The following is a 230,686-nucleotide window of genomic DNA, read 5'->3' as shown; positions in this document are numbered from 1 at the left end:
ACAACCCTGCGATTCCAGTCATACTGATTACTGGGTGGGGGACGATAGACTTGGCCGTACAGGGAATGAAACTGGGAGCGAAAGATTTTATTACCAAGCCCTGGCAGAACGAATATCTGCTGCAATCTGTAAAAACCATTCTGAATCTCGAACAACCAGATCCGGAACAGGGCAACAGACGAAAGCTTATTAGTAAGTATCAGTTTGAGAACATCATCGGTAAAGATGCGAAACTGCTCGACATCCTTGATACAGTGGGACGGGTAGCTGTCACCGACGCACCTGTGCTGATCACAGGCGAAAGCGGAACAGGAAAGGAACTGATCGCGGAGGCAATTCACACCAATAGCAAAAGGAAAGTACGGCCGTTTGTGAAAGTAAATCTGGGCGGTATATCTTCTTCACTGTTTGAAAGCGAGCTTTTTGGCCATGTGAAGGGAGCTTTTACGGATGCAAAATCGGATAGGGAAGGACGATTTGAAATGGCTCATCGAGGTACCATTTTTCTTGATGAAATCGGAGAGTTGGATCTGGCAAGTCAGGTAAAACTGCTTCGCGTGTTGCAGGAGCGAACTTTTGAACCTTTGGGAAGTAGTAAAAGCCGGGTTGTAGACGTCCGGATCATTTGTGCGACCAATAGGAATCTTGAAGAGATGGTGGTACAAGGAACATTCCGTGAGGATCTTTACTACCGTATTAATCTGATAACCGTTAAATTACCTGCGCTCCGGGAACGCTCCGGTGATATCCCGCTTCTCGCCGAGTTTTTTATCAATAACCTGAAAGTAATATACCAGCGACCGGATCTGCAGCTTTCAAGGTCAGCAGCAAAATGGCTCAAATCGCTGACATTGCAGGGCAACATCAGGCAGTTGAAAAACATTGTGGAACGCACCGTGTTACTATCTTCGAATGATGTACTGGATGTGGATGATTTTCAACTTAGTATGCATACCGGCGTGGTATCTTCCCGAAGTAGTAATCTGCCGGAAGTAGGAGCACTTACACTCGAAGAAATGGAACATCAGATGATCCGGAAAGCCATGGACTTTCATCAGAATAAGGTTTCGAAAGTAGCGCGTTCCTTGGGTATAACGCGGTTTGCGCTGTATCGCCGACTGGAAAAGTATGGAATCTCCTACGAATCGGACGACTTATGAGATGGTCTACACGAACGCAATATGTGGCCTATATCGTATTGCTTCATCTTGTATTGGTCTTGCTTGTATATAAGATATTGTTTCATGATAAGATGTTGTTTATCGCGTCCGAGCTTTTTCTGCTTATATCTATCGGCTTGTCCATCAGGATTTTTCAGAACTTTACTAGACCCAATGCTTTTGTAAGGTCAGGAATAGAAGCAATAAAAGATAAGGATTTTACCATCAAATTTGTAGCTACCGGAAACAGCGAAGTAGATTCCTTGATTGAAGTTTACAACCTGATGATCGATCAGCTCAGGGAGGAAAGGACAAGACTGCATGAAAAACATTTCTTGCTGGAAAAGCTGATTGCTGCTTCCCCGATCGCCATCATCATTCTTGATTTTGACGGGGAAATTGAATCCCTTAATCATCAGGCCAGCAGGTTGTTGAATTTAGATGAATCGGCCTGCTCCGGAAAGAGACCTCAGGAAGTAGACTCCGAAATTTTAACTAAAATAGGAGATCTGACCGATGGTGAATCTGCGGTCATCAAGCCATCAGGCATAGCAACCTATAAAGTCCAGCGTTCGCATTTTATGGATCAGGGATTTCGCAGATCATTTCTGATGATTGAAGAACTCACGATGGAAATGTATGAGTCTGAAAAGAAAGCATATGGAAAAGTAATCAGGATGATGGCACATGAGGTCAACAACACGTTGGGTGCTACGGATTCCATTATCCAGACTGCCAGACAAATGCTATTCTCGGAGGAGTTTGCAGAGCTGAATGAAGCGTTACGTATTTCGTCTGAGAGAAACAGAAAGCTTACTCACTTTATGCGTAATTTTGCGGATGTGGTTCGACTACCCCAACCAACTTTTCACGAAGTTAGAATAGCCGCTCTTGTTCAGGATGTAGCCATTTTTATGAAGTCTTTCGCCTTAGAAAATGCGGTGGATATCGAAGTGGATATCGCAAGAGAAATGACTATTAAAGCCGATTCAGCTCAACTGGAACAGGTGTTGGTGAATGTAATACGTAACGCAATTCAGGCCTGTAGCGCCGGAGGCCGTGTCATGATCAGTGTATCGGAGCATGATTTGGTCATCGCCAATAATGGAAAGCCGATCACGGTTTCAGAATCCGGTCAGCTTTTTAATCCATTTTACAGTAGCAAACCAGACGGGCAGGGTATAGGACTGACGCTAAGCCGGGAAATTCTGTTGAAGCATGGCTTCGGATTTTCGCTAAAGACCAATACAGCAGGCTGGACCGAGTTCGTGATTGTATTTTGATCATTCAGAAACGAGCTCTGTTCAATCAAAGTCGATCCGTTTTTTCAATCTTTCCCGTTTTTTCATAATTTTTCAGCCAGGTCTTACGCTTTCCGCCAATCGTCAGATAAAAGTCATATATGGACTTTATATCAGTTTCATAGTCATTCGTAAGATACATCGGCTCACTGACTACCACTGCTTTTCGGGGATAATCAAAACCAATCAGAATGAGAGGAACATTTGCTTTCGAAGCAATATGGTAGAACCCTGTTTTGAGTCTGTCGACATCTTTTCTGGTACCTTCTGGTGTGATGGCAATATGTAAGTTTTCGCGGGACTGATACATCGCAGCGACGGTATCAACCAAATTTGACGCTTTGTTTCTGTAAACCGGATAGCAACCCATCGCTCTGAAAAGCCATCCGGAATACCATTTGAACAGCTGACTTTTCGCCAGGAAACCGATATTGATATCAAGTTCTGCACGGCCACCAAGGCATACTATAAAATCCCAGTTGGAGTTATGTGGAGTTCCGACCCAAACCGCCTTTTTGACTTCAGTTGGATACCGGCCAATGATCTTCCAGCCGGCAGCACGGTACAAAAATGCAGTTAAGACTCTTAGCATCATGAGGACAATTGTTTGTTGTCTGCTGCTTACAGAATAATGAATGGCCTTGGACTGAACGTCAGGACAAAAACAAACAGTGCGAAAATACCCATGATAATTCGTGGCGTATCCAATGGACGGTTATCCTGTGTGTCAGGATGTTTTATACCCAGAATTCTGCCCAGAATAAAAACAAAAGGAAGGAAACCTGAATAGCCTTCTTGTTCGGGAAGCAGATATGCCACTGCAAATTGTGCCACTACGATGATCAGACTGATCATAATAGCCGTTGAGGCAGCCTCGAATGTTCTTCGGAAACAGATATAAATGAAATAGATGTAGAAGAACAAATACAACAACTGTTCATAAAACAATTCATCGCTACCTATTGCAAAAGACTCGGGGCGGAATAGTCCAAGACCGGCAAAGAATACAAAAACACCAAAAAGCGCCGGTGCTATAATGTCGAATTTTTGTTTTCCGATTAATCCGTACAGAATATGTCCTCCATCCAGTTGCCCGATTGGAATCAGGTTAAGAGATGTAAAGAACAGAGCCAGATAACCCGCAAAGATGAAAGGGTAGTGGATCATCTCGTAATCGTGCGGCAGTAAAGCAGGGTCGGCTACGAAATTTTTGAAAAGCCAGAAGAGAATGTTATCTCCTAAAGCAATGTTGCCAGCCGAGTTTTCATACGCAAACTGTCCATAACTGGATCCAAAGCGCTCGTATTCAGGGTGAATTGCGTAAATATATTCCAGAGGTGGCAGGTGCGTGAAGCCATACCAGAGTACTGCCAGAGCAGCAAAAAATCCAGCCAAGGGACCTGCAATTCCTATATCAAAAAATTTCAGCCTCGATGTCACAACCGACTTAATGCGGATAAACGCACCCATGGTCCCAATGCTCTGCGAGATACCAAACCACAGCGGGATATAAAATGGAAGCGTTACTTTTACCTGATGCGCTTTGGCTGTGAAATAATGGCCAAATTCATGGATAGTTAAGATCGCCAGAAACGGCAGCGAAAATTGAAATCCACGTACGAATTCCGGCCAACCCATGGCTTTTTCGGAAGCTGCTTTAAGTTCGGGACTATCGTTGCCGATGAGTTTGAAGAAATCAAAAACAAAAGAAAAGGTATTGCCAAAAATCCATTCAGCACCAGACATGGTTGTGGTGATGAGGGTAAGAATAAACAATAATGCCTGAATGAGGTAGGTGCGCGTACTAGACTGCATAGTCTTTGAGATATTCCAGAATGGTAGTAGGTTTTTGAACCAGAATCGTATCTATCCCCAGCTGCGCTGCGGATTTGATATTATCTGCATTGTCGTCAAGAAACAACGTTTCCCCGGCTTTAATATTCTGCTCTTTTAATACCTGAAGGTAAATTTCCGGATCCGGTTTCATAATACCCATCTCGTAGGAAAGATATACTTTGTCGAACAGATCGTCCAGCCTTTCAATACCGGTAGATGCTTTGAGTATTTTGTTTACCTGTGTAATGTGTATTGAGCTCGTATTGCTCAGCAGGAACAAACGGTATTTGCTACGCAGCTTCTTGAGTAATTCAACACGTTCAGCGGGGAGATCCAGCAGCAGACTATTCCAGGCTGTATCGATCATTTCATCAGTCCAATCCGGAGAATCAACCAATTTGCGTATCAGATTCCTGAAACTGATTTCATCCAGCGAACCTGTTTCAAACTGGCGGAAGAGGTCATTTTCTTTAAAAAGACTCAATATTTCAGCCTGCTCGCGGCCGCTCAGTTTAGCAAAGGAAAGAGAAGCAACCGGAACATCGATGTTCAGAATCACGTCGCCCAAATCGAAAATAATGTTCTTTATGTTTCCGTTTTTCATAATCCGGTTTGTGCCAAGAGCTGTAAGTTTAACTTTCAGCAGTCAACTTACAGCTCTTTTAAATGCTTTGAAAATAAATGACCGAGGTTACTCAACCACAACACCCATGGCCGAAAATTTATCGATGCGTTGATCAATACGCTTGTCGGCTGAGATTTTAGAAAGTTCTTTTACGTTATCTAGTATCACCCTTTTCAGTTCTTCTGCCATCCAGTCGTGATCCAGATGAGCACCACCCAGAGGTTCCGAAATGATACCGTCAACCAGTTTGTTGTTCACCATATCTTTGGCAGTGATCTTCATTGCATCCGCAGCCTGCTCCTTGAAATCCCAGCTTCTCCATAAGATGGTGGAGCAGTTTTCGGGAGATATAACAGAGTACCATGTGTTTTCAAGCATCAAAACACGATCCCCGATGGCAATACCCAGTGCGCCACCGGAAGCTCCTTCACCGATCACGATACAGATCACCGGAACTTTCAACATAAACATTTCTTTCAGGTTACGCGCAATGGCTTCACCCTGCCCGCGCTCTTCTGCTTCCATTCCCGGGAATGCACCCGGCGTGTCTATCAGTGTAACGATGGGTATATTGAATTTTTCAGCAAGCTTCATGAGACGGAGTGCCTTCCTATATCCTTCCGGATTGGGCATACCGAAGTTGCGGTGCTGACGTTGCTTTGTATTCCTTCCTTTCTGTTGGCCAATCAGCATCACAGACTGCCCGCCAATATTGGCAAGGCCACCAATAATAGCCGGATCATCACGTACCTGACGGTCACCGTGCAGCTCTATGAACTCATCACAAATCCGCTCGATATAATCCAGCGTATACGGACGATCAGGATGGCGTGAAAGCTGTACGCGCTGCCACCTGGTAAGATTTTCAAATATTTCTTTTCGAAGATCTGTTATATTCCCTTCTAACAGGGAAATGGCACCTGAAAAATCAACATTATTTTCTGATGCTAATGCTTTCATTTCTTCGAGCTTGCGTTCGAGCTCGGCCATAGGTTTTTCAAAATCCAGATATGTTCTCATTTCTTAGGTTCTAAATTAATTGGAAAAATGCAGGATTAAAGTTCATAAGAGCGACCTCTGAGCGGTATTTCTACATTGTTGTAACCCAGCTCGTTAATTTTCTCCTGAAAATCAGCCATACTTTGCTGCTCCCCATGTACCAGAAAAACTCCTTTGAGTTTGTCCGGATTTTGCATTTTTACAAATTTTATTAAATCATTCTGATCTCCGTGACCGCTAAATACGTCAATTTTTTCAATATTAGCCAAGACCGGGAGCTGTTTACCACGAATCGATATCGTATCCTGGCCATTTAAAAGTCTCCATCCCAGCGTTCCTTCGGACGCATAACCAATCATCAGAATTGTAGCATATGGGTTACCTATATTGGCTTCCACGTGGTGTTCAATCCTCCCTCCCTGCACCATTCCTGATGAAGAAATAATTATACACGGTTCGTTATAGTTAGAAATGGCCCGGCTCGCTTCAGCATTTTCGAGATAGATCAGATTATCGAAGTCGAAAAGCATGTCATTGTCATCCTGGAAATTCCGTGCTTCCTTGTTCAGAAGACGTACATGCCGCTGATAAACTTTTGTGCTGCTATAGGCTAGCGGGCTGTCCGAAAATACTTTCAGACTGGGAAATTTGTGCCTGGCGTAAATCTTGTTGAGTGTAAAAAGTAATGCCTGTGTTCTCCCCACACTGAAGGAAGGAATGATCAATCTGCCCGGGATATCCACACAGGTTCTTCTGATCACATCGGCAAGTGCTGTTTCAGGGTCTTCTTTGGTTTCATGAAGGCGGTTTCCATATGTCGTTTCACATATCAGATAGTCTACATCCGGTACTTCCTGTGGATCAGTTAGTAACGGATAGTTACTTCTGCCAATGTCACCGGAAAAGCATATTTTCTTCTTTTGCCCATTTTCAAATACTTCTACCACAATGTGTGCAGCACCAAGCAAATGCCCGGCCGGATGGAAAGTGATCCAAACATGGTCGGCAATGCGGTAACGTTGTCCAAAAGATACGGGGACGAAATTATCAAGGGCCTCAATTACATTTTTTTCAACGAAATAATCCCTCGGTAACTCCTTCTTTTTCTTTCCTTTCTTCTTTCCATTTGCTCCACTTCTGGCGTTCAACCGTTTTTGATGCAAGTTGGCCGCATCCTTTAAAAGCAAAGATGAAAGAGAGAGCGTCGGTTCAGTGCATACCACCCGCCCTTCAAATCCTTCTTTAAAGAGATTCGGGATATTGCCCGAGTGGTCAATGTGCGCGTGGGTAAGAAGTACAGTATTAATTAAACTTGCATCAAACGGAAAAACACTTTTTTGTTCATCGTAGCGGTTTTTTTTTCCTATTTCATCTAAATCAAAATCTGAACCGCAGTCAATCAAAATTCGGTAATCATCGGATTCCAACAGGAACATACTACCGGTTACTTGCTGTGCAGCTCCCCAAAATGTCAATTTCATACTTTATGATTGGGGTGAATATTATATAGTATGATCTTACCCTTTGCAGGGAAAATCAAAAAAGCTCTTGTTTGGGTATTGGTTAAAAATTCAATGGTTCAGCATCAACGGCACTTCTAGTACCCTACCTGGAGGACAGTTATGCGTGCATGACGCACGGAATTTGTACAAAAGTATCAAAAAAGAGACTTAGATTACTGATAAGTTACTAGTTTAGGAATGAATCTTTGTTTCCTGCATAATTTAAGGCTATTTGTTAAATCTATGAAGTGCTGTCTGACTGTAATAATTTGTTTCCTGAGTTATGTTTCTACTGCGCAGTCAGCGGATAGCATTGCGATCAGTCATCTTAGTGATGCGGTCTTGGAACTTCAGAATAGTGAGCTCATGAGAAATGGAACTCTTGCGATCAGCCTGAAATCAGTAAAAGACAAAAAAAACAAGTTTGCACTGAATCCGGAGTTGTCTTTGCCATCCGCATCTACACTTAAGTTAGTGACTACTGCTACTGTGATGGACATTTTCGGTGGAGATTATCGCTATAAGACTTATCTGGAATATGACGGGATGATTAGAAAAGATACGCTTTTTGGCAATATCTATGTGCGGGGAAGTGGTGATCCTACATTAGGTAGTGATCGTTTCAAAGGTTATCCGACTTCAGCGGAAATACTATTGAAATGGACAAAAGCGATACAGGGACTTGGTGTCAAAGTAGTGATGGGAGAGGTAATAGGCGAGGGGTCCTTTTTCGATAAGCGCATCGTAGCAGACAGCTGGATCTTTGCCGACTTAGGTAATTACTACGGAGCAGGTGTAAGCGGACTCAATTTTAGTGACAACCTGTATAAAATCAAATTCAAGCCAGGCAACAGCGTGGGTGATCCGGCCGTATATCTGAATACAGAACCTGAACTCCCATATCTGATGTTTCAGAATGAGGTAACAACCGGAGAACGTGGTTCAGGTGATAAGACCATCCTGTACGGTAATCCTTTAAGTAAGCAGGTGATCATGACTGGTACGGTACCAACAGGCTTTGCGACCTATCAGGTAAAAGGATCAATTCCGGATCCATCAGCCTATGTCAGTTTTGTATTACAGAAAGCGCTGACCGCAGTGCAAATCAAAGTTACAAAACCGGCGGTAGTCGAAAAGAAACAAACAAGCCGTAAAGTCGTTGATGAAACTGTTTCGCCACCCTTGCGTGAAATATGTACGCAGACAAATCTGTGGAGCGTCAATCTATATGCTGATGCTTTTTTGAAACTCTCAGGAAGACGACTGGCCGGAGATCCGTCCTTTGATGCTTCGGCCAAAGCGGTAAAAAGCTATTGGGTGTCAAAAAGGGCCGATATGAGAGGTTTCACCATTAAGGATGGTAGCGGATTGTCGCCTTCAGGGTCACTTTCGGTACACAATATTACAGAGATTTTGAGCGTTGCCTCGAACAATCCGGGATTTACTGATTTTTACAAAACCATTGCCGTATGGGGGCAATCAGGAACGGTGCGTAATCTGGGAAAGGGTATCAGAGCTGCGGGCAATGTGAGAGCAAAAAGTGGTTCGATTGAAGGTACCAGAGCCTACGCAGGATATGTTACTTCAAAATCAGGCGACATGCTGAGTTTTGCCATTATTGCTCATAAATATGAACCTGAAAGTGCTCGGATCATATCTGAAGAGCTGGTAAGGCTTATAAAACTGATTGGTGAAATATAGATCAACTGAGTATGGATATTCAGATTAAAAAAGTAGACGTAGCTGATATTCTGGAAATTCGGCATGCGGTACTCTGGCCAGAACAGCCACTCGAATTTGTAAAAGTGCCGGAAGATAATTTGGGTGTGCATTTCGGACTCTTCTTTGAAGGAAAGCTGGTCTCGGTTATTTCATTGTTTGCAGAGCGGGAAAGTCTTCGATTCAGAAAGTTTGCTACCCTACATGCTTATCAGAATAATGGCTTGGGATCTCAGCTACTAAGGTTCGTAATTAATTATGCACATGATAACCGCTATAAAGAGTTGTGGTGTGATGCAAGAGTAACGACTGGTAATTTCTATTTACGACATGGATTTGAGAAGCGGGGAGAGGCTTTTTTTAAGAAGGATATAGCGTATTACAAAATGTCGATGAATTTGAATGGCAATTAAGCAGCCCGGCAAACACAGTATGATTTGTGTTGCCGGGCACTTTGATATTTTACTTTACTTCTTCAATCATAAAATTATGATTGGTATAAATGCAAAGATCTGCCGCTACAGTAAGACTTTCACGAACCATTTCTTCAGCTGACAAATGAGTTGCATGTTTCTTGAGTGCCTGCGCTGCCGACTGAGCGAAATTTCCGCCTGATCCAATTGCTGCAATACCGTTTTCCGGCTCCAGTACATCTCCGGTTCCGGAAATGATCAATATCTCATCTTTGCTGGCCGTGATCATCATCGCTTCTAGTTTTCTTAAATAACGATCGGTGCGCCAATCTTTTGCCAGCTCAATCGCGGCACGCTTCATATTACCGCCGTATGCGTTCAACTTCTCTTCAAAACGTTCAATAAGGGTAAAAGCGTCAGCGGTCGACCCGGCAAAACCTGCCAGAATTTTTCCACCCATCAGCACCCGGATCTTTTTTACGTTGCCTTTTGCTACTGTATTTCCCATCGTTGCCTGTCCGTCAGCACCAAGGGAAACGGTTCCATTGTGAAGGACACCAAGGACGGTGGTTGCATGTATCTTTTCCATGAATAAAAGCTTTGTTAATCTTAATGTTTAAATATGGTCTTTGATAGTCAGTTTACAAAACACATTATCGACTTGCATCAAAGGGAAATCTTCAGGTAAGTCATTTTTACTTATTGTTTCAAAGCCATTTCTTTCATAAAACCGGAGTGCAGCTTGGAGTTGGCTTACTGTACCAAGGTATAGGCTTGTAATCTTCTGTTTGACACAAGAGTCAAGCAAATGGTCGAGCAGTCGCTGGGCAATACCTGTTTCCTTTCCCCGAAAATCTTTTGATACAAACATTTTTCTGATCACACCCGATCGATTGCCGATTCGGATCAGCGCAATGCTGCCAATGACCTTATCGTCAGAAACAGCAAGCCAGAATTCTCCGCCACTTTTGCGGTAAAAATCATCGATGATGAAAAGATCCGGCTGATCGGCTGCGGTGATCGGGACGTTAAACTCCAACTGCTGAATATCCAGAATGAGCTTAACGAGCTGATCTTGATATTTTTCTGTGAATGGTATTATCTGAATCATGTTCTGTAGGTAAGTAATGCCGGTGTGAACCCTAACACGATCTAAAACAAAAGTGCCAGGTCGTAAAACCTGACACTTTGTACATTTTCCTGAAATGACTGCAAGTCAAAGACAAGTTGATCCTTAAACAAGCATGCTCATCGGCTCTTCCAAGAGTTTTTTCACTGTGTTCAGAAACTGAGCAGCAAGTGCTCCGTCTACCACACGGTGATCTGCTGAAAGCGTTACTTTCATGATGTTGGTTGGATATACAGTACCATCTTCTTTAAAGGCAGCAACCTTTTTAATTCCACCAATAGCCAGAATACAGGAATCCGGCGGGTTGATGATCGCTGTAAATTCGTCTACACCAAACATACCCAGATTAGAAATAGAGAAAGTGTTTCCTTCCCAATCCTTAGGTTGTAATTTTTTATCCTTGGCTTTACCCGCAAGATCTTTCACTTCACCTGAAATGGTAGATAAAGTTTTCTTATCTGCGTCACGGATTACAGGTACCAAAAGACCTTCTTCAACCGCAACAGCTACACCAATATTTACATAATTGTATTTTCTGATTTTATCTCCCAACCATGCTGAGTTAACCGCAGGATGTTGTTTTAAGGCAACAGCGCAAGCCTTGATCACCATGTCATTGAAAGAAATTTTCGCAGGACTAACGTCGTTCAGTTGAGGACGAAGTGCCATGGCTTTGTCCATCACGATTTCCATGGTTACATAGAAATGCGGCGCTGTGAACAAGCTATCGCTCAGGCGGCGTGCAATGGTTTTACGCATTTGCGATACGGGTGTATCGGTAAAGTCGCCTGATGTCTGAGCAGCTGCTGGTGTAGCTTCAGCTTTTGCCGGTGCAGCCTCTGCGGCTTTTGCCGGAGCTTCCGCAGCTTTAGCAGCCGGTTTGAAGTCATCTACGTCGCGTTTTACGATACGGCCATTGTCCCCGCTTCCTTCTACTTCACTCAGGTTGATACCTTTGTCTTCTGCAAGACGTTTCGCAAGCGGAGATGCTTTTATTCTGTCACCAGAATCAGCAACAGATACCGTTTTTTCTTCTTTTGCACCTTCTTCTTTCGGTGCTTCCTGAGAAGAAGTACTTTCAGGAGCAGCTTCTCCGTTTTCACGGGCAAGTAGCGCATCTACATTAGCGCCTTCTTCTCCGATTACAGCAATAATGCCATCAACAGGTACCGCTTCACCTTCTTTAATGCCTACAAAAAGGAGTGTTCCATCTTCGTAAGCTTCCAGTTCCATGGTGGCTTTGTCGGTTTCCACTTCCGCCAGAATATCTCCCGACTTCACTTTATCACCTACTTTTTTCTGCCACGAAACCAGTGTTCCTTCTTCCATGGTATCGCTCATTTTAGGCATGCGAACCACAGCAGCATTTATTTTTTCAGTTGATTGGGCGGGTTTTGCCTCCGGTTTGTCCGGTGTTACAGTTTCAACTGCAGGCGCAGCTTCCGTTTCCTGTTTAGCAGGCGCTTCTTCTTTGCTGCTACCATTTTCACTTCCGCCTTCCAATAATGATTTATAGTCTTCTCCTTCATCTCCAACCACAGCCATTACCCCGTCTATAGGGACAGCATCACCTTTTTGTACACCTATGTATAGAAGCGTACCGTCATAATAAGATTCAAGATCCATTGTAGCCTTGTCGGTTTCGACTTCCGCTATAACTTCTCCGGATTTGATTTTATCACCAACTTTTTTGTGCCATTCTGCGATAACACCTTCTTCCATGGTGTCGCTCATCTTGGGCATACGGATTACTTCTGCCATATCGCTTATTAAGGTATTTTAGTTTCTCAGTCTTAAAATAAGATTTCAGTCAAAATTACAACAAAAGGCTCATTTCGCACTTGCTTTTGGTATTAATTCTGAAAACCGGACTTTCCGGGAAAGCTGAAAAATGGTATTAAAATTCAAAAACAATCGAAAATCTGCTTGTAAAGCAGGGTTTTATACCATTTTTCACCATGTTGTGTCTAGTTGATCTTCAACACAGCCATAAAGGCTTCCTGAGGAATTTCAACGTTACCCACCTGTCTCATACGCTTTTTACCCTTTTTCTGCTTTTCAAGTAGTTTACGCTTACGTGAGATATCACCACCATAACATTTGGCCAAAACATCCTTACGCATTGCTTTTACTGTTTCACGGGCAATAATCTTTTGTCCGATAGCTGCCTGAATGGCAATTTCAAACATTTGGCGTGGGATCAGCTCACGTAGTTTTTCGCAAAGCTTTTTACCCCACTCATATGATTTAGATCTGTGTACAATGGCGGATAAAGCATCAACCGGCTCGCCATTAAGCATAACATCCAGTTTTACCATATCCGACTCCTGGTAACCAGCCAGGTCATAATCCAGAGAAGCATATCCCTTCGAAATCGTTTTAAGTTTATCGAAAAAGTCAAACACAACTTCTGCAAGCGGCATTTGAAATTGCAATTCCACACGCTCGGATGTCAGGTAAACCTGGTTTTTCAGAATTCCACGCTTATCCATGCAAAGGTTCAGGATAGGACCGATGTAGTCAGACTTCGTGATGATCTGCGCATTGATAAACGGTTCTTCTATCGACTTAATATGATTAGGCTCCGGCATTTCCGACGGTGCACTGATATTTAAAAGCTGATCTTTTGTATTAGTAATACGGAATTGTACCGACGGAACTGTTGTGATCACTGTCATGTCGAACTCGCGTTCCAGCCTTTCCTGTACAATCTCCATGTGCAACATGCCCAGGAATCCGCAACGGAAACCGAAACCAAGTGCTGCCGACGTTTCAGGTTCCCACACAAGTGCAGCATCATTCAGCTGCAATTTTTCCATAGCCTCACGAAGCTCTTCAAACTCTGTAGTATCTACAGGGTAAATCCCGGCAAATACCATCGGTTTCACTTCGGAAAATCCAACGATTGCTTCGCTGGCAGGGCGGTTGATATGCGTAAACGTGTCGCCGACTTTTACCTCCTTAGCCACTTTAATACCGGAAATGAGGTAACCTACATCTCCGCATTCCACCACTTGTTTCGGGATTTGAGATAAACCCAGTGTACCGATTTCATCGGCTATATATTCCTTTCCGGTAGCCATGAACTTCACACGATCACCTTTCCGGATACTTCCGTTTTTAACACGGAAAATAACTTCTATACCTCTGTATGAATTAAAAACGGAGTCGAAGATCAACGCCTGAAGTGGTGCTTCAGGATCACCCTTCGGAGCAGGAACTCTTTCGATGATTGCGTCCAGGATTTCTTTGATACCAATTCCTTCTTTTCCGCTGGCCGGAATGATGTCTTCGCGCTTACAATCCAGCAGGTCTACCATTTCATCCTTGATTTCTTCCGGTCTTGCGCCAGGCAAATCGACTTTGTTCAGTACCGGAATAATAACCAGATCGTGATTGATGGCAAGATATAGGTTGGAAATGGTTTGAGCTTCTGTTCCCTGAGATGCATCCACAAGCAAAAGAGCTCCTTCGCAAGCTGCGATCGAACGGGATACCTCATAAGAGAAATCGACGTGACCGGGTGTGTCAATCAGGTTCAGGATATATTCTTCTCCTTCATAGAGATAAGTCATTTGGATTGCGTGGCTTTTGATGGTAATCCCGCGTTCGCGTTCGAGATCCATGTTATCCAAAAGCTGGGCCTGCATTTCACGATGGGTTACCGTTTTGGTAAATTCCAATAGACGGTCGGCCAACGTACTCTTCCCATGGTCAATATGGGCGATGATACAAAAATTCCGAATTTTCTTCATGTAGTAAATAAAGCGGACAACCTGCTGTAGGTTATCGTCATATGAGTCACAAAATTACAAGCCTGCCTGTGATTTTTACGGATTGGAGAATTTATTTATTTTCTGACTTATGTCAAAATGCAACTGTTTTGCTATCCGAGGTGCAGAATGTATGTTTTCGACCCATTTCAGCAGAATGAGCCAAGCCAGATAAATTCTTGTCTAAAACAGGTTAAGTGGTTGTTCAGCAATTAGTTATGTATATAAAAGAAAAAACACGCAGGTTTCAAAATGAACCCGCGTGTCAAATTACACTTCATCAACAAACTAAAAACCAAATAAAACTACTACGAAAATATTCGCTTGTCAAGTTTTTTTTGCTGTAGGAGGGGGATTCGAACCACCCACGGTGAGGTTAGCTACGGTACAAATACTGATTTGGTGGTCCACCCCAGTCGACTTGCGTCGGCATTATACCGCGTTTATCCCTTGATCACCACCCCCGAGACAGGAGGGCATGGCTGCCAATTTCATCACCCTACAATGTGATAGGTGTCAGTAAATTTATTCGTGTCTTTTATTTGTTCGATACGACTTACTTGACGATGCAAAACTAAGATGTCTGGATTTAATTATAAAATATTTTCATAAAAATTTCGTAAAATTTATCATTTTGCTATAAATTAGGTTCGAAAATTGCGATTCGTCTAACATTTAAGAAAAAAATGAATAAATATTCAGATATTGATAGTACTGATCTCCGCATTTTGTCTTTGCTGATAGAAAATGCAGCTTTGCCTTACACCGAAATCGGAAAACGTGTATTTGTCTCAGGAGGAACGGTACACGTTCGGATGAAAAAGCTGGAGCAAATGGGGATTGTTAAAGGATCACAGCTCATCATTGATCCTGCGAAACTAGGCTGGGATATCAGCGCTTTTCTGGGTATTTATCTGGAAAAAAGTTCGCTGTATGAGCAGGTAGCCACAGAGCTGGAAGGCATTCCTGAAGTGGTCAATATCCATTATACTACTGGTATATATAGTATCTTCATTAAAATTGTATGTCGCGATACCAATCACCTCCGTGAAATCCTGCATGACAAGATTCAAAAAGTGAATGGAATCCAGCGAACTGAAACGTTCATATCTTTGGAAGAACGCATCAACAGATCCATTCCGCTCGCAGAAAATTGAATTTGTTCTAAAAATCACAAATTAGCATTGTCAGTTTATGACAAAAAAATTAACTTTGTATTGTATATATAAAAAACTTATATATATTTGTATATGACTAACGTGAATTATGGAGAATAGTGCAACAAGTAACGAATACGTAAGAGGTACGTTAAAAACAATCGTACTGAATTTGCTGGCCGAACATGAACGTATGTATGGCTATGAAATCACACAGGAAGTGAAAGACCGCACGGGTGGAGCGATCGCGCTTACTTTTGGGGCGTTGTATCCTGTGCTTCATAAACTGGAGCAGGAAGGCATGCTGGTTACTGAATCGGTTGAGGTAGATGGACGTTTAAGGAAATACTATTCATTGACCCAGCCAGGTAATGAAGCCGCAAGGAACAAGACCAATGATCTTGAACGTTTTTTGGATGCGGTCCGGTTGCTGTTGGCACCAAGAGGGCTCGCAACTGAATAGAGGTTAATCCATGGCACATACTTAAAACAGAAGATCCGATGAAACGCCTCCAAGAAAATAGAATCGGGCAGTTAGCCAAATATTTGCAGCAAAGCAAGCTGGATCCGGAATTGTATGCCGAGATACTGGATCACCTTGCCTGTGAAGCAGAAGAAAGACTTTGGGATGGAAGTTCATTTGAGCAGGCCTATGACAACATTCTGGAAACGGCCGACCTTCAAACACTTCACCATTTAAGTGTTGATCATCAAAATCTGTTAGCCATGGAAAAATCACTAGATGACATTGTTTTCGAAAACCGAAACAAACAGTACGGCGCGTATACTTTACGCAAAAGCTATGGGCAAACCATGCAGAAGTCAGTTTTACTGGGCGTAACGCTATTCTTATTTATGGTGTTATTGCCAAATCTGTATGCAACACTGGTGCCGGAGAAGAAACCGGATGATATCGGTTTTGAGGTGGAAATCATGAAGGTAGATATACGACCGGATAAAGCACCTTTACCTGAACCCGTGAGGGAAGAGCCAAAACCGGTTGAAAAGTTAGTAAAAAGTGTGATTCCTACCGTGGTGCCTGATGAGCAGGTGGATGTAGAATATGCGCCACCGGTAGTGGAGGAGCTTGAAGCTGCTAAGCCGGCGGGTATTACGCAGGATGGTCTGGTGGACATTAATATAATCACAGCGCCAGCACTTACTATCACAGCGCCTAATGGTATTGCTGCAGAAGTAACTCCGGAAAAAGAGAAGGAATATCTTGTGGTGGATCAAAAACCGGAATATATGGGTGGAAATGCTGCTATGGCAGCTTTTCTGCAGAAGCATCTGAGATATCCTTCTGAGGCAGTGAAGGCCGGAGTGGAAGGAAGGGTATTTCTCGAATTTACTATAGGAAGTGAGGGAAGAATAGAACATGTAAAAACAATAAAAGGTATAGGTTTTGGATGTGATGAGGAGGCCGAACGGGTTGTAAAGCTGATGCCGGACTGGAAGCCTGGGAAACAGGCAGGAACTCCGGTTAGGGTTCGGTTTACTTTGCCTATCATGTTTAAAATGAATTGATTAAGGGTGTGATCTTAAGGGTGTATTGAATAGTTATTTTCAGAATTCCTCGCAATAGCGGGGAATTTTTCTTTTTTTTGTAATTTGAAAACTAACAACAAAGCATATTTTTTACCTATGACCATTGATCAGAATTAATGTACGCCATTGTTGATATCGAAACAACAGGAGGAGGAGCAGATGCGCGTATCACTGAGATCGCTGTTTTCCGTCACGACGGGCAGCAGATAGTGGATATTTTTCATTCACTTGTTAATCCTGAAGTGTATATACCTCCATTCATAACCCGTCTTACCGGTATAGATAATGAAATGGTGAAGGATTCTCCCACCTTTTATGACATTCAGGATTCGGTGCGGGCGATAACCAAAGATGCGTGGTTCGTTGCGCACAATGTGAAGTTTGATTACGGGTTTATCAAACGCGAATTTGCTGCACTTGAGGAATATTTTCAACGGGATCTTTTGTGTACCGTGCAACTGAGCAGGAAGATATTTCCCGGATACAAGTCGTATAGTTTGGGGAATATTTGTGCGAGCCTGGCTATATCGCTGGAAAACAGACACCGGGCACACGGAGATGCTGCTGCTACAGTACTACTGTTTGAAATGCTGATGAAAAATGACAGCCAGCAGTTGATTCCTCTCGATACCCCAGTGCTGATGTGATGAACGTATATGGAACGATTGTTTTAAGTGTGGATTTATCATTAACTTAATCGTTCTTATATTATGAAGGCATTCCTCACATATATGTTTATCTTTTTTGTGGCCATAGGGCTCACAAGCTGTGATGTAATTGGTGGTATTTTTAAAGGAGGTGTATGGGTAGGCGTCATTCTTGTCGTTGCAGTCATTGCCATCGTAATCTGGGCGCTCTCGCGGGTATTTGGAGGCGGAAACCGAAGTTAGCAGTATTATATGATATAGATGGTGGGACAGAGCGTACAGCTTTCTGTCCCACTTTTTTATGCTATGTAACTCATGTCAAAGGAAACATAGAAAATTTCTCATAATCGTTAGGTTATCACAATTCTCCGTTTCATCTTTGCATTCCGAAACGAGGGGGATTAGCTCAGTTGGCTAGAGTGCTTGCATGGCATGCAAGAGGTCATGGGTTCGAATCCCATATTCTCCACTTGATTATCAGCCACTTACATTGATTTGTAGGTGGTTTTTTTATGTCAGTTTAAACTACGGTTTAAATTTTAAACCAAACTTGTTTTAAACTGTTTCCATGCGTTTCCAAGGAAACGAGGGAAACATGCCCTTTTTTAACTGCCGGGTTTTCCGTTCGTTTCTTAAAATATAGGTTTCGGCTGATTATCAGGTTTTAGACCGAAAAGTTGAAAAACCTGTTGCTGATTTTTAAGTAATTACCCTTTTTACAGAGTCGAAAAGTCGGATTTTGCTCTTTTAAATAGAGTCCGAAAAGTTCGATTTTTTATTGGTAGCTAAAAAATGAGCCTCCAATAATGTCGGACAACATAGAAAATTTCGATGTCGTTATGAGAATTCCCATAACGCATCTTAATATGGATTTTAAATCCACTTTTAAAAGTACAATTTCCGAAACGACAAAAGTCGTACTGACTGATTCTCAATCCCACAATTTCAGAAAAGTTTGAATTTATCATGTACGGGATTTTCTCGCACGTAGTTATGTACCTATCTGGCCGGGAAATGCTCGCTTGATAAATATGTTGACTGAGGGTATGTGTGAGAAAATCAGAAACTTGGATATTTTATTCTGGTGGAACTTCTGGTATTGCTGAAGGTGGTGGTAATGGTTCGTTTGACCGTGGCTCTTTCAAAGTTGGTTCAGGATCATAGAAGGCAAGTACATTTATGTACCGCTTGAATTCCAATTTTCAATAAGCTGCATTTTAGCAATGCCAGGGTCTCCCGGATAAGTTTTTGTGTAAAGCTCAATAGCATTAAAAGCTTAATTACGTCGATTACTTGCGCAGTCAAATATTCATAATTTTATTTTTTCCTTATTACCTCAAGATTAGACTGAAAATTACGTTGCGTTGCTTGAGCGGCTTCAATTATAGCAAATGTTGCAACTGATATTAAAGAATTCCATTGTAGCAAGCGAATTTTATAAAATCCTATTCTTCCGAAGGTAATTTCAAATACTGCATCATTAGGAATTCTATAGCCGGGATACCCTCGTACTGCCCATCAAGCTTTTCAAGAGGTGCCAATCCTGTTTTTTCCTTATCGTCCGCGTACTTTACATCAAGCTTTATTGATGCTAATTTCTTCTGTATTAATCTACCTTTCGGTCTATTAAAGCATTTAAATTGTCTTCGTGGCGGTTAAGTTCCTGCTGGTTAATCTGTTGGTGTTGCCGAAGAAGTGTGCAGATAAGTAATATAGTATTGAGTATACCAATTACTGGTGCTGTTAGACCTCCGACTGTATCGCCTATTTCACCAGTACATTGTAAGTGCCATCCTGGATGATTAGTGTGAGTCATCCACATAACAAAGCAGTAGCATACACTGATAGTCACTACGGCAGCAAATATCAATACTGGGATATCTTTAAATTTCTTCTTCATAGAGGGTAGGGTATTGTCGCTCAGGGAATTCGCATAACGATAGATTCATGATAGATCGGTGTAGAAATAATATAGATTCAGTAAAGAAACGTTACAATTAATTGACGTCCAGTGGCTTGTTACCTGGCTTTCTTTTGAAGTAATATCTGTACATGGGGGATTCCTTCTGCGCATAATAGGTGTAGGAGTTGACGTATTCCCATCCCTCTTTTTCCATATAATTTATTACCTCAGCAATAGTTTCGAATTCCTTATTCTTCTTCTTTGCTCTGTCAATTATGTAGCGATCAGCTTTCCGCGGCTGGCCGTACTCGAATGTTACGTCGATATCCTTTGACATGAGTTTTTCTCTGATAACTACTTCGCAGACGTAGACTTCTTTGATAAGGTTAACATTTACGTCACCTACTAGCAATTGTCCGAATGATGGCAAAGAGCTAATCAGGAGCGCTGGAAGTAGTATTTGTTTCATTGTTGCATTAATAAGTTATTGGCTATAAACTAGGGTGGAAAAATAATTAAAAAAACCTTTATGTTTAAACTATCGGAAACTCGACAATTTAAACATAAAGAAAAACCCAGGTGGTCAAAGTTTGGACGCCGCGACCAGCCCGGGTGAGTTCAATCAGTTAAAATTAAACATGTACAAATGTATGCTTACGTTGCACGAATTAAAAGAAAACCCAATGAAGCGTTATTTATTGAGTCAACGGTAGGTAAATCAATGTGTTAAGTGGTATTCAGTCGAGCATTTGGAACTGCTCAAAAACTATTTTCCGCTTCTCCGTGGCCTGTGTCGCCACAGGACTTTTGCTGGTTAAATTTAATAATCCAGACTTATCGTATTTCCTTCTAGGATCTGTGTCAAACCTGAAGAGCATTAACATCTTTGCGTACAATGGCGATTAAAAGATATTTCAATTTTTTAAAAAAACCGTAACTCTACCGGTAATGCTCACATACATCAGCAAATGCGCAGCTGGCTTGTAATTGCCAAAATCTGAATAGTCTTTGATTTAGAGAAATGGTGATTTCAAGCAAAGAGTGCATCAAACAATAGACCTACATTAAATTTGAGACTGATATCTAAGTAATTTGTTCTACAGCTATCGTCCTTGTTGGTCTGAGACTAACGATTCTTTCTCCAATCTGTCAGCTTACCAATAATTTCTGTAAGGTTCCGTGCGTAATCAATAAGTTTGTATTGCTCTTTTACACCGGAGTCGGCGTGATAGAGGGCATTCTTCAGATTCCGGTCTGAGAACAATTTTAAATTTTAGCACTACCATCCCAATGCATTTATGAAAAAATCGATTTTGTACTTAACGGATTTATACTTTGAAACGAAGGGCAGAAGATATTATGAGGAAGACCTATATCTGACAAATGTTTTGCGGGAGGATTATGAGATATTAATATGTCATCCGTGCGACTCGGAGAAGTTTGAGACCCAGGTTGACCTGATAATATTCCGGAACGCAGGCCCGGTTATGAATTACAAAAGCTATTTTGACGCTTTTGTGAAACGTGTAAATGCAGGTCTTATCTCTTATAACCCCATGAACGGCAAAGCCGATCAGATGGGCAAGGAGTACTTATTAACGCTCACTGCTGAAGGTTATCCTGTTATCCCGACAATTGAAAATCTGAAAGATTTGTACAAGTTTCCGCAAGTGGAAAAATACATGGTCAAACTGAAAAACGGTGCGGATTCTATCGGGATGCAGGTTGTGGATTCACATGCATTAGAAACGGTGGAATTGAAAGGGTTAATTGTTCAGCCGTTTATCGATTTTGAGTACGAGGCCTCGTTTTATTTTATTGATCAGGATTTGCAGTACGCCTTGTATGCACCGGATAAAAACAAACGATGGAATTTGAAACCCTATAAACCAACGGTGGATGATGTAGCTTTTGCAAAGCAATTTATTACCTGGAATAACCTCTCACATGGAATTCAGCGGGTGGATGCATGCCGGTTGCCAAACGGCGAATTGCTATTGGTTGAGCTGGAAGATTTAAATCCATATTTGTCCATCGGCTTACTACCTACAGATTTACGGGATCAGGTTATAGCTAATTTTAAGAACTCTATTAAAAAGGTGATCGGGCATCATTAAATCTCCTCCGTGTGCCGACAGGACTGTTGCCAGTATACTCGAATCTCGCTATGATCAGTCTCAGATCAAAGAATAGTTATCATATTGGTTTACAGTTATAATAGACATATTTTAAATTTTTAAAATAACCATAATAGAAGTGTATCGGTCATGGTAAGGTATAGGAAGAAATTAACGGCTGCTTTGTAATCGTCGGAATTTCGGTTTGGAAGTTTTTTCGTTTGAGGAACGGTACTTGATGGTAAAAGTTTAGAGTATGTTAGGTCCACTGGAAATAGAAGTTTTATAAGTGGCAATCCTGTAAATATTCTTTTCCAAGACACCCATAAATGTATCCCATTCATATTCACTTGTAACCAATTTTATACAATTAGATAGCTCCAACGAGGATTTTTTCTCTCAAATCATATCTTTGTAATCTACTCCAACCTTAACATACACTTTACAGATTATGGAACCAGAGAGCATCAGGGATATTTTTTACAACCACCAAGGTAATCTTATTCATAAATGGGATCATTACTTCGACATTTATGAAAAGTATTTTTCTGCCTATAGAGGAAAGTCTGTCAACCTGTTGGAAATCGGAATATCTCATGGCGGATCACTTCAACTCTGGAAGAAGTATTTTGGTGAAAGTGTTCATATCTATGCCATCGATATCAATCCAGAATGTGAAAAGCTGGAAGAGGCAAACACGACCATTTTTATAGGTTCGCAGGAGGATAAGGTATTTTTACAGCATGTGGCGGATCAGATTCCGATCGTGGATTTTATTATTGATGATGGCGGTCATACGATGGAGCAGCAGCTTGTTTCTTTCGAAATGTTATTCATGAAAGTGAAGGAGGGGGGAGCCTATATAATTGAAGATACGCATACTTCCTACTGGGATCAGTTTCACGGCGGACTGAGACATCCGGGTAGTTTTATTGAGAAATCAAAAGATCTTGTGGATTCCCTTTACGATCACCATGTGATGGATAAGAGTCAGATCAGAATCGATGACATCACGCAGCATATCAATGGCATTGCCTTTTATGATTCCATTGTAGTTTTTGAAAAGAAACTCAGAAAACAACCTTTTCACAAGCAGATAGGGAAGAAGACCATTACGTCCTATGTATCCACCAGTGAGAAACAGCCCGAAAAGGAAACGTTTCTGTCTTCTCTGAAATCAATCTTTGCGCCTAAGAAGGATACTGTACATCCGTTCGATGCCAACGACGGAGGTGTAGAGGAGATCAAATAAGGATTATCATTTTCTATATTGAGCCTGAAACCAAAAAGGACCACCTCGCGGCGGTCCTTTTTGGCAATATAAAGCGATAAGATTCTCTTAGTAAGAACCAATATAGCTTGATCCGGTAGCCCCTGTAAGAGTTGCTCCCTTAATTACAGCTTTCGTCTTCCAGTTGATTACGTATAGTTTACCTGCTTCTCCCGTTGGAGTCAATGGTACATACACATGGTCTCCGTCAATGGCGATGTTCTGGTACTGACCGAAATCAAGTCCTGCTTCGTAATCACTTGCCAGTTTCGTTGCAGTTTTTGCGTTCAGGTCCACAAGTGCCATATATCCGCCATCACCTCCGATGTTGTACAATACGATGCCAAAGCCGTCTTTGATATATCTCCATGCCTGAATACGGCTGTCTTTCACACCCAAAGCCGCGTCAAGATCGAAGTGGTAGGTATCGTAGTCGTTTGTATTTTTGTCGATACGCAGGATATCTTTTCCACCTGTAGCAGTTGCTTGATACACGTGTCCGTCCGATCCAACATGTTGTGTCATGGTACGGTACGAATGGTTGTTGGTTTTAGACGCTGCCGAATAAATCAATTTTGGGTTAGCCAAAGATGGGTAATCCACGACAAGCGTTGTCGTTCCTAGCGTTCTTCCTGTTGCATCAGTAGCCCAGGTTGGAACTCCGCTTGCATTGTAGCTCAATTTTTTCGGATCAATTTTTGATACATTACATCCGATATAGATTTTGTTTCCGGCTGCATTCAAAACCGGTACGTCCACGCGACCTACGTAGTAACCCTGCGCTTCCAGTTCAGCTGTAAATGGAAAGTCGAATTCTGTAGAGTTAGGAACGGATACTTCGTCCAGTTTGATCACGGCGATTCTTACCTTTCCTCTTCTGTATTTGTAAACGTGGTTTGGCGCTGTACCTTCGGATACGATATCACTCGCCAAAAGGTTTACTCCTATTCCCAGATTTTCTGCTGCTTTTACCCAACGTGGAGATGTTCCGATCATATCAGATACATCCAGTTCTTTTCCGCTATCCTGGTAATCTTTTCCACCTTTTACAAGGTATTTATTGAATACTCCCCCATCTTCTCCTGTATACTGGATGTTGTAAAGCTCAGATCCGTTCTCTGATGCCTGTACACGTGCAGTACGTGCAGAACGTAACGGGTATCCGTTGTCATAAACGTTTACAGAAAAGTTAGGATCGATTGCCTGTGCGTGCGTGATGGCATAGGCCTTTGTTCCTCCGTTACCGGCTGTCCCGGCAGCGTCAGGGATAGAGGCTGTCAAAGAGATAAATTCTCTTCCCTCAGCAGGATTTTCTGTTCCCGGATTAGGGTTGTCAGTATCATCGTTACAACCGGTTAGTGTACCGGCAACAATAGCTGCACAAAGAAACGCTGATTTGAAAAATATTCTTTTCATAGTTAGACGTAGGTTTTATAAAAATTTACTTAAAGTATAATTGAGTTTAAAAGCGATGGCACGGCCGGGTTTCTGCACACCGAAGTTGTCATACATCTCCGCGTTCAGGATATTTTTTACATCGACACTCGCTACCAGTTTACCATTGGGGAAGCGGTAACTGGCGCCCATGTCATGATAAAACTGAGTAGCGGTGGTGAACCATGGTGAGTCCATCCATACGGTACGGAATGGGGCTACATAACCGGTATTGTAATAGATATTCAAAATCGAGTTCTTCTGAAACTTATCATTCATACGGTATTGCACGCTGCCGTTCATAGTAAAGAAAGGCTCATTGGGTAATTGCAGGTTGTAGAGATCATGTGGTCTGCCTTTGTCATCCGTTTCCTGCTTGAAAAGGGAATTGAATTTGGAGAAGTTAAAAAGCGCATTCAGCCTGTTGTTGTAGATATAAGTAACCTCCGCTTCATATCCGCGTGACTGCGTTTTATTCAGATTGACATATTTCGTTACTTCTATATCCGCATCACTCTCTCTTCCCGGAATCAACTGATCTTCGACCGCACGCAAAGTGATTTTGTTAAAACCATTTCTCCAGAAAGTATTAGCATATACTGTAAACTTATGTTTGCCTGTCCCATTTGAGGCATAACGGAAACCCACGTTGTAATTGACGTTTTTCTCAGGGATCAAATCCGGGGCTTCCAGAATGTTGTTTTCAGGATCTCCGAATAATTGGTTTTCCGTTGCGGCTACATAGGAGTTTTCGGTTGAACCAATGATATACAATTTTGGAATAACATTGTATGATGCCGTTGCGCCGTAACCCTTGTTTCGGTTTATCATTGTGTTGCGTACCCTGTTCACTGTGGTAATACCTTCCGCAGTAACCAGTTCAGGTCGCGTTTGCACGGTCCTGTTGTTGGTCAGCTTTCCAAGGATATTGGTTTTCAGCTTGTCATTAAATAGTTGCGCTTCGTAGTTGGCTGCAAAGATATTGTTCGTAATGTCGCTGATCGTTACCATGTTTTGATCCACAGGTACAAGCAAATTTCTGTCATCCCTGGAAGTGGTTTCCAGTTTGTGGTTAACCGAAATTCGGTGGCCAGGAAAAATGGTATAGGCAAGATTAGACCGCATATTGGTGATCTGTCTGTTCACCTCGGTAATACTCTTAGGTCCCTGTTGTCCCATACCCGGCGTAGGCGGAACGGGAATGGCCACGCCATTTCTGATCAGCATTCGGGGTTTACCATCCCAGTTGTATACCTGACCTACCGTGTCTGTCACAAATGTGCTGCGGTAGCTGCGTACAGCATTGACGTTGAGTGCAAGTCCTTTAACGAAAATATTATTCTTGTTGTAATTCAGACTGACAACATGCGCCTTGTACTCTGCCACACGACCCACATACGGTCTCGCCATGGTAGTACCGTGAGGGATTTCCTGATAGGTATCTGAAATATTGTAACCGAGAAAAAACTGGTCTGCCCATTTCACGTTGGTATATCCCAGCTCAAACCGACCACCGACGGTCCGGTAATCATTATTAAATCTTTTAGCTCTGTAGTAGCGCTCTAATGTACGGTCAGGATGCACAAATTTGGAGAATTTACCCCAAGTTTCGTAGCTGTTGTCGGTTTTGGTATAAAAGCCCGAAGCTCTTGCTGTAAGCCCGTTTTCTTTATTTCTGTAGATACCTGATATGTCAGACTGGAATGTGTTGAATGATCCGTAGGAAGCGGCAGCGGTAATATTATTTTGAGAAGCGTCTTTTTTCAATACTACGTTGATCGCACCTCCTACGTAGTCACCCGTCAGGTGAGATGGAAGCACACCTTTGTATACTTCAATCCGTTCGATCATAGCCGGCGGAATGTTATTCAGGTTAAATGAAGATCCGTAGGTCGAGATTTCTATACCATCCAGAAACAGCCCTACAGCACTCCCCGACATGCCGTTCAGGTTATATTCCACACGGGAGCCCACGCCACCATTCTGGCGGACACGTACGCCTACTGATCTGTCGAGCAGTTCGTTGGTAGTCAGGTTTCTGAGTGATGCTTCTTTTGTTTCGATGATACTTACCGCGAAACCTTGCGTTTCAAGCTCTTTTTTCTCGGTTTTCCCCGTTACCTGTACTTCCTGAAGGTCATTGGCATCTTTCAGTTTTACTGAAATAGGATGGGTTTGATCCGCCTTTTGCACATGAATCCGGGATTCGTGCCGATGGATTTCCAGTGAAGACACGATCAATGTGTGATGGCCGAAGGGTACATTTTTGATTTCATAACGACCCGCTTCATCTGTGGTAGCGGCTTGCGAGCCCTTTGCAACATGAATAGTAGCAAAACTGACGGGCTTATTTCCGTCCGAGGTTATGCGACCACGAATGGTGGCATTTTGCGCAAGCGTTACCGAAACTGATAACAGCGTCAACAATAAAGTAAAGAGTAGTCTCATATACTGAAACAGACGAGGAGCTTATATTTAGTTAGATGGTAGTGTTAATGGTCTTAGTCGGTCCGGCATTGAATCGCTTCAATTTTAATTTAGACCTAGACTAAATAGTTAACGAGAGCAAAGATAGAATATAACTTTTAGGAGGAGAAGGTAGCTTTGAAAATTAGTGTAAAATCGTAGATTATTACAAATGCGTGCTTGATTTGGATGAAAATGAGCGGTTTTTAAGCCACTGCATTGTGTATGGGCGTAGCAAATAGAGCCATACTACAGCAGCAGTTCAATAGAGTCAAAAAGATAGAGAACTGATTACGAATGGTATAGTAACTGGAGATCCGGCACAGATCATTAAGTAACCGATTTTTTTACTCAGGGCTCTTATGAATTGTATTTATCATATACCAAAATCGACCTGTTTTCTGGTTTAGGGAAGGTTCAAACGAGACGAAAATGGCGGTTCTGCCTTCTTGCTAAGCGTTCAGCAGTTTGTCAATTTCAAATTTTTGAGAATTTAAAACAACTTCTGTGACCCGTTGGGCTTTATTGGCATTGCGCATGAGCCCAGGAAGAATAGCAGGAACAATCTGCCAGGAAACGCCGTACTGATCTGTCAGCCAACCACAACTAGTGTAGCGACCATTTTCGCCAAGCTTTTTCCAATAGTGGTCGATCTCTTCCTGCGTTTCACATTCGATGATAAAAGAGTTGCCGGGTGTAAAGTCGATCTCGTCGCCTCTGTCATTACTCGTCGCGTTGAGTATAAGATCGTTGAGTTTGAACTGGGCGAACAGCAGGGTACTTTCCGGGAGATTGCTGTTTTTCGGATACGGAGCTTCCAGTAACAGCCTTGGCTTAGGAAAGACGGATGAATAGAAATTGATTGCGTTTTTGATCTGCAACATTTTCTCATTGGCAAATAGCAAAGTAGGTACGATCTTCTGGGAGGAATTGATCGGATCAATATCCAGCTGCCAGGTTACACCAAAGCGATCGCTGATGAACGCATATTTAGATGTCCATTCGTATTTTCCCAGAGGCATCATGATCGTGCCGTCTTCAGACAAAACTTTGTACAACCTTTCAATTTCTTCATCGCTGCCACAGTACACGAAATAAGAAATGGCTGGTCCGGGTTGGTAATGATTTCCACCATTCATAAACATGAATTTGGTTCCCTCAATAGCCAAAGTACTAACAACCGGCGTTTCCTGAAGCAATTCAGTATTTCTAAAAACAGATTGATAAAAAGCGACAGCTTCCTTTGCGTTGTTGTCGAACCAGATACAGGGATAAAGGTGATTGATCATGAGGGTGGTTTGTTTGGCTGTCGGCGGTTAGCTATCAGTATTCGGCTGTAAGCTTGCGGAAGCAATTAAAGGAAAATAATAATACGATGGGCGGTTGGGTGTGAAATAGGGGGTAATGTATTGTGAATGAGAAGTCTATTTGTTACAAAGCAATAATCCTAATTAAATTAAGTGAATTTTAGTAAGTTTGTAACCGCAAATCAATTGTGCAAGAAGTGTAAGATCAGATTTCTTTCCGGTTAAAGACAAGCAGCATGGAGCCCGTAACGGTCCGTCTGCCATTATTCACGTCTAAAACGAAAAGAATTATGTTAATTCTTCAGGATCTTACCTATATACATCCCAATAAAGATTTATTGTTTGAAAACATTGATCTGAGTATATCAGCTCATACCAAAGTGGCATTGATCGGTAATAACGGAACCGGTAAATCTACTTTACTGAAAATTATCGCGGGGCACCTTTCACAGTCCGGTGGTACGGTCAGCATAGAATCCCAGCCTTACTACGTGCCTCAGCATTTCGGTCAGTATGATGGGCTAACCGTAGCTGATGCCCTAAAAGTAAGCACAAAACTGAATGCACTTCGCGCGATTCTGGCAGGAGATGTAAGCCTGGACAATATGAACGCGCTTGACGATGACTGGCTGATTGAAGAGAAATGTGTGCAGGCATTGGCAGGTTGGCAACTGGAGGAAATCAGTTTGGAACATCCCATGTCGACGCTAAGTGGTGGACAGAAAACGAGAGTTTTTCTGGCAGGCGTTGGAATTCATCAACCCGGACTGGTTTTACTGGATGAACCAGGCAACCATCTGGACAGGCAGGGGAGGAAATTGCTTTTGGATTTCGTCGATTCCTGGCAGGGTGCGATGCTGCTCGTAAGCCATGATCGTGAATTGCTGAATCACTTTGACGCGATGGCAGTTCTGAAAAAACAGGGCATTACATTTTATGGAGGTAATTATGAGTTTTATATTGAACAAAAAGAAATAGAAGCCAACGCTTTGCAGGAAGATGTAAGGAGTAAGGAAAAAGCGTTACGAAAAGCCAAAGAAGCTGAGAGAGAAACGGCAGAGCGGCAGCAAAAACTGGATGCCCGCGGACGTAAAAAGCAGGAGAAGGCGGGTATGCCGAAAATCATGATGAATGCTTTCAAAAACAGTGCGGAAAACAGTACTGCCAAATACAAAGATATTCATGCAGAAAAGGTGGGTGGAATTGCCCAGGATCTGAGCGACTTGCGGAGTAAAGTTTCTGCTTTCGATAAAATGAAAATTGACTTTGACCATTCCCGGCTCCATCAGGGAAAAATTATGATTTCTGCTGAAGAGGCCAATTTTGGGTATAGTGACAAAATGCTCTGGATAAAACCGCTTTCCTTTCAGATCGTGAGTGGTGAACGTATTGTATTAAGTGGTGCCAATGGTTCCGGAAAATCATCCCTGATACAACTGATGTTGGGTAGAAGAGAACCCTCTATTGGGAATATGGTTACGAGCTTTAGTCATAGCCTGTATATTGATCAGGATTATTCATTGATCCGGGGTTCGATTTCAATCTATGACAAAGCACAAAGTTTCAACCTGACAGGCTTGCAGGAACATGAAGTCAAAATCAGGCTGAATCGCTTCCTGTTTTCGAAGGAATGTTGGGGCAAATCCTGTGACGCGCTCAGCGGCGGAGAAAAAATGAGGTTGATGTTATGCTGTCTCACGATTCAGCAGCAATCTCCTGACATGATCATCCTCGATGAACCCACCAATAATCTGGATATTCAGAATGTCGAAATCCTGACCAATGCGATCAACGAATACAAGGGGACGTTGCTGGTAGTTTCACACGATGCGTATTTTTTGGAAGAGATAGGCGTAGAACGAACTATAGCATTAGGCTGATGTATGTGGTCAGAACGGGAAAGTCATTCCTGTTCTGACCAAAATCTACAACATGGAATGCAAGCCGATCGAATTGCCTTCGGTATCTGAAGCGATCCCGCAAAATCCAAAATCACCAATATCCATTTTGGGCGTAATTATTTTACCACCTGCTGCTTCGACGCGGGCCAACTCCACAGCGCAGTCTTCACATACGAAATAGATGAGCGTACCCTTTGCGCTGGGTGCTCCCATATCGTCTTTGACTAAACATCCTGATGCACCGGGAGCATTTTCATCGCCGGGGAAGGCCATCATTTTTCCTGTCGTACCGTCAGGATTGGGAAGTTCAATAAGCGATATACCTAATACAGTCTCATAAAATTTTTGGGCTCTGTCCATGTCTGTCACATAGATTTCGAACCAGCCGATCGGATTTTGTGCTGCCATACGTGTTCAGGGAATGTGTAAGTTGGTGGTCAGTAAATTTTCTAAAATTTATCCGATCTTGCAATCAATCAGCGTATTATGTTTTTGGTGAAGGTGAGCGGCAAAACAGAAACTCAACCAGGTTGAAATTGATTTGTAATATGAATTCTACTGATGTACTACGTTGTAATCCTTTTTTTATAGTGGATTATAACGATAGTATCGGCGGTTTTACGGTGAATGAAACAAATAATATCTTGTAAATTAACCCGCTGTGTTGTTTCTTTGCCCGCAGTTAACCGGAAATGACGAATGTCATAAAAATGGCTTTGGCATATTTTGGTTTGCAGTAAAAATTTATTGATTGTCAGACGAATAAAACAGTGAGAATTCTACCTTGTCTTATTTAATGTGCCGTTTCTGAACACAGATGCGGCTTTTTTATGTTCATAGGTTGTAATTCGAATTTGTCAGTATGAGAATGACGCGAATTGCTTTTTTTAGAACCTGGTATTGCACCTAATTTTACTTTACTGAAATAATTTATGGCAGATAACTTATTCGATTTTGGGATGATCGGACTTGGGGTAATGGGTAGAAACCTGTTACTGAATGTCGCTGATCATGGTTTCTCCGTTATCGGTTTTGATAAGGATAATGCGAAGACAGCAGCATTAGAGGATTCAGCTACCGAAGGCACAACCGTAAAAGGTGTACCTGACCTGGAAGAAATGGTTCAGGGGTTGAAAACTCCGAGAAAATTAATGATGCTTGTACCTGCTGGTAAGCCGGTAGATGATGTTATTGCTTCTTTGATTCCGTTGCTGGAAAAAGGTGATGTTGTGATTGACGGAGGAAACTCACATTATACAGATACGCTCAGAAGAGTGGAATACCTGAAAGAAACAGGTATCAACTTTATGGGAATGGGTGTTTCCGGCGGAGAACAAGGTGCCAGAACGGGCCCGAGTATGATGCCGGGAGGAAATGAAGCCGCTTACGAGCATGTGAAGCCCATTCTGGAATCCATTGCTGCCAAAGTAGGTGACGTTCCTTGCGTTGACTATCTGGGTAAAGGTGGCGCTGGTCACTACGTGAAGATGGTGCATAACGGGATTGAGTATGCGATTATGCAGCTGATCAGCGAATCGTATGTAATCCTGAAAAAAGGCGGACTCAGCAATGAGCAATTGCACGAAACATTCAAATCCTGGAATGAAGGCTTATTACAATCGTTCCTGGTTGAAATTACAGCAGATATTTTCGCTCAGAAAGACGATAAAACAGACGCACATCTTGTGGATGTGATATCAGATAAAGCAGGTTCAAAAGGTACAGGAAAATGGACGTCACAGGATTCTATGGAACTACCCGTAGCTGTGCCTGTGATAGATACAGCAGTAGCCATGCGTACCCTGTCGGGTTATAAAGATGAGCGCGTTCGCGCTGCTGCTTTGTATTCGGATGAAACTTCAGCAGAGGTTCCGTCCCAGGAAGAGCTGATAGCCATGGTACACGATGCGCTTTACTTTGCTACCATATTGAGCTATGCGCAAGGATTGGCGATGTTGTTCCAGGCTTCGAAAGAATTGGCCATGGACATTCCGCTTCCGAAGGTAGTAAGCGTATGGAGAGGTGGATGTATTATCCGTTCTTCCTTATTGGAGGTATTCACAAAAGCATATGCAGAAAATCAGGACTTGTCTAATATTCTGTTGAGCGAAGAGGTGGCTGCTATTGTTAAATCTACATTGAAAAACACAAGAGCTGTAGTGGCACTTGCAGCGAGCGAAGGTGTACCTGCCGGCGCGCTGATGTCGTCTCTTGCTTACTTTGATGCTTTCAGAAGTGAGCGTATGTCGACGAACCTGATTCAGGCCCAACGTGACTTCTTCGGAGCGCATACCTATCAGCGTATTGATATCCCCGGTACTTTTCACACAGAATGGGGCCAAAACTAAATTTTGAATTTTATGCAAACAAATAAACGTCCTCCTGCATCGGTAATCTTTATTTTTGGAGGAAGCGGGGACTTGAATTATAGAAAACTTACTCCTGCGTTGTACAATTTATTTCTTGACAACTGGATGCCGGAGCAATTTGCGATTGCAGGTATCGGGAGAAGTCCATATTCCAACGATGCATTTCACACGCATTTGCTCGATGGGGTAAGCAAGTTTTCAAGAAGGAAAGATCAGCAAAACGAGCATTGGGCTGATTTCGCGCAACATGTTTCTTATCTGCAAATGGATGGAGATGATGCCGCTGCGTACCATCTGATCACAGACGTGGTGAAGCAGAAAGAAGAAGAGTGGGGTGTTCATCCTAACGTGATCTTCTACCTGGCCGTAGCACCTCAGCTTGTACCTTCTATAGCTGAAAAGCTTGGAGCGCTGAAGATCTGTTCAGATAAAAGCAGCACCCGTATCGTTGTCGAAAAGCCTTTCGGGCATGACCTGAAAAGTGCACATGAACTGAATGAGCTGCTTGCAGGTATGTTTACCGAAGAACAGATTTTTAGAATTGACCATTACCTGGGTAAGGAAACTGTTCAAAATATATTAGCGCTACGTTTTGCCAATGCGCTATTTGAGCCGTTGTGGAACAGAAACTACATTGAGCACGTACAGATCACGGCTGCTGAAAGTGTAGGTCTTGAAGGTCGTGGAGGTTATTTCGAGCGCTCGGGAGCTTTGAGGGATATGGTTCAAAACCACATTCTTCAGATCCTGTGTATGGTCGCGATGGAACCACCGGTGTCATTCGACGCCAACGAGGTGCGTAATAAAAAAGTAGATGTATTGAACGCAATCCGTCGGATTTCTAAGGATCAGGTACACGACTATGCAGTACGCGGACAATATTCCAAAGGTTGGAAAAAAGGGCAGCAGGTGGTAGGCTACAGAGAAGAAGAAGGAGTGAAACCAGAATCGAATGTTGAGACATTTGCTGCAGCCAAGTTTTATATCGACAACTGGAGATGGCAGGGCGTGCCTTTTTATGTGAGAACAGGTAAGTTTTTAAATGAAAAGACTACACATATTACGTTGCAGTTCAAACCAGCACCACATTATGCTTTCCCGTCGGAGTCTGCCGAAACATGGAGATCCAACAGGTTGACAATCAGTATTCAGCCTAATATGGATATCAGTATTCGTTTCCAGACGAAACGTCCGGGACAAACTATGAATCTGGATCCTGTTGACATGACGTTTGATTATGGCGTACCAGGCGAACATCTGCCTGAGGCTTATGAAACGTTACTGTTGGATGTGATGGAAGGCGATGCGACATTGTTTATGCGTGGCGACCAGGTGGATGCTGCGTGGAAGGTAATTATGCCGATCCTGGAAACATGGGAGAACCGTCGTCCATCCAACTTCCCTAATTATGTTCCGGATTCATGGGGGCCCGATGAAGCGGATGCGCTGATTGCACGCGACGGACATACATGGATTAATTTCCCACCACACGACTGAGTCTATGGAAATTCACGTATCAAAAAATACAGCTGATCTGAGTAAGGATCTGGCGGACAGAATTGTAAAATTGATTGATGCTACGCTAAGTCGGCAAGATCGGTTTACGTTTGTTCTCTCAGGTGGAAGTACGCCCAAGGTGCTTTACGCGTTACTATCTGAATCGCCGTACAGCGAAAATATTCCCTGGGAGAAAGTTCATTTCTTTTGGGGAGATGAGAGAGCTGTTCCCTTTGAAGATGAACGAAACAATGCCAGAATGTGCTATGATCAGCTTTTGAATAAGGTAAACGTTCCTGCTGAGAATATCCATATTATGCGTACGGATGTATCTCCCGAAGAATCTGCAGCGGCTTATGAAAAAGTGTTGAAATCATATTTCAAAGACGGTGAACCCACTTTTGATTTTGTATTGCTGGGCATGGGCGACGATGGACATACATTATCGCTGTTTCCGGGAACGGAAGTGGTGCACGAGATTGAGGCGTGGACATCTGCCTTCTTTCTTCAGGCGCAGGATATGTATCGCATCACGCTAACTGCTCCTATAGTCAATGCTGCTAAATATGTGGCATTTATGGCAACAGGAGCCGGTAAAGCTGAGACTTTGAAAAGTGTATTGGAAGGTGATCTGAATCTGGATAAATTCCCTTCTCAGATTATCAAGCCAGTAAACGGAGAATTACACTGGTTCGTTGATGAAGCGGCAGCAGCTCGGCTGTCTGAGTAATTGCAGATTAGTAAGATATTGAAAGTGCTTCGGGAGTGATCCTGAAGCACTTTTTTGTATTCTGATTAAAACCACCGTTTCCATTTGAAATAGAATATCATTCCGATCGTAACCACTAACATGATACCCCAGGTGTAATAGTAACCGTAATGAAAATGCAGTTCAGGTATGTTGTCAAAGTTCATTCCATAAACGCCCACTATAAATGTCAGGGGCATAAAGATGGCTGAAAAAATGGTCAGTGTCTTCATCACCGCATTCATCCTGTTGCTCATTGTAGACAGATGTACATCAGCTAAACTCGCCAGCAATTCCCGATATGAATCTACCGTGTCTATCATCTGAACCACATGATCATATAAATCGCGGTAATAGGGCACAGACCTCTTACTTACCAGAGGGTTGTCTTCTCGTATCAGCTGATTAATGATATCACGAACAGGCCAGATGAAGCGACGGACAAGGGTTATTTCACGCTTAAGCGCATACAGATCTGCGAGCGTGAAATGTTTGGAGCCTCTGATCACCTGATCTTCGGCAAGGTCAAGCTGATCGCCCAGCTTTTCAAGAATTATGAAATAGTTGTCGATAACTACATCCATCAATGCGAACATCAGGTAATCAGCTCCGTTCTTACGCGTCTTACCAACAGAAGCCTTTAATCTGGCCAGTACAGAGGTAAATATGTCGTCATTCAATTCCTCTTGGAACGAAATCAGATAGTTATGCCCTAATACGAAACTAACATGTTCGGAACTGATTGAAAGCGGTTTTTCACTGTCGATGTGAAGCATTTTGAGCGTTACAAAAAGATGCCCTGTGTCATAAAGTTCAATTTTCGGCTTATGCTCTGTATTCACCACATCTTCCAGCAGAAGCGGATGTAGCTCATATAGTGTTCCCAGCTTTTCAATCAGTGATGTTTCATGAATACCATCTACGTTGAGCCAGGTGATCAATCCTTCTGCTCGTTCTCCCGGGACACACTCGATCAGCGATTTAACATTATTCTCCGAAAAAGCCTTTTCATTATACTGTATCTTCTTGATCCTTGTTTTTAGCTCTGTTTCCGGACCAATATAAACAAGTGTTCCTGGCGAAGTAAGCAGGTTGTGCCGCTTATATCGCTTGGTTTTTGAAGGTTTCTCGCCTTTTTCAGGTGAAAGTAGGGTGGTATCAGATGTACTCAATGTATGCTTTACTTAAGATGGAACACGAGCAAAGGAACGTGTGTATCAATCACCAGTTTCTTGGTGACACTCGGATTGATCAGGAATTCTTCAATAAAAGAGCGTTCACGCGACGACATAATCAACAGGTCAGCCTGTACTTCGTCACAGTATTGCTCGATACCATCGATTACATACCTTGATTTTCTAACGACAATGTCTTCTTCTGCAATGGTAAACTCCCCTTTGATCTCACTAATGTATTGATTGTCTGGTTGTATATCAGGTTGTGTATCAGCACTTACCTTCAGCAATTGCAGTTTTGCACCCAAATGATTCATCAATATAAACACTTCTCGCAGAATGTCTTTTTCCTCGTATTCAAATTGTGTTGCATACACAACACGGCTGAAATTTTTTGGTGTTACCTGCGGAGGAATGATCATGACCGGACATGGCGAATGTAGTGCAATGCTGGTCGCAGAACTACCTATCAGTTTATCCAGAAAGCCACCCGTTCCAGTACGACCCATGATGATCAGATCCGGATTATGTTCTTTCACAGCTTCTTCTACAGCCGATTGTACACCACCTACTGCCCATATCGTTGTGGCCTGATATCCTTCATCCTGCAGAATTTGAGCATAGTCATTAAGGCGATTTTCAAATTCATGTTCAAGCTCAGCGGTAACGGAATAGAAATCGGGAGAACCTACACCTGGTAGTATGTTACCTTGCATCACGTTAGTGTCCGCCATATAAGGTTGATAAGCGTGAAGTATCAATAATGAGGTTGTTGCCTTATCAGCAACTATTTTTGCTGCAGCCAGAGCCCGGTCTGCATTTTCAGAAAAGTCAATGGGGATGAGGATTCGATTCATGTGGAAAGTGTTTAAATTCAGAAGTATTACTTTGATATTATTCTGGTAAATTAAATCTAACTGGCGATGATCAATCCTGTTCTGATTAAAAGTAACAAATATTTAACACCACTATACGAATGGGTTGAAAATATCATGCCATCCGGTGATGGGTAAGGTACAGCTGCCCCTCAGGGATTAATAAGGATGGCCTAAAACGATTCTTTGTTTGGTTGATTATAAGATAAATAATATAAGTTGTTAGAAAGATTGTGATATGCTTTTGTATTATTTCGTAATTAGTACTAAATGCATTCAGGGACGCAGTGCTCGTTAAATTGATTTTTCATATGTTTACTTTTTATATCGCATATCCTACTCCAAATTTTCTGTATGAAGAGCACAATTACCATTGTTAATATAGCCCTCATTAGTGTTGCTGCCATTGCCACCGTTCTGAATGCCTATCATATTATTTCAATACAGGATGATATCCTGCTTGTCCTTCGTTGGCTGGCACTCACAGGTTTGCTGGTTTATGCCTTTATAAAGAGAAATCTGACGACTTCTATTCTGATTTCTATGCTGGTCGGTACGGAAATTGGTTACGATTTTCCGGAGATGGGCACCAACCTCCATTTCCTGAGGCAGATATTTCTTCAAATGATCAAGACGGTGATCGCACCGTTGCTTTTTGCTACGCTCGTAACCGGGATCGCGGGACACTCAGACCTGAAACAAGTCGGTCGCATGGGGTGGAAATCACTTTTGTATTTCGAAGTAGTTACCACATTTGCACTTGTAATTGGTCTTGTTTTCGCAAACTGGTTTAAACCGGGTGAGGGAATTATTCCTCCGGCTTCACTGAATGCAACACTTCCGGAAGTAAAACACCAAACCTGGCAGGACATCATTGTGCATTCCTTTCCGGAAAATATGGCCAAATCTATTTACCACGGCGAGGTCCTGCAGATCGTTGTTTTCAGTGTTTTGTTCGGTATCAGTCTTGCCATGTTGCCTGCTGTAAAGAAAGAGAAATTTGTGGCCGGTGTAGAATTGCTTGCAGAAGTGATGTTTAAGTTTACCAAGATCATTATGCTTTTTGCTCCGATCGGAGTAGGTGCTGCAATTGCGGAAACTGTAGGTCATATGGGTATTGATGTACTGAAAAATCTGGCTTTGCTGCTCGCAACATTGTATTGCGCGCTGATCGTATTTGTGTTGGTTGTATTCGTTCCTGTTGCACTTATTGCGCGCATTCCTGTTATCAAGCTTGCCAAAACGATATTTGAACCCCTATCTATTGCATTTGCAACTACCAGCTCAGAGGCTGCTCTTCCCAAGGCGATGGAAAAAATGGAAAAATTTGGCGTACCCCGTCAGATCGTAGCTTTTGTAATGCCTACCGGTTATAGCTTCAATCTGGATGGTTCTACACTTTACCTTGCATTGGCTACGGTTTTTGTTGCACAAGCGACGGGAACAGACATGTCGGTAGGACAGCAAATTACTATGGTATTTCTTTTAATGTTGACCAGTAAAGGAGTAGCGGGTATTCCAAGAGCAACCCTGGTGATTTTGCTGGGAGCTATTGCTAACTTCGGAATGCCTGAGTGGCCGGTATTACTGATCATGGGTATCGACGAATTGATGGATATGGCCAGAACGACCGTGAACGTGGCAGGAAACTGTCTGGCAACGGCGGTTGTTGCACGTTGGGAAGGTGAGCTTGACGATGAAAAAATGCATAATTCCGATCAGCTTGTGGTTGATGGAGGAGCAGATGTTTAATATTAAAGTTGTTTAGAATATGTTGACCGTATTTGGCATTCCAAATTGTAACACGGTAAAAAAGGCGCGGACTTGGTTGGATGAAAACAAAGTCCCTTATGTTTTTCATGATTACAAGAAGAAAGGTATCACTGAGGATAAACTGAAAAGCTGGTCAGAGGTATTTTCCTGGGAAAAGTTGGTGAATAAGGCTGGTACTACTTGGAAGGCTTTGTCAGAAGAAGAAAAAGCAGCTGTGACTGATCTTGATTCCGCAACGGCATTGATGACTGATAAAACTTCTGTCATTAAAAGACCACTTATTGAAGACGCGTCCGGAAAGGCAGTTTTACTCGGGTTTACGGAAGCCGAATATCAAGAGACTTTACTTTCATAAAGACAAATCCCGGATGTGCAGACATCCGGGATTTTTTTGTCTCAAACTATTTCAAAGAAGGAATCTTCACTTTGGCAGCTTCGAGCGCCTTTTGTTTGTTTTGCAAATCAAGCATTGAAGTTTGTGAATCAGTTTTGCCTTTTTCAAGCTCCGCACGTAATTCAGTTAACTTCTTTTCAGTTTTTTCAATATTCTTATTGGTCTCTTCAATCTGCTTTTGCAATTTCTGATGATTTTTTTCGGAGGTGCTGAACATTTCGTCGGCCAACCTTACCTGCTCACTCGCAGCTGCGTAATCTGAGAAGTCTTTCAGCAATTGTTCTGCAGCTTTATACGACTGCTCGTTGTCACTTGTTACATAATTCCCATCGGCATTCAGTGCGATGAACACTTTCGAGAGTGTTTTGTTCACTGATGCCACCTGACTCGTCAGCTGAACAGCATTTGGAGAAATAAACGTGATACCTGCTTTTTCGATGCTATAAATGCCCTTTTTGCCTTTAACTTTTCCATACTTGCCCAGGTAAGTTTCCCAGTAGTTACTCAGGTATTTGTCCTGGATTCCTTGGCTAAGCGTTAGCCCTGATAGTTCTTTTTTATCAATGGTTTCCTTTCCCGGAAATACGCTTTGCGCTGATACCGATGTTGAAAGCATAGCAAATAAGGCAACAGCTGCAATGTTTGATTTCATAGTTGTTCTCTTACGAGAAGTTAAGACCGTTATGACCGGCGTTGAGAGTTATTACAAGGCAGCTGGTTTTCTGCATGCAATCACAATCTTTTTGTTGTCAGAAAGTGTTGTTGCAAACAGGTAAATGTCGCCACCTTCGTTGAGACGCCATTTCTTTCTCAGGTCTTGAATTTTTGCAGGAAAATTTCTGATCGTCAGATTGGCCTTGTCTTGTCCGGTCAATTTCCGGATTGCTGCACCGTCAGGCTTGCAATATCCTATGATTTCAAAAGTGCGGCCGGGGAAGTGTTCAATTCTTTGTTCTGAGGTATATAAATGGCTGCTTGGTGCCAATTTAAAAGCGTTGAGTTTAAAAGCTGTGGTTTTAAATGCTCCGGATTTGAGAACGGCAGCGTGAGGTTCATAGAGATAAGAAAGCGGATTACTGTAATGGATCACTGCATCCTGCTCTTCCGATTTTGTAAAATCCAGCAAGGCTGTAACCTCGCCTTTTTGATTTAATACACGTGGTTTAAGCTCGAAATCAGTTCCGGAAGCCGAACTGTGAAGGTGAAATAAGAGCTCTTTACATTCCTGATCGTAGCCAATCGCATACACAGCCTTCACATATTTTAATTCTTTCACAGCCAGATCAATATCCAGCAAAGGAGATGTTTTTACCAGTATATCGGGAGCTGCTTTCAGTAAGAGATCAAGATTCGCCGGTATATCCGGAGCACAATCAGAAAGTTTCACGACCTTGTCCTTATTGCTGTCACGCCGTGCGGGATCTGAAAAGATCCAGTCGGCAGTCAGTTTTTCGTTGGCAATGGCACCAAGGGAATCGGTATTTCGAACAGCTATATTGTTACAATTTAATAAAGCGAAGTTATAAGTGGCCGCCTCTGCAACTTCTTTTTGTAACTCAAAATAGGTAGCTGATTCAAACTGCTTACTCATGTAAAATACATCTATACCCATTCCGCCTGTGGTGTCTATCAGCGTTTTTCCCGCAACGAGACTAGCTTTAAACCGGGCGGTAGCTTCAGAAGAACTTTGTTCTACAGACAAGGCAGGGGGAAACCAGATTTTTGGCTCAGCCACCCACTCGGGTAGTTTTTTGGTAGCTTTTTGTCTTGCATGAATCTGGCCTGCAAGTTTTTTAACATCCACATTTTTAAACCTTGCGGCAGAGAGAAGGAGCTGAGTGATATCGTCGTGCTGATGCACTTCAATAAATGCCAGTTCGGTCTCGGTTAAGCCGTTGTTAAGATTGGTAGAAAGTGGGTTAGTTTCGTAGTCCATGGAGCTTTTATGCAAACAGATATTCATTCGAAAGTACAGAAATTTCTAGCAACTGCATTTCCTAATTCATGTTTCGCATTGTAATAGTTATAAATATTCTGGTTTTTCTAAATGAGTATCAGCGGATTCCGGTTTTAGTGTTATTTTTTCTGAGAATGGACAATAATTTCTGTTTCGAATTGAGTAGGACTAACCAAATGAAAATTATAAATTGACGGTTATTATCCTATTTCGCTATGTTAACCTGTATTGATCATGAGAATAAAAACCTTTGAAGAATACCAGACAGCCTATCAGCACAGTGTAGATGATCCCGAGGGTTTTTGGGCTGAAATTGGTCAGCAATTCAAATGGCGCAAACCTTGGAAGAAAGTGTTGAACTGGGATTTCAACGAAGCTAATGTGACCTGGTATGAAGGTGGCGAAATGAATATCACAGAAAATGCGCTAGACCGTCATCTTGAAGACAAAGGTGATCAGGTAGCTTTAATATGGGAACCAAATGATCCGGATGATGAAGCAGTAAGCATTACTTACCGCGTGCTGCATGATCGGGTGTGTAGGTTTGCCAACGTACTTAAAAAACATGGTGTTAAAAAAGGCGATCGTGTTTGTATATATCTTCCTATGGTGCCGGAGCTTACAGTCGCTGTTTTGGCTTGTGCAAGGATTGGTGCTGTTCATTCCGTGGTTTTTGGAGGATTTTCTGCTAAGTCTATAGCGGATCGTATCAATGACTCGGCTTGTACAATGGTAATCACTTCGGACGGCGCTTTTCGTGGAAATAAGGTAATTCCGATGAAGGAGACGGTTGATACTGCGCTTGACCAGTGCTCAACAGTGAAAAATGTCATCGTCATGACCCGTACCAGGACCCCGGTTTTCATGCTCAAAGGTCGTGACCTGTGGTGGGAAGAAGAAGTAAAGCATGTGGATTCGGTGTGTCCGGCCGAACCGATGGATGCGGAAGATACGCTCTTCATCCTGTATACCTCCGGTTCGACAGGAAAACCAAAAGGTGTAGTGCATACCTGTGGTGGTTATATGATTTTTGCAACCTATACCTTTGCCAATGTTTTTCAGTACGAACCAGGTGAGATCCATTTCTGTACGGCGGACATTGGTTGGATTACCGGACATAGCTATATCGTCTACGGACCGCTTTGCTACGGTGCTACTTCTGTCATTTTTGAAGGTGTACCTACCTATCCTGATGCAGGGCGTTTATGGCAGATCGTTGCAAAGCATCAGGTAAATATTCTTTACACCGCTCCAACTGCGATTCGTTCATTGATGAGCTTTGGGCTGCATTTTGTGAAAGATCACGATTTATCTTCGCTCAAAAAGCTGGGATCAGTAGGAGAACCTATTAATGAAGAAGCATGGCAATGGTTTAAACAGAATATCGGTGGCAATCACTGTCCGCTGGTAGATACCTGGTGGCAGACCGAAACAGGTGGTATCATGATCTCTCCGTTGGCTGGAATTACACCTGAAAAACCCACATATGCTACACTACCTTTGCCGGGTATACAGCCTGTACTGGTTGATGAGAGCGGAAAAGAAATAGAAGGGAATGGCGTAAGCGGAAATTTATGTATTAAATTTCCATGGCCGGGAATCGTTCGGACTACCTATGGGGATCATGAACGCTGTAAACAAACTTACTTCTCGACATACCCTGGTATGTACTTCACCGGGGATGGATGCTTAAGGGATGAAGATGGCTACTACCGGATTACAGGTCGTGTGGATGATGTACTGAATGTGTCGGGGCACCGAATAGGTACTGCCGAAGTTGAAAATGCAATTAATATGCACCTGGGTGTAGTAGAGTCGGCTGTAGTGGGTTATCCGCACGACATCAAGGGTCAGGGTATATATGCTTATATTATTACCGACTCCAAGCCTGACGATGCGGAGATGTTCCGCAAGGATATATTAGCTACTGTGTCACGGATCATCGGACCTATTGCCAAACCTGACAAAATTCAGTTTGTTTCAGGATTACCGAAGACGCGTTCCGGAAAAATCATGAGAAGGATTCTGCGCAAAATTTCAGAAGGAGATGTGAATAATCTTGGTGATACATCTACCTTACTTGATCCTGCAGTCGTAGAAGAAATCAAGAAAGGATCGCTGTGAGGAAGTGATTAATGGTTAATTGTTAATGAAGACTCGGCTTCGAGATCTATGTTAACAATTAACCATTTGTATTTGCTGAGATCAATGTTAAGCGGGTTTGACGCTTTACATTAACCATTAATCCTTAACAATTAACACTTAAGATTTACATCCACATCCTTTATCACATCCTCCTCCATTCTTCACACGAAAGGATTTGTAAAACTTCCGGCCCATAAAACCTGCTGCAATACCAAATAACAGCAGGACAATAATTTCCTGAATTCCCATTCTCAGCCAACATCAGTTTACTGCCAATTGTTCCTCGCTGCTAATTGGAAAACATGCTGATAGTGGTGTTCGCTGTGCCATGCGTAATGTGCAATCATCGTATCCATCCTCACCGTTTCCTGGCTGCCCGGATGGAAGTAAGTTTTCGCAAGATCCGATTCATTCATAGAATTGAGGAGCAATACCCAACGTAAATGAACATAGCGTATCAACTGAAGGGATAGTTCCACTTGTGCAGTTTCCGCATCGGGAAGCTCAGCCCATGCAGCCTCATCATAAGGTTTGATAGTTGGATTATCCTCAGTAAGTGCCAGTCGTGTTCTTGTGTATGCATTGATATGACTATCTGCAACGTGATGAACTACTTGTCTTACCGTCCAGCCGTCAGTCCTGTAAGTAGTATTTAATTTATCATCATCCCAACTACCCAGCAGATTGATAAATTTGGATGGCAACGCACTGATGATCTGTATATTGGTTTTGATCTCAGCAGGTGAGTAGCTATCCTGAGCAGTAAACAGGCCGATAGGATAACGTAATTTTTCAAGTTCCATGGTGATGTGGTTTTATGATTTAAAGGGAATAAGATTAAAAATTTGCCCTTATTACCTCTACAAGTTCCTGATGTGCACCGGCTGCGGCAATAATGTCGCCACCGAAAAGGTAATTATCGCCACCGTTAAAATCGGTTACAGTGCCCCCTGCTTCTTTGATCATCAAAACACCGGCTGCCATGTCCCAGGAGTTAAGGTTATATTCATAGAAACCGTCAAACCGCCCGGCAGCTACGTATGCCAGATCGACCGCCGCGGCGCCCATTCTGCGTATACCATGTGTTTTGCGCATAAGCAATTCCAGAATGTGCATGTATCGCTTCTGCTTTTCAAACTTATAATAGGGAAATCCTGTTGCAATCAGACTTTCCTGCAAGGTAGGAGTTCCGGATACACGCAGTTTTTTTTCATTACACCAGGCACCACCATCTTTCCACGCATAGAACATCTCGTCCATGTTGGGTTGATGGATAACTCCAACTAATAAGTCTTTTCCTCTCGCTAATCCCACGCTTACGCAGTAAACGGGAATACCATGGATGAAGTTGGTGGTTCCATCGAGCGGATCAATAATCCAGTTTAACGCGCTTGGATCTGGTTCTTGTCCGGTTGTACCTTCTTCTGTGATAAAGCTTGCCTCTGGCAATAGCTTACTCAAGCCTGCCACAAGCATTTTTTCAGCCTCCTTGTCTACATAAGAAACCAGATTGTTCAGATCTTTGTATTCTATCTTGTCTCTTGAAAAAAGAGCTGCTTCGAGCTGTATAAAAGCAGAAGCTTTTTTAACGATCTCTATGGTTTGTTGAGTCAGTAATTCAAGATTCATTCGCAAGTTTTCCGCCTGACGGAATTTTAGAAAGTGAATTATTCATGTAGTAAACCCGGACGATCAGGGTCAGCAATATAGGAATAACGACCAGATTATGTTTTTGGAGATTTCCCGTTGCACAAAGTAATAGAAATCCATAGAATATCAATAAAAACTGGAACCAGGCTGGCTTTTTCATGGGTGTTATGAAGAATATCAATGGCATCCAAAGTGGGAAAGCCCACAAAATATCATAGTTAAAAGCCGTTACACCGTGATTTGTTCCAAACCATAGTAAAAGAATAAACCAACCTATAATTCCTGCAAATCCGAACAGAAGTTTATCCAGCATAAAATTGACCTTACCTTTTTTGATCTGCCAGTAGGTAAATGCAAGTACAATGGCAGCCATTGCCCAGAAAAAGATCATGGGTGTAATTAATTCAGCATTGTCTGCAGGTTGTGCAACGAAGAGGTCGCGTTTGGAAGCTATCAAAGGTAAAGTTTGCCCTCCGATTTTGATTTTGGAATCGCCGAATGCAGTACTCAGGTTATCAGGCAGAAAAGTGGCCTGTTCCGGTGTTGCGATCTCGTCAGAAGGAGCACCGATTGCCAGGTCCATACCGAAGTCTGCCCATGGATTTTGCTTGTACGCATATTTGTCAATCCATTGTCTGAAACTGCGTTTTTCATGTGTATATCCAGGAAACTCCAGGCTATCCCCACAAGCTGCCTTTAAGGCATCAGCCATACGGGTTGAGCAGTTGTCGAAAAAGAATTTGTATTGATAAAGTCTGTTTTGAGGCAGATGATTGTTTTCCAAAAAGTTATAAAGCTTCTGTTTCTGATCCTGTGAAAGGTTCAACACTTCTTCTTTGATGGATCTGTTTTCTGATTCCCAATAGGCCGTCTGGTAATAAAGTGGTCCGACAGACAGGGAATAGGGGAGTGTACCTCTCAGGAATTTGACATAAAAATTGCCTGTTTCGAAGCTGAAAGTACCATAATTATATGCCCTGTCAATATGTTGGACAGGATCTGATATCCACAATACGCTGTGTCCGAAACCTGAATATAACTCGTTTCCGGGCCCAACGGTAATCAGACTTACTTTGGCTTCCAGGCTAAGCGTTCCAAACTGTGCTGATGCAGAATGAAAAAACAGCAAGAAGGCTAGCGGAAGTAATAAAAATAATTTTTGAAAATAGGTGGATTTGCTATTTGTCTTCATTAGGAATGACTGTCGGATATTAATTAATCATCAGAATCTTCAGTAACTTTTTGTACGCTGTTTTTCCCGCCGACGATAATCACGATTTCACCTTTTATTGTTTTGGCCGAAAAATGTGCCAAAACCTCCGTCACCGTTCCGCGAACATTTTCTTCAAACATTTTTGTCAGCTCACGCGATACTGAAACGGGGCGGTCGGCACCAAAGAACTCCGCAAACTGCTGCAGAGATTTTAATAGTCTGTGTGGAGATTCATAGAAAATCATTGTGCGATCTTCCTGAGAAAGTTGCTGCAATCTGGTTTGTCTTCCTTTCTTGTGCGGCAGAAAACCTTCAAAGGTAAAGCGGTCATTAGGCAATCCGGAGTTTACCAGTGCGGGTACAAATGCAGTAGGGCCTGGTAAGCACTCTACAGGGATATTCTGACGCAAACATTCTCGTACTAACAGAAAGCCGGGATCAGATATAGCTGGTGTTCCTGCGTCGGAGACAAGCGCCATCGTTTCACCTTTCAGAATACGCTCTGTCACGCGGGCAACTGTCTGGTGCTCGTTATGGATATGGTAACTCTGTAAAGGTTTGCTGATTCCCAGGTGCTTCAGAAGGTTGCCGGATGTACGGGTATCTTCTGCTAGAATCACATCTGCACTTTTTAAAACATTAATGGCCCGAAGTGTAATATCTTCAAGATTTCCGATGGGAGTGGGTACTACAAAAAGCTTCATTTTTTTTCAAAAATCTGATCTATTGCCTCAGCTAACTTTCTATCTTTTGCTGTGACTTTATTGCCTGCATCGTGGGTGGTGAGTGTAATTTTCACCGTGTTGTAAGTATTGGTCCAGGTGGGGTGATGGTCCATATCGTCCACCACAACCGCTACCTCATTCATGAAGGCGAAAGCCTCTTTGAAGTTTTCAAATGTAAAAGTCTGCGTCAGTTTATCATGCTCTTCTTTCCACATAGTCGTCAGGCTTTTTTGTATGAATGGAATGTCATTTCAGAACGAATATACAGCAATTAACTTTATAACTCCGGTGATCAAGTATATTTGAACTTTGATTACCTGATAAACATTATAAGTAAAGATAATAAAGCCCGTTTCAAACAGGAAAACAGAACGATATTGAACTATGAAAATTGAAATTGTGAGGGTGGATGACGCATTCCACTTTGAGGGAAGCGGATCTTCTGAAATTAAAGTACATACCGACGGATCGCCGGAAATTGGTGGTAGTAATCAGGGAGTTCGCCCTATGGAATTATTATTGATGGGACTAGCTAGTTGTAGTGCTATTGACGTGGTTTTGATTTTGAAAAAGCAAAAGCAGGACATTACTGATTTTAGAATTATTGCTGACGGAGATCGTGTAGAGGAAGAGGGGACTAAACGCTCGCCTTTTAGAAAGATCCACCTTACATTCAAATTTGCGGGTAATGCTTTGGATGAAAATAAAATCAACCGTGCTATTGGCTTGTCCATGGAGAAATATTGCTCCGCCACTGCACAACTGGAAGCATTAGCTGAAATCACCCATAGTGTGGAGATCGCTACTGTTTAAAATTACCTGAATAGAGATTTAATATTCCCATGCAACAATACCACAACTTACTTCACCACATTCTTCAGCACGGAGTTAAGAAAACCGACAGAACCGGCACAGGAACAATCAGTGTGTTTGGCTATCAGATGCGCTTCAATCTGAAAGATGGCTTTCCCCTTGTTACTACTAAAAAAGTACATACGAAGTCTATCATTCATGAGCTTTTATGGTTCCTGAAAGGAGATACCAACATTGCCTATCTGAAAGAACACGGCGTTTCTATATGGGATGAATGGGCTGATGAAAATGGAGATCTGGGTCCGGTTTATGGTAAGCAATGGAGAAGCTGGGAAGGTATAGACGGCAAGTCAGTGGACCAATTGCAGGAAGTACTGAAATTGCTTAAAAATACACCTGACTCACGTAGAATCATGGTTTCCGCCTGGAACCCGACTGAGCTTTCAAAAATGAAACTGCAGCCCTGTCATGCGCTGTTTCAGTTTTATGTGGCGCCTCCAAATGAAGAAGCTGGTGAAACAAAAGGGAAGTTGTCCTGCCAGTTGTATCAGCGTAGTGCCGACGTATTTCTGGGTGTTCCGTTCAATATTGCCAGCTATGCATTGCTCACCATGATGATTGCGCAGGAGTGTGATCTTGATCTGGGAGATTTTGTCTGGACTGGAGGAGATACACATATTTACCTGAATCACCTGGAGCAGGTAAAATTGCAGCTAAGCCGTGAACCCCGCGCGCTGCCAACGCTGACTATCAATCCTGATGTTAAGAGTATTTTTGATTTCAAATATGAAGATTTTGAACTGAAAGATTACAGCCCGTGGCCGGGAATTAAGGCACCTGTGGCGGTTTAGGAAATTAAAAAATTAAAAATTAAGAATTAAGAATGAGGAGTTAAGAAGTCAGAAGTTAAAGATTTTTAATTCTTCATTTCTCATTTTTAATTATACAAAAAATGAGCATTCAGTATATTCTGGAAATTGTCGGTACGTTTGCATTTGCCATTTCCGGCGCGCTGGCAATGAAGGATCAAAAGCATCAGGACTGGTTTGGAGCAAGCTTTACTGCTTTTATATCATCAATAGGAGGAGGTACTTTGCGTGACATCCTGCTAGATAGTTATCCGCTTGTCTGGATTAGCGACATTACGATCATCTATGCGATCATGGCAGGAATTTTAGTCACGTTTATTTTCTACAAATTTCTTCTCAATCTGCGAAAAACACTTTTTCTTTTTGATACTTGTGGTATTGCCCTTTTCACTATTGTAGGTACAGAAAAGGCGCTTAACCTGGGTGTCCGGCCTGAAATTGCGGCTATCATGGGCATTTTCTCTGCGATTATGGGAGGAGTGATCCGTGATGTGATGACCAACGAAATCCCGATCATCTATCGCAAAGAGGTGTATGCGACAGCCTGCTTTGCGGGAGCTTGCTTTTATCTTTTACTGGATAATCTGGGCGCCAGTCGTAATGTGGCGTTCATCTCTGCATCAGTGCTGATTATCGCAATCCGAATATTGGCAGTTCGTTATGAGTGGACCGTTCCGCGGTTTTTCAGGTGACCGGCAAACCATAGTAGAACAGCTTGCCGGTTATTAGACCTAAAAATTCTTACTTCTTTTTCTTCTTACCTTTTACAGCACTTACCGCCTCTTTTGCTGCGGGTAATTTAGCTGTCATCGTCTCAATACCCTTTTCAATCTGACCTTTATAAAAGCTTGCGAAAGCACCGTCACCGGATGCAGCACCAACTGTTAGCGCTTTTTGGGCAATCGGTAACGCTTCAGCCACCTTACCCATTTTATTCAGGATCTGTGCTTTTAACCAAAGGTTTGAAAATGTTTCTTTTAAACCGATTGCTTTATCTGCAAGAGAAAGTGCTTGTGGAAGGTCTTTTCCTGTATTGAGCATATAGCCGGCAGTACTTTGCAAAGCTGCAGCATCTTCCGGTTTTTCAGTCAGCGCCTTGTTTAGGCCAGCCATCGTTAGTGTTTCAGTCGCAACACCTATTTGAACCGGAACTTTTACTGATGCCCAGTTGATGTTTAGAAATGCCGTGCTATCGGTGATGTTTGAAAAATCAATAGAAAATGATTCTGTAAACTCAGCCGATGTAGGAGCTACCGTGATGCGTGCAACATCTTCTTCCTGCTTATAGTTATCTGTTCCTCCCTGATTGAAATTTTTATTCAGTATGACCGTCCAGGCTGAGCCGGAAGGAATTGAAAATAAGGCATATTTCCCTGCAGCCACCTTTTTACCTCCGAAGGAAAAATCGCTGCTTGATTCAAATGTAGTAGCCATGTTGGCTCCGGTGCGCCACACTTCGTTATAAGGTGCAAGTACAGCGCCGTCAGCGAATGCAGGCCGGCCTTTGATATTCGGGCGAGAGTATTTTACAGTGAAATCAGAAACACCAATAGCCTGCATTACACCTGCAGCTGAACTGGGTTGAGGAGTTCGCTGTGCTAATGAGGCCGATGCAAGAGCTAAAATTAAGGAAACTGATAGAAGATACTTTTTCATTTTACAAGGTGGTTTTTATAAGTATAATTTAACTTGCGGCGAAATTAGAATGAAATAATCAGATAGCCTAAGATGAATAGAAACAGTTTGCTTTCCTTACTGGATGCATACAAAACGAGCGACGCGGAAGAAGCGAAGATGCAATCAGAGATGAGAACTTTTGTTGCCGAACAGGTAGATTGCTTTGAACGGACATTAACAATAGGCCATGTTACAGCTTCAGGATGGGTCATATCTGAAGACAGAAAGGCTGTATTATTGATGCATCACAGAAAGCTGGGACAATGGTTCCAACCGGGAGGGCATTGTGATGGCGATCCGGATGTACGCTCAGTAGCCCGGAAAGAAATTGAAGAAGAAACAGGGCTTGTCAATGTCAGTGTAGAAAGCGAAGGGATTTTTGATGTGGACATTCATCTGATTCCTGCCAACTCGAAAGATATAGCACATTACCATTATGATGTACGTTTCCTTTTTATTGCTGACGCGAAGGAACCTTTGGTTATAAACTCAGAGTCTCGCGATCTGCAATGGGTTCCATTAGATCAAATCGAACAATACAACAACTCTGAATCAATATTGCGGATGGCACGGAAAACTATTTCCTGATAAACCGAATACTGCGTTCCTGCTTATCTACCTGTATTTTTAAGATATATAGGCCTGTATTCAGCTGAGCAGGAACGACAGGCGTTTTTTCTGTAAGTAAAAGTGTTTTTTTGAACATGACGGCTCCGCTCTGGTTATATATTTCCAGAGCTGCTTTTTTTTCTCTGAGTGCAACTGGAATATTCAAAATGAGATCTCCTTCAGTTGGATTTGGATGCAGTAGAATGGCATTCAATAGACTGCTTTCTGTTCCCAATGGCATCAGCTCTTCGCTGATAATTTGTTCCACTTTGGACATGCGCGGAACACCATATCCGAGTACGTTGTCAGGCGTTGTATACTGGTGACCCGATTTTTGTAATACATGGATGATCTGTTGTGCGGTAAGTTGCGGATAGGCCTGCCACAATATAGCGCTGAGCCCTGCAATCAAGGGTGCAGCAAAGGAAGTTCCGTTACCAGAAATTGCATTTCCCTGTCCATTACCTATAACCGTACCCTGACCCACAGCGGACACATCGGGTTTTCGTTGATTAAGCGCATTAGGTCCTACGGAAGTGCTGACATATGGACTGAAATCATAAGTGGTGCCGCCCACAGTAAGGACAGAATCTACATCTGCCGGAGCAGCTAACCCGGCACTACCTTCATTGCCTGCAGCGTTGATGACAAGCATTCCTGTTCTCGTTGCAAATCTTGCGGCCCGACTTATAATCGTCGTGTTTCCATCCATTTGCTCGCGGGTATAATTGTATGCGGGCGTATTGAATTCTCCAAGGAAAGTACGGTAACCCAATGAGGAGTTAATGATATCTGCTCCCAGACTATCCGCACGCTCGGCTGCCATGAGCCATGTGATTTCTTCGTAGGGAGACTCTCCCAAATCATTTTCGGTGCGGTAAAGCGCGAAGGAAGCCTTAAATGCTACTCCGATCATAGTAGACGGCAGATAAGCAGCCATGGTGGAAAGAACTCTCAGGCCATGTTCTGAGGCACCGTCATTGTATACATTGCCATCACGGGCTACGAAATCATGCGAATCGACGAGTCTGTTTTCATCAAACACAGGTTTTAAAAAATTAACCTGATCTCCATTTGGAAAACCATTGTCAAGAACTGCGATCAGCATGTTTTGTCCGTGAAAACCTTTGTCATGCAGTATATTGGTTTCCATCAGAGCCAATTGATTGGCCATCCTTCCGTAATCGAGCTCTGCAGTGCCTAATTTATCGGTTACGAGCTCAGTACGAAGGATACCAGGAGAAGCGCCATTGATATTCGCGACAGGAAGATTAATTTCGATTCCCTTGTAGGATGGTAATAATTTGATTTGTTCCAGTTGTGCAGTCGAAGCTTCAATTAAAGCGCCATTGAACCAACGGGAGGTGTAAATGACTTTTGCTCCTGTTTGTTTAATAGTCGCTACATAAGAGGGATTAACAGGCAGATCAGATAGCGTGATCGGAATTCTTTGCTTTGCTCTTCTGAGAACTGAACGTTCAGAAAGGAAGGCTGCCGGGTTATCAATTGAAAAAGGAGAATTGACCTTATCTTTAAAAAGTACGAGATACCTTGGTTGCAACTGAGCGAAAGAAACATGGCTCAGACTGAGAAAGAATATGAAAAAAATGAATATAGATCTAATCATAACTGGTTAAATTCCTGAAGCACTGCTGTTTCTTCATATCCTGAAATAATTGTTCCCGAACAATCCGGTTCATAGCAGTATTTCACATGTACTTTTTCTCTGGATACAAGACCAATTCCGGCAGCGTATACCTCAATATACTTGTTTTTTGATAAAAGTGTTGAATCCTGCTGACGGACCACAGTTACAGTGTTAGCAAAATAGTGGGATCCGATCTGCCTAGGTTTTCCTTTGTCTATACAACGATAGGTTTGCATAGCTTCATTATTGAAGCTGTTTCCATCCCAGGACAGGCCTTCCGACAATGGGAAATACATTTTCACAATAGTTCGTCCATGTTCCTGGGCGAATGCTCTGTCTGTAGTTCTCCAAACTGCACCGGATGAATCAGCATGCCAGTCTGCAAGATTCCACTGACTGTAATATTCGATTCTATTTGCATTTTGGGCCTGTGTGATTCCAAATTCATTACCAATCACAGTTTGAATTTGATATTGACTTTTGTTTGGTGGGGCGGATGGAAAATAATTGATCCTGTGAACCAAAAACCGTGACTTATTTCCTGTTTCAACCGGAAAGTAATCATAATCAGAAACGCTCTCCGGACTGATGTGTTCTTTACATCCCGATGCAATCAGGTAAATCAAAAGCAGGATTAAACTTCCTTGTTTACTGAAAGTAATCATAGTACAACGATTTAGATCAAAATGCGTCAGACTTTTAGATCGGCTGCTTTTTCCACCACTCAGGTGTAATCGATTGATCCCTTCATTAGCAGCGATTGATTTCAGATAACTGCGATTGTAAGGAAGCAAAAGTTTTCATCTGGTGTTATTCATTGATCTCCATGTCCGTCAAAGCCTGAGTTGGTATGATGAATTCGTCAGGATATTGAAATACTACCAAATCATCCTGACGAATCCTTTATACTACATTTCTTCCCAGGTGGTCACTTTTGCCAGATCATTCCAGTATCCCGGGTAGGACTTTACAACGACGCCAGGCTCTTCGATCAGAATCGGATGCAGCATACCTACCGGTGCAAAGGCCATGGCCATACGGTGGTCGTCATACGTGTGAATAGACGGTGTCGCCTCCGGGAAGTCTGCTATGCGTGAAACGCGGTACAGGTGGTTGCTTTCCATTTCCTTTAACTCAGCACCCAGTTTCTGAAGTTCTTGCTGGAGTGCGAGTACACGATCTGTCTCTTTGATTTTAAGACTTTCAATTCCTGTCAGAGACAAAGGAATGTTTTTCATGGCGCAGCAAACGGCGACTGTCTGAGCAAGATCAGGGCAGTCTGTAAAATCCCAGCCGATTGACGGCGAAGGAGCTATTTTACGTAGCAGTACACCTCGTTCAGTAAAAATACTTTCCACACCCAAGTGACTCATAATTTCAGCAATAGCACTATCTCCTTGCAGAGAATCTTCTTTCAAACCAAGCAATTCCACTTCAGCATCCTCAGCCAGCGCCACGATACTGTACCAGTAACTCGCTCCGGACCAATCCGATTCGATGGCGTATGGTGTTGATTTATATTCCGACGCAGGTACATGAAGTGTATTGGTATGCCAATCCGCCTGATAATCCACACCGAATGCAGCCATCTGTTTCAGTGTCATTTCAATATATGGACGCGAGCCTACTTCCCCTTCCAGCTTGATAGTGATTCCTTCCGGCAAAGATGGTGCTATCAGTAATAATGCCGAAATATACTGGCTGCTTACGTTACCACGGATGCTTACTATGTTTTGTCCTGAATATTTAAATCCATTCAGCAACAGTGGAGGGTAACCCTCAATGTTTTCATATTGAATATCTGCTCCCAGCGTTCTCAATGCATCTACAAGAATCCCAATCGGGCGCTCACACATTCTGGGTGTACCCGTCATACGTTTTTTCTGGTTGGTCACTGCAAAGTATGCAGTCAGAAAACGCATCGTGGTTCCCGCATCAATTACGTCAGCGGTTTCTTCCTTAGAAGCGAGCAAACGTAACATGGTTTGAGAATCACGAGCTTCAGAAATATTAGAAAGTTCAGAAGTAAATCCAGTCAGCGCATTAATGATCAGCGCTCTGTTACACTCGCTTTTTGATGCAGCAAGTCTGATTTCTGTAGCTATGGGATTCTGAGGCGGATGAACAAGTATAGATTTCACTTTATTGATAACAGGTTATTGGAGCAAAAAATAATGGATTTGAAATTTCGATAGGCTTGCTGTATGATGAAGTGCTTAAAGATGGATTGTCAGTATGTTTCCAATACTTTTAACTTATTCCGGTTGTTGATCTTCAGGGATGAAAATGAAACTTTGTAGCAAAATATACCGGTGGCGATGATAGCTCCACCTACGATCAGCGTAGAGCCATCAGTGGTAAAACGCTTGTTGTCAATACCTCTGTTGAAAAAGTCAGCACCTACATAAATCAGTCCGGCAAAAGGAAGAAGGTACGCGGCTTGCGTTACAAATGGTATGCGACGGGATACTTTCAACAGACGAATATCTTCCAGCAAAACATCCTGGTAGTCCATTTTCTTCATGACCTCATTCACTGTTCCTATAGTGAAAGAGGAGTCAGTAACGCCGGTAATCAGTTCATTGAATCGGATTGTTTCATTTTTGAGTCGGAACTTGATGTTATCGCCAGGGAAAAATCTGTAACGATGAAATCCGCCAATCATAGGTGAGGCATCCAGGACGATGTATTTCTGACCGGGAGTAGCAATTACTTTGTTGTTACTGTTTTGCTTAAGAAAAATTTCTTCGCTGGAAAGTGCTTTTTGCGGATCATATTGGTCCTGTGCCGAAGCTGTAAAATGTCCGGCCACCAGCAAAATAAGTATTGTAAGATATAGTCTCATGTAATAAAAGGAATCGTTCAAAGATAGGCAATCATTCCTTTAAAACGGGCAATACACACGCAATGTTGCTTGAAAACGTACTATTGCTCTTCATCAATTTCGCTTTCCTCCTTTGAAATTTTTACCGAAACGCCACCGGATATGACCATTTTCATCACATCCGCGGCACTCGTATCCAGAAGTGTCAGATTTTCGACCGGTACTATAAATAATTCGCCGGATAGAGAATAGGACAGTGGCATATACACCGCCACATGATCTGTAATATGGAGATGGCTCAGATCCGTCTGCGTAATAAAACCTATTTTTTTGATGCCTGTATCCTTATACATGGTGACCAATACCGGCTGATTAAATTTTTTCTTGTCACCTACGAAAGCAAGGATTAAGTCCTTTATCGAATAATAGATCAGACTTACCAACGGAATCCGCCGCATGATGCTTTCCGTGAACCTCAGGAAGGATTGCGGAACGACGGTGGAGAAGAAAAATCCAAGCAGTATTATACCTCCAATAATAATAAGTCCGCCCAAACCTGGCAAATACACATTTTTTCCTCCGGAGATTGGTACGTCGATAGGAATGATATTATCCAGAAACTCTATTCCTGTCCAGATAATAAGGGCAGTGGCGTATAATGGAGCAACCAACACCAGCCCTCGGATGAAGTAGCTGAGGATTCGTTTCAAAAAGCTGTTTCTTATTTCCATATATCAATCATGTACTTATAAAAGAGTGGAGCGTTGTAGCTGCGGTTACCAGTGCAAATTTTGATTTATTTAAGCAGTATAAGTGCATAGGTTGGCAAAAGATTGATATTGCCGGCCGAATATTATTGCAAAGACAAAATTATTGGACGATGTCGTTGGAATATGGATATTTGCATCCGGCTTACGAAGTGCACAAGTCGTTACACCATGTTTAGAGCAGCAATATTGAATATTTAAGATCATATATGTATCAGGCAGGCTATTTAAAGCATTTTACAGAAGAAGTATTTTTGGCAATAGGCTGCAGGCCTGATGAGGCCAGATTAGCAGCTGAAGTGTTGGTGAGTGCTGATTTGAGGGGAGTTGATTCTCATGGAATTGCACGTCTTGCAGGATATGTTAGATTATACGATCACGGACGACTCAATCCCACTCCGGAAATAAAGATTGTTCACGAAACACCGAGCACCGCTGTGGTGGATGGGGATCGGGGGCTTGGGTTGGTAGTGGCACCACGTGCGATGGAGATCGCCATGGAAAAAGCCGAGAAAGTAGGCTCCGGCTGGGTTTCAGTTCGTAATTCCAATCACTTCGGAATTGCCGGCTATCATGCTATGCTGGCGCTTCAGAAAGAAATGATTGGGATGACTATGACCAACGCTGCACCCTTAGTGACGCCCACATTTTCGCTGGAAAAATTATTAGGTACTAACCCGATTGCTGTTGCGGTCCCGGCACTGAATGAACCCCCGTTTGTGGCCGATTTTGCTTCTACTGCAGTCGCGTATGGGAAGTTCGAAATTTTGCAACGTAAAGGTTTACCTGCTCCATTGGGCTGGGCACAGGATGCTCAGGGGGGGGATACGACTGATTCCAACGCCGTCAAAAGCGGAGGAGGATTACTTCCTCTGGGCTCTGACCGAGAGCATGGAAGCCACAAGGGATATGGGTTAGGCGCTATAGTTGATATTTTTTCAGGAGTGCTTTCTGGTGCTAACTTTGGTCCATGGGTTCCGCCGTTTGCTACCGCCGGATTTATGTCTACGCAGGAAGGAGTCGGTTTAGGAACGGGTCACTTTTTAGGTGCCATGCGTATTGACGGTTTTCGACCTGCTGATGAATTTAAAAAAGATATGGACAAATGGATCGGTGCATTCAGAGGAGCGAAGGCTGTGGAAGGCAAGCGCGTTCTGATTCCTGGAGATCCCGAAAGAGAAATAGAGGCTGTAAGAAGCGTCGAGGGGATTGAACTTCTGGAGCCTGTTATTTTGTCATTAGCAGAGTTGGCAAAGCGGTTTAATATCAGTTTTGACAGTAATTTATAACATATACAATTAACACTCACATGGCTGATGGCACACCACTAACAGCTCAAAGATAGATCCCATGTCGCGTAATTTTAAAGTAGGGGTGTTTGTCACCCTGGCAATACTGACCACTACATTCACTTTTTATTTTTGGCAGATTTTTAAAACGCCAAACATTCAGGCCGATAAAGAATCCAGTTTTGCCTTGTTAATTCCAGAGGGGGCTAATTACAAAACGGTATTGGATTCTTTGAACAAACACGAGGTAATTACTGATCAGATCTCATTTCGTTTTCTTGCGAAATTTCTGGATTACCCGGAGAACATCAAACCAGGGCGTTATGTTTTCAAACCTAATACAACCAATTACCAGGCGGTAAAGAAACTTGTTTCGGGTGAACAGGATGCTGTGAAGCTGACTTTTAACAACATTCGCCTCAAAGAAGATCTTATTCGAAGGATTGGAAGCCGTTTCGAATTCGGAGAGGAAAATTTCAGAAAAGCACTGAATGATCAGGAGGTTTGCCGGAAATACGGATTGGATACATTGACAATCGTATCGATGTTCCTGCCTAATACATATGAAATTTACTGGACCACCGGAACAGAGAAATTTCTTGACAGAATGCATTCGGAGTATAAAAAATTCTGGAATAACGAAAGAGTGGCGAAAGCAAAACAGATTGGTCTGACGCCGGTTCAGGTTTCTATTCTTGCTTCTATCGTGGAAGAAGAACAGGCTCGCAAAGCAGATGAAAGACCTCGTGTGGCGGGACTATACATGAATCGTTTGAATGCTCAGATGCCACTGCAGGCCGATCCCACCATCAAATTTGCCTTACAGGATTTTGCGATCAAACGCATTCTCAATGATCAGCTGAGGGTTAACTCTCCTTACAACACTTATGTGAATATCGGATTGCCTCCCGGACCGATCCGTGTTGCAGATTTCAAATCGCTGGATGCGGTATTGAATTATGATAAACATGACTATTTATATATGTGCGCCAAAGCAGATTTGTCGGGCTATCACGCATTCGCCAAAACCTATCCTGATCACCTCAATAATGCACGTATGTATCAGGCTGAGCTTAATAGATTAAAGATCATGAAATGACATGATCAGGAACAGTGGAAAGCCGGGTGAAGGAATTTTCTTTCATCCGGCTCTTGTTTTAAGCATAACCTTTAAATATTCACATGTTTTCATACGAAGTAAAAGGAATCAGAGTACGTTACGCGGACACCGACCAGATGGGTTATGTCTATTATGGAAACTACGCCAGATATTATGAAATTGGTAGAGTAGAGGCACTGCGTAGTATCGATTTTCACTACAAGGCCATGGAAGATGAGGGGGTAATGATGCCTGTTTACGAAAACCGGTCGAGATACCTGAAACCAGCACGTTACGACGATTTGCTGAGTATTAAAGTAATATTAAACCAAATGCCCGGAGTAAGGGTAATATTTCAATATGAAATACGTAATCAGGACGGAGAGTTGCTGAACACAGGTGAAACTACGCTGGTATTTCAACGTAGAGATAATGCCAGGTTATGCACGGCGCCGGATAGACTGCGTGAAAAGCTAAAGCCATATTTTTGAACCGAATTTTAAAACTTATTATATGCTTGAAAAACTGTTGAGAAACCGCCATATCAAGCAGCTGATTCTCTGGGCACAAAAAAACACATTGTTTCGCGGTACGATATCGCTTTATGAGATTTTGCTGAACCTGGTACATAGCAACAGAAAATTCGATATAGACCAGAGGGCATCGGCCGTAGCCTATAGTCTGACCCTTGCTTCTTTTCCAGCGGTTATCTTCCTTTTTACACTTATCCCGTACATACCCATTGATGATCTGGATAAACAGATCTTGTCTATGCTTCAGGAAGTAATGCCTAGGGGTATTTATCAGGATGCCGATCAGACCATCATGGACATCCTCAGCCGCCCCCGCCGAGGTGTGCTATCATTTGGTTTTATTTTTACGATGATCGCTTCCACCAACGGAATGATGTCTCTGATGCACTCTTTTGATGTTGTGTTTGAGGAGCAAGAGACCAGAGGTTTTCTGAAGAAACGAGGTATAGCTATCCTACTTACCTTACTACTTATAGCTGTAGTAGTGTTTGCAATACTGATGCTTATCGTTGGAGATGCTGTTATCAATTACCTAAGTGGATGGAATATTTTTCAGAACAGCTGGATGGTGTTTACATTTAACGTCACACGCTACCTGATTACTTTCGGAGCACTTATGCTGGCCATATCGCTCATCTACCGATTCGCACCCAGTCAGGGTAAGCGGTATACGTTGTTCAACTTTGGTACCGTTATTGCGTCAATACTTATTTTGGTAGCAACGCTTGGATTTTCTTTTTATCTCTCACAATTCAGTTCTTATAATAAGCTGTACGGTTCAATTGGTACACTGATAGCATTGATGATCTGGTACTACTTGCTGGCATTTGTGATCGTTCTGGGATTCGAAGTGAATGCCAGTATTGACACTGCTAAACGCCGTGTTCGTAAGCGACTTCGAAAGGCCGGAACCGAATAATAAGTATGTCTTCAATTTTGTAGTATTATTTCTGATTTTTGTGACTTGCGGTTATAACAATCGTATAAAATACCGTTTCATACCGGCGGCTCACAAAAAGATGAAAGAGATAATACATCCTCTCGTAAGTGTTATTCTGACAACCTATAACCATGAAAAATTTATAAGGGAATGCCTGTCTTCAGTGTATGCTCAGGATTATCCATGTATCGAGCTTATAGTCATTGATAACGCCAGTACTGATAAAACGCTTCATTTGATAGAAGAAGTCAAAGAGAGGCATACCAATCTGATTCTTGTCCGAAATGTTTTTAACAAAGGGCTTTGTAAAGCATTTAATCAGGGACTTTCTATGGCGAAAGGAAAATATGTAATTGACCTATCAGGTGATGATGTATTTTTTCCTGACAGGATATCAAGTCAGGTAGCAGCATTTGAAACTTGTTCTGAGGATTATGCCGTGGTATTTACGAATGCAAGGTATATCGATGTGGATGGAAAGCATCTGCAATATCATTTCCAGATAGATGCTGGAGGGAAAGCAATGAGAGCAGTGCCGAGTGGAGATGTATACAAGAAGGTTTTGGAGAGATACTTTATTTGTACGCCCACGATGATGATGCGAACCAGTATTTTACAAAAATTGGGAGGCTATGATGAAACTCTGGCTTTTGAAGATTTTGATTTCTGGATTCGTTCAGCCTCCACCTACAAATATTTTTATTTGGATAAAATATTGACTTCCAAAAGAGAGGTGCCGAATTCTCTCAGGTTTCAGATCCTGGAAAAGGGGAGTGGTATATTGGATAGTTGTTACACGGTCTGCAATAAAGCGTATGATTTGAACCGCGATCAGGAAGAATTTGATTTACTGGCGAATAGGATCAGAAGCTTTATCAGAAAGTGCCTTTATGCGCAGGAGTTCGATCTGGCATTAAAATTTAGGAAATTACTGAACTATATCGAAAATCCGGGCTGGAAGACCGAAATCATAGTATTCATGTGCAGATTACACTTTCCGGTCAATTTTTTATATAGATTTTATATCAACAATATCTGTAAATTAATCTCTTCAAGGAAGGATTTGGCTTTTGATATTGTTCACTAAAAAAGCTAATTTCAACCATGCCTGCAGAATTAATCAAAATATATCCGGAAAATCCTGATGAGAGACGAATCCGTCAGGTGGTTGAGTGCCTTAAAGATGGAGGTCTGGTGATTTACCCGACTGATACCGTTTATGGTTTAGGTTGTGATATTTTTAATACGAGAGCTGTTGAAAAGATAGCCCGGATTAAAGGTATTAAACCTCAGAAAAATGATTTTTCGTTTATCTGTTACGATTTGAGCCACATTGCGGATTACGCAAGAGTGGGTAATGTAGCATTTAAGACGATGAAAAGAGTATTGCCCGGACCCTATACTTTTATATTAAGTGCCAACAACAGTGTACCTAAACTGTTAAATACAAATAAAAAGACTGTAGGTATCCGTATTCCTGACCACAATATTCCAAGAGCGATAGTTAAATTACTGGGAAATCCAATTGTAACAACCTCAATCAAGGATGACGATGAGGTGATTGAGTATTCTACTGATCCTGAATTGATATTTGAAAAGTTTCAGCATCAGGTGGATATAGTGATAGATGGAGGATATGGAGGTAATATAGGTTCAACCATTGTGAAGGCCGACGGTGATGATTTTGAAATTGTCAGAGAGGGTCTTGGCGATACATCCGTTTTTCTTTAAAGCTCTTTTGTCTATCGTCCATTCCGAGTTGACTACTAACAGATATACAAAATATTTGTTATCGTTTTTTTGATAATCTCGCTCTCGTTTCCCATATTTGATAGTGCCACAATTACCTGTAAATGAACTGCCTTCACGAGAGGCGCGCATTGAATTGCAGTATCTGCCCTGCCTGGAATATTTTGCTTGTATACTTCATTATGATCGCGTTTGGATTGATGTAGAAGAGCGTTATGAAAAGCAGACGTTCAGAAACCGTTGTAAGGTTTTAACTGCTAATAAAGTTGACACGCTCACTGTTCCCGTCAGGACAGAAAATCATGGTTTAACAAAGGATGTAAGAATAGATTACAGTCAGGATTGGGTGAGGCGTCACCTTGGATGCTTGCAGGCTGCTTACGGAAAGTCTCCGTTCTATGAGTATTATGCTCCTGAATTTTTAGGTATATATCACAAGAAATACGATTTTCTGATTGATCTGAATTATGATTTATTGACAATTTGTCTTAGATTGGTCAGTATTAAGAACAAGGTGACGTACAATTTGTCAGGTACTAAAAATGGTCAAACTGACGTTTTGAACGAGATTTCGCAAATTAATAGTAAAAAGGCTGGTGATAATTTTAAATATTATGTGCCAGAACCGTATTATCAGACCTTTGGGAATGATTTTGTCGGTAACCTAAGTATTGTTGATCTGATTTTTAATATGGGGCCCGAAGCAAAAAGTGTTTTGTTAAGATCCTTAAAGAGTCAAAGCTTTTGAACAAAGATGGTTCACAGAGCGTTTAGAATAGTAAACACTTTTATTGCTGCATAATGGAAGCAAAATTTTCGAATAGAGTGAAAGAAGTAATCTCTCTGAGCCGGGAAGAAGCGTTACGGCTGGGGCATGATTACATTGGTGCCGAACACTTATTATTAGGAATGATACGTGAGGGCGATGGAGTGGCAATTGGGCTGCTGAAGAAGCTGGGGGTTTCGCTGGACGATGTTCGACAGACCATTGAGCAGGCAACCAAGGGTGCTGCTACCAATAATGTAAAAAATCTCCAGAACATCCCTTTAACCCGACAGTCGGAAAAGGTGCTTAAGATTACTTACCTGGAGGCTAAAATATTTAAAAGCCCTCTGATAGGTACTGAGCATTTATTACTGTCTATCCTGAGAGATGAAGATAATGTAGGCACTCAGATCCTACATAAGTTTAACGTTAATTATGAAGTCATTAAAGAAATGCTGGAATATCAATCATCTGGTTCGAGACCTCACATGGGGCCGGAAACCGAAGACGGAGACGACGAAGCAAGAGGTGGCATGTTCGGTGGAGGAGGTAGCGGCCAGGCTTCCGGTAAAGAAGCCAAGGGTGGGGAAAAGTCAAGAACTCCTGTATTGGACAACTTTGGCCGTGATTTAACCAAAATGGCGGAAGTTGGAAAATTGGATCCTATCGTTGGTCGTGAGAAAGAAATCGAACGCGTAGCTCAGATACTAAGTCGTCGTAAAAAGAATAACCCGATTCTGATTGGCGAACCTGGTGTTGGTAAAACAGCCATCGCAGAAGGCCTTGCACTTAGAATTGTTCAGAAAAAGGTATCACGTGTACTTTTTGGCAAACGCGTTGTGACATTGGATCTTGCTTCCCTTGTTGCAGGAACCAAGTATCGCGGACAGTTTGAGGAAAGAATGAAGGCGGTGATGAATGAACTGGAAAAATCTCCGGATGTGATCCTTTTCATTGATGAACTTCATACGATTGTCGGTGCCGGTGGTGCTTCAGGTTCTCTTGATGCTTCCAATATGTTCAAACCGGCATTGTCTCGCGGAGAGATACAATGTATCGGTGCTACAACACTGGATGAATATCGTCAATATATTGAAAAAGATGGGGCATTAGCCCGTCGCTTCCAGATGGTGATGGTGGATGCTACTTCAATTGAAGAGACAATTCAGATCCTTGAGAATATTAAGGATAAGTATGAAGAACATCACCATGTTAATTATACACCTGAAGCAATCAGCACGGCAGTAAAATTGTCGGAGAGATATATTACTGACAGATTCCTTCCGGACAAAGCGATTGATGTGCTGGATGAAGTGGGAGCTCGTGTGCATATCAGCAACATCACAGTACCTGAGGATATTCTGGAGCTTGAAGAGCAAATTGAAAATATCAAACAGGAAAAAAACCGTGTTGTAAAAAGCCAGAAATACGAAGAAGCTGCGCAACTGAGAGATCGTGAGAAAAAATTGATCGATCAGCTTGAACGTGCTAAACAGGCTTGGGAGGAGGAAACCAAACAAAAGCGCTATACAGTAACCGAACATAATGTTGCTGAGGTAGTAGCCATGATGACGGGTATTCCTGTAACCAATGTATCAATGGATGAAGGCAAGAAATTGCTTCATATGGCTGATGAATTGAAAGCCAAGGTGATTGGACAGAATCCGCCTATCGAGAAGCTTGTGAAAGCGATTCAGCGTACGCGTGTTGGATTGAAAGATCCTAAGAAACCGATAGGCTCGTTTATTTTCCTAGGGCCAACTGGTGTAGGTAAAACAGAACTTGCAAAAGTTTTATCGACTTATCTTTTTGATAAGGATGATTCTCTTGTTCGTATTGACATGAGTGAGTACATGGAGAAATTCAGTGTATCTCGTTTGGTTGGAGCACCTCCGGGATATGTAGGATATGAAGAAGGCGGGCAATTGACTGAAAAGATCAGAAGAAAGCCGTACAGTGTAGTATTGCTGGATGAGATCGAAAAAGCACATCCCGATGTATTCAATATCCTGCTTCAGGTTTTGGATGATGGTATTCTGACAGATGGTTTGGGACGCAGAGTTGACTTCCGCAATACAATCATTATCATGACTTCGAACATCGGAGCGCGTGACCTGAAAGATTTCGGTGCTGGAATAGGTTTCTCTACGAAAGCTAAAACGGAGAATCTGGATGATATCATGAAAGGAACCATTCAGAGTGCATTACGTAAAGCATTTTCACCTGAGTTCCTGAACCGTCTGGATGATGTGATCGTGTTCAATTCTCTTCAAAGAGAAGATCTGCATCAGATCATCGATATATCACTGGGTAAGCTGTTTAGTCGTGTGAAAGGTTTGGGATATGAGATTGAACTTACTGTAGCAGCTAAAGACTTTTTGTCTGAAAAAGGGTATGATCCGCAATATGGAGCACGTCCATTGAACAGAGCCATCCAGAAATATCTTGAAGATCCGGTAGCAGAAGAAATTCTAAAAGGTGATTTAAGAGAAGGTGATGTTTTGGTCGCAAATCACGAGGAAAACACTGAGGAGTTGACCATTAAAGTGAGAAAGAAAGAAGAAGAGTTGGCTAATTAATTTTTCTGAAGCAGTATATATAACAAGGCAGGTCAAAAGATCTGCCTTGTTTTTTGTATAGGGTGTTTTTAAAAATTTGTGTGACTTCCAAATTGGCCAGCGTCCAATTGTCAATTGTATTCACTGTACATCAAACGCACGAATTTTATGTCAATGTCCAATATTCTTGAAATAGCCAAGAGCTATTTGAATGCTTCAAATGAAGAAAAACTGGCGGGTCAGCTCAATGAAGACGCGACTGCCGTACACAGAGGCTTACATATCATATTGCCATCCGTATTAGGTGTACTGGTACAAAAGGCTTCTATAACGCATGGAGCAGAAGAAATATATAAGTATGTGAAAGATTATGAAGAGAGTAGTTTGCTGACATTGACATCCTTACCAGAGATCTTAAACAATCCTGAAAAGTTTCAGAAATTGCTATCTACCGGGAGGGAATTATTGCAGGATCTTTTAGATGACACACTGCCTAAGCTATCTGGAAAAGTGGCTGTAGATGCCGGCTTGAAGCTATCTTCATCTAATTCATTAGTCAGCATTGCTGCATCTTTACTTATGAATGTGCTTGGTAGCGTGGTGAAATCATCTGGTTATGGCGTATCCGGGCTTACATTACTTTTAATGGGACAGAAAAATGCCATATTAGCCACCCTGCCATCAGAATTTAGCAACCTTCTTAATTTGAAAGATTTAGGCGACTTTAAAGGCTCCCAGGAAACGCATCCTGATTATGACGAAAAGAAGAAATCTTCCTGGCCGATTTGGCTGATCGTCCTATTAGCAATAGTGGGTTTGTTTTGGATTCTGAAAACCTGTAGGAAGGATGTGACATCTACAGTTCACGACACTGGAGTTACTCTTAAATCTGCCAAAGTTGCGATAGGGGAAGCTGCAGACTCTACAGCTGGTAAGTTTAAAGATGGTTTGGAAGTTTTAGGTAGTTTTTTTAAACGAAAGCTTCCAAACGGAGTGGAGCTGAATATACCGGAATTTGGCATTGAGAATAAATTAGTCACCTTTATTGAAGACAAAAATGCGGTTGTAAATAAAACGAACTGGTTCAATTTCGACCGTATTACATTCGAGACCGGAAGTAACAAACTAAGCGTCGAATCACTTGAACAAACTAAAAATATTGCAGACATACTAAAAGCATATCCTGATGTATTACTGAAAATTGGTGGATACACAGATAATACAGGCTCAGTGGAAATCAATAGGAAATTATCCAAAGAAAGAGCTGACGCGGTTAAAGAAGCAATCATGACGGAAGGTATAACATCACCAAGGCTGGATGCGGAAGGGTATGGTCCTGACCATCCTGTAGCAAGCAATGATACGGAAGAGGGAAGAGCTAAGAACCGGAGAATTGCTGTACGAGTCATCAAGAAGTAATTATTTGTTAGCCATGAAGGCCCGGTTCGCGCCGGGTTTTTTTATGCCCATGTATTTAAATATTTGATATAGTCTATATCCGTATCTATCGAGGATTTATCCTAAATTTAGAGCTACATCATATTTGATTCAGCTAATGCAAACAAATTTCAGAATAGGTTACATTTTAACATTGCTATTTTTATTTGCGATGTGTCCTGAACCGACTATGTCGCAAAAGTTGTCGTCAGGGCCCCAGGTCTTAACATTCTTTTCAGATGCTGATGATACAGAACAGCCTTATGGCTTATATCTTCCCAAGAATTACGATTCTTCTAAAAAATATCCTTTGGTTATGATGCTGCACGGGGCAGGCTCTAATCATCGGCTCGCTTTAAGAAGAGTTTTTGGTAAAAGTAACGGCGAAGATGAAACTGATGTGGAAGCTAGCCGGTACTTCCCTTTATGGGATGATGTAGATTATATAGTTGCTTCCCCATTAGCAAGAGGCACTGCGGGATACCAGGGAATACCCGAACAGGATGTATATGATGTGCTTGATGACGTCAAAAAAAGATTTAGTATAGATGAAAACCGTATTTATCTGACAGGCCTCTCAATGGGTGGCGGAGGTACATTATGGATCGGATTAACACGACCTGACATCTGGGCTGCCATTGCGCCGGTTTGTCCGGCTCCACCAACAGGAACAAAAGATTTGGCTCCGAATGCACTTAATTTTCCTGTTCATTTCTTTCATGGAGATGTGGATCCTGTTGTGCCCGTTGACGGGACGCGTAAGTGGGTGTCGGATTTACAGGACATGGGGGTTGAAGTTTTCTATAAGGAATTTGCGAATGTCAAGCACGACAGTTGGGTAAATGCTTATGATAATCAGTTTATTTTTGAATGGTTTGGACCTGCTGTACGTGATCCTTATCCGGCCAAAGTGCGGTTTGTAAGCAAGCAGTACAAATACAATAAAGCGTTTTGGATAACCTTTGATAAAATAGAGCAGGGGAGTCTGGCGGATATTGATGCGCAATTAGGCAAGGAAAATTCTTTGGTCTTTAAAAGTAAAAACCTTCATGCTATAACATTTAATTTGAAAGACCATCCTCGTTTTAAGCCTGGTGTAGACTTTAAAATCGATGCTGATGGAGTAGTCTTAAATACAAAAGCAGACAGCACCATTTCTTTAGAGAAAGTGGATAGTAAATGGAGTTTGAAAAAGATTTCCGGTGATAATAAGTTACAGTTAACTAAGAAAAAAGGCTCTGAAGGTCCTATTCTCGAGGCATTCTCGTCACGCCATGTATATGTATATGGCACATTGGATTCTCCTTCTGCAGAAGAGCTTGCAAGACGTATTGCTATAGCTACAAAGGCGGCCGACTGGGCGCAATACCGTGGTCCTTTCCTGGGACGTATGATGTTTTTCCCCAGAGTAGTTTCGGATAAGGAATTACGTAAATCAGATATTGCAAGTGCAAACCTGATTCTTTTTGGGACAAAAGAAACTAATTCGGTTATAGCAAAAAATGCTTCCAATCTTCCCATTCATTTAAACAACACTGCAAAGGATTTCGGATTGCTGTATATATATTCGGTTAATGGACGTTATATAGCGGTCAATTCCGGCTTACCCTGGTGGGAAGGAGCCGAAGATAAAGGATTGCCTTTTGTTCCTGTAGCACATAGAAAACTAAACTCCTATAAGGACCTAGTATTGTATAAGGATAACAGTGAAAATGTAATAGCTGAAGGCCATTTTTCGGATCTTTGGAAGCTTACCGGCAAGTTGCGCGAAACAGTAAATGCCAGTGGTGCAGTAACTGTAAAAGAATAAACACATCTATTAATTACTTTTATTTTATATACAATGAATATTGACGAAAAGATTTCCCGGAAATCGTTTATCAAGGCCAGCGCGTTTGCACTGGTGACTCCAATGTTTTCCAAATTGGATCTGGAGTTTCAAAAGACTTCTAATGTAGGCTTACAGCTGTATACACTGCGTGATGCGATCAGCAAAGACCTTGAGGGAACATTGCAAAAGGTGGCATCTATCGGATATAAGGAAGTTGAATTGTTTGGATACCGTGAAGGGAAGTTCTTTGGTAAAACAGCAAAAGAGCTCAAGGGTTTGTTGGCTAAATATAAACTCAATCCTGTAAGTGGTCATTATGGTGCGGGTGTGCAGAACTCGGACTATCAGGGAAGCTTATCCAACGGTTGGGAGAAAGCGGTGGATGATGCAGCTGAATTGGGTCACAAATATGTAGTCTGCGCATATTTAACACCAGGAGAAAGAAAATCGATTGATGATTACAAGAAGTATGTAGATCTGTTTAATAAAGCAGGGGAAGTGGCAAAGAAGGCAGGATTACAATTTGCCTATCATAATCATGATTTTGAATTCCAGCAACTGGACGGCGAATTACCATATGACTACATTGCCGGAAAGACTGACCCTGCGTTGGTAAAGCTGGAGCTTGACTTATATTGGATTGTCAAAGCAGGTCTTGATCCTGTAGATCTTTTCAAACAGTATCCGGGACGTTTCCCTATGTGGCATGTAAAAGACATGGATAAGGGTGATCAATCGTTTGCTGAAGTTGGAACAGGTTCAATCGATTTTAAAAAGATATTTGCTCAGCGAAAACTGGCTGGTCTGACCAATTTCTTTGTAGAACAGGATGTGTCCAAACGTCCCGTATTTGATGCCATTGCAACCAGTTTCAAAAATGTGAAAGCGATGAAAGTTTAATTGTGGAAATAATAACGCAAAAAAGAAGACCCGGCCGCATCGCAGCCGGGTCTTTCCACATTATGCAGATAAAAAAAATTAATCGGCTAGTTCAAGCTTTAACTTGTTAAGCTTACTTTTTACAGATGCATCTATTTGACGGTCGTTAACGCGAAGTACATAACCTCCAATCAGATTTTCATCTACTTTTTCCTCAAGCTCGATTGTTTTGCCAGTTGCTGATGCAACAATGTTATTAAACTGAGAACGAAGTTCGTCAGTAAGTGGCACAGGAGTTACCACTGTAGCCTTTTGTATTCCTTTTGATTCGTTATATGCGATGATAAATTCCTCCGCAATTGAATCCATAATCGATTCACGATTTTTGCGGGTGATTATATTGAATATTGCAAAAGAAACTGCATTAACACGGCTTTCAAAAAGTGATTTAAGAATGCCAAGTTTTTTCTCATGGCGAACTACAGGGCTTTTCAGCGCAAGCATCAATCCGCGGTTGTTGTCGGCTGTATCTTTGAAGAGTTTCATGTCCTCATGTACTGCTTCCAAAACATTTTTCTCCTTTGCAAGTTCAATCAGCGATTTTGCATATCTGGCTGCAACTATACTAACAGACATAGTAATTGAATTTTGTTAAATGAGACCAAACCTGTCTCCAATGAGAAAAATTAGTTCAAGCGGGCAGATGCTGCCAGTTCAGAGATCAGTGACTGCTGAGCTTCTTTGTCTTTCAATTCACGTTGCAATACTTTTTCAGCAATTTCAAGTGAAAGTGTTGCCACTTCCTTGCGGATTTTAGAAACTGCAACCTGCTGCTCCTGACGGATTGTCTCCCGTGCACTTGTAATGATTTTCTGGGCTTCAACAGCAGCTATATCTTTTGATTCCTGAATAGTACGGTCTGATGCAGCTTTTGCATCACGAAGAATGCGATCTCTTACTGCATTCGCTTCAGTAATCAACTTTTCGTTGTCGGACTTTAACTGAACCATTTCAGCCTTTGTTCTTTCTGCAAGATCAAGGGCACCCTGAATTTCGTTTTCACGTTCTTTCAAACTATTCAGAATTGGCTTCCATGCAAATTTTGCCAGGATGAAAACAACCAGCAAAAATACCACCAGCATCCAGAAAATTAGGCCTGGGTTAGGAGTAAGCAATGACATAGTATTAAATGAGTTTTAGTGGTAAAATGTAAGGCAAATGCTGCCAGAATAATTATTGACCTCTTTTGTTATTAAAATCCGTGGAAGCCTATTGCTCCCACGGTAAGTTTTTTGTGCCTTTCTGCAGTCTAGTACAAACAGAAATTGAAAACGGACAACCGCTTCGAGCAAAGCTTTTGTTAAAGCTTGAAAGAAATAAGCAGACAGATTACCGCTGCGAACAATGCAACCGCTTCGATAAGAGCAGCGATGATAAGCATTGCAGTTTGGATAGCACCTGCAGCTTCTGGCTGACGAGCGATACCTTCAACAGCGCTTCCACCGATTTTACCGATACCAAGACCAGCACCGATAGCAGCAAGACCAGCACCGATAGCAGCACCGAAAACAGCTAGACCTGCACCACCTTGTTCTGCAGCCTGAAGTAAGATTTGAAGCAACATAATTGTTTTGTTTTAAAATATATAATTAATAAAAAAGAGATACAAAATCAGTGTCCGTGATCGGCATGGCTATGCTCCTGTATAGCACTGCCAATGTACATAGACGACAACAGGGTAAAAATGAAAGCCTGAATAAATGCAACCATGATCTCAATGAAGTTTAGGAACAAGGCGAAAATGGAAATTACCGGAGCAATCATAAAGCTTTGGAATATGAAGATCAGACCAAAGAGGCTCAAAAGGATGATGTGACCAGCTGTGATGTTTGCGAACAAACGAACCATCAAAGAGAATGGCTTCATGAACACACCCACAATCTCAACCGGAATCATGATCAGCAACAATGGAATTGGAACACCGTCAGGCTTAACAAGGTGCTTATAGTAGTGTCCGTTCGCTCTAAGGTGTACGACGATGAATGTCAGAATGGCAAGTGTCATCGTCACTGCAATATTACCGGTAAGGTTGGCAGATCCGGGAAGCAGACCCATGATGTTGTTGATCAGAATGAAGAAGAACAAAGTCAGTAGGTATGGCAAATATCTTTCATACTTAGGTCCTACATTCGGTTTTACCACCTCGTCACGGATGAAGAGGATGATGACCTCCATAGCAGATTGGAAGCCCTTAGGAGCTTTTCCTTTTCCTCGTTTGTACGAGTTGGCAACGCTCGTGAAGATCAGTACAAGAAGTACCGCGCTGATCAGCATAGATGCCACGTTCTTGGTGATTGAAAAATCGTAGATCACGCGTGATTCATCAATCGGAACGATTTGTTCAGAATCTCCGTGTACCAGGTGATACCCGTTGTATTCATGATGGTCGTTGTGAAAATTGGCAGAAGAGAATACTTCAAGACCTCTGTCGTCAGAATAAAGAATGACAGGAAGAGGCAATACTACGCCGTGCGTAAATTCCCACTCATGAGAATCTGCAATGTGGTGCATAATCATCTCTCCGATATTGAACTCTTTTTCTGACTCTTCCAGATTATGTTCAATTTTGTGCTCTGCGTCGTTGATGCCTTCCACTACCTTTTTAGGCTCGTGTTGTGCATGATCATCGGCGTTTGCCGGAGCTGAAAAAAAGCAAGTTGCCGATACAAGGGCAGTGGTTAATAACAGTCTGAAATGCTTATACATAAATGCTTGAAATACTATGCTTTGTCAATCGCGGCGCAAGTTACGATACAAACCATATATTTCAAAGCATGTGTAAAATAAATAGAGTGCAAAAAAGTTGATAACAAATAGAAATGAATCACTTAGCCCATTATATAAAAATAACCCAATAAAAATAAGACTGAAAATCAGCTTGGCTACAATGGTTGATATGTAAAAGGTTACAAATTTTTCACGTTTGTTTCGAAGACCGAATTCCATCAGTCGGTGAATGAGAAAAGAGACGCCGAGAAAGAAGGCCAGGATGTACCATATATAAGGATGCAGGTAGGAATCAAGTCCTATATAACTAGCAAGGAATAGTACAATTCCTAAAATAAGGGTTGCAAGGATGCTGCGGAACATGTGATAAAAGTATATTACTGTTTGCCGGTTCGGGAAATTCCGGTGATTAATAAATAAAGAGACGCTGCGATAGATACCAATGACAATATCAGCGTCCAAACCGGAATCTTATGATGTTGCCACTCATCCAGGCGATAACCTGCATAAGTGAAAAGAAGAATTGTTCCAAGCATTTGCATGGCCATTCCTGAATACCTCAACAATCCGGGAATTTTTTTTCCGGATGGGTCATTTTGTGGTTTTTTGTCTGGAATCGCCATATTGAGTTACATGATTTCAGTGCAAAATTGATTCAAATTTTATAAATGGCATTATCTTCGATACGTAATTGTATGAAAAAGCGTTTTAGTTTTGCGCAAAACCCATCAAATCATCCCTTAAATTACTGTTTGTGTTAAGAAATTTTTTATCTGGTTCCTGTAAATTCATCTGCTATCTGTTGTTTGTACTTGTATTGGCTGCTTGTTCACAATACAGTACCCGCCCTGTAGCAGTGGGTTCTCATAACTTTTCTGCCAGATACAATGCTTACTTTATGGCAGATCAAGATCTGAAAGAGGCTGAAATCCTTATTAAAAAAGCATATAAAGAAAATTACAATCAATTACTCCCCATTCTGATTCCTTTGGATTCAGTTCTTGCTCTTCCGGCTAAGCCTCAGCTGGAAAATGCCATTAAGAAGACCTCTATTGTTGCTGAAAAACATCAGAACAGTAAATGGGTGGACAACAGCTATGTCATTTTGGGGAAGGCCAGGTTATATCTGGGCCAGTGGGCGGATGGCCTGGAGGCTTTGAGATATGTATACGCCAATGGGAAAGATGAGAACGACAAGAACGATGCGATGGTGGTGTTAATGAAAGCTTATACTTCGAGAAAGGATTATTCTAACGCATTGGGTGTTGCAGAGTACCTGAGCCAGCAGCCATTGACGAAGAGTACCACAAAGGATTTTTATTTAACCAAAGCCTGGCTGCACCAGCAAAATGGAGAATATCTTACTTCCGTAGCCATTTTGGAGGAGACTTTTCCTCTTTTGAAAAAATCCATAGAAACTGCCCGTCTGCATTTTGCGGCTGCGCAGATGTATGATCAGTTGGGACAATATGCTCTGGCTAACAAACACTACAGATCTGTATCAAGGAACAAACCTGATTACGATCTGGGATTTTATGCTTCTATGAATTCACTGCAGAATAAAGTAATTCTGGATCCGAAAGCAGACCTTTCTTCTATTGGTTTTGAAAAAATGCTGAACGACAGAAAAAATTCAGATCTGCTGGATCGGCTGTACTTTACGATGGGACTTTTGGCAGAACATAAAAATAATCTGCCTCAGGCTATAGAATACCTTCAGAAATCTGCAGCATCTAATACAGGATCTAATAAAACCCAGAAAGCTTACACTTTTCTTCAGTTGGCAAGGATCAACTATGAATCGCTGGAGAAATTTGAGTTGTCCAAGATGTATTATGATAGTGCGCTAGCAATTTTACCAAAGGAGGCACCGGAGTATAAGCTCGTAGCAGAAAGAAAAAGAGCATTAGACGGTTTTGTGAATGAATATACCATTGTGAGCAGTGAGGATAGCCTGCAGAAATTGGCTTCCATGAATCCTGCCGCGCTGGATAATAAAATCGATGATATCATTGAAGCAAAGGAAAAGAAAAGGATTGAGGAAGAGAGAAAAATGAAAGCGGCGGCAGCAGCAAGTACAAATACTCAGTCTGGAGGCGGGCCGTTACTTGATTTGAGTCAGAGAAGATGGGAGTTATATGATCCTGCAATGATTAATCAGGGAAAGATAGATTTTCGGAGAGTATGGGGCAACAGGGTGCTGGAGGATGATTGGAGAAGAAGTGGCAAACAAATGCAGTCAGCTACGGATCTGATCGCAGTTTCGAAAACCGATTCAGTTACTGTGGAAGAAGATACCGAAATGAAAAAGGGTAGTGATGCCTGGGCTGCACAACACAAAGAGTTAAAAAGCCATGTTCCGATGACTGCAGAAATGCTGGCTTTGTCTCATACAGCAAAAGAGGGTGCTCTATATAAGTTAGGTAAGATCTATCGCTTTGATTTACGGGAGGATGAACGCGCCGTTTCAACTTTCAGTCGGGTTTTAAATGACTATCCGAAAACTGGTTATAAAGATGAAATCTATTATCTGATGTACCTGAGCATTCCGGAAGAAAATCCGGATAAGCCTAAATGGAAAGACCGTTTACTTGCCGAATTCCCCAATTCAACCTATGCTCGTTTGATCAGCAGATCCCCGGATAATGGTGGTAGTCCTGCCGCAGAAGGTCAGTTGAAGGAGTATGAGGAGCTATACAGGATGTATAGCAATGGAAACTATGATCAGGCTCTGACCAATATTGAAAATAATATGCCTTCCTATAAAGGCAGCTCACTGGAGGATAAGTTTGCATTACTACGTGTGTTTCTGATTGGGAAAGTGCGGGGAAAAGAAGCTTACGCACAATCTATTACAGAATTTATTAGTTTGTATCCTTCAAGCGCATACCTTCCACGCTTGAAAGAGATGCAGGAACTGAGCTCACTTTCTGCCGGAAAGAGATAGTTCTCGTTTTTTATATCTTTGTCTTTATTTATAATACCCCCATCATATGATTGAATTACAACCAGGAAAATACCGTCGTAGCATCATCCGCCTTTGGAGATTTGTTGGACTCGGACTGGGACTGATCATTTTATATATCGTTGCCGTAAGCTTTAACTTTTTTTGGCTGTTCGGTGGAATGCCCGATCTTAAAACTTTGGAGAATCCAAAGAGTGAACTTGCATCAGAGCTGATCTCGGAGGATGGTAAGTCATTAGGTAAATACTTTTTTGAAAACAGGACCCCGATTGAAATCGGTCAAATTTCTCCTAATTTGCTGGAAGCGCTTGTGGCAACTGAGGATGCCCGGTTTGTGAATCATTCTGGTATTGATCCCCGAAGCTTGTTAAGAGTTATAAAAGGGGTGGTGTCAGGAAATTCGAGTTCAGGTGGAGGTAGTACACTTACCCAACAGGTTGCTAAAAACCTTTTCCAGACACGTTCAGAAAAGTACAGAGGTGTGCTTGGACATATTCCGCTGGTAAGAACCATAATTTCAAAAACAAAGGAGTGGATACTTTCGGTCATTCTGGAAAGGAAATATACCAAACAGGAAATACTTAAAATGTACCTCAATACGGTATCATTTGGAAACAATACGTATGGAATTAAAGTAGCTGCAAAAACATATTTTAATAAAGAAGCCTGGGATTTAAACGTGCCTGAATCTGCGGTACTGGTTGGAATGTTGCAAAATCCTACTTTATATAATCCACTGCGTTTCCCTACCAATACCCTTAACAGGCGTAATACGGTAATGGCCCAGATGATGAAGTATGATTATCTGTCACCGGAAAAGTTTGAAGTATATAAGCGACAACCACTTAATCTGGATTTTACAGTTGACAGCCATAATACAGGATTAGCTCCCTATTTCAGAGAGTCGATGCGTAATTATCTGAAAAGCTGGGTGAAGCTTTATAATGAGGAACACGATACGGATCTGGATTTGTATACAAGCGGATTGAAGATATATACCACTATTGATTCCCGCATGCAACGCTATCAGGAGCAAGCTGTGCAGGAACATATGAAGCAACAGCAGAAACTTTTTGATGAACACTGGAAGGGGCGTAATCCATGGATAGATGCAAATGGAAAAGAAATACCTGGCTTCATAGACCGTGCCGTGCGAATGTCTCCGCATTTCATTGCATTGAAACGTGATCTGGGGGAAGAAAAAGCCTGGCAGGTAATGAGGACACCGTACAAGATGAAGGTATTTTCATGGGACGGAGAGAAAGAAATAACTATGAGTCCTATCGACTCCATTAAATATTACAAGCGTTTTCTTCGCGTGGGTATGATGTCGATGGATCCGAGAAATGGTCATATTAAAGCATGGGTGGGAGGTATCAACTTCAAGCACCTCAAATATGACCATGTGAAACAGGGTAAACGTCAGCCTGGTTCTACATTCAAGCCGTTTGTGTATGTGTCAGGATTGGATAAAAGTTTCCTTACGCCTTGTGATCATGTGACGGACGCTCCGGTATATTTTGGCCCGGCGGATGGTGTTCCTGGGGGGTGGTCCCCTAAAAATTCGGATAATAAATACTCGTATCGCTCTTTGTCACTGCGACAGGCATTGGGGAAATCCATCAATACAGTGAGTGCCCATATTATGAAAATGGTGAGGCCGCAGACAGTGGTGGAATATGCGCACAAACTGGGTATCACAAGTGCATTGGATCCTAAGCCGGCACTCTGTCTTGGAATTAGTGATGTGTCGGTATATGAAATGGTAGGCGCTTACTGTTCCTTCGCTAATGGTGGGCATCGTACAGAACCTATGACAATTCTTCGTATTGAAGACAGACATGGTAATATCCTGCAGCAGTTCTATCAGAAACAGAATCAGGAACTGAGTGAAAATATGGCTTATAATATGTTGTATCTGATGCGTGGTGCTGTAGAAGATCCGGGAGGAACCGCTGGTCGTTTGCGTCAGTACGGTGTAACAGAAGGAAATGAGATTGCTGCAAAAACAGGAACAACTTCTAATTATTCTGACGGATGGTTCATGGGGATGACCCAGCACCTGGTGTCAGGCATCTGGGTAGGGGGCGAAGACAGAAGTATTCACTTTCGTACCATTGCCCTCGGCCAGGGAGGAAGAATGGCTATGCCGGCCTGGGGCCTTTTTATGCAAAAGGTTTACAATGATGCAACATTGACTGAGTACCGGAAAGGACCATTTAACAAGCCGGACAACTATGTCAGAGATTGTGGTGTTTCTGCAACCGATAGTACCGATACTTATATACCACCGTCCCGATCAGAAGATGAAGGCGTATTGTTCTAATCTGTAACGAAATGCGAATACTCGTTGCTCCCGACAAATTCAGAGGATCACTGGAAGCTGATGAAGTGTGCAAAGCCATGGAAGCCGGAATCAAACTGGCTTATCCGGAAGCTGAGGTGATAACCATAGAACTTGCAGACGGAGGAGAAGGAACGATGCGGATCTTAACACGATTGGCTGGCGGAAAACAGGTTAAATCATATGTTAAGGATCCGTTAGGACGGACAATTGAAGCGCATTATGGAATATCGGCTGATGGCAGTACGGCTTTTATAGAGATGGCAGCAGCTTCCGGTCTCAACTTACTTTCTCCTGCTGAATACAACCCGACCCAGACAAGCACATTCGGAACCGGCCAACTTGTCAGACTGGCAGTGGAGAGCGGTGTATCCAGGATTATATTGGGTATTGGTGGAAGTGCTACCAATGATTGTGGTATTGGTATGGCAGCAGCGCTGGGATACCGTTTTTTTGATGATGCCGGAAGTGAACTGGAACCTATTGGAGGCAACCTCCATCGGATTAGCCGGATAGATGCTGACAAAGTCTTTTCCGGACTGCATGCCGTTATGGTTACGGTTGCTTGTGACGTTACCAATCCGCTGTTTGGTGAGCATGGAGCAGCCCATATTTACGGACCTCAAAAAGGAGCTGACAAAGAGATGGTAGCATTTCTGGATAGCGGGCTTAAACATTTCACAACCATCGCCAGCGAGATATTTGCCAAAGACGTCAGCGAGTTCCCGGGATCCGGTGCTGCCGGCGGACTAGGAGCTGGTTGCTTGTGGTTCCTGAATGCTACTCTTAAAAATGGAGTCGGCATTGTGATGGAACAGGCTGATATAGCCTCTATGATAAAGAAATCAGATCTGGTCATTACCGGTGAAGGTAAAGTGGACCAACAAACATTGAAGGGAAAGGTTGTGAAAGGTTTGGCCGATATATGTCGCAAACATAATGTCCCTCTTGCTGTAGTTTGCGGAACTTTACAGATTTCGGCAGAAGAGACGAGACAAGCAGGAGTTACTTATGCCACATCCATTCTGAATGCACCTATGGATTTAAGTTCCGCGCTTTTTCAGGCGAACCAACTGGTTCAGGAGGCAACTTTTAATCTGGTACGGTTGTTTTTTCGGAAATAGCGTCCGGAATTTATTCCGGCTTTAACGACACGAATTCTCAGAATGCCCGAATTTAATTATAAGGAAGAACTTTCAAAAATCCCGCTTGATCCTGGTGTTTATCGATATTTCGATGAAACAGGAGAAGTTATATATGTAGGTAAAGCAAAGAGTCTGCGGAACCGTGTCTCCAGCTATTTTCTTAAATCCAATCAACATGATCGTAAAACGAAACGGTTAGTCAGTCAGATCCGTAGGATTGAATATACCATTGTTTTAAGCGAATGGGATGCCTTATTGCTTGAAAATCAGCTGATCAAACAATTACAGCCTAAGTTTAACATTCTTTTAAAGGACGATAAAACCTACCCGTTCATTTGTGTAACAGACGAGCGTTTTCCACGCGTTTTTGTAACAAGAAATCTGGATAGGAAGAAGGGGACATTTTACGGTCCTTTTGCTCAACTACGTTCCATGCATGCTTTGCTTGATATGTTTAAGGCGCTATATACAATTCGTTCCTGCCAGTTGCCGCTATCAAAAAGTAACGTTGAGGCAGGAAAGTTTAAGGTATGCCTGGAGTATCATATAGGTAATTGTAAAGGTCCGTGTGAAGGATTGCAAGATGAAGAGGAGTATAATCTTGAGATTGAACAGGTGCATCAAATACTGAAAGGTAATCTGGCTTTACCTCAACAGTATTTTAAAGAAAAGATGCTGGCTGCTGCTGAGCAAATGGCGTTTGAACAAGCGCATACTTGGAAAACTAAAATTGAGCATCTTTCCGTTTTTCAGAGTAAGGCCACGGTCATTAATCCTAAGATTGGTAATATCGATGTACTCACAATTGTTTCGGATGAAGAGGCGGCCTATCTCAATTTCATGAAGATCAAGCAAGGTTATATGGTAGTCACACAAACCATAGAGCTTAAAAAGAAACTGGATGAAAGCGATTCAGAGATTCTTGCGATGATGATTGTAGAGATGCGGGAAAAATATGGCAGCGAAGCACGGGAAATGATCTGTAATATCCGCCCCGATCTTGAAATGAAGCTGGAGGTAATTGTGCCTCAGATCGGAGATAAAAAGAAGTTGCTGGATATGTCTATGAAAAACGTCATGTATTTCAGAAGAGAAAAAGCGGAGCGCCGTGAAGTGGAAGCCTCTGCAACAACTTCTAAAAAAGACAGAGTGCTCATCCGGCTTAAAACAGATCTGCAATTAAAATCACTGCCGCGGCATATTGAATGTTTCGATAACTCGAATATTCAGGGTACTAATCCAGTGTCGGCAATGGTCTGTTTCAAAGAAGGGAAACCTTCAAAAAAAGATTACCGTCATTTCAATATTAAAACTGTAATAGGTCCCAATGACTTTGCCTCCATGAATGAGGTGGTAGGAAGAAGATATCTTCGCTTGATCGCGGAAGATCAGCCATTACCAGACCTGATCGTGATTGATGGTGGCAAGGGACAGCTTAGTGCTGCTTGTGATGCTCTGAAAGGCCTGGGGATTTACGGACAGGTTCCAATCATTGGTATTGCTAAACGACTGGAGGAGATTTACTTTCCTGAAGACTCTTTACCTTTGTATATAGATAAAAAATCGGAGTCTCTGAAACTGATTCAGCAGATCAGGGATGAGGCACACCGTTTTGCCATTACCTTCCACCGCGATAAGCGGAGTAAGGGAAGTCTGGTTAGTGAACTCGAAGGTGTTGATGGCGTGGGTAAAGTAACTGCCACCAAATTGCTGAAACATTTTGGATCAGTGAGGGCTATCCGCGAAAGTTCATTGGACACATTAACCTCATTAATAGGACTGGATCGTGCCAGGAAAGTACGCACCTATTTTGATGCTATGGCTCAATAGACTTTTTGCCGATAGACTTTCCAACCACATAACCGGTGGCCCAGGCGTTCTGGAAATTAAAGCCTCCGGTAATACCATCCACATCAATGACTTCTCCCGAGAAAAATAAGCCCTGTATTTTCTTGCTTTCCAATGTTTCGGGATCAAGTTCAGAGAGTGCAACCCCACCGCATGTGACGAATTCTTCTTTGAAAGTAGTCTTCCCTTTCACTTCAAATTGACTGTTGCTAAGAATATCTGCCAGACGATTCAGTAACTTATGTGGTGCTTCCAGCCAGATCAAGGTATCAGGAATTCCTGCTTGCTCCATAAATGCTTTCCACAGTCGGGACGAGAGGCCAAATTTGGCATGACTACTGATTTGCTGCTTGGGTGTCTTATCCTTTTCAGTGATCAGAAATTCCCTTAATTGTTGCTCGTTCAGTTCGGGAACCCAATTGATACGACAAATGAATTCATAATTATTATTTGCCAAATCGCGTGCGCCCCAAGCCGACAATTTGAGGATTGCTGGTCCGCTGAATCCCCAATGAGTTATCAATAATGGTCCTCTCCACTCATGTTTCGTTCCCGAAATTTTTACAATTGTATCCTGTACAGACACTCCTGCCAAAGGCAATAAATAGTTTACGGGCGTGTTAAATGTAAATAAAGAAGGATTGGGAGATACGATCTCATGTTGTTCAATCCAGTCAAAGCCGGAGCGCTTGGGAAACCCTCCTGTGGCAATAAGCAGACGATCGCAATGAACAATACTATTATCTTCCATGGTGACAATAAAATCCTGGTCGGGCAATTCATTTTTTATAAAGGATTTCACACCCGATGAAGTCTTGATCTGAATACCGAGTTCCCGCGCCGTCCTCGTCAGGCATTCTATAATGGTATGAGATGAATCGGTAGCCGGAAACATCCTGCCATCTTCCTCTGTTTTTAAAGTTATACCCCTGTTCTCAAACCAGTTTACGGTATCCTGAGCACTGAATTTTGACAACAGTTTACGCAAAAGTTTTTCTCCTCTCGGATAATTTTTAATGAAAAATCGAAGATCAGATGGCCGGTGTGTAACATTGCACCGACCACCACCGGATATACGTACTTTGTTGAGAACAGTTTTGTTTCTCTCAAGAATCTGTATACTTGAACCAGGGAAAGTTTCAGCAGCAGTAATTGCTGCCATAAATCCGGATGCGCCTCCGCCGATAATAACAATTTGCATAACAAAGTGAAGTTGACTACAAAAATGAAAGGTAAGTTTTAAAAACTGTTCATTCTTTTCCTATCTTTCTTCAATCCTAAAAAAAATTTTACTTATTCATCTATAAACTATATGCGTAACATTCTCGTCATTGGATTAGGTAAAGTAGGTTCACTTGTCGGAACACTATTGAGTAAAAGGTTTGAAGTAACAGGGATTGATAAGGTTCTTCCGGATACAAAGCTGCCATTTCAGGTAATGGCAGGAGACATTTTGCAGCCTGGTTTTCTGGAAGGTGTTTTTACGGATTTTGATGCTGTGGTCTCCTGCATGCCGTACAATCTGAATCTACCGATTGCCAGACAAGCTTATCAGGCTGGGATTCATTATTTCGATCTTACAGAAGATGTCCCAACTACAACTGCAATAAGAGAGATGGCAAAGGATAGCCGCGGCGTAATGGCGCCTCAGTGTGGATTAGCTCCTGGTTTTATAGGCATTGTTGGTGCAGATCTGGCAAAAAGATTTACGAAACTGAGAGATATAGAACTGCGGGTTGGAGCACTTCCACGCTACCCGAATGGATTAATGGGATATTCATTTACCTGGTCTCCGGCCGGGGTTGTCAATGAATATATCAACGATTCAGAAGTAATTCACAATGGAGTCAGGAAAATGGTGCCGTCTCTGGAAGGGATTGAAATGATCAATATAGAAGGACAGGAATTTGAAGCTTTCAGTACATCCGGAGGGTTGGGAACCATGTGCGAAACTTATGAAGGAAAACTCGATACTTTAAACTATAAAACGATCCGTTATCCAGGACACTGTCAATTGATGCGATTTTTGCTTTATGAATTGATCCTGAAAGAAAAAAGAGAGTTGGTTGAAAAAATTCTGACAGAGGCAAAGCCACCGGTGCAACAGGACGTAGTGTATGTTTATGCAGTGGTAGAAGGATGGAAAGGCGAACGGCTGGAAAGAGAGGAGTTTTACAAAGCCTATCATCCTGTGAATATAGATGGACAGCACTGGCGTGCAATATCATGGACTACTGCAGCCTCCATCGCTTCTGTTGTGGAAATGGTAGCAGATGGTAGCCTTCCGTCACATGGATTCGTAAAGCAGGAAGACATCGTTTTGGCTGATTTCCTGAAAACGCAAAATGGTCAGTTTTTTAAAGATTGATTGATCAGCCTACTATAATTCAAATAATTAAAAGTATGACAGATATAAAATTAGTTCTTGAGAAACTGGGAATAGCCTCATTCAATCAGGGATTGAGCACCGGACAAAAATTTTGGGATGGATCAGGCGGAATATTAACTTCCTGCTCGCCGGTAGATGGGCAAAAAATAGCCGATATTACAATCGCCAACGAATCCGACTATAACCAACTAATAGATTCAGCAGTTACGGCCTTTGAAAAGTGGCGGCTCGTACCTGCACCGCGAAGAGGAGAAATAGTGCGTCAAATAGGAAACAGTTTACGAGAGCATAAGCAAAATCTTGGGACGCTTGTCAGTTATGAAATGGGCAAGAGTTTGCAGGAAGGTTTGGGTGAGGTGCAGGAAATGATTGATATATGTGATTTTGCCGTAGGATTGTCCCGACAACTATATGGGCTCACAATGCACAGCGAACGTGCTGACCATCGGATGTACGAACAATGGCATCCTTTAGGAGTTGTAGGAATTATTTCAGCATTCAACTTTCCTGTGGCTGTATGGTCTTGGAATGCGATGCTGGCATTGGTTTGCGGAAATGTGTGTGTATGGAAGCCATCGGAGAAAACACCCCTCACAGCTCTGGCATGTCAGCATATAGTATCGACTATTTTTAAAACAAATGATTTACCGGAAGGGCTTTCCTGTTTGCTTACAGGTGATGTAAGTGCAGGAAAATGGCTATCTGCTGATCATCGTATTGCGCTGCTATCGGCTACAGGCAGTACGCGAATGGGCAGACATGTAGCCGAAACGGTAGCGAGGCGACTAGGAAAAAGTTTACTTGAGCTGGGCGGTAATAATGCAATTATTATTACTCCTTCCGCGGATTTGAAGGTGGCCATTCCTGCGGTGGTTTTTGGGGCAGTGGGTACAGCAGGGCAAAGATGTACATCTACAAGAAGACTGATCATTCATAAGGATATTTATCAGGAGGTAAAAAAACTTTTGGTAAAAGCCTATTCTCAACTTCATATAGGTAACCCGTTGAATGAAAAAAATCACATGGGTCCGTTGATCGACCAGCAAGCGGTAGAACAATACCTGTCTGCCGCGACGGCAGTGAGCGAACAGGGCGGAAAATTCGTGGTCGAACCAGGGAGGCTGGAAGGTGAGGGTTTTGAATCAGGTTGTTACGTAACTCCATGTATTGCCGAAGTGGAAAACCATTTCGCTATTGTACAGCAGGAGACATTTGCGCCCATTCTGTATCTGATTCAGTATACGGATTTTGAAGAAGCCATAACGTTGCAAAATAATGTACCGCAAGGTTTGTCATCTGCTGTTTTTACATTGAATGTCAGGGAAGCAGAACGGTATTTGTCAGTATCCGGATCAGATTGTGGCATAGCCAATGTGAATATCGGTACATCCGGAGCGGAAATTGGCGGTACTTTTGGTGGAGAGAAGGAAACAGGCGGAGGCCGGGAGTCGGGATCAGACGCATGGAAGGTGTATATGAGAAGGCAGACCAATACCATCAATTATGGCACAGTATTACCGCTCTCGCAGGGTATAAAGTTTGAGATCGACTGATTATATTTTAACTTTGTTACGATAAGACACACATTATAGTCCATAAAGCAACTTCAGTACTATGAAATACAGGCTTACCTCTGAGCAAATTGCCTCCAAAGTGGCGGGTGAAACAGTAATACTTAATCACGGCAAAGGTGCTTACTATGGGTTGGATGAGGTAGGAGGGCTCGTTTGGGATATGTTGGAAAAAGGACCGCAGACCAAAGAGCAACTCTGTAGTGCAGTTCTGGATATATATGATGTGGATAAGGCCAGTTGTGAAACGGATGTAAATGACTTGCTTAATGATCTGATTGCTGAAAGGCTGGTTGAGAAAACGGATTGATCCCTTGAAACGGCTACATACATATCGCAACAAATGGAAAGAGCTTACTAACGAAGAAAAGATACTTTTTTTCAAAGCTTCTGTAAGCTTACTGCTGATTAAGTCAGGTTTACTGTTGTTACCCTTTCCCACTTTCAGAAAAGTTTATGATTGGTTGGCGAAAACAGATGAAAAGAAAGACATTCCGGAACGGCATATTGATGCGGTTGTGTGGGCAGTAAAATCAGCAGCAGATCATTTACCCGTTGAATTACTATGTCTGCCACGGGCACTGGCTACCAAATATTTACTTCGTAAAGTTCCTTCTTTAACCCTTGAAATAGGCGTTGAAATAAATGCAGCAAAAGCATTTGAAGCCCATGCCTGGATTGAAAAGAATGGCTCCATCATCATCGGCAACTGGCCGGACACAGTTTCCTACCAACGTTTATGGGTATGGGAATAATTCATTAAAATAGCCCTCTTCAATGTATTTTTATAAAGCATTTGGATTAAATATATGCTCTGAGATTAGTTTGCCTGAATTGAGCGCTGGTGACAAAATTTCTCCTGTCGATCTGTTTGTCAAAGCAGGAAATATCCAATTACCAAAATTACTTAAAACACCGATTTATCGACGTGGTATCAGGGCAATGTTCGGATATGGAAAGACTGGAAATTTGATTTTGCATTGGCCTGAAATAGCAGATTTTGAAGCAATTGAAGGCAATACACTGATTGTATGCGCACATTCTCCCGATCCTAATCTTATTAGTCTGTTTACTGTAAGTGAAGCCATAGGTCTTGTGTTATTCCAAAGAGGCTATTTTCTGCTGCATGCAAGTGCAGTAAAAGTAGGCAACGAAGCATGGTGCTTTATGGGAAATCCCGGTGCTGGCAAATCTACAACAGCTGCTGCTTTTATCAAGGCTGGTTGCGAGTTGCTGAGCGACGATCTTACTGCCATCACTTTTGACTCGAATGGAGTTCCGTATATAGTTCCGGCTTATCCTCAATTGAAAATATGGGATAATACTGTGAACGGATTAAATTACGACCGCGATGAATTGCAACCAGTAAGTGAAGGTGTAAATAAATTTTCTTATCATCCCACTTATCATTTTCTGCAGAAACCGGTAAGACTGAAATCAATTTATTTTCTTCACAAAGCAAAAAATCAGCCGGTATTAACTTCTCTTGCAGTTAGATCAATACCGTTAGAAACCATCAAAAATTTTCCGCTACCTGTTCAATTGTTAAAAGGCGAGTATTTGAAAGCACATTTTAAACATAGTTTTCAATGTGCTACGCATGCCGGCATGTGGAAAAAGCGGAGACCTGATGGTTTTGCCAATCTTCAAAAATGGGTAAGTGAAAGTATTTCAAGCATTCAAACAAATCCTGCCTGATGCCTGTAAAGCTCTCTGATGAAATGAATTTGTTACTTTATGCCTGTTTACAGATCAAACCAGCAGAGTTAACAAACCCTGATGAGTCGAATCTGAAAAGAATGTTACGCTATCATGGAGTGAGGCCGCAGTTTCTGGATTATCTTCATCGGAATGAAATCAGTGTTTCTTTTCAGAAAGAACTGACGGAAGAATGTCAGCAAATTGCAGTTGGCAACTTATTAGCTTTGAGGGAGTTGTCAGGTCTGTGTAATGTGCTAAAAGAAAATAATGTCGTTTGCTATGCTTATAAGGGAAGTGTGTGGGCAGATTGGCTCTATGGCAATGTGAGTAAGAGAGAATTCGGCGACATTGACTTACTGATAGAGCGTAGGTGTTTGCCGAAAGCTTTGAAATTATTGGAGAGGGCAGGATATCATCCTGATCCGTATCGCCAATTTTTATTAAACTCTTCCGTACATACCGACGCTTTCCTAAGAACGGATTATCATATTCCGCTGGAAAATACTTCTTCTGCCACATCCAGTATCGTTGAAGCGCATTGGGAAGTAGCCTATCCACGTCTGCACTTTCAGTTCCCATCAGATGAATGGAAGAGGTTTCATAAGGAATATCACATTCAAAATATCTTTATTGATGCTTTCAGCAACGAGTATCAGTTTTTACTTCTGGTGGTTCATCATGGTGGTAAGGAACAGTGGAGCCGGTTAAAATATATAGCTGATTTCGCAGCATTCATGACAAAATGGGGAGATGTAATTGACTGGAAACTGGTCGAAAAACTTGCCAGAGAAAAGGGGATATATACTTTGTTTATCAAAAGCCTGGGACTTATCAAATCACTGGGTCTACCCTGGAATAATGCCTGGCAAATCGTCCCCGAAATGGTTGATGCCACACCATTCTTAAAAAAGTGGAAAGAAATGCCTCCCGCAGCATCCAATTCCTCATGGCCCTATTTTGTGCATGGGATGTCCATACACGATGGTATTGAACATAAAAGTAAGGTGCTGTTCAAGCACCTTAAATACCTTACTGAAGTAGGTTTGTTGATGGATAAAGCAAAATGGTATAAGAAAAATCCTAAGTCAGATATACTGTAATTTTACCGGTCACGGATGCTCCTTTCGCAAGGATATTTAATCCTTCACCACTATTAAAAGCATTTACATTCCCGGTTAATGGTTCAATAGCTACGCAATCCCGGGCAGGTGGTGTGTACAATACCAGGTGATTAAACTTGCCCTCTCCTGTTTCTTGTTCTACATGTAGTGTCACATGTTGATTCTCCGATATAAGCCTGGTGACTACACTTCCTGTGGTATCGTTAATGACAAAGCAGCTGTCAATCTCATGCTTATGTAGTAAAAAAGGTAATTGCTGATTAAAAGGGGCTGTTCCATTCGGGATCATGTTATCATCAAAAGTAACAATTCGCTCAGAAGGAATGTCTATTTTCCATGCATCAACATCTTCATTGCCAAGCATAAAATACGGATGCCAACCGAACATGACCGGGCATGGCTCCTGGCTCAGGTTAATAGCATTGTAACTAACAATAAATTTCCCGTCAGCATGTAGCTGGTAGGTAACAAAAAACTTTACCTGAAAAGGGTAACCTTCCTCCTGATCCAGTTGAAAAGAAAGTTTGATACTGGCATAGTCAGGATAAACATTCTGCTCTTCGAGTTTGAATTGACGTTTACGTACAAGTCCGTGTATTGCATTTCGTTCTCCCGACTCGTTTTTGTGAAGCTGATAAGTCTTCCCCAAAAATGTATACTGACCATCCGGTATCCGACTGGCAAATGGGAATAATAATTCACTGGCGCTTTTTGTATCATCGTGTAAACTTTGCGGAGTAGGAGGGGTCTTGAGAACTGAAAAAAGTGTCAGATCCTTGCGTAGGGATAACTGTCTCACTATTCCACCAAGTTCCGGTGCGATCACACACCGGTTACCTGTTTCGCTTTCCTGCAGAACGTATTCTGTAAGTTCGCCGAATTTTTGTCTTGTGATTTCGAAGGCCATAGATCTGTTGTTTGGGGAAATATAAAACCAAGTATAAAAGAATAGCCGGACAGTTGAAAACTATCCGGCTATTAAAACTTAAATTATTCTACTCTTTCGCAGCATCTTTGCTTTCAGCGATCATTTCATCTTCCGACGGTTTTACTTCTGGCTGCTCTTGCTCCAAAGCGTGCTTTAACACCTCTTCGTGGATAGCTGCTTCTTCATTCGAACGACGATTGATATAAGCCTGATAGCTGGTTTCCTTATCAAAAGGACGTTTGCCAATCAGTTTTTCCAGATCTGCCTGGAATAAGATCTCTTTTTCGAGAAGTTCTTTTGCAAGCACTTCCAGCTTATCTCTTCTTTCAGTCAGCATTTGCTTAACGAACTGGTAGGCTTTATCAATCAGATTTCTTACTTCTTCATCAATAGCCTGAGATGTAGACTCAGAATATGGTTTTGTGAAGGCGTAATCACTTTGCTTCGAATCGTAGAAAGAGACGTTACCGATACGCTCGTTCATACCATATACCGTAACCATGCTGTAAGCGAGTTTGGTTACTCTTTCTAAATCGCTTAATGCACCTGTAGAAATTTTACCGAAAACTACATCTTCAGCAGCACGACCTCCAAGGGTCATACACATTTCGTCAAACAATTGCTCTGTACGATACAGATACTGTTCTCTTGGCAGGTATTGTGCATACCCTAAAGCTGCAACACCACGAGGAACAATAGAAACTTTCACCAAAGGATCTGCATGTTCCAGGAACCAGCCTGCTACAGCGTGACCAGCTTCGTGGTAAGCAACGATCTCTTTTTCTTCAGGAGAAATCAGTTTATTTTTCTTTTCCAATCCACCGATTACCCGGTCCATTGCATCCTGGAAATCCTGCATGGTTACTTCCTCGCGGTCGCGACGAGCGGCAATAAGCGCTGCCTCGTTACAAACGTTAGCAATCTCAGCTCCAGCAAACCCCGGAGTTTGAGAAGATAGTTTTTGGATATTTACGTCACTTGACAACTTCAATGGTTTCAAATGAACCTTGAAGATTGCCTCACGACCAATTACATCTGGCTTATCAATAGAAATCTGACGGTCAAAACGTCCCGGACGTAGCAATGCAGGATCCAGTACATCCGGACGGTTGGTCGCTGCCACGATAATTATTCCCGAGTCAGTCGCGAAACCATCCATCTCAACAAGAAGGGAGTTCAGTGTATTTTCACGTTCGTCGTTAGAACCAGGCATAGCACCTCTTCCACGTGAGCGTCCTACTGCGTCAATCTCATCAATGAAGATGATACAAGGTGCTTTCTCTTTTGCTTGTTTGAAAAGGTCACGTACACGTGCAGCACCCACACCTACGAACATTTCAACGAAATCAGATCCTGACAAAGAAAAGAATGGAACACCTGCTTCACCTGCAACAGCTTTAGCCAATAAAGTTTTACCAGTTCCCGGAGGTCCCACAAGTAAAGCTCCTTTTGGAATCTTAGCACCAAGTTTCTTGAATTTGTCAGGAAATTGCAGATACTCTACAATTTCCTTTATCTCTTCTTTCGCTTCTTCCAGACCGGCAACATCATTAAACGTTATTTTTACCTTGTTTTCAGCATCAAATAATGTTGCACGTGAACGACCAATATTGAAAATCTGTCCTCCGGGACCGACTCCACCTGACATCCTGCCGAGAATGAAGTACATAACCAGAATCATGATAATAAAGAAACCCCAAGTGCCCAGGAAGCTTGTCCAGTCATTTCTGGTGTCTACTACGAGTTCAGCCTTATCATTTGCAGGAATATTCTCCTGCATTTTTTCAAAATCCTTTTTAAAGGTTTCTGCCGATGTAACCTGAAACTGATAGTGGGATATAGACTCACCACCGAAGTAGGTGTTCTCTTTATTGAGGGATTTATATTTGTCAGATTTCAGTGCATCTGGCTTCAATGTCACCTCAACTGATTTATCATTAACAATTGTTACACGGGCCACTTCCTTGTCGGCCATCATTTTCTCAAAGCGCTTTTGAGTTGTTTCACGTATCGTTGATGTCCGGTTCAGGTAGGTAATCCCCAGTATAGTAGCTACCAAAGCGGCTATGATCCATCCCTGATAACCTTTCTGCGGACTTTTCGGACCTAGCGGCCCTCGCTTATTATCGTTTTCAGACATTCTGTGTATTAATTAAGAGAAATATACTAAACAACATTTACAAAGCGGTGAGTGTTCACAGCCTTGTAAGTTTAAGCCACGGAGTCTTCAAAATGCGTTACAACAGCATCACCCCAAAGCTCTTCAAGATCATAATGCTGACGACGGTCTTTATTAAAGACGTGTGCTACCACATCGACATAGTCTATCAAAATCCATTCCCCATTGGCTTTTCCTTCTTTTTGCCATGGTTCCGTTTGTGAGACTTTGTACACTTCGTCTTCAATTGAGTTGGCAAGTGCATCAATCTGTGTGTCGGAGTTACCCGAGCAGATTACAAAAAAATCAGTTATTGAATTTTTGACATTTCTGAGATCCAGAATTGTTATATCAAGCCCTTTCTTTTCCGCCATTCCTTTAGCAACCAGCTCGGAGAGATCTTTTGATGATAGTTCTTTATTTTTGCGTTGTTTCATGCGTAATTGATTCCCATTTCTATAAACTCTAAAATAAAGCAAAAAAATTGTACAACTCTATACATAATACCCTAATTATTGGCAAAAAGATAATATATCTGCCAAGTTGTCATTCAACAAACGACATAGCGGCGGAATTAGTACACGGTGGTATAGGGGAGGAGGGAACTGTTGTCATAGCCGACAACCAAACTGGCGGACGCGGACAACGGGGAACTACCTGGCATTCGATACCTGGTCAGAATCTGATGTTTTCACTGATCATACAACCACGGAATGTGGCCATTGATCAACAGTTTCTGATTAGTCAGGCTGTAGCGCTTTCTATTTATGATATGCTCCGTCAACATACTGATCAGGTGAAGATCAAATGGCCGAATGACATTTATGTATCTGGTAAAAAGCTAAGTGGAACGCTCATAGAGAATTCTATTCAGGGGGGGAGGATTTCCCATTCCATTGTTGGGATAGGGATCAATATCAATCAACTTGTATTCGAATCAGAAAAGACTTCTTCATTAGCCAAAGTTACTGGCAGGCAGGCATCGCTTAGCGAGGAGTTCGACAGGATAATCAGATTCCTGGATATTCGGTATCAACAGTTACTTCAAAGCCGTAACCATCATAACATTCGTGAAGAATATCTTTCTTATCTGCATGGTTACCAGTCTCCTGTGCTATTCCGCCACAATAAGGAAATCGTGAGCGGAATAGTACATGGAGTTGCCGAAAGCGGGCAAATCCTTATCAGGCTAAATGGTGAGAGCCAGGTTCGTTCCTTTGGTTTAAAAGAAATTGAATGGATTTGGAATGCTTAACCCCACTTGCCTAATACGGCCATCGATATCGCACATATTCCAAGTCCAAGAGATTCCCGGGCCAGCTCTATATTCATACTTCTCATCTGCATTTCATCAAATAATATACCTTCAAATTCCGGTGGCCATTGAAGTATGGCGCCTATGACATAACCGGCTGCTAAGGCATAGAAAACCCAGGAAGGCCATAAGTCCCGCAAGCTCATGTAGCAGCCCAGAGCTGCAAAACTGTATATTCCTATCCAGATTCCTGAATCAGGATCATTGACTTGTAGATAAGAAAATATGATGAAAATTATACCCAGGGTGATTTTTAGTAGTGCTTTCATTGATATAGGAGAATGTTTATTGTTGACAAAATTGGCTTATCGCCGACGCCGCATCCGAATAGCCAAGATTTACAGCTTGTTTAAAATTTCCGCAGCTCAGGTCTTTTTCTCCTTCGTACCACTGCGATAACCCAAGTCCGTAGTATGCCTTTCCATATTGAGAATCCAGCTTCAGAGTCTGACGAAATGCCAGAGATGCTTTTACATAGTCTTTTTGTCTGTAGTAGGTATTACCAAGATTATACCATGCCATCTTGTTATTCTCGTTCAATTTTGTGGCTTTTTCAAAATCCTGAACTGCATCAGGCAATTTTTCCAGCATCACCAGCAATTCGCCGCGATTAAGAAACACATCGGATGTGTCCGGCGCAAGTATAGCGGCTTTGTTGTAGTCTGCCAATGCAGAGTCAAGCCGGTTTTCACTTTTTTGTAACAGCGCACGATTAAAATAAGGGCGATAGGAGTCAGGTGATATTTTAATTGCCTGATTAAAGTCCAGCATAGCATTTGAATATTCCTTTAATTCGTAGTAGGCGACGCCCCGCAAATTAAAAGCTTCAGCATTGGATGTATTTTTTTCGATGGCTTTATTGATGAATTCGATGGCTTCACGGGTTTTTCCTTCCCGCATTAAATCTTTACCTTTTTTCAGGAAAGCATCGGAAGATTGAGAGCAAGCAGTGGCAAAAAGTAAAAAAAATAAAAAAAATTGACGCGGCATAATTGTTCATTTCTAGATGGTTCGCACAAAAGTAATCGGAAAGTGATGCGAATGTTTTCTTTTTGTCAATAAAATGTCTTTATCTTTGCAGCGGCAAATCGGAACTACTAGCTCCCTCCGAATCCCCCAGGTCCTGACGGAAGCAAGGGTAGGTGGTCGATGCAGTGAGATTCTCGGTTTGCCTTTTTTTGTGCCCTTCCATTTCAATTCACATCTTTTTTTTTGGTTTGATTATCGTTTTCTACTTTTGTGAGAAATTAAACCATACAATTCCCGATATGAAATTTTTTATTGATACCGCAAACCTTAAAGAAATTAAGGAAGCGTACGAGTTAGGCGTTTTGGACGGAGTAACAACAAACCCATCTCTGATGGCAAAAGAAGGAATTACAGGTAAAGACAATATCCTTAGCCACTATAAGGCTATTTGCGATATCGTGGATGGCGATGTAAGTGCTGAAGTTGTTTCTGTTGATTTAGAGGGAATGATTCGTGAGGGTGAAGAATTGGTTGAAATCGATAGCAAGATTGTTGTGAAGATTCCAATGATCAAAGAAGGTGTTAAAGCACTTAAATATTTTTCTCAAAAAGGTATCCGTACCAACTGTACTTTGATTTTCTCAGCAGGGCAAGCTCTTCTGGCGGCCAAGGCAGGCGCAACTTATGTTTCCCCTTTTATTGGTCGTTTGGATGATATATCCACGGATGGTATCGGTTTGATCGAGCAAATTCTGACTATATACCGTAACTACGGCTACGAAACACAGGTACTGGCTGCCTCAGTTCGTCACCCGATGCACATCATACAGTGTGCGGAAGTTGGAGCTGACGTGATGACAGGACCGCTTAGCGCAATGGAAGCATTATTGAAGCATCCGCTTACTGATATTGGTCTTGAAAAATTCCTTGCTGATTATGCAAAAGGAAATCAAAAATAATCGTTAGGTAATACAATGAATATTTCAGATCTGAACAGGTTTCGGTAACCGGCTGAAAACGAGAGGTCTTGGCAGTCGGAAACAGAAGCTATGGGTTTTTGTTTCCGATTGTGTTTATAGCAGTAGCACACTAAGTTTTTTGGAAACCTTTTTTAGTTAACTATGACTGAGGCAGCAGAGCCGATTATCGTACTGGATCGAGCAGACATTTACCAGGGCGACCGCCCGGTGCTGAATGATGTGCATTTTGAAATAAAGAATGGCGAGTTCGTGTATATGATCGGCAGAACTGGTAGTGGCAAAAGTTCACTATTAAAAACTTTATACGCTGATCTCTGGCTACATACGGGCTCTGCTAAAGTTGCGGGGTACGAACTGCACAAAATTAAGCGCAGCGATATCCCTTTCTTGCGTCGAAAAATAGGGATCGTTTTTCAGGATTTTCAATTGTTGTCAGATCGTTCGGTAGAGGATAATCTCTCTTTTGTGTTGCGTGCAACAGGTTGGAAGGATAAGGGTAAAATATCAAAACGGATTGCTGAGGTGCTGATGCAGGTAGGATTGGGTACTTCCCAGAAAAGAATGCCGCATCAACTGTCGGGTGGCGAGCAACAGCGTATCGTGATTGCACGTGCCATGCTCAATGAGCCTAATATATTGATCGCAGACGAACCTACAGGTAATCTGGATCCTGAAGTAGCGGATCAGATCATGCAAGTCTTTAAAACCATCAACAATGCCGGTACTGCCATATTAATGGCGACACATAACCACGAATTTTTACGGAAGTTTCCTGCCCGCGTTCTTAAATGCGAAAACGGAAGTGTTACCGAAGGATAATTTTCAAGATAACAGTTGCCACTTAGGGATAGCTAAAAAGGTTCAGAGTTTACAAGTTCCAAATCGGAACCTGTAAACTCTGAACCTTTTCTTATTGATAGCATTTTCAATTTGACAAGAGATAGCTCTTCAGATTGATTTTATTAGGTAGTTATAACTTGTTTAACTACCGACTAATCTAGCTTCTCTCTTCAAAATTACTTCGCCTTCATATCAATAAACGGAATAATCATTTCTTCCAGAGAAACTCCCCCATGCTGGAAAGTATCCCGGTACAAGTTTACATACTGGTTATAGTTATTCGGATAAGCGAAGAAATAATCCTCTTTGGTGAAGACATACGAAGTCGATACATGCGGCTTTGGCAGGAATAACTTTTCAGGCTTTCTGCATACCATCAAATGGTTGTCGTCAAAACCAAGATTTTTACCGTGTTTGTAACGAAGATTTGTGTTAGTTTCCCTATATCCTATGATTTTCACAGGTTTTTGTACACGAATCATTCCATGATCAGTTGTTAGGATTAATCTTGCTTTTTTCTCAGCTATTTTTTTAATAAAATCAAGCAATGGAGAATGCATCAGCCATGATTTAGTAATAGAACGGTATGCTGCTTCATCCGGAGCGAGTTCTTTAATCATCTGTACGTCAGTACGGGCATGTGAAAGCATATCAACAAAGTTGTAAACTATCACATTGAGCTGATTATTAAGCAGGTTGCTGAAATTATCAATCAGTGATTTTCCCTGATTTGTATTGAGAATTTTGTGATAAGATGACCTGATATTTAAATGGTTTGTTTCCAGTTGTTTTTGAAGAAAATCATATTCGTGGTTGTTCAAACCTTCTTCACCATCAGGCGTATTTTCATCACTTACCCACCATTGCGGATGTTTACGTTCCATTTCACTCGGCATCAATCCCGAAAAAATAGCATTACGTGCATATCCTGTGGTGGTCGGAAGAATAGAGTAGTATGAAGACTCTTCCTCAATATTGAAGTATTCCTGCAGAACCGGCTGAATCATTTTCCACTGATCGTACCGGAAATTATCAATCAACAGGAAAAATACAGGCTCGTCCGATCCTTTGAGATGTGGAAAAACTTTTTGTTTCATCAGTTGATGCGAGAGTATTGGCTTATCTGATTTGGGATCATTTAACCAGTCTTCATACTCTTCTTCAATAAATTTGCAAAAATTGGCATTCGCATCGCTTTTTTGCATGCTGAAAACCTCCGACATACCATCGTCATCAGAATTTTCCAGTTCAAGTTCCCAATAAATCAGCTTTTTATATATATCAGCCCATTCTTCATGGCCGATCCTATCCTGGTATTGCATAGCCAGATTACGGAATTCCTGTTGATAACTTAGCGTTGTTTTTTCCGTAACCAGCCTTTTATTATCAAGTATTTTTTTTACTGAAAGCAGTATCTGGTTAGGATTAAGCGGTTTAATCAGATAATCATCGATTTTTGATCCGATCGCATCTTCCATGATATGCTCTTCCTCACTTTTGGTGATCATCACTACCGGAAGGTTAGGCTGTTGCTGCTTGATTTGAGCCAGTGTTTCCAGACCAGTCATACCAGGCATCATTTCGTCGAGAAAAACGATATCAAAGCGATCATTTTCTATCCGATCCAAGGCGTCTGCTCCACTGTTAACAGGTGTCACATTATAACCTTTATTGGTAAGAAACATGATATGAGGTTTCAAGAGATCTATTTCATCATCGGCCCAAAGAATATTGTATTGCATAAGCGGGGATTCTTATTTAATGGATTTTACTAAAAAAACTTTACAGAATAACGAGCTGAAAAGTAAACTCGTATAAGATTTACTGTTTTAACCTATTTTAACATTATGTCAATACAGGCTGCAAAAACACTAAAAAGACCACGCCACAACTAAAGAAATTTGCGGGATACCTTGTCGAGATCTTCTGGTGTGTCCACTCCGTGTGAATCATCGCTGGTAACAACAGCCCGTATCGCATAACCATTTTCCAGCCATCTAAGCTGCTCCAGGGCTTCGGCTTTTTCAAGAGAGCTTACTGGTAATTGCGTAAGAGATTCCAGTATATCCGAACGGTAGGCATATATACCGATGTGTTTATAAAATTGGTGGTGATGAAGCCATTCTTCTTTCTCACGACTGCGCAGATATGGAATGGTTTGTCTGCTGAAGTACATTACTTCATTCCGGATATTAAGGACTGCCTTCGGAACATTCACGTTGAACAGCAAATCTTCCTGATCAATGACTTTAACCAATGTTGCAAGCTGGGTTTGTCCGTCTAATTCATTGGCCAAACTATTGATAGGGTCGGGATTAATAAAAGGTTCATCGCCCTGAATATTAATGACATAATCAAATTTTCCTTCTGTTTTAGTTAATGCTTCATAGCATCTGTCTGTGCCGCTCTGATGCGCCGTGGAAGTCATGACTGCCTCACCTCCAAATTCCTGAACATGGTCCATAATTCTTTGATCATCCGTAGCTACGATTACTTTGTTAAGCTTCTCTGCTTTTAATGCCTGCTCATATACACGCCGGATCATGCTTTTTCCGCCAATGTCGGCGAGTGCTTTCGCAGGAAATCGGGTAGATGCATACCGGGCGGGTATTATTCCTAAAATTTGCACAGATATTGGTGTTAGATTGTTTACTTTCAAATTTCCTTTCAAAATAAAGCTAAAAAATTGCAAAATCTTTTTTCATACCAATTTTCCCAAAATATATGGCGGATTTTGCCCGACGAGGACAATGAGAGTAATTTATGGGCAATTGAATTAAGAAGCGGTCAGGACAAAGGAATTTCTTTTGCGGTGATCGATACCAATACTTGTAGCATCTTGTGGGAATCGGATGTGGTCGGTACCGACTGGTTCAGTACGATGACCGCATTTTCATATCATCATCTTTTTTTGCATAATTACAGGCACTCTGATATCCCTGAACCAACAGATCTGTTGATGGTAAATGGTGCAAACGGGGAATTGCAATGGGCTCTCCCTAATCATGTACTGGTTAAGACGATTGACCAGGATCGCATTGAGGTAGCCACAAGGTCAGGGGATCAGTATAAATATATACAATGCAAAGCTGAATCAGGCTTGGTGGTGTCTGATACGGATAAGGAAACAGAATCAGATGATCTGCAGGTAATTTTAACCGAACCGGTTCGTTACATGGTTGGAAACGACTATTTTGACCAGCTGGCATCTTTTATTTCCCGGATTACTGACGGACACGTTCCTTTGGCTATTGATTATCTGGAGAAAAGACCCTATATGATGTTTTCTTATTATCTTTACGAGCAAAACAAAATATCGGAGTACTTGTTGATAATGACCGATAAGGTGGAACAATTACTTCACGAAAAGCTGTCGGAAGGTAGAGAGGGAATAGGCAGATCTACAATATTACTCAGGGGGCGGAATCTGGTCTATCTAAAAAACAACAACGAATTTAAAAGTCTAACACTATAGTATTTAAATGAAGTATTTTTTTTGCCTGGCTTTGATCGCCGGTTTATTTGGAGGGTTCAGTGCAAGCGCTGATGCAAGTATTGTAGTAGATTCAGTGGGAGTTGAAAGGGTTGGGGGTAAGGTATATATTTTGCACCGGGTTAATCAGGGGCAGACCATGTTTGCTGTTGTGAGAAGATATGGAACCACTATTCACGCGCTTCGTGACGCAAATCCTGGTATGAGCGATCAGATTCAGTTTGGACAGACCATAAGGGTTCCTTATACACCAAAAGGATCAGCTCCGAAAGAAACTAAAAAAGAAGAAGTGAAGGCAGCAGAAACAGCAAAGCCTGCTGAAACTACAAAATCCGAAGCACCAAAACCTGCTCCGACACCTGCCAATGCTGCACCTGAGGTTGCTCCAAATGGTATACATAAGGTTGAAGCAGGGCAAACACTTTATCGTGTTGCGGTAAAATACGGGGTGTTGATGGCCGATATCAGAAAATGGAATAACCTGACCGATGATAATCTGAAGGATGGTCAGGAACTGATTGTAAGTGAAAAGGCCGGAGCTAAAACACCCCCTGCCACACCAGCTCCTGCCCCCAAAGTGGTGGCCACGACTGTGGTAAAAGATTCGGTAAGATCCAAAACCGCTGTAGCGGAAAAAGTGGTTAAACCGGTAGAAGAGGTAGTCGCTCCAAAGGTGGTAAGTGGTAAGAGAAAATCGGAATCGGGCCTCGCGGAAATGATTGAGACAGATGAAAGTACGAGTAAGTTTCTGGGCTTGCATCGTAATGCACCGATAGGAGCTTTGGTTGAGGTTTTGAATGAATACAATCAGGAAAAAATCATCGTCAGAGTAATAGGCCGTATACCTGACACCAGTATTAATGATGATATTGTAATTAAGCTTTCATCAAGGGCATTTGAAAAGGTTTCACCCAACAGCAAGCGTTTTCGCGCCGTAGTAAGTTATTTGGAATAATTGATATATAGTTATTTATGAAACATTCACCACAATTCCGCTCAAAAAGAGAAGAGGAAAGAGCCGCTCTGAAGAATACGACCGGCTATAAATTGTGGAGTGCTCTTTTTACAGTACTTTATCCTTTTATTGCCATTTTTACATTTCTATTTTCAGGGATAGTGATGTTCTTTTCAGGTATATCAAAAATTCTGGCTTATCTCTTAGGAAAAGCAAGTGCCAAATAGTCTCTCAACAGCAAGCGTTTTTTCCGCTTATGTGTTAGATCTTTTGGAAGAAAAAACAGCTTTATACAACAAGCCCGACTTCATTTCTCATGATCCGATAAGCATCCCTCACCGCTTTTCAAAAAAGCAGGATATAGAGATTATGGGTTTTTGGGCAGCGGTGCTGGCCTGGGGACAACGTAAAACCATCATCAACAAATGCCTTGAATTGGCTGCCATGATGGACAATTCGCCGTATGACTTCGTACTCAATCATCAGGACAGTGATCTCAAACCTTTTCTGAATTTCAAGCACCGTACTTTCAACGCAACAGATACTTTGTATTTTCTGGATTTCTTCAAAAACTATTACAGCAAACAAGATTCTCTGGAATATGCTTTCAGTAGCTTTGTTTCGAAGGATGATGTAACTATTGAAAACGGTTTGATAGGATTTAACATACTTTTTCGTGACTCAGAAAATTTTCCGGCGCGAACTGGAAAACACATTGCTAATCCACTCCGAAAATCTTCCTGTAAACGTCTCAATATGTTTTTACGCTGGATGGTTCGAAAGGACGACAACGGCGTTGATTTTGGAATTTGGAATGATTTAAGTGCTGCTCAGCTAGTTTGTCCGTGCGACGTGCATGTTGATCGTGTTGCGAGATTATTGGGATTAATCAAGACACCCACAACTGACTGGCAAACTGCGAAAGAACTTACGGCTTCATTAAGAACTTTGGATCCTGCAGATCCTGCCAAATATGATTTCGCTTTGTTTGGATTAGGGATTGAAGGATTCGCAACGCCTGCTATGGTGAATAACAGATTTCAATCTCTTTAAAATAGATTACGTAAATACTATCAAAATACAAAACGCTACCGGATTAGTACTCCGATAGCGTTTTTGCTTTTTTAACCCTGAGCTTATTGAATGTGGTTGAATTTTAAAGTATCAATAGCGAAAAGAGGTTTCACACCTGCTTCCGGATTTTTGAAAACAAAATAGAGTTTATGTAACTTGTTATCACCGGGCGCTTTTACAGGAATGGTAGTTGAAGCTTTACCTGCCTTTGCCTCTCCGATTTTGATCCCGGTTGGAGAATCCAGTCGCACTTCCAACATTCCACCTGCATGGAAACGATCGTTAATGCTGGTTGCCACTTCGATATTTCCGATTCCGCTCAAATCTACATCATCAAAAGCGATAAAGGCATTATGTTTTCCCATCACAATTTCAGAACCTGACTCAAGCTTGAACTTGGTAAAATCTTTTCCATCATCAAAAGTGTTTGCATTCACTTTCGCAGGACGGAGCGCAACGGTTTTTGAACCTGTTTGAGGTCCCATGTTACCATTTCCTTTATCGGTATAGCTTGCTGTGAAAATATAAGAGCCGCTTTTTGGTTTAGTCTCTGGTAAGTAGTTGCTCTTTAGAGGTTTCTTGTCAACCACGTTTTCTTTTGCAAGAGACAAGATGTATTTGACCATTTCTTCGGCCTCTTCCGGCTTATGCTGAGGGTGTGCTGCCATAGCCTGTTCTCCCCAAACACCACCTCCGCCATTTATTACTTTTTGAGCCAAAGTTTTGACAGAATTTCGTTCTTTCTCATAACGCTTGGCTACTTCCCGGTAGGAGGGGCCAATGGATTTTTTATCCACAGAATGGCATGCTTTACAATCACTTAGTTCTATCATTCTTTTCCCGGTTTCAAAACCCGTGTTGGCCTGATGACCCTGGGCCAGTTGCGTTTTGTCAAACCCTTCCAGATAATTGATTGTAAGCGTAACTTCATCTTCCGGGATTTTCTTTGTAGCCAGACTTCCATCTTCCTTATCTGTTACAGATACCTCATAGGCAACCGGTTTATTAGCCCAGTAAAAGGTTTTGTTGCCTTTGATGGCTACGTCTACTTTTGGAATTGCATTGCCGGCCTTTACAACAATCTCAGAAGTATGGCTGTTACCTGCACTGTCAGTTACTTTCAGAACTGCCGTGTATTCTCCTGCTTTCGTATAAGTGAAAGTAGGATTTGGTAATGCACTTTTGCCAAGTCCCTTCCCGAATGTCCATTCGTATTTGATTGCATCACCATCGTAATCCATAGATCCTTTGGAAGAAAATACTACTTTCAAAGGAACGGCACCTGTAGTATTGGTAGCTTTGGCAACAGAAAGTGGAACACGGTTTCCTGGATTATAAGTAATACGCGATAAGCTGGCCTCATCGTTCTGAGCAAACCAGTTAGGGCCATATTCTAATGTATAAAGTGATCCGTCTTTTGCAAACTGCATGTCAATAGGATGACTAAATTTGGTATTTGGCATAAACCGCTCAATGCTTACCAAATCGCCTTCCTTATTCATAGTAACCAGATTGATATAATCTCTGATCCAGTCATAAGAGAAAAACTTACCGTTGTAGAACTCAGGGAATTTGATTTTTGTATTCTTGAAATCTTCAGTATAATAAATCGGACCCGCCATCGCATTACGTCCTCCCTTGCCTACAATAGCTCCAAAGTCTGGAGAATCTGCATAGGGATAGTAAATGAATGCAGGCTGTGCCGGTGGTAACTCTCTTAACCCGGTGTTATGCGGTGAATCATTAATAGGTTTGGCCGGATCGAACGGCTTTCCTGATGTCTTTTTGTCAAAGTCATACTCCACGTAGGGCTTGTTGTCCGCAATGAACATTGGATATCCGAAGTACCCCGCCTTTCTCGCCTGATTCACCTCATCGTATCCGCGTGGTCCACGTGTCGGACTGTCGTTAGAGGCGTCCGGTCCTACGTCTCCCCAATAAAGGAATCCTGTACGCTGATCAATGGAGATCCTGTATGGATTACGGGTACCCATTACATAAATTTCAGGTCTGGCCTTCGGATTGCCCGGAGGAAAAAGATTGCCTTCCGGAATATCATATAGGTTGGTACCTCCCGGCATATTGGCTCTGCGATCACCATAGCGTGGCTTTATACGTAGAATTTTACCTCTCAGAGAATTAGTGTTGGAGGAGGTATGACGGCCATCCCACCCCTCACGTCCCGGACGACCATCAATTGGTCCGTATCCATCAGATTGAAAAGGGTTAACATCGTCACCGGTTGAAAGGTACAAATTGCCTTTACTATCCCACTCAATAGAGCCACCCGTGTGGCAGCAGTCTGTCCTTTTTACAGGAACGGTCAGGAAAAGCTCCTCAGTAGAAAGCAACAGTGTATCCTTCACGTCATCATATTTGAATCGCGATAAATGCTGAGCTGTATCTTTCTCAGTGGAAGGAGGAGAATAGTACAGATATACAAGCTTATTGGTATTGAAATTCGGGTCAATATTCATACCCATCAATCCATATTCCTGTTTGCTGTAAACAGGCACTTCAGCAACGAGTTTGATCTTTCCCGTTTTAGGGTTGTAAAGTTTAACTTTCCCTTTACGCTCAACTACTAATACACGTTGGTCGTCCAGTACTGCCAGCTCGGTAGGTTCGTCTAGCTTAGATGCCAGCACTGTTTTTGTAAAACGGTTTTCTTCCGGACGTGCTTTGCTGTAGTCAAGCTGTGTAGCCATTACATACTGAAGTCCTCCGGTGAGGTGTTTTACAAAAACAGGATTGACAAAGGTGGCATCTTCATGTCCAAAATTGGTATAAAAAGCCTTTCCTCCGTCGTATTCATGATACCACGACATGGGATGGTCATCACCCATTTTACCCTCTTTGTATGACTTCTCATCAATTTTGACCAGCACATTTACCTTCTTATTGAAATTCTTAAAGTCATAAAACTCATCTTTAATTTTCCACTTTTTAGGAAAACCTTCCATGGAAGCATGCTTGTCGTTGACAACAAAAACTTCTCCCTCCTGTACGTTGGGATTGCCCGGATGGCTCGCGAAATAAGCACCTGCCAATTGGTTGTACCATGGCCAGTCGTATTCGGTGTCGGTAGCAGCATGGATACCCACATAGCCGCCTCCGGCCTGAATATAATTTTCAAAAGCTTCTTGCTGAGCGTCATTTAATACATTACCGGTTGTATTGAGGAATACAACTGCGCTATAGCGTTTCAGATTTTTGGCAGTAAACAGTGCAGCATTTTCTGTTGTATCTGCTGTGAAACCTACATCCTTACCCAATTTAATGAGTGCATTTCTACCTGCAGGGATGGAGCTGTGCCGGAAACCGGCGGTTTTCGAAAAGATTAGAATTCGTTTTTCAGGGACAACGATTTGAGCAAATGTTGTCATTGCAAAACACACAAGCATCATGGTGGAGAAAACGTATTTTCTTCCAGAATGAATTTTGCAAAAAATGGGGTTCATGGATAAAGGCATTGAGTTGGTGAAAATGAAAGTGGGAGGCTAAGCTATGCAAATTTTGGATAACTGATGTTGATAGATATTTGCAAGAAAAAGCCTATCATACATAAGCATGACAGGCTTTTAATATACTTGTTATGAAGACAATTAAGCGTTACAATCCGAGTACTTTGCGGTTAAAGGACTCATCAGTACCGGTACCTGCAAAATCATCAAATGCTTTTGTGGTTACTTCTATGATGTGGCTTGCAATAAACGGAGCTCCTTCTGCTGCACCTTGAGAAGGAGATTTAATGCAACATTCCCATTCCAGTACTGCCCAGCTATCGTAATCATATTGAGATAGTTTTGAGAAGATAGAGGAGAAGTCAACCTGACCATCACCTAATGAACGGAAACGACCTGCTCTGTCGGCCCATCCCGCAAATCCACTGTAAACACCTTGCTTACCTGTTGGGTTAAACTCGGCATCTTTCACATGGAACGCTTTGATACGGTCGTGATAAAGATCGATAAACTGCAGGTAATCCAATTGCTGCAGTACGAAGTGACTTGGATCATAATTGATATTCGCACGAGAATGACCATCCAAATAATCTACAAACATTTCGAAAGTAGATCCATCAAATAAATCTTCTCCAGGGTGCAGTTCATAGCAAAGATCTACACCATTCTCGTCATATACATCTAAAATGGGTTTCCAGCGAGCTGCAAGTTCCTTAAATGCAGTTTCGACCAAGCCAGCAGGACGCTGCGGCCATGGATAAAGGAATGGCCATGCCAAAGCTCCGGAGAAAGTGGCACTTGCCTTCAATCCCAGATTTTTGCTGGCAACAGCGGTATACTTAAGTTGCTGTGTAGCCCATTCAGCTCTTGCCTTGGGATTGTTGCGAACTTCCGGAATTGCAAAACCGTCGTACAATTCATCGTAAACGGGGTGAGAAGCTACCAATTGTCCGATGATGTGCGAAGCAAGCTCAGTGATTTCCAGCCCTTTTTCAGCCAGCTTACCTTTTAGTTCATCCGCATAAGTCTGAGACTCAGCGGCTTTTTTTATATCAATAATTCTCGGATCCCAGATCGGAAGCTGTACACCCTTATATCCAAGGTCAGCCATGTACTGGGTAATTCCATCAAATGTATTGAAGGGTGCTTCATCTCCCAGAAACTGGGCCAGAAAGATACCAGGTCCTTTTATTGTTTTCATGTTTATTAATGTTGAATGATAAGATGAGTGAATGATAGAAAACAATACTGTTGTGCAACCATGTTCTCTTCAATCACTTACTCAAAATTAAATTTATACTTCTATCCAAGCCTGTGCCTTATTACTTTCAAGGATTCTTTCGCAGATTAATAGTTCGCGGTATCCGTCAGCAAAAGTTGGGTAGGTAGGATTCTCAGGCTGTTTGCCTTCTGCAATTGCAGCATACACTTCTTTGAAAAGTTGTTTTGAAGTATCAGAGAAACCTTCGTTGTGGCCGCCTGGGAAGGTGATCAAAGAACGTACATCGTCGTTTACAAGCGATGGGTCACGGATCAATACCTCATTGGCTTTATCTCTGTTTCCAATCCACATTTCGTTTGGCGCTTCTGACGTCCAGTTGAACGTTTTTTTAGAACCTGAGATTTCAAGTGTCATCCTGTTTTTACGACCGGCAGATACTTGTGATACCGTGATTACACCTTTGCTTCCGTTATCGAAGCGAAGCAATACGTTGGCGTGGTCTTCAGTAGTGATAGGCACATCTGCGTAATCTTCAGGCTGAAGCATTTTACCCGAATAAGTTTCAACAGGCTTCAAAGGCTTTTTGCGAGTTTTATGTACTGTATTGAAGTCAGCAAGAACAGAAACAGTTTTCAAGCCCGTGATGTATTCAAGGATATCCATCAAGTGAGAACCAATATCTGCAATCGCTCTTGAATCACCTGATTTATCCGGTTCAAGACGCCAGTTGTAGTCAGTTTCGTAAAAAAGCCAATCCTGCAGGTAAGAACCGATAAAAGAATAGATTTCACCCAACTCACCTCTTTCACGCATGGATTTCATCTGACGTGCCAGCGGATAGTAACGCAGGTTGAAATGAACGGCATTAACCAAACCTGTTTTCGCAGCAAGTTCTACCAGTTCTTCAGCTTCAGCCAAATCTTTTGCCAGCGGCTTTTCGCAGATTACGTGTTTGCCCGCAAGAAGAGCAGCCTTAGATTGAGAATAGTGAAGGAAGTTTGGCGTACAGATATGAATAGCTTGAATATCTTCCTGCGTCAGCAAGTCTTCGAAAGTGTAAGAACGCGGTATACCAAGCAAATCAGCTTTTTCGCGTGCCAGTTCCGCAGTTACCTCGCAAAGAGCAACGACTTCTACATTAGGGAGACGTCGTAACGCTTCAATATGAGCAGGCCCTATAAATCCGGTACCTACTACGCCAACTTTAATTTTGTTCATAAAATGGATTGTGAAATTGAAAAAGGTATAAAGTATTATATTAATCCGCCTTGCAGCTATCTGAGACTATTGGTGAAAATCAGTCCATTTTTCATGAGATTTATCTGATTCCAGTACGGTATCTATGAATTTCATTCCACGCAAACCGTCATGTACGGTCGGGAAGTCGTAAACCGGATCGGGATTTTTCCCTTCCCATCTGGCGCGTAAATGCACGGCGAAATTACGATAAAGATTAGCGAATGCTTCAAAATACCCTTCGGGATGTCCTGCGGGTATACGGGTATGTACCTGAGCCGCGCGTGAAAGATTTCCCACTCCCGTACGGATGATGCGGGCACCCTGGTTTGTCTTGTGAATTAAAGTATTTGGATCCAATTGTTTCCATTGTAATCCACCTGTTTCGCCGTATACACGAATATTGAGGTCATTTTCTTCGCCGTTAGCGATCTGGCTGTTTTGCAAAATGCCTTTTGCTCCATTATCAAAGCGCAGCAAAATATGAGCATCGTCGTCCAGTTGACGGCCTTCTACGAAAATGGTCAGGTCGGCACACACCTGCGTAATCCTCAGACCTGTGATATACTCAGCAAGATTTTCGGCATGAGTTCCGATATCGCCTAATCCACCTGCTGCGCCGGACTTACTCGGATCTGTACGCCAGGCAGCCTGTTTGTTGCCGGTAACTTCTACTAAGGTAGCCAGCCAGCCTTGCGGGTATTCAACAATCACTTTTCTTACTTTGCCAATGGCACCGGAAGCTATCATTTCCTTTGCTTCTTTTACCATCGGATAACCCGTATAGTTGTGGGTCAGACAGAAAATGAGCCCCGTCTCTTCGACTATTTTAACGATTTCTTCCGCTTCCTCTGTATTCAGCGTTACAGGCTTGTCACAAACCACATGAAAGCCATTTTCAAGTGCCAGTTTGGTTGGGCCCGCATGCATGTGATTAGGCGTAACGATGGAAACGAAATCCATTCTTTCACCTAGTGGAAGCAGCTTTTCCTTCGCGATCATTTCTTCAAAATCTCTGTATACCCTGTCTTCAGGCAGATAAAGGGCTTTACCCGTTTCTTTGGATTTCTCCGGATTAGAGCTGAAAACGCCGCAAACCAGTTCAATCTCTCCATCCATGATGGCTGCACGACGATGTACTCCACCGATGAATGCATCGAGTGATCCACCGATCATACCCATTCTTATCTTTCGTGACATTCCTGTTTGTTTAAAGTTTAGAAAAGATTAACAGTTCATAAAAGTGCACCGTGAGTGACTCTTACTTTTTACAAATATAAATTTATAGTGTAAAAAACGTGGTATAACTACCGAATTGAGTAGTAGATTTGAGAACTATTTGTTTTTTTTGTGAAAATCTTACATTTTAGATATACCTCAAATTCTTAATCTATCTCATTCTTATATTCAAATTTACTGGTCACATGTCTCAACCGATTAACAGCACAAGACTCTTTAACGCAAGTTGTTTTGCGCTCATTACCACAGCGTTCTCTTTCAGTATCCGCGCTGGTATCCTGCCTCAGTTAGGTGCAGAATTTAACCTCACTGCTGAGCAGCTTGGCTTTATCAACTCTATGTTTTTCTTCGGATTCCCTATATCAATGGTAATCGGTGGATTGGTTTACAGAAGTGTTGGACCCAAAACAATTATGCAGGTGGCATTTTTCTGTCACATTATCGGAATTGTAATGACCATTTATTCCGGAGGTTATACAGGACTCTTAATCTCCACGTTCTTTATCGGAATCGGTAACGGCTGTACAGAGGCTGCTTGCAACCCGATGATCGCCGATGCATATACCGGATTGAAAATGAATAAAATGCTGAACCGCTTTCACATGTGGTTCCCTGGTGGAATTGTGGTAGGTAGTCTTATTTCTAAATTCATGACTGACTTTGGCTTCGGATGGCAGGCGCAAATTTGGGTAATTATGATCCCTACACTTATTTACGTATTCCTTTTCTGGGGACAGGCATTCCCGAAACCTGCTATTGATGCGGTGAACTCGATTAGTGAAAACGTTAAAGCAATGTTTACCCCACTTTTCCTTTTCATATTCTTCTGCATGGCATTTACCGCGATTTCAGAGTTTGGTCCACAGCAATGGACAGGATTGATCATGAGTAAAAGCGGTGCTAGTCCTATGCTGATTCTTGCATTGGTTACTGGCTTGATGGCTGTGATGCGTTTCTTCGCCGCTCCTGTTGTGAAATTACTGGGTGCTACAGGCATCCTTTGGACTGCATCCGTTCTGACTGCCATAGGCATCTATATGTTCAGCACAGTTACTGGTCCAACCGCCTACCTTGCAGCTGTCATTTTTGCGCTTGGTGTAGGCCTTTTCTGGCCAACCATGGTTGGTTTTGTAGCGCAGCACGTTCCATTGAGCGGAGCTTTGGGTATGTCCATTATCGGAGGTGTTGGTATGTTGTCAACGTCAATTTTCCAACCTATTATCGGTGGATGGATCGATTCTGATACAGCTGAAATGGCTGCAAAGGGACTCACAGGAGATGAGTTGGCGCTGGCGGCTGGTCAGGCAACTTTGAGCACTATGATTGCTTTCCCTGCTGTGTTGATCGTTCTTTTCGGTATCCTGTTTTTCTGGATGAAGGGGCGTAAAAACGAAAATGTAGAAGCGATGGCTGTGCACTAAAAGATGAATGAAGTAACAAAAAGGGTCGTTTCAACTACTGAAACGACCCTTTTTGTTTACGAGATGGATAAGTTTTTGAATAGCATCTTAAACAATACAGAATTTAAAATACTAAAATCGCAACTTAGCTAAACAAAAACGATCTCTTTTGAAGACCGTTTTATACTTATTTTATTCTAACAATTGTAACACCCGCACCGCCGCGATCCGGATGCTCATCCTGCATACCACCTACCTGCGGGAATCCACGCAAATGATTGCGGACAAGGGTACGTAAAATACCATCTCCTTTGCCATGTACAATACGGATTTCGTCATAACCAAGCATAATAGCATTGTCCATAAACTGATCCACCATGCCCAGTGCTTCTTCACCACGACGACCACGCATATCCAGATTAAAGCTAAAATTCATCATTCGCTCATTCAGATCAACACCTTTTGCGCTCGTTTTGAGTTTCTTTTCGCCTGTGGCATCTCTATAAGTCTTCCTGCTGACTCTTTCCAGGCGATTAAGTTTGATGGTTGATTTGAGGTCGCCAATACGTATTTCAGCATCTTTGCCTCTGATCGATATCACCTCACCGATTGCTGTTTGTCCGGATATTCGTACATAGCTGCCCGGAATAATAGCACCTTCTTCCGGTTCGTAAATGTCTTCGGGCTTTTCCTGGTCAGGAATTACTTCAGTTTGCAGGCTTGTCTTGCCAAACTTTTCCAGATTTTGTCTGACAGTTTTGGTCTTTTCCTTTTCAGCTTTGTTTTCTTTTATTTCCCGGATCGTATTTTCAATCATTTGGTTGGCATCGGCAATCAGCGTTTTAGCTTTTTGCTTAGCCTCATTTACGATTTTCTTCTCGTTGGTTTCAAGCTTGGTTTTTAACCTATTATAATCTTCCAGCTGTTGGGAAAGCTTACGTTCCTTGATACCCAGCTCAATATTTTTCTCCGAAAATACGCGTCTTTCGATATCCAGTTCTTTTAACAGCTTCTCAAAGTTAACCTGCTGCGTACCCAGCTTTTCTTTCGCACGGTTTACAACAGTCTTTGGAAGTCCGATCTTAGAAGCAATTTCGAAAGCGAATGAACTTCCCGGACGGCCTATTTCAAGCTGGTAGAGAGGTTCCATGTGTTCGCCGTCAAAGCGCATGGCACCATTCACCAGTCCCTCGGTTTTATCCGCTAATACTTTCAGGTTTGTATAATGTGTATTAATTACACCGAATGCACCCGATTTCGTTAAATCTTCCAGAATGGCTTCGGCGATAGCTCCTCCCAATCCGGGTTCTGTACCTGTGCCAAACTCATCAATCAGGAACAATGTCCGCTTATTGGCCATGGTCAGGAAATGACGCATGTTGGTCAGGTGAGAGCTATAGGTACTCAGGTCATTTTCCAATGACTGCTCATCACCGATATCAATAAAGATATTTTGGAAAAATCCCATGGAAGAATCCTCCCGCATAGGAACCAGAAGTCCGCATTGGAACATATATTGAATGAGGCCGACGGTTTTTAAAGAAACAGACTTACCACCGGCATTGGGTCCGGATACAATCAAAATTCGCTCTTTTTCTTTCAGTTCAATATTCAGCGGAATAACCTTTTTCCCTTGCTTCTGAAAAGAAAGATGGAGCAGAGGATGCCTTGCTTCAGACCATTGTATAAACTGCCGGTTGTAAAACTCCGGGCTGATTGCACTCATTTGCTGAGCAAGTTTCGCCTTTGCCCGCAGGAAATCCATCAAACCAAGAAACTGATAGGCCTTCTGCAAGTCAGGAACGAATGGGCGTAGCTTGCTGGTTAGTTCGAGCAGAATTCTGTTAATTTCTCTGCGTTCTTCATATTCCAGCTCACGAATTTCGTTGTTAGACTCAAAGACATCAGTAGGTTCTATAAATACGGTTTGTCCGGTAGCAGATTCGTCGTGGATAAATCCTTTAAGTTTCCTTTTATGTTCGGCAGCGACCGGGATTACCATTCTGCCATTACGTATGGTAAGGGATACATCATCACTCACCCAACCATTACTTTTGGCCGAACGCAACATGGTATCCAGTTTTTTTCTGATTCCTGCCTGTTCCGAAATTAATTTCTGGCGTATTCTGGAAAGTTCGGGCGATGCGGAGTCACGAATTTGTCCTCGATCGTCAATGATCTTTTCAATGGCATCGGTAATTGCCCTATCAATGCGTACATTTTTTGCATATTCGGCAAGCAACGGGTAGGCGTCTTCTTCCTGATTTCCAAAGAAACTGATGCAAAGTTTGATGGTGTGTAATGACACTTTCAAATCTGAAAATTCACTTTGCGTAAGCAACATTCCTTCGATGGCAGCGCGTTTCAGATACGGGGTAGCATCTATATAGTTCTGTGAAGGGAAGTTTTCTCCGATCTCCAGAATTTTTTTCATTTCGGCGGTTTGGCTAACCAGTTTCTCCACCAGACCAAAATTGTCTGAAAATCTGATCTTTTCAACAAAGTACTGGCCTAGTGTGCTGATGCAGGCCTCTCTGAGCCAGTCACGTAGTTTATCGAAACCAAGTTTTTGCTCTAATGTAGCAGGATATAACATGCTTATTTATAAATGATGAACAGCATAGCTGTCCAATCTCCAGGTCAAGTTGAATAAATAATGAAATGCATATCGGGAATTTATTTCCGCGACTCAGCAAATAATAAGATTAAATAAAGTCAATTAGTTCAATATCACCAATCAGAAGATTTCCCGAACCTCATCTTTGAGAATTTTCAGTGCATGGGTGGTAGGCTGAACATCTCGTGCTATTACAATCGAAAAAATCTTTTTGCCTAAATCCGTAGCGGGCGCTTCCGGTGAAACCTGTGCTGATGCATTGTTGATATCTGCAACCACTTCATTCATAGCCAGGCCAATTTGTTCCCAAACATCATTGCTGATGTAAATCTGTTGTGCCACATTATGGTTGTATTCCTCACGGATATCGTTCAATAAAATTTGTTGTAATTCCAACGCATTGGTTGCTACAGGTGCAAGGCGTAGCAACAGACTGGACGGGCTTATCCTTTCCAGAAATATTGACATACGCTCATACGCCTGCAGGCGAAGAGGCAATGTCAGATCTGTATGTTTTCTTCTTGCATCAATTTGTTGTTTTACTATTATTTTATCAGCGACTTTTGTAATCGTCAGATAGACGCCGTAAATAACGGCCAGGCCAAGCAGGATAGTGGTGATGATCAGATAGTACTCCATTGTAAAGAACAAGGATAATTTGAGTTAAAAAAGCCAAAATTACAAGATAACTTGTATTACTCAGAAGAATATTTGAAGAAAACGAATTCCATAAAGTAATTTCACGTTAGCTAGCTTTAATGCGTTTTTATTTCATGGAAAATCCGATCACAATTACTGAAGCAGCACGGGAAGAAATTATTTCAACTTTGCAGGCCAATAAAATACCAGATACCTACGGACTAAGAGTAGGTTTAAAGGGTGGTGCCTGTAGCGGTACTTTTCTACTGGGTTTTGACACCCGGTCGGAATTTGACCAGTTGTATATGGTAGATGGTATACGGGTATATATCGACCGCCGACATCTGATGTACGTAGTGGGCCTTTCCGTGGACTATGAGGAAGGTATGAACGGCAGCGGTTATACGGTTTCCACGCTTTCTGAGAAGTGAATAGTATACATCGTTAATCTTCAATCGTTACATGTTTCCAGTTTTCTCCTGACCTGATACGGTTAAGTTGTGTATGGGTGATGCCAAACTGCTTCGCAATCATTTTTAGACGGTTATTGTCGTTCTTCAATAACTTTTTGATGATTCTCACCTTGCTTTCTGTAAGCTTGTAGTTTTTAGTCCTCTTAGGAATAACCCGGTTAATAAATGCAGGATTTTCTCTGTTGTGATCAATCATCTCAGTTTTGGTTACCCACTTGAGGTTCTCATAGTAGTTATTCTGTTTTTCAAAATCTACATGAATAACGAACGTGTGATCATCACTTGCCTTGTCCACGAAATACTCTGCCACAAGCTTATGAACATAGCGGTTAATCGTTTTACCTCCACTAACTCGTATGTTTAACGACCGATAACCCTGTATCACCGAACCTTTGATAACTGCCCCGTCTTTAGGATTATTCTGAAAGCTTTTCAGTCTACCATAATTTGAAACTTCATAATGGGGAGCATTTTCGATATCGTCGAACCTTATTTTTTCCCACTTTTCATTCCAGAAACTCCGACTTATATTTGATTCGCTCATTTTTTTTCAGGTAATATTTTTGATATTGCTTTATCTCGTTATTTTTCATCATGCTGAAACATTTTGGGCCAGCAGGCTGTTTCTTGTATTTGATGAAATTAATTCTCACTTTCTACATCTGATAACACACATGAAGAACACCTTAATTCTCGGAGCTTCTTCCAATCCATCCAGGTACGCTTACCTAGCTGCACAAAGGCTAACTGCAATGGGTCACTCTATTTTTTTGCTGGGCCGAAGGAAAGGTACAGTGTTAGGTCAGGACATTCATTTGGAAAAGATTAATTGGCCAGACATAGATACTATTACGCTGTATATCAATCCAAGCCACCAAACCGAATACTACGACTACATTATTTCCCTGGAACCCAAACGTGTCATTTTCAATCCGGGAACTGAAAACCCTGAGTTTGAAATTATGCTGCGTTCTAAAAATATCATACCAGTATATGGCTGCACATTGGTGATGCTGGCTTCAGGACAATATTAGTTAAGTAACCGCTGCAATATTACCATCGTATAAGTGCAGAAGCCCACGTAAACCCGCTTCCAAATGCTGCAAGGCATACTAAATCTCCTTCCTTGAATTTTCCGTTTTCCCATGCTTCTGCCATAGCAATAGGTATAGATGCAGCTGTAGTATTTCCGAACCGTTGGATATTATTGATGACCTGCTCTTCTGTAAGTCCCATTTGTTGTCTGACATAGTCACTGATCCGAATGTTAGCCTGGTGGGGCACCAGAAGATTAACATCTGAAGCTGTATATCCGTTGCTATCCAATGCTTCCTGGATAACTTCTCCGAATTTCACAATAGCATGTTTAAAAACAGCATTGCCGTTCATATAGACGTTGAAACCACCTAAGTCCAGTAACTCCTGTGTTACGGGGCGATCAGGACGGCTGCTGCCCGGATCCTTTACGTATAATTCTTCGGCATAGCGGCCGTCGGCATGGAGGTGTGTAGATAGAATGGAGTGTGCAGGATTTTCTGTTGCCTGAACTACCGCAGCGCCGGCGCCATCTCCAAATATAACGGCTGTGTTTCTTCCGGCTGTACTTTTGTCAATCCACGAGGACTGAATTTCAGCTCCGACTACCAGCGCAGTTTTATACATGCCGGTCTTTATAAACTGATCAGCAATAGAAAGTGCATATACAAATCCTGAACATTGCTGGCGAATATCAATCACAGGCTTTCCGTCCATCTGTAATTCACGCTGCATCAAAAAAGCAGATCCTGGGAAAAAATAGTCGGGTGTGATAGTCGCATAGATAATTACATCTACATCATTGGCACTAATTCCCGCCCGCTCCAAAGCCTGGCGTGATGCGGCAGTAGCCATACTGTAGTTGGTATCTTTTCCATATTCAAAAAAACGACGTTCCCGAATTCCTGTACGTTCCTGAATCCATTCATCGGAAGTCTCCATCCATTGAGAAAGATCATTGTTTGTAACTACGTTTTCAGGGACATAATAGCCCAGACCGGTAATACGGGAAAAAGTCATATCAGGAATTTAGGAGATTTAGTAGCGTTGTACCTTCGCGAAAACGCATTATTACAACATGATCACAAATGAAATAAAAAAATAATAAACCTGCCATTCTACGCACATTTACTTGTTTGAGATGAGGTTATTAAGCAATGACAAACTTATATAGAACATAATAATTACGGGGATAGCGATTATCTTCAGTGTAAGTAGCAATGTCAAACTTACTACTATAAAAATGAAACGAACTTCATTTCCTTTCCATCCAAAGGATTTGAACTTGAGCGCAAGCAAGGGAATTTCTGCTACTAGCAAAAATGACATGACTAACGTTAATATGAGGAGATTGTTTGTATTGATAATCAGTGATTCCCATTCTTCTCTGTGAAAGTGAAGGATCACTGGGAGAGAGGCGATCAGCATGGCATTGGCGGGTGTGGGCACTCCAATAAACGAGTCGCTCTGCCGTGGATCATTATTAAATTTAGCCAGTCTGATTGCTGAGAAAATTGCAATTAAAAAAGCAGGGTAAGCTTTCCAAATTCCCATCAGATCAGGAATACTCTGCATCAGCAGCTGATAAATAATGACAGAGGGTAAAAGACCAAATGTAACCATATCTGCGAGGGAATCCAGGTCGCGGCCAATGGGTGAGCTCACTTTCAGTAAACGTGCTACAAAACCGTCAAAAAAATCGAAGACCAAGGCTATGCCGATTAGCAGACACGAAAGCAAAATGTTATTGTGAAACACCTCAACCACACCTATACAGCCACAAAGCAGATTGCCACAGGTCAATGCATTTGGAATATTTTTACGGATCATATAACCGGTGCTGGCAACAGCTATTTTAAAAATGGGTTATTCTTTTTTTCAAAACCTATGGTGGTGGGACCCATATGTCCTGCATAAACCTGATATGCATCACCTAATGTAAACAGTTGCGTTTTGATACTGTCGATCAACACATCAAAATTACCACCAGGCAAGTCTGTGCGGCCTATGCTTTGGCGAAACAATACATCGCCGCCAATTACAAACTGCTGTTCATGACTTACAAATGCAACATGTCCCGGAGCATGGCCCGGTACGAAAAGTATGTCCAGTTGTGATGTGCCAAAACTGATTTTCTCTCCTGGATTTAAATAACCATCAATGGCGGGTTCATCGAATCCGGGAAACCCGTAGTTGGATGCATAGGATTTAACTGCTTTCAAAAGCGGTTCGTCTAACTGATGCAGATAAAAAGGAATCTGATACTTTACTTTAACAGCTTCCACACCAAGCACATGGTCGATATGCGCATGTGTATTCATAATACCGACAGGTTTCAGCGAATGTGCTTCTATGTACTGATACAATTCCGTTAATTCGGTTCTGTTGTGACAGCCGGGATCAATTATGATCGCTTCTTTGGTCTCGTCACTGAGAACGTAGGTATTTTCGGAAAAAGGATTAAATGTGAATGATTTTATATGTATCATTGATAAGGTAAATCGGTTCAGAATGCTGGAATACAGTCGGCGAAGTTACGAACAGTTTTTAAAACAAGATTTATTCACACAACACTTCATACTATTCCACCAACGTAAGTGTGGCTGTGATTCTTTCGTAATAGAGTATGGTTAAGCCTTCAAACCCGGAATCGGTACCCACACACAGCCATAGATGCCCGTCTTCATTGGTACGTACGACTACAGGATTGTCTGCATTGGACCTGGAAACAAGGCGGTACACAGTTCTGTCTGATCCGTTGACTACATTACCTAGTACATACATTTCTGTGCCTCCGGTAGATTGGTTGCCCTTATTAATATTCACATTGTAAAAATCCTTGTCAAGTGAAACTACCGGCTCATTCGGCGAAGCCCCTGCTTTGATGTAAACAGAACTTCCGGGAGAACCACCAATTCCGAAGCTGCTATCCGGGTACTGTGTAGCCAGGCTTATATCTATAGTTACCCTGTATTGCTGGTTTGGCTTCAGTCCGGTCACCTGCTTCCTGAGAAACATAAACATATCATCACTCCGGTTGTTGCTTTGCATACGAAACGAGTACCGTGTAGTATCCAGTGGAGCAGGTAACCTGGCCACACCGGCTTGCATGTTCAGAATACTGTCGCTGGTTTTGGTACTGTATTCCGCAAAGTGGCCGGTCCAACCATTGTTGTCAGGGCCTGACTCAGACTGAAATTCTGAGTTAACTGTAATGACACCATTTAATTTGGTGTCATTGTTGCATGAGTATATTCCTGTTAAAAGAAGAATACCCATCATAAACATCCATTTCCGCATAATGATAAGCGTTTGTTGAGCTTTACTTTTCTGTTGAGATATCTAAAAAATAGTATACCTGTGGTCAGAGCTACCCAATGATAAAAATAGTTGGCTTCTTATGTAAATCTGGTTTTTGTTTACGCCATTGTTTGATGGGCAAAGCCTTCACCAATTCATCCGGTGCGGTAAGGTTAGAAGATATTGATAGCATGGTTTCAGGCTGACAGGTCTCTAAAACAGCATCCAATAACTGATTGTTGCGGAACGGTGTTTCCATGAAAATTTGTGTCTGACGTTTTCCATTTGCATCCCTTTCCAGTTGTTGGATATTTTTTTTCCTCAGCGTTTTGTCGATGGGAAGATAGCCGTGAAACACGAAAGACTGTCCGCTCATGCCGGAAGCCATTAATGCAAGCAGAATGGAAGATGGCCCCACAAGAGGAACTACCGGTACGGAAAGCTGATGTGCCAGCTTGACTGCAACAGCTCCGGGATCAGCCACTCCCGGGCAGCCGGCTTCGGATATGATACCTGCATCGCCTTGCAGGTGAAGTAGTTGCTGACGCGTTTCCTCTTCCGGAGTATCTTTGTTTAGCTCGAAAAAAGTAAGATTATCAATTACTTTTCCCAATTTAAGGCTGCTGATAAAACGCCTCGCCGTACGTACATTCTCAACAAAGAAAATGTCAAGTTCAAGTATGGTTTCTTTGATTGAAGGGCTGAGCACTTTGTCATTTGTATCTTCTGCCAACGGGCATGGTATCAGGTAAAGGCACGGTACTTGTTGGTTTTTCATACTACATATTTTTATTCACTTCCAACCTTTGGAGCGGAAAAGGTATCTTATCAACAAGCAAAGTTAAATGTAATGTTACGACAACTATTTATTTTACTCCTTTTATTCATCGTATCTGCCTGTAGCAAGGATAGCGCAGATTCACCTCATTTTGATTCGCTGAACAGTGCATCGACAGGGGCCTGGCACCTGAGTGAGATAGAGACAGGGCCATACGGGAAAAAATATTGGGTGAATGCAAACGGGACTGCCAAAGATATCCGAATTCTTTTAAATGATGGCACTATGCTGACATCGGATAGCCTGCAGGTATGCTGCGCTCCGAAATCTTATTATTTGAACGGGCACTTGTGGAACTTACCAGAACCTGCCGCAAAGTATGTTAATGCTGCTTGTGCGGTTATTAATTGCGAATATTGTGCGGTATGGGATATGGAGCTGCGAACCGATCAGCTGATTATTACTTATTGCAAAGGCGAAAGACTTAAATATGTGCGCCGCTAGATGGGCCACGGCACACGTAATTTTTGATATATCAATTGAGGAAATTGAAAAGGCTTTCCAGAAATGCCTTCGGTTGCTCAGCCTGTATCCAGTGTCCCGAATTCGAAATGGTGTCCAGTTTAGAATCCGTAAATATTTGCTGTATTCCATCCCAATCTTCATCAAGAATGTAATCTGAGCGATCGCCCCGCATGAAGAGCGTAGGAATAGTAACCGGCGTATCTGTCGTAATTGCCTGCCCCACATTGGCCATATCAGTCGAAAGCAGGGGCAAATTAAATCTCCAGGCAAATCCACCTTCGTCCTTTCTGTACAGGTTTTTAAGTAAAAACTGGCGGACAGCCGGGATCGGCTCGTACTCTGCCAAAGCTTCATCTGCCTCTTGGCGGTTCTCAATCTTATCAACCGGGATTTGATTTAATCCCTCCAGAATTTTTTTATGGTGTACAGGATAAGCCTTGGGACCTATATCAACTACAACGAGCTTCGAAAAAGTATCCGGATACCGCACAGCATATTCCATGACTGTCTTACCTCCCATAGAATGCCCTAGTAAAACGGGATTTTCCAATTCCTGCTGAGCGATAAATTCTTCGAGATCCTTTGCGAAGGTTTCATAGTTCAGTGCCCCTTCATGCGGTGATCTTCCATGATTACGCTGATCTACCAGATATACCTGAAATCCACGATCTGCTATGGCCTTTCCCACTGTTAACCAGTTATCTAAAAATCCGAATACACCGTGAAGTATAACAATGGCAGGTCCATTTTCACCAAATTTTTTATAATTAAGGTTCATTCTGAAAAAAATATCAACGGTTACTTAAATAATTTTTACGGTCATTTAAAGCACTTTACGTTAAATGATCATTAACAAAATTCAATACATAAATGCCATTTGTTGCAATAGCGGTAAAGGTCGCCAGTAATTGTTGGAAAGAAAAGCATTTTTCAGGCATATTGTTAACGAAAATTTAACATAGATCACGGTGTTATTTTAAGTGTACAAATCTGTATTATTCTAATAAATATGCCGATTATATGCAATAGTATAGCATTTTAGTAGGATTGGGCACTTTGGTTATGCCAGAAAAATAAACTTATTTTACGGTTGCAATTAGTTCATCGGTCCATGCAGGATCCTGTCACAAATTTCAAACAAATTCCCAAATTTTATGAACAGGAAAAGTTTACTTTTCAGGGCAGCGTTCACAGCGCTGTTCGTGTTTTCATTGACCTTGCTAGGCGGTCACGTCATGGCGCAGGTAACAACGTCCACAATCAGTGGTCGGATTACAGACGATAAAGGTGAAGGCCTTCCCGGAGCTACGGTTCAGGCCGTGCATGAGCCATCCGGTACTCAATACGGTATCCTCACTAACGAAACAGGACGTTATGCATTTCCTACCGTTCGTGTAGGTGGTCCTTATAAGGTTACTGTGACTTACATAGGATACAAGGAGCAATCGATGACCAATATCGTTGCAGATCTTGGTTCTACCGCAATTGTTGACATTAAGATGTCGGACGAAGGTACCGAGCTGAGTGAAGTGGTGGTGAGTACAGCTCGTGGAGATGTGTTCGGAGAAGAGCGTACCGGTGCATCTACCAATATCAATGCTAAGCAATTGAGCTCTTTGCCAACTATTTCAAGGGGATTAACAGATTTCACACGTCTAACGCCTCAGGCAAACGGAACAAGTTTTGCCGGTCGTGATGCTCGTTTGAACAGGGTAACAATTGATGGAGCTAACTTCAGCAATGGTTTTGGTCTAAGTAGCGATTTGCTTCCAGGTGGAAGTGCACAGCCTATATCTTTGGATGCGATTCAGGAAGTACAGGTAAATATTGCACCATTTGATGTACGTCAGTCTGGCTTTACCGGGGCTGGTGTAAATGCTGTAACACGTAGTGGTACAAACCAATTGACTGGTTCAGTTTACGGATTTTACAGAAATCAGAACTTCAACGGTAAAAATGTTAACGGAGAGCCTCTTGATGAGGCTGCTAAATCAAGTAATAAGGTTTTCGGTGCGCGTCTTGGTGGTGCTATTGTCAAAAACAAGCTTTTCTTTTTCGGAAATTTCGAGAGAGAGCAGAACGTATTTCCTGGTAACAACTGGGTTGCTTCGCGTGGTGGAAACACAGGTACTAATGTAACAAATGTTCGTGCTGAAGATCTTGACGCGGTTGGGAACTTCCTAAGAAGTCAGTATCAATATGAGCCTGGTCGGTATGAAAACTATGCGAATGAATACAAGAATGAGAATACAAAGTTTCTTGCCCGTATAGACTGGAACATCAGCAATAAGCACAAATTTACACTACGTTACAATCAGGTTGTAGGTTCGAACGATGAGGGAACGAATGCCTCTTCCGGTCCAAACCCACGTTCAAGTAATGCAAGGATCAGTAAAGAATCGATAGCATTCGAAAATGCAAATTATGCACAGAAGAACATTGTTCGCTCGCTCACCGCTGAATTGAACAGCAGTTTTGGATCAAGATGGTCTAATCAGCTACTGGCTACTTACAGTTATATTGAGTCTAGCCGCTCAACTCCTGGTGCATTGTTCCCAATGGTTGATATCTGGGAAGGTGGCAAAAATTACATGAGTTTTGGTACTGAGTTGTTCTCATACAACAATGGTATGAAAAACAACAACCTCTCTTTTGTAGATAACGTAACATTCCTGGCCGGGAAACATACTTTCACAGCGGGTGCAAGCTTCGAGATGATGAAGTTTGAAAACAGCTATGTTCGTTTGGGAACGTCATATTACAGGTATAACTCTGTTCAGGATTTCCTGACAAGCAAAGCTCCTTCAGTTTATGGTGTTACCTACCCATTCCAGAACGATACCTGGGCGACGGTGAATTTTGGCCTTGGTGGTCTATATGTTCAGGATAAATTTGCAGTTACTGACAGATTAAACCTGACATTAGGCGTTAGAGCTGACATGCCATTCTTCTTTGATGAGCCATTGAATAACCCTGCAATCGATAACTTGAAATTGCTTGACAGAGATGGTAATGAGACGACATTCTCTACCAAAACATGGCCTACAAGTAAGCCTTTATTCTCTCCACGTTTAGGCATAAATTATGATGTATTTGGAGATCGTTCACTACAATTGCGTGGAGGTACTGGTATCTTCACGGGGGTTATTCCTTTCGTTTGGTTCACCAACCAACCATCTAACTCAGGTGTATTGCAAAACACGTTCGAACCAGTTAACGCCGCAACGCAGGCATTAATTACAGGCTTTAATCCTGATCCTTTGTATTGGGTTAATCAATTGCCAGACCGTTTCCCTAAACAACCAGGAACGACTGCTCCCGGAACTGTGGCTCTTATTGACAAAAACTTTAAAATGCCTCAGGTTTGGAGATCTAACATTGGTATAGATTACAAAATCGCTGGAACTCCTTTGGTCGCAACTATTGATTACATTTATTCAAAAGATATCAACGCTACGTATCAATACAACGCAAACAGAAAGAGAGCGACTGCTAAAATGACTTATTCAGGAGATACACGTGACTTCTGGAATGGTGCTGCAAATGCAACTTATAACCCTGCTACCGGTGCTATTGTACCTGTGTTGAGTAACACAAGCAAAGGTTATTCATCAGCACTTTCGTTGGGCTTGACGCTTCCTGCAAGAAGAGGTTTCTACGGATCGCTGTTCTACAGCACGAGCAATGCAAAAGATATCAGTGGTAACCCAGGTTCTGCCGCAAACTCTGCATGGTCTAATAACTATTCTATCAATGATCCTAACGAAATGTTGCTGAGCCAATCTCAGTATGCTATTCCTCACCGTGTGGTGGGTAGCCTTTCATACAGACTTGAATATGCAAATCACTTGGCTACTTCTATATCTCTGTTCTATCAGGGAACCAGTGCAGGTCGCTTTGCATACACTTATTCTGGTGATATCAACAGAGACGGTGTAAGTTTGGATTTGATGTATGTTCCTAACAGTTCTTCTGAGTTGACCTTTGCTCCTTTGACTGTAAGAAATACAGCAGGAACAGTAATGTTGACAGCTTCGCCGGAAGAGCAACGTGCTGCCTATGATAAGTTTGTTGAGAATAACAAAGAGTTGAGAGATGCTAAAGGTGGTTATGTTTCACGTAATGCTGGTCTTCTGCCTTGGTTCAACCGATTTGACCTGAGAGTATTGCAGGATATTTTTACCAATGTTGGTAAAAACCGTCATTCCCTGCAGCTTAGTGTAGATATCATGAATTTTGGTAATATGCTTAATTCAGGTTGGGGCCTGAGACAGGAGCTAAACAGTGGTTCGAGCTTTAATTACTCATTATTGAATGTTGCCAGCGTTACAGCTGATGGTAAACCAACATTTACAATGAATAGTGTAAACATAGATGGGCAAACCGTATTGCCGGAAACAGCATATCGCAAGTGGTTTGATGTACGTAACACCTGGAATATGCAGGTTGGAGTACGTTATACCTTCTAAAAGCTAGTACAAGCTTGCTGAGAAAAGGCCCGGATCGCAATGATTCGGGCCTTTTTGATTTTGATGCTGGTAAACATTCTACACCACTGCACTTCTCCTCAATACTTCCATTCCGGCCTTATAACCTTCCACAACCAGACGGGATATATCATCAGAAGTGAAATGCTGGAGATCAAGAATTAGTGGTGATTCGGGACGGATGACAGTCAGTTTCATAGGTGTGCCACGCAGATTGGCCCGCTCGGCGAAGGATTCAGCCCAGATGATATTGCTATTGGCTACCTCGTTGACTGTGATATCACGTACGCGTTCGATGAGTGTAATCAGATTACGGGCATTGAGCCCTTCCGGCTGGTATAAATGAGGAGAATGACACCCAATCAGCACGATCTCGGTGGCCCCGTCTGTCAGCGCAGGCCGGATCGGAATTACTTCCCGAAGCCCTCCGTCAAGATACAAATCATTATCTATTTCAACAGCCGGCATCAGCATAGGGATAGATGAGCTCGCCCGCACATAGTCAAGAAAATGACTATCCTGTGGAGATACATATTTCATCTGCCCGCTTTCCATATTGACAGCTCCTACTTTCAACTTTACCTTACTGTTTTCAAGTAAAGTATCACTGACGTTTTTTCGGATCAGTTCGTGCAGAGGTGATGGATCCAGCAGACCGTCGAACCGGCTCATCAGTGTATTTACACCCAGCATGACTCTGGAACGCAATGTAGAAATATCCTGAGGATGGGTGATATTTTTGATCCAGAATTCAAGGAGACGCCTTCCTGTTGTCTGCCAGTTGACGGCTCCGTTATCCGTTCGCTGCTTTTCTGCTTCATTCACTAAAAATGTAGCGTTCAATGCACCTACTGATATTCCGTAAACCATATCCGGTTCAAATCCGTTTTCGAGAACAGACTGGATCGCTCCAACCTGAAATGCACCTTTCATTGATCCGCCTCCCAGGACGAGTGCTTTCATAGTGTATTCGGTATCAGCTTTCGGCAATCAGCTTTCAGCCTTGTTGTGGTAAAATATATAAGTTAAAGAGAAAGTTGGTGCACCGCTTTACATTTGTACAAGGTACTTTTTCGAAAACAACGTTCTTTTTTTCTCAATTCTAAACATTTTAAAGCTAAAAGTGGTGTAAACAAAAGATTTTATTCCAAATTTGAACATTGGAGTTTAGAAACAGGTTAAACATAAATACATAGCCTGATTTCGAACCCTGTTTTATACATCAGCCGGGTTTTAGAGTGCCCCCGATTAGCAAATATGACCCTTTCAATAAAGGATATACAACTACCTATTGCGGATGAAATGAAAGCTTTCGAGCAGAAATTTCGTCAGTTTATGAAGAGTGATGTAATGCTTCTGGATCAGATCATGAATTACATCGTTCGTCGTAAAGGCAAGCAACTCAGACCGATGTTTGTGTTTCTTTCTGCCGGTGTGTCCGGACAAATCACCGAATCGACGTACAGGGGTGCTGCGTTGATCGAGTTACTACATACAGCCACATTGGTTCATGATGATGTGGTGGATGATTCCAATTACCGTCGTGGATTTTTCTCTGTTAATGCGCTCTGGAAAAATAAGATAGCTGTTCTGGTAGGGGATTATCTGTTGTCCCGAGGTTTGCTTCTCTCAGTAGATCACGGAGAATTTGACCTGCTGAAAATTGTATCTACTGCCGTTCGCGAACTTAGCGAAGGAGAACTTCTCCAGATCGAAAAGGCCCGTCGATTGGACATCAACGAAGAAGTTTACTACCAGATTATCAAACAAAAAACGGCCTCTCTGATCGCTTCCTGTTGTGCTGTAGGTGCATGTTCTGTAGGTGCCGGTGAAGAAATCGTTAAGCGTATGCATGCATTCGGAGAGAAGGTAGGTATGGCATTTCAGATCAAAGACGATCTTTTTGATTACGGCGAGGACGAAATCGGTAAGCCCCTTGGTATCGATATCAAAGAGAAAAAAATGACCCTCCCGTTGATTTACGCCCTCAATCAGGCTGACTGGCTGGAAAAACGTCGTATCATCAATATTATCAGGAATGAGAGTCATAAGCCTAAAAAAGTGAACGAAGTCATTGACTTTGTTAAACGCTCTGGCGGACTCAGATATGCTCAGGAAGTCATGGAGCGCTACGTACAAGAGGCCCGGGCTTTGCTACACGAATTCGCCGACTCTCCTCACAGGCGCTCACTGGAACAGCTGGTTCAGTATACGATTGATCGAAGTAAATAATACGTTTTTCAGGGATTCAGATTTATATCCTACCATTTATGCTACATCTTTATTTTTTGTAGCAGATATTCCACTATTCAGTTCTCTGTATCTCTTACTGCATTCCGTCTGAGGTGAAATTATTCTATATATAAGAAAATTTCATAAACTTCTTGTGTTACCTAAATACTTAGTTAAATTTGTGATCTCACTAAACTACTGTGAATCATGAGAATTGTTACATTGATTTGCTTGATGCTATGCAGTATTGCGGCGTATAGTCAGCCACTAATCACTTATCGTGAAGATCTTGAAAACGACGAATTCCTGAGGAACCTGAATAAGTCCCACGGAAACGTTAATGATGTAAAGAAAGACATTCCTTTCAGTTTAAGCCATAAGGTTAAGGAGATATATGTATCAGTGCTTGGATCTGATATTCCCGTTACTACTTATATCCGCACGTGTATTTATTTCAATAGCAAAGGCCGTGTTGATCATTGGGTTTATAGTTTCGAAGACTATGGTATGAATTTCAGGACTGGCGAGCAAACAAAAAAGCCAAAACGAAATGTTGATTCTTTAAACCGTATTTTGAGTGAACGATTGCCTGTACAAGTAGAAAAGTTTCTATCAAAACGGCACGTTGGAAAGAAAAGTCAGCTTGTACTAGTTACGCAGCTGGAGACCACTGATCCTAAGGAAATTGCACGTATGGATAGTGTCATGAATAAATTTTTAGAGAAGAATAAGAAAGAGCCGGTCACAATTGAAATAAAAAACCATGTTGTAAAAGGACTTGCCAATGCTTTGCAGGTAAAAGATACGTTGCTGGTGAAGGAATTATATCTGGAGAAAGAAATGTTGGAAACAGTACCTTCAGCAATATACAGGTTTCCTAATCTTGAAATTTTAAGTCTGGCAGATAATGATCTCGAGTTTGCGAGAATTGATTTTAAGAAGCTACCCAAGCTGAATCATCTGAAATTGAGCGGTAATATTATTGGAAATAAAGGGCTCAAATTTTCAAAGAACAGTACCCTCAAACTGTTGAATGTGCAATCAAATCTGCTTACAAGCATTCCGTCTGGTGCCAGAAATTGCAAAAGACTTGAAACGCTCTGGTTGGGTAAAAATACACTTACAGGACTTAAAAATGGCAGCTTCAGAAATCTAAAACAGGTTAAGGACATTAATTTCTACTATGCCAATATTAGCGCGTTACCCAAAGGCGTAAAAAAGTTGAAAGGACTGGAAGTTTTGGATCTCTATTATAACGATCTCGTAAAGCTTCCCGATGCTTTGGTGAAACTCCGAAATCTTACTCACCTGGCAGTTGCTCATAACCGACTGCATGTGTTTCCGGACGAGATTGGTAAAATGACAAAAATGCACACTTTATATGCCCATCATAATCAATTAAGTAAGCTGCCGGGCAGTATCGTAAAACTGGAAAAGTTACAGGTCATCGACTTGGGATTTAACTGGTTTACAACATTTCCGGAGGCGCTTACACAGTTTGCTAATCTGGATGAGCTGGATATTTCCGGCAATAATCTCACCGAATTCCCCAGCAACCTGTTAGGGATCAAAAAACTGAATAAGTTACATATTAGAGGAAATCCATTCCTGACAGAAGACCGGGAGGTAAAATACGGGCAGCAATTCGGGCTGCTGAAATCGAAAAATATTGAAGTGTTTTATTGAAGCGTGGGGGCTTTTGGCAAAGGGCAAAGGGCTTTGGCATAGGGGAGGATGCAGAGCGTAGGGCATAGGGAATGGGGTAAAGGGTAAGCGTGCAGAGCCCAGGGTTCAAGGCATACCAGGGGCTTTGGAAAGAGGAGTAGTGCTGGTTTTCTCCATGCCCCAAATCCTAAGCCCTTTCCCCCATGCCTAGAGATTCCACCAATATGTAAACTTTAACACTACAGCTCTGTTTTTGACACGGAAATTTTCCGGCAGATAGTTATCCGTGTATACAAGAAAAAGATCCGATGCAGGTTTGTAGCGCCATTGTAATCTTGAATTGAGGTTGATATTGTCGGCCTGATTGTTATACTGAACAAAGGTGGTGAAAAACAATCTGTTGGTGAAGGTTACGTCTACTCTTGGCCCCACCAACCATAATTCCTTCCTGTTCCAAGGTGCGGGAAGTCGGATATCGTTGTAGTTTCCCGCCATTGCAATCGCGACGAAAGGTTGGAAACGATATCCTAATTCAGCTCGGAGGTTGTTGCGATGCCCTTCTTGATAATATCCACCAAAAACTGCCGAGGCATTATAGGTAAGTCGGTTTTGCGGACCGGAGGCGATATCAAATCCAGTCGATTTCCAGTGATGTTCAGAATTGGTTTCAAGCGTAAATCCTCCCAGATTGGTCGGGTCGAAAGGTCTTAATAATCTTACATAATTACTCGCTCCCCAAACTGAAATTGTTGCCCGGTTGATAAAGTTGATATTGTAGGAAAGAATATATTCCTGATCACTGACAGACTTATGATTGTCCCAATAAATGTTACTGACAAGTTTTGGACCATGGCTGATGATCCTCCTTGATTTTACAAAAAACAGATACGCAACATTCGGGCTGATTTTGTAATAACCCATCCGGGTAGCGTTAGGAACATAGCCTACTTCTGCGTTGTAATTTTTGCCTACATACTCATGCTGCCATTGCCAGGTGAAGTTTGCATTACTGAATTTAAGGTCTGCTGCATGAGAGTAGTCTTCGGTCGTTTTTCCCGGAGTAAAAGATTTCAGCACCATCACCTTACCTGTCCAGAGATTATTGGTGCTGGCCAGGTTAAATTCCGCACCTATATTTCGGTTAAAACGATTGGTGCCAGTATTACGCTCCGGAGAGAAGTTTACTGCATCCCGGTTCACAAAGAGTACTCTCACATTTGAACGTGAAAAAAGTTGTCGTTGTAAGGCGAAGACTGCATAGTTCTGGACAGGCGTGCTGTCTTGAGAGGATGTTTGTACATCCAGTACGCCTATCCGCCAGTTCTTATTCAGTTTACCACTCATGCGGGCTCCGAATTGTATGGGAACACCTAAACCGATCCTTCGGGAGAAAAACGGGCGAAGTGTGGCGTAACCGAAATTGGCAAAGAGATCAGCATTCTCCAGAAAGAACTGCCGGCGCTCAGGAAAGAACAGTTCAAACCGGTTGAGGTTGGTTTGCTGTACATCCACGTCCACTTGGGAGAAATCGGGATTCACGGTAAGATCAAGATTGAGCGACGGTGTGATACCAATTTTGACATCTCCACCAATAGTCGGTTTGTACTTGTTAGGTGTGTCCCGCTGGTAATCTCTGGTAAGGCGTGTGGCGGCATAGGGAATGAGCGAAATGTTCGGTCCGGGATTGGGAGGAGGTGTGTCCCAAACGAGCACCCCAGTATAGGCAAGCGAGGCCGAAGGAAACTGCCGCGGAACCGGAGCCCAGGCAGATTTTTCAGAAATGGTCAAATCCTGACGACTGAAGTTAATACCCCACTGCGTTATGCCCGGCTTGTACCGGATACTTTTGAAAGGGATGGCTGCTTCCCACACCCATTTCTCATCATCATTTTTTACTTCAGAAACCCACTTATTGTCCCAGCTCAGATCGACAGTTCCTCCATCGCCCTGCTGGCCATCCCACGGTGCTCCTGCAGCATTGGCTCCGAAGGAAAATCCGTTTGTACGATCATCGAAGGTATCCATGAACAGGAGAAAATTATCATTTTTTCCAAACGCAAAATCCCGCTTCAGAGATTCTACGATGATGGCCCCCTGTACAGGTTTGAAGTTGATAACGAGAATATACAGATTCTGTTTATCGTAGGCCATTCTTACCTCGGTCTTACTTCTGGAAAAGCTCGTATCCATAGGCGTAACCATGAAGAAATTGTCGGCAACCTGTGTGTTTTTCCATGCATCATCATCTGCGAGTCCATCAATATGAATCGTAGAAGAACTGGGGTGAATATGATAACGGTAATTTTCATTGGGTTTTTGTCCTTTGGCGTGGAAACTGGTGGCCAGAACCAGGACAAGCAGGAATAGGAAAGTAGAATTTTTCAAGGTGTCGGGGCTGTAGGATGTATTCAAAAAATGTCTCCCTCGTAAGGGAGACATGCATGTTATGGAACGTCGGTGTTTGCTTATTCTCTAAACCATTTGGCGTCGGCGTAGAAAGTGCCGAAGGGAATGAATGAAGCAAAAAAACTGAGAATCGATTTTTTAAAGGACCAGCTTCTTTCGATAGCCACCTGCATAAGCAACAGTACGTACAAAACAAATAAAACTCCATGAGCCATACCGACTACACTTACGACCTCGGGAATACCTGCCATATATTTGAGTGGCATTGCGATTCCTAGCAATACCAGCAACGAAACCCCTTCAAGAAATGCTATAATACGCAATCGCCCCAATGACGATTTTAAAAGAGAAGATATCATAAAATCAAGTTTATCAAAAGATGGACTATTCTTAGTCAAAGATAAAATTTTATTTTGGTGAAGAGGCAGTACAATTTTATTGTTTTCTTTACGGCACACATTAACCTACACAACAAACAATGAACAAAATTTGCCTTACGCTACTGCTGCTGTTGGGAGGGATATCCACCGTTTGGGCTCAAAAATACAAGGTAGCCGGAAAAGTACTTGACGTGAAAGGTGAAGCACTGCCTGGCGCGTCAGTCATTGAAAAGGGAACAAACAATGGCACCATCACCGATGAGAACGGATTTTACACACTCAATGTAATGTATACCAATGCGACCTTAATTGTGACTTTTGTAGGTTATAATAAAATTGAAAGAGAGATCGGTGGTAAGGGAACTCAGAATTTTACGCTTCAGAGTGCAACATTACTTAACCAGGTAACTGTGGTAGGTTCAAGAAATATGAATCGCTCGTCTACAGATACACCTGCACCCGTGGATATCATCAATATTCAGGAAATCACAACGAAACAGGGACAGCTGGATGTTAATCAGTTGCTTCAATTTGCTGCCCCATCTTTTAATTCTAACAGACAAACCGGGTCTGACGGTGCCGATCATGTGGATCCGGCTTCACTTCGTGGTTTAGGTCCGGATCAGACGTTGGTACTGATTAATGGTAAGCGCAGGCATCAGTCATCCTTAGTGAATATTTTCGGTACAAGAGGCCGCGGTAATACGGGAACAGACCTGAATGCTATTCCGGCAGCGGCCATTGAACGCATTGAAGTTTTAAGGGACGGAGCAGCTGCGCAGTATGGTTCGGATGCCATTGCAGGAGTAATTAATATTGTATTGAAAGAGCATGTAGATCAGCTTACCGCCAATGCAAATGCAGGTATTTATGCAGCCAAATACAGAGCGGATAACAGAGCATTTGATGGGCTGAACTACAATGCCAATGTGAACTATGGTCTGAGGATAGCAAAAAAAGGTTTTGTCAATATCACAGCGGATTATAATGAACGCGCTCACACCAACAGGGCTGCGACTCATGAGGATGATATGGTAAGAAGAGAATATGGAGATCCCAAGGTGACAAATGTGGCTTTGTATTACAATGCGATGATCCCTGTTTTGAAAAACGTACAGTTGTATAGTTTTGGCGGCCTCAATAAGCGTAAGGGTGATGCTTATGCCTGGACAAGAGGTGCAGACGACGACAGGAATATTCCTTCTATATATCCAAATGGATTTGATCCGATTATTGGCAGTGATATTGATGATCAGGCAATAATAGGGGGACTGAGGAGCGTATGGAAAGGCTGGAATATTGATGTGAGCAATACTTATGGATTCAATAAATTTGATTTTTCGGTACGAAATTCATTGAATCGTTCATTGGGACCAGATTCCAGAACGACTTTTGAAGCTGGCGGCTTTCAGTTGGGGCAAAATGTAAGTAACCTAAATTTTACCCGTTTTTACAAAGATGCATTTGAAGGACTGAACATAGCCTTCGGTGGAGAATACAGAACTGAACGTTACAAGATTTTTCAGGGTGATCGACCTTCTTATTATAATTACGATCTGATACATCAAGGCGGGGCGCAAGGGTTTCCTGGATTTAGTCCCGAGAATGAAGTCAATGAAAAGCGCTCAAACGTAGGTGGCTATCTGGATATAGAAGCGGATTTAAATAAAAAACTAATGGTGAATGTCGCCGGAAGGTTTGAAAACTACAGTGATTTCGGAAATACAGTAAATGGAAAGGCAGGTTTTAGATATAAGCTTAACGACAATTATGCAATCCGGGGCGCGGTTAGTACAGGTTTTCGTGCTCCGTCACTTGCGCAAAAGTATTTCAATTCCAGATTTACAAACTTTGTAGGCGGTCGGGCAGTAGAAGTTTTATTGGCGGGAAATGATACAGAGGTAACTAATTTGTTGGGCATTCCGAAGCTACGTCAGGAAACTTCTCAGAATGCAAGTTTGGGAGTTGCCATGAAACCTTCGTCGTCTTTTTCTGTTACAATAGACGGATATTATGTAAAAGTAAAAGATAGGGTTGTGCTGACAGGGCAGTTTAGTGATGAAGATAAAGATATCGGAAACCTGCTGAAATCTTTAAGGGTAGGAGAGGCGCAATTTTTTACCAATGCCCTTTCTTCTACCACAAGCTATGGAGTTGATGTTGTAGTTGCACATACTACAACTTTGGGCAAGGGAAGGCTCAATTCGACACTGGCCGCCAACTTCAATAAGATGGAGTTGGGAGCAATCAATACAAGCAGTAAGTTGGCCGGAAAGGAAGAGCAGTATTTCAGTGAGCGTGAACGTTACTTTGTACTTGCGTCTGCGCCGCCTTCTAAAATTAACCTCACTTTTGACTATACCGTTGATAAGGTGAGTTTCATGTTAAGAGCAGTTCGTTTCGGTGAGATAAGTTTGATTAACTGGAACTACGGCGAGGTAAAGAATACGGCAACCAAAGAGCTTTATTCTCCCGCTGACTTTACAGACATATACAGGGCAAAAGTGCAGTTGGATCTGACAGTTAATTACAAGTTTTCCAATAATATATCTGTCTCAGTCGGAGGAAGTAACATTCTCAATACTTATCCTGATATGCATACCCCTTCGCTTACCGAATCTGGTGGAGCATGGGATCCGGTTCAAATGGGTAGCAACGGCGCATTTTTCTTTACACGAGGGGGATTTAAGTTTTAGTAGATATGAAATGGTTTTTGGTTGGAGGTATTGTCAGTTTACTGGGTTTGTCAGCGCATAGTCAGCCATGTGCATTGCTTACGCAAACCTTTTCAATTGCAGATACGATCAAAAGAGACAGTAAGGAGTTATATGTCTTTCGGTTTAGTGATAAACAACTGAACGAGATCGGTGTGATTCCGGGGCTTGAAAAGGCTGTTACAGGCATGAGAAAGTTGCAAAAAACGCTGGATGAAGACCATGAATCCTTAAAGGAAGGAAATGTATGGCAACTGGATGTAAAACTCGCCACAAGGCAACTTGAAGAACTTAGAAAAGAGTGTCCCGAAACCCGTTTTCAGGTGTTTGAACGAGAATTGAATTATTACAGGAGTCAATTTCAGCCCAGGAGGGATAAAGAAAAATAATTTTGATAAGCCATAAAAAAGGAAACCGGTCAAAATATCTGTTTTGACCGGTTTCCTTTTTTAGTATAAATGATCAGATCACCTGAGCTTTTACTTTCCTTTTATTCGTATTGGAAGCTGCAGCATCCTTATCGCGCATTTTTATAAAATCTTTGAATCTACGTATTGTGGCCATAGTCATACCAATCATCAGAATGAATGTTCCCAGCCACAGAATGTTGATTAAAGGCTTCTCAGTAGCTTTCATGACAATAAAATCTCTTTGCGTAGTGTTGACCGCAAAAGAGAATTGACCGGTTTGCGGATTGATTTCCTGGAACTGAATACGCAGACCAAGGTCATTATTGACCTCTGTCTTGCGGGCTACCATGCGGTCACGGATTACGAATGAAGGTGTGATTACATATTCGTTCTCTTTATCCAGAACGCGGATCATTGCTTTTACAGCCGCGTCACCCGGTCCTAATGTTACACCATCAACAGAGTCTGTACGTACTACATTATCAAGAATGGCAACATAGTCATTCACAAAGAACGTGTCACGCATGCTTATTGTGAAATTCTCAGTCTGGCTCCATACCGGTTCGGCGGTAGGATTAGTTACCATGGATACGTAGGTGTACAAATCCTTATCTAATTTCCTGTTAATATCCGGAGAGGACACAATTCCACCCATTTGCGGATTGATCTGGACTCTTGGGAAAAGGTTAAATACACGACCAGAAGGCTCTCTGTACTCTATTTCATAATAAAAGTTCTCAGGGGAAACTGCGAGTGTATCACCTTTTGCATAGTATTGTTTATCATCTACGACAATATCTCTCAATGCTACAGCGCGGTAATCGTTTTCAATCAGATCGACCCAGCTCTTGGAGATATACCCGGGAATGTTACGTGGCTCTACGCGGACATCCCGCCAGGTGAGCATGTAATCGCCCATTTTTTCAGGCTTGTTGAGCCATAAGGTAATGTTCTCCTTGTTTTCTTTATTATCGTTGTTAGTAAACTCTTCACTGCGGGAAATCATCAACCCGGAATTGTTGATCGATACTACTTTTGTGTAGGCCGATGAAAACAATACACCAATAAGCATTAACGCAACGCCTATGTGTGTCACTGCGCCGCCAGACAGGTTATAATTTCCACGGATAATATTTAGCAAAATAGCACCGTTGGATACTATTGCAAAAATGGAAGCTGTTAGTAATACGATATACTGAATGTCTTTTACACCCTGAAACGTAATGACCGCAGCGCTGATAATCATGGTTAGCAGCAACGGATTATATAATGCCTGAAGCTTGTCTTTCCCAACACGTTTCCACCAGAAATACTGTCCTATACCCGTCAGGATAATGATGAGGGAAAAGAACCAAAGTTGGAATTTGTTGTAATGGCTGATTTGATCCGTTGGCAGAGCCAGGTTCAACACAGTTCCGAATGCTTCTGCTATTTTGTTATAGACAGGTATGGAGGTAGTGGCAAGAATCTGGAAACCGGAAAGGCAAAGCAGCGTAGCACCAATAAATATCCAGAACTCCTGTGAATAAGTAGAGACTTCTTCGTTATCGGAAGGCAGACCTTTCCAACGGTAAATGAGCAGTCCGACAGATAAAACTGTGAAAGTAAGCAGGTAAATCAGCAATTGTCCTGATAGTCCGAGATCAGTAAATGAATGGACTGATGCACTTCCTAATACGCCGCTTCGTGTCATGAAGGTGGAGTATAGAATAAGGACAAACGTGGTAATGGATAATATAAATGAGGTCTTCAGGGCAGTCGCGTTCTTGCGCGCTATAATCATCGTATGAATAGCAGCGATAAGTACGAGCCATGGAACGAAGGATGTGTTCTCAACCGGATCCCAGTTCCAATAGCTTCCGAAATTAAGCGTCTCGTAAGCCCAGTAAGCTCCCATTAAAATACCAATGCCCAATACAAGTGCAGAGAACAGGGCCCATGGTAAAGCCGGACGAATCCACTCTTTGATTTTTTTTGTCCACAATCCTGCAATGGCGAATGAGAAAGGTATCAGGGTAGATGCAAATCCGAGAAAGAGCGTAGGAGGGTGAATAACCATCCAGTAATTTTGCAGAAGCGGATTCATTCCATTTCCATCTTTAGGAATGAAATTCGGATCCATTTGATAGACCGGAATATCAGGCATTACTTCTTTTAATAAAAGAAATGGTGTTGATCCGATTTTAAAATCGAGACCGGGAACCACCACACCGAGTATCATTGACATCAGAAATGCCTGAACCAGAGCGAAAACCGTCATTACCGGTGCTTCCCAGGAACGGTTACTGAAGATCAGTATAGCGCCAAGTATAACATTCCAGAATATCCACAAAAGAAAACTACCTTCCTGTTGTTGCCAGAAACTGGAAATGATATATCCCGTTGGTAAAGCACGTGATGAGTTTTTCCATGCGTAATGGTATTCGAAATAGTGGTTTCCGATAATCCAGTAAAGAGAGAATACCACACCCATCACGGCTAGCAAATGTACTGCGTATGTGGCTCTGGCAAATCGTTTCCAGGTAAGTTCTTCTTCGGTTGGCAAATTGTTTTTTGCCGCCCTGAAATAAGCAAATGTCGCAACCAATGCTGAGACAAATGCAATAATGACTAGCAGGTGACCTGCGCTTCCTATGGTTGTATGAATCATGATTTAGCTACAGTCGCCTCAGTGGTTTCTAATTTTCCGTCTTCGTACTTCGATGGGCATTTCATCAGAATTTTCTCTGCATTAAATGTATTGCCTTGCATTTTTCCGATTACTACTACTTGCTCTGATTTATCAAAATCCTGAGGTTTAGTGCTTTTGTAGACTACACGTTGCGCAACATTATTGTTGTCAATAAGAGTAAATGCGAAATAGTTAGGATCGATCTCGGGTTGGTATTCCATTTCCAGGATTTGTCCTGCAGTATTTTTTTTGAGCTTGCCTACCACGTGAATACTTTCATTGTCTCCACCAGCAGCCATTTCTTTAGCTTTTGAAAAGTCTACATAAGTACTTGCGTCGCCAGCAGTGGAAACAATGATACCTATAGCAATGGCAACAATTATAAGGCCGAATAATTGGATCTTTTTCATAACTCTTACTTGATTTTTAATTCTTTTTCGATTTTTCCTACCTTGGATTCAAGACGCAGCAGGTTGATGAAGATACCTGCAAATATGATTGCTACGACAGCAACAACAACCCATATCTTCCCGTCTTCACGCATTTTGTCAGCCATGGGCACAGAAGAATCTACAGCTGTCTGGGCTATTGTATGTATGGATACTATCAGAAGTGAGAGTAGAAGAGGAAAGACTTTTTTCATGATATTCATAGTGACTGATTTCTTAACGAATATTTGATTTGAAATGTTTACTTTTTCCTGAAAATGTGTGTGTTTTTCATTACAAAGTTTTGTGATCTGCGGCAAGTTCTTCTTCCCTCAGCCGGTTTATTCTTTTGATCCTTACTCGCAGTTCAGCAGTCCAGAGACCCAGCAGAATCCATCCTATTATGGCAGGATAGAAGACTTTTCGAAGGTCATTATTCATATCATAAGAGCCAAAAGTACTGTTACCTCCACTGCCCGGATGAAGGGAATCAGTAAGACGAGGAAGTATATATATCAGCGGTACAAATACTGCAAAGGCAAAAATGTTATACACGGAAGCGATGCGGGCCCGGCGCTGCTCATCTTCGAAGGAGGATCTTAAAAGCATGTAGGCAAGATAAATCAGTATCCCAACTGCCGCTCCATTGAGTTTCGGATCATTCGGCCAGGGATCACCCCAGGTAAAATTAGCCCATAAAGAACCCGTAAGACAACCAAGGATACCATAAAACAGCCCGGCTTTTGCCAGTTCGCTGGCGATGTCATCGTGCCGGAGCTTTCCGCTGCGCAAATACATCAGTGAGTACACCATAGAGCTGAACAACAGCGTGGTCATAGCCAGCCAGAGCGCAACATGAAAGTAAGTATTCCGGATACTTTCGTTCAATATAGGCAGGTGAGGCACAGGCCCCATAAATCCCATAATTGCTACGTAAAGCAATAGTATGATGCACAGGACTTTCCACCACATTTTTTTCATTATCGTTTTACTTTAATAGAATTCAAACTTTAAAAATAACTTAGCTTCTCCACAGATAAGGGAAGAGAAGGTAACTCAATGTAATCACAATAAGATCAATAGATAGCAGCGTAATCATTTCATCATAACTTACACTCCAGTCCAGACCGTCCATTGCATTTTTCGCCAGTCGGATGGTCATCAACAGCATGGGCAGAATAATCGGAAAACTCAGAACAGCCATCAGTGTAGCGCTGTTATCGGCTTTAGAAGCAATGCCTGCAACAAGTGTAAGCACAGAGGAGAAACCGATAGCAGATAAACCAATACAAATCGTATATAATCCCAAATCGCCTACCTGGTTTCCCATGACAAAGGCATAGAAGATGAACCCTATACCTGACAAAAAAAGCATTACAACGGAATTGTAAATGATCTTGGATACAATAATAGCTTGCGGACTACACAAATTATAATAGTAAATCAACCGTCCATGTCGTTCCTGCGAGAAACTTTTAGCTACGGCATTCACGGCCGAAAACAATGTAATAATCCAGAATAGTGTGTTCCAAACAATAGGAGTGAGCTGATTGCGACGAAGGCTGAAACTCAGGTAACAGATAAACACCGTGCTGACGACATAGAGCAACATGCCGCTCAGGGCATATTTCTGCCGCCATTCAAGCGTAAATTCTTTCCAGATCAGGGCTCTTATCTCGTTCAATACAATAGGCAGTCGGCAGTCAGCTCAGGGCTTTCTGCACAGTGGTTAATTTATCTCACCGCGCTTGTCTCTTTCGCGCTGCAAAAGTACTACATAAAGCCTCAGGGTGATAACAAAATGATCATGATTTTGCATGATCAAAATATGTATTTAACCCTAATTCCCCGCCAACAGTTTGAATTCCGAGCTGTTAATGCTTAATTTGCATTTTAAGTATATTGAATCTAAATAAGGATATATGGCGGAGAGAACAGTATCTCACCTCAGGAAGGGGGAAAAGGGGATCATAAAGTCTTTTTCGGATCAAGTGATGTCATTGAAATTGTTGGAAATGGGGTGTTTGCCCGGTTCGGAAGTGCGACTGGATTTTATAGCGCCATTTGGAGATCCGATTTGCATTAATGTAGGTGGAAACTACAGTTTATCACTGAGACTCAACGAAGCTTCTGTCATTATCCTGGAATAAAATCCGATTACCAATCATTTATTGCTTTTCCTTTGAAATCTGAAAATATAAAAATTGCGTTGGTCGGAAATCCCAACGCAGGTAAATCTACATTGTTCAACGCGCTGACGGGTTTACGTCAGAAAACGGGTAATTTTCCCGGCGTAACGGTAGAAAAAAAATCCGGAACATTTACGTTGAAAGGTGCTCAGGGAGAGCGTCCCAGAGAAGTTACATTGGTTGATTTGCCGGGAACTTACAGTATTTATCCCAAGGCGAAGGATGAAACTGTTGTGATGGATATTCTGGCGAATCCGAAACATCCGGATTTTCCTGCTGCGATTATTGTAGTAGCCGATGCATCCAACCTGATGCGGAATTTGTTGCTTTTTACTGAAATTAATGATCTTGGTATTCCAGCTGTATTGGCACTGAACATGCTTGATGTAGCCACCAGCATGAATCTGACGGTGAATGCGGTACAGTTAGCTATGCAGTTGAATGTTCCCGTTGTACGGATTAATGCCAGAACAGGCGAAGGTATGGCTAATCTTCACAATGCAGTGAGTCAGGTAATTAGCCAGACAGACAGGCAGAAACTACCATGCTTTTATGAGGCTAACGCATCAGAAGAAAAGTTAATTGAAGAAGTTAAGAAAGAATATCATCTTGATAATGACTATCTGGCACTACAATATGTTTGTCAGCATGATAATTTTTCATTTGTGCCTACAGCTCAGAGAGTGAAACTGGATGAATTGATAGATAAACATCAATTCGATGAAAATGCCTTTTTGGCAAACGAAACCATTCAGCGTTACAAAAAAATAAAACCTATTGTCGAAAAGGCTGTCAAAACGGAAGGCATTACAGAGCAACCTTACTGGACCAGAAAGCTTGATGCCGTTCTGCTTCATCCTGTCTGGGGATACGTAACATTTTTGATGGTACTGATGGTAGTATTTCAGGCAATCTTTGCATGGGCGTCGTACCCGATGGATATGATTGATGCAGGTACAGCCGCCACCGTCGAATGGGTTAAAGGAGTATTGCCGGAAGGCGTTCTTAATGATTTGATCACGGATGGTATTATGGCAGGTATTGGAGGGATTATCATATTCATCCCGCAGATTGCGATCCTTTTCGGTCTGGTTTCCATTTTAGAGGAATCGGGATATATGGCCAGGGTGATGGTGATTATGGATAAAATGATGCGCAAGTTTGGTCTGAATGGGAGAAGTGTGGTTCCATTGATTTCGGGTGTGGCCTGTGCAGTGCCCGCAATCATGACGACCAGAAGTATTAGTAGCAGATACGAGCGTTTACTTACCATCATGGTTACACCTCTGATGAGCTGCTCTGCTCGTCTGCCAATTTATGCAATTCTGATCGCATTGGTTGTTCCGGAAACAAAGGTGCTTGGGTTTTTTAATTTGCAAGGGCTTGTACTTTTAGGACTTTACCTCTTAGGCCTGATAGGTGCGCTTTTGACAGCGTGGCTACTTTCATTGTTCCTTAAAAGAAAGGAAATTGGTTATTTTATGTTGGAAATGCCATCATATAAATTACCGAGATGGGGTCATGTTGGTTACACGATGCTGGAAAGCGTGAAGTCTTTTGTTTTTCAGGCGGGCAAGGTGATCATGGCAATTTCTATCATCTTATGGGTATTGGCATCTTACGGCCCGGGCGACAGAATGGACAACGCCGAAGCGCTGGTAACAGAACAAATGAAAGCACAACCTCAGCAAGAGATTGATGCTGCTATAGCCTCCGTACGATTGGAAAATTCTTATGCTGGTAGTTTTGGTCATATTATTGAGCCGGTTATAAAACCTTTGGGTTATGACTGGAAAATGGGCATTGCTTTACTTGCGTCATTCGCGGCTCGTGAAGTTTTCGTAGGTACTATGGCAACCATTTATAGTATCAGTGGAGACAGTGAGGATGTGCTCACTGTAAAGGAACGATTGATCCAGGAGAAGAATCCAGATACGGGAGGACCTATGTACACACCTGCTGTCTGCTATTCATTGTTGGTATTTTATGTATTTGCGATGATGTGTATGAGTACTATTGCAGTAGTATACCGCGAAACACATGGTTGGAAATGGCCTATGATTCAGCTCGCATATCTTACTGTTCTGGCGTATATCTCTGCTCTGGCTGTTTATCAGCTGATGTCCTGATACGGCGGTCTTCGCGACTGCGGTCTGCATGCGCCAGCAGGCTGAACGCTTCCGGGGGTATAGTTTAAATCTCCGTTCAGTCCGTCTACGACGTACAGACCGGGGAGCATCGTTCAGTCCGTCTGCGACGTACAGACCGAGGATGGCTACCAGCTCAGGTTTTCGGCCACGTCGGAAGCAATTAAAGCACTCATTCCACGTATTTCGGCAGCTTGATCGCCTGCCTTGCCGTGTTGATAGACGCCGAGGATTGCTGCATCCTGAGGTTTATAGCCCTGAGCAAGAAGCGCACTAATAACACCTGTTAATACGTCGCCCGTTCCACCGGTAGCCATTCCTGGATTGCCGGTGGAGTTAAAATGGACCTCACCGTTTGGCAGCACTACGGCAGTATTGGCTCCCTTAAGACACAGAATGACCTTATACCTTTTTGAAAAATCCCTTGCCAGTTCCAGTCTATCAAACTCATTGCTGCTTTTTCCGGCAAGTCTTTGAAATTCCTTGGGATGGGGTGTTAAAATAGTATATGAGGGAAGCTTTTCCATCAGATGAGAATTTTCTGAAAGCATATTAAGTGCATCAGCATCTATAATCAAAGGTGCTTTGGTAGTTGTTAGCAGTTGCTGGAGTACACTTAGCGTTTCTTTTTCTTTTCCCAATCCGGGACCAATTCCAATGGCAGAATAAGGGGAAAGGTCTGGTAAATTTGTGATATGTCTGTGGTGCTTATCAACTGTTACCATGGCTTCAGGGTTGGATATCTGCATCATTTCATACCCGCATTCAGGAACGTGCATCGATAATAATCCTACTCCTGACCTCAAACAAGCCTTCCCTGCCAGCACCGCTGCTCCCATTTTGCCATAACTACCTGCAATAATCAGCGCATGACCGAACGTGCCTTTATGAGAGAATTTTTTATGAGGAATAATCAGTGCCTCAGCTCCTTCCTTATCGGTAAAATAATATTGTGTGTCAGTATTTTGAACGTATTCCGGATGAAGTCCGATATCTGTGATATGCCAGTTGCCGGTATACTCCGCATTTTGTGGAAGTAAAAAAGCCAGCTTAGGGAATTGGAATGAAACCGTACAGGAAGGTTTAAGTATCGTGTCGCTTTCCTGGTTGCTTTTGTCGGCAAACAATCCGCTGGCAATATCCACAGCAACAACTTTATTGGGATAGGTATTGATAGTTGCAATCACATCTGCGACGAGTCCTTCTGCCGGGCGGGAAAGACCGGACCCCAAAATGGCATCCACAATTACCATTTTAGGTGATAATCCCGGAATGTCTTTCACAACACGCACGTGAACAGGGCTGAGATGATTTTTCAGCCTTTCCAAATTTTCCTGGAAGTCTGGTGAGCAATTTTCAGAATGTTCAATAATAAACACCTGCACGTGGTAACCTTTCTCACATAATAACCTGGCGATAGCCAGACCATCACCTCCATTATTTCCCTTGCCGCAAAAAAGAACCACCGGCCTTGTATGGACAAACTGGTCGCAGAAATATCTTACGAATGCTTGGGAAGCCCGCTCCATGAGATCAAGTGATGAAATGGGTTCGTGTGCAATGGTGTAGCGATCTGCTTCCCGGATTTGCTCGCTGCTGAATATTTTCATCTGGTATAATTTGGACTTAAAGAGTCATTGAGTTAAAAATATTAAGCCTGTGGCAAATCTCACGCATATTTTTAGCAATAATTTAGCATAAAACAGTGTGGTACTTTCTTTTACAGAGAAAAAAAATTAGCTTTGCACTCGTTTTCTCAAAAGCTGTTTTGAATGAAGGGGCGTCACCCCATCCGCTGGAAACTGCTCAATTATCTAATTTTATAAAAAACATTCGTCATGAGCGAACTAATTAAACTCGTAGAAGCTACGATTGAAAATCGTAAGGCCGAGTATCCTGATTTTAAATCAGGCGACACGATCAACGTACACGTTAAGATCAAAGAAGGTAACAAAGAGCGTATTCAGCAATTTCAAGGTACTGTAATGCAGCGTCGTAACCTTGGCGGAAGCGGTGAAACTTTCACAGTACGTAAGATATCTAACGGAATCGCGGTTGAACGTGTATTCCCAATCCTTTCTCCAACTCTTGCTAAGATTGAGTTGCTACGTCGCGGTAAAGTTCGCCGTGCACGTCTGTTCTTCTTACGTGGACGTCAGGGTAAAGCAGCACGTATTAAGGAGCTTAAGGTTGCAAAAGCGCCAAAAAAATAGGTCAAGCTTAAAGAATTTAAAGCCCTGTAACGATGATTGTTGCAGGGCTTTTTTTAGTTATCTGCCGTTAAGTGGCCGAGTCAATCCCATATTTATTGTAGAAATTGAACCTATCTCATTTCAGTTTTAGTTAATGAGAAAAGCTATAGCCGTTAAGCTAATAGCCAAAAGCTATTGATAATGAAAATAACATTTTATAAATACCAGGGTACCGGAAATGATTTTGTCATGATCGATGACCGTGATGGAAATTTTCCGGCTTCTCAGGAATTGATTGCAGCTTTGTGTCACCGCAGATTTGGGATAGGGGCAGATGGGCTTATCCTTCTTCAAAATGACGAACAATACGATTTCAGGATGGTGTATTTCAATGCAGACGGGGCAGAAGGAAGTATGTGTGGAAACGGAGGACGTTGCTTTGTACGATTTGCGCACGATCTAGGACTTTTTGAGACCAATACAACCTTTATCGCTGTCGATGGACCACATGAAGCGACGGCCTTTGCTGGTATCATTCGTTTGAAAATGTCACCGGTTAATCAGGTTGAAGTACATGAAGAATACGACTTTATGAATACCGGTTCACCTCATTACGTCACCTATGTTGATGATATCAAAGCGGCTGACGTGGTGGATATTGGTAAGGATATCCGTTACGGTCCGGTATTTGGCCCGGCTGGAGGAACTAATGTCAATTTTATACAAGTATTGGAAGATAATCATCTGAGCGTAAGAACCTACGAAAGAGGTGTAGAAGATGAAACGTATTCCTGCGGAACAGGTGTTACTGCCTGTGCTTTGTCTGCACATATACGGGAAGGCTGGGGAAGTCCGATCGCCGTTGAAACTTTGGGCGGATCACTACAGGTAGCTTTTAACGCTACAGGAGCGAACCAATTCGATGACATTTATTTGATTGGTCCTGCAGTCAGGGTGTTTGAGGGAGTTCAGGAAGTTTAAGCTTATAACAGTTTACACTTACATGTATTAAAGTATTTTGAATGCCATGGGAATATTTATTTTCATGGCATTTTTATTGTTAGAGTAGTTTTCTGTGGTTTAATCGTTTTGACATTTAGACAAATCGTCACTAATCTTTTTGATTAAATCTTTCTAAAATTCTATCGCTTCTGGTTTTTATACAGGTATCAATTGCTACATTAGGTACTGTTTTGGCGCAAAAGGCTCAGGAACAAATTCTTATTAAAGCGGGGCAACGATATGCTTCGGAGAAGAAGGTCTTTCTAAAAAATCAGCAGATACTTATTAAGGGTAATCGGATACTAAAAGTGGGATAGAAAATAGAAATCTCCAAAGGTACGGTCGTTCTTGATTACAGCAATGCAACGGTAAGTCCGGGGCTGATCGATGCGCATACACATATCCTTACTAATCAAGGTCTGAAAGAACCGCTTTCGGTTGATACTGTCATGCAATCGCCCGAAAGTAGAGTTTTAAGAGCAGCTCATTATGCCAAAACTTATCTGGAAGCAGGTTTTACAACTATACGGGACTTGGGTAATTCGGGACAGTATCTGGACATTGAAGTTCGGAATGCCATTAATAAAGGTTATATCGATGGGCCAAGAATGTTAGTTTCCGGACCGATTATTGGTTCTATGGACGGACAATTGGATGGTTTACCAGTTGCAGACTTCGAAAGAGTTTCAAAGCAGGAATACAGTATGGTGAGCGGTGTTGCAGAAGCAATCAAAGCTGTAAAGGAACATATCGTACAAGGTGTAAATGTGATAAAGATTATGGCGATTGGTAACCGGCTGACTCTGCATCCGGAGGAAATAAAGGCAATTGTACAAACTGCACATGGACAGCGAGTAAAAGTAACAGCGCATTGTGATCGGGACTGGGCAGCTCAGGCAGCTATTGAAAGAGGTGTAGATGGTATTGAGCATGGGTATAGCTTCAGAGATACCACTTTTAGACTGATGGCAAAAAAAGGAATTTATCTGGTACCTACTTACGGTTCAATGGATGGTTTTATCCGGTATCATAAGCTGACACATCAGGAATACAACGCAGATGAAATTAAGAAAAGTATTGAGCCCTGGGGTAAAGGCTTGTTGCGTGCTAATGAGTTGGGAGTTATGATTGTAGCGGGATCTAATGCATACCATCATATGAAAATAGTGAGAGGTGATGACGCAAAATATACGCTATCAGGTTATTTTGATTATGGTCTTTCAGCGGAAGATGTGTTGAAAACATCAACTGCAAACGCGGCTATTGCGCTTGAAATGCAAGATGAAATTGGGGTAATCAAAGCAAATGCTTTGGCAGATATCACAGTGTTTGACGGAGATCTTAGGAAAGATTTTAAGAAGGTTCCTTTTGATTGTTAGAATGGTCATGAAAGACGGAGTGATACAGTATCAGAAATGAGCCACATTATTTATTCTGATTCAATAATTCCTCCTTTCACATGCAGAATGGTTTTATCCAGCCATTCAGGAATACGGCAGTAATCCATTGCAGCTACTTTGCTCCGAACGCCATTGGTACAGATGACAATGATTGTTTCAAATGATTCAACCAAAGATCGTTGCTCACGGATTTCTGCAAGTGGTATATTCAAACCTCCTTCGTTGAATTCTTCAAATTCCCATTTCTCTCTTACGTCAATAAGAACCGTTTTGGGTCGATTCACCTTTTGTCGTGCTTCAGAAAGTGATATATCAGAAAAAGTATTTTTGGTCATAATGCGAAGATGTTAGTCAAAAAATAACCGCAAAGTAAACGATGAGGTTCACATTGCGGTTATCCGTTTTTCTTCCTGATTTATCGCATGGTGCTGTAAGGGTGATCCTTTACGACCGGGATATTTTTTGCAATGAGTTTGTGAATATCTTTCAGATAACCTTTTTCTTCCACATCACAGAATGACAGAGCAATTCCTTTTGCGCCTGCTCTTCCGGTTCGGCCTATGCGGTGAACGTATGTTTCAGGAATATTGGGAATTTCATAGTTGATAACGTGCGTTAAATCATCCACGTCAATTCCACGTGCGGCGATGTCTGTTGCTACCAGCACACGTGTGGTTTGGCTTTTAAAGTTCTTCAGCGCATTCTGACGGGCATTCTGTGATTTATTCCCGTGAATGGCTTCTGAGGTTACACCTGCTTTGCGTAAAACCTTTACTACTTTATCTGCGCCGTGTTTTGTTCTGGTAAAGACCAATGCCGTAGCAATAGTCTGGTCACTTAATATATGCAGCAACAGAGAATTTTTATCAGACTTATTAACAAAGAATACCGACTGGTTAATTGTATCTGCGGTAGAGGAAACGGGTGTCACTTCTACTTTAGCTGGTCTTGTCAGAATGGTGTCCGCCAACGTCATAATCGCAGGTGGCATCGTAGCTGAGAAGAAAAGAGACTGGCGTTTTGGAGGCAAAAGTTTAAGTATTTTCTTCACGTCGTGTACAAAACCCATATCCAGCATACGGTCGGCTTCATCCAGAACGAATATTTCCAGCTGATTAAGCTTGATAAAACCCTGATTGATCAGATCCAGCAAACGGCCGGGTGTTGCGATCAGGACATCTATACCTCTATGCAGGGCATCTGTTTGTGGTTTCTGTCCTACACCTCCAAAAATAACGGTATGCCTTATATCTGTATGTCTTCCGTAAGCCGAAAAACTTTCTCCGATCTGAATGGCCAACTCGCGTGTAGGTGTAAGGATCAACGTTCTGATTCTTGATTTTTCCCATTTTTCCAGCGGTTTGTTCTGAAGAAGCTGTAAAATAGGTATTGCAAATGCTGCTGTCTTTCCGGTTCCGGTTTGAGCGCAGCCCAGTAAATCTTTTTGTTGAAGAATAAATGGTATTGCTTTCGACTGAATGGGGGTAGGTTTTGTGTATCCTTCTTCCGTCAGAGCCCGGGATATGGGCTCAATGAGGTCTAATTCCTGAAATGTCATTTGGTTGTGTTAAAGCGCTCTACCAAAATATTTCATAAATGGAAAGAGCAAAAAATAAATCAGCTGTACACAGATCTGGCGTGTACACTTATCGTCTAACAGATTTAGATTCTTAATCGTTCATGGCATACTATATGGCGCACACACTTCTCACAGATAAATGTTCTCTGTGAATTTAAAATCATGTAACTTTTGTCCTGTTTTTCGTTTCTTTGTCACTGTAACCGGAGATATAATCAATATCGGGCCATCTTTTTATCCTTCATCATTCAGGAAAATTTAAAATGAAAAATCAAATCTTTTGTCTTCTTATCTTCCATGTATTTCTGTCTTACAGCTATGCCCAGGATGTGATTGTTCGTAAAAACGGAACTACGATAGAAGGAAGGGTAACTGAGGTGGGTATAGATAAAATAACCTACAAACTTGGAAAGTCTGCTGACGGCGCCAATTTTATAATCAGAAAAGGCGAGGTAAAACAGATTGAGTTTGAAAATGGAGAAACGGTATCTATGAACCCGAGTCAAGCCAGAGTAAAAAGGAATCCGACGAATAATATGGATGAGGCATTTGGACGTAACATGATCAATTTTTCTCCATTTAAAGTGCTGGATAGCGGGCCTGGTATTGGCGTGAATTACGAGCGCATTGTTGGCACAAGGCGATTGTTCGGCATTACATTGCCATTAAGCGTGACGTTTCCGGACACTTACCTATTTTCATCCAGCTCCGGTTCACCGAATAACAGCATGTTTTATTTTTCTCCGGGATTTAAAATATATCCTTTCGGACAGAAAAAGGTAACCTATGCGGTAGGACCTCATTTATTCACATCTTTTGGTAAGGTGAGGAATTACATAAGTGTCTTCGATCCGGTGAGAAACACCTATATCGGATCAGAAACGACCAGAAATAATTTTCGTTTCGGTGTATTAGTCAATAACTATGTGAATTTCCAGATTACACCTCAGTTCCAGATCGGACTTAACGCCGGCCTGGGCTCACGTTATATCGACCGTGAAACTGTGAACGTAGTGGATTATCATTTCAATAGGATTAAAGTTACAGGTGAGTTCAACTTCAATCTCGGTTTTCGTTTCTAATTCACCAATCTGAAAACAGGATAACGCTGATATTCTTTTTCGGCATATGGAGAGTTTTCATAGATGAAATTTAATTGAGCGTCCCCGCTTTTTGCAAATTCAGGGTCGCTCTTTTTCTTTTCTTCCAATTTGGTTTTCAGCTCCGGTGAACTTTTTAACAATTCTTCTGCCAGATCTTCAAATACATAGGCTGAAAAATGTTCCTTGGCTTGCAGAATGGTATCAAAAAAATTCCATTTGAAAAACGAGTCGACACCTTTCGGTTCCAGCGTTTCAACAATGTACCGGTTAGTCCACTGATTTACCGGAATGTACCAGTCTCCCTTTCTGAATTTTACTCTTTGATTTTCAGTTTTCAGCGTAACGCCATTGTGCCAGTAATGTCCTTCAAAAGGTTGCTTTGGTGATTCATAGGATGTGATGTAATAGGTCTCTACCTGCAGTTCTTCATCTTTTTCCAACTGTCGCATTTGAACCTGATTGAGTTTGAGCAGGTCTATCACATTAAACCATCCCTGTGGAATGATATAAGCCCTTGGTCTGGAAACCACATCCAATGGTACATAGGTGTCATAAAAAGGAATAGATTTGGTGAATGGACGGGTGCGGTCATAATGCAGCCTGTCATGCCCACTCACTTTACTGGAAATGTATTCAGCTTCAAATCCCCGGAAGTCAATGGTAGCACTTTTTTCCTTGTTTACTTGCCAGTTAACAGCAAATTTCTCCTGCGTTTTAACAGACTCCTTCGTTTCTTTCCGCAACTGAATCAGCTTTGCAGAATGATTACCCAAAAATTTAAGATTTCCATGCAAATAGGCATAAGTAGCTTTTACTCTCTGATCATATGGCTTCAGCATATGCGTTTCTGTCATGACACCAATTGTGTGAAACAAAGCTGCATATCCGGTGGAATATCTTGGCCAGTCAGGAAACTGAACAAATCCTTTATCCGGTGTTTGTCCCCATGCATTCACATAAGGTGTCGCTTCAAAGCCGGAATCCTTCAAATATTGGTACATGTAGGGTAGGAATGTTTTCTCATTAAATTCTCCTAACACCCCGCCTAATTTATCCTTCTGGGCATAATCCAATGTCATCACGTATTGGTAGTCGGCTCCGTTGCTCACATGCGTATCCGCAAATAAATCTGGATCGAGCTTGTGAAATAGTGCTGCAAAGCTTCTTGCATTGCGTGTGTCATTTTTGATAAAATCGCGGTTGAGGTCGAAGTTTCGGGCGTTTCCGCGAAAACCATATTCTTCTGGGCCATTCTGGTTGGTCCGAGTAGTGCTGTTGCGATTCAGTGCGCCACCGATGTTATAAAACGGAATAATAGCCAGCACTGTGTTTTGCATTTCCAGGAATTTGCTTGGATTAAGTACTATATCACGTAGCAACATCATCGAAGCATCAACACCGTCAGGTTCACCTGGATGTATTGCATTATTGATCAGAAAAATTGCTTTTCCCTGTGCTTTCAGTTTTTTGATGTCAAACACCTTATTTTTTGAATACAGCACAAGATGTAAAGGTAGACCACTGTCGGTTGGCCCCTCCTGACTTATCTGAATCTGCGGGAAATCCTTTGCCAGTCTTTTATAAAATGCGATCCCCTCTTCGTAAGTGGGTGTTTGGCTTCCACCACTTTTCTCAAATATGGTTTCATACTGCCCAAATGTCGGAGAAATAAATCCAAAGCATAACAAGACATAAAGCAGGCGCATAGCATTCCGAGGGATTAGTGCTGTTTGACAAAAAACTGAAAATAGGTATAAAATTCGGAGAAAGATACGGCCTATGAGTAATTGGAGAATAATGTAAATCGAATGGATAATATTTTTAAAACTGTTGTGAGAATTCAATTAGAATCCTATTAGAAATACCCGTTTAAACCATGTTAGCCTTTCATTTGAGGCCATTTTTTACTATTTTGGGCTATTACAAAATTTTCTATATGGAGTTATACTATTCATTTTCAGCCTTAATCGTTCTATCAGCCGTCTTTTCGTATCTTAATGCGAGGTATCTCAAATTACCCGCATCTATCGGTATTATGGTCATTGCCTTATTGGTCTCATTAGGTTTACTGGCCACGGATAATGTCTTCCCACATACCTTTGATAGCATCACCAAACTCATTGCCAGTATCGACTTTACAGAGATTCTGATGGGAGCGATGCTTAATTTCCTGCTTTTTGCGGGCGCTATACACCTACATTTAGAAGATCTTAGGGAGCAAAGGCTTCCGGTCATCATTTTTTCAACCGTCAGTGTGGTGATTTCCACCTTTGTGGTCGCTTTCCTGCTCTATCATGCATTGGTTTTCGTAGATCTTCCTATTCCTTTTATTCAATGTCTTGTATTTGGTGCACTTATTTCGCCTACAGATCCTATTGCAGTATTGGGCATCTTGAAACAGGCGGGTGTTCCGAAATCTCTGGAAACGAAGATTGCCGGAGAATCACTTTTCAATGATGGTATGGCCGTTGTGGTTTTTATTGTAATGATTGCACTGGCACGTGGAGAAGAAATTAATACATCATTTGAAGGTATTTCTCTGCTGTTGGCTAAGGAGGCGCTTGGTGGAATTGTGTTGGGGCTGGTGCTTGGCGTGATCGGTTCTCAAATGATATACAGAGTTGATGGCTACAACGTGCACGTACTGATAACACTCGCCATTGTCATGGGCGGACACCTTGCAGCGCAGGCATTACATATGTCCGGGCCATTGGCAATGGTTGCAGCAGGTTTGGTGGTTGGAAATTATGGTAAAAATCTGGGGGGCGTATCTGAAGATGAACGGGATTATATTGATAAGTTCTGGGAGCTGATCGATGAAATCCTGAATGCAATCCTATTCCTGATTATCGGTTTTGAGCTGTTATTGATTCCGGATCTGAGGCAATATGCCCTGATTGGAGCTATCACAATTGCTATTGTACTGTTTGCCAGGTTTGTGTCGATTTATCTGCCAGTCAAACTTATACCGTTCCGAAATAAATTTGGCCGCAAATCCATTACCATTCTGGTGTGGGGAGGTTTGAGAGGAGGTGTGTCGATTGCACTGGCTCTGTCAATAGACAACTATTTGCATAAAGATCTCTTGCTGGCAATCACTTATTTCGTAGTCTTGTTCTCGATAATTGTTCAGGGACTTACAGTTGGAAAACTTACCAAGAAGATGGAAAACCTGTAAGGTCTGAAAAATAATTGTTAAACGTGGTCTGCAGTTTTTTCACAATTGCAGACCACGTTTTTTTATAAACGCTCAGAGGAAACCAACTGGTTTATTTTTGTATTGATCTTGTTTAACCACAGATATTGTCCTTCGCAGGTCCAGTGGGAGTCACCATGCAAGTAACTCTTGGTTCCCAATCTTTCAAAATCCGTATAAACATCTACAAATTCAAGCTTTAGATCACGGTGCTGATAGATTCTGTCAATAAGCTGATTATACTGCCCGTATTCCGGCATCAGAACAGATACTTTGTTGGGGATAATTGATAAAATCACCTGATCAAATCCCAGCTTCTCAGCCAGCATTTTACTTTCATTCAGGTTTATTACCAAGGTATCAATCTCCGTATTTTCTATCTCAGCAAAGGAAGATGTAAATACCGTTGTATCGGTATCTGTATCCATATAGTAAACCAGATCCCGCCCATCATTAATGCGCGTTACTTCTTGATTTGTCCTGTCGAATACTTTTAAATTAAAGTTGGCTTTCCACTCTTTGAGAGCAAGAATGAAGTCGTTTTGAAAAAGGAATTCATCCAGTCTTCCCTCGGTAGCTTTTGAATTGAAAACGCCGTCCAACGTCGACATCCATGTAGGCTGGTGTCCATTATCAACGAATGTTCGCGAGTCCGGTATGATGTTATGGATCGGATTCGTCAGAAACTTTTCCCTAAGATGCCTTTCTACTGTCTCCAGCAACAATATGTTGATCTCAGACGTATCAGGGCTGAAATGCAATGTCTCGCTCCAATGCAGATAAGTATATGCATCAGCATTGAAATCCTTTTTATCCACTCTCAATTTTTCAGTGAAGCTATCACCGATCACATAGAGATGTATGCGCTTATTGGTTGCCTTAGGGGGGGGCGTGTATGCATTACAGGATTTTGCCGGATCTTTGAATTTTGACAAATTTGAAAGTCTGTAAAGATCACCATAACGATAACTATCTGTTTTGGAAACTTTTGAGCTGAGATCAGAATTTAATCCAACCATCCAAACAAAGATTCCCAATACTAAAACGCTATATCTGAGGTATTTCATTTATCTGAGCTTAATAGACCAAACCTGTATTTTTTTCTCCGACCTGCTGAATATAAGTAGCTTGTAGTAACCGGGTTGATAGGTCAGCTGGACAGGCATTTCGGATGGAATAGCTTTGTCACCCAGTCGTTTACCACTCATATCAAACAAGGTAGTGTAGTTGCCGGATCGGATGCTGATAAAGCGGTTATCTACACCAAAGAAGTGATATTGTATCACAGAATTCGGCAAAATATCTTTGATTTCAAATAGCTCCTGTCCTTCCTTGGTAAGTATGGCCGTTTTGGAGAATGCAGATCGAACAACGATCCAATCCTGCGAATTGCGATCAAAGAGTGTCTTAAATCTGGATCCGGGCTCGGGCCTCAACAGTTGAATCCTGGAAGCTACTTTCCCATCCTGGCTAATCCTGATCAGTTCTCCTGAAACGCTTACCCCAACCAGTTCTGGTTGCCCGTTCGCTGCGTTTTGCGACCACGTAAACGGACTTTCTGTTCTGGTAAGTATATCAACAGGAAAGCCGGGACGTACCATTCCATTCTCTTTGAGAAGGAAAATTTTTCCATTCTGCTGTGTAACGATAAAACCTCTGTTTCCTATCTGGTTCAAGGCTACAACCGGACTTTGGATATTTTCAAATTTAACAGAGCGATTGAGTTTACGGATTCGTTTGCTGACACTTTCCCATACAAACAATTCCTGAGCTTGTGTTTGGACAATAAATCGATTACTGCCATCATACCCTCCGTCGATCAGATACAAATCCGATATAGGGCTGTTGGACGGAAGTGATTCTGTAAATATGGAAATCCGGGAAGAGTCGTCTTCGTCCAGCGCATAAATCGATTGCTCCGTAGCAAAGATTCTTTGTTCCCTGCCAATATTGAGGAAGTCCACCTTGTATGCAGCAGTACGTATAGGACCATTGAGTTTGGTAATTACCTCTGTTTTGCCCGTTCTTAAGTCACTGGTTCGCAACAAACTGTTTTTGTCATCTGTCAGAAGAATTTCGGAGCTGCCATCCAGCGGGTTTTGTAGTGCTGGTAACTGGCTATCGTATATCACAGGCCATTCCACATCTATATTCAGGAAAGTCCGATTCAGTACTTTTTGCGGTGTAAGCCTTTTTTTGGGATAGAGCGTGATTTCCGGAATGGCTTTACCGTCCTCATATTGACATTCAAATACAGCAGATTCGATTTTGGAAAGCATATCCGTATAGCTCTTTCCTGATTTTCCAGCCCTGGACTGTGCCTTCCGGAGATTTACAACCATTGACAGCTGTGCTTCGGATTTTTTAGCAGAAAGTACACTATCATATTCCGGTGATTGTTGCCAAGTCATATGGTTTTCATAGTCCACAATATAATTCTGCAGGACCTGGGAATTGTTGCTGATGACAAGATAAGGGGCAATATATGTGATATAGCTGACCGGAAATCCGGCAAACATGCTGCCATATAGCGCTGATGGGAGTTCAGAAATGCCTACTGAAAAAATGTCGTATCCCTGGTATTTATCAAGAGATACATTAGCTTCTTCATTGGATAATCTGGCCAGCTTTTGCAGAACCGGCCTCAGCTTATCATAATTGGAGAATTCTGCCAACATAATTTTTGCATCGGTGATACTGTTGTTTTCTTCCAATTGACAAAGAATAAACTCGGATCCTGTATTTTCAGGCAGCATTGTGCTCTCCTTGCCCAATATGTAGTTCAGTTTTTCCCAGGATTCACCACCATTCTTTTTATGCCATTTCAGGTATTTCTTCTTGAATGCCGTCTTGTCGCTTCCTGCAAAACGGTAGAAGTAGGAAGTTTGTTGAGATATATGTTTATGTCCTTTGAAAGGCAGGGCCGGATTATCCATTAACAGCTGCGTGAGATAAAAATCCGGTGCATCACTTCCTACAGAAGATAAATGAAGACTGCCCTTATTCAGCGCCCTGCCGATGTGAAGATCCTGAATGTTAGGAAAGTTTTTTGCAAATTCCCGGAACGTAACGCTGATATTATCCGTGGATACAACGGACCTCCAGGCTTCTGCTTTCAGATATACACTGGTGCCGTATTCGTCATCCTGAATCCTGTCAAACTGAGATTTTAGCCGGAAAGACTGTATGTTGAGTGATGAAGCGCGTACGACATCTTCGATCAGATCTCCGAAATAACTCAGAATGAGATAATCATCCTTCACCATGTACGAGAACAGAGGGCGGGAGAGGGGATCGTAAATATCTGTAATTCTGGTATCCTGAAAGTTATGATGCAATGCACGTACGTTCGGATTTTGAGGCGTTGATATCCATTTGGTTTCTTCCTCGTTTTCAAGCGGTACGTAAATCAGTATACCCCACTCAGTGCTCGTTCGCGGATGGTAGGAATAGGTAATGGTTTTGCCTTTCAGAAACTTGTTTAGCTTTGCTGCATCCGGCGTAAGCTGGTTCAGCAATGATATGTTGTCGCTGGCAAGATCAAGCAGAGGAAGTTTTTTGAGATCAAGCCCTGCTTCCGTTGCCGTGTAAGCTGAGTCCTGCAAGTGCTCACTGGTCAATACCACTACGGCATTGGAAGGAATATGCTTCCATGCAGCAGACGATCCTTTAAACCACTTAAATGTAAAATATCCTGCTAATGCTAAAACTGACACCAGCAGGATAAGAATAACTTTATTTTTCAGCACAGGCTTAAAATTTAAGCGCGCAGCGCCTTGACTTTGTCATTGAGTTCGAGGCGGAAACGCAAAAGTTCTTTGAAGCTACGGATACAAACCTTCCACAAATTCCATTTTACAATGGAGACAGTTCCGGTTTCGCGGTCTTTGTGCGTAATAGGTATATCAAAAGTCTCCTGTCCTGATTTTTTAGCCATCACCGAAAGAAAAATATTTGGAGCAAATGGCTCAGGATTAGGAAGCTGATTCATCAGTTTTTGAAGGAATGTTCCTTTTATCAAACGGAAAGGAATATTGCTATCCATGATAAAAGTGCCGTACACCAGTGAAATGGTTCCGCGAAGGAATTTGGTGATGAACAAGCGAACGCCGGCATCATGCCTTACTTCACGATAGCCAAGTATAAATTGAGACTGGTCTCTTTTTACCCACAGTTTATCAAAGTCATCTGAAATGAACTGATCGTCACTATCTGTCTGGAAAACATATTGAGAATCCAATTCAAGCGCTTTGCGATAGCCGTTTACAACAGCATTTCCATGACCACCATTTTTTTGGTTGATTACGGTCAGATTGGATACTTCTTTTTCCAGCTTGTCCAGAAGAATTTTAGTATTATCCTTGGAGCCATCGTTGATAACGATTAGTGTGGTATTATCATTTGGAAATTTATTTTTCAAGAAGCTTGTCCAGCCATATACTACTTTTTCTATACAATCCTGTTCGTTGTATGCGGGCATTACAATGCTTAAAAGAAACGACATGCAGAAGTTTATTTGGTATGTTTGGGCGAAATTAATAAATTAAAAGATGGAAACCGATTCCGGTGATCCATTAATTAGTAAGCGTACTTATCTTTCAATGCGTTAATCGGCTTTTCAAAAAAGTGCCAGGAAACAGAAGCAACAAGTACTGTCAACAGACATACGACGAGCACCTGGAACGACTGGTAACCCTGAAGCTCAGGAAAATGACGATAAATTTTATTAAACAGCCTTACAACCGGATGATTAGGTACGGTGTAGCTGTGGTAATGATTGAAAACAAAATTATGATACAGATAAATTCCATAGCTGATTCTCCCTAAATATACGATTGCTTTATTCTCTAGGAATACAGCCATTCCGCCAGTGAAACCCACGGCGGCACTACCAATCAGGAAAAATGAAAATGCAGATGCCGACAACCGGTCAAAGACGATTTTGATGACATTGTATTTATTAACGGGATTGTATTTCAGACCAAGTTGCACAGAGAAATAATACACTAAAAACCATACCAGCAAGCTGGCTACTACCAGCCATTTCTGGCTGAACAGATTGGTGAAGGCTTCTTTTTTATTGAGTTGCAGCCAGGCCATAAAACCACCGAAAGCAAACGAATCCAGACAGGCAGGCATCGAAACATAGGATACGATCCAGGATTTTCCGGTCATAAAGAAGTAGAACCGAAGTAATACGCTGAATAAACCCATCACGCCTAACACGGTAAGAAGATTTTTACGGGGAACAAAAAAGATCAGAAACGGGAAGATCAGATATACCTGTTCTTCAACAGCCAATGACCAGAGGTGATCCACAGAGCCCATCCAGCCTTCGTGGACAGCCATGTAAATATTGGTTGCATATAAAACCAGCCAGCCCAGATATTCGCGTACGGAAGGAACGCCAATCATGTATAAAATGAATATACAGAGATAATAGACTGGAAATATGCGTATGGTTCTGCGAATCAGGAATTTACGTATATATCTTTTGAAGCCTCCAGGTTCTTCTTTGAACTTGTCCCGGCTGAGCATCAGTATCCTTGTGATCAGGAATCCGCTTAATACAAAAAACATGGTCACACCTAATTCTCCGGCCGGAAGATTGGTGTCTGTCAGGTGGGCAAGAAGAACCAGGGCAACGGCAATGAAGCGTATTCCGTCCAGTTGTATAATATGTCCTTTGGAGGTTACGTGCATGGTTACCAGTTTACTTTGATTTTATTTTCAGCTGCTTCCGGTATTTCTACTCTCACATTTTTGTAAAGTATGCCGGTTTGTTCTCCGTCCTGCCTTAGCAGAGCGACATCATAAGTGCCTTTATCCAATGCATAAAAAGGAATATCAGCATGAAAGCCGGGAGCAAAATAGTACTGCTTCAGAAATAATTGTTTGCGGCTTTTATTCCGATCCCGGACAGTCGGAAATATGTAATAACGATCTTTTGATTTCATCAGGATGTAAATTCCGCTATCCTGCAAACGTTGACTTGTGAAAGAGTTGTTCTCAATCCTTAACGAAGTTACTTCTTTTTTAAACGTGGTCTGATCAAAGAGTTGAACCATTCCACGCGATGTGCCTGCGTAATTTTGCCGACCTGCGATGGAAATCTGCGGCAACCATTTTTCGTAGATGACGGGTGTTTTAGCCTTTACATTAGCAACAAATGAAGTATCTTCCTTTACCGTTAATTCCCTATCGAAATAGGTGGAATTAAATTGAGAGGTAATGAGCATTTTCCTGTGATTGAACGCATCTACAAGATGATAATGATAACTGAAAACATTAAATACTACTGCCAGGAATATGATGGCTGTGATGTAGGAAGAAAGAAAACTTCCTCTGATCGGAATAACCACATATAAATAAGTAACCAATAGCAACAGGATAGAATAAATTTTATACTTGCTGGCAATCAATCCTTCTATTCCAAACCCCGCTCGACTATAAACTACGATCAGCGCAGTACCTAAAATAAACAGGATAGCCCCCAGGCAGAACAGGTCAGTAATACGCTCATATTTGACTGTGTATTTGTTGCGGATTATTCTGAAGAGTGTAGTGGAAACAATGGAAATTGCTACCAGAAACAGAACACATCCCACCAGCAGGCATACCCGGAAATGGTCCGGGACCGGAACGGATTCAGCGAACGATCCGAGATAGGCCATATAACCTTTCACCATTTGAATAACGCCAGCCTTGCTTTCCGGATTTGATGTCGTTCTGGAGTAGGATTTGAAAAAACAGAAGATAGTGGCTACTCCTACAGCAACAAACAGCGCCAGACGTTTACGATTGCCCGTAAGGAAAATGAGCAGTGCGCCAATCGGGAATACAAACAGGGCGTTAGGACTTGTAAAAACAGCGATGAATGCCAGCAAAAGGGATAGTGCAAAAAGTACATTTGACGGATTTACGCTAAGGTAAATGGTCCATAGCACCAACATGACAACACCAAAGTTCTGAATGGAAGCCATTCCCCAGTAAGTATTTTCCCACAATGCAAGTGTAAACAGAAGAAAAGGAACGGGTACCAGCGCAAAAAGAGGCTTTTTATTATTTTTGAGAATGACAAACCACAACGCCGGAATCCCTAATAATAAGACGTTACCAACAAACATCAGATGCCTGTAATTCAGACTGCCAAATATTGAAAAGTCAATCCAGGTTACAAGTCTGGTGAGCGCAATACGATGTTCATTATGCTGCTTGGTCAAGGCCTGCATTCTTTCGTTCCAGCCGGAAGCGTGTGCGAAAGTATCAACAAAACCTTTCAGGGGATGGTCATCCCACAACGGAATATTGATTGCATAATAATCCCAGGCTGTAAAATAAATAACAACCGGGATCGCTATGATCAGAAAAATTAAAAAACGTAAAACTCCCTTTGTCATGCCGGGATGAGCAATTGATTAATATGCTTTACAATGGAATCGGAATCCAGCTCGGAAAGCTTTTGATGATAGGACTGGCTACCATACCTTCCTCCTGGATAGCCTTCAGCTTTCAAACTTTTAAAAGAACGTGGAAACACGCCTTTTTCCAGGAGTTGAACTGATAACTGCTGAGCAAGTCCGCCTGTGCTAATATGTTCTTCTGCGACCAAAATATTTGGGGCATTTCGAACCATGTTCAACAGTTCATCTTCAATATGTAATGGAAAATGCAATGCTGAAACTACATTTACTTTTTCTGATAGTTCGACAGATGTTGCCAAAGCCGCCATCACGTTGTTGGCAATAGGTCCCAATGCAAACACCGTTGTTTCTGCCTGTGCACCTTTATGGATTACTTTAAATGAACCGGAAAGATAAGATCCCTCAGGTGTCATTTTTCCTGCTCCAAGACGGAGGTACGCAGGACGGGCATCCTTCACAATTTGCTCGAGAACAGGCCCCACCTCATCAGCAAAACCGGGTACCCACACCTGTGCATTCTGTTGACCGCTCAGGCAGGCAATATCTTCCAATGTATGGTGGCTACTGCCCATAATACCGTATCCGTAACCGCCTCCATTACCCACCAGAAAAACGGGAAGATTATTGAAACAAACGTCGTTACGAAACTGCTCCAGACAGCGATACACAATAAACGGAGCGATGCTGTAGCAAAAAACTTTATATCCTTTATGGGCCAAACCTGCGGCTACACCGATCATGTTCTGTTCGGCTACACCTGCATTGATGAATCGGTTGCCCATTTTCTCTTTCAGATTTTCGAGGGCATTGTACCCAAGGTCACCCGTAATGAAAACGATCGATTCGTCTTCAGTGGCGAGTTTTTCTATGGCTGCCGAAAATTCTTTTCTCATTTTCTTAACTGCTTTACTAGTGTCCTGATTTCGTCAGCTGTTTTGTAGGAACGCGAGCCCCGACGTATACGCGTTCGAATGTATTTTGGTCGTTTCTTCGTTTCTTCAAATATCTTAGTGATGTACTCTCCAAGGAAAGAAATTCCGAGAATGGTAAGACCACCGAATAATGTAACGAGTACGATCACCGTACTGATACCTCTGGGTGTATCCGGGAAGAAAACAAATTTAGCCAGGATCTGCCAGATAATTCCCAGAACAGAAAGTGCTGTAAGTCCGAATCCGGCATAACTCATCAACTCCAAAGGAGCAAAACTGAATGAGAAAATAGCCTTTTTCGCCCACCAGATATTTTTCGTCCAGTTGTTGGTCGATAAACCAAACATACGTTCAGGTCTGACATAAGGAACACCGGTTTGCTTGAAACCAACCCAAGCGCGTAACCCTCTCAGGAATTGCTCCGTTTCCGGCAAGTCCACCAGTTCTTTCACCACCTTGCGGTCGATCATAGAGAAATCACCTGCGTCTCTTGGAATCGGTATATAACTTAAACTCTGAAATACTTTGTAAAATGTTTTGTAGAAGAAATGAATGTGTGGTTTCATCTCACGCTGTACGCGTACACCATACACTACATCATTGCCTTCCATCCATTTTTCGTAAAATGAAGGAATAATTTCCGGCGGATCCTGCAAATCACCATCCATAAGTACCACACAATCACCGGTGGCAATTTCCATCCCACTCAAAAATGCGGATTGAGATCCGAAGTTACGGGAGTGACTGATGCCGACCACATTAGGATCTTTATCACAAATGGCGTTGATCACTTCTTCCTGATTGTCGGGAGAGCTATCATTGACAAATATGATCTCGTAACGAACTTTCAATTGGTTGAAAGTTTTTACAAGCCTTTCATACATAAATGGAATAGCCTGTGCATCCTTATAACAAGCGATAATCGCCGTAATAACGGGGTTCAGCTTGGGATTTTCGAATGCCGGAATAATGCTGTCTTCATAGCGGTTTGCTTCCTGCCAATCTTTTGTTTTAGCCAGACCTGCGTGAAGAGAGGTTTTTGCTTTCCAGCCAAAATCCGCTTCAAAAGCGGACGGATCTCCGAACCATTCTGCCAGATCCCATTTCCTGTTCGACATGCTTCCCCATTGCGGTTCCTGTACAATAGCGAATGTACTGCGGGCTGTGTCAACAAGATCGCCGATGGTTGTCTTCCTGCCCGTCGCAATGTTATAGGAACGGCCGGATGTTGCAGAAGTTATTTTATTGGCTGCATCCAGAAATGCCTCAACGCAGTCTTCAACAAAAACAAAATCCCGGCTTATATCCGGTGACACCAGTGATGGTAACTGTTGTTTTCTTGCACTTTCGATCAGTTTCGGCACTAGTCTGTCGGGCTCCTCCCAATATCCGTAAATCGAATATAAGCGGAGATTGAGCGTTTTCAAGTCATGTAAACGCGCATAGTATTCCAGCAAATAGGCAGCTGATACTTTCGAAACCGCGTAATGGCTATTTGGCTCTACACGATCCGTTTCTTTAGGGGATGTACAGTTGAAGCCATATTCTGAGCTACTTCCGGCATGAATATATACCATTTCCCGGGTGCAGTTCTGCAGCAGATTAACTGTTCCCAGTACGTTTGTTTCGTAGGTAAGATTTACATTGCTCTGCTTACTGTAAGCGCCATAAGCAGCAAGGTTAAAAATGGTCTGAGGTTTATACTTTTCAAAAACTTCCTGTACGGAATTGTTCGAAAGTATGTCACAATGTACAATATTCTCAAAAGGAACATTAAGCAATTTCAGACGCCACGCTTTGGTTGCGTCGTGGGTGAGTGCATAACAATCCTTCCGTATTTTAAAGATATCGTTGAAAAGGTTGGCACCTATGAAGCCACTGGCGCCGAAAATGAATATAGGTCCTTTGAGTTTCTCTATTTTTTCCTGGTAGACCGGCAATTGATCAAGCATTCGTCAATTCATTAAGATAGCGTTCCTTTATTTCCAGAGTGGCCTGCTGGTACTGTTCAGGGTTCATAGGCAGATAATGCCATTCCAGCTTGTTTTCCATGTAAGAAACACCCTTGCCTTTTACTGTTTGAGCAATGATAGCCTTTGGTAATCCGTTTTTGTGAGATTTTAACTCCTGTATTGCCTGGCTTATGGCTAAAATATTATGCCCGTCGACTTCCACCGTTTCAAAACCTATTGCTTTCCATTTTTCAACAGAAGCTGTTTCTCCTAACACTTTATCAGTATAGTCAAATCCTTGCAAACCGTTCTTGTCAACAATCATGATCAGATTATCGAGCTGGTTCAGAATTGCATAATGAGCAGCCTCCCAGGTAGTACCTTCGTTGGTTTCTCCGTCAGAAAGTAATGCAAAGGAATAGCTATTGTCATTGCTGATTTTACCGGCGTGAGCAATACCTGTTGCGATTGGCAGGCCGTGTCCCAGCGATCCTGTTGCAAATGGAATACCTGTATACTGGCGCGGTGCAGGGTGGGCGGGTAGCGTAGTGCCATCCTGGTAAAATGTATCCAGCTCTGCATCAGTTATTTCTCCAAGAGAATTCAGGCAAGCATACAAAGCCGCCGCTGCATGTCCTTTGGATAAAATAAAAGTATCTTCTTTTGATTTGTTGAGAAATAGCACCGCAATCATCAGATCTATGCAGCTTAATGAACAACCGATATGTCCGGCGTTTGCTTTGTTGTAGAGTCCGAGAATCTTAAGACGGAGATCACCGCTTATTTTCGCCGGATCATTCAATATTTCTTCTATGGTCATCGCCATTTGTGTATGTTGATGTACAAGCACAGTTGCTGTTTTGTACTACTAATGTGAAACAAAGTAACAACTAAAGTTGTACAATTGAGGCCGCAATATACGAAATCTTATCAGACGGTTTCGGCAACAGAGGCATTTCAGAAAACCTATGTTAGTATTGTTTCCCTTTCAAATCCATGATTGTCAGGGTATCATTCTGTGCAGCGCGTACCAGGAATATTTTGTCTGTCTGAGTAGTATCCATGGCCTGAACATAGGATGCCTCTTTGGGTAAATACAAATTAGTGATTTGCGCTTCACGTATTGAATAGGATAGAAAAGTTCGGTCCATTTCAGAAACCATAGGGAAAACGGGAGCGGGGTAGAAAATGGTATCTCCTTTCTGATAAACTTCTTTGATCTTCTGCGCTGCCTCATAATAGGGATTTGGCGAACGGGGAAATGTGAAGTATCCGTATTTGGCAGATTTATCCTCATAAAATTCTTTCAGACGTATTCCGACGAAGTAGAGCTGCAGGGCAAGAAATACAAACAGAACCAGTCTGAATTCATTCTGAAGGCGCGTGAAATACTGTAGTAGTAGACTGATTAGAATGATCACATAGGGAAATGAAAAGCCCGAATAACGTTGTGTCAGCCCGAAAGTATGTCCGCCTCTGAAAGCCATTAAAACCAGAAATAGGGTAGGGACCAACCCCATTATATATAGCATCCAAAGTCTTTTTTTCTGCTCATCGCTGGCTTGTCGGTGGATATCCGGAATGAATGACAAAGCAAAAAGACTTACAGACAGGATCGCGAACTGTGCCTTGTGATTGGTGTAGAACAGTGTTGTGATAATGATCAGGATGTAGGGCAGACGGTGCCCCAGCCACGAAGGTGCATTAATTTTATCACGGAACCGAAACCAAAGAATCAGGATAATTGCGGCAAGAACGGAGATGAAAACGTTTCTTTTTCCTGTCGGTCCGTCTGTCAATCCATTGGTAAAAATGATCAGATCGGAAAAAATAGGGAGTGCTTTATAGAACACGTTGGTAACGGTGGCCGGCAGTATGATGCCGTAAGGATTGTTGTACGGAATCGTTTCTGCCACACGTCGATAAAGATCTGCCTGGTAATTCAGAGAATATAAGGTATACTGGCCTCCGCCAGCTACCAGCCACCATGTAACGCCGGATAAAGCCGCTACTGCTGCTACCGCCATTCTGATCCAGCCCTGGATGCTTCTCAGGAAGAACAGCGCATATACGGCGTGTGCCAGCAAAACCGATATAGTCAGGAAATGAGATAATAAGGAGAGACCTGCTGCCAGAACATATCCTATATAAAGCCATACTGTTTTACGTTTATCAGCTCGATTCTCAATAATCTGCAGGAAAAAGTAGGTAGCAAGTAGTGTAAGAAAAAATGTGAGCGAGTAGTTACGGGCCTGATGACTGTAAGCGATGAAAAAAGGTTCAATAGCCACAATTCCTGAAGCAATGAGTGCCGTGGTGTCATCGAAAAATCTCCTTGCAAATAGAAATGTAAGTCCTATAATTCCTAAACTGAAAATGACGGATAACAAGCGAATGGCAAAATCGGACATACCGGCAACTTCCATCCAGCCATGCAGGATCAGATAGTAGAACGGACTGTTACCAATGTCGCTCCGTGTCATGGCTTCATAGTAATCAGCCAGTGTTTTAGGTGCCCAGAATTCTTTCGGTGTAAAAGTTTTTGAGGAGTAGGTTTCGGTATAGGTCAGTGACGTAATAATGGGAGAACGGCGGTATTGAATGCCAGGTGTTTTCCAAAATTCCGGGACAGACAGCTTTCTGGTTGCAAACACTTCTTTCTGATTCGCCCCTTCCAGAACTATACCCTGACTCACAACCAATGTGCTCTTCTCGTCAAAAAAAACGCTGTAAGTATCAAGACGGTGAAGTCGGAGTGCAGCTCCTGCAATGAGAATGACAATCAATATAAGCAGCGTTTTGGCGCTGTTCTTCCTGGTAGTGTGAATCATGCTTTAGGTATTTGTCGGAGGTGTTGTATACTTCCGGCGGCAAATTTCTGCGAAAATAAGCAAATTTATCCAGCCCCGAAGTTTTCTATAGTTTAAGGATTGTGAATTCAACCCTTCTGTTCCGCTTTCTGGTTTCCTCGGTAGCGTTGCTGGCAATAGGTTTGCCAGGGCCCCATGCTTTGGTTTGAATACGGTTTTGAGTGATACCTTTGGAAAGTAAATATTTTTTCACCTCCTGTACCCGTTCTTCTGACAATTGTACATTTTTAGAAATATCACCCTGATTATCAGTGTGCCCTTCCAACAGAATCTCCATAGCGGGGTATTCAGTCATAGCTGCCACAATGCGGTCTAGTTCGGCAAAAGAAGAGGGAACCACTTCTGCACTGCTTTGCTGGAACATCGTATTGTTCAGCCTGATTTGCTGACCCGCTTGTACAGGTTGCAGCAGCAGATTTTTCTGAATGGTTCTGAACCCCGTTTCTGTTAACAAGTCAATTTCTTCTGTAACCGGAAAATACCCTTTTGCACTCGCAGTGATTCTGTAAGTTTCTTTGGCTGGTAGTACAATTCTATACTCGCCGTTTTCAGGATTATAGGTAGTAGAGGTAAATATTTGCGCATCTTTTTTGATGTCAGCCAGAATATCAGCAATAACCGGTTCATTGGTAGTAGAAGACAACACCGACCCTGTTATGATGGCGACCGGCTCGGGTTTGATCTCTTCAGGAAGTGTTAGTCTGAAAATGTCATAAGATCCGAGTGAATTTGTAGCTGAGGAGAAATAGGCGTAGTCGCCGGAAGCAGGCACATTGAAATAACCATCCCATCCCGGCGTATTCACAACCGGTCCCAGATTCAACGGTTTTGACCAGTTCGTCCAGCTGTCGTCCAGTCGGGTAGTCATGAAAATGTCGTTACCTCCAAAACCGCTATGTCCGTTGGATGAGAAATAGAGCGTTTTGTTGTCCAGCGCCAGAAAAGGTGTTCCTTCGAAATCAGCCGAGTTAATTACTTCTCCCATATGCTTCGGTTCCGACCACACATCGTCCTTTTCCTTGAACGATACATAAAGATCCCGATAACCTTCGGTATCTCTTCTTTGCAGGGAAAGAACCATCACATTACCATGTGGGGATACTGCCAGATCCATCTCATTCCGGTCGCTGTACAAGCCAGGCATATTGACATCTTTTGGGAACGACCAGCCATTTTTGGTATAAAAGGATTGAGATAGTCCGAAATATACTTTTCCGTCAGGACGGTAATGATTGATCAGATATAAAGTTTTGCCATCTGATGAGATACTTACGATGGCATTATTTTCATTGTTGTTGATCGGAGCGCCAACATTTACAGCCTTGCTCCACTGGTTTCTTCCGGTTAATGTCGAAGACCATACATCCTGTTTTTCAATAGGAGGTACGTTTTCGGGATGATGGCTTCTGGTAAAGTACAGCATTTTACCATCGGGCGAAATCACCGGATTAATCTCCATACCCTTGCTATTGATATTCTTTCCCAGATTTTCCTTAACCAGATCTTTGGGAAGCTCGGGAGCGAGGTTGATCATCGCCTGCACCAGCTCCGACTTTTCGGAAATAGCTATCGCATCAATTTGATTAAATCCACGAACTTTATCTGGTTGCAACACTATTTTCACCGCATTTACGGATAATTCTTTTTGAGCAGGAAAAATATTCAGCATTCTGCCTTGTACATTCACAGGAGCTGCGTCACCGGTATATACCAGCACTTCCTTGCCGGACTCATCGTAGACATATACCCGCACAATGGCGCCTGGATTGAAATTTTCACCAACAGCAACCTGAGCCAGTCTGATGTTTTCAGAAAAACCAACTTTGATCCATTCTTCACTTCTGCTGTCGGGATCCGCAGATGTCCAGGCGCAGGGACTGTCCCCCAATGCCGGAAGTTTATTGGGTTCTCCAAGTATTTGTTTGGCGCGATATGCATGGCCATATTGATCCGGCCGGTACTCCGACGAATAACCCAAAACCTTACTTGCCCAGAGTGTTTTCTGAGAAAATGCCTGATATGGTATAATGGTCAGGAAAAAGGCAGCGAGGGTGAAGCGTATAAAAATCATGTAATTAATAACCTGCGTTTGGGCTTTAACGAAAATCAAAGTTGGCACCGTACACGAGGCATTGTTTGAATAAACAGGAATTTAAAAACCCTGATAAGATAGGCAGAATTTCTATTAATCCTGTGAGCCTATCAGTAAAATCCAGTCCCATCCGGGTTTTGGGTCAGGCGGACTTACACTGGTTGTTGATTTAGGAATAGAACTTGCTCCCGACCACCTTCTGCCGGTTCTTGGACTGTACCAGACCGCCCTGAATGTGTTGCCCTTTAAAGCATTTAAGTCAAGTTGTACCGGCTTTGACTCGGGAACATACAGCATAGCAAGGCGCTGATTGGATAATGAAAAAATTCCGATCTGCTTCTGATCGATACTGTCCGGCAGTAGTTCAGGAGCCGTTTCAGGGTACATATATTCCCAGGGAATACCTTTCAGGATTTTTACAAAATGATCAATATATTCAGCCCCATCCCGGGTTATATTGACTTTCCAGGTCGGATTAAAGTTTTTGATGGTACTCATGTGGCAGAATCCTGCAGCCGAACTCATGATGGATTGATATGCCTGGTTGCGAATCAATACGGATTGATCGGTAATCTCTTTCGGGAACTCAGAATTCGATATAAGAAATGGCTGAACAGAAAGCTCTGCCGATTTTTTTTGCCAGTTAGCCAGATTAGCGTATTCTGAATACGTAACGGTAGAATCGGGGATCACAAATTTAAGATCCGATTTGTTGGATGATCCGTCTATTGGAACGGTGGGGGAGCAGGTTGAGAGCGACGCAATCAGATTTTGACCCGTTGTACTTCTTAATCCTTCTGCTATATGTTTATATTGAGCGCTATTCTGATATTCTTCCTCGCTCACAATCCAGATGATGTTAGGGTATTTTTCGAATCTTTTTCCCAGGTATTCACCCCATGCCCGCCAGTCTGATTCCTGATGTGCATCAAATACGACATTCCAGCTTTTCCGAGAAACTACTATACCCACCACCAGATTCCGTGCACTGGCAGCAGCAACGATCCTGTCTACATAATCAAAATAAGCTTTATTGGGCTCAGACAATTTGTTGTTGCTAAAAGGAGTAATCCGTTGATGGTTGCGCTGAGAAGGCAATGCAGGGAGAAGCTGTATTAAAAATGTATTGAATGACTGAGATTTACGCTGATCCATATACTGAATAGCGTCTTCGTAGCCAAGCTTTCTGAGTAGCTGCCACGCCACATCAGCCACCATCAGAAATGGCTTTCCATTGTTGTCTGTAATGTGTTTGCCATTGGGATGAATACGTAGTGGATAAAAATCGTCCTGTATGTTATCGGCAGCCGCGAAAGCAGAGAATGATGCACCTGCAAATAGTGTAAGTAATAGCAGCAGATATCTTAGGTTCATAGTTTTCCCGCAGTTTTTAAATCTGCGATAGTCTGAACAGGATTCGACGATTTGAAGACAAAACTTCCGGCTACCAATACGTCTGCGCCATTGGCAGTGAGTAAAGCAGCATTGCTTGTATTTACGCCTCCGTCCACTTCAATCAAAAATTTATGGTTACCCTCTTTACGCATCTGGTCCAGACGCGCGATTTTTTTGTATGTATTTTCGATAAAGCTCTGCCCACCAAATCCCGGGTTTACCGACATGATCAGAATGAGGTCCACATCGCCCAGTATTTCCGATAATACTTCGGCAGGCGTATGCGGATTGATCGCCACGCCTGCCAATGCACCCAGTTCTCTGATGTGCTGAATGGTTCGGTGCAAATGCGGACAGGCTTCATAGTGTACCGTGATGATTGAAGCACCGGCATTTTTAAAATCAGCCAGATAGCGGTCGGGCTGCTCAATCATCAGATGCACATCAAGCGGTTTTTTTGCATGCCTGTATACAGCTTCACACACCGGTAAGCCAAATGAAATATTCGGGACAAACATTCCATCCATAATGTCGACATGAATATACTCAGCAGAACTGATGTTAAGCATTTCAACATCACGTTGTAGATTGGCAAAGTCGGCGGCAAGTATGGATGGTGCGATTCCGGACATCAAAGCGATAGTTAGCGAATGTAAAATATTACGCAAAACTAAATAAATTTGGCAGAAATTGGCACTACTTCAGGGATTACAAGTCGACCCTGAGCCAGAATAAAACAGTCGAGAACCATGAATCCGGAACAAAGAATAGATACGCTTAGTCAGCAAATTGAACGTTATAATTTTCGTTATTATCAGGACAGTGTCTCTGAAATATCGGATTTCGATTTCGATCAGCTGCTTAAAGAACTAAAGGATCTGGAAGACAAACATCCTGAGTTCAAAAAGAGCGATTCACCTACACAGCGTGTAGGAGGGACGATTACTAAAAATTTCGAGGCAGTGTATCATCGCTATCCGATGCTTTCCCTCGATAACACCTACAATGAGCAGGAAATCAGGAACTTCGATGACCGTGTCAGACGAGGTCTCGACGGTGAAGCGTACGAATACATATGCGAGCTTAAATTTGACGGTATATCATTGAGCTTTACGTATGAAAATGGTGTACTCGTACGAGGTATTACCCGGGGAGACGGAACGCGTGGGGATGATATTACGAATAATGTAAAAACAATCAGATCGCTTCCTTTACGGGTCAAAAGTGATAATCTCCCTCCCGTGTTTGAAATCCGTGGAGAAGGTTTTATGCCATTCAGTTCCTTTCAGAAATTGAATGAAGATATGGACACCCTAGGGGAGAACCAGTATGCTAATCCACGCAATGCAGCTTCAGGCTCATTCAAATTGCAGGATTCAGCAGAAACAGCGCGCAGGAATCTGGATTGTTATCTGTATTCTTTCCTGAGCGACGATATCATTTTTAATAGTCATGAGGAAAGTTTGCTTGCATTGAAATCCTGGGGATTTAATGTATCGCCCGGCTGGCGCAAGGTGCAGACCATCGATGAGGTGATCGAGTTTATACATGAATGGGAGGATAAGCGAGCTTCATTGCCACTGGCGACGGATGGCATTGTGGTCAAGATCAATTCCTTTGATCAACAGCGGGAACTGGGTTTTACGGCCAAGAGTCCGCGTTGGGCTATATCGTTCAAATATAAAGCTGAGAACAAGCCGGCCATTCTTCGTTCTGTGAATTTTCAGGTAGGTCGTACCGGAGCGGTAACACCGGTTGCCAATTTGTCGGATGTTACCGAACGGGATCTCGACTATAAAAAAGTGAAAGGGGTGCATCTTTCCGGTACACGTGTGAAACGTGCTACACTCCATAATGCGAACGAGATACTTCGTCTGGATATCCGTATTGGTGATACCGTTTTTGTAGAGAAAAGCGGAGAAATTATACCAAAGATAACCGGTGTAGATATCGAAAAACGCAGCCAATTTATCACCCAGCCGGTGGTGTTTCCTACCAGATGCCCCGAATGCGGTTCCGAACTGATGCGTAATGAAGGCGAAGTAGCATTCTTTTGTCCAAACGACAGCCATTGTCCGCCACAACTGAAAGGTCGGATTGAACACTATATCCACAGAAAAGCCATGAACCTGGACAGTCTTGGTGAAGGGAAGATCGAATTGTTGTTTGATCTTGGATTGGTGAAAACCCCCGCTGATTTATATGATCTGACGGAAGAAAAGCTGCTTGGACTCGAGAAAAATATCGTCAATGAAGAAACAGGCAGAACCAAGAAAATAAGCTTTCGGGAAAAGACGGTAGAGAATATCATGAAGGGCATTGAGTTGTCTAAATCAGCGCCGTTCAAGAACGTACTATTTGGTTTGGGCATACGCTTTGTGGGCGCCACGGTTGCGGATAAACTGGCTTCTTATTTTAAATCGATTGATGCTATACAATCAGCAACCTACGATCAGCTTGTTGCAGTACCCGAAATAGGAGGACGTATTGCGATGAGTATTGAATCGTATTTCAGCGTACCCGAAAACCAGTTGCTGGTAGACAGACTGAAAGCGGCCGGGGTTCAAATGGAAAGCAATGAAAAGCCGGTCGAACTGGAAAGTACTATACTGGAAGGTAAGACATTTGTGATTTCAGGTGTATTTGAAAACTTCGACAGGGACGAACTGAAAGACAAGATCGAAGCCAATGGAGGAAGAATACTCAGCGGTGTTTCCGGAAAATTGAATTACCTGCTGGCCGGTGCAAATATGGGGCCATCGAAATTGGAAAAAGCCAGGAAGTTGGGCGTGACGATATTATCTGAGGAGGAGTTTTTGGTGATGATTAGTCAAGTAAATGACAGTTTACCATAAACTTTCGTATGTTCACTCTGGTCTATATTCACAGCAATTGTACGCTTCCGTGGCCCGTGTCTTCACGGGACTTTTGCACGACCCTAATTGAAAAATTAGAGACATTGGAAACCGCTCACTGTAAAGATGATTGCATCAGGATGGCCTGTGATGACACAGGCCACGGTATTGGAAATTACATGTCCTATGAGGTCTCGAATGGAGTTAGACACAACAGATTCCATAGCCCGTGTCTTTACGGGACTTTTGCACGACCCTAATTGAAAAATTAGAGACATTGGAAACCGCTCACTGTAAAGATGATTGCATCAGGATGGCCTGTGACGACACAGGCCATGGTATTGGAGATTACATGTCCTATGAGGTCTCGAATGAAGTCAGGCACAACAGATTCCATTGCCCGTGTCGTCACGAGACCTGCGCAAGACATTATTGAGAAATTAGAGACATTGGAAACCGCTTCATTGTAAAGGTGATTGCGTCAGGCCTGTGACGACACAAGCCATGGTATTGGAGATTACATGCCCTATGAGGTCTCGAATGAAGTCAGGCACAACAGATTCCATAGCCCGTGTCGTCACGGGACCTGTGTAAGGCTCTAATAACAAGTATTAAAACCGCTCATTGTAATGTGTCAGTATGTCAAATTCGTCTTTGCCGGATTTGTAAAACTCTGCGGACGACCACCGGTATTCCTCGGGACAAAGCGCCAGGTTCCATCGCTCTTGAAGAGGATTGTTATGTATGTAGTTAATTTTTTGTTCCATTTTTTGTTTAGAATCCATCCTTATTGCAAGTGGATCCCGTTGCCAAAAACGGTAACTGCGTTCGGAGTCGTTCACTTTAAAATAGGAGAGTACGTCGGGATGATTAACCCTTAAATCCTTCAATATCATGTGACTGGTAAATTTGTTAAAGCTTGCATGTGCCATTTCCTTTCCGTTAGGTTCTTTCATCTCCCATATGACATGTAAGTGATTAGGCATAATAACAAAGCAATAAGTAGCAATCTTTTCACGTCTTACAAGCTCCTGCCAACTGGAAATGATAAGTTTTTTGTATTTATCCTGTTTGAGTAAGTGTTTCCAGTCTTTAATCGTATCTGTCCAAAAGTATACTTCGTCAAAATTCATAGGTGAATTTCTATGCTTACTTTCCTGGTGTTTATTTGATGCCATATAATTTTACTAATACAGTCGTTGAGACTCGTAGAAGTGTGGAAGGATACACGGGTTTGATCTGACTTTGTGAAGGGTAAGTTGCAATTGGCCTGTGAGGACACAGGCCATGGTAAAAACATTGCAAATTTAGGGCATACTGAATTCACCAAGCATTTCTCCTCATGCCCATCTTACCTTTGTACCCAGATCCGCCTGTTCACTACCATGCCATCGGTAGCTATAATTTTAACCAGATATGCTCCCAGTGCCAAGTGTGAGACATCAATCGTTTTGGCTATTGTGTCTGCTTTACTGTATACCATTTCACCGTTCATATTCATCAACTGTATCGCACTGACATTCTCCCAGTCCGCCATGCGAATGTTCAGAATGTTGGTTACGGGATTAGGGAACAGGTTTAATTCAATCTGTTCCAGCCTGATGTTCCGAATACCACTATAAGCAAAGGTCTGGTCCAGATCTATCATTTTCAGCCGGTAGTAGTTTGCATCAGATGCGGGGTATGTATCGGTATAGGTGTAAAAAGCCTTTTCAGTACTGTTTCCCAGGGCGGGAACAATGCCTATTTGATGCCAGATTTTCCCGTCACTACTCCTTTCAATTTCAAAACGCTCACTGTTTTCTTCTGCTGTAGTGGTCCAGCTCAGACCTACGAATTTGCTTTCTCCGGTCAGTGTGAAAGAAGACAGCTTCACAGGTAATGCCGCGTTTACATAAACCGGCATGGAGACCAGGTCATTTGCAGGATTGAGGTTCCCCGACGGCGGATAGCTGAGGTTAACATCCGTTTTTACCGTTGCATACAAAATATTCAAATCGGTTTTGTAGGCCACAACTGGAATGGCAATCGTGCCGCTAACGCCTTTTGCAATACCTTTCGGAGCGGTCAAGACAATGATCGTGGAACCGAGTGCATTCATCATCTGGCTTACGACGGTCACATGAAAGGGAGCCGCTGAAAAATCGATATCACCATGAACCCTCAGAACGGGTGGTATGGTGATGGTAAACGTAGCATCATAAGGGCTTAATGCGGTACCGGATTTGAAACCGGAGGAGTAATTTCCGATAAGTACCTCTATTGTTCCAGATTCTTTTAGTCCATAAACGGTTTTACTGAACATCATGCCACCGCAACCGGGATCAGCCTGACCAAATGTTTTTCCAAAAGTGCACGCACAAAGAAGCAGTACAAAGAATGTAGCTTTAGGTTTCATTTTAATAATTTTTGAGGAGGATCGATTGTTTCATCAATTTGTCAAATGGACAAATCGGTATTTGGGTGTTAAAAGGATAAGTCTATACCATAGGGTTCTGTTATCGTGAGACATGATTGACTACGCCGCAGCATGACACAGCCATTTAGGAAAATGCTTGGCTCAAGTGCATAGCGAAAACAAAGAAAGACCATCATAAGATAGCCGAAAACCAGGTTTATCAGTGCTAAACGTTCTCTGAGATTCTTTGCCGGAAGCGTGATGGATATGCTAAAAAGTTGCTGCTGCGTGTTGATACGCAATAGATAACAGGAGGCTGTAAAGCCGAAAAGTGTACTGACAGGTTCATAACGTAGAGGGAATAAGTTGTTTTCCCAACATCACATCCGGCTTGATCAGCTTAGAATAAAAACGTTGAGAAATTGAAGTTAATAAATGGGAAATTGATTTTTAAATAAACTACAAAAGGTTTAATTACTTTATCGTATAATGATATTTTGAAATTATGTTAGCATGGAACGCTCCAATTATCTCTATCCGGCAATACTCAATCAATCACCCATCCTGCAATGCGAGTAATCTTACCGATATGCCAACTATTTAAAGCTGACACACGACACCAACCCAAATATTCTGTCCCTTCTAAAACTCCCCCAATTTTAAATTCATATTACAGATTACTTCCTTACATTTGCACTTTGAAATTAACCAATAATATAAGATTATAATGCCATTGGACTCACGTTTCAAAGGGGTTGGAGCAGCGCTGATTACACCTTTTGATGAAAAGAATGAAATCGATTATCCTGGTCTGAAAAAACTCATTGACCTTGTTACGGACGGAGGTGTGGATTATCTTGTTGTACAAGGCACCACCGGAGAGTCCCCAACAGTTACTTCAAAGGAAAAGAAGGACATTCTTGCCTTTACCATCAAGCACAATACCAAATCATTGCCTATCGTATATGGGGTAGGAGGAAACGATACAAGAGCCGTTCTGGAAACGATCAGTACTACGGATTTTAATGGTGTGGATGCCATCCTTTCCGTTTGTCCCTATTATAATAAACCGACTCAGGAAGGTATTTTTGCACATTTTACCGCGATTGCGGACGCTTCTCCTGTACCTGTGTTGCTATACAATGTACCCGGCCGAACTGTGATTAATATGAAGGCGGATACGATCATCAAGCTTTCAGCACATCCCAACATCATTGGTATCAAAGATGCAGGTGGAAGCATAGAGCAGAGCATGGAACTGGCTGCACGTGTACCGGAAGATTTTATTCTGCTTTCCGGTGACGACAACCTGGTAACAACCATGGTCAGCGTGGGTTGGCATGGCGTCATTTCGGTTATTGCCAACGCATTTCCAAGAGAATTTACAGACCTTACCTGGCATGCGCTGGAAGGCCGTTTTACTGAGGCTGCGAAGTTGCAGCTGGCATTCCTGGAATTCGATACCTTACTTTATGTTGAATCAAATCCTGTGGGGATTAAGAAATGTCTGGAAATCAAAGGTATCTGTAGCTCTGATGTTCGTTTGCCATTGTTGAAAGCATCAGAGAAGCTGGGTGCTCAGCTGGAAAACGCCATGAAAAGAGAAGGTTTCATCTGACCTACGGTCTGAACGTTGTCGTTTACTCCTGAAGATGTAGCAATAAAAAGGCATCTCCTTAGACTGATATACAGTGAGACATAAGAAGGAAATTCTTATGTCTCACTTTTTTATTTAGCATATCAATTTTACTCCTTACATTTCATTTTTAACAAGCATATAGAAATCTCGATGACCCCTGTAATTTCCTTTTATCCCGGTCCATCCAAAGTATACCATCAAACGGAACAATACCTGCAGGACGCGTACAAAAGTGGCATACTCAGTGTAAACCATCGCAGCGATGTGTTTATGGACATGTTGGAAAGTACCATTCTTGCTTTAAAAGAAAAGTTGTCGATTCCGAATGATTATGAAATATATCTGGTATCATCTGCTACCGAATGCTGGGAAATTATCGCGCAGTCGCTTGTAGGTACATCCAGCTTGCATATTTACAATGGTGCTTTTGGCGCAAAGTGGCTGGAATATACAAAGAAAATTAAACCGGGTGCGGAAGGAGTAGGATTTGAAATCAATGAATTGCCGGATCTGTCGGGTTTACAGATTGATCTGGGTCATGATGTGATTTGTATTACGCACAGCGAAACGTCAAACGGAACTATGCTGCCGTCTACATTTATTTCGGCTTTGCGCAGTCATACCCATCAGCTTATTGCCGTAGATGCAACTTCATCAATGGCCGGTGTTGCTTTACCCTGGTCGGATGCCGATATATGGTATGCTTCTGTGCAGAAATGCTTCGGGTTGCCTGCAGGCTTGGGTGTGATGGTAGCATCTCCTGCTGCGGTAAGCCGGGCAGAACAGATTGCCGACCGTGATTTTTATAATAGCTTCCTGTTTGTCAGGGAAAATTTTCTGAAATTTCAAACGCCCTATACACCCAATGCCTTGGGTATATATCTGTTAGGGCGGGTCATGGAGCAGGTTCCGTCTATATACGAAACGGCTGCAGAATTGCATGGCAGGGCGGAGGAATGGTATACATTTCTGGCAGACAATGGGTATGAATTGCTGATAGAGAACCAATCTGTCCGATCCGATACGGTAATTGCCGTGCAGGCCGACAGGGAAAAAATTACCAGAATCAAGGCTGGCGCGAAACAGGCAGGGATTCAATTGGGTAACGGTTATGGTCAGTGGAAGGATACCAGTTTCCGGATCGCTAATTTCCCGTCCATTGCCATGACAGATATTTCACTGCTGAGGAATTTTTTGTTTTCAATTTTTCATACCTGAATTGAGTAGTAAAATGATTTTTTGGTTTTTTAAACTTTGTTTTGGATTTAATCAGGTTTAGAGCCTTCCATTATTTGATAACCAGTTTCTTAAAGCGAATACGTGCGATTAGATATATTAAAACAATACGAACGGCAGACGAAATGCCTTGTAGCCCTGGATTCCATTATTTTTGGTTTTGACGGAGAACAACTTAAACTGCTTCTTGTAAAGCGCGGTATAGAAGAGGAGCAGCACACCTGGTCGCTGATGGGTGGATGGGTACAACCGGATGAAAGTCTGGAGGAAGCTTCGGGAAGGATTTTATACGAACTTACTGACCTGACTGAAATTTACCTTGAACAGCTCCATACCTTTGGGAGCCCGCAGCGTGACCCGGTAGAACGTACAGTGTCTGTTGCCTACTTCGCGTTGATCAATGTAGAAGATTATGATCACAAAATATCCAAGAATTACGAAGCGCAATGGTTTGGTATGCAGGATCTTCCCAAATTACTTTTTGATCATGAAGCGATGGTGAACATGGCTATACAGCATCTTCGTTACAAGGCTTCCCAGCATCCGATCGGCTTCGAACTGCTGCCTGAAAAATTCACGATTCCCCAGTTGCAAAAGCTTTACGAAGCCATATTTGGCACCGAGCTGGATAAACGGAATTTCAGCCGAAAGCTTCTGTCTACGAATCTGCTGATTAAACTGGACGAAAAGCAAAGAGGCTATTCCAAGAAGGGCGCGTATTTCTACAAAATAGACGAGGATAAGTACAAAAAGCAGTTTAATACATTTCTGAATTTCCTGCCCAACGGCAATATGTAGCTATTTTATTTCGGTCAGGCTTGCTGAAAACGTTGTGTAAACAACGCCTTTTGTTCAACTTTGCGGACAAAAATGCACTCCTATGTTTAGTTTGAAGGAAATCGTTTCAGTTTCTCTTATCCTGTTTTCGGTCATTGATGTGTTGGGATCTATCCCTGTTATCGTTGATTTTCGCAAGAAGCTAGGGAAAATTGAATCTGAAAAGGCTACGCTTGTCGCGGGTTGTATTATGGTGCTGTTTCTCTTCCTGGGAGAAAAGCTATTACGACTTTTCGGCGTTGATGTAGCATCATTCGCTATCGCCGGTGCGATTATCCTTTTTCTGTTAGGACTTGAGATGATCCTGGGGCGGGAGATTTTCAAACATGGAAGTATTGATACAGGAGCTGCTTCCATTGTTCCCATCGCATTCCCTATCATTGCAGGCGCAGGCACCATGACCACCTTGCTCGCATTGCGTTCAGCCTACGAAATTCAGAATATACTGGTCGGTGTACTGCTGAATCTGATCTTTGTATACCTTGTTCTGAAATCTTCAAACTGGCTGGAAACAAAACTCGGACCCGGAGGCATAGAAGTGCTGAGAAAGGTTTTTGGGGTTATACTATTGGCCATAGCAGTCAAATTATTTAAAACGAACCTGGGTATCTGATACCCGGTCCAATCTTACCAATCATTTAATATTCTATCATGCAACAACTGGATAGCCTGAATCAGGTAGCGGAATTTCATCGTACCTTCAAACATCCCATTCTTGACCAACCTACCATTCCCTCAGAAGAAAGAAGTAAACTGCGCGTAGCGTTGCTGGCAGAGGAATTGAAAGAGCTGGAGGTGGCGATTCTGGAAAAGGATATCGTGGAGGTAGCGGATGCGCTGTGTGATCTTCAGTATGTACTTTCCGGAGCTGTACTCGAATTCGGTCTGGGTGACAAGTTTAAAGCACTTTTTGATGAGGTACAAAGATCGAATATGTCGAAGGCATGTTTAACTGTTGAGGAGGCAGAAGCGACCGTGGCGCATTACACAGCGAAAGGAACTGAGTGCTATTACAAAGAGGACTCCGGGAAATACCTGGTTTACCGTACAGCAGACGATAAAACGTTGAAAAATATCAACTATTCTCCTGCCGATTTGTCGGGGATTATAGGGTAATTCGGGGATCACCGATATGTAAGTATCAGCTTACATTAGGGTGAATACCAGTAAATGATTTATTTCATATCTCATCGGGCTGAAATATCGGTAGATCGTGAAATTTGAAATGAATCCCAAGTGCCGCAGGCATGCAATGTTACTTACCTCCAGCACATCGGAATCATGGTGATATGGTTTTCTACTAAAATGATGTTCCTGACGGGATTGTCTGTTCTGGATCCCGTGTGTTTTCATATCTCACCGGGCTGAAATATCGGTAGATCGTGAAATTAGAAATGAATCCTAAATGCCGGAGGCATGCAATGTTATATGTACCTACCCGGCATCGAAATTACTGGTGTTGTTCTTTTATTTAGTATTATACCTATTCGTTTAAATACTTAACCCCTGACTCTTATGTCGACCGTTCTAGACCGATTTTTACGATATGTGCAGATTGATACGCAGTCTGATCCCCATTCCGAATCTTTTCCAAGTACAGCAAAGCAGCGTGATCTAAGTAATCTGCTCGTTGTTGAATTGCAGGAAATGGGCGTGGCAGATGCACATCTGGACGAGCACGGCTATGTATATGCAACGATTCCGGGTAATTCCAACAAACCCAATGTGCCGGTGATATGCTTTTGCTCGCACGTGGATACATCACCGGACGTAACTGGTGCGAATGTGGTGCCGATCGTGCATCAGAATTGGGACGGAACAGACATCGTATTGCCGGATGATCATACCCAGGTGTTGAGAAGGACAGAGTTACATGACCTGGAAAATCAGATCGGGAATGATATTGTCACGGCCAGTGGCACTACTTTGCTAGGTGCAGATAACAAAGCCGGTGTAGCTGAAATTATGACGGCTGCTTCTTATGTCATGCAACATCCGGAAATAAGACATGGTGATATCAAAATTCTGTTTACGCCTGATGAAGAAGTGGGACGTGGAACTGAAATGGTTGATCTGACAAAACTGGGAGCGCATTATGGATATACTGTGGATGGAGAAGCGGTAGGAACACTCGAAGATGAAACATTCTCTGCAGATGGGGTAAAAATCACCATCACAGGTGTGAGCACACATCCTGGCTATGCGTTCGGTAAGCTTGAAAATGCACTGAAAATTGCAGGCGATATATTGTCTGCGTTGCCTAAGGATCGGTTGTCTCCGGAAACAACAAAAGATAAAGAAGGTTTCATTCACCCGGTTCATTTTGAAGGTATACAGGAGCAGGCGGTGTTAGAGTTTATTATTAGAGATTTTACCGATGCTGGTTTAAAGGAAAAGGAAGATTTGCTGCAAAATATCGTAAATGAAGTTCTGACGAACTACCCTGGCTCTGCGGCGCAGGTTGTAGTTAAAAAACAGTATCGGAATATGAAAATGATTCTAGATCAGCATCCCCAGGTGATTACCAATGCGATTAAGGCAATGCAAATGAGTGGTCTGGAGGCTACAGCCAGAAGCATACGTGGCGGTACTGACGGATCCAGACTTTCTTTCATGGGATTACCTTGTCCTAATATTTTTGCAGGAGAGCATGCTTTTCATTCTCGCTTGGAATGGGTGTCGGTACAGGATATGGAAAAGGCAGTGGAAGTAATTGTAAATATATCCCGCGTTTGGGAAGAAGAAGCATGATAATAGTCTGCTGAATTGAAGTGCGGACATTAAGTTATGGCAAAGAAGACGAAATTTTATGTAGTATGGCAGGGAAGGCAAACAGGTGTCTTCACTGATTGGAAGGAGTGTGAGGCACAGATTAAAGGTTTTGAAGATGCGCGTTACAAGTCTTTTGATTCTATCGAGGAAGCTGAAAACGCAATTCAACGCAACTATTGGGAATTTGTGGCACGTGCAGGACAGAAAGACACGCCGAAGCCCACCAAGCTTGCTCCCGCCAATATTGGCAAACCTTTGAAGGAGGCTATTGCCGTAGATGCCGCCTGGAACACAGCCACTGGCGATATGGAATACCAGGGTGTGTATTTGCAAACCGGGGCAAAGATTTTTCTGCAGGGACCGTTTAAAGATGCAACGAACAATATTGGTGAGTTTTTAGCAATTGTACATGGCCTGGCGTATCTCCAAAAAAAGGAAAGTAATTTGCCTATTTACAGCGATTCCCGTACTGCGATCAGCTGGATTAAAAAGAAGCATGCGAATACGAAGCTTGCACTTACACCTCGGAATAAGCCGGTTTTTGAGATGTTGCAGCGAGCAGAAAGGTGGCTGGCAGCAAATAAATTTACCAATCCTATTTTGAAGTGGGAAACGGAGTATTGGGGAGAGAATCCGGCGGACTTCGGTAGAAAATAGGATATGGCTAAAAATGCGTACTTCCGGTTCAAGCAATTTACTGTGCATCAGGGCAGGTCTGCGATGAAGGTATGCACCGATGCCTGTGTGCTTGGTGCTTGGGCTGAGCTGGATGGCGTCGGAAATATCCTGGATATAGGCGCAGGTACAGGGTTACTGTCCTTGATGGCCGCCCAACGCAACAGCGCCGCACATATCGATGCAGTGGAAGTGGATGAATCTGCTTTCCTACAGGCGACTGAAAATGTATCGGAAAGTATATTCTCTGAAAGAATTCATCTATTCAATCAGCAGATTCAGTCTTTTCAACCGGGTCGGCGGTATGATTGTATCATCACCAATCCTCCGTTTTTTCAATCTGATCTGTTGTCTCCCGATCAGCAGAAAAACAAGGCACATCATGCTACGTCCCTCACATTTGACGAATTATTAATGGCTATCGACAAGCTTTTGACGGAAAATGGGAAGTTCCATATTCTGTTACCGGTAGACGAAGCTGGCGTATTTCAACAAAAAGCCCTGGCCGCTGGCTGGTTTTTATCAAATTTACTTATTCTTCAGCATAATAGCAGTAAAAAACCATTCAGGCATATCATGACTTTTTGTAGAAGTCAAAATTCTGATATACAACATGTTGTGTCTTTGCTTCATATATATAATGACGACGGAAGCACTTATACCCCCAACTTTAAAGCTTTAATGAAAGAATTTTATTTGATATTTTGACGCAGAAAAATGCGAACTTTGGGCTTTAAAAGTAAGTTGGAGATTTTCCCCGTTTTATTTGTTCATGATTGACTCTGGTATTCAGATTTCCGTAGTAATTCCGCTATTCAACGAAGAAGAGTCATTGCCGGAGCTAAGCGCGTGGATTGAACGTGTGATGCTGGCAAATCATTTCACCTATGAGATCCTGTTTATTGATGATGGAAGCAAAGATCAGTCATGGGCTGTAATATCTGAGCTTTCCCGTAAAAATCCTGCTATACGTGGCATGCGTTTTGTTAGAAATTACGGGAAGACAGCGGCCTTGCAAACGGGCTTCCAGGAGGTGAAAGGACAAGTGGTGATTACCATGGACGCCGATTTGCAGGACAGCCCGGATGAAATACCCGGATTATATAAAATGATCACCGATGAGCGGTACGATCTGGTGTCAGGATGGAAGAAGAAACGCTTTGACCCGATTACCAAGACTCTGCCTACTAAGCTTTTCAATGCTGCTACAAGAGGTATTTCAGGTGTAGCATTGCACGATTTCAACTGTGGCCTGAAAGCATATCGCAAGGAAGTTGTACAAAATATTACGATATATGGCGAAATGCACCGTTATATTCCGGTAATTGCAAAATGGAATGGTTTTGGAAAGATAGGAGAAAAAGTAGTCCAACATCAGGCAAGAAAGTACGGGTATACGAAATTTGGCCTCGAAAGGTTTATTTTCGGCTTTCTTGATTTACTTTCCATCGCATTTGTTAATAAATTTGGCCGCAGGCCCATGCATTTTTTTGGCAGTTTGGGGACACTCATGTTCTTTTTTGGAAGCATCATAGCATTTTGGCTGATGTTGACAAAAATTTACAAGATTTATATATCCCATGAGCCTTTCAGAAACGTAACCGAAAATCCAATGTTTTTCCTGGCATTGGTGGCGATTACAGTCGGGTCGCAGTTATTCCTTGCCGGTTTTATCGGGGAGTTGTTTGTCAAGCAGTCGATTCATAAAACAGGAGATTACCTGATTTCTGCCAAAGTGGGAGAAACGAATAAAGTTTAGATACTCATATAAAAATTAAGTATTACCAATTAAGCCTTTTATACATTTAAATAATGATCGCTAACGTACACAAAGCCCATCCCTGGCACGGTATTCCAATGGGAGATAATGCACCTGAACTGGTTACAGCATTCATTGAAATTGTTCCGACAGATACAGTAAAATACGAAATAGATAAAGCTACGGGCTATCTGATGATCGATCGCCCGCAAAAGTATTCCAATATTGTACCGGCTCTTTACGGATTTATTCCCAAAACTTACTGTGCCGAGAAGATCGCAGCCCTGGCTCGTGAACGTTCCGGCCGTGAAGTAACAGAAGGCGACGGCGATCCGCTTGATATCCTTGTGTTATGCGAAAAAATCATTTCTCACGGTGATATTATGTGTCAGGCGAAACCTATCGGCGGTATCCGCCTGATTGATGGTGGAGAGGCAGATGATAAGATTATCGCTGTATTGAAAGGAGATGAAGTATATGGTGGATTTTCAGATATCAGCCAGCTTCCTGAAGGTATTGTAGAGCGCCTTAAGCACTACTTCCTGACTTACAAAAATCTTCCTGGTGAGAAAGCACATATCGAAATTACCAATGTATATGGTAAAGAGGAAGCACATGAAGTAATCATGACTTCTGTTGAAGATTACAAACATTCTTTTTACTGAGAGGAAGTTCAGACTACTAAATAGCTGACCATAAAGCAATTTAAGCCGTTCCATATAGGGACGGCTTTTCTTTATGCTTATCTTTGTGCAAAATTTTCGGGTTTAGTCCTTTTACAGGTTACACGGGGGTTCACAAAAATTTAAAAGGGAGCCACACAGAAAATCTGAAGGGTTCTGTAATTCGAAAGGAAACAAGTCAGAATGATTCTTACATTGACTGGTTTTATTGGCCTAATAAACAATAGATGAGTAATTTACAGGAAATAAAAAAACGCCGGACTTTCGCGATCATCAGTCACCCTGATGCGGGGAAAACAACATTGACAGAAAAATTGCTGCTCTTCGGAGGAGCGATCCAAACTGCCGGGGCCGTAAAGTCCAACAAGATCAAAAAAACAGCCACCTCCGATTTTATGGAAATCGAAAAGCAGCGTGGTATTTCGGTTGCTACGTCAGTAATGACTTTCGAATACAAAGATCTGCTGATCAATATCCTTGATACACCCGGTCACAAGGACTTCGCAGAGGATACCTATCGTACACTCACTGCTGTGGATAGTGTCATTCTGGTTATCGACTGTGTGAAAGGAGTAGAGGAACAGACGGAACGGCTGATGGAAGTATGCCGCATGCGGAATACCCCTGTGATCGTGTTTGTAAATAAGCTGGATAGGGAAGGTCGGAATGCATTCGAATTGCTGGATGAACTGGAAACCAAGCTGAAGATAAAGGTGCGGCCGCTTACCTGGCCTATCAATATGGGCGTGCAGTTCAAAGGCGTATACAGCCTTTATGAACAGATGCTGTATTTTTTCAAAATTAATAAGACCAAGATTGAGAGCAATGTTGCTAAGGTGAGCCTGGATGATGATAACCTGGTAGATCTGGTTGGAGAGCGGGATGCGTTACAGCTACTGGAAGATGTAGAGCTGGTGGAAGGCGTTTATGATCCGTTTTCGGAAGAAGCCTATCAAAGCGGCGAATTGGCTCCTGTCTTTTTTGGCAGTGCGATCAATAACTTCGGGATTAAAGAATTGCTGGATACTTTCTGTGAAATTTCTCCGATTCCCCAACCGCGTCCTACGGATGTGAGACCGGTAGAACCTACAGAGCCAAAGTTTACAGGTTTTATTTTTAAGATACATGCTAACCTTGATCCGCGCCACCGGGACCGTATTGCGTTTCTTCGTATCTGTTCAGGTAAGTTTGAAAGAGGTAAGTTTTACAAGCACGTTCGCTTAGGTAAGGATGTGCGTTTTTCCAGCCCGTTCACTTTCATGGCTTCTGACAAGAGTGTGATGGATGAAGGTTTTCCCGGAGATGTTGTAGGTTTATATGATACAGGTAATTTCAAAATAGGGGATACACTGACAGAAGGCGAAAAGCTTCAGTTTTCAGGTATTCCGAGTTTTTCACCTGAGATATTCAAGGAGTTGATCAACCTGGATCCCATGAAATCCAAGCAATTGGAAAAAGGTATTCAGCAGCTGACCGATGAAGGTGTAGCGCAGCTATTCAGCTTGGATCTGGGAAACAGAAAAATCGTCGGAACTGTAGGAGAACTGCAGTTTGATGTAATTCAGTATCGTTTGGAGCATGAATACGGTGCCAAATGCCGCTGGGTGCCGATGAACATTTCACGTGCTTGCTGGCTCACCGCAGATGAGAAGCCTGCTATGGATCAGTTTATTCGTCTGAAAGGAAACCAGATTGCGTTTGATAAGGACCGAAATCCCGTATTCCTAGCAGAATCGGAATGGATGATCCGGATGAACAGAGAAAATAATCCTGCAATCCATTTCCATTTCACGTCTGAATTTAAAACAGAGATCGGCGTTTAGATCCGGGATATGTATTAGTTGTAACAGACCATGGAAGAAGCTGGCGAACGTAAAAAATCGCCAGCTTTTTTATATAGTTGCTGTTGTAGTCGAACTGCTTTAGGTTGCATTACTATTTAAATTGCATTTCTTTTTTTCTGAAACAGCCAGGAACTTACTTGAGCTGTGCTTTTAACCAGGTCGAAATTTCTGACAGGGCAGTTGGAGAAAAGGTCTGATCGATCTCAGCATATTCCTTTGGCGAACCCGTTTCACATTCCTGAAATAAATGGTTGAGCTTCTTAAGCTCTTTGGTAATGACATTGGCATTTCCCGATTTGGTTAAATTGGATTGGATGGCAGCCAGGTTATCATCCGGCGTTACCTGCAAATCTTTTTCTCCGTTCAGTGCCAATACAGCACACTTTACTTTTGAGAGCGCTCCTGCCGGATCATATCTCATTAAATACTGAGACCAATTTGATGATAGATTGTCTACTTGAGCCGACATAAATTGTTCTTTACTCATGCCCTTTGGAATTAACTGTTCCGGAATTTTCAGTGCATTGTTTTTGGCTAGTACAGTGAGCTTTTGCTTAAGCGTATCAGAGTCAGTAGCAGTGGCCACCAATAAATAAGCGGTTCTATTAACCTTTATCATCTGTTCAATTTCCTTTTCAGATATACCGAAGGAACGGGCGATGAGCTCATCCTGTTTAAGTAAAAGCTCTTGCAGATTACTCACTGCCGGACTTCCCAACAATACCATAAAGGCAATATCAGCAGAGCGTGCGGCAAGCATAGTCGAAACCAATCCGCCTTCACTATGACCAATCAGGCCGATTTGTGATGTGTCAATATCTTTTCTGGTTTTGAGGTAGTGAAGTGCACTTTCAGCATCGGTAGAGAAATCAGCGGTAGTTGCATTTTTGAAATTTCCTGTTGATGCTGCAGTTCCTCTGTCGTCGTACCGTAAAACGGCTATGCCATTTCTTGTAAGGTGATCGGCCAGGACAAGAAATGGTTTGTGTCCTAAAATTTCTTCATCCCGGTTTTGAGGGCCGCTGCCGCTGATCAGAATAACAGCAGGATGTCTGCCAGCTCCTGACGGCAAAGTAAGTGTTCCGGCGAAAGTGAGATCCTGAATGGTATTCTCAAATTTCACTTCCTCTGCTGTATAAGGATAAGGTTTTAATGGTTCCTGCGGTCGCTTGTCGGGCGATTTACCCATGTAATAGAAAATGATCGGAATGGCTATCAATACAAGAAGAGCAGTTAATGCAACGATATGGACCTTTTTCATAGGCTATGTTTCAATTATTGTAGCGTTATCTGAGGAAGAGGTGTGTAATGCATGTAAAGCAAAGTCTTCAATGATTCTCCTGTGTATAGGAGAGCTATGTTATATGTTCAGATATTTATTGAAATTTTTTAGGTAGAATCTGTGGTTTTGTGACTATAGTGTCGTCATCTGTTATTGTAAAAGCGCTCAGCAAAACAGAACTTCTCATTGAAATAAACAAACTGTATATGCTTAAAAAGTTAGGATTTCTATTGGCCTTTATCCTGTTGTGTAATGCGTCATTCGCTCAGGTTCAGGTGGTTGAGCAAAAATTCACAGTCGCTCAGGACGGTAGTGGCGATTATAAAACCATACAGGAAGCAGTGAATGCGGTCAGGGATCATTCGGAGATCAAGGCGGTGATCAGCATCAAAAAAGGGACTTATAAGGAAAAACTGGTCATTCCAGCCTGGAAGAAAAATATCGCGCTGATTGGCGAAAGTAAAGAGTCGACAGTTATCACAGGAAACGATTATTCAGGAAAGGATTTTCCGGGTAAAGATTTTACGCAAAATGCCAAATACAGCACATACACTTCCTATACCGTACTGGTACAGGCGAATGACTGTCTGCTGCAAAACCTGACCATTGAGAATACTGCCGGAAGAGTGGGACAGGCGGTTGCACTGGCGACGGAAGCCGACCGGATCGTGGTAAGCAATTGTAACATACTGGGAAACCAGGATACGTTGTATACTTCGAAAGATGGGCGTAATTATTATAAGGACTGTTTGATTACCGGCACCACTGATTTTCTTTTTGGAGAGGCGACCGTGGTTTTCAATAACTGTGAAATCCGAAGTCTTTCCAATTCATATATAACGGCCGCATCGACGACAAAAGAACAGCCGTTCGGTTATGTGTTTTTTAATTGTAAATTGACCGCCGCAGAGGAAGCAACGAAAGTTTACCTAGGCAGACCGTGGCGTCCATATTGCAAAACTGTATTCATTGATACTGAAATGGGTGCGCACATTGTGAAAGAAGGATGGGATCCGTGGAAAGGAGACAAAATGTTTCCGGAGAAAGAAAAAACAACTTACTACGCTGAATACAATAGCAAAGGACCAGGTGCAAGTCCTGCTACCCGCGTGAGCTGGTCAAAACAACTGACCAAATCGGAAAGAGCAAAGTATACCTTACAGAACATATTTTCGGGTTGGGAGCCGAAAACACTATAGTAATTACTTCACACTGTAACACAATTTATGATGTTAAGAAAGGGCTTTTGGGTGGCTATTTTTGCCGCATGTTCTATAACTGCTGGTGCACAGATTAAACCGTCGGGTATACGCGATACCAGCTTTTCAATTGCCGGATCGTATCAGAAGGAATTGAAATACCATCCGTCTATCACTATCGTTGATTCTACGATGCCGGCAGCAGTAACCGTAGTAGGCAACATACCGTTTCGTACTGTCAGTCAGGATCGAAAGCTTTTGCTCGACATATATAAAAGGAAAGGTAAGCAACCCAAAGCACCTGCCATAATCATGATTCATGGTGGCGGCTGGCGCTCCGGTGATCGCACGCACAACGCTACCTTGGGGCGCCAACTTGCCGACAGGGGTTTTGTGGCCATCACGGCCGACTACCGCTTATCCACTGAGGCCTTGTATCCCGCAGCGGTGTATGATATCAAAGCTGCAATTCGCTGGACCAAAGCCAATGCAGACAGGTATGGCATTGATCCGGCACGCATTGCGATCCTTGGTTTTTCGGCCGGAGGTGAACTGGCTGCATTTACGGGTGCCACCAATGGTAATAAGAAATATGACGGTCCTGATCCTGAAAATTCGACGCATACCAGTGATGTGCATGCAATCATCGACATTGATGGCACGCTCGCATTCATACACCCGGAGTCGGGTGAGGGAGATGACAGCAAATCGACTTCGGCTGCTACTTATTGGTTTGGATATTCAAAAGCAGACCGTCCTGAGCTCTGGGAAGAAGCCGCTCCACTTAAGCACGTAAGTAAAACCACACCTCCCACCTTGTTTATAAACAGTTCAGTAGCCAGAATGCACGCCGGGCGGACAGACTTTATCAGTAAACTGAATGAATATGGAATTTATAATACCATCAAGTCTTTTCCGGATGCTCCTCATACTTTTATGTTCTTTAATCCATGGTTCCAGCCTACATGCGTTGCCATCACCGATTTTATGAACAAGGTATTTGTTCCGCGAAAGAGATAGTGTTCCGGAATCGGGCTGTAGAGGAAGGATAAACTGAATTCATGGTCAATAACTAAGTCACAAAAAAATTCATAAAAGTCTGATTTTAACCCATTTGAAGTATATGAGCAATTATCCTGTTTTAATATGAAATGTTCTCGAATTTTCTGTAACATTGCAGGTATTGCTGCCTAAGGACGGTTAGTTTTGTGTTTGCTCCGAAAGCTCACAAATTCTTGGGTGTCGTCCTTTATATTTGGTATAATATATTCATCATTTCAGGTAATAGGTGTTTTTGACAGATCGAGTGTTGGGTTTATGTTATCGTCATTTTGTAGAAATTCTTCTATTCGCTTTCTTCGTTTTTTGTCAAGTCAATTGTAGTATTGCCCAAGAAGTACATACGGGTCTGCCGGAGTATTCGATTGTCCAGTATACCGACGAAAACGGCTTACCTCAGAATAGTGTAAAGGGTATCACTGCAGATAGTCTGGGTTTTATATGGCTGGCCACAGAAGATGGTCTTGTCCGATTTGATGGTCATCATTTCGTTACCTTTGATAAGTCTAATCTGGGAATTCCTCACAATCGATTCTATTCAGTTGAGCCGCCTCATGAAAAATCCAGACAGCGGTTTTATGCATGGCAGGGTATGTCTGCATGGGTAAAAGTGGAGAATGGTGTAGCACAGGTGGATTCAGTGGGTGAAATCATGAGTAAAATGCCACTCAAGGGGCGCTATGGCGCAAATTATCGTACACTGATTTCAAACGGTCTTCCGGATCGTCTTGGTAAGGTAGCCAATCCTACCAGTTACATATTTGCCGCAGCGAGAGAGCAGGGGAAGTTCTATATATGTCGCCAGGGAATTGTTGAACTTTACGAAAACTCAAAAAAGGTAAATGGGATAGCCTACAATACATCCGCTCTGGGTAACTTTTTCCTTATTGGTGATCAGCTTTATCATCACAACGAAACAGGTAAGATTATTCGATTTTATTTCAATGCTAAAAAGAAAAATTACACTCAGGAAGTATCTATTTTTAGTGGCGATATCACGAATAATGTATTGCTGAAAAACAACCCCGAAAAGATAAGTATTTTCTCGAATACTACCAGTGAACAAATTTTTATCTTGCTGGGTAATTCATTCTATATGATCGATATATCTGATAAGAATATCATCAACACAAAACTGGTGCTGGAAGGATTTGATTTAAATAAAAATAAAATTTCACATGTATATTATGATGAGTCGGCTGGAAGATTATTCATGGGTAGTCTGACAAAAGGTTTATATGTAGTTCAAAAGAAAAAGTTCAAAGTAATCAGGTCAGGTGAAGACGAATTTGAAAATGTTTTTTACGGACAGACCATTTATGATAGTAATACAATACTCACACCAATAGGACAGAAGATTTCCCTGAGCTCCCAAAAAGGTGTTTTTTCTGTTTCAAAACTTAACAGCATATCTGAAGCCAATCAGCATAGATACAGTATTGCCACAGATGCAAGGGGATTCCGGTGGGTAGGGGCAGGAGATAAGGTACATCGGTTCAATGCAGAAGGGACACAGCTTGATCTTAGCTTTAACCTGGGCCGCGAAATTGAGCAAATTAACGCTGATCAGAAGGATTCGATATGGGTTCTTACCAAAGATATGGGTCTGCATATGATCGATCTTTCCAAACCAAATCCAAAACCTGAGCTGTTTCTGAAGTTGCCCAAGGGGCAAATGTGTATGGTTCAGGACAAAAACGTGCTATGGTTGGGAACTACAGACGGTCTTTATAAAATCTATATCGCTTCGAAAAAAGCAGAGCTTGTTCCAGAAACGAAGAACCGCTACATCAGAAGTATATACATGCGTGAATCCGGAAAACTTTGGCTTACCACCTATGGAGATGGTATGTATCATTATCAGCATGGTATGCTCACCAGGCTTCCTGTCGATAAAAATGGCTATCTTAATACAGCGCACTGCATATTTGAGGACAGGAACGGCTTTTTTTGGATTACAACAAACAAAGGGCTTTTTCAGGCATCAAAAAAGGATCTTTCGGACTTTGTGAGCAGTAAAGGGATTGCCGAGCCCTATTATTATCTCTACACGCGTGAGTCCGGATTCAACATAAATGAGTTTAACGGGGGATGCCAGCCATGTGCGCTTCGGCTGCCTAATGGATATGTGACGCTACCATCTATGAGTGGAATGGTGTGGTTTCAACCTGAGGCAATCAAAACAGAATTCCCGGAAGGCGAGATACTTTTAAACCTTGCCGACCCGGATAGTCGGAAGGTATCCATTATTAATCAGGAGATACGTTTAAAACATAATCCGAAAGATATAAAAATTGAGCTGAGTACACCTTATTTCGGAAATCGCGAGAATCTGCATTTGTTTTACACATTGGTAAAAGAAGGGAATGATGTAAGTAGCTGGAACCATCTTCATCATCAAAAAACGATTTTGCTTTCGAATCTGGGATCAGGAACTTATTCCCTTTATATCAGAAAAATAAATGGTTTTGGTAAAGACAACTATACAGTCCGTAGAGTTAGAATTATTGTAGAAAAGGCCTGGTATGAGACCATTTGGTTCTATTTGCTGGCTGCAGGTCTGGGTGCACTGATTATTTATATTCTTCTAAAAATCCAGGCTCGTAATCTGCTGAAAAGAAACAGAAATCTGGAACGCGCCATACAGGACCGGACACACGATCTCAGGCAAACACTGGATGCTTTGGAGGAATCGGAATATGAATTAGGGCAAAGACTTCGTGTGCTTTCACTGATCACGACATCCATTACACACGATGTAAAAGTGCCGATTCGGGCGGTCATGTCTGTATCCAAAGAAATTGAAAAAAAGATCCATGAAGATCAACTTCCGATAGTATCTGACATTGGTAATGCTATTTACGAGACTGCTGCACGCATAGATCTACTACTTGCAAGCCGTTTGGATTATCTCAAATTACATTTAAACACAGGTGAAGCGGAATTTAATCTGATCAGCTTACATGAAGTCGTCAACAGAAAATTTCAGCTGTATCAAATCGTTGCTCAAAAGAATAAGTCGTCCCTGATCAATGAAATTGCTCCTGAAATTGAAGTGGGTATCAATAGGGCTATTGCAGCGGTCCTGTTTAATAACGTAATTGGGAATGCGATCAAGTTCACTCAGAATGGAGTAGTCCGGGTGCATGCGGCTGTTCAGCTCAATAAGTTGCATGTTATCGTATCTGATACAGGCCCCGGGCTTCCTGCACACATTATGGAATGGATCAATTCAGATGCAGTTTACACCCGACAGGACAGTGTGGGCAAGCCAGAAAACATCGGAGAGCATGCCTTTGGAAGTAATAAAGTCGGATTGTTGATTATCAAGCAACTATCTGCAATGTCCGGGGTAGCTATGCATGTAGAGGTCGATTCAGGGACACATTTTCATCTGATCTTTGAAGATTTCAACACCTCCGGGGCATAAATAGCATCCTGATTACATCAATTTTAAATTTTATGAACACCTGATTCATAGTGCTGTACCGGGTCAATCCCCGGTGAACATAAACCAGTATTTCAATCGGTGTCTGGTATTGTTACTATCTGTCGAGTGATATCAAATTAGAAAAAACACGGTACGCTCCAGGCACGCCGGCGGGTAATTGCCGGAACCAGCTCATGGTAGTATATACATAATTGCCTTTGCCATATTTGGCAATCAAGATGCCGCTGTCCAGTTTCTCGCATCCCGGATCATTGCAGGATATAACCGTTTCGTATTCCTCAGACCAATTTTCAGGCTGATACAGACTGCGTTCCTGCACCCATCCTTCAAAATCTTTTTCGGTGATTTTATTCGGATAGTTGAGTGCTTTGCTGTTTTTATTCAGAAAACGCACTTCGGAATTTTCGACCGTAACCCGCTTGTTACTGACGGTAAATGGATAAGGCCCGAAATCGTTCATCAGCAAACCCTGATCAGAATTATACTGAACAATAAGATTGCCTCCTTTTTCAACGTATTGCAACAGTATAGGATTGATGACTTTGACACGTTCCAGCATGTTGTAAGCGCGTACACCTACGATCACTGCATCAAAACGTTGAAGGTTTTCGGTGGAGATGTCTGTGTCGTCAAGCAACGTAACCTCATAGCCGATCTGCTGCAGACTGGATGGAACCATGTCACCAGCCCCCTTGATGTAACCAATCAACTGTCCGTTTTTATGGATATCTACTTTCACCGCTTTAGATCTGGCCTGTGGAAAGCTGATCTGTGTAGGTATATGCGGATAACTGATCACGTTGAGGCTTTTGTCATACGTTTGATCACCGATAATCACCTCGCCACGGATTTCAGCTTCATCGGCATGATCGGGTGGGAAAAGTGCAAAACTAAAATATTGTTCAGCGCCTTTTGCCAGCAGATTTACCGGATGTGATGCCGGTTCAGTTCTCCATCCCCGGGGTATATTGAGGCGGACCTCACCTGTTAAATGAGCTACTCCGGATTTAACGGTTACTTTCACCTGTTTACTATTGTCGCCATCAAACAAGTATACTTTCTGGTCAACAGAAACATATACCGGTGGTGTGATGGCAAGTGGCTGGTACATTTCTCCCAGTAACGGGTCCGTTTTCTGGTAAACTGCCGGCACAGTAAATTGTATATCCTCGTTGTTAATCCGGAACGTAAAACGCGATTCTGCAACCTGCCTGTTTTCTGCAAGTCCGATCAACTGCTGGTCGTTGATATCAAACAGACCGAGGCTGCCTTCCGTTTCCAGCCAATAGGGCTGTGAATACTTTGCCGTGACAGGAATAGAGGTTGAAGCAGAAAACTCCGCCTTTTGGTTTCTGCTCAGGGGAAGGTTGACAACCGAATCGGCATTTGCGAAAGGTAGCAATACGCTTTTCAGGGACACAGAGACAGAGGACCGGTGGGTAACTTCCACCGTCAGACGGATACGGTCGCCGGGAGTAAATGCAAAATCATTTGATTTGACAGAAATATACAGTCCCAGTATTTCCTGAATAAGTTTGTCGACATCTTTGAGTTTTTCAGTCTGCCAGTAGGGATCCTGCAATTGCTGAATCTGCTTCCTGACAGCAAGCAGGGCAGGAACGGATGCAGAAGGATCGTTATACCTATAGTCCCGGATTGCATCCTGAATCAGCTTCTGAATTTTGCCTGTATTGCTGATCCTGTCCCAGTTGGTATTGACACCATCCAGGAGGTCATTGGTTGCTTTCTGACCTTTTACATGTTTGAAATATTCAGTGAGCGGACCGCGAAATCCTGCGGTACCAAATCCCTGCGATTTATGAACCGTTCTGCTTTCCGCAGCAATTTCACCATACGATTTTCCCAGTAGCGGGTTGAATACACCTACATCCAGTTTAACGCATTCCTTTGCATCATGTTCATCCACGTCATCACGCCGCTGGTTCCACCACATTCCCGCGTTCCAGACCAGGCGGGTGGTTTTCCATGGTTTTACATATGGAAGTTGCTCCGGAAAACGTGCGGGATCTGCTGCCGCATCAAACGCCTCTTCTGCCAGTAAAGCCGAGGCAATGTGGTGGCCATGCCCTGCGCGCTCGTCAGGCGGAAAACGGGTTACGATCACGTCCGGCCGGAACTTGCGAATGACCCATACGGCATCGGCAAGTAGTTTTTCACGGTCCCAGATTGTGAATACTTCTTCAGCACTTTTAGAGAATCCAAAGTCAATTGCTCTTGAAAAAAACTGCTTTCCGCCGTCAATTCTTCTTGCCTGTAACAATTCTTGCGTGCGTAGGATCCCCAGGTTCTCCTTGATCTCTGTACCAAGCGCATTTTGCCCTCCATCGCCACGCGTGAGGGAAAAATAGGCCGTGTTATAATGTTTTTCGTTGGACATATAGGCCAGAAACGTGGGGTTCTCATCGTCGGGGTGCGCGCCAAAATACAGTACGTTACCCAAAACATTGAGTCGTTGCATATCCAGCAATATTTCTGATGAAGATGCACAGGATGGGACCTGAGCCCATATATTTTTAGAAATTGCCATTCCGATCAATAGAATTACAAGTAATGGATAACGATGCAGAATTGGTTTCATAAATGCCTGATTGGTTAGCTGTTATCTGCCATAAATCGTATTGAGGTACTGTCGTTGTAATGCTGAAAAGTAAACCAGAGAACCTATTGTAAACAGGCTGAGCAAGACAAATGTGGTCGGATGAGGTAAGTAATAAAAGGTCGTGAATACGATCAGAAAACCTCTGATCAGTTCGAGAAAAAAGACCCATCTGCGTTGCTCCAATATAGCACCGCAGTTAATCAGTGTAACCACGATGACCAGTGCAGCCATGGCTTGCAGGAAAAAGTCAGTCTCATGCTCAAACAGAAGTAGAAAGAAGAGCATGACCAGCATGGCTGAAAATTGCAACAGCACATAGGTCCTGAATTTTTGTGTACTCACCCTGACCTTATATTTGGATAAAAATTTCTTCTCCACAATGGCCCTTACTTCGGGATCGAAATCGGCAGGACTACCGAAAAAGAGTTTGACTTTGTTGATAATGCCGGTTTTTGCTTTGGACGCATACCACAATTCTACGAGGTAATGAAAATGCTGCCATAGAAAACTATAGCTATCCAACTGTTTGGTAAGGCCGTATCTGGCTTCTTCTCTCTCTTCTTCGAAAGTGCCGAAAAGCTTGTCCCAGATGATGAACATATCACCGAAGTTTTTGTCAAGATAGGCTTCATTGCTGGCATGATGTACCCGATGGTGGGAAGGTGTAACAAGAATGTACTCAAGGATCCCAAGTTTTCCGATAAGCTGGGTATGTGTAAAAAAAGGATAAAGACCGTGTACGATAAGCATGGTGGTGATCATAGGAGCCGGAAAACCGACAACAGGAAGAACCGCCCAGAATGCTGTCCTGACGACGGCCTGGAAAACAGTGATCCGCGTTCCGGCCGTGTAATTAAATTCTTCACTTGTATGGTGAACCACATGAAATGCCCAAAACAAATTGACTTTGTGCCCGAAGCGGTGATACCAATACCAGATCAGGTCTGTGGCAAGTATCAGGGCTATCCAGGTCAGTAATGTTGATTTAATGTTGAATATGGCATAATGCTGATGAAGGTAATCATAGAAAAAATAGAAGGCTCCTGCCACAAACATGTCAATCAACCTTTCCGCAATACCAATATTCATGTTAGCTATTGAGCTGTTGAAATGAAAAACTTTCTTTCCCCGTCGCTTAGCTACAAGGTATTCAATAGCAATAAACGTCAGAAAGAAGGGCACTGCGATGGCCATGTAATTAAGTTTCATGACAAGAAATACAGTAATAGTATATTTAAAATATAGAGTATATGTACAAATGTAAACAAGCAGTTGGATATTTGCTACGAATCACCTGTTTAGCTGATACAAATTTTTCCCGGATACAGGTGTAATGTGTTGATTTTGTGATTTTTGATTCCCATGTTTTTTTCTTAAACACTTGCAGTGGTACGTTTCAGATATTTTGATGTTTATAATTGGGACATAGTGGTGACATCTCTATATTTGTATACTATACAAACTAAGTAGACTAAATATATTCAACAAAATAACTGAATGTCATGGAAAACACTTATCAATTAAAACTGACTTATCCCAAATCCCAAAGCATCCATCACATTACATCTCTGGTCGAATCGGTCCAGGGCGTTCGTATCAGTCATCTTCATTTCAGTAGCATCGGTAAAGATGTGGTTGGCATACTGCGCTTTGAAGCTTCCGATCTGATTAAATTTAATTCAGTAGTACGTTTGATGCGATCCAAAAATGTAGCGCTGATGGAAGGTTAAGTATTGCGGATATTCACATTTTGTTGTTGTCTTTATATGCTCCGGTCGTTTGGCCGGAGCTTTTTATTGTCTAAGAATACTTTATTATTGTCCATGTGTGCGATCCGTGGCAAAATACTGTAAATTCGTTGGCATACCTCCCAAAGCAAAAAACTCCGCAATGGGAAACCCATCACGGAGTATTCAACTTCCATCACCAATTATCTATTTCACAGGATGTTCGATCACTTTGACGCCGAACTCCGGTGTACCTTGTAACAATCCGTTTGTAAAAACGGTGTAAATTTTACCTGCTTCCAACGTGATGGTAGAAGTACTGCCGGTAGTGTTGCCGTTGGTTGCATTGGTAAAATTAAATGGGTAGGATCCCGGATCCACATTTTGAAAAGGTCCGAGTGACCACGCACTTAACGTTTCTCCGCTAAGGGATGAATTGGCTGCCCTTCCATAGGCTACGTTGGTGAAGAGAGGTGTTTTATCTTTCAGTACGTTCAGTGTTCCTGCACCCGGTGAGAGATTCACAAATCGAAGTTTGGCTTTGCCGGCATCCGGCGCTTTCAGATCATCATAAAAAAGGATCAGTGAATCGGCGTTGTTTTTGCTGGTGCGGGCAGCCACTACGGTGTGGTAAAAAGTGGCGATCGGACCGTTCGGTCTGCCGGTGGCTGAAAACGTAGCGCTGTTGCCAAACTGATAAGAAGCCTTATAACTGGTATTATTTCCTTCTGTAAAATTGATCTGAACACTGCCGAATACGGTAGGGTAGTACGCTGAAGCCTGATTAATCGCCACGGGTGTAGGGGTGATCTTGTCTGTAAATGTCCAGAAACTAATGGCTGAATTAACAGGGCGGGCATTCACAAAACTGATGTAAGCACTAAGAGGAGGACGGTCTGCGGCGTCTATGTCCAGGTAAGAGGTGTCTTCGCAGCTTGTAAGTGCGGTCACGCCAACTACTACCAGCAGCGCAGACTGTATCCGTTTCGATAATTTAAATGTGTTTATTTTCATTGTGCTGAGAATTAACGAATGATGGATTTTATAGTTTGGCTGTGATTCTTACGAAAGGCTGTATGCCTGCACTACCGTTCTGCAAGCCTATGATTGAAGGATTGTTACGTGGATTCAGAGAAGGATCGGTATAATCGCCCAATTGATTGAAAGCATTGTTTACACCAATTACACCTTGCAACGATTTTGTAAACGAATAAGCCACTGAGGCATCCACGACCCATATCGGTTTCAGTTTCTGGTAGAAGTAGTCCGGCTGCGGAAAATTGGCGTTTAGTGAAGATGCACTGGTCACCGAGCCAAAATAAATTGCGCGTGCCATGTAAGTGAGTTTTCCCAGTTTATAGGTTCCCTGAACGTTTATTTTCTGACCCGGAATGTGTGAGGTTACCCTTGCTTTTTCACCGTCATTGAAAATGATATAGCGGTAAGCTTCTAGTCCTGCCGGTGTGTTCACGCTGGTTACTTCATTTCTTACAAAATTGGCTCCCAACAATAATGTAAGTGCTCCGTTGCGGAATGGTGTCTTATAGCTACCTGTGATTTCCAATCCTTTTGTTCTTGTACTGAAAGAGTTGTAGAAGAATTTTGCCTGAGTGGTTCCTGTTTGCACGAATAAATTACGCACTTCAAGTGGCAGGTTCACATCCGTTGCGGAAAAGTTACCGGTGTTCCCTACACGATTATTCACATCTACAAGATAAGCATCAGCAGTCAGTTCAAAATTTCTGAAGGGCTGCGTGGTGATCCCCAGTGTATAACCTTTTGATTTTTCAGGTGTAAGTGTCGGGAAGCCGAGTGCGCGGGTTGCTGCACTCTGGTTAGATGCCGTGACCTGATCGATAGCGCGTCCCTGCTGGAAACTGGTTGATGTTTCGGTATAATAATACTGTGCAAGATCCGGAGCTCTGAAGCCTGTATTGTGAGATCCGCGGATACCTAGCTGATCGGTGATATTGAATTTGGAAGCAATTTTATAGGTCGTTACATTGCCTAATCCTGAAAAATTCTCCAGACGTAATGCACCTGAAACCAGCCAGTTTTGTGTAATGTTTGCTTCCACATCTGCGTATCCGGCCAAGATCGAGCGATTTACGTTCACAGCATTTTCAGGACGGAAACCTGCGTGGATCTGAGAGCCCGGAGAAAGTCCGTTCAATCCGATCTGTCCTTCATTCGTGTTGTAGATAATGCCTGCTGCCGTTGTATCCAGTCCCCATACGGTTCTCAAATCTCCTTTGGAGTAGGAAGCAGACTCACCTGCAATGATCTGATAGGTCTCAACCCGGTATTGAGCACCAAAGGCTACATTTATTCCTTTTAGTGCTTTATCGAAGTACCGGCTGATGTCTATACTTCCTGTATTCTGGCTTGCATTATAGCTTCCGGCATCGAATGTTCTTGGTGTTTTCAAACCCAAACTTGCATTCAATGAATTAGTGATTACATTGCCAAAATCATTCTTTCCATATACATTCGAAATATCCACATCCCAGTCGCGGATTTTACCTTTCACACCGACTGCCAGCGATTTATCTGATATGATGTTTTCCATCGCAGGCAGAAAGCCGTCAGGATACAGGAAGGAGTTATTTCGTTCAGTCCACCCCGGCAAACGGTATACGGCAGTGAATTGTGAATTCCTGTGGCTGATTCCCCCGAAAGCATAAACTTCCGCATTTTGCCGTAAAGGAATTGCTGCATTAAAAAATAAAAGTGCATCCTTCGCTTTGTTCGATCCACTTGCACGACGGTCGAAAAAGTGGCGGTCAATACCTCTGCTTGCCAGAATTGCTTCGTCAATTTCTTTGGTGTATATAGCATCGTAATTACGGGTGTTAGCACCGCCTCCGTACACTGGTCCCAGGTATAATCCGGCATCGTCCCTTCCAGGCAATAACGAAATAGCCTGTGTTGCAAATTCTGCTGTGGCATTCAGATAGCCACCTGTTTTACCCAAAGCAAAACCATAATTGGCGTTGGTGCGGGTGCTGGTGCCATCACCACGCCGGCGGGTAGTGGCAGTAGAGCTGATCGTCAATTGTTCGGTGCTTTTACTAAGGACTATGTTGATTACACCTGCAATAGCATCGGAACCATACTGTGCAGCGGCTCCATCTCTCAGAATTTCAACTCGTTCAATGGCGGCAGTAGGTATGGAGTTGAGGTCATAACCTGTGGCACCGTTACCCAATCCACCCCAGTTGATGTTGGAGCTTTTGTGACGACGCTTGCCATTTACAAGTACCAGCACCTGATCTACCCCCAATCCTCTGAGTTGAGAAAGGTTGAGCGCCGATCCGGCATCCCCGGCGTTACTTCCATTTACGGAGTGAAAAGAGGGCGATACGTATTGCAGCAACTGCGTTATACTGACCTGCGGCGCTGATTCTAGCAATGGTTTCAGATCGATTACATCGACAGGAACAGGAGAATCGAGTTTGGTACGGTTCGCATTGCGTGAGCCTACAACCTGTACTTCGCCCAATGTGTGCGTACTTGCCTGAAGTGCCACATTGTATTCATTGGAAGCTTGGATCGGGACTTCGCGGGGAAGAAATCCGATGAAAGAAAAAATCAGAATTTCGCCTTTGATTACCGGTAATGTGAATTTTCCGTCTGCGTCGGAAATGGTTCCCTGACGGGTATTTTTGATCGTGACGTTGACTCCGGGCAGCGGCTCTCCATTTTCAGTGGCGGTCACCCGGCCTGTGATGATGCGCTGTTGGGCGAGCGATGCTGTGGCGATGAAAAGTAAAATAAGTAAAAAGTAGTTTTTCATTCAATGACAGTTTTGGAAGCCAGTGGAAAGCTTCGGGATTTTAAAAGCTGTAAATGGGAGTCAGGCTGCTGACTTGTAATGTATACCAGAAATTCGGATCTGGTTTGAATAAAGTGCGGTCAGGGAGATATTAACGTGATGCTGTAAACGTTGTTCTGATTTGATGATGCACGGCACTTTTACATTGACCTTTAAAGGACGGGGGAGCCTGCAGTTCCGGTCGATTTTTGAGATCTTTATAAAAGCGTAGTTTTAACTACCAAGCCAGCGCATCATCAAATCAGAAAAGTTTACTTGGTTTTGACCTTTGCCGTAGCGCCTGTTTCTGCCGCTACGAGTGATATATCCAGGTTGAAAATGTCATCTATTGCTTTATCACCGATGGATGAGAATACGCTTTTTGAGTTGTACTTGATATCATATTTGGTTCTGTCAATGGCGATTTTAGCTTTGCCGGTTATTTCTTTGCCGTTGCTGATTACCTCTGCCGGGAACGTGATGTCGTTGGTTACTCCTTTAATCGTCAGTTTTCCCTTTACATCGTATTTGTTGGTCCCGGAAGGCGTAGCCGATACGATCTGCAATTTGGCTACCGGATGTTTGTCGACAGCAAAGAAGTCGTCATTTTTCAAGTGACCAACCAGTTTTGCGTTGTATTCCGGATCAGTAATGTCCGTAACAGTCAGGTCTTTCAGGTTGATTTCAAAGTTGCCGCCTTTCAGTTTACCATCGTTCAGGATGAGCGATCCCTGCCTGATCGGTGCCGTTCCTGAATGTTCGCCGGTTACTTTTTTAGCATGCCAAACCAGCTTACTTTGTTTTGCATCCACTGCGTAAGAAGACTCTTTCACGTTTTTATCTGTGGGTCCGGTGAATGATACCAGCCCGAAAGCAGTCAGTGAGAGTATTGGAATAAGTATCTTTTTCATGTTGTTTTTGTTTAATATATTAATTCTATTGATTTTATAGAGTAAATGAGCTTGGTAAATCCGATCAGGATCTGCTAATCCCGACCGGGTTGTTGCTCACGGCGCTTTGCAATTAGCTTCGCCACTTGTCATTCGGGCAGCATTTCCCTTGGCTGTTAGAACGACATAGAACAGGACGAGTTGAACAAAAGATGTTGTGCATGATTTTGTAAATTTATAGTTCCTAAAACTTAGGCAGGTTAGCACTTATTCCACCCTGGAAAGTTGCTAAGAGTTCAATGAGCCTGTCTCTCCCTCTTTCTGTATAAATCCGTATTTACTTTGCAGGAAGTAATTGTAAGACGATGCAAAGGTAAGTTCAAGATTTCCTGATTATCAAAAAACAGACTTGATATTTTGGACTAAATCGGGAATTGTACCACAGAACCGTAAGTAGCCGATCACCATCCTCTTTTCTCTTCCAGCGGGTATTTCTTATCAATCTTCTTCAAAACAACAAAAATGGAGTCTTTGTTTTCATTTATACCTGATAGTACGAACTGGTCGGAATCACGTGGTTCGTACCTAAGCGTTAGTTGTATGGTACTGTCAGCACGGTTTTTAAGTTTGAATACCTTGTTGATTGTATCTGCTTCGTAGCCGTAGTAATGCCTGCCAATATTCCCGTAGTATTCTGTCGTACGAATGGAATTTTTTGTATTGAGCTTAAACGGCTTGTCAAGTTGTATGCTGATTGAATTGAACTTTTCAAATACCACATTTTGCCATCTTGTCGTGTCACCAGTAGCCTCGGGAACAAACCTGTCATTGAGTTTGAATTCAGACACCTTGTAAAAACCACTGATTCCCGCAAGTCCATTTTCGAGAGGAAGTTTGAATGATTTTCCACTTGCATACAGGTTCCAATACCCAAAACCACGATAAACTACGAAAAGTAAAATGAAACCGTATTTCAAAGTCAGTCTGGCATATTTATACCAGGTAGCCGGTAGTTCAAACTGTTGAACGTAAGTAAGTGCAACCGCTTTGTATTCAATAACAATCTGATAAAACTTATTTGCATCTCGAACCAGAAGCAGTAGAGAAAGGCTCAGCAGATGCAGGCTCGTGAGTTCCACACCGGCATTGTAGCCAATATTCACAAACCAGATAGGTAATAAAATCGCGATCATCATCAATGCTCCAAGCGTGGTCGTGCGACGGGACAACAGCAGCAGTGTCGCTACCAGTTCAAATATCCCTGCGAAGACTTCGAACACAGGGGAAACGCCGGTCGTGAGCCAATACAATTTACCAGGCGTGAAGTCTCCCAAATTTGTATTAAGCTGACTGATCGTCGGAAAGGGCATTTGCACAGGAAACACTTTGGCCCATGCAAACCACGACATGCGCAAGGCTACACCGTATCTTGCGGCGGCATAAAACCAATAGTACACCTGTTCATCATTTTTTCGTCTTTTATCGATCTGTTGCCAGAGCAGACCTGCAGCGATACATACCAGTACAGTAATAAACCACCCAGTGTAATTCTTTCCCTCCTGGCTCGCAAAAAACCAGGGTTTGTTTTGGGATACGACATCCAGCCAACGGAAGGGGTAAGCGTTGACATTGAAACCGGCGTCAAAGTTCTGCTTGTAAAACTCCGGATTAAAAGGAATAGTGCTTACCACAGCATATACCAAAGCTGCGCGCACGGCGATTTGTTCGTAGGCTTCCCATGGCGAGGATAGCCCATTGGTCTCTTTTTCAGACATGATTATTTGAGTAAAAAGGATTAAACTGGCACACGTATTCTTTCAGAAACAAAATCAGTTGGCGTGTGTAGGGTGCAAAAGTAGAATGGCTTTCAGGGCCTTGCAACTGATTTGGTGGTATGAAATCGGATAAATCCATTAAATCTATAAAATTAATAGACAAATGATTGTGATCATTTTTTTGACGCTCTATATTTGCCACAGGTTTTAGGATAACACAGCATGCTGATCTTATCATGAAACGCTGAGTGCCGGGGGAAATCCTGCAAATGTCCCCGGTTTGAGTAAGCCTTTCGGAACTTCCTCCGGATGGTGGTATTGTAATCATTTTATAATCTTTTCAAATCAACTTGTATGAAAATCAACCAGATCAAGTCTGTGGCGTTAGCAGGGGCCACGTTTTTGAGCAGCTTCGCCTTCGCCGACGACCATTCAGCCGGTAAATCTCCGAAGCAGGGTATTTGGAGAGGGGAGTTCGTGATCAGCGAAACCAGAATCCCTTTCAATTTCGAGTATAATAACAAAGACAAAGACCATCCGGTGTTGACGTTGCTGAACGGTACAAGACGCGATGATTTCAAAGTGACCAAGTTGAGCGGAGATTCGATCTTCGTGAAGATGAATACCTATGATGCTGCGTTGGTAGCCAATGTGGAGTCGGACGGGAAGATTACGGGAGAATACAGAAGTCTGGTTCCGGGTTTCCGTGGAAGCGCACTACCGTTTTCAGCAGAACATGGAAAGGACTACAGATTTGTAGAAAAAGGAAAGGAACAACCTACTAAACATAATTTATCCGGGAAATGGGATCTGGCCGTGTACAGCAAGGCAAAAATGCCGGACAACATTGCGATCCTGAAACAGGAAGGTAATAAGTTGACAGGCGTGGTGATGTCGACAGTGGGCGACAGCCGCGAGCTGGAAGGTGTGGTACAGGGTGATGAGTTTGTACTTTCTCACTTCTCAGGACCAAACCCAAGGGTATACAAGGGTAAGATCAATGAAGACGGTTCTATCACGGGGGTGATCAGCTCCGGTATTTATGACAATACTAAATTCGAAGGAAGTAAAAATGCGCAGGCATCTTTACCGGATCCTTATAAACTGACATTTCTGAAGGAGGGGTACAGCAAACTGGATTTTACATTGCCTGACCTAGACGGAAAAAATGTGTCATTGAGCGACGACAAATACAAAGGCAAAGTGGTCATTGTAGAAATCATCGGGACATGGTGTCCTAACTGTACCGATCAGACTACCTTCCTGGCTCCATGGTACAAAGCCAATAAAGAACGTGGAGTAGAAGCCATTGCCATTGGTTTTGAGCAGAAGGATGATCTGGCTTATGCCAAATATACGCTGGGAACGCTGAAAAAGAAATATGGTATCGAGTATGATATCCTGTTCGGTGGTATCGCAGACAAGAAAGTGGCGTCAGAGAAACTGCCTGCTTTGAATCGCATGATGGCATTCCCGACAACCATTATTATTGACAGAAAAGGAGATGTACGCCAGATTCATACCGGCTATACAGGAGAGGTTACCGGTGATTATTTCACTGAGTACGTTAAAAAATGGAACACAGACCTTGACGCGCTGATCGCTGAACCTGTGCCTGCATCATTTGCTGCATCTACGGGCAAATCAGTAAAGAACTCCAAATAACAAGGTGGGTTAAGTAACAAGGTAGTCTGGGACAACTGCAGGGTGAATGTCATGCGCCTTGCAGTTGTTTAATGTGACGCCATTGTACATGCTGCTCCTTTGAATCTATATTTTATGATGACCAGGCTCCTACTTTTTTTTGTACTTACTTCTTTCACACTATACGCACAAGAAGCGGAAGACATCGCCAAATGGAATGTATCCGTTTCCAACAAAAATGCAAAGGCCGGTGATGAAGTCGAGCTTATCTTCTCTGCCCAAATAGAGAAAAACTGGAAACTTTATTCATCGGATTTTACAAACGACATAGGTCCGCTGCCAACAGAGTTTAAGATTGATACAGCCGATTCTTTCCGGATTGTTGGAGATGTAAATGCCATTAACCCCAAAAAGACTGTCGATCCAACCTGGGAAGTAGCGTATACCTATTTCCAGGATAAGGGAGAATTCCGTCAGAAAATTAAGGTCACGAATGCTGGCTATGTTGTGAAGGGCACCATCAAAGGGCTTTTATGTAGCAATGTAGACGGGCTTTGCATTCCATTTCAGGAATCGTTTCAGATCAATTGAGATTGAAGAGTATGGAAAAGTTTAGAAAAACCGGCTTGGTCCTGTTCGCATTCTGCCTTTTTATCGTGGCAGTGGGCTTTCAGGCACAGGATAAAGAAGTGAATACCAAAGAAGAGTTAGGTGAAAGGCTGTTCTTTGATCCTATTTTATCAAAAGGACAGGGCATCAGTTGTGCTTCCTGCCATATTCCGGCATTTGCATTTGCCGATACGGCGGCTTTCAGTATTGGTGACAAAGGGACAAAGTTACCGCGCAACAGTCCGGCGCTTACCAATCTCTCCGGCCGTACCGATTTCTTCTGGGATGGCAGATCAGGTTCTCTGGAGGACCAGGTACTGGGGCCGCTGGCTGCGCATGATGAAATGGATTTGCCGGTTGACCAAGCTGTGGAAAGATTAAAAAAGAATGATTTTTATAGTGCTGCGTTTCAAAAAATATTCAAGGCAGAGGTAAATGCGCATAACTTGCAAAAAGCGATTGCTTCGTTTGAAAGAACCCTGGAAACGACAGACACACCGTACGACCGGTTTCTGGATGGAAATGAAGATGCATTGACGGACGCAGCCAAGCGTGGGCGTGTACTGTTTATCGGTAAAGCAAATTGCGCTACATGCCATTCAGGAGAAGACTTTACCGCAGATCGGTTCAAAAACATAGGTCTTTTCAACGGAGCTGAGCTGGCAGATGCCGGACGATTCTCCATTACAAAAGACAGTACGCATATCGGACTTTTTAAAGTGCCCGGTTTGAGAAATGTTGCCGTTACAGCTCCTTATATGCACAATGCCATGTTCAAAACATTGAAGGAGGTGGTGTCCTACTACAATACACCGGACAAGTTTGTAAGCAACAGTATCAATAGAGATCTTTCATTGGGTGCTTCACTCAATCTGACCGATCCGGAAATGAACGACATTGTTGCTTTTCTGGAAGCGCTGACTGATGACCGCTTTGCGAAAAAGTAAGTATGTATCAACAATATGGTAGGAAGCCGGAGTTTCCTGAACGAAGCTCCGGCTTTTTGTATTTATAGCGTATGAAGTGAGAAAAGAAAATACGAAACCTTTGATTAGGATTTACTATTACTTGAGAAACTTTTGCAGCCAAATCAAGTCAAAGAACCTCCCATTTTTGTAGCCTAGTCTTTCAAAATTACCACATTCCTTGTACCCCAATGCTTTGTGGAAATTTAATGAGACTGTATTTTCGGATGAGATATTCACTAGAATATTGGATATATCAAGACTTCTAAGTTCGCCTTCCAGAATATGGTAAAGTTGACTTCCTATTCCTTTTCCTGTAAAACCTTCTTTTAGCCAGTACGTTAGTTTGACAGTATGGGCAAAGGTATTTTCTGACCTGAAGTGATAGGCGTATCCGAATCCGATCAGCTCATCACCATTCAAAGCTACATATCCTGGTAGGGCGCTCTTCCTGTTGACCAACTCGGCAATTACACTTTTTCCCAATGACTTCTCAGAGAAGTAGAAAGTTGTATTAGCAATATAATAGTTGATAATGTCTAAAATATCATCCGCATCGGTGGCGGTCATTGACCTGAATGAAATGTTTTCCAGATTCATAGTGGCAGTATTTTAGTGATTAGTCCTATTACCTGGCGTGTGTCCTCTCAGGACTTCTGTATTACGATGCTGTCTTTCAGTCAGCAGTGGGCATGATATGGAACCCAGATCCTCCAGTGCTTTTTATTACTACTGCTGTGATGCAAAATCAATAATCAATCCCTGGCCCGTGTCTTCACGGGACTTTGCGCAACTCCAGTCTCCATTATGAATAGTTTAAAAAAAATCGATTGAGCTAACTTAGCCTCTGTAATAATGATATTAATTTTTTTGAAACTGCTTACTTTCAGTGCTTTGCATGTTGAACTTCTCCATTATTCAATTCCCTGGCCCGTGTCCTCACGGGACCTCTGTATGACGCTATTCTATTTCAGTCAGCAGTGGGTATCATATGCAATCCAGATCTTCCGGTGCAGCGTTGTTACTATTGTTGCTACGTAAAATCAATGATCAATCCCTTGGCCCGTGTCCCCACGGGACTTTTGGATGACGCCCCTGTTTCAATCCAGTTATTCGTAATTTTCTAAACTACGAATTGAGATGATTTATCGTTTGTCAGGGTAATATCAAATTTTTCTTTTACTAACTCATTTTAATTCAATGTAATGACCGATTTGGATCACCGTAATTACCGTCTTCGATTGTAACAGATTATCGATGCGCGCCGTGCAAACCCTACGCACCACAGAGATTTAGGGCTACTATCTAAAACAATTGTTCTTAACCGACTTGTTAATGTTCCACCCCTCCGGGGTTGCTGCAAATATTTCATAAATGCTGCTCATCCCCGGATTACATGCGGGGCTATTCGTGTTGGATCCCTACGGGATCAGAAAAAAAACTGAAGTTCCCTATTCCCTATCCCGTGTCCTAACGGGACTTTGCATGATGCTAATGGACTTCATCCCTCAACCGAGTACCACAAAAAATCTTATAATCATGTTTTTCTCACTGCGGTGACGTAAAATCAATAATCCATTCGATACCGTATTTATCTCTGAACATACCGAAGTAGGAAACCCAGGGACTATCAGTCATGGGTACTTCGACGGCTCCGCCTGCTGAAAGCCTGCTAAATAATTTGTCTGCTTCTTCACGACTCTCTGCGCTTACAGAGATCTTCGATCTGTTTTCGTTTTCATTCACTTTACCCATAAATTCCGGTACGTCGTTGCCTATCAGCACATTTGGGCCGATGGATAAAGCAATATGCATAAGCTTATTCGCCTCGCTTTCTGACAATGGATGTTCAGCGCCCGCAATATCTTTGAAGCGGATGATCTTTGTGAAATCCCCCCCAAATACGGATCTGTAAAAATGGAATGCTTCTTCAGCATTGCCGTTGAAGTTGATGTGCGGATTGATGAGTGCCATGGGTTTGGGGTTATTTTGAAGGTTTAGTTATTTTTGGTTTTTAGAATTGAGAGTTTGTTTAGTTCGATGCCTGCGCTTATTTATTCACTAATATTCACCCTCGCATGTTGCCGTAATAATTCCTTTTTTCTTTGCTTCCTTTGTCGATTGGTGTTCTACATCTATTACTGTTGTCTGCTTTGTTGATTAAATCATTTTTTTAGTCAATTAGTATATATGGTCTTCTTCAGCACAACTCTTTGTAAGAAATACAATATACGCAATTATAAGTAACATCCCCCCAGTTCGTTACTCAACTGAAAACGTGTAGGATTATAAAGGAGGTAGTCTTCTTTTATCATTACTAGCCCAATCCACAAAAAAATAGCGAAGACCATCCGATCTCCGCCATTCGCTTATTGATACCTCTTTTACACTGCCTTTGAAATGAATATTTTCTGATTGGCAACTTCAATAAAATCAATCAGGATAGAATTGGGGTCGTTGGTGCGTACATAAATCTTGATTTTGCGCAGAAGGTCATATAGCGGCTCGGTATATTTATGTCCTGTATGTTTCTGAAATTCTTCCACAGTAAGATTCTGTTCATTTCGGATGAGCAGGTGCAGACCGATGAAAAAATAGGAAACAGGCAGCTTACTGCCTTCGAGCAACGTACCACTTTGTAACGTCGTTCTGAATTTACAACGCTTACATTGAAACTGCTGTTTGGAAGTAAGCCAGTAGTGGTCTGTGCAACCACACTTCTTGCAGGCTACTCCTTTTCTAAGCCGATACTCCCGGAACGCTTCAAGAGCGAGTTCCTCATTTTTGTAGACATTAATCAAATCGTTGGTAAGCATGGTTCGTGTTTCTCATTACTTGCTCCAAAATTACACAGATAATTTTATAAAATATATACTCTATGGAATTAGTATACAAATTGTTGTGGTACGATTCCTGATTTCTTATTCTATAAAATCCAGTAAGGTTATAGAGATGTTACCGGAATAATATTTTGTCTGTGTGTTGAAAATGGAGTTTTAATTCTGAGTAGAAGCATGGATTTTGCAAACAACAGCTTGAATGCGTTTATAGACACCGTTCTTCTTATTAGCAGGCTGATCGCAGGTGGTACGCTGCATGGCGACTTAAATTGTGCGTTTTTTAAACCAGTATGTTTGTAACAGCAACATCGGTAGTTCCAGCAATGCGTGGTATAGCACCGACAGTCAAATCAAACACATATTAAAATGCCCAAATTGAATGAAAAGCAGACCGCGCTTGGCGATGTAGCAGCCAGGCAGTTGGCCATTGCAACGCGGACGGTACCTCAGATGGTGTCGATTACACCGCGTTGGCTGACACACCTTTTGAACTGGATTCCTGTTGAATCAGGCGTCTACAGATTGAATAAAGTAAAAGAGGGCAGTACCGCCGAAGTGGATTGTTCGGGGCGTGATGAACGTGAGCTGCCACACACTTTTATTGATTATGTTGAGAATCCGTGCGAGTATAACCTCAATGCAGTCAACACTGTTCTGGATGTGCACACCCGTGTTTCCGATTTGTACAGCAAACCGTATAATCAAATCAGTGAACAGTTACGTCTTACGATTGAAAGTATCAAGGAGCGCCAGGAAAGCGAATTGATCAATAATGAAGAATATGGATTATTGCACAGCATTGCACCTGCGCAAAGAATAAAGACGCGTATCGGTCCTCCGACGCCGGACGATTTCGACGAATTGATTTCAAAAGTGTGGAAAGAGCCTGGTTTCTTCCTGCTTCATCCACAAGCAATCGCTGCTTTTGGTCGCGAGTGTACCCGTAAAGGCGTACCACCTCCGACCGTTTCTCTTTTCGGTTCACAATTCATTACCTGGAGAGGTATCCCGCTTTTTCCTTCGGATAAATTACCGATTGAAAACGGCAAGACAAAAGTCATTCTGATGCGTACAGGTGAAAGTCGCCAGGGTGTAGTAGGATTGTATCAGCCAGGCTTGCCGGGTGAGCAGTCGCCGGGACTATCGGTTCGCTTTATGGGGATCAACGACAAGGCCATTGCATCTTATCTTGTATCACTGTATTGCTCTCTGGCCGTATTGGTTGACGACGCCATTGCTGTGCTGGAAGATGTAGAAATCGGAAATTACCATGAGTATAAATATTGATCAGATACCGTCCGGGGAAAATATAAGCGGTATACCTGATGCTGCAGAATTGGAAAAGCTGGCTAATGAGCTCTTTTCACTGATGCCTAATGAGGTGCCTGCTGCTAATTTTTCTCCTGACCTGGCAGATCATCCAAGGCTTGGCAAAGCGCTGAATCTTGTTCATGATAAACTGCCTTCGCTGTTTGCCAACGGAAACGGATTTAATGTCAATGACCCGCAGACAAGTCTGCCAGATCCGCATTTCCCTGTGAACAGTACCCCTGTATCCGGGTTGGGTGTTTCACCCTCCGGACTTTCAGGAACAAATGCCTTACATCTGAAAGGCTTTCAGCCGGAGGACAATAATTTCTTTAAGCCGACATTATCGTCCGCACAGCAGTCCTCGGCTTCACCGGCTTCCGGTGGCATATCACCATCTGCCGTAAACCAGCGAAATGCTGTGGACCTGAGCAATCCGCAGACCAGCTTTCATGATCCTCATGTAGGTGTTCCTGCGGCTTCATCTGCTGGTTTCGGGCAGGTCCCGCAGTCAGTGTCAGGAAGTGGTATTTCACCTTCGTTGGTTCCCGTACAATCCCATGCTTTTGGTGATGATCTGAGCCGGATCCTCGCTGGCATACCTGTATTTGGAAATGAAGCACAGGTGCCACTCAGTGCGGGTTCTGCAGGAAGCCAGTACTACTTTTTGTCGGGTGCCGGTTTCGGAAGTCATGATCCGTATGCAGCTAGTCGCGGGTTTGGTTCACAGACAGGCTCAAAAGCACTGCCGCTTGTAAAGGATGCAGCAGGGAATGTTTTTGATGTGGAACGGGTGAAGCGTGATTTTCCTGTTTTCAAGGAAAAAGTGAACGGACATCCGTTGGTGTGGCTGGATAATGCCGCTACTACACAAAAACCGAAACAGGTGATCGACCGGATCGTGTATTTCTACGAGCATGAAAACTCGAATATTCACCGTGCAGCGCATGAGCTGGCAGCGAGAGCTACGGATGCTTATGAAGGGGCGCGCGAGAAATCCAGATCTTTTCTGAATGCACGTTCTGCGAACGAGATCATATTTGTTAGAGGTGCTACAGAGGCAATCAACCTTGTGGCCAAAACATGGGGAGCGCAAAACCTGAATGCGGGCGACGAAATCATTGTGAGTAACCTGGAGCACCATGCCAACATCGTTCCCTGGCAGCAGCTGGCTGCAAAAAAAGGATTGAAACTGCGCGTGATTCCGGTAGATGACGATGGACAGATTCTTTTAAGTGAATATGCTAAATTGCTTAATCCAAGAACGAAACTGGTTTCATTTACACAGGTTTCAAATGCACTAGGTACGGTAACGCCGGCGAAGCAGATTGTCGAAATGGCGCACGCAGCCGGAGCCAGAGTTTTGGTGGACGGTGCTCAGTCGGTTTCACACATGCGTTCGGACGTGCAGGCGCTTAACTGTGACTGGTTCGTGTTTTCCGGACATAAGGTATTCGGTCCTACCGGGATCGGGGTGCTTTATGGCAAAGAGGATTTATTGAATACAACTGATCCGTGGCAGGGTGGGGGTAATATGATCAAAGATGTAACCTTTGAGTATACCCAGTTTCACAATGCTCCGAACAGATTTGAAGCAGGTACTGGTAATATTGCCGACGCCGTAGGGCTGGGTGCTGCGATTGATTATGTCAATAAAATCGGGATAGATGTAATTCATGATTATGAGCATCATTTGCTGGTATATGCAACGGGTCTGTTGAAGGATATTCCGGGCTTACGCCTGATCGGTACTGCACAGAACAAAGCATCGGTGATGTCCTTTGTTTTTGATAAGTACCAGACGGAAGAAGTGGGGGCAGAGCTGAACAAAGTGGGCATTGCAGTACGGTCGGGTCACCACTGTGCGCAGCCTATTCTAAGAAGGTTCGGTGTGGAAACAACAGTTCGTCCTTCTCTTGCGTTTTATAATACCTGTGCAGATGTTGATCTATTAGTCGATACTTTGTATAGATTGCGGAGCGCAAAGAAGTAACGGATTCCAGATTATAAAATTATATCCGGCGTTGATCTGAATTTCCAGGGATCGGCGCCGGATTTTGATAAACAGACCATGAGCAACAAGGCGAATACGCAGTCATTATTGAGTATTTTAAGAAAAACCCACCTGGCAGAATGGGAGGCAACACCCTCTATTCACGACACCACTGCCTGGCTGGACGACCTCATTCATTTTCTGTTTCCCAACAACCATCTACCCAAAAGAAATGCGTACGAAGGGGTTTTGAAAAAAAATCAGATCGATCTCGAAAATCTTCTTCTGAGTTACCTCGAACCATCCGGACTTCAGATTGAAGAAGTGGTAACTGAATTTTACAATGCGCTGGAAAGTATCTACCATGATCTTCGCCAGGATGCCGTCAAGATCTATGAGTATGATCCTGCTGCGACCAGTGTCAATGAGGTGATTGTCTCTTATCCGGGATTTTATGCGATCACCGTTTATCGTATTGCCAATAAATTGAGTTTGTTGCAAGTACCTATGTTGCCACGTATCGTGAGCGAATATGCACATGGTAAGACTGGAATCGATATCCATCCGAATGCTACCATTGGTGTGCCGTTTATGATTGACCACGGTACTGGTATTGTGATCGGAGAAACGACCGTGATTGGTAAAAATGTGAGTATCTATCAGGGAGTTACGCTGGGTGCACTGCAAGTGGCGAAGAGTTTGGCGGAAGTAAAACGCCATCCTACCGTGGGAGACAATGTGATCATTTATGCGCGTACAACCATTTTAGGAGGAGATACGGTGATTGGTAAAAACAGTGTAATTGGAGGAAGCGTTTTTTTAACAAAAAGTGTAGAGCCCAACTCGCAGGTTTTCAATACACACCAGCTTCGGATTACGGTGAAGGAAACAGCGTGAAAAGCTGATAGCTGTTAGCATTTAGCTATTAGCCTTGACATTGACTCGGAACAGATATAAGAATTGAAAGCTGATAGTCGATAACCTGAAAAGGCTCCGCGCTGTAAAATTTCGCGCAGAGCCTTCGTTGCTTAAAGTCTTCTTTCAAAAAGCAAGAAGTTGGTAAGCTATAAGCTAAAAGCCAACCGCTATTGATATGCTTCCGCAAAGATTTTTGCGAAATCTTCCAGTTTGATCTGGCCTGTTACCGGCGAACCTTGTGCGTCAAAGTCAGATTGTAATTTACCTTCGCGCAAGGCAACACCCATTTCTACATAGAGTCCTGCCATTTCTTCGGGAAGACCAGCCTGTGTCATGCCTTCTAACGCCTGTTCATCCGTGAATTCGACCCAGGGTAATTCTGGTTTTCCAACCGCACTTCCCAATACAGAAGCCAGATCGGCCGGCGTGCGTACGTCGCTGACGATGTAACGAATGTTTTTGCCAACAGATTCTTTCACAAGTTCTTCTGCAATGGCCGAAGCAATATCTTCAGGATGAACCAATGGGATTTTTGCATCGGAAGGGTAATTTCCACCTGTGATGCCTGCCCCTTTGATCAAAGGAATATCATTGAAAAGGTTATTGAAGAAATAACCTGCACGCAGGAAAGTGATGTTTACGTTTTCCAATTTTTCGTAAATCTTTTCAATGTTGTGCAAACCTGCGATAGGGCCGGTACCTGCCGGAACATCTGCACCGATGCTGCTCAGCATCACCACTCTGCCAACACCCGATTTTTGAATCGCCGTTGAGAAAGCTTCGCCTGCAGCGGTGGTATTCGCAATGATATTTACACCACCCATATTTGGAGGTGTCATTACATATACTGCATCAGCACCGTTAAATGCTTCAGTCAGGAACGTTGCATCAGATACAGAACCGATTGCTGCTTTGGCGCCAAGTGCTTCGATCGCTGACTGGTTATGCGCTGCGCTGCTGATTACTTTCACATCGTGCCCGGCTGCTACAAGTTTTTTGGTAAGTGGTAATCCTATGTTCCCGAGAGAACCTGCAAGTGTAAGTTTCATGTCGATTGTTTTTTTATTTGATAAGACAAAAGTATTTTTGTACTTACTTTTATACAAGTACTTACCCCAAAGTATGTATCACTATGGCTGCTGTTAAAGAGACTTCGACGATTCAGGAAAACAAACAATATGCATTGGAAAAATGCCCTGTCACCTATGCGATGGAGAAGATAGGTGGGTATTGGAAACCCATTATTTTATACCATTTGTCTATTGGAGATAAACGTTACAGCGAGATCAAAAAGGCGATTCCCGCCATTACAGAGAAGGTTCTCATCCAGCATTTGAAGCAATTGGAAGCGGATAATCTGGTGATACGGGAAGCGCTGCCTGTTGTTCCACCACATGTTACTTATAAGCTTAGTAACGGAGGTCGCGGACTTATACCCGTTATCAATGCTATGGCTACCTGGGCGATCCAGGAACGAGATGGAATGTATAGTCATCTGTTGAATTCCGGAAATGACTTTTAACAGAATCGGAATTTTGGTACAGGTTATATGGTCCGCACTCACTTTCAGATATAGCAAAGTCTCCGCAGTTCTATTGGTATCGGTAATAGCATTAATACCATCGGACTGTCGAGTTTATTGTTGTCAAATCCAATAACTCACATCCGTTTCGCACACCTTATTGTAATGCGCTTTACAAATTTATTTGTACTTTTGGCCGTACTCGTTTCTAACAATAAACATGCCCACTAAGTTTTCACTGTTACTGGTTGATGATGATGCTGATGACCAGCTGATTTTCACGGAGGCTTTGAAAAATATTGGAGTAGTCTTTTCAATTCAAACAGCAAGAGACGGTGTGGATGCGCTGGATATCATCAATTCTGCAGGTTTTTCGATTCCGGATATTGCATTCTTTGACCTTAATATGCCGAGGATGAACGGAAAAGAGCTACTTACAACCCTTCGAAATAATACCAAATTTGATCAGGTACCAATCATTATTTTCTCTACCTCATCACGTCCCGAAGATATTAACGACTGTATCCGATTAGGGGCAAATGCTTATCTGACTAAACATGGTTCATTCAATTTTCTCTGCAAAGATCTAATGGATGTGCTGAGTAATCATCTGATTACAGCCAAATAGATTAATAAACCAGCCACATACAGTAGGCTTAGATTGATTTGATCATTGAAAACTGACAAAGAAAATCTGGATAACATATTAGCCGTTTTGTCCAAAAAAAGCGGTGTCGACCTTCTGAATTACAAGCATACCACATTACAGAGAAGAATCAACCGACGATTGCATGTTTTCAATCTGCAAAGTCTAAGCGATTATTACGATATGCTGGTAGTCAATGAAGCCGAGCAACACCAGCTATATAAGGAAATGCTGATTCATGTCAGCAGTTTTTTCAGAGACGAAAAAAGCTTTGATTTTTTATGCTCCGACGTTATACCCAATCTGCTCAGAGATAAACAGGCCAATGATACTGTTCGTGTCTGGGTTTGTGGATGTTCTACCGGTGAGGAAGCTTATTCCATTGCTATTTGCCTGCATGAACATCATGAGCTGATTGGTAATTTGTCAAACATTAAAATTTTTGCTTCCGATCTGTCAGAAGGCGCTATTGCGAAAGCAAGAAAAGGAACATATTCCGAACAAACTGTGGCTAAAATTGAACAGTCGCGACTGGAAAAATATTTTACCAAAGTAAAGGACGAATACCGGATTAAACCCTTTATCAGGGATATGTGTGTATTTGCAGTTCAAAATGTACTTGCAGACCCGCCTTTTGCCAAAATTGATTTGCTGAGCTGCCGAAATGTGCTCATCTACATGCAACCTATCCTTCAGAGAAAGGTGCTGGCAACATTTTCTTATGCAATCAAGCCAGGAGGATTTCTGTTTTTGGGGAAATCAGAAACGAGCAGTTTGGCGGGGCGATTTGAGAGTATTAATAAAAGTGCAAATATATTTATTAATCGTACTCCAATCACCACACTTCATCATCAATCGGAAGATACCAGAAAAAAGAGTACACTATCGAACCACTTTGGTTTAATTAAGAATATGGATAAGAAGGATTTCCAGAATGCGGCAGATAATTTATTGCTGCAGAAATATGTGCCTGTTGGAGTGGTGATCAACGACTCATTTGATATCGTCGATTTTAGAGGTAATACTGGTTTTTTCATAGAACCCAGTCCGGGTATAGCAAGTTTCAATGTGCTTAAAATGGTTCGCAAGGGGCTTTACTATGACCTCAACGAAGCATTGAACAAAGTAAAGACGGAACGTGCACCGGTAAAAAAAGAGGATATAGCACTTGAACATGAAGGAAGGTTATTAAGAATCACACTGGATGTACTGCCTCTTGCAGAAACAAAAGAGACGTTTTATCTGATTCTGTTCCAAACCATTCAGAGTATGCCCACAGAGGCAATATCCGAAGATGGTATCAATGATGCCCGTGATCTGCGCATTTTGCAGCTGGAACAGGAGCTGGTTCAAAGCCGTGATCAGCTTCGGGCATTAAGTGAGGAGCAGGAAGCTACCAATGAAGAGTTTCAATCCGCGAACGAAGAATTGAAATCACTGAACGAAGAGCTGCAAACCTCTCAGGAAGAGGTAATTTCAATTAATGAGGAGCTGCTGGTTCGTAATAAAGAGTTATCCAATTTAAATGCGCAACTGGTCAGATCCACTGAATATACAGAGTCTATTAACAATACCATTACCGATGCACTGGTAATTTTGGATCATAATCTGCGTATCAAGTCAGCAAATACCTCCTTTTATGAAAAATTTGAAGTGTTGCCCAGTGATGTGGAGGGAAAAGTATTGTATGAACTGGGCAATGGTCAATGGGACATTATAGATCTGCGCCGTCAGCTGGAAGAAATTTTACCAAGAAAAAAATCATTCAATGAATTTATAGTTTCACACGATTTCCCCTCTCTTGGAAAACGTGTGATGAAATTGAGTGCCCGGCAGATCAAATCGAATGAAAAGGGTGAGTCTCTTATACTTTTGGTCATTAATGATGTGACTGAACTGACTGATGCCAACGACAGGATAAAGGAAAAGCAGGAGCAGATCTTCATCAATGAAGAAAGGCAAAGACTTGCTATTGATGCGACGCATTATGGTATATGGGATTATGAGATAAAAACGAATATTCTTTATCTCTCCAAAGAGACCAGGGATATTCTTCATCAGGAAAGGTTGTCTCTTCAAGGCTGGGAACCATTGCTGGATAGAGTGGTTGAGGATGATCGGGATCGGGTGGAATCCGCCGTTCGTATGGCTCTGAATGGAGGGCATGGCGGCCTGCTTGCTGAAGAATACCGGATACGTCCCACTGACTCTGAGTCTGTGCGATGGGTAAGTAATCATGGCAAGGCGATCTTTGATGAGTATAATCAAATTAAGAGGCTTACGGGTGTTGTTGCAGATATTACAGAACGTAAGGCGGGCGAAATAAGATTACAGGAAGCGCTGGTACGTCTGGATCTGGCGTTGAATGCGGGACATATCGGATCTTGGGAATTGCAGATAGGAGAGAATATACTGACTACATCAAAACAATGCAAAGCCAATTACGGTTTGCCAGCTCATGCTGAACTGACCTACGAAAGCTTGCTGGAACTGGTGTTGCCTGAAGATAGAACAGCTTTACAGGAAGCGATTGACGCAGCAGTGGTGACAAAAACTCCTTTCCATGCTGAATATAGGATCAAATGGCCGGACGATTCGATCCACTGGATGGAAGCTTCAGGACTGGCGCAATTAAGTGACGATGGGGAAGTGATCAGCCTTATAGGTGTTACGACGGATATCTCGGAAAGAAAAAGCGTAACTGAGAGGCTTGAATACAGTGAACACCACTTCAGAACATTGGCTAATAGCTCTCCGGTGATGGTAGGAATGTGCGATCTGACGGGTAACTTCTATTTCTTTAACAAGCTTTGGCAGAAATTTATCGGTGCTTTGGACAATGGTGGGTACGGCGCCAAATGGAGTAACTTTATGCATCCCGACGACCTGGAACCTTTCATGGAAATGCAGCAGAATGCAGCAAAGAGAAATGGACGTTTTCAGAAAGATATCAGACTGAGAACAATGGGTAAATACCGTTGGGTGAGCTGTATCGCGGAGCCGCGTTTCGGGCTGGATAATAAGTTTCTGGGATATACGATGGCATGTACGGATATCCATGATCAGAAGATGCTGAATGAAGAACTGGAAAGGAAAATAGAGGAACGGACGGGTGCTCTGAGAGATCTGAATGATGACTTACAGGACCGGAATCAGGAGCTGAAGCAGTTTGCCTATGTTACATCGCACGATCTGCAGGAGCCGTTACGAAAGATCAAAATTTTTGCCGGCATGCTGCTAGCCCGTGAGTCCAAAGAAAATGTATACTCGGCGGAATACCTTCAGAAGATCGAGTATTCTGCAAGCCGGATGATCGGATTAATACACGATCTTTTGAATTACAGCAGTATTCAGGATAGAACCACTTCCTTTACTCCGGTGCAGTTGTCCAAAGTAATTAAGAATGTGATGGCTGATTTCGATCTGCTCATCCAGGAAAAAGACGCGGTGATCTCGCTTGGAACCATGCCTGTGATTGATGCAGTTCCTTCACAGATGAATCAGCTTTTCTACAATCTGGTTGGTAATGCTCTGAAGTTTTCAAGAGAAGGTGTTAAACCCGAAATTTCTATTACATCCGAAAGCCTTTCATCTGAAGAAATCGAAAAGCTGGAACTTGTTCCGGAACAGAATTACATACGTATCACGATCATCGATAATGGAATCGGTTTTGATCCGGGCTTTGGTGACCGCATATTCGAAATATTCCAAAAATTGCATAGCCGGGAATCCTATACGGGAAATGGTATAGGACTGGCGCTTTGCAAGCGCATTGTTGTGAATCACGGCGGACTTATTGAACCTTTCAGCGAGGAAGGAAAAGGATCCCGGTTCGACATAATCCTGCCAGAAAAGCATAACTAAATACTATTTCAGTATTTCGCAAGCCGTCTCAGATCCTTCTGGGGCGGCTTTTTATTCGATGGAAAGTGCTACTGTAGAAATACTTAAAGTATATAAAGTAAATATTTTCATATTTAAGTTATATTTTTTTAAGTGTACTGTTGACATATTATAAAAAAATGTTAAATTTGTTCAATTGGTTACTTCTTATAAGACTAATGCCTTTTTTGTTGCGCAGCAAAATAAGGAAACATTTACCTGAAGAGTTTTCATCATTTACACTCAACTCCATTTGGTATGGCTACAATTTAACTTTTAAACATTTTTTTGGAGAAAGAATGTCTGATGCATGATTATAGCGGCTTGTCGCTTGTAGTTATGACCTGTTCAGACATGTCAACATTGCTGTGTCTGTTTTTTTGAGCGAAACAAACGCAACGGATATGCTATGCCCGATTTTTAAAATCGCCGTCGGAAGGTGAAGGGTCCGGCCAGGTATATTGATAGCATACATTACCAATTTTTAATTACTCACATTAAAAATCCAATAACTCCCAAGCTCCATGTTGAAAAAATTACTTATGATTTCAAAAGTATCTGCCCTCAATGTCGCACTATTAAGTGTTCATTGCCAAGCAGATGCATTGGCTATTCCTGCTGTCCGAAAAGGAGAGCGGCATAGCGCTTCCAGGTTTATTGATAAAAAGATAACAGGGAAAGTTACAGATGAACAGGGCAGAGAGCTGCCTGGCGTCAACGTGACCATTAAGGGTACAACGCGAGGTACCTCTACGGATGTGAATGGCGTATATACTATAGACGTTAGCGCAGACAGCGATGTCCTGGTATTTTCCTTTGTAGGTTATCTGGCCAAAGAAATCCCTGTAGGGGCAGCTTCTGCAATAAATGCGAAGCTTGATCCGGATACAAAAGCACTGGAAGAAGTTGTAGTAGTGGGTTACGGAGTTCAGAAAAAAGCAACTGTAACAGGTTCTATTGCAAGTATCAAAGGCGATGCGATTGCACAGGTTCCGGCACCTAACATTTCTCAGTCACTGGCAGGCCGGGTAGCCGGTGTGAGTATGCGCCCTAATGGCGGTCAGCCTGGAAAAGATGATCCGGATATTCACATTCGTGGCATCGTAACCACAGGAAATAACAAACCGCTTGTGGTTGTAGACGGTGTGCGGCGGGATAATATTCGGCAGATCGATCCGGCCAGTATAGAGACGATTACCATTTTGAAAGATGCAGCAGCAGTGGCGCCCTACGGAATCGGAGGTGCGAATGGTGTGATCATGATTACTACCAAAAAAGGTAAATCAGGTAAAGCTCAGGTTCGTGTAAGTTCTTCATACGGCTTTCAAAACCCTACCTATCTGCCTGATGTTCTGAACGCGAAGGATTATATGTCACTTCAGAATGAAGCTTATCTGAACCAGACACCGGGTGGTACCAGCCTTCCTAATGATCCGGCCATTGTACAGGATTATGAAAGACTGCATCAGGAAGATCCCTGGAAGTATCCAAGTTCGAACTTTCTGGAAGTATTTAATAAGAACCAGCCGATTCAGAACCATAATCTGGAGCTGAGCGGCGGTAACGAGAATGTTACCTATCATGCTGGTGTAGGCTATTTTGATCAGCAGGGACTTTTCGATCCTGTTAGCTATCGCCGTTTTAATTACAACATGAATCTCGAAATGGCTGTAACAAAGACTACAAAAGTAGGTATGTCGTTGTTTGGCAGTATTGAAAACACAAGAGATGTAGATGCAGACGAGAGTACATCAGGACACTTGTTTAGAAGCTTTTATAAATTTCTGCCAACACAAAGTCTGATCTATCCTGAAGGCGATAAATGGGGTGAATCTTCTGCCAATACACCCGTTGGTGTGTTGCGTTCTCCCGGTTACCGTCGTGCAAATGGAAATACCCTGCTGGGTACGCTGTCGGTAGAACAACAACTTGCTAAAGGGCTAAGCGTGAAAGGCGTTTTTAGTTATGATCCATCTCAACAGGATTTAAAGCTATGGCACGTTCCGTTTGTATACCACAAAATTGACCTTTCACAGAAGCCATACACCTATACGGACGCTATTTCTTTGCAGGAAGGAGCGGGTAAACCTTTCCGTTGGCTGGGACTGGAAAACCGCAAACGGGTGAACTTCACCTATCAGGGATATTTAAATTACAGCCGTACCTTCGGAAACCACGCTTTCACCGGTTTGGCTGTGGTGGAGATGCGCAAAACCAAGGGTGATACGATGACTACTCGCCGAAACAACTTCGCGATCGGTATTGACGAGTTAAGTTTCGGTAGCTCCGACAGGCTGGATTATGACAATTCAGGAACGTCTGCAACCGGTACCGAGCTTGGTTATGTATATCGTCTGGGTTACACCTATAAAGACAAGTACATCATTGAGGCTGCTGGTCGTTACGACGGTCACTATTATTTTGCACCTGGTAAGAGATGGGGTTACTTTCCAGCTTTTTCTGCAGCCTGGAGAATATCCGAAGAGAGTTTCATGAAGAATCTCCGATTTATAGATGAACTGAAACTGAGGGGTTCATGGGGTAAAGCAGGTATGCTTGCCGGAGGTCCTTTCCAGTATCAGTCGGGTTATGATCTACGTGGTGCGGCTTATGCTTTTGGAACGGGAACACTCGTGCAGGGATCACGGGTACCTCGTGAAGCCAACAGCGCCATTACCTGGGAAATTTCAACAAAAACAGATATTGGTTTTGACCTGAGCCTATGGAACTCGCTGTTAAACATTGAGTTTGACTATTTCCACGAGAACAGAACAGGTATGTTGCTTGCACCACAGGTAACTCTTCCGGTAGAATATGGTCTGTCACTTTCTCAGGAGAATAAAGGCAGGATGAATAGTGATGGCGTTGAGCTTAATATCGGTACAAGAAAACGAGTTTCCAAAGACCTCGATTTCTCGTTGAATGCGAACATGAGCTATTCGATCAACCGTATGCAGGAAGTATTCCAAACAGATGCTGAGGCCAACAATCCAAACCGTACCAAGGTAGGCCGCCAGTTTGGAACACCTTACGGATTTAAATCGCTGGGTTTATTTAGAACATCGGATGATATCAACGACGATGGTATCATAGATGCTGCTGATGGATATAAGGTTACACAATTTGGTACGCTCCACCCGGGAGATATCAGATATGCAGATCTAAGCGGCCCTGATGGCGTTCCTGATGGAATTATCAATGACTATGACCTTACAGTAATTGGAAATCCTGTTTATCCTGCACTTACTTATGGTATCACACCAAGCGTAAACTGGAAGGGTTTTGATCTTACCTTATTCTTCCAGGGAACTGGTAAGTCCAGCATCGGAGTACGTCAGTTCCTGACAGTTCCTTTTGAAAATAATGGTAGTAACACGGGTTATGAGTACTACAACAACCGCTGGACGCCAGATAATCAGGATGCAAAATATCCACGTTCTACACCTGCACCTTATGCCAATAATACCAAGGATTCAGATTTCTGGTGGATGAATTCCAGCTATCTGCGCCTCAAAACGGCAAGTCTTGGTTACACGATTCCAAAATCAGTACTGGGTAAATTGAAAATGAGTTCAGCAAGGATTTATGTGACAACGCAAAACCTGTTTACGGTGAGTAAGATCAAACATGTGGATCCTGAAATGGGTTACACAGATCGTGAAACTGCTTACCCGGTTATGAAGGCCACAACATTTGGAATTGATCTGACTTTTTAACCCAAAACTGAAATAAAATGAAAGTTGCTATAAATTACTTCAAAATATTGGGTTTGAGTCTGGCGATGCTCACCCTGCCCGTTTCTTGCGATACGGATGAATTTCTTGAAAATGTAAATAAATCTAACCTGACTGATGCTACACAGTGGGAGTCGGAACCGAACGCAGATGTATTTCTGAATGATATTTACAGTGAAATTCCGAATAAAGTAACGCAGACGGAAACGCTGGATTATTATACAGATGACTACAACATCAGCCACTACTATACGGCATCCAACTGGCGAATAGGTGTAACAATTGTACCCTCGAGCAGTACAGACAACCCATGGGGAGGAACGCATGGGCCAACCTATGGCTATACATGGCAGAATTTCTTTGTCAAAATCCGCAAATGCAATACGTTTTTGCAAAAGCTCGCTGAAAATAAAGCTAACTTCTCAGAAGCTTACTTTAATAAACGCATTGACGAAGTTCGTTTTATTCGGGCATTCTTCTACAGTGAATTCTTTGTACACATCGGAGGACTTCCTATCATTACTGAACAGCTCGATCGCAATACGATGAGTCCGGAGGAATTGCAACAGCCACGTAAAACATTTCAGGAAACATTCGATTTCATTGTTGGTGAACTGGATCAGGTTGTGAAGAACGGACATCTGCCTATTAAATACGCGCAGTCGGATAAAGATGCAGGCAGAGCCACACTGGGTGCTGCATTGGCCCTGAAAGGATGGGTAGAGTTGTTTGGTGCCAGTCCGTTATTCAATACGGCAACCCCCTATCTGTCAGACCCAAGCAAGTTTGTTCATTTCGGAAATTATGATCCTGCACGCTGGGCTAAGGCAGCAGCAACAAATAAGGAGTTTATTGATAAATATGGAAACGGTAAAAACTACAATCTTTTTGCTGATCTCAAAAATTTCTGGCGTGTAACCAATGAATACAACTCCGAAGTAATCTGGGACAGACAGATCGTAGCTAACGTTGCCAATATGGGTGGAAGTTATGAGTCGCGTGGCGGTGTTACCTATGTGCTGGGTGAGTATCGTAGCTGGGGGAATTACAACCCAACCCAGGAGCTGGTAGACCAGTTTGCGATGGCCAACGGAAAAGCGATTACAGATCCTACTTCGGGATACAATCCGCAAAAACCGTATGTGAATCGAGAGAAGCGCTTTTATGATTTTATAGTATATGATGGTGCTCCCTATAAGCTGGACTGGATGCCGAGAGCAGACACGATCTACACGCGTGTTGATCTCACTTATCCTAACCCCGATCGTACCAACCAAATTGACCTTGCCGGAAAAACGGATGTCGGAGATTCAGGTTATTACCAGAAAAAACGGCTTAATCCAGATGCAGCACCTGGTACGGATGCAAGCGGACAGAACTATGTGTTCCTGCGCTATGCGGAGGTTTTGCTGAACTATGCCGAAGCACAAAATGAAGCGGCAGGTCCGGATGCATCTGTATATGATGCGATTAATAAGGTTCGCCAGCGTTCTGAGATTGCAGCGTTACCTGCCGGGCTGACCAAGGACCAAATGCGTGCTGCCATCGCAAGAGAAAGAAGGGTTGAGTTCTGTTTTGAAGACAAGCGTTATCTGGATAACAAACGCTTGGCACAGGCTGCACAGGTAATGGGCAAAGCGCGCCATAATATGGTGATCCGTAACTCTGTTCCTTCCAACAATTCAGGTGTTTGGGTTTATAGTGTGGAGCCGGAAGTGAAGTACACGGTGAAGTTTGAACCCAAACAATACATGAATCCAATTCCTCAGAATGTATTGGATCAGAACTCGGGTATTAAGCAAAATCCGGGATATTAAGAGTTAAGAATTAAGAGTTAAGAATGAGAAGTGGGGGGCGTAACTCTCCACTCTTCATTTTTAATTCTTCCTTCCTGTTTCCCTTCAAAACAACTTAGTCTGTTCTCCCTCCATGTAATCGCGGCCTAACAGTTCAATGGTGTCAAGAATGTCAAACTGACCTCTTTGTTCATTGAACTTTCTGATTACAAAATATTTGCAGAAAAATGATTCTTTAAAATCAGTAGGGGATATATCGTAACATACAGCGATCTCTTTTTCAGTCAGCTCGCGGGCAAGGGTCATATGCAGCTTCGTTTTGACAACCATTTTCCATCTCTCTACATACCTGCGCTTTAAGGATTTATCAAACAGCCTGCCCATTTTTTCACAACTCTCAATGATTGCATCCGTTGCGTTATCGTCTGGTTGAATAAAAAACGTGCAGTTTTTTTTTGTAATAAAATCTCCAAAGCCAGCGAAACCAAGCTGGAATGGAGCAATTACAGATAAAACCCTCTTAAACTCTGATAATATGTAAGGATAGTTCTTTTCCTCAGCTTCAAACGAAAGTAAGGTAATGTGTGGAAGCGCGTTGAAACTTCCGTAATTCCGGTTCAAACCTTCTCTGATCGTACTCTTCATATTACCGGATAGTCGCATGATATGCGGATCCGGATTGATTGCTAATGCATATACCATGTTTTATCATCTGCTCTGAACACCCAACTCATTGCATTCGTCTGCCTTAACAATAGATTGGCTTGACCTGCGTGCTGCGGCACATTGTACATCAGGGTTTTCAAAACCGAACCGCTCATTTCGCATTTGGTGTAAATTTTATTGTGTACCATATCTCCCCATACGCCGGGTGGAATGTCATGCTTGTAAATGCGTTTTAAAATTCTCAGGTCTGCTACAAATTTTGATCCAGCATCAATCAGCTTGTTCCAATTCCTGAATGATTCGTTTCTTTAATTCGCCATGAACATAATCCTTTACTTCCGCGAATGACGTGCCATATTTGCGTTCGATGTTTTGTAAATGGAGTGGAAAGGTTGAAAGAAGTTTATGATAATACTCATCCAGCCTGGCTTTATCAGGCAGCTCGAATTTGAGACGAAGCTGAAAACGTCGGATCAGCGCAATGTCAATCAGGTCGTAGTGATTGGTAGCACAAACCAATATAGCGTGCTGAGGGAGGTAATCAATTTGCTGTATAATGGCGTTCACGAGTCGTCTCATTTCACCAACCTCCTTGTCATCGGTACTTCTCATTTTCCCAATCTGATCAAATTCATCCAGAAACAATACAGCTTTGTCTCTGGATGCTTTGTCAAAAAGGCCTTTGATATTTCTGGATGTTTCACCAATTCTTGAATTTACCAGTGTGCTGAGATCGACGATCACAATCTTTTTTCCAAGCGCAGTGGCAATGGCTTTTGCGGTCGTGGTTTTGCCACATCCTGAATCACCGTAAAGCAGTACTTTATTACTTACAGATAATTTATATTGTTCAAGAACATCGAGATACTTGTGTTCCTGAATGATCTGAGTTAGTGCGGCTTTGTTGTCTGCGCTGTGGAACACATCTTCAAGAGCTACCTTCTCCTGATCATTGATGATAATTTCAAAAACATTCATGCAATTAAATAAACAGATTTTGGAACGTATGAAATAACAACTGGTCAGGCTTCATTTTCATTCCATATTTCTTTGCCGGTGAAACGGTTTCCAAATACCGCCGTACCTACCCGAACCATGTTTGATCCTTCAGCTATAGCCAATTCCAGATCCTGCGACATGCCCATGGATAAAGCAAGCTGTTCGACTCCAGGTATTCCGGCTCCGAGTATTTTATCGCGTGTTTCTCTCAGTAATGCCAGCGATGGTCTCATCTTTTCCCTTTCAACATCCAGCAATCCTATGGTCATCAGGCCTTTGATTTTCAGTGTTTCAAATTTTTGGACTTCCTGCATAAATTGAACTGCAAGATCAGGTTTTATACCGAATTTGCTTTCTTCACCTGACGTATTTATCTGAACAAAGACATCAATACTTCTTCCTTCCCTCTGTAAGCGTTTATTTAGTTCTTCTGCTAATACGATTCGATCCAGAGACTGAATACAGGACGCATACTTCAGGACATCTTTGATTTTGTTGGTTTGTAAATGGCCGATAAAGTGCCGTTCGAGCTTCAGTCCAGACAGTCCCGCATCTTTATCCCGCAGTTCCTGAACTTTGTTTTCGCCAGTTAGATACGCTCCCGCTTCCACAGCGATTCTGATCTGTTCAGCAGGTACTGTTTTGGTTGCCAACAGCAGTTGCACATCGTTCGGATTTCTGCCTGCATCTTTACAGGCATTTACAATTCTTTCCTGTACCGCTTCGAGATTAGATAAAATCTGATTTTCCATACGCCGGTTATGGGTTTGGTTGAAGGGCACAAAGAAAGAGGTTTTCCGAGTTTAAAAAGGAAAACCTCTTTGGAAAAGGAGGTCTATTTGTAATGCATTATTAAAAAGACGGATTCGGATAATCCCCTACCGGATACCAGGAATTATCTCTTCCAATATGTTATTTTCTTCTTTATCATAATAAGAGCAAGTCATATCCTCTAACACAACGATCCATTTTTCAATACCGGCCTTTGCGCAGTGTTGGCAAAAAGTAAAATAATCACTTTCTCCCCGCTGGTGTAATTTTAGATTATTGGTAAATCCTTCCTTATCTGTTTGGTCGGCAATGAGAAGTGTTTTATACTTTGCTTCTGAACTGACCTGGAAATTGTCCGAACCTTGGTAATCAGTGTGATTGTCAGATACCCAGGTCGTGAAAGACATGACACCTAAAGCTTTGATATCCTGAATATACTTTGGGAAATCGGCTCCTGATCCGACTTTGGAGTGTGCTTCTGATATTGCTTTGAGGGTAAACATAATAGTGCTATGATAGGTTGACAATTGTATTCTGTTTGCATCGTTTTCTCTTGCCAAATGCACTTTGTTTGGAAATCAACGGATAACAATGTAGGAAATATTTATTTTTTGATAAGCCAGGGCTTTAAAATTCGGGTTAGCTGCGGCATCACGATCCAGGTGAGTATGCCAACCATGCAGGCTGCTATGATCAAAGAAGTAATTGCCTGTGGCGCATCCTGAATCAGAGGTCTGATTGTATAGGACAAGAAAAGACTGGTGGGATATACACCGCATAGGGTTGCAACGGCCATTTTCCACTTCGGTGGAGGGACGGGTGCGCGAAACCAAGCCTCCAGGCCAGTTAGCTGGCGGTAGTTGGGCTGCTCTGTCAATGTTGATGCGTATTCTTCCCAATCTCTGAATAGTTGAGAACTATAAAATGCATCCCGTTCCGCTTCATCAACAAATGTCCTGAGTATACCAATTTCTCTGCTTTCGGATCCCGGGAGAGCAGTGATCATACTGGCGCCTTGAACTCCTCCATGCAAGAATGATTCTCCCAAAAAGCGGCGGAGCGCGTCGGTGAATTCAGCTTCTTTGCCGGGGAGTACTTTTCGTGTAATGGCAACATGTATAGGCATATAAATACATCAAGGTGTAATCGTCAGTTAAACGGAATATTAAGTTGCTCATTTTACATCATTATTTTGAATAAAATGAATGTAAATTTAATTGGTTTCTGAGGATTACACCGATATGGACTTACACTGTTAATTCATGTTTTACCTTTTGACTGTCAGGCAAACTGTTTAAATGTGGCAATGCACCACGACGGTATGCCTGATAAAGTCTTGTGATATCCTCCTGCGTGTCACCAATAAACGGACCGTGACTTACGATCGGGGCCTTTTGTGGCTGTCCGGCGTAGAGGATAAAACGTGCGTCCTGGTCTTCGGTTTTAAAGTTGACTTCTGTAACATCATTATCGAACGGTTCTTCCAGCCAGGCCGTCTCACCTTCATTGACGCGCTTTCCACCAATAGAAACAGAACCGTTTGTTACATATACAAATCCGTTATAACCGGCGGGTAATTCCTGACTGACAGAAACATTTCTGTTTACCTGAAAGTCCACCAGTGTGAATGGCGTCTGGTTCTGCAGAGGGGAAGTAAGTCCTTGGCTGCTACCACTGTAGACGCGGATTTCCAGGTTGTCACTCTTGATAGTCGGAACATTTTCCAGCACTAATTCCTGCCAGAAGGGTTGTGCCCATCTTTTCTCAGGAGGTAATATCAGCCAAAGTTGCAGGATACGTACCTTCGTTTTTGCGGTGATTTCCTCAGTGTGTACAATTCCGCTTCCTGCGGTCATCACTTCAAGGCTACCTGTTTCCCAGCCCATTCCATTGCCTGCCAGAATAAGCGTTACCGTTTCAAAACCAGCATGAGGGTGCGGGCCTCCGGCAGGTTTGCCACCCGGCAAATCGACTTGGTCGTCCATGAGCAAAATGAAAGGGTCATTCTGAGTAAAACTTCTTCCACCAATAACCGCGGTAGCGGTATGTCCTTTTCCCAGAAATCCAGGATGAGCAGGATTATGTTGGATATGATCTATTTTTCTGGTTTTCATAATTCAGGTTTTTGGATGATGAATGTCTGTAAATATTGAATCTGGTTGCAGATTTTAATTAAGCGGTAGGTGAGGATAACAAGCGTTGGCGAACCTCAGGAAATCTTACAGCAACTGTAATCCATAGAAGCACCTGAATGCCGACTGCCATGGCGATAGACTGCTGATGCTGTAGATGTGTAACAATAGCTCCTCCCATATAGGCAATCAGCAACAATGAGCCTAGCAATCCGGTTCTGGGAATAATAAAAAGTACTAAGGATACAATCTCAATGATACCAATCGCCAGGTAAGTCTGCGGGCTAAAACCTATTCCTTTGGCTTGTTCCAACGCTGTTGGATCCTGTGTTAATTTCATAAAAGCGCTCATTCCAAAAAGTAAGGTAAGCACGCCGGTGAGGATATAGCCTGTAATTTTGATTGTTTTTCGTGACATGGTTGTGATTTTTAAATTGTTGATACAAAATTACATCACTATGCTATACCTTTGTTACTTGTTACAAAAAGGATACCGATTACAAAATGGATACCATACTAACGCATGAAGCATGCAAAAAGGCACAACTGGCTGTCAGAGATACACTTGACGTTGTCGGAGGTAAATGGAAATTAGTGTTGCTGACAGTTTTAAGAACTGGCAAGCGTCGTTTTCGTGAATTATCGCGGGAAGTGGGTATCTCGCCCAGGATCTTGTCAAAAGAATTACAAGAACTGGAAATGAATGGTCTGGTGAGCCGTACGGTTTGTGAGACTAAACCTATTACAGTTGAATACGCGTTGACGCCATATAGCGAAACACTTTCAGAGGTACTGGATGCAATGCAAAAGTGGGGAGAACAACATAGGAAGAAAATTATTGTGTAGCATACAATTCTGCTTGCAGGTATGTATGCTACACAAATAATAATTTCATGACTTGAATTTCTCTGGCTGTTGCGTACTTCCCAAGGCCCAGGCTATAAGGGCTGGTTGGAAGAATAGTCTCATCAGTCTTTTTCTATCGGAGTCAAGACCAAATGCGTCTTTTTGATTTACATATTGAGCAATATTCCCAGGAAACACAGCTGTGAAAAATGTCGCAGCCACTTTACCGATGAGTGGTCTGTGCTTAACAGGTGCAGCAACAATGGCAGTACCAAGTAGTATCTCCGCTACTCCTGAATAGATAACGGTATCATCTTTAGGAATTGGAATGATTTCGGGGACCTGAGCCTGAAATTCTTTCCGGGCAAAAGTCAGATGGCCTATTCCTGCAAACACCAATCCGGCACCGAGGAGAATTCTGGTTGCAGTTCTTATGTCTTCGTTTTTCATGACAATTTAGCTTTTATGTGCACTTGCACAAATATTGTTCCCTGCAGTGTCGTTGTGTTTCAGATGACCGTTGTAAAAAGTGAAAAAAATAAATCCACACTTCCACATAACAGCGATTCGTGTAATAATGCAACAGAAGTGATTCGATTAGCCAATAGAATATTCTCTGTAGGTTTGGAATAATTATTTTAGCATTGGCTATATACGTAGATATACTAAATAGAATGTTTTCAGATCAGAATAACCGATCAAAATCTGCAGGCCGTTATAGTCGCAGAGATTTCCTCCGCACCTCGGGAGCAGTTACATTAAGTGCCACTTTGCTTTCATCCTGCAGTGGGCTTTTAGATGACATTTTTCCAAACAGGAAAAACAGTGATAAAACCCTGGCATTTATCGGCGATAGTCTCACGATCGGTGCCGGTGGCATACGTCCGTATGGAAATATTGTGGGACTTGCTTTCCCGGACAGGCCTATTGTGAGTGACGGAATAGTAGGCCAGGTTGCTTCCAGTATCGCTGTCCGGCAGGGCGGACGACCTCTCATTATTTCCATAGAAGGGAATAAGTTAAATGGTATCCAACCGGTAACCATTACAAAACTGAATGATAAGTTTTTGAGTACCATATCCAATAATCACGAGTACAGCAGAACCGGAAAAGTCAATGGTGTAAGCTGTACGATTCGCAGATTTGCAGGAGATCGGTATACAATTACACCGGCTACAGTGAGTGTGATAGATGTACCCGAAAACTCGGAGGTTATACTTGATGACGGGCCGCGGGTGAGGTCAGCCACACAAATTCTCTGGTACGGTCGTAATAACATCGGACGAGGTGTGGAATCAGATATTATGCCTGCGTTGCAAGATTCCGTAGCATACATCAATGCTCCAGCCAGATACATTATACTAGGAGTGTTGCAGGGGACAAACGATAACCAGGGAACATCCAACTATAATCTGATTCAGGGAATTAATACCAGGCTGGCTGATAAGTACGGTAAAAACTTTGTGGAAATGACTCCGCCTACTGATGAAGAAATGGCAGCTATCAGCTATACACCATCCGATGCCGACCGGCAGGATCTTGCAAAGTTGAACTTTCCTAGAGGCATGCGTAGTGACATTGCTAATGACGATATCCATATGAATGACAAAGGATACCAAATTGTAGCGAATAGGGTCATTGCCAAAATTAAGGAATTGAAATATTAGTATTATAGAATAATAGGTAAAAATAAGAATGTCAGCATAGTAAATATGCTGACATTTTAATGAAGCTGAAATGGATTTACCTGAATCCTAAAATAGAATAGAAATATACAAGACTATGTTTCTATGAGAACCCTGCCGTACTTCCCATCTTGCAAGCCATCATGTATCCTAATTCTACTATGGTACCGGCCATCGACATTGATAGCTACTCAAATACCTATAAATCTATAATTCCCTATTTTCAAATTTGCTGGTGTTGTTCACCTTTCCATCTCTGCTCATTGCTTCACAAAACATTATATGATGCGTCAAGCTGCTTTCTGACGGCTAATCAGCCACTTTTGTGAATCGCCAATTTATCATATCGTGTAATACTTATTGAACTTTTTTGGAAAGTTATGTAGATAAAATATTGATTTGTTTGATAGACATCTTTGTTAAATAATAATTTACAAATTGATTTTTATTATCGATTATAAGACAAGATTAATCGCTGAACATGTGGGTGATCTTCGCTGTTATTTACTACAAGCTTGTTGTGCTAATAAGTATCAATAATCTTATTTATTCTGTTTAGATATATAGTTAATTTAATCAACTTAATTATTAATTAAATTAACTATATTTAAATAATTATATAAGATAGGTATTTATTTTTTTAAATTAAATTCGATATGTATAGAATTATTTTTATCATTTTATTGAGTTCAATTGGTTTGAAGGCACAAACATGGACTGGTTCGGTTAATAGTGATTGGAATACAGCATCTAACTGGTCAAATCCTACAAGTGTTCCTAATAGCAGTTCAACTGTCATCATTCCCGGTGCCGGAATAAATA

197 protein-coding genes, 1 tRNA gene and 1 riboswitch (2 of these 199 running past the window's edge) are annotated in these 230,686 nt (G+C 42.4%); of the genes, 97 read left to right on the top strand and 101 right to left on the bottom strand.

The window, feature by feature from the left end; all coding sequences use genetic code 11:
• Both AC1XUE_RS07670 and AC1XUE_RS07665 read left to right on the top strand, forming a co-directional pair.
• Nucleotides 1-1,160: the 3' portion of a sigma-54-dependent transcriptional regulator gene (locus tag AC1XUE_RS07670; protein ID WP_483355352.1), read on the top strand. 214 nt of this gene lie to the left of the window's left edge; the window shows 1,160 of its 1,374 coding nt (coding positions 215-1,374); its start codon lies beyond the left edge, outside the window; it ends in the stop codon at nt 1,158-1,160.
• Complete coding sequence (locus AC1XUE_RS07665) at nt 1,157-2,443, top strand: sensor histidine kinase (RefSeq protein WP_483355351.1); 1,287 nt, start codon at nt 1,157-1,159, stop codon at nt 2,441-2,443. Before AC1XUE_RS07670 ends, AC1XUE_RS07665 begins: the two co-directional genes overlap by 4 nt.
• A gap of 25 nt (nt 2,444-2,468) precedes the next feature.
• On the opposite strand, the gene AC1XUE_RS07660 is transcribed toward AC1XUE_RS07665, so the two are convergent.
• The 5 genes from AC1XUE_RS07660 to AC1XUE_RS07640 all read right to left on the bottom strand — a co-directional run bounded on the left by AC1XUE_RS07660 (nt 2,469) and on the right by AC1XUE_RS07640 (nt 7,402).
• Complete coding sequence (locus AC1XUE_RS07660) at nt 2,469-3,056, bottom strand: 1-acyl-sn-glycerol-3-phosphate acyltransferase (RefSeq protein ID WP_483355350.1); 588 nt, start codon at nt 3,054-3,056, stop codon at nt 2,469-2,471.
• A gap of 26 nt (nt 3,057-3,082) precedes the next feature.
• Nucleotides 3,083-4,276, bottom strand: coding sequence for a site-2 protease family protein (locus tag AC1XUE_RS07655; protein WP_483355349.1), 1,194 nt, complete (start codon nt 4,274-4,276; stop codon nt 3,083-3,085).
• A complete protein-coding gene (locus AC1XUE_RS07650) occupies nt 4,266-4,901 on the bottom strand; it encodes an HAD family hydrolase (RefSeq protein WP_483355348.1) in 636 nt (211 codons plus the stop codon). The genes AC1XUE_RS07655 and AC1XUE_RS07650 overlap by 11 nt, the downstream gene beginning before the upstream one ends.
• A gap of 87 nt (nt 4,902-4,988) precedes the next feature.
• Nucleotides 4,989-5,942: an acetyl-CoA carboxylase carboxyltransferase subunit alpha gene (locus tag AC1XUE_RS07645; RefSeq protein ID WP_483355347.1), complete on the bottom strand. Its 954-nt coding sequence runs from the start codon at nt 5,940-5,942 to the stop codon at nt 4,989-4,991.
• A gap of 35 nt (nt 5,943-5,977) precedes the next feature.
• Entirely contained in the window at nt 5,978-7,402 is a 1,425-nt protein-coding gene (locus tag AC1XUE_RS07640; protein ID WP_483355346.1) for an MBL fold metallo-hydrolase RNA specificity domain-containing protein, read from the bottom strand.
• Between the two features lie 387 nt (nt 7,403-7,789).
• Between AC1XUE_RS07640 and dacB the strand changes: the two genes are divergently transcribed.
• Nucleotides 7,790-9,124: a D-alanyl-D-alanine carboxypeptidase/D-alanyl-D-alanine endopeptidase gene (gene dacB, locus AC1XUE_RS07635; RefSeq protein ID WP_483355345.1), complete on the top strand. Its 1,335-nt coding sequence runs from the start codon at nt 7,790-7,792 to the stop codon at nt 9,122-9,124.
• A gap of 11 nt (nt 9,125-9,135) precedes the next feature.
• Nucleotides 9,136-9,555 (top strand): GNAT family N-acetyltransferase, encoded by a 420-nt coding sequence (locus AC1XUE_RS07630; RefSeq protein WP_483355344.1) that lies wholly within the window; start codon nt 9,136-9,138, stop codon nt 9,553-9,555.
• A gap of 49 nt (nt 9,556-9,604) precedes the next feature.
• Here the strand turns inward: AC1XUE_RS07630 and hslV are convergent, their stop codons facing one another.
• The 4 genes from hslV to lepA form a co-directional block, all read right to left on the bottom strand.
• A complete protein-coding gene (gene hslV / locus AC1XUE_RS07625; protein WP_483355343.1) occupies nt 9,605-10,144 on the bottom strand; it encodes an ATP-dependent protease subunit HslV in 540 nt (179 codons plus the stop codon).
• 27 nt (nt 10,145-10,171) lie between these two features.
• On the bottom strand, nt 10,172-10,666 hold the full coding sequence (locus AC1XUE_RS07620) for a GNAT family N-acetyltransferase (protein ID WP_483355342.1): 495 nt from the start codon (nt 10,664-10,666) through the stop codon (nt 10,172-10,174).
• Between the two features lie 123 nt (nt 10,667-10,789).
• Complete coding sequence (locus AC1XUE_RS07615; protein ID WP_483355341.1) at nt 10,790-12,445, bottom strand: pyruvate dehydrogenase complex dihydrolipoamide acetyltransferase; 1,656 nt, start codon at nt 12,443-12,445, stop codon at nt 10,790-10,792.
• Nucleotides 12,446-12,651: 206 nt separating this feature from the next.
• Entirely contained in the window at nt 12,652-14,439 is a 1,788-nt protein-coding gene (gene lepA / locus AC1XUE_RS07610) for a translation elongation factor 4 (RefSeq protein ID WP_483355340.1), read from the bottom strand.
• Between the two features lie 704 nt (nt 14,440-15,143).
• Here lepA and AC1XUE_RS07605 point away from each other — a divergent pair.
• The 6 genes from AC1XUE_RS07605 (at nt 15,144) to AC1XUE_RS07580 (ending at nt 18,278) form a co-directional block, all read left to right on the top strand.
• Nucleotides 15,144-15,614 (top strand): Lrp/AsnC ligand binding domain-containing protein, encoded by a 471-nt coding sequence (locus AC1XUE_RS07605; protein WP_115833868.1) that lies wholly within the window; start codon nt 15,144-15,146, stop codon nt 15,612-15,614.
• A 109-nt stretch (nt 15,615-15,723) separates the two neighbouring features.
• Nucleotides 15,724-16,077, top strand: a complete 354-nt coding sequence (locus AC1XUE_RS07600) for a PadR family transcriptional regulator (RefSeq protein WP_483355339.1) — start codon at nt 15,724-15,726, stop codon at nt 16,075-16,077.
• 38 nt (nt 16,078-16,115) lie between these two features.
• Nucleotides 16,116-17,141, top strand: a complete 1,026-nt coding sequence (locus AC1XUE_RS07595; protein ID WP_483355338.1) for an energy transducer TonB — start codon at nt 16,116-16,118, stop codon at nt 17,139-17,141.
• A gap of 137 nt (nt 17,142-17,278) precedes the next feature.
• Nucleotides 17,279-17,809 (top strand): 3'-5' exonuclease, encoded by a 531-nt coding sequence (locus AC1XUE_RS07590; RefSeq protein ID WP_483355337.1) that lies wholly within the window; start codon nt 17,279-17,281, stop codon nt 17,807-17,809.
• A gap of 63 nt (nt 17,810-17,872) precedes the next feature.
• A complete protein-coding gene (locus AC1XUE_RS07585; RefSeq protein WP_483355336.1) occupies nt 17,873-18,052 on the top strand; it encodes a hypothetical protein in 180 nt (59 codons plus the stop codon).
• A gap of 152 nt (nt 18,053-18,204) precedes the next feature.
• Nucleotides 18,205-18,278: transfer RNA gene (locus AC1XUE_RS07580), tRNA-Ala, on the top strand.
• A 1,528-nt stretch (nt 18,279-19,806) separates the two neighbouring features.
• Here the strand turns inward: AC1XUE_RS07580 and AC1XUE_RS07575 are convergent.
• The gene (locus AC1XUE_RS07575; RefSeq protein WP_483355335.1) at nt 19,807-20,181 is read right to left on the bottom strand and encodes a hypothetical protein; all 375 of its coding nucleotides are present in this window, start codon (nt 20,179-20,181) and stop codon (nt 19,807-19,809) included.
• Nucleotides 20,182-21,010: 829 nt separating this feature from the next.
• On the opposite strand from AC1XUE_RS07575, the gene AC1XUE_RS07570 reads away from it, so the two are divergent.
• Both AC1XUE_RS07570 and AC1XUE_RS07565 read left to right on the top strand, forming a co-directional pair.
• Entirely contained in the window at nt 21,011-21,829 is an 819-nt protein-coding gene (locus tag AC1XUE_RS07570; protein ID WP_483355334.1) for a hypothetical protein, read from the top strand.
• Between the two features lie 451 nt (nt 21,830-22,280).
• Complete coding sequence (locus AC1XUE_RS07565; RefSeq protein WP_483355333.1) at nt 22,281-23,081, top strand: class I SAM-dependent methyltransferase; 801 nt, start codon at nt 22,281-22,283, stop codon at nt 23,079-23,081.
• Between the two features lie 87 nt (nt 23,082-23,168).
• Here the strand turns inward: AC1XUE_RS07565 and AC1XUE_RS07560 are convergent, their stop codons facing one another.
• From AC1XUE_RS07560 to AC1XUE_RS07550, 3 genes are all read right to left on the bottom strand, one after another.
• Nucleotides 23,169-24,515 (bottom strand): hypothetical protein, encoded by a 1,347-nt coding sequence (locus tag AC1XUE_RS07560; RefSeq protein WP_483355332.1) that lies wholly within the window; start codon nt 24,513-24,515, stop codon nt 23,169-23,171.
• A 15-nt stretch (nt 24,516-24,530) separates the two neighbouring features.
• Entirely contained in the window at nt 24,531-26,981 is a 2,451-nt protein-coding gene (locus AC1XUE_RS07555; protein WP_483355331.1) for a TonB-dependent receptor, read from the bottom strand.
• A gap of 470 nt (nt 26,982-27,451) precedes the next feature.
• Entirely contained in the window at nt 27,452-28,288 is an 837-nt protein-coding gene (locus AC1XUE_RS07550; RefSeq protein WP_483355330.1) for a VOC family protein, read from the bottom strand.
• A gap of 308 nt (nt 28,289-28,596) precedes the next feature.
• Here AC1XUE_RS07550 and AC1XUE_RS07545 point away from each other — a divergent pair, with 308 nt between their 5' ends.
• Nucleotides 28,597-30,186, top strand: a complete 1,590-nt coding sequence (locus tag AC1XUE_RS07545; protein WP_483355329.1) for an ABC-F family ATP-binding cassette domain-containing protein — start codon at nt 28,597-28,599, stop codon at nt 30,184-30,186.
• A gap of 45 nt (nt 30,187-30,231) precedes the next feature.
• On the opposite strand, the gene AC1XUE_RS07540 is transcribed toward AC1XUE_RS07545, so the two are convergent.
• Entirely contained in the window at nt 30,232-30,615 is a 384-nt protein-coding gene (locus AC1XUE_RS07540) for a VOC family protein (protein ID WP_483355328.1), read from the bottom strand.
• A gap of 524 nt (nt 30,616-31,139) precedes the next feature.
• On the opposite strand from AC1XUE_RS07540, the gene gndA reads away from it, so the two are divergent.
• Genes gndA through pgl form a run of 3 tightly spaced genes read left to right on the top strand, consistent with a single transcriptional unit; the run spans nt 31,140 to nt 34,803 of the window.
• On the top strand, nt 31,140-32,555 hold the full coding sequence (gene gndA, locus AC1XUE_RS07535; protein ID WP_483355327.1) for an NADP-dependent phosphogluconate dehydrogenase: 1,416 nt from the start codon (nt 31,140-31,142) through the stop codon (nt 32,553-32,555).
• Between the two features lie 12 nt (nt 32,556-32,567).
• Nucleotides 32,568-34,073: a glucose-6-phosphate dehydrogenase gene (gene zwf / locus AC1XUE_RS07530; RefSeq protein WP_483355326.1), complete on the top strand. Its 1,506-nt coding sequence runs from the start codon at nt 32,568-32,570 to the stop codon at nt 34,071-34,073.
• A 4-nt stretch (nt 34,074-34,077) separates the two neighbouring features.
• Nucleotides 34,078-34,803 (top strand): 6-phosphogluconolactonase, encoded by a 726-nt coding sequence (gene pgl, locus AC1XUE_RS07525; RefSeq protein ID WP_483355325.1) that lies wholly within the window; start codon nt 34,078-34,080, stop codon nt 34,801-34,803.
• A 65-nt stretch (nt 34,804-34,868) separates the two neighbouring features.
• Here pgl and corA read toward each other — a convergent pair whose 3' ends face one another.
• Both corA and AC1XUE_RS07515 read right to left on the bottom strand, forming a co-directional pair.
• Nucleotides 34,869-35,993 (bottom strand): magnesium/cobalt transporter CorA, encoded by a 1,125-nt coding sequence (gene corA, locus AC1XUE_RS07520; RefSeq protein WP_483355324.1) that lies wholly within the window; start codon nt 35,991-35,993, stop codon nt 34,869-34,871.
• 8 nt (nt 35,994-36,001) lie between these two features.
• Nucleotides 36,002-36,853: a universal stress protein gene (locus AC1XUE_RS07515; RefSeq protein WP_483355323.1), complete on the bottom strand. Its 852-nt coding sequence runs from the start codon at nt 36,851-36,853 to the stop codon at nt 36,002-36,004.
• A 372-nt stretch (nt 36,854-37,225) separates the two neighbouring features.
• Here AC1XUE_RS07515 and AC1XUE_RS07510 point away from each other — a divergent pair, with 372 nt between their 5' ends.
• On the top strand, nt 37,226-38,623 hold the full coding sequence (locus AC1XUE_RS07510; protein WP_483355322.1) for a dicarboxylate/amino acid:cation symporter: 1,398 nt from the start codon (nt 37,226-37,228) through the stop codon (nt 38,621-38,623).
• A 19-nt stretch (nt 38,624-38,642) separates the two neighbouring features.
• Nucleotides 38,643-38,999, top strand: a complete 357-nt coding sequence (locus tag AC1XUE_RS07505) for an ArsC family reductase (protein ID WP_483355321.1) — start codon at nt 38,643-38,645, stop codon at nt 38,997-38,999.
• Nucleotides 39,000-39,045: 46 nt separating this feature from the next.
• Here the strand turns inward: AC1XUE_RS07505 and AC1XUE_RS07500 are convergent, their stop codons facing one another.
• Together AC1XUE_RS07500 and AC1XUE_RS07495 are read right to left on the bottom strand one after the other, a co-directional pair.
• Nucleotides 39,046-39,690, bottom strand: coding sequence for a THO complex subunit 7 family protein (locus AC1XUE_RS07500; protein WP_483355320.1), 645 nt, complete (start codon nt 39,688-39,690; stop codon nt 39,046-39,048).
• 51 nt (nt 39,691-39,741) lie between these two features.
• Nucleotides 39,742-40,974 (bottom strand): THUMP-like domain-containing protein, encoded by a 1,233-nt coding sequence (locus AC1XUE_RS07495; protein WP_483355319.1) that lies wholly within the window; start codon nt 40,972-40,974, stop codon nt 39,742-39,744.
• A 255-nt stretch (nt 40,975-41,229) separates the two neighbouring features.
• Between AC1XUE_RS07495 and acs the strand changes: the two genes are divergently transcribed.
• A complete protein-coding gene (acs, locus tag AC1XUE_RS07490) occupies nt 41,230-43,119 on the top strand; it encodes an acetate--CoA ligase (protein ID WP_483355318.1) in 1,890 nt (629 codons plus the stop codon).
• Nucleotides 43,120-43,257: 138 nt separating this feature from the next.
• On the opposite strand, the gene AC1XUE_RS07485 is transcribed toward acs, so the two are convergent.
• The 6 genes from AC1XUE_RS07485 to AC1XUE_RS07460 are packed head-to-tail and all read right to left on the bottom strand — an operon-like array spanning nt 43,258 to nt 46,952.
• Complete coding sequence (locus AC1XUE_RS07485; protein ID WP_483355317.1) at nt 43,258-43,389, bottom strand: FeoB-associated Cys-rich membrane protein; 132 nt, start codon at nt 43,387-43,389, stop codon at nt 43,258-43,260.
• Between the two features lie 17 nt (nt 43,390-43,406).
• Nucleotides 43,407-43,943, bottom strand: coding sequence for a YfiT family bacillithiol transferase (locus AC1XUE_RS07480; RefSeq protein WP_483355316.1), 537 nt, complete (start codon nt 43,941-43,943; stop codon nt 43,407-43,409).
• Between the two features lie 34 nt (nt 43,944-43,977).
• Nucleotides 43,978-44,769, bottom strand: a complete 792-nt coding sequence (locus AC1XUE_RS07475) for an inositol monophosphatase family protein (RefSeq protein WP_483355315.1) — start codon at nt 44,767-44,769, stop codon at nt 43,978-43,980.
• The gene (locus AC1XUE_RS07470; RefSeq protein ID WP_483355314.1) at nt 44,759-45,982 is read right to left on the bottom strand and encodes an Lnb N-terminal periplasmic domain-containing protein; all 1,224 of its coding nucleotides are present in this window, start codon (nt 45,980-45,982) and stop codon (nt 44,759-44,761) included. The genes AC1XUE_RS07475 and AC1XUE_RS07470 overlap by 11 nt, the downstream gene beginning before the upstream one ends.
• Before the next feature lie 23 nt (nt 45,983-46,005).
• Entirely contained in the window at nt 46,006-46,707 is a 702-nt protein-coding gene (gene rsmI, locus AC1XUE_RS07465) for a 16S rRNA (cytidine(1402)-2'-O)-methyltransferase (protein WP_483355313.1), read from the bottom strand.
• Nucleotides 46,704-46,952, bottom strand: coding sequence for a 4a-hydroxytetrahydrobiopterin dehydratase (locus AC1XUE_RS07460; protein WP_483356002.1), 249 nt, complete (start codon nt 46,950-46,952; stop codon nt 46,704-46,706). The genes rsmI and AC1XUE_RS07460 overlap by 4 nt, the downstream gene beginning before the upstream one ends.
• Nucleotides 46,953-47,112: 160 nt before the next feature.
• Between AC1XUE_RS07460 and AC1XUE_RS07455 the strand changes: the two genes are divergently transcribed.
• The 3 genes from AC1XUE_RS07455 (at nt 47,113) to AC1XUE_RS07445 (ending at nt 49,102) form a co-directional block, all read left to right on the top strand.
• On the top strand, nt 47,113-47,541 hold the full coding sequence (locus tag AC1XUE_RS07455) for an OsmC family protein (protein ID WP_483355312.1): 429 nt from the start codon (nt 47,113-47,115) through the stop codon (nt 47,539-47,541).
• 29 nt (nt 47,542-47,570) lie between these two features.
• Complete coding sequence (locus AC1XUE_RS07450) at nt 47,571-48,392, top strand: thymidylate synthase (protein WP_483355311.1); 822 nt, start codon at nt 47,571-47,573, stop codon at nt 48,390-48,392.
• Nucleotides 48,393-48,493: 101 nt separating this feature from the next.
• Nucleotides 48,494-49,102 (top strand): trimeric intracellular cation channel family protein, encoded by a 609-nt coding sequence (locus AC1XUE_RS07445; RefSeq protein ID WP_483355310.1) that lies wholly within the window; start codon nt 48,494-48,496, stop codon nt 49,100-49,102.
• 49 nt (nt 49,103-49,151) lie between these two features.
• Here the strand turns inward: AC1XUE_RS07445 and AC1XUE_RS07440 are convergent, their stop codons facing one another.
• Nucleotides 49,152-50,066, bottom strand: a complete 915-nt coding sequence (locus AC1XUE_RS07440) for a DUF2911 domain-containing protein (protein ID WP_483355309.1) — start codon at nt 50,064-50,066, stop codon at nt 49,152-49,154.
• 72 nt (nt 50,067-50,138) lie between these two features.
• Here AC1XUE_RS07440 and AC1XUE_RS07435 point away from each other — a divergent pair, with 72 nt between their 5' ends.
• Nucleotides 50,139-50,675, top strand: coding sequence for an NUDIX hydrolase (locus AC1XUE_RS07435; RefSeq protein WP_483355308.1), 537 nt, complete (start codon nt 50,139-50,141; stop codon nt 50,673-50,675).
• On the opposite strand, the gene AC1XUE_RS07430 is transcribed toward AC1XUE_RS07435, so the two are convergent.
• The 5 genes from AC1XUE_RS07430 to AC1XUE_RS07410 form a co-directional block, all read right to left on the bottom strand.
• On the bottom strand, nt 50,665-52,323 hold the full coding sequence (locus AC1XUE_RS07430; RefSeq protein WP_483355307.1) for a S8 family peptidase: 1,659 nt from the start codon (nt 52,321-52,323) through the stop codon (nt 50,665-50,667). The genes AC1XUE_RS07435 and AC1XUE_RS07430 overlap by 11 nt on opposite strands.
• Nucleotides 52,320-53,009, bottom strand: a complete 690-nt coding sequence (locus AC1XUE_RS07425; RefSeq protein WP_483355306.1) for a hypothetical protein — start codon at nt 53,007-53,009, stop codon at nt 52,320-52,322. The genes AC1XUE_RS07430 and AC1XUE_RS07425 overlap by 4 nt, the downstream gene beginning before the upstream one ends.
• Before the next feature lie 243 nt (nt 53,010-53,252).
• Entirely contained in the window at nt 53,253-54,485 is a 1,233-nt protein-coding gene (locus AC1XUE_RS07420; RefSeq protein ID WP_483355305.1) for a 3-phosphoshikimate 1-carboxyvinyltransferase, read from the bottom strand.
• An 89-nt stretch (nt 54,486-54,574) separates the two neighbouring features.
• Entirely contained in the window at nt 54,575-55,189 is a 615-nt protein-coding gene (locus AC1XUE_RS07415; protein WP_483355304.1) for a hypothetical protein, read from the bottom strand.
• Nucleotides 55,190-55,269: 80 nt separating this feature from the next.
• A complete protein-coding gene (locus AC1XUE_RS07410; protein ID WP_483355303.1) occupies nt 55,270-55,899 on the bottom strand; it encodes a DUF502 domain-containing protein in 630 nt (209 codons plus the stop codon).
• Between the two features lie 245 nt (nt 55,900-56,144).
• On the opposite strand from AC1XUE_RS07410, the gene AC1XUE_RS07405 reads away from it, so the two are divergent.
• The 11 genes from AC1XUE_RS07405 to AC1XUE_RS07355 all read left to right on the top strand — a co-directional run bounded on the left by AC1XUE_RS07405 (nt 56,145) and on the right by AC1XUE_RS07355 (nt 69,037).
• Complete coding sequence (locus AC1XUE_RS07405; RefSeq protein ID WP_483355302.1) at nt 56,145-57,224, top strand: Ldh family oxidoreductase; 1,080 nt, start codon at nt 56,145-56,147, stop codon at nt 57,222-57,224.
• 61 nt (nt 57,225-57,285) lie between these two features.
• A complete protein-coding gene (mltG, locus tag AC1XUE_RS07400; RefSeq protein ID WP_483355301.1) occupies nt 57,286-58,323 on the top strand; it encodes an endolytic transglycosylase MltG in 1,038 nt (345 codons plus the stop codon).
• 83 nt (nt 58,324-58,406) lie between these two features.
• Nucleotides 58,407-58,814, top strand: a complete 408-nt coding sequence (locus tag AC1XUE_RS07395) for an acyl-CoA thioesterase (protein ID WP_483355300.1) — start codon at nt 58,407-58,409, stop codon at nt 58,812-58,814.
• 22 nt (nt 58,815-58,836) lie between these two features.
• A complete protein-coding gene (locus tag AC1XUE_RS07390) occupies nt 58,837-59,775 on the top strand; it encodes a YihY/virulence factor BrkB family protein (RefSeq protein ID WP_483355299.1) in 939 nt (312 codons plus the stop codon).
• Between the two features lie 100 nt (nt 59,776-59,875).
• The gene (locus AC1XUE_RS07385) at nt 59,876-60,883 is read left to right on the top strand and encodes a glycosyltransferase family 2 protein (protein WP_483355298.1); all 1,008 of its coding nucleotides are present in this window, start codon (nt 59,876-59,878) and stop codon (nt 60,881-60,883) included.
• A gap of 17 nt (nt 60,884-60,900) precedes the next feature.
• Entirely contained in the window at nt 60,901-61,527 is a 627-nt protein-coding gene (locus AC1XUE_RS07380; protein ID WP_483355297.1) for an L-threonylcarbamoyladenylate synthase, read from the top strand.
• A 103-nt stretch (nt 61,528-61,630) separates the two neighbouring features.
• The gene (locus tag AC1XUE_RS07375) at nt 61,631-62,293 is read left to right on the top strand and encodes a WbqC family protein (RefSeq protein WP_483355296.1); all 663 of its coding nucleotides are present in this window, start codon (nt 61,631-61,633) and stop codon (nt 62,291-62,293) included.
• Between the two features lie 53 nt (nt 62,294-62,346).
• Complete coding sequence (locus tag AC1XUE_RS07370) at nt 62,347-64,890, top strand: ATP-dependent Clp protease ATP-binding subunit (protein ID WP_483355295.1); 2,544 nt, start codon at nt 62,347-62,349, stop codon at nt 64,888-64,890.
• A 147-nt stretch (nt 64,891-65,037) separates the two neighbouring features.
• A complete protein-coding gene (locus AC1XUE_RS07365) occupies nt 65,038-66,288 on the top strand; it encodes an OmpA family protein (RefSeq protein ID WP_483355294.1) in 1,251 nt (416 codons plus the stop codon).
• A gap of 208 nt (nt 66,289-66,496) precedes the next feature.
• Nucleotides 66,497-68,116, top strand: a complete 1,620-nt coding sequence (locus AC1XUE_RS07360; RefSeq protein ID WP_483355293.1) for a carboxylesterase family protein — start codon at nt 66,497-66,499, stop codon at nt 68,114-68,116.
• Nucleotides 68,117-68,149: 33 nt separating this feature from the next.
• Complete coding sequence (locus AC1XUE_RS07355; RefSeq protein ID WP_483355292.1) at nt 68,150-69,037, top strand: sugar phosphate isomerase/epimerase family protein; 888 nt, start codon at nt 68,150-68,152, stop codon at nt 69,035-69,037.
• A 78-nt stretch (nt 69,038-69,115) separates the two neighbouring features.
• On the opposite strand, the gene atpH is transcribed toward AC1XUE_RS07355, so the two are convergent.
• From atpH to AC1XUE_RS07330, 5 genes are all read right to left on the bottom strand, one after another.
• Complete coding sequence (gene atpH, locus AC1XUE_RS07350; RefSeq protein WP_483355291.1) at nt 69,116-69,652, bottom strand: ATP synthase F1 subunit delta; 537 nt, start codon at nt 69,650-69,652, stop codon at nt 69,116-69,118.
• Between the two features lie 50 nt (nt 69,653-69,702).
• Nucleotides 69,703-70,197 carry a F0F1 ATP synthase subunit B gene (gene atpF / locus AC1XUE_RS07345; RefSeq protein WP_483355290.1) on the bottom strand — a complete coding sequence of 165 codons (495 nt, stop codon included), beginning with the start codon at nt 70,195-70,197 and terminating at the stop codon, nt 69,703-69,705.
• 179 nt (nt 70,198-70,376) lie between these two features.
• Nucleotides 70,377-70,640 (bottom strand): ATP synthase F0 subunit C, encoded by a 264-nt coding sequence (atpE, locus tag AC1XUE_RS07340; protein WP_019942415.1) that lies wholly within the window; start codon nt 70,638-70,640, stop codon nt 70,377-70,379.
• 47 nt (nt 70,641-70,687) lie between these two features.
• Complete coding sequence (gene atpB, locus AC1XUE_RS07335) at nt 70,688-71,782, bottom strand: F0F1 ATP synthase subunit A (RefSeq protein WP_483355289.1); 1,095 nt, start codon at nt 71,780-71,782, stop codon at nt 70,688-70,690.
• A 398-nt stretch (nt 71,783-72,180) separates the two neighbouring features.
• The gene (locus tag AC1XUE_RS07330; protein ID WP_483355288.1) at nt 72,181-72,426 is read right to left on the bottom strand and encodes an AtpZ/AtpI family protein; all 246 of its coding nucleotides are present in this window, start codon (nt 72,424-72,426) and stop codon (nt 72,181-72,183) included.
• 131 nt (nt 72,427-72,557) lie between these two features.
• On the opposite strand from AC1XUE_RS07330, the gene porW reads away from it, so the two are divergent.
• From porW to uvrC, 4 genes are read left to right on the top strand one after another with little or no spacing between them, the layout of a single operon-like run.
• Nucleotides 72,558-74,750 (top strand): type IX secretion system periplasmic lipoprotein PorW/SprE, encoded by a 2,193-nt coding sequence (porW, locus tag AC1XUE_RS07325; RefSeq protein ID WP_483355287.1) that lies wholly within the window; start codon nt 72,558-72,560, stop codon nt 74,748-74,750.
• A gap of 46 nt (nt 74,751-74,796) precedes the next feature.
• The gene (locus tag AC1XUE_RS07320; protein WP_483355286.1) at nt 74,797-77,094 is read left to right on the top strand and encodes a transglycosylase domain-containing protein; all 2,298 of its coding nucleotides are present in this window, start codon (nt 74,797-74,799) and stop codon (nt 77,092-77,094) included.
• Nucleotides 77,095-77,105: 11 nt separating this feature from the next.
• Nucleotides 77,106-78,236, top strand: coding sequence for a glycerate kinase (locus AC1XUE_RS07315; RefSeq protein WP_483355285.1), 1,131 nt, complete (start codon nt 77,106-77,108; stop codon nt 78,234-78,236).
• 42 nt (nt 78,237-78,278) lie between these two features.
• On the top strand, nt 78,279-80,087 hold the full coding sequence (uvrC, locus tag AC1XUE_RS07310) for an excinuclease ABC subunit UvrC (protein ID WP_483355284.1): 1,809 nt from the start codon (nt 78,279-78,281) through the stop codon (nt 80,085-80,087).
• Here the strand turns inward: uvrC and AC1XUE_RS07305 are convergent.
• On the bottom strand, nt 80,074-81,306 hold the full coding sequence (locus tag AC1XUE_RS07305) for a BaiN/RdsA family NAD(P)/FAD-dependent oxidoreductase (RefSeq protein ID WP_483355283.1): 1,233 nt from the start codon (nt 81,304-81,306) through the stop codon (nt 80,074-80,076). The two genes, uvrC and AC1XUE_RS07305, sit on opposite strands and share 14 nt — an antisense overlap.
• Nucleotides 81,307-81,417: 111 nt before the next feature.
• Between AC1XUE_RS07305 and AC1XUE_RS07300 the strand changes: the two genes are divergently transcribed.
• The 6 genes from AC1XUE_RS07300 to AC1XUE_RS07275 all read left to right on the top strand — a co-directional run bounded on the left by AC1XUE_RS07300 (nt 81,418) and on the right by AC1XUE_RS07275 (nt 86,866).
• On the top strand, nt 81,418-82,473 hold the full coding sequence (locus tag AC1XUE_RS07300) for a saccharopine dehydrogenase family protein (RefSeq protein ID WP_483355282.1): 1,056 nt from the start codon (nt 81,418-81,420) through the stop codon (nt 82,471-82,473).
• 35 nt (nt 82,474-82,508) lie between these two features.
• On the top strand, nt 82,509-84,047 hold the full coding sequence (amaB, locus tag AC1XUE_RS07295) for an L-piperidine-6-carboxylate dehydrogenase (protein WP_483355281.1): 1,539 nt from the start codon (nt 82,509-82,511) through the stop codon (nt 84,045-84,047).
• Between the two features lie 61 nt (nt 84,048-84,108).
• Nucleotides 84,109-84,375: a PqqD family peptide modification chaperone gene (locus AC1XUE_RS07290; protein WP_483355280.1), complete on the top strand. Its 267-nt coding sequence runs from the start codon at nt 84,109-84,111 to the stop codon at nt 84,373-84,375.
• A 4-nt stretch (nt 84,376-84,379) separates the two neighbouring features.
• Nucleotides 84,380-84,820: a lasso peptide biosynthesis B2 protein gene (locus AC1XUE_RS07285; protein WP_483355279.1), complete on the top strand. Its 441-nt coding sequence runs from the start codon at nt 84,380-84,382 to the stop codon at nt 84,818-84,820.
• A gap of 22 nt (nt 84,821-84,842) precedes the next feature.
• Nucleotides 84,843-85,763 (top strand): serine kinase, encoded by a 921-nt coding sequence (locus AC1XUE_RS07280; RefSeq protein ID WP_483355278.1) that lies wholly within the window; start codon nt 84,843-84,845, stop codon nt 85,761-85,763.
• Entirely contained in the window at nt 85,763-86,866 is a 1,104-nt protein-coding gene (locus AC1XUE_RS07275) for a nucleotidyltransferase domain-containing protein (RefSeq protein WP_483355277.1), read from the top strand. Before AC1XUE_RS07280 ends, AC1XUE_RS07275 begins: the two co-directional genes overlap by 1 nt.
• Here AC1XUE_RS07275 and AC1XUE_RS07270 read toward each other — a convergent pair.
• The 3 genes from AC1XUE_RS07270 to rsfS form a co-directional block, all read right to left on the bottom strand.
• Nucleotides 86,847-87,794 (bottom strand): aldose epimerase family protein, encoded by a 948-nt coding sequence (locus AC1XUE_RS07270; RefSeq protein WP_483355276.1) that lies wholly within the window; start codon nt 87,792-87,794, stop codon nt 86,847-86,849. The two genes, AC1XUE_RS07275 and AC1XUE_RS07270, sit on opposite strands and share 20 nt — an antisense overlap.
• A gap of 88 nt (nt 87,795-87,882) precedes the next feature.
• The gene (gene ftsH / locus AC1XUE_RS07265; RefSeq protein ID WP_483355275.1) at nt 87,883-89,955 is read right to left on the bottom strand and encodes an ATP-dependent zinc metalloprotease FtsH; all 2,073 of its coding nucleotides are present in this window, start codon (nt 89,953-89,955) and stop codon (nt 87,883-87,885) included.
• A 71-nt stretch (nt 89,956-90,026) separates the two neighbouring features.
• Nucleotides 90,027-90,410, bottom strand: a complete 384-nt coding sequence (gene rsfS, locus AC1XUE_RS07260) for a ribosome silencing factor (protein WP_483355274.1) — start codon at nt 90,408-90,410, stop codon at nt 90,027-90,029.
• Nucleotides 90,411-90,457: 47 nt separating this feature from the next.
• On the opposite strand from rsfS, the gene AC1XUE_RS07255 reads away from it, so the two are divergent.
• Nucleotides 90,458-91,228 (top strand): biotin--[acetyl-CoA-carboxylase] ligase, encoded by a 771-nt coding sequence (locus AC1XUE_RS07255; RefSeq protein ID WP_483355273.1) that lies wholly within the window; start codon nt 90,458-90,460, stop codon nt 91,226-91,228.
• On the opposite strand, the gene AC1XUE_RS07250 is transcribed toward AC1XUE_RS07255, so the two are convergent.
• Both AC1XUE_RS07250 and AC1XUE_RS07245 read right to left on the bottom strand, forming a co-directional pair.
• Nucleotides 91,225-91,557 carry a transmembrane 220 family protein gene (locus tag AC1XUE_RS07250; RefSeq protein WP_483355272.1) on the bottom strand — a complete coding sequence of 111 codons (333 nt, stop codon included), beginning with the start codon at nt 91,555-91,557 and terminating at the stop codon, nt 91,225-91,227. The two genes, AC1XUE_RS07255 and AC1XUE_RS07250, sit on opposite strands and share 4 nt — an antisense overlap.
• A gap of 16 nt (nt 91,558-91,573) precedes the next feature.
• A complete protein-coding gene (locus tag AC1XUE_RS07245; protein ID WP_483355271.1) occupies nt 91,574-92,278 on the bottom strand; it encodes a tetratricopeptide repeat protein in 705 nt (234 codons plus the stop codon).
• Nucleotides 92,279-92,556: 278 nt separating this feature from the next.
• Here AC1XUE_RS07245 and fsa point away from each other — a divergent pair, with 278 nt between their 5' ends.
• Both fsa and AC1XUE_RS07235 read left to right on the top strand, forming a co-directional pair.
• On the top strand, nt 92,557-93,216 hold the full coding sequence (fsa, locus tag AC1XUE_RS07240; RefSeq protein ID WP_483355270.1) for a fructose-6-phosphate aldolase: 660 nt from the start codon (nt 92,557-92,559) through the stop codon (nt 93,214-93,216).
• 162 nt (nt 93,217-93,378) lie between these two features.
• On the top strand, nt 93,379-94,056 hold the full coding sequence (locus tag AC1XUE_RS07235; RefSeq protein WP_483355269.1) for a cell division ATP-binding protein FtsE: 678 nt from the start codon (nt 93,379-93,381) through the stop codon (nt 94,054-94,056).
• 197 nt (nt 94,057-94,253) lie between these two features.
• Here AC1XUE_RS07235 and porX read toward each other — a convergent pair whose 3' ends face one another.
• Together porX and kdsB are read right to left on the bottom strand one after the other, a co-directional pair.
• Nucleotides 94,254-95,819, bottom strand: coding sequence for a T9SS response regulator signal transducer PorX (gene porX / locus AC1XUE_RS07230; protein WP_483355268.1), 1,566 nt, complete (start codon nt 95,817-95,819; stop codon nt 94,254-94,256).
• A gap of 149 nt (nt 95,820-95,968) precedes the next feature.
• Nucleotides 95,969-96,706 (bottom strand): 3-deoxy-manno-octulosonate cytidylyltransferase, encoded by a 738-nt coding sequence (kdsB, locus tag AC1XUE_RS07225; RefSeq protein WP_483355267.1) that lies wholly within the window; start codon nt 96,704-96,706, stop codon nt 95,969-95,971.
• A gap of 105 nt (nt 96,707-96,811) precedes the next feature.
• On the opposite strand from kdsB, the gene AC1XUE_RS07220 reads away from it, so the two are divergent.
• The 4 genes from AC1XUE_RS07220 to AC1XUE_RS07205 are packed head-to-tail and all read left to right on the top strand — an operon-like array spanning nt 96,812 to nt 99,578.
• Nucleotides 96,812-97,552 (top strand): DUF4905 domain-containing protein, encoded by a 741-nt coding sequence (locus tag AC1XUE_RS07220; RefSeq protein WP_483355266.1) that lies wholly within the window; start codon nt 96,812-96,814, stop codon nt 97,550-97,552.
• 7 nt (nt 97,553-97,559) lie between these two features.
• On the top strand, nt 97,560-98,525 hold the full coding sequence (locus AC1XUE_RS07215) for a LysM peptidoglycan-binding domain-containing protein (RefSeq protein ID WP_483355265.1): 966 nt from the start codon (nt 97,560-97,562) through the stop codon (nt 98,523-98,525).
• A gap of 17 nt (nt 98,526-98,542) precedes the next feature.
• Complete coding sequence (locus tag AC1XUE_RS07210) at nt 98,543-98,752, top strand: hypothetical protein (protein ID WP_483355264.1); 210 nt, start codon at nt 98,543-98,545, stop codon at nt 98,750-98,752.
• Between the two features lie 43 nt (nt 98,753-98,795).
• Nucleotides 98,796-99,578 carry a TIGR02757 family protein gene (locus AC1XUE_RS07205; RefSeq protein WP_483355263.1) on the top strand — a complete coding sequence of 261 codons (783 nt, stop codon included), beginning with the start codon at nt 98,796-98,798 and terminating at the stop codon, nt 99,576-99,578.
• 83 nt (nt 99,579-99,661) lie between these two features.
• Here the strand turns inward: AC1XUE_RS07205 and AC1XUE_RS07200 are convergent, their stop codons facing one another.
• From AC1XUE_RS07200 to AC1XUE_RS07185, 4 genes are all read right to left on the bottom strand, one after another.
• Nucleotides 99,662-102,985, bottom strand: a complete 3,324-nt coding sequence (locus tag AC1XUE_RS07200; protein WP_483355262.1) for a ThuA domain-containing protein — start codon at nt 102,983-102,985, stop codon at nt 99,662-99,664.
• A gap of 226 nt (nt 102,986-103,211) precedes the next feature.
• Nucleotides 103,212-104,264, bottom strand: a complete 1,053-nt coding sequence (locus AC1XUE_RS07195; protein ID WP_483355261.1) for a sugar phosphate isomerase/epimerase family protein — start codon at nt 104,262-104,264, stop codon at nt 103,212-103,214.
• Nucleotides 104,265-104,357: 93 nt separating this feature from the next.
• The gene (locus AC1XUE_RS07190; protein WP_483355260.1) at nt 104,358-105,503 is read right to left on the bottom strand and encodes a Gfo/Idh/MocA family protein; all 1,146 of its coding nucleotides are present in this window, start codon (nt 105,501-105,503) and stop codon (nt 104,358-104,360) included.
• A 66-nt stretch (nt 105,504-105,569) separates the two neighbouring features.
• A complete protein-coding gene (locus tag AC1XUE_RS07185; RefSeq protein WP_483356001.1) occupies nt 105,570-106,703 on the bottom strand; it encodes a Gfo/Idh/MocA family protein in 1,134 nt (377 codons plus the stop codon).
• A gap of 242 nt (nt 106,704-106,945) precedes the next feature.
• Between AC1XUE_RS07185 and AC1XUE_RS07180 the strand changes: the two genes are divergently transcribed.
• Nucleotides 106,946-108,181, top strand: coding sequence for an MFS transporter (locus AC1XUE_RS07180; RefSeq protein ID WP_483355259.1), 1,236 nt, complete (start codon nt 106,946-106,948; stop codon nt 108,179-108,181).
• Between the two features lie 166 nt (nt 108,182-108,347).
• On the opposite strand, the gene AC1XUE_RS07175 is transcribed toward AC1XUE_RS07180, so the two are convergent.
• Nucleotides 108,348-110,756, bottom strand: a complete 2,409-nt coding sequence (locus AC1XUE_RS07175) for an endonuclease MutS2 (RefSeq protein WP_483355258.1) — start codon at nt 110,754-110,756, stop codon at nt 108,348-108,350.
• A 141-nt stretch (nt 110,757-110,897) separates the two neighbouring features.
• Nucleotides 110,898-111,416: a DUF7935 family protein gene (locus AC1XUE_RS07170; RefSeq protein WP_483355257.1), complete on the bottom strand. Its 519-nt coding sequence runs from the start codon at nt 111,414-111,416 to the stop codon at nt 110,898-110,900.
• A 134-nt stretch (nt 111,417-111,550) separates the two neighbouring features.
• Here AC1XUE_RS07170 and AC1XUE_RS07165 point away from each other — a divergent pair, with 134 nt between their 5' ends.
• Nucleotides 111,551-111,847, top strand: a complete 297-nt coding sequence (locus tag AC1XUE_RS07165) for a HesB/IscA family protein (RefSeq protein WP_483355256.1) — start codon at nt 111,551-111,553, stop codon at nt 111,845-111,847.
• 13 nt (nt 111,848-111,860) lie between these two features.
• On the opposite strand, the gene AC1XUE_RS07160 is transcribed toward AC1XUE_RS07165, so the two are convergent.
• Nucleotides 111,861-112,433 (bottom strand): NUMOD4 domain-containing protein, encoded by a 573-nt coding sequence (locus AC1XUE_RS07160; protein ID WP_483355255.1) that lies wholly within the window; start codon nt 112,431-112,433, stop codon nt 111,861-111,863.
• A gap of 130 nt (nt 112,434-112,563) precedes the next feature.
• Between AC1XUE_RS07160 and AC1XUE_RS07155 the strand changes: the two genes are divergently transcribed.
• Nucleotides 112,564-112,923 (top strand): CoA-binding protein, encoded by a 360-nt coding sequence (locus tag AC1XUE_RS07155; RefSeq protein ID WP_483355254.1) that lies wholly within the window; start codon nt 112,564-112,566, stop codon nt 112,921-112,923.
• Between the two features lie 19 nt (nt 112,924-112,942).
• Here the strand turns inward: AC1XUE_RS07155 and AC1XUE_RS07150 are convergent, their stop codons facing one another.
• The 5 genes from AC1XUE_RS07150 to AC1XUE_RS07130 all read right to left on the bottom strand — a co-directional run bounded on the left by AC1XUE_RS07150 (nt 112,943) and on the right by AC1XUE_RS07130 (nt 117,002).
• Complete coding sequence (locus AC1XUE_RS07150; RefSeq protein ID WP_483355253.1) at nt 112,943-113,944, bottom strand: 3-oxoacyl-ACP synthase III family protein; 1,002 nt, start codon at nt 113,942-113,944, stop codon at nt 112,943-112,945.
• Between the two features lie 108 nt (nt 113,945-114,052).
• Nucleotides 114,053-114,754, bottom strand: a complete 702-nt coding sequence (pssA, locus tag AC1XUE_RS07145; protein WP_483355252.1) for a CDP-diacylglycerol--serine O-phosphatidyltransferase — start codon at nt 114,752-114,754, stop codon at nt 114,053-114,055.
• A gap of 20 nt (nt 114,755-114,774) precedes the next feature.
• Nucleotides 114,775-115,413 carry an MBL fold metallo-hydrolase gene (locus AC1XUE_RS07140; RefSeq protein ID WP_483355251.1) on the bottom strand — a complete coding sequence of 213 codons (639 nt, stop codon included), beginning with the start codon at nt 115,411-115,413 and terminating at the stop codon, nt 114,775-114,777.
• Between the two features lie 91 nt (nt 115,414-115,504).
• The gene (locus tag AC1XUE_RS07135; protein WP_483355250.1) at nt 115,505-116,224 is read right to left on the bottom strand and encodes a hypothetical protein; all 720 of its coding nucleotides are present in this window, start codon (nt 116,222-116,224) and stop codon (nt 115,505-115,507) included.
• 70 nt (nt 116,225-116,294) lie between these two features.
• Entirely contained in the window at nt 116,295-117,002 is a 708-nt protein-coding gene (locus AC1XUE_RS07130) for an SAM-dependent methyltransferase (RefSeq protein WP_483355249.1), read from the bottom strand.
• Nucleotides 117,003-117,074: 72 nt separating this feature from the next.
• On the opposite strand from AC1XUE_RS07130, the gene AC1XUE_RS07125 reads away from it, so the two are divergent.
• The gene (locus AC1XUE_RS07125) at nt 117,075-117,506 is read left to right on the top strand and encodes a hypothetical protein (RefSeq protein WP_483355248.1); all 432 of its coding nucleotides are present in this window, start codon (nt 117,075-117,077) and stop codon (nt 117,504-117,506) included.
• A gap of 31 nt (nt 117,507-117,537) precedes the next feature.
• Here AC1XUE_RS07125 and AC1XUE_RS07120 read toward each other — a convergent pair whose 3' ends face one another.
• Nucleotides 117,538-118,305: an alpha/beta fold hydrolase gene (locus AC1XUE_RS07120; RefSeq protein WP_483355247.1), complete on the bottom strand. Its 768-nt coding sequence runs from the start codon at nt 118,303-118,305 to the stop codon at nt 117,538-117,540.
• A 376-nt stretch (nt 118,306-118,681) separates the two neighbouring features.
• On the opposite strand from AC1XUE_RS07120, the gene AC1XUE_RS07115 reads away from it, so the two are divergent.
• The gene (locus AC1XUE_RS07115; protein WP_483355246.1) at nt 118,682-121,996 is read left to right on the top strand and encodes a TonB-dependent receptor; all 3,315 of its coding nucleotides are present in this window, start codon (nt 118,682-118,684) and stop codon (nt 121,994-121,996) included.
• A gap of 78 nt (nt 121,997-122,074) precedes the next feature.
• On the opposite strand, the gene AC1XUE_RS07110 is transcribed toward AC1XUE_RS07115, so the two are convergent.
• Entirely contained in the window at nt 122,075-122,977 is a 903-nt protein-coding gene (locus AC1XUE_RS07110) for a patatin-like phospholipase family protein (protein WP_483355245.1), read from the bottom strand.
• Between the two features lie 294 nt (nt 122,978-123,271).
• On the opposite strand from AC1XUE_RS07110, the gene AC1XUE_RS07105 reads away from it, so the two are divergent.
• Nucleotides 123,272-124,246 (top strand): polyprenyl synthetase family protein, encoded by a 975-nt coding sequence (locus tag AC1XUE_RS07105; protein WP_483355244.1) that lies wholly within the window; start codon nt 123,272-123,274, stop codon nt 124,244-124,246.
• 207 nt (nt 124,247-124,453) lie between these two features.
• Nucleotides 124,454-125,932, top strand: coding sequence for a leucine-rich repeat domain-containing protein (locus AC1XUE_RS07100; RefSeq protein WP_483355243.1), 1,479 nt, complete (start codon nt 124,454-124,456; stop codon nt 125,930-125,932).
• A 186-nt stretch (nt 125,933-126,118) separates the two neighbouring features.
• Here the strand turns inward: AC1XUE_RS07100 and AC1XUE_RS07095 are convergent, their stop codons facing one another.
• The gene (locus AC1XUE_RS07095; RefSeq protein ID WP_483355242.1) at nt 126,119-128,350 is read right to left on the bottom strand and encodes a DUF5916 domain-containing protein; all 2,232 of its coding nucleotides are present in this window, start codon (nt 128,348-128,350) and stop codon (nt 126,119-126,121) included.
• Nucleotides 128,351-128,376: 26 nt separating this feature from the next.
• Complete coding sequence (locus AC1XUE_RS07090; RefSeq protein WP_483355241.1) at nt 128,377-128,676, bottom strand: DUF3817 domain-containing protein; 300 nt, start codon at nt 128,674-128,676, stop codon at nt 128,377-128,379.
• Nucleotides 128,677-128,795: 119 nt separating this feature from the next.
• Here AC1XUE_RS07090 and AC1XUE_RS07085 point away from each other — a divergent pair, with 119 nt between their 5' ends.
• Together AC1XUE_RS07085 and AC1XUE_RS07080 are read left to right on the top strand one after the other, a co-directional pair.
• A complete protein-coding gene (locus AC1XUE_RS07085) occupies nt 128,796-131,393 on the top strand; it encodes a TonB-dependent receptor (RefSeq protein WP_483355240.1) in 2,598 nt (865 codons plus the stop codon).
• Nucleotides 131,394-131,398: 5 nt separating this feature from the next.
• Complete coding sequence (locus AC1XUE_RS07080; RefSeq protein ID WP_483355239.1) at nt 131,399-131,800, top strand: hypothetical protein; 402 nt, start codon at nt 131,399-131,401, stop codon at nt 131,798-131,800.
• Nucleotides 131,801-131,873: 73 nt separating this feature from the next.
• On the opposite strand, the gene ccsA (AC1XUE_RS07075) is transcribed toward AC1XUE_RS07080, so the two are convergent.
• The 5 genes from ccsA (AC1XUE_RS07075) to AC1XUE_RS07055 form a co-directional block, all read right to left on the bottom strand.
• Nucleotides 131,874-134,471, bottom strand: a complete 2,598-nt coding sequence (gene ccsA / locus AC1XUE_RS07075) for a cytochrome c biogenesis protein CcsA (protein ID WP_483355238.1) — start codon at nt 134,469-134,471, stop codon at nt 131,874-131,876.
• Nucleotides 134,468-134,902 carry a cytochrome c maturation protein CcmE domain-containing protein gene (locus tag AC1XUE_RS07070; RefSeq protein WP_483355237.1) on the bottom strand — a complete coding sequence of 145 codons (435 nt, stop codon included), beginning with the start codon at nt 134,900-134,902 and terminating at the stop codon, nt 134,468-134,470. The genes ccsA (AC1XUE_RS07075) and AC1XUE_RS07070 overlap by 4 nt, the downstream gene beginning before the upstream one ends.
• Nucleotides 134,903-134,907: 5 nt before the next feature.
• Nucleotides 134,908-135,135 carry a CcmD family protein gene (locus AC1XUE_RS07065; protein WP_483355236.1) on the bottom strand — a complete coding sequence of 76 codons (228 nt, stop codon included), beginning with the start codon at nt 135,133-135,135 and terminating at the stop codon, nt 134,908-134,910.
• A 79-nt stretch (nt 135,136-135,214) separates the two neighbouring features.
• The gene (ccsA, locus tag AC1XUE_RS07060) at nt 135,215-135,901 is read right to left on the bottom strand and encodes a cytochrome c biogenesis protein CcsA (protein WP_483355235.1); all 687 of its coding nucleotides are present in this window, start codon (nt 135,899-135,901) and stop codon (nt 135,215-135,217) included.
• A gap of 40 nt (nt 135,902-135,941) precedes the next feature.
• The gene (locus AC1XUE_RS07055; RefSeq protein WP_483355234.1) at nt 135,942-136,604 is read right to left on the bottom strand and encodes a heme exporter protein CcmB; all 663 of its coding nucleotides are present in this window, start codon (nt 136,602-136,604) and stop codon (nt 135,942-135,944) included.
• A 238-nt stretch (nt 136,605-136,842) separates the two neighbouring features.
• Here AC1XUE_RS07055 and AC1XUE_RS07050 point away from each other — a divergent pair, with 238 nt between their 5' ends.
• Both AC1XUE_RS07050 and feoB read left to right on the top strand, forming a co-directional pair.
• A complete protein-coding gene (locus tag AC1XUE_RS07050) occupies nt 136,843-137,070 on the top strand; it encodes a FeoA family protein (RefSeq protein WP_483355233.1) in 228 nt (75 codons plus the stop codon).
• A 32-nt stretch (nt 137,071-137,102) separates the two neighbouring features.
• On the top strand, nt 137,103-139,238 hold the full coding sequence (feoB, locus tag AC1XUE_RS07045; RefSeq protein WP_483355232.1) for a ferrous iron transport protein B: 2,136 nt from the start codon (nt 137,103-137,105) through the stop codon (nt 139,236-139,238).
• Nucleotides 139,239-139,384: 146 nt separating this feature from the next.
• On the opposite strand, the gene AC1XUE_RS07040 is transcribed toward feoB, so the two are convergent.
• On the bottom strand, nt 139,385-140,866 hold the full coding sequence (locus AC1XUE_RS07040) for an NAD(P)H-hydrate dehydratase (RefSeq protein ID WP_483355231.1): 1,482 nt from the start codon (nt 140,864-140,866) through the stop codon (nt 139,385-139,387).
• A 228-nt stretch (nt 140,867-141,094) separates the two neighbouring features.
• Here AC1XUE_RS07040 and rplS point away from each other — a divergent pair, with 228 nt between their 5' ends.
• From rplS to AC1XUE_RS07025, 3 genes are all read left to right on the top strand, one after another.
• Nucleotides 141,095-141,469: a 50S ribosomal protein L19 gene (gene rplS, locus AC1XUE_RS07035; RefSeq protein ID WP_483355230.1), complete on the top strand. Its 375-nt coding sequence runs from the start codon at nt 141,095-141,097 to the stop codon at nt 141,467-141,469.
• Nucleotides 141,470-141,649: 180 nt separating this feature from the next.
• On the top strand, nt 141,650-142,429 hold the full coding sequence (gene dapF, locus AC1XUE_RS07030) for a diaminopimelate epimerase (RefSeq protein WP_483355229.1): 780 nt from the start codon (nt 141,650-141,652) through the stop codon (nt 142,427-142,429).
• A 341-nt stretch (nt 142,430-142,770) separates the two neighbouring features.
• The gene (locus AC1XUE_RS07025) at nt 142,771-143,829 is read left to right on the top strand and encodes an amidohydrolase family protein (RefSeq protein ID WP_483356000.1); all 1,059 of its coding nucleotides are present in this window, start codon (nt 142,771-142,773) and stop codon (nt 143,827-143,829) included.
• A 50-nt stretch (nt 143,830-143,879) separates the two neighbouring features.
• Here the strand turns inward: AC1XUE_RS07025 and AC1XUE_RS07020 are convergent, their stop codons facing one another.
• Both AC1XUE_RS07020 and AC1XUE_RS07015 read right to left on the bottom strand, forming a co-directional pair.
• The gene (locus AC1XUE_RS07020; RefSeq protein ID WP_483355228.1) at nt 143,880-144,185 is read right to left on the bottom strand and encodes a rhodanese-like domain-containing protein; all 306 of its coding nucleotides are present in this window, start codon (nt 144,183-144,185) and stop codon (nt 143,880-143,882) included.
• 80 nt (nt 144,186-144,265) lie between these two features.
• Entirely contained in the window at nt 144,266-145,408 is a 1,143-nt protein-coding gene (locus AC1XUE_RS07015) for a DEAD/DEAH box helicase (protein ID WP_483355227.1), read from the bottom strand.
• A gap of 284 nt (nt 145,409-145,692) precedes the next feature.
• Between AC1XUE_RS07015 and AC1XUE_RS07010 the strand changes: the two genes are divergently transcribed.
• On the top strand, nt 145,693-146,511 hold the full coding sequence (locus AC1XUE_RS07010) for a hypothetical protein (RefSeq protein WP_483355226.1): 819 nt from the start codon (nt 145,693-145,695) through the stop codon (nt 146,509-146,511).
• On the opposite strand, the gene AC1XUE_RS07005 is transcribed toward AC1XUE_RS07010, so the two are convergent.
• Entirely contained in the window at nt 146,508-148,238 is a 1,731-nt protein-coding gene (locus tag AC1XUE_RS07005; RefSeq protein ID WP_483355225.1) for a M14 family metallopeptidase, read from the bottom strand. The two genes, AC1XUE_RS07010 and AC1XUE_RS07005, sit on opposite strands and share 4 nt — an antisense overlap.
• A 230-nt stretch (nt 148,239-148,468) precedes the next feature.
• Between AC1XUE_RS07005 and AC1XUE_RS07000 the strand changes: the two genes are divergently transcribed.
• Complete coding sequence (locus AC1XUE_RS07000; protein WP_483355224.1) at nt 148,469-149,710, top strand: cation:proton antiporter; 1,242 nt, start codon at nt 148,469-148,471, stop codon at nt 149,708-149,710.
• A gap of 62 nt (nt 149,711-149,772) precedes the next feature.
• On the opposite strand, the gene AC1XUE_RS06995 is transcribed toward AC1XUE_RS07000, so the two are convergent.
• The 12 genes from AC1XUE_RS06995 to rpe all read right to left on the bottom strand — a co-directional run bounded on the left by AC1XUE_RS06995 (nt 149,773) and on the right by rpe (nt 167,025).
• Nucleotides 149,773-150,795 (bottom strand): hypothetical protein, encoded by a 1,023-nt coding sequence (locus AC1XUE_RS06995; RefSeq protein WP_483355223.1) that lies wholly within the window; start codon nt 150,793-150,795, stop codon nt 149,773-149,775.
• Complete coding sequence (locus AC1XUE_RS06990; protein WP_483355222.1) at nt 150,796-153,477, bottom strand: DUF3352 domain-containing protein; 2,682 nt, start codon at nt 153,475-153,477, stop codon at nt 150,796-150,798.
• 11 nt (nt 153,478-153,488) lie between these two features.
• The gene (locus tag AC1XUE_RS06985; protein WP_483355221.1) at nt 153,489-154,232 is read right to left on the bottom strand and encodes a glycosyltransferase family 2 protein; all 744 of its coding nucleotides are present in this window, start codon (nt 154,230-154,232) and stop codon (nt 153,489-153,491) included.
• Between the two features lie 74 nt (nt 154,233-154,306).
• Nucleotides 154,307-155,431, bottom strand: coding sequence for an acyltransferase family protein (locus AC1XUE_RS06980; RefSeq protein ID WP_483355220.1), 1,125 nt, complete (start codon nt 155,429-155,431; stop codon nt 154,307-154,309).
• Between the two features lie 2 nt (nt 155,432-155,433).
• Entirely contained in the window at nt 155,434-157,128 is a 1,695-nt protein-coding gene (locus AC1XUE_RS06975; RefSeq protein ID WP_483355219.1) for a hypothetical protein, read from the bottom strand.
• A complete protein-coding gene (locus tag AC1XUE_RS06970) occupies nt 157,125-158,045 on the bottom strand; it encodes a transketolase family protein (protein WP_483355218.1) in 921 nt (306 codons plus the stop codon). Before AC1XUE_RS06970 ends, AC1XUE_RS06975 begins: the two co-directional genes overlap by 4 nt.
• A complete protein-coding gene (locus AC1XUE_RS06965) occupies nt 158,042-160,036 on the bottom strand; it encodes an NAD-dependent epimerase/dehydratase family protein (RefSeq protein ID WP_483355217.1) in 1,995 nt (664 codons plus the stop codon). The genes AC1XUE_RS06970 and AC1XUE_RS06965 overlap by 4 nt, the downstream gene beginning before the upstream one ends.
• Nucleotides 160,029-160,856 carry a transketolase gene (locus AC1XUE_RS06960; RefSeq protein ID WP_483355216.1) on the bottom strand — a complete coding sequence of 276 codons (828 nt, stop codon included), beginning with the start codon at nt 160,854-160,856 and terminating at the stop codon, nt 160,029-160,031. Before AC1XUE_RS06960 ends, AC1XUE_RS06965 begins: the two co-directional genes overlap by 8 nt.
• Before the next feature lie 151 nt (nt 160,857-161,007).
• Nucleotides 161,008-162,867: a glycosyltransferase family 39 protein gene (locus tag AC1XUE_RS06955; RefSeq protein WP_483355215.1), complete on the bottom strand. Its 1,860-nt coding sequence runs from the start codon at nt 162,865-162,867 to the stop codon at nt 161,008-161,010.
• An 85-nt stretch (nt 162,868-162,952) separates the two neighbouring features.
• Complete coding sequence (locus tag AC1XUE_RS06950; RefSeq protein WP_483355214.1) at nt 162,953-164,977, bottom strand: OmpA family protein; 2,025 nt, start codon at nt 164,975-164,977, stop codon at nt 162,953-162,955.
• Nucleotides 164,978-165,091: 114 nt separating this feature from the next.
• Nucleotides 165,092-166,372: an apiosidase-like domain-containing protein gene (locus AC1XUE_RS06945; protein ID WP_483355213.1), complete on the bottom strand. Its 1,281-nt coding sequence runs from the start codon at nt 166,370-166,372 to the stop codon at nt 165,092-165,094.
• Nucleotides 166,369-167,025, bottom strand: a complete 657-nt coding sequence (gene rpe / locus AC1XUE_RS06940; RefSeq protein WP_483355999.1) for a ribulose-phosphate 3-epimerase — start codon at nt 167,023-167,025, stop codon at nt 166,369-166,371. The genes AC1XUE_RS06945 and rpe overlap by 4 nt, the downstream gene beginning before the upstream one ends.
• A 117-nt stretch (nt 167,026-167,142) precedes the next feature.
• Here rpe and ligA point away from each other — a divergent pair, with 117 nt between their 5' ends.
• Nucleotides 167,143-169,248: an NAD-dependent DNA ligase LigA gene (gene ligA / locus AC1XUE_RS06935; RefSeq protein WP_483355212.1), complete on the top strand. Its 2,106-nt coding sequence runs from the start codon at nt 167,143-167,145 to the stop codon at nt 169,246-169,248.
• A gap of 611 nt (nt 169,249-169,859) precedes the next feature.
• Here the strand turns inward: ligA and AC1XUE_RS06930 are convergent.
• Both AC1XUE_RS06930 and AC1XUE_RS06925 read right to left on the bottom strand, forming a co-directional pair.
• Nucleotides 169,860-170,426: a transposase gene (locus AC1XUE_RS06930; protein WP_483355211.1), complete on the bottom strand. Its 567-nt coding sequence runs from the start codon at nt 170,424-170,426 to the stop codon at nt 169,860-169,862.
• Nucleotides 170,427-170,599: 173 nt separating this feature from the next.
• Nucleotides 170,600-171,646 (bottom strand): T9SS type A sorting domain-containing protein, encoded by a 1,047-nt coding sequence (locus AC1XUE_RS06925; RefSeq protein ID WP_483355210.1) that lies wholly within the window; start codon nt 171,644-171,646, stop codon nt 170,600-170,602.
• A gap of 727 nt (nt 171,647-172,373) precedes the next feature.
• On the opposite strand from AC1XUE_RS06925, the gene dapA reads away from it, so the two are divergent.
• The 11 genes from dapA to AC1XUE_RS06870 all read left to right on the top strand — a co-directional run bounded on the left by dapA (nt 172,374) and on the right by AC1XUE_RS06870 (nt 183,070).
• A complete protein-coding gene (gene dapA, locus AC1XUE_RS06920; RefSeq protein ID WP_483355209.1) occupies nt 172,374-173,264 on the top strand; it encodes a 4-hydroxy-tetrahydrodipicolinate synthase in 891 nt (296 codons plus the stop codon).
• A gap of 171 nt (nt 173,265-173,435) precedes the next feature.
• Nucleotides 173,436-174,503, top strand: a complete 1,068-nt coding sequence (locus AC1XUE_RS06915; RefSeq protein ID WP_483355208.1) for an aminotransferase class V-fold PLP-dependent enzyme — start codon at nt 173,436-173,438, stop codon at nt 174,501-174,503.
• A 102-nt stretch (nt 174,504-174,605) separates the two neighbouring features.
• A complete protein-coding gene (locus AC1XUE_RS06910) occupies nt 174,606-175,319 on the top strand; it encodes an NUDIX hydrolase (RefSeq protein ID WP_483355207.1) in 714 nt (237 codons plus the stop codon).
• Nucleotides 175,320-175,401: 82 nt separating this feature from the next.
• A complete protein-coding gene (locus tag AC1XUE_RS06905) occupies nt 175,402-175,971 on the top strand; it encodes a MarC family protein (RefSeq protein WP_483355206.1) in 570 nt (189 codons plus the stop codon).
• Between the two features lie 38 nt (nt 175,972-176,009).
• A complete protein-coding gene (locus AC1XUE_RS06900; RefSeq protein ID WP_483355205.1) occupies nt 176,010-176,474 on the top strand; it encodes a pyrophosphohydrolase domain-containing protein in 465 nt (154 codons plus the stop codon).
• A 399-nt stretch (nt 176,475-176,873) separates the two neighbouring features.
• Nucleotides 176,874-178,109, top strand: a complete 1,236-nt coding sequence (gene pepT, locus AC1XUE_RS06895; protein WP_483355204.1) for a peptidase T — start codon at nt 176,874-176,876, stop codon at nt 178,107-178,109.
• A 36-nt stretch (nt 178,110-178,145) separates the two neighbouring features.
• Entirely contained in the window at nt 178,146-178,787 is a 642-nt protein-coding gene (locus AC1XUE_RS06890) for a ribonuclease H1 domain-containing protein (RefSeq protein ID WP_483355203.1), read from the top strand.
• A gap of 3 nt (nt 178,788-178,790) precedes the next feature.
• Nucleotides 178,791-179,513, top strand: coding sequence for a tRNA1(Val) (adenine(37)-N6)-methyltransferase (locus AC1XUE_RS06885; RefSeq protein WP_483355202.1), 723 nt, complete (start codon nt 178,791-178,793; stop codon nt 179,511-179,513).
• 64 nt (nt 179,514-179,577) lie between these two features.
• On the top strand, nt 179,578-180,564 hold the full coding sequence (locus AC1XUE_RS06880) for a glycosyltransferase family 2 protein (protein WP_483355201.1): 987 nt from the start codon (nt 179,578-179,580) through the stop codon (nt 180,562-180,564).
• Between the two features lie 53 nt (nt 180,565-180,617).
• Entirely contained in the window at nt 180,618-181,229 is a 612-nt protein-coding gene (locus tag AC1XUE_RS06875) for an inorganic pyrophosphatase (protein ID WP_483355200.1), read from the top strand.
• 245 nt (nt 181,230-181,474) lie between these two features.
• Entirely contained in the window at nt 181,475-183,070 is a 1,596-nt protein-coding gene (locus AC1XUE_RS06870; protein ID WP_483355199.1) for a peptide chain release factor 3, read from the top strand.
• Nucleotides 183,071-183,224: 154 nt separating this feature from the next.
• On the opposite strand, the gene AC1XUE_RS06865 is transcribed toward AC1XUE_RS06870, so the two are convergent.
• Entirely contained in the window at nt 183,225-184,352 is a 1,128-nt protein-coding gene (locus tag AC1XUE_RS06865; protein ID WP_483355198.1) for an alpha/beta hydrolase family protein, read from the bottom strand.
• A 227-nt stretch (nt 184,353-184,579) separates the two neighbouring features.
• Between AC1XUE_RS06865 and AC1XUE_RS06860 the strand changes: the two genes are divergently transcribed.
• From AC1XUE_RS06860 to AC1XUE_RS06850, 3 genes are all read left to right on the top strand, one after another.
• Nucleotides 184,580-185,572, top strand: coding sequence for a pectinesterase family protein (locus AC1XUE_RS06860; protein ID WP_483355197.1), 993 nt, complete (start codon nt 184,580-184,582; stop codon nt 185,570-185,572).
• Between the two features lie 27 nt (nt 185,573-185,599).
• Complete coding sequence (locus AC1XUE_RS06855) at nt 185,600-186,592, top strand: alpha/beta hydrolase fold domain-containing protein (protein ID WP_483355196.1); 993 nt, start codon at nt 185,600-185,602, stop codon at nt 186,590-186,592.
• A 274-nt stretch (nt 186,593-186,866) separates the two neighbouring features.
• A complete protein-coding gene (locus tag AC1XUE_RS06850; RefSeq protein WP_483355195.1) occupies nt 186,867-190,061 on the top strand; it encodes an ATP-binding protein in 3,195 nt (1,064 codons plus the stop codon).
• A gap of 115 nt (nt 190,062-190,176) precedes the next feature.
• Here the strand turns inward: AC1XUE_RS06850 and AC1XUE_RS06845 are convergent, their stop codons facing one another.
• Nucleotides 190,177-192,681, bottom strand: a complete 2,505-nt coding sequence (locus AC1XUE_RS06845) for a PIG-L family deacetylase (protein ID WP_483355194.1) — start codon at nt 192,679-192,681, stop codon at nt 190,177-190,179.
• Nucleotides 192,682-192,702: 21 nt separating this feature from the next.
• Nucleotides 192,703-193,911 carry a sterol desaturase family protein gene (locus tag AC1XUE_RS06840; RefSeq protein ID WP_483355193.1) on the bottom strand — a complete coding sequence of 403 codons (1,209 nt, stop codon included), beginning with the start codon at nt 193,909-193,911 and terminating at the stop codon, nt 192,703-192,705.
• A gap of 293 nt (nt 193,912-194,204) precedes the next feature.
• Between AC1XUE_RS06840 and AC1XUE_RS06835 the strand changes: the two genes are divergently transcribed.
• Complete coding sequence (locus AC1XUE_RS06835; RefSeq protein WP_483355192.1) at nt 194,205-194,432, top strand: hypothetical protein; 228 nt, start codon at nt 194,205-194,207, stop codon at nt 194,430-194,432.
• Nucleotides 194,433-194,636: 204 nt separating this feature from the next.
• Here the strand turns inward: AC1XUE_RS06835 and AC1XUE_RS06830 are convergent, their stop codons facing one another.
• From AC1XUE_RS06830 to AC1XUE_RS06815, 4 genes are all read right to left on the bottom strand, one after another.
• A complete protein-coding gene (locus AC1XUE_RS06830) occupies nt 194,637-195,443 on the bottom strand; it encodes a DUF4397 domain-containing protein (RefSeq protein ID WP_483355191.1) in 807 nt (268 codons plus the stop codon).
• Between the two features lie 28 nt (nt 195,444-195,471).
• A complete protein-coding gene (locus tag AC1XUE_RS06825; protein ID WP_483355190.1) occupies nt 195,472-198,225 on the bottom strand; it encodes a TonB-dependent receptor in 2,754 nt (917 codons plus the stop codon).
• Between the two features lie 290 nt (nt 198,226-198,515).
• On the bottom strand, nt 198,516-199,154 hold the full coding sequence (locus AC1XUE_RS06820) for a YceI family protein (RefSeq protein WP_483355189.1): 639 nt from the start codon (nt 199,152-199,154) through the stop codon (nt 198,516-198,518).
• A 211-nt stretch (nt 199,155-199,365) separates the two neighbouring features.
• A riboswitch (SAM riboswitch) is annotated at nt 199,366-199,465 on the bottom strand.
• A gap of 129 nt (nt 199,466-199,594) precedes the next feature.
• The gene (locus AC1XUE_RS06815) at nt 199,595-200,908 is read right to left on the bottom strand and encodes a hypothetical protein (protein WP_483355188.1); all 1,314 of its coding nucleotides are present in this window, start codon (nt 200,906-200,908) and stop codon (nt 199,595-199,597) included.
• A 354-nt stretch (nt 200,909-201,262) separates the two neighbouring features.
• Here AC1XUE_RS06815 and AC1XUE_RS06810 point away from each other — a divergent pair, with 354 nt between their 5' ends.
• The 3 genes from AC1XUE_RS06810 to AC1XUE_RS06800 all read left to right on the top strand — a co-directional run bounded on the left by AC1XUE_RS06810 (nt 201,263) and on the right by AC1XUE_RS06800 (nt 204,108).
• Complete coding sequence (locus AC1XUE_RS06810; protein ID WP_483355187.1) at nt 201,263-202,573, top strand: peroxiredoxin family protein; 1,311 nt, start codon at nt 201,263-201,265, stop codon at nt 202,571-202,573.
• A gap of 114 nt (nt 202,574-202,687) precedes the next feature.
• Nucleotides 202,688-203,143, top strand: coding sequence for a protein-disulfide reductase DsbD domain-containing protein (locus AC1XUE_RS06805; protein ID WP_483355186.1), 456 nt, complete (start codon nt 202,688-202,690; stop codon nt 203,141-203,143).
• Nucleotides 203,144-203,154: 11 nt separating this feature from the next.
• Complete coding sequence (locus AC1XUE_RS06800) at nt 203,155-204,108, top strand: cytochrome-c peroxidase (protein WP_483355185.1); 954 nt, start codon at nt 203,155-203,157, stop codon at nt 204,106-204,108.
• A gap of 117 nt (nt 204,109-204,225) precedes the next feature.
• On the opposite strand, the gene AC1XUE_RS06795 is transcribed toward AC1XUE_RS06800, so the two are convergent.
• From AC1XUE_RS06795 to AC1XUE_RS06785, 3 genes are all read right to left on the bottom strand, one after another.
• Nucleotides 204,226-204,726 (bottom strand): GNAT family N-acetyltransferase, encoded by a 501-nt coding sequence (locus tag AC1XUE_RS06795; RefSeq protein ID WP_483355184.1) that lies wholly within the window; start codon nt 204,724-204,726, stop codon nt 204,226-204,228.
• A 948-nt stretch (nt 204,727-205,674) separates the two neighbouring features.
• Nucleotides 205,675-206,100 carry a VOC family protein gene (locus AC1XUE_RS06790; RefSeq protein WP_483355183.1) on the bottom strand — a complete coding sequence of 142 codons (426 nt, stop codon included), beginning with the start codon at nt 206,098-206,100 and terminating at the stop codon, nt 205,675-205,677.
• A 410-nt stretch (nt 206,101-206,510) separates the two neighbouring features.
• Nucleotides 206,511-206,942, bottom strand: a complete 432-nt coding sequence (locus AC1XUE_RS06785) for a transposase (RefSeq protein WP_483355182.1) — start codon at nt 206,940-206,942, stop codon at nt 206,511-206,513.
• A 390-nt stretch (nt 206,943-207,332) separates the two neighbouring features.
• Between AC1XUE_RS06785 and AC1XUE_RS06780 the strand changes: the two genes are divergently transcribed.
• The 3 genes from AC1XUE_RS06780 to AC1XUE_RS06770 all read left to right on the top strand — a co-directional run bounded on the left by AC1XUE_RS06780 (nt 207,333) and on the right by AC1XUE_RS06770 (nt 211,164).
• Nucleotides 207,333-208,253, top strand: coding sequence for a family 2A encapsulin nanocompartment shell protein (locus AC1XUE_RS06780; protein WP_483355181.1), 921 nt, complete (start codon nt 207,333-207,335; stop codon nt 208,251-208,253).
• A complete protein-coding gene (locus AC1XUE_RS06775; RefSeq protein WP_483355180.1) occupies nt 208,237-210,267 on the top strand; it encodes a family 2A encapsulin nanocompartment cargo protein cysteine desulfurase in 2,031 nt (676 codons plus the stop codon). Before AC1XUE_RS06780 ends, AC1XUE_RS06775 begins: the two co-directional genes overlap by 17 nt.
• Before the next feature lie 78 nt (nt 210,268-210,345).
• A complete protein-coding gene (locus AC1XUE_RS06770; RefSeq protein WP_483355179.1) occupies nt 210,346-211,164 on the top strand; it encodes a serine O-acetyltransferase in 819 nt (272 codons plus the stop codon).
• Nucleotides 211,165-211,352: 188 nt separating this feature from the next.
• Here the strand turns inward: AC1XUE_RS06770 and AC1XUE_RS06765 are convergent, their stop codons facing one another.
• Complete coding sequence (locus AC1XUE_RS06765) at nt 211,353-212,234, bottom strand: NAD(P)H-binding protein (RefSeq protein ID WP_483355178.1); 882 nt, start codon at nt 212,232-212,234, stop codon at nt 211,353-211,355.
• Between the two features lie 83 nt (nt 212,235-212,317).
• On the opposite strand from AC1XUE_RS06765, the gene AC1XUE_RS06760 reads away from it, so the two are divergent.
• The 5 genes from AC1XUE_RS06760 to AC1XUE_RS06740 all read left to right on the top strand — a co-directional run bounded on the left by AC1XUE_RS06760 (nt 212,318) and on the right by AC1XUE_RS06740 (nt 222,786).
• On the top strand, nt 212,318-212,707 hold the full coding sequence (locus AC1XUE_RS06760; RefSeq protein ID WP_483355177.1) for a winged helix-turn-helix transcriptional regulator: 390 nt from the start codon (nt 212,318-212,320) through the stop codon (nt 212,705-212,707).
• Nucleotides 212,708-212,927: 220 nt separating this feature from the next.
• Nucleotides 212,928-213,335: a response regulator gene (locus tag AC1XUE_RS06755; protein WP_483355176.1), complete on the top strand. Its 408-nt coding sequence runs from the start codon at nt 212,928-212,930 to the stop codon at nt 213,333-213,335.
• 45 nt (nt 213,336-213,380) lie between these two features.
• Complete coding sequence (locus AC1XUE_RS06750) at nt 213,381-217,217, top strand: CheR family methyltransferase (RefSeq protein ID WP_483355175.1); 3,837 nt, start codon at nt 213,381-213,383, stop codon at nt 217,215-217,217.
• Nucleotides 217,218-217,777: 560 nt separating this feature from the next.
• Complete coding sequence (locus AC1XUE_RS06745; protein ID WP_483355174.1) at nt 217,778-220,951, top strand: SusC/RagA family TonB-linked outer membrane protein; 3,174 nt, start codon at nt 217,778-217,780, stop codon at nt 220,949-220,951.
• A 17-nt stretch (nt 220,952-220,968) separates the two neighbouring features.
• Nucleotides 220,969-222,786 carry a RagB/SusD family nutrient uptake outer membrane protein gene (locus tag AC1XUE_RS06740; RefSeq protein ID WP_483355173.1) on the top strand — a complete coding sequence of 606 codons (1,818 nt, stop codon included), beginning with the start codon at nt 220,969-220,971 and terminating at the stop codon, nt 222,784-222,786.
• Nucleotides 222,787-222,870: 84 nt separating this feature from the next.
• Here the strand turns inward: AC1XUE_RS06740 and AC1XUE_RS06735 are convergent, their stop codons facing one another.
• The 7 genes from AC1XUE_RS06735 to AC1XUE_RS06705 form a co-directional block, all read right to left on the bottom strand.
• A complete protein-coding gene (locus AC1XUE_RS06735) occupies nt 222,871-223,467 on the bottom strand; it encodes a 2'-5' RNA ligase family protein (protein WP_483355172.1) in 597 nt (198 codons plus the stop codon).
• 234 nt (nt 223,468-223,701) lie between these two features.
• A complete protein-coding gene (locus tag AC1XUE_RS06730; protein WP_483355171.1) occupies nt 223,702-224,409 on the bottom strand; it encodes an AAA family ATPase in 708 nt (235 codons plus the stop codon).
• 44 nt (nt 224,410-224,453) lie between these two features.
• On the bottom strand, nt 224,454-225,182 hold the full coding sequence (locus AC1XUE_RS06725; RefSeq protein ID WP_483355170.1) for a YggS family pyridoxal phosphate-dependent enzyme: 729 nt from the start codon (nt 225,180-225,182) through the stop codon (nt 224,454-224,456).
• Between the two features lie 126 nt (nt 225,183-225,308).
• Nucleotides 225,309-225,704: a DUF1398 domain-containing protein gene (locus AC1XUE_RS06720; protein WP_483355169.1), complete on the bottom strand. Its 396-nt coding sequence runs from the start codon at nt 225,702-225,704 to the stop codon at nt 225,309-225,311.
• 101 nt (nt 225,705-225,805) lie between these two features.
• A complete protein-coding gene (locus tag AC1XUE_RS06715) occupies nt 225,806-226,327 on the bottom strand; it encodes an antibiotic biosynthesis monooxygenase (protein ID WP_483355168.1) in 522 nt (173 codons plus the stop codon).
• A 121-nt stretch (nt 226,328-226,448) separates the two neighbouring features.
• Nucleotides 226,449-227,315 carry a pirin family protein gene (locus tag AC1XUE_RS06710; RefSeq protein WP_483355167.1) on the bottom strand — a complete coding sequence of 289 codons (867 nt, stop codon included), beginning with the start codon at nt 227,313-227,315 and terminating at the stop codon, nt 226,449-226,451.
• Nucleotides 227,316-227,373: 58 nt separating this feature from the next.
• Nucleotides 227,374-227,751 carry a DoxX family protein gene (locus AC1XUE_RS06705; RefSeq protein ID WP_483355166.1) on the bottom strand — a complete coding sequence of 126 codons (378 nt, stop codon included), beginning with the start codon at nt 227,749-227,751 and terminating at the stop codon, nt 227,374-227,376.
• An 86-nt stretch (nt 227,752-227,837) separates the two neighbouring features.
• Between AC1XUE_RS06705 and AC1XUE_RS06700 the strand changes: the two genes are divergently transcribed.
• Nucleotides 227,838-228,179 (top strand): winged helix-turn-helix transcriptional regulator, encoded by a 342-nt coding sequence (locus AC1XUE_RS06700; protein ID WP_483355165.1) that lies wholly within the window; start codon nt 227,838-227,840, stop codon nt 228,177-228,179.
• A 45-nt stretch (nt 228,180-228,224) separates the two neighbouring features.
• Here the strand turns inward: AC1XUE_RS06700 and AC1XUE_RS06695 are convergent, their stop codons facing one another.
• A complete protein-coding gene (locus AC1XUE_RS06695) occupies nt 228,225-228,629 on the bottom strand; it encodes a DoxX family protein (protein WP_483355164.1) in 405 nt (134 codons plus the stop codon).
• 224 nt (nt 228,630-228,853) lie between these two features.
• On the opposite strand from AC1XUE_RS06695, the gene AC1XUE_RS06690 reads away from it, so the two are divergent.
• Nucleotides 228,854-229,846: an SGNH/GDSL hydrolase family protein gene (locus AC1XUE_RS06690; protein ID WP_483355163.1), complete on the top strand. Its 993-nt coding sequence runs from the start codon at nt 228,854-228,856 to the stop codon at nt 229,844-229,846.
• A gap of 674 nt (nt 229,847-230,520) precedes the next feature.
• Nucleotides 230,521-230,686, top strand: the 5' portion of a protein-coding gene (locus tag AC1XUE_RS06685; RefSeq protein WP_483355162.1) for a T9SS type A sorting domain-containing protein. The gene runs 2,258 nt beyond the window's last position; the window shows 166 of its 2,424 coding nt (coding positions 1-166); it begins with the start codon at nt 230,521-230,523; its stop codon lies beyond the right edge, outside the window.

The sequence above is a fragment of the Dyadobacter sp. HNCC25DJ187 genome (assembly GCF_056895255.1).
Note: the sequence above shows the minus strand (reverse complement) of the source record. Positions and strands in the feature narration are given on the sequence as shown.

What these genes read in the sequence shown, in the direction of transcription:
- AC1XUE_RS06795 (WP_483355184.1), bottom strand. Translation starts at nt 204,726, where the DNA reads ATGAATCTGGAAAACATTTCATTCAGGTCAATGACCGCCACCGATGCG.
- dacB (WP_483355345.1), top strand. Translation starts at nt 7,790, where the DNA reads ATGAGAAATGGAACTCTTGCGATCAGCCTGAAATCAGTAAAAGACAAA.
- AC1XUE_RS07370 (WP_483355295.1), top strand. Translation starts at nt 62,347, where the DNA reads ATGGAAGCAAAATTTTCGAATAGAGTGAAAGAAGTAATCTCTCTGAGC.
- amaB (WP_483355281.1), top strand. Translation starts at nt 82,509, where the DNA reads ATGACAGATATAAAATTAGTTCTTGAGAAACTGGGAATAGCCTCATTC.
- AC1XUE_RS07605 (WP_115833868.1), top strand. Translation starts at nt 15,144, where the DNA reads ATGAATAAATATTCAGATATTGATAGTACTGATCTCCGCATTTTGTCT.
- AC1XUE_RS07395 (WP_483355300.1), top strand. Translation starts at nt 58,407, where the DNA reads ATGTTTTCATACGAAGTAAAAGGAATCAGAGTACGTTACGCGGACACC.
- AC1XUE_RS06915 (WP_483355208.1), top strand. Translation starts at nt 173,436, where the DNA reads ATGACCCCTGTAATTTCCTTTTATCCCGGTCCATCCAAAGTATACCAT.
- AC1XUE_RS07210 (WP_483355264.1), top strand. Translation starts at nt 98,543, where the DNA reads ATGAAACATTCACCACAATTCCGCTCAAAAAGAGAAGAGGAAAGAGCC.
- AC1XUE_RS06740 (WP_483355173.1), top strand. Translation starts at nt 220,969, where the DNA reads ATGAAAGTTGCTATAAATTACTTCAAAATATTGGGTTTGAGTCTGGCG.
- AC1XUE_RS07510 (WP_483355322.1), top strand. Translation starts at nt 37,226, where the DNA reads ATGAAGAGCACAATTACCATTGTTAATATAGCCCTCATTAGTGTTGCT.
- AC1XUE_RS07645 (WP_483355347.1), bottom strand. Translation starts at nt 5,942, where the DNA reads ATGAGAACATATCTGGATTTTGAAAAACCTATGGCCGAGCTCGAACGC.
- AC1XUE_RS07200 (WP_483355262.1), bottom strand. Translation starts at nt 102,985, where the DNA reads ATGACAACATTTGCTCAAATCGTTGTCCCTGAAAAACGAATTCTAATC.
- AC1XUE_RS07115 (WP_483355246.1), top strand. Translation starts at nt 118,682, where the DNA reads ATGAACAGGAAAAGTTTACTTTTCAGGGCAGCGTTCACAGCGCTGTTC.
- AC1XUE_RS06800 (WP_483355185.1), top strand. Translation starts at nt 203,155, where the DNA reads ATGGAAAAGTTTAGAAAAACCGGCTTGGTCCTGTTCGCATTCTGCCTT.
- uvrC (WP_483355284.1), top strand. Translation starts at nt 78,279, where the DNA reads ATGCCCGAATTTAATTATAAGGAAGAACTTTCAAAAATCCCGCTTGAT.
- AC1XUE_RS07165 (WP_483355256.1), top strand. Translation starts at nt 111,551, where the DNA reads ATGGAAAATCCGATCACAATTACTGAAGCAGCACGGGAAGAAATTATT.
- AC1XUE_RS06955 (WP_483355215.1), bottom strand. Translation starts at nt 162,867, where the DNA reads ATGATTCACACTACCAGGAAGAACAGCGCCAAAACGCTGCTTATATTG.
- AC1XUE_RS07505 (WP_483355321.1), top strand. Translation starts at nt 38,643, where the DNA reads ATGTTGACCGTATTTGGCATTCCAAATTGTAACACGGTAAAAAAGGCG.
- AC1XUE_RS06985 (WP_483355221.1), bottom strand. Translation starts at nt 154,232, where the DNA reads ATGTCGTTTCTTTTAAGCATTGTAATGCCCGCATACAACGAACAGGAT.
- porX (WP_483355268.1), bottom strand. Translation starts at nt 95,819, where the DNA reads ATGCAATACAATATTCTTTGGGCCGATGATGAAATAGATCTCTTGAAA.
- AC1XUE_RS06775 (WP_483355180.1), top strand. Translation starts at nt 208,237, where the DNA reads ATGAGTATAAATATTGATCAGATACCGTCCGGGGAAAATATAAGCGGT.
- AC1XUE_RS07590 (WP_483355337.1), top strand. Translation starts at nt 17,279, where the DNA reads ATGTACGCCATTGTTGATATCGAAACAACAGGAGGAGGAGCAGATGCG.
- AC1XUE_RS07485 (WP_483355317.1), bottom strand. Translation starts at nt 43,389, where the DNA reads ATGGGAATTCAGGAAATTATTGTCCTGCTGTTATTTGGTATTGCAGCA.
- pssA (WP_483355252.1), bottom strand. Translation starts at nt 114,754, where the DNA reads ATGATCCGTAAAAATATTCCAAATGCATTGACCTGTGGCAATCTGCTT.
- AC1XUE_RS07190 (WP_483355260.1), bottom strand. Translation starts at nt 105,503, where the DNA reads ATGAACAAAATTAAAGTTGGCGTAGTAGGTACCGGATTTATAGGGCCT.
- AC1XUE_RS07500 (WP_483355320.1), bottom strand. Translation starts at nt 39,690, where the DNA reads ATGAAATCAAACATTGCAGCTGTTGCCTTATTTGCTATGCTTTCAACA.
- AC1XUE_RS06900 (WP_483355205.1), top strand. Translation starts at nt 176,010, where the DNA reads ATGCAACAACTGGATAGCCTGAATCAGGTAGCGGAATTTCATCGTACC.
- AC1XUE_RS07125 (WP_483355248.1), top strand. Translation starts at nt 117,075, where the DNA reads ATGTTACGACAACTATTTATTTTACTCCTTTTATTCATCGTATCTGCC.
- AC1XUE_RS07040 (WP_483355231.1), bottom strand. Translation starts at nt 140,866, where the DNA reads ATGAAAATATTCAGCAGCGAGCAAATCCGGGAAGCAGATCGCTACACC.
- AC1XUE_RS07450 (WP_483355311.1), top strand. Translation starts at nt 47,571, where the DNA reads ATGCAACAATACCACAACTTACTTCACCACATTCTTCAGCACGGAGTT.
- AC1XUE_RS07640 (WP_483355346.1), bottom strand. Translation starts at nt 7,402, where the DNA reads ATGAAATTGACATTTTGGGGAGCTGCACAGCAAGTAACCGGTAGTATG.
- AC1XUE_RS07660 (WP_483355350.1), bottom strand. Translation starts at nt 3,056, where the DNA reads ATGATGCTAAGAGTCTTAACTGCATTTTTGTACCGTGCTGCCGGCTGG.
- rpe (WP_483355999.1), bottom strand. Translation starts at nt 167,025, where the DNA reads ATGTCCGGAATCGCACCATCCATACTTGCCGCCGACTTTGCCAATCTA.
- AC1XUE_RS07650 (WP_483355348.1), bottom strand. Translation starts at nt 4,901, where the DNA reads ATGAAAAACGGAAACATAAAGAACATTATTTTCGATTTGGGCGACGTG.
- AC1XUE_RS06805 (WP_483355186.1), top strand. Translation starts at nt 202,688, where the DNA reads ATGATGACCAGGCTCCTACTTTTTTTTGTACTTACTTCTTTCACACTA.
- AC1XUE_RS07560 (WP_483355332.1), bottom strand. Translation starts at nt 24,515, where the DNA reads ATGAAAAGAATATTTTTCAAATCAGCGTTTCTTTGTGCAGCTATTGTT.
- AC1XUE_RS06945 (WP_483355213.1), bottom strand. Translation starts at nt 166,372, where the DNA reads ATGAACCTAAGATATCTGCTGCTATTACTTACACTATTTGCAGGTGCA.
- AC1XUE_RS06950 (WP_483355214.1), bottom strand. Translation starts at nt 164,977, where the DNA reads ATGATTTTTATACGCTTCACCCTCGCTGCCTTTTTCCTGACCATTATA.
- AC1XUE_RS07000 (WP_483355224.1), top strand. Translation starts at nt 148,469, where the DNA reads ATGGAGTTATACTATTCATTTTCAGCCTTAATCGTTCTATCAGCCGTC.
- AC1XUE_RS07160 (WP_483355255.1), bottom strand. Translation starts at nt 112,433, where the DNA reads ATGAGCGAATCAAATATAAGTCGGAGTTTCTGGAATGAAAAGTGGGAA.
- AC1XUE_RS06830 (WP_483355191.1), bottom strand. Translation starts at nt 195,443, where the DNA reads ATGAAAATAAACACATTTAAATTATCGAAACGGATACAGTCTGCGCTG.
- AC1XUE_RS07445 (WP_483355310.1), top strand. Translation starts at nt 48,494, where the DNA reads ATGAGCATTCAGTATATTCTGGAAATTGTCGGTACGTTTGCATTTGCC.
- AC1XUE_RS07475 (WP_483355315.1), bottom strand. Translation starts at nt 44,769, where the DNA reads ATGAATCTTGAATTACTGACTCAACAAACCATAGAGATCGTTAAAAAA.
- AC1XUE_RS07015 (WP_483355227.1), bottom strand. Translation starts at nt 145,408, where the DNA reads ATGACATTTCAGGAATTAGACCTCATTGAGCCCATATCCCGGGCTCTG.
- AC1XUE_RS07250 (WP_483355272.1), bottom strand. Translation starts at nt 91,557, where the DNA reads ATGAAAGCACTACTAAAAATCACCCTGGGTATAATTTTCATCATATTT.
- atpB (WP_483355289.1), bottom strand. Translation starts at nt 71,782, where the DNA reads ATGTATAAGCATTTCAGACTGTTATTAACCACTGCCCTTGTATCGGCA.
- AC1XUE_RS07470 (WP_483355314.1), bottom strand. Translation starts at nt 45,982, where the DNA reads ATGAAGACAAATAGCAAATCCACCTATTTTCAAAAATTATTTTTATTA.
- AC1XUE_RS06780 (WP_483355181.1), top strand. Translation starts at nt 207,333, where the DNA reads ATGCCCAAATTGAATGAAAAGCAGACCGCGCTTGGCGATGTAGCAGCC.
- AC1XUE_RS07365 (WP_483355294.1), top strand. Translation starts at nt 65,038, where the DNA reads ATGTCAATGTCCAATATTCTTGAAATAGCCAAGAGCTATTTGAATGCT.
- AC1XUE_RS07455 (WP_483355312.1), top strand. Translation starts at nt 47,113, where the DNA reads ATGAAAATTGAAATTGTGAGGGTGGATGACGCATTCCACTTTGAGGGA.
- AC1XUE_RS06770 (WP_483355179.1), top strand. Translation starts at nt 210,346, where the DNA reads ATGAGCAACAAGGCGAATACGCAGTCATTATTGAGTATTTTAAGAAAA.
- AC1XUE_RS07120 (WP_483355247.1), bottom strand. Translation starts at nt 118,305, where the DNA reads ATGAACCTTAATTATAAAAAATTTGGTGAAAATGGACCTGCCATTGTT.
- AC1XUE_RS07270 (WP_483355276.1), bottom strand. Translation starts at nt 87,794, where the DNA reads ATGGCCTTCGAAATCACAAGACAAAAATTCGGCGAACTTACAGAATAC.
- AC1XUE_RS06725 (WP_483355170.1), bottom strand. Translation starts at nt 225,182, where the DNA reads ATGGAAAATCAGATTTTATCTAATCTCGAAGCGGTACAGGAAAGAATT.
- AC1XUE_RS07090 (WP_483355241.1), bottom strand. Translation starts at nt 128,676, where the DNA reads ATGATATCTTCTCTTTTAAAATCGTCATTGGGGCGATTGCGTATTATA.
- AC1XUE_RS07245 (WP_483355271.1), bottom strand. Translation starts at nt 92,278, where the DNA reads ATGCCGCGTCAATTTTTTTTATTTTTTTTACTTTTTGCCACTGCTTGC.
- AC1XUE_RS06835 (WP_483355192.1), top strand. Translation starts at nt 194,205, where the DNA reads ATGGAAAACACTTATCAATTAAAACTGACTTATCCCAAATCCCAAAGC.
- AC1XUE_RS06960 (WP_483355216.1), bottom strand. Translation starts at nt 160,856, where the DNA reads ATGACCATAGAAGAAATATTGAATGATCCGGCGAAAATAAGCGGTGAT.
- AC1XUE_RS07110 (WP_483355245.1), bottom strand. Translation starts at nt 122,977, where the DNA reads ATGAAAGCACTCGTCCTGGGAGGCGGATCAATGAAAGGTGCATTTCAG.
- AC1XUE_RS07170 (WP_483355257.1), bottom strand. Translation starts at nt 111,416, where the DNA reads ATGGAGTACTATCTGATCATCACCACTATCCTGCTTGGCCTGGCCGTT.
- AC1XUE_RS07615 (WP_483355341.1), bottom strand. Translation starts at nt 12,445, where the DNA reads ATGGCAGAAGTAATCCGTATGCCCAAGATGAGCGACACCATGGAAGAA.
- AC1XUE_RS06870 (WP_483355199.1), top strand. Translation starts at nt 181,475, where the DNA reads ATGAGTAATTTACAGGAAATAAAAAAACGCCGGACTTTCGCGATCATC.
- pgl (WP_483355325.1), top strand. Translation starts at nt 34,078, where the DNA reads ATGGAAATTCACGTATCAAAAAATACAGCTGATCTGAGTAAGGATCTG.
- AC1XUE_RS07360 (WP_483355293.1), top strand. Translation starts at nt 66,497, where the DNA reads ATGTCGCAAAAGTTGTCGTCAGGGCCCCAGGTCTTAACATTCTTTTCA.
- AC1XUE_RS07380 (WP_483355297.1), top strand. Translation starts at nt 60,901, where the DNA reads ATGCCTGCAGAATTAATCAAAATATATCCGGAAAATCCTGATGAGAGA.
- AC1XUE_RS07135 (WP_483355250.1), bottom strand. Translation starts at nt 116,224, where the DNA reads ATGCGGAAATGGATGTTTATGATGGGTATTCTTCTTTTAACAGGAATA.
- AC1XUE_RS06980 (WP_483355220.1), bottom strand. Translation starts at nt 155,431, where the DNA reads ATGCACGTAACCTCCAAAGGACATATTATACAACTGGACGGAATACGC.
- AC1XUE_RS06755 (WP_483355176.1), top strand. Translation starts at nt 212,928, where the DNA reads ATGCCCACTAAGTTTTCACTGTTACTGGTTGATGATGATGCTGATGAC.
- ccsA (WP_483355238.1), bottom strand. Translation starts at nt 134,471, where the DNA reads ATGATTCATACAACCATAGGAAGCGCAGGTCACCTGCTAGTCATTATT.
- AC1XUE_RS07095 (WP_483355242.1), bottom strand. Translation starts at nt 128,350, where the DNA reads ATGTCTCCCTTACGAGGGAGACATTTTTTGAATACATCCTACAGCCCC.
- AC1XUE_RS06975 (WP_483355219.1), bottom strand. Translation starts at nt 157,128, where the DNA reads ATGACAAAGGGAGTTTTACGTTTTTTAATTTTTCTGATCATAGCGATC.
- AC1XUE_RS06730 (WP_483355171.1), bottom strand. Translation starts at nt 224,409, where the DNA reads ATGAATGTTTTTGAAATTATCATCAATGATCAGGAGAAGGTAGCTCTT.
- pepT (WP_483355204.1), top strand. Translation starts at nt 176,874, where the DNA reads ATGTCGACCGTTCTAGACCGATTTTTACGATATGTGCAGATTGATACG.
- AC1XUE_RS06705 (WP_483355166.1), bottom strand. Translation starts at nt 227,751, where the DNA reads ATGTCACGAAAAACAATCAAAATTACAGGCTATATCCTCACCGGCGTG.
- dapA (WP_483355209.1), top strand. Translation starts at nt 172,374, where the DNA reads ATGCCATTGGACTCACGTTTCAAAGGGGTTGGAGCAGCGCTGATTACA.
- dapF (WP_483355229.1), top strand. Translation starts at nt 141,650, where the DNA reads ATGAAAATAACATTTTATAAATACCAGGGTACCGGAAATGATTTTGTC.
- AC1XUE_RS07540 (WP_483355328.1), bottom strand. Translation starts at nt 30,615, where the DNA reads ATGGCAGCACAAAATCCGATCGGCTGGTTCGAAATCTATGTGACAGAC.
- AC1XUE_RS07010 (WP_483355226.1), top strand. Translation starts at nt 145,693, where the DNA reads ATGAAAAATCAAATCTTTTGTCTTCTTATCTTCCATGTATTTCTGTCT.
- AC1XUE_RS07655 (WP_483355349.1), bottom strand. Translation starts at nt 4,276, where the DNA reads ATGCAGTCTAGTACGCGCACCTACCTCATTCAGGCATTATTGTTTATT.
- AC1XUE_RS07275 (WP_483355277.1), top strand. Translation starts at nt 85,763, where the DNA reads ATGCCTGTAAAGCTCTCTGATGAAATGAATTTGTTACTTTATGCCTGT.
- AC1XUE_RS06965 (WP_483355217.1), bottom strand. Translation starts at nt 160,036, where the DNA reads ATGCTTGATCAATTGCCGGTCTACCAGGAAAAAATAGAGAAACTCAAA.
- AC1XUE_RS06790 (WP_483355183.1), bottom strand. Translation starts at nt 206,100, where the DNA reads ATGGCACTCATCAATCCGCACATCAACTTCAACGGCAATGCTGAAGAA.
- gndA (WP_483355327.1), top strand. Translation starts at nt 31,140, where the DNA reads ATGGCAGATAACTTATTCGATTTTGGGATGATCGGACTTGGGGTAATG.
- AC1XUE_RS06930 (WP_483355211.1), bottom strand. Translation starts at nt 170,426, where the DNA reads ATGGCATCAAATAAACACCAGGAAAGTAAGCATAGAAATTCACCTATG.
- AC1XUE_RS07665 (WP_483355351.1), top strand. Translation starts at nt 1,157, where the DNA reads ATGAGATGGTCTACACGAACGCAATATGTGGCCTATATCGTATTGCTT.
- AC1XUE_RS06745 (WP_483355174.1), top strand. Translation starts at nt 217,778, where the DNA reads ATGATTTCAAAAGTATCTGCCCTCAATGTCGCACTATTAAGTGTTCAT.
- AC1XUE_RS06735 (WP_483355172.1), bottom strand. Translation starts at nt 223,467, where the DNA reads ATGGTATATGCATTAGCAATCAATCCGGATCCGCATATCATGCGACTA.
- AC1XUE_RS07415 (WP_483355304.1), bottom strand. Translation starts at nt 55,189, where the DNA reads ATGAGACTATATCTTACAATACTTATTTTGCTGGTGGCCGGACATTTT.
- AC1XUE_RS07065 (WP_483355236.1), bottom strand. Translation starts at nt 135,135, where the DNA reads ATGAAAAAAGTCTTTCCTCTTCTACTCTCACTTCTGATAGTATCCATA.
- AC1XUE_RS06765 (WP_483355178.1), bottom strand. Translation starts at nt 212,234, where the DNA reads ATGAAACTTACACTTGCAGGTTCTCTCGGGAACATAGGATTACCACTT.
- AC1XUE_RS06860 (WP_483355197.1), top strand. Translation starts at nt 184,580, where the DNA reads ATGCTTAAAAAGTTAGGATTTCTATTGGCCTTTATCCTGTTGTGTAAT.
- rplS (WP_483355230.1), top strand. Translation starts at nt 141,095, where the DNA reads ATGAGCGAACTAATTAAACTCGTAGAAGCTACGATTGAAAATCGTAAG.
- AC1XUE_RS07410 (WP_483355303.1), bottom strand. Translation starts at nt 55,899, where the DNA reads ATGGAAATAAGAAACAGCTTTTTGAAACGAATCCTCAGCTACTTCATC.
- AC1XUE_RS06970 (WP_483355218.1), bottom strand. Translation starts at nt 158,045, where the DNA reads ATGAGAAAAGAATTTTCGGCAGCCATAGAAAAACTCGCCACTGAAGAC.
- AC1XUE_RS07020 (WP_483355228.1), bottom strand. Translation starts at nt 144,185, where the DNA reads ATGACCAAAAATACTTTTTCTGATATATCACTTTCTGAAGCACGACAA.
- AC1XUE_RS07215 (WP_483355265.1), top strand. Translation starts at nt 97,560, where the DNA reads ATGAAGTATTTTTTTTGCCTGGCTTTGATCGCCGGTTTATTTGGAGGG.
- mltG (WP_483355301.1), top strand. Translation starts at nt 57,286, where the DNA reads ATGTCGCGTAATTTTAAAGTAGGGGTGTTTGTCACCCTGGCAATACTG.
- AC1XUE_RS06905 (WP_483355206.1), top strand. Translation starts at nt 175,402, where the DNA reads ATGTTTAGTTTGAAGGAAATCGTTTCAGTTTCTCTTATCCTGTTTTCG.
- AC1XUE_RS06840 (WP_483355193.1), bottom strand. Translation starts at nt 193,911, where the DNA reads ATGAAACTTAATTACATGGCCATCGCAGTGCCCTTCTTTCTGACGTTT.
- AC1XUE_RS07435 (WP_483355308.1), top strand. Translation starts at nt 50,139, where the DNA reads ATGAATAGAAACAGTTTGCTTTCCTTACTGGATGCATACAAAACGAGC.
- AC1XUE_RS07150 (WP_483355253.1), bottom strand. Translation starts at nt 113,944, where the DNA reads ATGACTTTTTCCCGTATTACCGGTCTGGGCTATTATGTCCCTGAAAAC.
- AC1XUE_RS06715 (WP_483355168.1), bottom strand. Translation starts at nt 226,327, where the DNA reads ATGCCTATACATGTTGCCATTACACGAAAAGTACTCCCCGGCAAAGAA.
- AC1XUE_RS07280 (WP_483355278.1), top strand. Translation starts at nt 84,843, where the DNA reads ATGTATTTTTATAAAGCATTTGGATTAAATATATGCTCTGAGATTAGT.
- AC1XUE_RS07140 (WP_483355251.1), bottom strand. Translation starts at nt 115,413, where the DNA reads ATGATACATATAAAATCATTCACATTTAATCCTTTTTCCGAAAATACC.
- AC1XUE_RS07440 (WP_483355309.1), bottom strand. Translation starts at nt 50,066, where the DNA reads ATGAAAAAGTATCTTCTATCAGTTTCCTTAATTTTAGCTCTTGCATCG.
- AC1XUE_RS07595 (WP_483355338.1), top strand. Translation starts at nt 16,116, where the DNA reads ATGAAACGCCTCCAAGAAAATAGAATCGGGCAGTTAGCCAAATATTTG.
- AC1XUE_RS07100 (WP_483355243.1), top strand. Translation starts at nt 124,454, where the DNA reads ATGAGAATTGTTACATTGATTTGCTTGATGCTATGCAGTATTGCGGCG.
- AC1XUE_RS06855 (WP_483355196.1), top strand. Translation starts at nt 185,600, where the DNA reads ATGATGTTAAGAAAGGGCTTTTGGGTGGCTATTTTTGCCGCATGTTCT.
- AC1XUE_RS07320 (WP_483355286.1), top strand. Translation starts at nt 74,797, where the DNA reads ATGATTGAATTACAACCAGGAAAATACCGTCGTAGCATCATCCGCCTT.
- AC1XUE_RS06825 (WP_483355190.1), bottom strand. Translation starts at nt 198,225, where the DNA reads ATGAAAAACTACTTTTTACTTATTTTACTTTTCATCGCCACAGCATCG.
- AC1XUE_RS06880 (WP_483355201.1), top strand. Translation starts at nt 179,578, where the DNA reads ATGATTGACTCTGGTATTCAGATTTCCGTAGTAATTCCGCTATTCAAC.
- ftsH (WP_483355275.1), bottom strand. Translation starts at nt 89,955, where the DNA reads ATGTCTGAAAACGATAATAAGCGAGGGCCGCTAGGTCCGAAAAGTCCG.
- AC1XUE_RS06885 (WP_483355202.1), top strand. Translation starts at nt 178,791, where the DNA reads ATGGCTAAAAATGCGTACTTCCGGTTCAAGCAATTTACTGTGCATCAG.
- rsmI (WP_483355313.1), bottom strand. Translation starts at nt 46,707, where the DNA reads ATGAAGCTTTTTGTAGTACCCACTCCCATCGGAAATCTTGAAGATATT.
- lepA (WP_483355340.1), bottom strand. Translation starts at nt 14,439, where the DNA reads ATGAAGAAAATTCGGAATTTTTGTATCATCGCCCATATTGACCATGGG.
- AC1XUE_RS07555 (WP_483355331.1), bottom strand. Translation starts at nt 26,981, where the DNA reads ATGAGACTACTCTTTACTTTATTGTTGACGCTGTTATCAGTTTCGGTA.
- AC1XUE_RS07330 (WP_483355288.1), bottom strand. Translation starts at nt 72,426, where the DNA reads ATGGCGATTCCAGACAAAAAACCACAAAATGACCCATCCGGAAAAAAA.
- AC1XUE_RS07155 (WP_483355254.1), top strand. Translation starts at nt 112,564, where the DNA reads ATGAAGAACACCTTAATTCTCGGAGCTTCTTCCAATCCATCCAGGTAC.
- zwf (WP_483355326.1), top strand. Translation starts at nt 32,568, where the DNA reads ATGCAAACAAATAAACGTCCTCCTGCATCGGTAATCTTTATTTTTGGA.
- AC1XUE_RS07480 (WP_483355316.1), bottom strand. Translation starts at nt 43,943, where the DNA reads ATGGAACTTGAAAAATTACGTTATCCTATCGGCCTGTTTACTGCTCAG.
- AC1XUE_RS06890 (WP_483355203.1), top strand. Translation starts at nt 178,146, where the DNA reads ATGGCAAAGAAGACGAAATTTTATGTAGTATGGCAGGGAAGGCAAACA.
- AC1XUE_RS06710 (WP_483355167.1), bottom strand. Translation starts at nt 227,315, where the DNA reads ATGAAAACCAGAAAAATAGATCATATCCAACATAATCCTGCTCATCCT.
- AC1XUE_RS07235 (WP_483355269.1), top strand. Translation starts at nt 93,379, where the DNA reads ATGACTGAGGCAGCAGAGCCGATTATCGTACTGGATCGAGCAGACATT.
- AC1XUE_RS07550 (WP_483355330.1), bottom strand. Translation starts at nt 28,288, where the DNA reads ATGATCAATCACCTTTATCCCTGTATCTGGTTCGACAACAACGCAAAG.
- AC1XUE_RS07085 (WP_483355240.1), top strand. Translation starts at nt 128,796, where the DNA reads ATGAACAAAATTTGCCTTACGCTACTGCTGCTGTTGGGAGGGATATCC.
- atpE (WP_019942415.1), bottom strand. Translation starts at nt 70,640, where the DNA reads ATGTTGCTTCAAATCTTACTTCAGGCTGCAGAACAAGGTGGTGCAGGT.
- AC1XUE_RS06845 (WP_483355194.1), bottom strand. Translation starts at nt 192,681, where the DNA reads ATGAAACCAATTCTGCATCGTTATCCATTACTTGTAATTCTATTGATC.
- AC1XUE_RS07385 (WP_483355298.1), top strand. Translation starts at nt 59,876, where the DNA reads ATGAAAGAGATAATACATCCTCTCGTAAGTGTTATTCTGACAACCTAT.
- AC1XUE_RS07630 (WP_483355344.1), top strand. Translation starts at nt 9,136, where the DNA reads ATGGATATTCAGATTAAAAAAGTAGACGTAGCTGATATTCTGGAAATT.
- AC1XUE_RS07305 (WP_483355283.1), bottom strand. Translation starts at nt 81,306, where the DNA reads ATGCAAATTGTTATTATCGGCGGAGGCGCATCCGGATTTATGGCAGCA.
- AC1XUE_RS07300 (WP_483355282.1), top strand. Translation starts at nt 81,418, where the DNA reads ATGCGTAACATTCTCGTCATTGGATTAGGTAAAGTAGGTTCACTTGTC.
- AC1XUE_RS07430 (WP_483355307.1), bottom strand. Translation starts at nt 52,323, where the DNA reads ATGATTAGATCTATATTCATTTTTTTCATATTCTTTCTCAGTCTGAGC.
- AC1XUE_RS07130 (WP_483355249.1), bottom strand. Translation starts at nt 117,002, where the DNA reads ATGAAAAACCAACAAGTACCGTGCCTTTACCTGATACCATGCCCGTTG.
- atpH (WP_483355291.1), bottom strand. Translation starts at nt 69,652, where the DNA reads ATGTCTGTTAGTATAGTTGCAGCCAGATATGCAAAATCGCTGATTGAA.
- AC1XUE_RS06820 (WP_483355189.1), bottom strand. Translation starts at nt 199,154, where the DNA reads ATGAAAAAGATACTTATTCCAATACTCTCACTGACTGCTTTCGGGCTG.
- AC1XUE_RS07575 (WP_483355335.1), bottom strand. Translation starts at nt 20,181, where the DNA reads ATGAAACAAATACTACTTCCAGCGCTCCTGATTAGCTCTTTGCCATCA.
- AC1XUE_RS07390 (WP_483355299.1), top strand. Translation starts at nt 58,837, where the DNA reads ATGCTTGAAAAACTGTTGAGAAACCGCCATATCAAGCAGCTGATTCTC.
- ligA (WP_483355212.1), top strand. Translation starts at nt 167,143, where the DNA reads ATGAATCCGGAACAAAGAATAGATACGCTTAGTCAGCAAATTGAACGT.
- AC1XUE_RS07405 (WP_483355302.1), top strand. Translation starts at nt 56,145, where the DNA reads ATGTATCAGGCAGGCTATTTAAAGCATTTTACAGAAGAAGTATTTTTG.
- AC1XUE_RS06875 (WP_483355200.1), top strand. Translation starts at nt 180,618, where the DNA reads ATGATCGCTAACGTACACAAAGCCCATCCCTGGCACGGTATTCCAATG.
- AC1XUE_RS07175 (WP_483355258.1), bottom strand. Translation starts at nt 110,756, where the DNA reads ATGTTATATCCTGCTACATTAGAGCAAAAACTTGGTTTCGATAAACTA.
- AC1XUE_RS06925 (WP_483355210.1), bottom strand. Translation starts at nt 171,646, where the DNA reads ATGAAACCTAAAGCTACATTCTTTGTACTGCTTCTTTGTGCGTGCACT.
- AC1XUE_RS07570 (WP_483355334.1), top strand. Translation starts at nt 21,011, where the DNA reads ATGAAAAAATCGATTTTGTACTTAACGGATTTATACTTTGAAACGAAG.
- AC1XUE_RS07495 (WP_483355319.1), bottom strand. Translation starts at nt 40,974, where the DNA reads ATGGACTACGAAACTAACCCACTTTCTACCAATCTTAACAACGGCTTA.
- AC1XUE_RS07620 (WP_483355342.1), bottom strand. Translation starts at nt 10,666, where the DNA reads ATGATTCAGATAATACCATTCACAGAAAAATATCAAGATCAGCTCGTT.
- AC1XUE_RS07050 (WP_483355233.1), top strand. Translation starts at nt 136,843, where the DNA reads ATGGCGGAGAGAACAGTATCTCACCTCAGGAAGGGGGAAAAGGGGATC.
- AC1XUE_RS06865 (WP_483355198.1), bottom strand. Translation starts at nt 184,352, where the DNA reads ATGAAAAAGGTCCATATCGTTGCATTAACTGCTCTTCTTGTATTGATA.
- fsa (WP_483355270.1), top strand. Translation starts at nt 92,557, where the DNA reads ATGAAATTTTTTATTGATACCGCAAACCTTAAAGAAATTAAGGAAGCG.
- AC1XUE_RS07185 (WP_483356001.1), bottom strand. Translation starts at nt 106,703, where the DNA reads ATGGGTATGATCGGTGGATCACTCGATGCATTCATCGGTGGAGTACAT.
- AC1XUE_RS07180 (WP_483355259.1), top strand. Translation starts at nt 106,946, where the DNA reads ATGTCTCAACCGATTAACAGCACAAGACTCTTTAACGCAAGTTGTTTT.
- AC1XUE_RS06700 (WP_483355165.1), top strand. Translation starts at nt 227,838, where the DNA reads ATGGATACCATACTAACGCATGAAGCATGCAAAAAGGCACAACTGGCT.
- AC1XUE_RS07600 (WP_483355339.1), top strand. Translation starts at nt 15,724, where the DNA reads ATGGAGAATAGTGCAACAAGTAACGAATACGTAAGAGGTACGTTAAAA.
- AC1XUE_RS06785 (WP_483355182.1), bottom strand. Translation starts at nt 206,942, where the DNA reads ATGCTTACCAACGATTTGATTAATGTCTACAAAAATGAGGAACTCGCT.
- AC1XUE_RS07290 (WP_483355280.1), top strand. Translation starts at nt 84,109, where the DNA reads ATGAAATACAGGCTTACCTCTGAGCAAATTGCCTCCAAAGTGGCGGGT.
- AC1XUE_RS06810 (WP_483355187.1), top strand. Translation starts at nt 201,263, where the DNA reads ATGAAAATCAACCAGATCAAGTCTGTGGCGTTAGCAGGGGCCACGTTT.
- ccsA (WP_483355235.1), bottom strand. Translation starts at nt 135,901, where the DNA reads ATGAAAAAAATGTGGTGGAAAGTCCTGTGCATCATACTATTGCTTTAC.
- AC1XUE_RS07005 (WP_483355225.1), bottom strand. Translation starts at nt 148,238, where the DNA reads ATGCGCCTGCTTTATGTCTTGTTATGCTTTGGATTTATTTCTCCGACA.
- hslV (WP_483355343.1), bottom strand. Translation starts at nt 10,144, where the DNA reads ATGGAAAAGATACATGCAACCACCGTCCTTGGTGTCCTTCACAATGGA.
- AC1XUE_RS07195 (WP_483355261.1), bottom strand. Translation starts at nt 104,264, where the DNA reads ATGAAAACAATAAAAGGACCTGGTATCTTTCTGGCCCAGTTTCTGGGA.
- AC1XUE_RS06995 (WP_483355223.1), bottom strand. Translation starts at nt 150,795, where the DNA reads ATGAAATACCTCAGATATAGCGTTTTAGTATTGGGAATCTTTGTTTGG.
- acs (WP_483355318.1), top strand. Translation starts at nt 41,230, where the DNA reads ATGAGAATAAAAACCTTTGAAGAATACCAGACAGCCTATCAGCACAGT.
- AC1XUE_RS07515 (WP_483355323.1), bottom strand. Translation starts at nt 36,853, where the DNA reads ATGAATCGAATCCTCATCCCCATTGACTTTTCTGAAAATGCAGACCGG.
- AC1XUE_RS07585 (WP_483355336.1), top strand. Translation starts at nt 17,873, where the DNA reads ATGAAGGCATTCCTCACATATATGTTTATCTTTTTTGTGGCCATAGGG.
- AC1XUE_RS07565 (WP_483355333.1), top strand. Translation starts at nt 22,281, where the DNA reads ATGGAACCAGAGAGCATCAGGGATATTTTTTACAACCACCAAGGTAAT.
- AC1XUE_RS07545 (WP_483355329.1), top strand. Translation starts at nt 28,597, where the DNA reads ATGTTAATTCTTCAGGATCTTACCTATATACATCCCAATAAAGATTTA.
- AC1XUE_RS06690 (WP_483355163.1), top strand. Translation starts at nt 228,854, where the DNA reads ATGTTTTCAGATCAGAATAACCGATCAAAATCTGCAGGCCGTTATAGT.
- AC1XUE_RS07315 (WP_483355285.1), top strand. Translation starts at nt 77,106, where the DNA reads ATGCGAATACTCGTTGCTCCCGACAAATTCAGAGGATCACTGGAAGCT.
- AC1XUE_RS07105 (WP_483355244.1), top strand. Translation starts at nt 123,272, where the DNA reads ATGACCCTTTCAATAAAGGATATACAACTACCTATTGCGGATGAAATG.
- AC1XUE_RS07070 (WP_483355237.1), bottom strand. Translation starts at nt 134,902, where the DNA reads ATGAAAAAGATCCAATTATTCGGCCTTATAATTGTTGCCATTGCTATA.
- AC1XUE_RS06720 (WP_483355169.1), bottom strand. Translation starts at nt 225,704, where the DNA reads ATGTTTACCCTCAAAGCAATATCAGAAGCACACTCCAAAGTCGGATCA.
- AC1XUE_RS07425 (WP_483355306.1), bottom strand. Translation starts at nt 53,009, where the DNA reads ATGATTACTTTCAGTAAACAAGGAAGTTTAATCCTGCTTTTGATTTAC.
- AC1XUE_RS06760 (WP_483355177.1), top strand. Translation starts at nt 212,318, where the DNA reads ATGGCTGCTGTTAAAGAGACTTCGACGATTCAGGAAAACAAACAATAT.
- AC1XUE_RS06815 (WP_483355188.1), bottom strand. Translation starts at nt 200,908, where the DNA reads ATGTCTGAAAAAGAGACCAATGGGCTATCCTCGCCATGGGAAGCCTAC.
- AC1XUE_RS06695 (WP_483355164.1), bottom strand. Translation starts at nt 228,629, where the DNA reads ATGAAAAACGAAGACATAAGAACTGCAACCAGAATTCTCCTCGGTGCC.
- rsfS (WP_483355274.1), bottom strand. Translation starts at nt 90,410, where the DNA reads ATGAAACAACGCAAAAATAAAGAACTATCATCAAAAGATCTCTCCGAG.
- AC1XUE_RS07355 (WP_483355292.1), top strand. Translation starts at nt 68,150, where the DNA reads ATGAATATTGACGAAAAGATTTCCCGGAAATCGTTTATCAAGGCCAGC.
- AC1XUE_RS07080 (WP_483355239.1), top strand. Translation starts at nt 131,399, where the DNA reads ATGAAATGGTTTTTGGTTGGAGGTATTGTCAGTTTACTGGGTTTGTCA.
- atpF (WP_483355290.1), bottom strand. Translation starts at nt 70,197, where the DNA reads ATGTCATTGCTTACTCCTAACCCAGGCCTAATTTTCTGGATGCTGGTG.